Source organism: Luteimonas rhizosphaerae (assembly GCF_002849595.1).
GTDB classification, from domain to species: domain Bacteria; phylum Pseudomonadota; class Gammaproteobacteria; order Xanthomonadales; family Xanthomonadaceae; genus Luteimonas; species Luteimonas cellulosilyticus.
Map to the genome: position 1 here is coordinate 57672 of NZ_NRQR01000002.1, position 195269 is coordinate 252940.

The window sequence follows — 195269 nt, forward strand, 5'->3', positions numbered from 1 at the left end:
TCGTCGCCCTTCATCGCGGTCTCGACTTCGGCGATCGCGCCTTCCGCTCGGCCGATCACGTCGCCGGGCACCTTGTCGCCGTTGTCCTTGATCGCACTGCGCGTGGCGTGCACCAGCGCGTCGGCCTGGTTGCGGGCCGCGACCAGTTCCTGGAACTTGCGGTCGTCGTCGCGGTGCGCTTCGGCATCGGCGACCATCCGGGCGATCTCGTCGTCCGACAGGCCGGAACCGGCCTTGATCTCGACCTTCTGTTCCTTGTTGGTCTTCTTGTCCTTGGCCGACACGTGCAGGATGCCGTTGGCGTCGATGTCGAACGAGACCTCGACCTGCGGCATGCCGCGCGGCGCGGCATCGATGCCGGTCAGGTCGAAACGGGCCAGCGACTTGTTGAAGCGGGCCTGCTCGCGCTCGCCCTGCAGCACGTGCACGGTCACGGCCGACTGGTTGTCGTCGGCGGTGGAGAACGTCTGCGAGGCCTTGGTCGGGATCGTGGTGTTCTTCTCGATGATCTTGGTGAACACACCGCCCAGGGTCTCGATGCCGAGGCTCAGCGGGGTCACGTCGAGCAGCAGCACGTCCTTGACGTCACCGGCCAGCACGCCACCCTGCACCGCCGCGCCGATCGCCACGGCCTCGTCGGGGTTCACGTCCTTGCGCGGCTCCTTGCCGAAGAACTCGGCGACCGCCGCCTGCACCTTGGGCATGCGGGTCTGGCCACCGACGAGGATCACCTCGTTGATGTCGGACGCGCGCAGGCCGGCGTCGTTGAGCGCGGTGCGGCACGGCTCGATCGTCTTGCGCACGAGTTCCTCGACCAGCGACTCGAGCTTGGCCCGCGTCAGCTTGATGTTGAGGTGCTTCGGGCCTGACGCGTCGGCGGTGACGTACGGCAGGTTGACTTCGGTCTGCTGCGAGGACGAGAGCTCGATCTTCGCGCGCTCGGCCGCGTCCTTCAGACGCTGCAGCGCCAGCGGATCCTTGCGCAGGTCGATGCCCTGGTCCTTGTTGAACTCGTCGACGAGGTAATCGATGACGCGCGCGTCGAAGTCTTCACCGCCGAGGAAGGTGTCGCCGTTGGTGGCCAGCACTTCGAACTGCTTCTCGCCGTCGACTTCCGCGATCTCGATGATCGACACGTCGAAGGTGCCGCCGCCGAGGTCATACACCGCGATCTTGCGGTCGCCGCCGGACTTGTCGAGACCGTAGGCCAGCGCAGCCGCAGTCGGTTCGTTGATGATGCGCTTGACGTCGAGACCGGCGATGCGGCCGGCGTCCTTGGTCGCCTGGCGCTGGCTGTCGTTGAAGTAGGCCGGCACCGTGATCACGGCCTCGGTGACCTTCTCGCCCAGGTAATCCTCGGCGGTCTTCTTCATCTTCTCGAGGATGCGCGCGGAGACCTCCTGCGCGGACAGGCGCTTGCCGTCGCTGGTCGACACCCAGGCGTCGCCGTTGTCGTGCTCGAGGATCTTGTACGGCACCAGGCCGATGTCCTTCTGGACTTCGCCGTCCTTGAACTTGCGGCCGATCAGGCGCTTGACCGCGAAGAAGGTGTTGTGCGGATTGGTCACCGCCTGTCGCTTGGCCGAGGCGCCGACCAGCACTTCGCCGTCCTTGGTGTAGGCGACGATCGACGGCGTGGTGCGATCGCCCTCGCTGTTCTCGATGACCTTGGCCTTGCCGCCGTCCATGATCGCCACGCACGAGTTCGTCGTGCCCAGGTCGATGCCGATGATCTTTGCCATTGCGGTGCTTCCTCTAGAAAAGATGTGTCTGGGGGACGGCCGACGCCGTCGATGACCGTGATCTGGGGACACGCAACACAGCGTTCAAGCGGTGTCGCGTATCGGGATTGCGTCCCGGGCGGTGCCCGGCGCGCGTCAGTCGGCCTTGGCGACGACGACCATGGCCGGGCGCAGCAGGCGCTCGTTGAGCAGATAGCCCTTCTGGAACACCTGGGCCACCGCGCCGGGCGGCACGCCGGGCACCTCGACGATGCTCATCGCCTGGTGGTGCTCGGGGTTGAACGGGTCGCCGGCGGACGGCGCGACGGTCGTCAGGCCATGGGCCTCGGTCGCCTTGACCAGCTCGCGCAGGGTCAGCTCGACGCCCGAGCGCAGCGGATCGCTCTCGGTGGCATTCGCCAGACCCGCTTCGAGAGCGTCGAACACCGGCACCAGGCCGGACAGCAGACGCTCGTTGGCGAAACGGCGGGCGGTCTCGATCTCGCGGGTCAGGCGCTTGCGCTGGTTCTCGAGGTCGGCGCGCTCGAGCAGCATCTGCGCCTTGGTGTGCTCGAGCTCGGCCGACAGCACTTCGATGTGCTCGGCGAGCCGGGTCTCGGCCGACAGCGGCGCGTCGGCGTCCTCGGCGTGGATGTCGTGGGAGCCGGGGTGCTGCGGATCGGGGGTCTGCTGGGTCATGTCGGATTCCGGGGCGGTCGTCGAGCCGCCGACCCGCCCAGCTATGGGGCTGCCTGATCCGGATTCAAGGCGGCGCCGAGCACGCTGGCTGCGGCCTGCACCACCGGGATGACCCGCTCGTAGGCCATCCGGGTCGGCCCGATGACACCCAGCACGCCCAGCACACGGCCCCCTGCGGAGTACGGCGCAGTGACCAGCGACACACCTTCCAGCGGCGCGAGCCCGGTTTCCTCGCCGATGAAGATGCGCACGCCCGGCGCGTGGATCGTGCGTTCGAGCAGTTGCAGGATCTCGCGCTTGCGCGCGAAGGCCTCGAAGAGATCACGCAGGCGGTCGAGGTCCGACAGGTCCTGCATCCCGATCAGCCGGTTCTGGCCCGACAGCAGCATGTCGTCGTCGCCGGGCGCCAGCGCCTGCTCGGCCAGCTCGACAGTCTGCGACAGCAGCAGCTCCATCTCGTCGCGGGCGTTGCGCATGTCCTGCACGAGGGTCGCGCGGATGTCGGCCAGCGAGCGGCCGGCGAAATTCTGGTTGAGGTAGTTCGCGACGCGTTCCAGCTCGCCGGGTTCGAAACTGCGCCGGGTCTGGAAGATCCGGTTCTGCACGTCGTGATCGGCGAACACCAGGATCGCCATGATCCGCTGGCCGTCGAGCGGCACGAAGTCGATGTGCCGGAAGGCGAACTGCTCGCGCCGCGGCACCGAGACCACGCCGACGAAATGGGTCATCGCCGAGACCAGCTCCGACGCGCTCCCCAGCAGCGACTGCTGGCCGACGCTGCCGGCGAGCTCGCCGCGCAATCGGGTCAGTTCCAGCTCCGGCAGCGGTTTGACCTGCAGCAGCGAGTCGACGAACACGCGATAGCCCTGCGCCGTCGGAATGCGACCGGCCGAGGTGTGCGGCGACGACAGCAGGCCCGCGTCTTCCAGATCCGAGAGGATGTTGCGGATCGTCGCCGCGCTGACATCCAGGCCCGCGTGCCGCACCAGGGTCTGCGAGCCCACCGGGCCGCCCTCCTGGATATGCCGCGAGATCAGCGTGCGCAGCAGGTGGCGCGCGCGCGGATCGAGCGGATGGCTGGGTTCGGTCTGCATGGGGGCGGTATACGGGCGCCCGGGCCCCGATGCAAGCACGCTGCGCGGCCGGCGACGCGGCGTCTCGCGGCGTGCGACCGCCCTGCGGTATCCAGTCGCGCCCGCGCCCGCTATCCGTCCTCCAGCCACCAAGGCACAATCCGCCGCTTATGCTGACCCATCTCGCCATCCGCAATTTCGCCGTCGCCACGACCTCCGATCTGGAGTTCGGCCCCGGCCTGACCGTCATTTCCGGCGAGACCGGTGCCGGCAAGTCGCTGCTCGTCGACGCCCTCGGCTTCCTGTCCGGCCAGCGCGCCGACAGCGGCATCGTCCGCCATGGCGCCGACCGCGCCGAACTGCATGCCGAGTTCGCGCTGGACGACGCCGCGCCGGCGCTGCGCTGGCTGCGCGACAACGAGCTCGACGACGCCGCGACCTGCCAGTTGCGTCGCACGCTGCGCGCGGACGGCGGTTCGCGCGCCTGGATCAACGGGCGTCCGGCGACCATCGGCCAGCTGTCCGAACTCGCCTCGCACCTGGTCGAGATCCACGGCCAGCACGAACACCAGGCGCTGCTGGCGAAGTCCAGCCAGCTGGCGCTGCTCGACGCCCAGGCCGGCAACGGCGCCCGGCTCGCAGCCGTGCGCGAAGCCGCCCAGACCTGGCGCGCCCTGCAGGACGAACGCGAGACGCTGTCGAAGATCGGCGACGTCGCCGAGCGTCGCGACTGGTTGCGCCACCAGCTCGACGAACTCGACGGCGAAAATCTCGATGTCGAGGCGATCGCCGAGCTGCACGCCACGCACAAGCGCCAGGCCAATGCCGCCGGTCTGATCCAGACCTGCGACAGCGCGCTGGAGCGGATGAGCGGCGACGACGCGCTCGGCCTGCCGCAGGCGCTGCAGGCGCTGCGCCACGACCTCGGGCGCATGCGCGCCCACGAACCACGACTCGGCGATGTCGACGCGATGCTCGACGCCGCCGCGATCCAGCTCGACGAAGCCACGCTCCTGCTCGGCCAGGTTCGCGACGATCTCGACATCGATCCCGAACAACTGGAGCTGCTCGAACAGCGCCTGGCGCGGCTGCACGAACTGGCGCGAAAGCACCGCGTGACGCCCGAGGAACTGATCGAGGTGCAGGCGCGGCTGTCGACCGAACTCGAGCAGCTCGACGGCGCCGGCGACCGGTTGAAGCGCCTCGACGGCGAGATCGCCGAGGCCGTCGCGCGCTGGCGCGCGGCCGCGGACGTGCTGGGCAAGTCGCGTGCGAAGGCCGCCAAGGCGCTGTCGAGCGCGACCACCGGCCTGATCCACGAACTGGGCATGGGCGGCGGCACGTTCGCGATCGCGATCGAACCGGTCGACGGCGACCGCCCGGATCCGCAGGGCGCCGAGCGCGTCGAATTCCTGGTGTCGGCGAACGCCGGGCAGCCGCCGCGGCCGCTGCGCAAGGTCGCGTCGGGCGGCGAACTCTCGCGCATCTCGCTGGCGATCGAAGTCGCCGCCCTCGGCCACGATGCCGTGCCGACGATGGTGTTCGACGAAGTCGATTCGGGCATCGGCGGCGCGGTCGCCGACATCGTCGGCCGCAAGTTGCGCGCGCTCGGCGAGAACCGCCAGGTGCTGTGCGTGACCCACCTGCCGCAGGTCGCGTCCAAGGGCCACACGCATTACCGCGTGCACAAGTCGACAGCCGACGGCGCCACCGAGAGCCGCGTCTCGCGCCTCGACACCGGCGAGCGCACCGAGGAACTGGCGCGGATGCTGGGTGGCGTGGACGTCAGCAAGGAAGCACGCGCGGCGGCGCGCAAGCTGCTGCAGGACGTGGTCTGAGGGCAACGCGTCGTCGGCACGCCGCGCGCCGGTCAGCCGGTCGGCGGTGCGGTGCGGACCAAATGACGCGCCGGCTTCGTCGTCGCTGGCGCGCTTCGCGCCGCGCGTGGTGCGTCAGCGCTTCTTGCGGACGTACAGCACCAGCGAATGTTCCTCGAGGATGTAGCCGTACTGCTCGGCGATCTCGGCCTGCAGCTTCTCGATCTCGACGCTTTCGAATTCGATGATCTTGCCGGTGTCGACGTCGACCATATGGTCGTGGTGGCCGCCGCGGTCGAGTTCGTAGACCGCGTGTCCGCCTTCGAAGTTGTGCTTGAGCACGAGGCCCGCGGCTTCGAACTGGGTCAGCACCCGGTACACCGTCGCCAGGCCGATCTCGTCGCCCTGCTCCAGCAATTGCCGGTAGATGTCTTCGGCGGTCATGTGCTGGCGCGGCGTGCGGTGTTCGAGCAACTGCAGGATCCGCATGCGCGGATGCGTCACTTTCAGTCCGGCTTTGCGCAGGTCGAGCGATTCCATCGAGGGCTCCAAGACGACAGGCTGGCTGTTCACAGATGGTTTAGCGCCAACGGTGCGAATCGCGGTTGCGGCGTGGTGCAGAGTGTATCATCGGCCCGGTCTCCGCAGCCCCCGGCCCGCCGCATTCCGCCATGCAGAAAGTCATTCTCGTCACCGTGCTCGCCCTCGCCACGACAGGTTGCGGCCTGCTCTACAAGCAGCCGATCTACCAGGGCAATCTGATCGATGCATCGGCGGTCGAACAACTGCAGGCCGGCATGGGCAAGGCGCAGGTCGAAGCGTTGCTGGGCACGCCGTCGATCACCGACCCCTTCCACCAGCAGCGTTGGGACTACACCAGCACGCAGCGCGTGGACCGCCGTGGCCGCACCGAGAACCGTGTTCTTCGAGAACGACGCGGTGGCGCGCTGGGAAGGCGAGTATTTCCCGAAGCGGGACGAAGAGCTGGCCGCGGAAATGCGCAAGTTCGGCAACCTGCCCAAGGAACGCGGCGCGCGCCGCTGAGCCTCGCCGGAGTCAGCGTTACCCCGTCGCGCCCTGCTCCGTCAGGGCGCGTCGCGTTTGAGGGCCCGGCGGCGCCGCGCGTCCTTGGGATCGACCTGCAGGCCGCGCAGCAGCTCCAGCCGGTCGCCGTCACCCAGCACGGTCGTCGCGGTCGCCCGGATCCCGAACACGGCGTAGCCGACGACGCCCGCATCGTCCAGCGGCCCGCCACGGGCACGCCACGCGGCGAGCGCCTCCGCCACCGTCGCACCGTCCGCCAGCGTCAGCGGTTCGCAGATGGACCGGTCGGGCCAGGCGAGCACGACGTCGACGCGCATGGCCGCGTCAGGCCGGTTCGCGCTCGGCGACGCGCACGAAATCGTCGACCATGCGATCGGCCAGCCCGTGGAAGCCCAGCGTCAACGCCGGCAACATCAGGCGGGATTTCGGCTCGAACTCGAGCACCAGCGTGACCTTGCAGGCGTCCTCGCCGATCCGCTCGAAGGTCCAGCGCCCGTGCAGCGACTTGAACGGCCCTTCCTGCAGTTGCATGTCGATCGCGTCGGGCGGCGTCAGGGTATTGCGGGTCGTGAACCAGGTCCGCAGCGCACCGAGCCCCACGTCGAGCCGCGCCACCAGGCTGGTCGCATCCCGCGCCTGCACGTCGACGGCGTCGCACCAGGCGAACCGGCGCGGATAGGCGTCGACGTCGTTGACCAGCGCGAACATGCGCTCCGGGACTTGCCCGACCAGGGCGCTACGTTCGATTCTGGGCATGGCTCGCTTGGCAGACCTGCTTCGGGGACAATGGGGGGATGAGCAAGAAGAGCGGCAAGGATAAGGCAAACAGCAGCGGCACCATCGCGCTGAACAAGCGCGCGCGCTACGAATACCACCTCGAGGACCGCTATGAAGCCGGTCTCTCGCTGCAGGGCTGGGAAATCAAGGCGATCCGCGCAGGCCGCGCCAACATCGGCGAGAGCTACGCGGTCATCCGCAATGGCGAGCTGTTCCTGTTCGGCGCGCAGATCACGCCGCTGATCCAGGCGTCGACGCACGTCATCGCCGATGCACTCCGCACGCGCAAGCTGCTGCTGCACCGCGCCGAGATCGACACGCTCGTCGGACGCGTGCAACGCGACGGCTATACCGTGGTGCCGACGGCGCTGTACTGGAAAGGCAACAAGATCAAGGCCGAGATCGCGCTGGCGAAGGGCAAGCAGAACCACGACAAGCGCGACACCGAACGGGATCGCGACTGGGCGCGCGACAAGCAGCGGGTGATGCGGCGTCACAACAAGGACGCCTGAGGCGAAGGCGCGCGTCGCGGACGGTCACGCCGCGCTGGCGATTGCAGGCTCGTCCCTCGTTCGCCTACCGCGTTCTCCGCGACGGCCGTCGTCTCAACGGCGCTCGCCACCGAGGCTGAACCGGAACGTCGCACCGCCATCAGGCGTGCCGTCGGCGCTGATCGTGCCGCCATGACGCTCGACGATGCGCTTGACAGACGCCAGCCCGACGCCATGCCCCTTGTATTCGTCTTCGCGATGCAGGCGCTGGAAGGGCCGGAACAGCTTGCCCGCGTAGTCGACGTTGAAGCCGGCACCGTTGTCGCGCACGACGAACACGGGTCCGCCGTCGGCGCCGAGTTCGCAGCCCAGCTCGATGCGCGCCTGCGGCGTCGAGGACGTGAACTTCCACGCGTTGCCGAGCAGGTTCTGCAGCAGGTTGCGGATCAGCGCGGGATCGCCGTCGGCCGTCAGGCCGTCGGCAACGCGCACGTCGACCTCGCGCCCGGGCTCCTGCTGCCGCAGCTCCTGCACGACCTCCCACGCCAGCCGGCTGAGGTCGAGCGGCACGCGGCGGAATTCGCCGCGGGTGATCCGCGACATGGTCAGCAGCGCCTCGATCAGCGTGTCCATGCGGTTGGCGGCATTGCGCACGCGCGACAGATAGTCGCGGCCCTGCGCGTCGATCCGGTCTTCGTAGCGTTCCGACAGGATCCGGCCGAACCCTTCGATGCTGCGCAGCGGCGCGCGCAGGTCGTGGGACACGATGTAGGCGAAGGACTCGAGTTCGTGGTTGGCCTGGGTGAGTTCGTGCGTGCGCTGTTCGACGCGCGTTTCCAGCGTGCGGTTGAGCGCATGCACCTGCGCTTCGGCGCGCACGCGCTCGGTGACGTCGTCGACCTGCACCAGCCGCACGACATCGCTGCGCGTATCGCCGGGCAGCAGCGTCGATGCGAGATGGACTTCGCGCACGTCGCCGTCCTGCCGTCGCAGCTGGCGCGTCGTGCGGTGGACGCCTTCGCGCAGGGCCTGCTGCTCGCGCGTGCGGGTCAGCGCGTCGTGGCCGTCGACGAGGTACCCGTGGAACAGCGTCCCGATCAGCGCCCCCTGGCTGACACCGGCGATGTCGGCCATGGCCGGGTTGGTCTCGACGATCGCGCCGTTGCGGTCGAGCAGCACCATGCCGATCGCCGAATACTGCATCGCGTTGCGGAAGCGCAGTTCGCTGCGGCGGTAGGACTCGCTGAGCCGGTGCGCCAGGGTCTCCGCGCGCGACTGGGTATGCGCGAGGGTCCACACCACCGCGAACAGCAGCAGTGACGCGATCACGCCCGCGACGAGCGTGGCCTGCAGATCGCGCAGGCCACCCGAGGTCGGCGCCGCGAGCTGCTGGAACTCGTACCGCCAGGTGCGGCCGTACAGCGACTGGGTCACGACATGCACCGGACGCGTGCGCGGATCGTCCGGATGCGCTTCGGCGTCGAGATACCGCGCCGACGCCAGCACCGGCACCTCGACCCCGCCCGACGCGACGTCGACGACGCGGAACGCGAGATCGGCGCGGACCGGGATCGCCGAGTCGTCGATGAACGCCTCGCTGCGGAACGGCGCGTAGACCCAGCCGTAGAGCGCGTCGTGGCGCCCGGCGATCGACTGCGGCAGCCGCGCATCGCGATACACCGGCGCGTACATCACCACGCCCGCATCGCCCGGCTGGCCGAAACTGCGCAGGCGCAGCGGCGCGCTCAGCCGCACCTCGCCACTGTCGCGCGCGCCGTCCATCGCCGCGCGGCGGACCGGATCGCTGTAGGTATCGAAGCCGAGCGCCATCCGGCTCGATTCGCTTTCCGGTTCGAAGTACACGATGGTGCCGTAGCGCGGCCGCACCCCGCGCGGCGCGACGGTGAACAGCGCGCCGCTCTCTTCGCGCATGCGCAACTGCATCGCCATCAACTGCTGCGGATCGACATAGGCGATGAAACCCAGGCCCAGCAGGCCCGGCAGCCGACGCGTGATGTCGAGCCCCTCCACGTAGCCGCGCCATTGCCGTGCGACCTGGGTATCGACGGCGGCCGCATGCAGGGCCACCCCACCGCGCAGGCTCAGCTCGTACTGCAGCAGGCGTTGCCGGACCTCTTCGGCGATCTGGTCGGCATCGGCGATCAGCGTCGCCTCGGCAAGCTGACGCTCGCGCTCGCCGGCGTTGCGCGCGTACAGGCCCACCATCAGCAACGAACCGATCAGCACCAGCCACGCGAGCACGTGGCCACGCCGAAGCCGCCCGACGAACGGGCCCCGACGTTTCGGCGCGAGATCTGCAGCGGCGGCATCCGGCATCGCGACAGGATAAACGACCGCGCCTCCGCCCTCCCCTGGCCCCGGACAGCTGAATCCGCGGATCACCGCGTGCCGGTTCCACCTTGCGGCGTCGCGTCGCGTCCCTATACTGCAAGGGTCAGCGCGATATCGACTGATTCCCGGGGGTGCACTGGCTTCGACGGGGGTTGCGAAATTGCCTGGTGCATGCCGAGGGGGCGACTTTCCTCGTTAATCCAGTAGCAAACTTTTAGTTGCCAACGACGACAACTACGCTCTCGCCGCTTAAGGCGTAAGCCCCGAACCTACTTGTGCCCGTGCTCGTAGATGTAGGGTCATTATCACGGAACCGGCTGTGATGGCTGCCTGTCAGTCACGGCTTAACCAAAGCAGGCTGGTCCTGGGGTGCGCTTTGCACACCGTGCTGCCACAGGACGAGATCCAACGGTGAGCTAAGCATGTAGTACCGGGGATGGAGTTCCTTCGGACGCGGGTTCGATTCCCGCCACCTCCACCATCCAAGGATCCGCAAGGATCGCGACAGGGCCGGACATCCGCGAGGATGGCCGGCCTTTTCGTTTGCGGTGCGGTGCGTGGTTCACGCTCGCGATCCGTGGACTCAGTCGCCGAGGCTGTCCTGGTCTTCCTGCAGCTCCGGCTTCCACGGCACGTCCGGCGGTGGCCGGCCGTCGGTCTCGACGTCCTGCATGTTGGGATCGGTGATCCCGCAGCCGCCGCCGAACATGAGCAGCGCCACGTTGCACTGCACCGACTTGCTGGTGCCCGGGATCGGGATCAAGACCGTCTTGATGCTCTTGCGCACCCACTCTTCGAGCAGCGTCTCGCTCGGCACCCAGAAGCGATCCAGGCTGGTCGGCTCGTAATCGGTCGGCGGCCGCTTGAGCCAGGTGCCCATGCGGTCGATCTTCTCGAAATCCTCGGTGATCGTGCCCGGCGGCAGACCGCCGCCGACCCGTCCACCGCCCGCGAGGCGCGGGCGCCCGTCCGCATCGAACAGGCCCGAGGGGCTGCCGGGCTGGCCACCTGCGCGCGTCTGCGACGCGTCGCCCCAGTCGTCGCCGGCGCGGGGCGACGGCACACCACCCGGCGGCGCTGCCGGACGACTGCCCTGTCCGGCCTCGGGCTGCCGCGGTTGCGTGCCCGTGCTGCTGGCCACCCGCGCAGGCGCGGACGACGACGCCGGTGCCGGTGGTGCCTGCGAGGGCGCGGCGGCGGGCGCAGGCGCAGGCGGCGTGCGAAGGGGAATGTCGCGCGACGTGACCGCCACTTCGGGTGACGGCGTGGGCGTTGGGGGCGCCTGCAGCGTCGGCACTTCGACCGGACGCCGGGCGACTTCGGCCGCACGTTCGATGACGATCGCGCGTTCGCGCACCGCCACCTGCATCTCGGGAGTGGGGAGCGCAGCCTCGGTGGGCCGCACCGACGGGCGCGGCGCGGTGATCTCGACCGCCTGCATCGCCGGTGCGGGGATCTCGCGCTCCCGCACCGACACGGTCGGCGGAGCCGACAGCGGACGCGGCGGCGGCAGCTGGAAGTCGATGTCCGGGCGCGCGGTTTCGGTGACCGCGAGGGGCTGCGCGGCCACCGTGTCCTCGGGCGTGGACGGCATCACGGGGGCCGGCACCGGGTCGGTGGCGGTCGCGACCGGCGGCGCCGGCTGCGATTCGGCGGGTGCGGCGACTGGCCTTGCCGGCGTCGGGACGTCGACCACCGTCTCGGGCGCGCCTCCGCCCGTGTCCTCGGGCATGCCTTGGCCGATGAAGGTCGCCTCGATGACGACTTCGTCGCCGCGCCGCGACGGCTCGGCCACGTCGAGGAAGCGCGCCTGCATGAAGAAGAACAGCAGCAGGATCCAGGCCAGCTGGATCAGCAGCGTCGCCGACAGCGACACGATGCGCAGGCCGCGCTCATCCGGGGGATCGGGCTGCCACAGCGGATACGCCAGGCTGAGCAGGGCCGCGACGCGATTCGGCGGGATCTGCGGCGTCGGCCTGGGCGGCGGCGCGCGCGCCGCGAGGATGGCGACGATCGCGTCCGCCGCGGCGCCGGTCACCGCGCCGGCGCGGGCCTGCAATGATGCGAACCAGCTCGACCAGCCTGCAGGGAACCCGTCGGACGCGGCCTCCGGCCGGATCGAGCGACGGCGCCGGCGGCGCAACACCTCGATCAGATCTGCGGCGGAGAACATCCGACGGGGCGTCCGGATCCGGGTCGGTCAGGCCGCGTCGCGCGGCATGTAGGGCGCATCACCGGTGTCGTGGTCGGTCGCATCGCGGACCGCCGTGACGCCGGGCGCCTTCTCCATCAGGGTCTTCTCGATGCCCTGCTTCAGGGTGACGTCGACCAGGCCGCAGCCATGACAGCCGCCACCGAAGCGCAGCACGACGACGCCTTCGGCGGTCACCTCCTGCACGGTGACGTGGCCGCGGTGCTGGGCCAGTTGCGGATTGACCTCGTACTCGACGACCCAGCGCACGCGCTCGACCAGCGAAGCGGCCTCGGGCGGCGTCTCGCCCTTGATCTTGGGCGCGCGGATCTGCAGCTGGCCACCGGTGGCGCGGGTATCGTAATCGATCTCGGCGCCATCGAGGTACGGCACGCTGACCGCGTCGAGCCACAGCGTGAAACCGTCGCAGTCGATCGCCCATTCGTCGCCCTGCAGCTCGGCAGGTTCGGCGAATTCCAGGCGCACATCGGCGCGGGACGTCCCGGCGTGCACCGCCGAGAGCCGGACACCGAGGCCCGGCAGGCTTTCGCGCTCGATCAACTTGCGGAAATGGGTCTGCGCGTTGTCGGAGATATTGATCATGTTGCGTATTCTAGCGGTCCCGTGTCGCCACGATCGCGGTCCGCCGACTCCCGCATGAACGGGGGCGCCGGATCCCCAAGGACGCTGCCATGACCGATCTGATTCCCCTCGCCCAGGCCCATTGCATTCCGCGCCGCGGCGACGACCATCGCCTGCCGGACGCCCGCATCCGCGAGCTGCTGCCCGAAGTGCCGGACTGGAGCCTGGCCGAGGACGGCCGCGCCTTGACCCGGACCTTCCGCTTCGACGATTACCACCGCACGATGGCCTTCGTGAATGCGCTGGCCTACATCGCGCATCGCGAAGACCACCACCCCGACCTCGGCGTGCATTACGACCGCGCCGTCGTGCGCTACTCGACCCACGATGTCGGCGGACTGAGCGAGAACGACTTCATCTGCGCGGCTCGGGCCGACCAGCTGCTGGCCTGACCGCAGCGCGCCTCGCGCCTCAGCCGAGCCGGTCGAGGGCCTCGCGCAGGTCCTCGGCGAGCGGCGCGTTCAGCACGTAGGGCGCCGCGCCGTTGTCGAGACTGAATTCCAGCGACGCGGCGTGCAGGAACAGGCGTCGCAACCCGATCTGCTCGCGCAGGCGCTTGTTGATGTCGGGCGCCCCGTATTTGTCGTCGCCGGCGACCGGGTGGCCGATGTGCTGGGCGTGCACGCGGATCTGGTGGGTGCGCCCGGTCTCGATCCGCACCTCGCAGTAGGCATGCCCGCCGCGGCGCTCCAGTACGTGGAAGTGGCTCAGCGACGCCTTGCCCGCGCGACTGTCGGCCGATGTCACGACCTGGACATGGCGCTCGCCGCCCTGGCGCAGGCCGACGTGCAGCGCGGCATCGACGCTCATCACGCCGTCGGGCACGCGCCCGGCCAGCAGCGCGAGATACCGCTTGCGGATGCCGGCACCGTGGTCCTCGCGCATCAGCGCCTGCAGCTGGGTCAGCGCCGAGCGCTTCTTGGCGATGACCATCAGACCCGAGGTGTCGCGGTCGAGCCGGTGCACGAGTTCCAGCGACTGGTTCGGCCGCAGCGCCCGCAGGGTCTCGATGACGCCGAAGCTGATGCCGCTGCCGCCATGACTGGCGATCCCCGAGGGCTTGCTGATCGCCAGCAGGCGGGCATCCTCGAACACGATGCTGGCCGCCATCGCGTCCAGCAGGCCGCGCGACGGCGTCCCCACCTCGCCCGGCTCGGCCAGACGCACCGGGGGAATCCGCACTTCGTCGCCGATTTCCAGCTTGCGCTCGGCCTTGGCCCGCCCGCCATTCACCCGCACCTGGCCGCTGCGCACGATCTTGTAGATCAGCGACTTCGGCGCGCCCTTCAGCTGGCCCAGCAGGAAATTGTCCAGCCGCTGGCCCGCCCGGTCGTCCGGCACACGGACCGTCTTCACGCCGCCGGTCGCGGCGGGCGCCACGGGATTGCCGCCACTGTCAGTCGTCGTCATCTTTTCTGCTACACTCACGCCGCGATATAAGGTGCTGATTTCTTTGGAAGATCACGGGCCAAAAGCCCGCCTTGCAAAGCCTCCGGACAGTCCGCGACCACCACCCTCGGGGCGGCCATGTTAGCGGCTCGACGGCAGCCCCGGTTATCGCCCGATGCCTGGCATCGGCGCTGAACACGCCCCGCGCGGCGCCCACGCCTGCCCTGACCGGCAGATCGCGAGCGGCCCGCGGCCCGCAACACCTATGACATCTTGAACAACAAGCGCTCCCGCGGCCCGCCGTGGTGTCGTAGCGCTGGAAGATCCGGTTCGTCGCTGCGCTTGCGCGGCGGCGACAGGCAGCATCCAGGCGAAACGCCCCGGCGTTCCGCGCGCAAGAGCGCGTTAAGGAACGCAAACATGAAGCGTATGCTGATCAACGCGACGCAGGCCGAAGAGCTGCGCGTCGCCATCGTTGATGGCCAGTCCCTGTACGACATCGACATCGAGCAGCCGGCTCGGGAACAGAAGAAGTCGAACATCTACAAGGGTCGTATCACCCGCATCGAGCCGTCGCTCGAGGCCGCGTTCGTCGAGTACGGCGCCGCCCGCCACGGGTTCCTGCCGCTGAAGGAAGTCTCCCGGGACTACTTCCAGTCCGGCGCCGACCACAACAAGGGCTCGATCAAGGAACTCCTGCGCGAAGGCCAGGAAGTGGTCGTGCAGGTCGACAAGGAAGAGCGCGGCAACAAGGGCGCGGCCCTGACCACGTTCATCTCGCTGGCCGGCCGCTACATGGTGCTGATGCCCAACTCGCCGACCGCGGGCGGCGTCTCGCGCCGGATCGAGGGCGACGACCGCGCCGAGCTGAAGAAGGCGATGGATGCGCTCGAGATCCCGGACGACATGGGCGTGATCATCCGCACCGCCGGTGTCGGCCGTGACGCCGAAGAGCTGCAGTGGGACCTCGACTACCTGCTGAGCATCTGGCGCGCGATCGCCGAAGCCGCGCTGAGCAAGCCCTCGCCGTTCCTGATCTACCAGGAATCGCGCCTGATCACCCGCGCCCTGCGCGACTACATGCGCGCCGACATCGCCGAGATCCTCGTCGATACGCCGGAGATGTACGCCGAGGCGAAGGAATTCGTCGAGCAGGTGATGCCGCACAACCTGCGCAAGCTCAAGCACTACACCGACGATGTGCCGCTGTTCAACCGCTACCAGATCGAGTCGCAGATCGAGAGCGCCTACGAGCGCACCGTGCGTCTGCCCTCCGGCGGCGCGCTGGTCATCGACCAGACCGAAGCCCTGACCGCGATCGACGTGAACTCCGCCCGCGCCACCAAGGGCGGCGACATCGAAGAGACCGCGTTCAACACCAACTTGGAAGCGGCCGAGGAAGTGGCGCGCCAGCTGCGCCTGCGCGATCTCGGCGGCCTGGTGGTCATCGACTTCATCGACATGTCGTCGAACAAGCACCAGCGCGACGTCGAGAACAAGTTGCAGAACGCGCTCAAGTACGACCGCGCCCGCGTGCAGCAGAACAAGATCTCGAAGTTCGGTCTGCTGGAGATGAGCCGGCAGCGCCTGCGCGCGTCGCTGGGCGAGTCGAGCCAGATCGTCTGCCCGCGCTGCGAAGGCCACGGCCGCATGCGCAGCATCGAGTCGCTGTCGCTGTCGATCATCCGCGTCGCGGAAGTGCAGGCGCCGGTGGAGATCGCGAACTACCTGCTCAACGAGAAGCGCAGCGCGCTGGCCGAGATCGAGGAGCGCCACGACGCGCCGATCATCATCGTCGCCGACGAACAGCTGCACACGCCGCATTACGACGTCTCGCGGATCCGCGACAACGAGCTCGGCGAAGAGACCAGCCGTCCCAGCTACCAGCGCGGCACGCCGCGCCGGGTCGCCACGATCGCGCTCAGCAAGGCGAACCTCAACGTGCCGCCGCCTGCCGTGACCAATGTACGTCCGACCCAGCCTGCGCCGGTGCGCGAGCCGCGGCCCGAGCCCGTCGCCGTCGCAGCCCCGGTGGCTCCCGCGCCGACGCCGGCACCCGTCGCTGCGCCCGCCGCGGCTGCGGACGGCGGATTCATGGGCTGGATCAAGCGCCTCTTCGGCGCGCCCGAGCCCGCGACGCCGGCGCCCCGTCAGGGCGGACAGCGTCCCGCACGGACCGAGCAGCCGCGCGGCGATCAGCCCCGTGGCGAGCAGGCGCGTGGTGGCGAACGTGGCAATGGCCGCAACGGGGGTGGCCAGCGTCGCGACCGGCGTGGCAACCGCTCCGGCCAGGGCGGCAGTAACGGCAACAGCAACGGCAGTACCGCGCAGTCGCAGGATCGGGCGCCGGAGCGCGACGCCGGCGAGCCGCGTCGCGAGTCGCAGGTCGGTCCGCAGTCGACCGCGGATGCCGGTCCGCGCAAGGAACGCCAGGAGCGTCGCCCCAAGCAGCGCCAGCGCGGTCCGCGCAGGCAGGAAGACGAGGGCATCGACACGGCCGCGATGGCGGTGACCGCCGCTGCGGCCGCGGCGGAGCCGACGACGCGTGATGATGTCGCGTTCCCGGCCCCGCCCGTCGCCGAACAGCCGACGCGAGAGCAGCCCGCGCCGGTGGCACCCGTCGTGCCCGCCTCGACCGGCGATACCGAAGTCGACGCGTCAGAGGCCCTCGCCAATGACGACAACGGCGACAACGGTGACGACGACGCGAACGGCAATGGCCGCCGCCGCCGCGGACGCCGTGGTGGTCGCCGCCGTCGCCGTGGCGGCGCCAAGGATGCCGATGGCATGTCCGACGACACGCAGCAGGCCGACGATCTCGACGACGGCGACGCGGGCGACATGGTGCAGACCGATCGTTCCCAGCCCGAGTTCGACTTCGACGACGTGCCGCACGTGGCGCCGCAGCCGGCGCCCAAGGCCGCCACCGAGCCGCAAGCACCGCGCCCGGCTGTCGCCGCAGCGCCGGTTGCCGTGGCGACGTCGGTTGCACCGCCAGCGGAAGTCGCCCTCGCCACGCCGGTGACGGACCAGGCGTCGGATCCGCTGATCGCCTGGGCGCCTGACGCGCCCTCGCCTGTGGACGAGACGATCGCCGACGCCGCGCCGGTCCCCCGCGACGAGCCGACGCCGGTGGCGCCTGCCATCGCAGCGGCCGAATCGGTCGACACCGCCCAGACCGCAGCGCCGGTCGCGCAGCAGGACGACGAGGCAGCACCTGCCACGCCGCAGTCCCCCCCCGCAGAGGCCGCCGAAGCTGACGTCGCCATTCCTGCAGTCGTGTCGCACATGGATCGTCCGGCACCGGTCTTCGAGCCGCAGCCGGCGTTGCCGGCCGACGCGGCCGCCGATGCGATCGAGGAGCCGGTCGGCACGGATGTCGCCGATGCACACAGCGAGACGGGACACGCGTCGGATCCGTCCGAGCCTGCATCCCGCGGCCTGTTCGATGACGCGTCGCAGCGCGGTGCGCGGGTACCCGGCATGACGCCGGATCCCGTCACGCCTGCTCCGATCGTCACGATGCCAGACGAGGATGCTGCGGCGACGCCGTCGGACGCGTCCGACGACGACAGCGACACCCGCCACAAGGCGTGATGCCGCTGCGATAGGTCAGACCCGAGGCCAGGCGCTCGTCAGAGCGCCTGGTCCGGTGCCGTCAGCCCGTACTGGCTGGCCAGCCTCGCCAGCGCAATGCTGTCCTGGATCTGCAGTTTCTCGAACAGGCGCGACTTGTGCGTGTTCACCGTCTTCGCGCTGAGACTCAGGCGCCGGGCGATCTCTTCCTGTCGCAATCCCTGCAACAGCAGCATCGCGACTTCCAGCTCGCGCGGCGACAGCGCATCGAACGGCGTGTCCCCGCCGCCGATGCCGGACAGCGCCATGTTCTGCGCGATATTGCTGGCCAGATAACGCTTGCCGCGCGCGACATCACGCACCGCCCGCAACAATTCGCTGGCATTGCCGCCCTTGCCGACATAACCCAGCGCGCCGGCTTCGATCATCCGTCGGGGCATGGGGCCGTCTTCCAGGATCGACACCGCGATGACGCGGGTCTCGGGTTGTCCACGCACCACGCGCTCGGTCACTTCGAGACCGCTGACGCCCGGCAGATGCACGTCGCACAGGACGATGTCGGGCTTGAGCCTGCGGATCTGCGGCAACGCTTCCTCGCCGCTCTCGGCCTCGCCGACGATTTCGATGTCGCTCTCGTTCTGCAGGATCATACGCAGGCCGGCGCGCACCAATCCATGATCGTCCACCATGTACACGCGGATCATCCCTGTCTCCAATAGCGTCCCTTCGCGCTCCCGAGGCTAACGCCCCGGCCGCAACGCGGCAAGCACCGACAGGCGGCCATCGTGCGCACCCGATGCCGCCGACCCGGCAGGCGCGGGCGACGTGCGGAAACGGCGGTCCCTCACGACCGCCACACCCCGGCTCGCACATGCTCGGGCTCATTCCGCGCCATGGAGCCACCGATGAAAACGCGTCAGGTCTACAGCACCGATTCGCTCGCCAGCGCCCAGCGCGCCGTCAAAGCCGCACGCGAAGCAGGCATCGACGAGGACGGCATTTCGTTGATCGCACGTTCCGACATCGAACTCGACAGCGTGCCGGAGCACCAGAAGGAAGCGCCCACCGATTTCAAGCATGCGGCCCTGCGCGGTGCGGGTTACGGCGGCGCGACCGGCCTGCTCGCGGGTCTGGTGGCGATGGTGGTGCCGCCGCTCGGCCTGACGATCGCCGGTGTCGCATTGACCACCCTGGGCGGTGCGGCGGTGGGCACCTGGGCCTCGTCGATGGTGGGCGCGTCCCTGCCGGACCCGATCCGGCGCAAGTTCGAAACCGAGATCGAAGCCGGCCGCATCCTGGTCGTCATCGACGCCGAGGATGAGACGCTGGCGGCGGCGGAAACCGCGTTGCAGCAGACCGGTGCGACCCATCTCCCCTATGACGACGCGTCCGCAATGGCGTGATCGCCGCTGCGACGGGGTTCCTTCGCGGGACACCGCGCGGCATTGCTATCCGCGCGCACCCATCGCGCTGACGAAACGCGCGCCATTTTCCGCCCTTGCATCCTGACGGAGATTCGAATGACGACGACCTTGACCGATGACCAGCTGCGCATCCTGCGCGATATCAACGCGACCACGCCCCTGCCCGCTGCCGATCGGGACTGGGCGGTAGAACAGGGTTATGCGGTGCTCGCCGAGGATGGCGACATCGATCTGACCCAGGCCGGGCGCGGACTCGTGGACACGAGCGAGCTGTAAGGTCTGGCGGAGAGAGTGGAATCGGATCAACTCCGACCTAAGCTACTGATCTCATTGTAGAACTCAAATCGGAATGTGTCCTGTTTTGTGTCCACGGATCATAACGGGGTGCCAAGCCTGGGGCCGACGCATTGCACATCGGTTGGCATGCAGTCATGCGAAGGGGGGGGCGACCGCTCAGGGCATTTGACTAATTTTCATAAACGTGAATTGGGACCGTTTTGAGCGCTTGCCAAAGCGGCGTGACGTGTTTCGCTGAGCGGGTCTTCAATTTTATGGATCCCCATGCCCCACGACCCATAGCTTCAAATCGCGAGCCGCTTGCTCAGCGGCCATACCAACGATGCCGCGCGGCTTAGCCCGGCTGAGCGTCTCGAAGTGATCGATCTCGCCCTCGAACTCGCGGCCGATATGATTTCCCGCCGCAACTCGGGTCTGCCCAAGCTTGATCATGCGCCCCCTAGCTCCTCAACGCCCCAAGTTGGGACGAAGAGCCGGCTCGTGGAGCGCGAATTGCGTCCTCTCGGCGAACTGCTTGCGAACCGCAGAAAAGCGGCCAAGGAGCGTGAGCCGAACGCGGCGCCGGCAGGCAAGCCCCCCACGCTGCAGCATCCTGATAGAAGTAGGCCTTGCGACTGCGGACTCAAGCAAATGACCTTCTCACAAACAGTGAAATATCCGCTGTCGGTAGGGTGGCGCCCTTCATCAAGATGGCCTGCGACACTACTGCCCCCTTGCAGCTGTTGAGTCTGCTTCACGCTGGGGGCAAGCAGAGCAACGGCTTAGCCAAGGCACAGCTCCATAATCTCATTTGGTAAGCGAAAGCCAGCTACGCAGCCTCTATCGATTCTGTTCATGGCTCAATAAACACAGCTGGCCTTTCATTACTCTTACGGCCGGATCCAGGAGACACGCTGTCTGGTGCCACACATGTGCTGGAATGCTCGATTGAGTTAGTCGCTGCTCCATCCGCTCCGGTCAAGGTTGTTCTCCACCGAAAAGTGGTAGTGCCATTTTCATTACTTACTGCACATCGAAAGTTAAAAGTTAAGGAATCACGCTGAGCAAAGAGGTGCCTCACCTCATAAGGGCTGCATTCCCATCCTTCTGGACATTCGATGTTGACCGTGCGCTGATTGACAACGAATCTCGGATAGCCGGTAAACGTGATTGACGCTGGAATCCGCACGCCCTGCAAACCGGAAACGTCTGGAATTGAAGTGATTTGAAATTTCTCAGTAATCACCTTTAGCTTGAGGGCCTCGATGTTCTCAATTGGTATGAAAACCATCGTGCCGTATCGCGGATCGCCTTCTTCGTAACCGCCATGCACCATGCCCACGGCCTTCGAGCCCTGAAAGACCGGTCCGCCGCTATCACCACCTTTAGCAACCGGCCCCTGCCCCGAAAGAGGCTCAACCAACACGTAGGTTCCAATTTCGCCATTGAACGCAAACTCAAAGTCCTTCTGAATGACTTTTCCGCATGTATAGCCAGTTGTTCGACCCTGCTTGCATACCTCGGAGCCCAAACCCAACTGCGACAGAGACGTAACTCCGTCGATGTCGATGGTCCCCAGAGGCCCCGTTGTCTGTATTTGGTTCGGGTGCGGCCGCGGAGGAGATAAGGACCAGGATTGCATATGCCATTGAGCATCTACAGAGCCGCGTGTCATTCCCGCGTATCGATACAACCCGATCGGCTCACCTTCAACCGTAACGATGTTTTGAACAGCATGCCCGGCCGAAACAATTCCTTGCGCAAGTGATTCGTGAACGACGTTAAAGCCAAATGTAGCGGACGGCGCGATCCCGTTCGTATCGGGAGTTCCTTGATAGCGTATGCCGCCGAGCAAAGCGAACTGCTGGTGAAAGCCCGGAGTTCTTACGATCTCGACAAAATTATACAGACGTAGAAATCCTACCAAAGCCCTCCTCGCTTCCGGCACATTCAGCACCCCCACTCGCACTTTGAGCGAGCTCATATCCAGCACTGATTCAAACTTGATTCCGGATTTTGAAAGTTCAAGTCCGACCTCCCGCTGCACGGCCTTGATAAGTTCAAGAGGGTGCTCAGCACGCGCGGCCACAAATAAAGGGTCACTTGTGTATTTGGAAAGATTTTCCGCAGGAGCTTCTGTGAAGCGGATCACGACCTGGGGCACGACCGCGTCACTGAAAACCATCCCTGCGTAAATACCTGGAAGCTCCCTGCGAAGTTTATCATCGAGTAACGTTGAGGCTGGGCCAAGACCTCGGATTCCGGACGAACCGACACTTAGCGCAGGCAGGTCAGCTACTGCCTCTCCGCGGCCCTCTGCTTGACACAACTGGGGGTAAAATAAGAGCAGAATAAAAACCGATTACCAAAATACACTAGTCGTTTGCATAGAATTCCTTCTCCGGGCAAAATTTAAAGTTACGGAATGTAAACCAGCATCCGCTCTCCTATGCAACCATCACGCACTACCGCGCTTTCGTAGCCTTCAATCCCACCCCCGTTTAAGTCGGAAGTAACGCCAAATCTCAATTTCTTTTCGCGCCTAGGATCCCAAACCCCGACCACCTTCCCGCCTTCTTTCAGAAGCTCATAACCGCTTGGCCAGACAGCAAGCACCCCTCGATCTTCATCGCTTCCAACAACAAAAATGCAGCCATCTCGCGGCTGAATCTGTCCATTTTCGATAAGAACTAAAGGAAGGGGTTGGTTTGGATCAAGCTTGGCCAAGGAAATTACGAGGTCATCCTGCCCCCTATCAGTGCCCGCCGTCGCCGTCGATGCGCATGATGCGTTGACTGTTGAAAAAACGATAACAATACCCGTAATGAACAACCTCATATTCCCGGCCCTTTCGTAGTCGACATCGGATATCGATGACAGTGCAAAAGTCCCGCTACAGTCTGACAATCATCTGCGCGAGACTTTCAGCCATTTTAACTTTGCACGGCAGCTTGCGCCGTCGAGTGGACGTAAAGATGTCGGACATTGAGCAACCTAAAGATAGGGATACTCCGACACCCGTTACTTTGAGTATTGTGCGCGCTCTCCCTACCAATTATTTGATCGCCATAGAGCCTGCAGCATGGCGACGCTTTTCCGATTGCTAAAAACGTCGGCAAAGGCCTTTCGATGGCACATTATTATTGATTTGGAAGGTAGCTCAGTTCCCGCAGGTCTGAGCGGCACAGCCTAACCGCACCCGTTGTCGTCGCGATATTTGTAACAAGTCTCTTGCTGTGCTTCGAGCTGTAACTCGTATTTCAAGGCCCTCAGGCCCGGAGAATGCGGACTAAGACCGATGAGCTTTTCACGAACGGAGAAATCTCGGCTGTAGGTCGAATGGTGCTCGTCATCGAGCTCGTGCCCAACGATCTGCGCCCGAACCTCTGACACTACGCCCGCACCCTGAAGCTCCTGGATCAACGTCTTCCGCAGCGAATGGAAACCTCGTTTCGCTGGCGCCCAGCTCTTTCCAACGCCAGCCAGATGACGGCTGAAGGCCTTCGAGATCCAATTGCCCTGCCCGTTCTTGGCGTCCGCTTTGGCCGCAGGGAACAGGCGCTGATGGCCCGCCCTGCGTCGCCCTTCGACCCACGCGAGAAACCCTAGTTCAAGCAGCTCGGGATGAATTGGTAACGTACGTAGGCTGACATCGGCTTTCACTTTCTGATGCTCACCTTCATCGGATACGCGGATGCACGGGATACCGTCCTACTCAATGATGTCGTTGGCGAGGAGCTGGCCCACTTCTGACGCCCTGGCGCCGGTGTAGAGCCTGATGAGCGACGCCCACCGGGCGGACTCGGACAGCTTTCCGAAGACGGCTGGCGCGAACAGCGCTTGGATCTGGTCGCGATCGAAGGCTTTGAATCCCAACTTCCGCCGCGCTCGCTTCTCCCGGGCCGAATAGCTGACGTGGCCCGCGGCGGGGTTGTCGCCTTTGGGGTAGTAGCCCGACGCCATCGCCCAATCGAAGAACCCGCCTTTCCCGCCCACATAGCTCTGCTTGTTCGTGAGCGTAGGGGTCGAGGCCCCAGCGTTCCGCATGAACTGATACCAGCGGGCTAGATCTGAGCGGGTGATGCTCGCAACCCTGATCTTCTCGCCCAGGAAGCCAACCAGAGCTTGGATGGGGGCAGCGTGCTGCCCTTGAGCGTGGCGAGCCAAGCATCCCGAGCCTTTCCGAGCTGGATGGGCTCTAAGCCTGGTTGGGGAGCGGTCGGTGCAGGCGTCGGCGCGATCCCATCCGCAAGGTCCTGGAGCGAGTCATCGCCCACTCGCCGCTGTTGGACTGCTCGGAACAGCCGCACGTCCTTTTCGTCGTCGAGCTGCCAGCGTTCGCTGACGGTGCCATCGGCACCCAGGGTCCGATGCAATGTCAGGTCGCGAAGGTTGTCCGCGCCGCTCAAACGCCCGATGAGCGCATCCACCTCGTCCTTGGAGAACTTCGCCACGCGTTGATCCCTCAGCAGGCTGAAGAGCCCGAGCATAGCCCGCGACGAGCATGGCGGCGCGCACGCGAGCTTCTAGCAAGTCGGCCGTGCGAAGCGAGCGTTTAAGGAGGCGGCATCCCAAAATGCCTTGAAGATCGGCCGGCACACGCTGGCGAAACGCCCAGCGGCCCGAGGGGGAGCGCGATAGATGATGAGGAATCCGCATCGGGTCGTGACCCGATTTGTGTCCTGATTCGCCAACCGCGATATTGCAATTTATCCAATAAAATCAGTTGGATATCACGGATTGGCGGAGAGAGTGGGATTCGAACCCACGGAAGGTTTGACCCTTCGGCGGTTTTCAAGACCGCTGCCTTAAACCACTCGGCCATCTCTCCGGAATCTCGCCGGCACGTTGTTTCCCCGACTGCTACCCGTATGTCATCGATCTACGATCGATGTGGCTGCACGCAACGCCAGCCTGAGCCGCCCGTGCAACGCTTCAGCGCCGAGACCGACGCCGATGCCGGTGGACCATCGGCTCAGGGCCGGGCGTGCCGCGGTCGACATTGTCCGATATCGCGGCCCCGTTGTGCGAGGCCGGACGCACATCGCCCCGATCAGGCGATCCGTGCGGCCACGGGCCGTGCGCGGTCGATCGGCGGTGGCAGCGCGTTCTTGCCCGCACCCGGCGCACGCTTGTCGCAATTGCGGCAGTCCAGGCTCGAGGCCTCGATCAGCGGCGGCAGCTTCTCGGCGAGGAAGTCGATGAAGACGCGCACCGCAGGCAGCAGGCCGCGCCGCGACGCGAACACGGCATGCGCGATGCCCTGCGGCAGATGCCATTCCGGCAGGACGACTTCGAGTTCGCCATTGCGGACCGCTTCGGCGCACAGGGTTTCCGGCAACATGGTGATGCCGAGACCCTGCTTCGCCAGCGCCATCAGCATCGGGAAGTCGAACCCGGCGACGCGCGGCTTGAGCTCGACGCGACGCGTGGTGCCATCGTTCGCCTGCAGGTCCCAACGCTGTTTCACCTCGTCCTCGCCCATGCTCATCGTCGTGTGCTGGTCGAGTTCACCGGGATCGCTCGGGCGGCCCATGCGGTCGAGATAGCCGGGGCTGGCGACCAGCAGTTCCTGGATCTGCCCGAAGCTACGCATCACCAGACTGCCGTCGTCGTCGAGCTTCGAGCGGACCCGCACCGCGACATCGAAGCCCTCGTTGATGACATCGACGCGGCGGTTGCTGACGTGCAACTGCACGCGCACCTGCGGATAGCGCGCGAGGAATTCCGGCAACAGCTGCGGGATGGATTGCTGGGCGATGCTGACCGGCACGCTGACCCGGACCAGGCCACGCGGCTCTGCACTGAGGCGGTCGACGACCTCGCGCGCCGCCGTGGCCTCGGCCAGCATCGACTGCGCGTGGCGGAACACGCTCTGGCCGACGTCGGTCACCGCGAAGCGGCGCGTCGAGCGCTGCAGCAGGCGCACGCCGAGCTCGGTCTCCAGCTGGCTGATGCGACGGCTCAGCCGCGACTTCGGAATCCCGAGCGCGCGCTCGGCAGCGGCGAATCCGCCGTGCTCCACGACCATCGCGAAGTAATAGAGATCATTGAGATCCTGCATGGCACGGCCCGATATCAGAACGATGGCGGCAATTTGAACAGCTTTATCCCATCAACGCAACAGCGCATGCCGGACGATGCGCTCTGGCCGAATGGGCCGTCGAGGCAGCGCCGCTCCGCTCAACCAATGCGCGCGAGTCCGCCCATGTAGGACCGGAGTGCTTCCGGCACATCGATCGTGCCGTTCGCGTTCTGGTAGTTCTCCATCACCGCGATCAGCGCACGGCCGACCGCAACGCCCGACCCGTTGAGCGTGTGCACCGGCTCGGGTTTGCCGGTCCCGGGATTGCGCCAGCGCGCCTGCATCCGGCGCGCCTGGAAATCGCCGCAGTTCGAACACGACGAGATCTCGCGATAGGTCTGCTGCGACGGCAGCCAGACTTCCAGATCGAAGGTGCGCTGCGCTGCGAAGCCCATGTCGCCGGTGCACAGCAACACCTTGCGATACGGCAGGCCGAGCCGCTCGAGCACGGTTTCCGCGGCGCGCGTCATGCGCTCGTGTTCGGCGTCGCTGTCCTCGGGCCGGGTGACCGACACCAGCTCCACCTTCTCGAACTGGTGCTGGCGGATCATGCCGCGGGTATCGCGACCGTGGCTGCCGGCTTCGGAACGGAAGCACAGCGAGTGCGCGCTCATGCGCAGCGGCAGGCGCTCGGCGTCGACGATGCTGTCGCGCACGGTGTTGGTCAGCGGCACTTCCGCGGTGGGAATCAGGTAGCGGATGCCATCGCCGAACGGCGTGGCGAACAGGTCGTCCTCGAACTTCGGCAGCTGCCCGGTGCCGCGCATCGAGTCGGCATTGACGATCAGCGGGACGCTGGTCTCTTCGTAGCCGTGCTCGCCAGTGTGCAGATCGAGCATGAACTGGGCGAGCGCGCGATGCAGTCGCGCGAGCGAACCGCGCAGCACGGTGAAACGCGCGCCGCTGAGCTTGGCGGCGGTCTCCGCATCGAGCCAGCCATTGCGCGCGCCTAGCGCGACGTGGTCCTGCACCTCGAAGTCGAAGTGGCGCGGCGTGCCCCAGCGCGCGGTCTCGACATTGTCGGACTCGTCCTTGCCGGTGGGCACATCCGGATCCGGCAGATTGGGCACGCCCAGCACGATGGCCTCGATGTCGGCCTTGATCTCCTCGAGTCGCCCCTCGCTGCGCTTCAGTTCATCGCCGAACGCCGCGACTTCGGCCAGCAGCGGTGCGGTGTCCTCACCCTTGGCCTTGGCCTGGCCGATCGCCTTGCTGCGGGTATTGCGCAGGTTCTGCAGATCCTGCGTGCGCATCTGGATCTGCTTGCGCTCGGCTTCCAGCGATTCGATGCGCGCCACCGGCAGTTCGAAACCGCGGCTCGCACGCAGCCGCGCGGCGGTGTCGGCGAGGTGTTGGCGCAACAGGTTGGGATCGAGCATCGTGGGCACATCGCAGCGGAACGGATCGGCATTATCGCCGAGAGGCGCCGCGGCGTGGGCATCCCGCGCGCCCGGACGCGCGGGATGCATATGCAAGAATGCGCGCTCGCCTGCCGGAAGCCGTCATGTCCGAATCGTCGCCAACGCCGCACTGGCGCCAGACCCTGTCGTCGCTCCTGCCGACGCGTCGCGCGTGGGGGGCGATCGCGGCCGCGTGCGGACTCGGCTTGCTGCTCTTCGTCGCGCTGTGGCTGGGGAACCGTCCGACCGGAACGACGGCCGACGACAGTGCCGCTGCGCCGACCGCGACGGCCGGCCGCACCTTCGAGCCACTGCCCGCGCCGCTGCCCGCCGCATCCGAAGGCACGGGACGCGGCGGATCGACGACCACGTCGCCCTCCCCGGTCCGCATCGACGAACACGTGCCGCGCACCGCGCCCGTTGCGTCGCCGTCCGAGGCCGCGACGATGGTCGACGCGACGGTGACGCCGGTACCGGTACCCGTCGCAGCCGACGTCGCGCGCCAGCCCCGTCCCATTTCGACGCCGGCGCCGGACTACCCGCGCACCGCGATGCGCCGGGGCGAAGCCGGTGAGGTGTTGCTGCGCGTCCATGTCGATGCCGACGGCCGCACCAGCGCCGTGGATCTCGTACGCAGCAGCCAGCACCGTCGGCTCGACCGGGCGGCGACCCAGGCGGTGCGCCGCTGGCGCTTCGAGCCCGCGATGCGCGACGGCCGGCCTGTCCCCGGCGAACTGCTGGTGCCGTTCCAGTTCACACCGGCTACTCAATGAGCCGTCGACCGACGGCCGCGCGCGCCCTCCGGCGCTGACGCAACCTCCACATCCGGTGTGGAAGCCTGCAACCCCGTTCAGTTTGGAGTGCCGGTCATGAGCGATCCGATCCAGCGTCCCCACGATCCGCGGCCGCCACAGGACCTGCCGCCCCCCTCCGAGCCGGTGGCCGAGGAGAAGCGCTCCAGCCCGTTGTTGTGGATCCTGCTGCTGATCGCGCTCGTCGCGGTGGGCTGGTACTTCCTCAGCCAGCGCGACACGACCACCGATGCGCCCCTCCCCGATGCGCCGACGATCGGCGACGGCACGGCGCCATCACCCGAACCCACACCCGACGCAAGCGAACCGCAGCGCACGACGCCGACCGCACCTGCGCGCCCCGCCGACCGCGCCGCGGCACCCGTCTCGCCGGGCGAGCCGAGCTATCCGCCAGCCGCGGCCCGCAACCGCGAAGAGGGCACCGTCGTGCTGCTGGTACAGGTCGATGCCAACGGTCGCCCGAGCGACGTCAGCGTCGAGACCAGCAGCAGGTCGCGCGATCTTGACCGCGCCGCGGTCGAAGCGGTCCGCGGCTGGACCTTCGAGCCCGCGATCGAGGGCGGCAAGCCGGTCGCGTCGTCGGTACGGGTGCCAGTGGAATTCACCCTCGACGAGCCGTAGGCGAACGTCACGCGGACACCGCGTACAGGGGAGGACGGGCCGGTCACGCGAGTGTCCGGCCCGTTTTTCGTCGCGCTCAGCGTGCGCGCAGACCGATGCCCAGTCCGGCCGCGACGCGGTCGAACGCGGGAAACGAGGTCGCGACGTTGGCGACGTCTTCGATCTCGACGTCGGCCTCCGTGCACTGGCCCGCGACCACGAACGACATCGCGATGCGGTGGTCGCCGTGGCTGTCGATGACGCCGCTGCCGAACGGCGTGCCGCCGGCGATGACCGCACCGTCTGGCGTCTCCTCGATGCGCACGCCGATCGCGCGCAGGCCCGCGGCCATCGTCGCGATGCGGTCCGACTCCTTGACCCGCAGTTCTTCCGCGCCGGTCACCCGGGTGCTGCCCTCGGCGCACGCGGCGGCGACGAACAGCACCGGGAACTCGTCGATCATGTCCGGCACGTGCGGCAGCGGCACGTCGATGCCGCGCAGCGGTGCATGGCGCACGCGCAGATCGGCCACCGGCTCGCCACCCTGCTCGCCGGCGTTGTCCTCGGTGATGTCGGCGCCCATCAGGCGCAACACGTGCAGCAACCCGGTACGCCGGGGATTCATGCCGACCTGGCGCAGCACCAGGTCCGATCCCGGCACCAGGGTCGCGGCGACGAGGAAGAACGCCGCCGAGGAGAAATCCGCCGGCACGCGCACGTCGGTCGCGCGCAGGCGGTGGCCGCCGGTCAGACGCGCGATGCCGGCCGAGAACGCGATCGGCCAGCCGAACGCGGCCAGCATGCGCTCGGTGTAGTCGCGGGTCGGCCGCGGCTCGTGGACCGTCGTCTCGCCGTCGGCATACAGCCCGGCGAGCAGCAGGGCCGACTTCACCTGGGCGCTGGCGAGCGTGTTGTCGAACGCGATGCCCGACAGCGTCCGGCCGCCGTGGATCCGCAACGGTGGACGCTCGCCGTCGCCCGTTTCGATGTGCGCCCCCATCGCGGACAGTGGCGCGGTCACGCGCCGCATCGGACGCTTCGACAGCGATGCGTCGCCGACCAGCACGCTGTCGAACGCCTGGCCGGCCAGCAGGCCGGCGAGCAGGCGCATGCCGGTGCCGGCATTGCCGCAGTCGAGCGGCACGGCAGGCGGACGCAGGCCATCGAGGCCCACGCCGTGGACGATGCGTACGCCCGGCTCGGGCACCTCGATCCGCACGCCGAGCGCGCGGAAGATCGACTCGGTCGCACGCGCGTCCTCGCCTTCGAGAAACCCGTCGATGCGCGAGGTCCCGTCGGCGATCGACGCCAGCATGATCGCGCGATGCGAGACCGACTTGTCGCCCGGCACCACCAGCTCGCCACGCAGCGGACGACCGCGCGAGGCGATCCAGGCCAGATCGCTCATGGCACCGCGACCGGATACGACCCGAGCACGCGGACCTCGCCTGCGAACTCGTCGATCTCGTCGAGCGCATCCTTCAGCGGCGATTCGTCGACGTGGCCGTTGACCTCGATGAAGAACGCGTACTGCCATAGCGCGCCGTGCGCCGGACGCGACTCGATGCGGTTCATGCTGATGTCACGACGCGCCAGCGGCTCGAGAATGCGGTACAGCGCGCCCGGCTGGTCGCGGATGAAGACCATCAGCGACGTGCGGTCGTTGCCGGACGGGGGGAACGAGGCGCGGCCGATGACGAGGAAGCGCGTGGTGTTGTCGCTGCGATCCTCGATCGGCCCGGCGATGACCTGCATGCCGTAGACGTGCGCGGCGGTCTCGCCGGCGATCGCGGCGGCATCGTCGGATTTCTTCGCCCGGCGCACCGCTTCGGCATTGCTGACCACCGCGTGCTTCTCGACGCCGGGCAGGTTCTCGCGCAGCCACGATTTGCACTGCGCGAGCGACAGGCCGTGCGAGTACACGCGCTCGATGTCTTCGAGATGCCCGGTGCGCGACAGCAGGTACTGGTGCACGCGCAATTCGACCTCGCCGCAGATCTTCAGTGGCGACGTCAGGAACATGTCGAGGGTCGACTGGATCGTGCCCTGCCCCGAATTCTCGACCGGCACCACGCCGAAATCGGCGTTGCCGGCGGCAACCTCGTCGAACACTTCCTCGATGCTCGCCAGCGGCAGCCCCTTCGCCGAGTGCCCGAAATGCTTGTGCACGGCCTGCTGCGAGAACGTGCCTTCGGGACCGAGATAGCCGATCTTCAAGGGCTCCTGCTGCGCGAGGCAGGCCGACATGATCTCGCGGAACAGCCGCACCAGCACTTCGTCCGACAACGGACCGTCGTTGCGGTCGACGACGCGGCGCAACACCTGTGCCTCGCGTTCCGGCCGGTAATAGTCGACGGCCGCGGCGAGCTTGCCCTTGGCCTTGCCCACCTGGCGCGCGAACAGGGCGCGCTCGGCGATCAGGGTCTGGATCTCGCGGTCGATACCGTCGATCTGCGCCCGCACGGCGCCGAGATCCGGCTTGCCGCCGGCGGCGGTGCGGGTCGCATCGATGGTGTCGTCCGGCGCCGCGCGGCGCGTTGCGCGCGACGGCGTCGCTGCAGCGCTCGCAGCGACCTTCTTGGCGGCGCGCGGTTTCGGCGCAGCCTTTTTCTTCGAATCAGCCATGGCGCGTCTGGAAATCCTGCATGTAGGCGACGAGGGCACGGACGCCGTCGACCGGCATCGCGTTGTAGATCGAAGCGCGCATGCCGCCGAGCACGCGGTGGCCCTTCAGCCCGATCAGTCCCGCGTCGCGGGCGCCGGACAGAAAGGCCTCGTTGCGCGATTCGTCGGCGAGGAAGAACGGCACGTTCATGCGCGAGCGGACCGACGCCTCGACGTCGTTGCGATAGAAGCCGCCCGACCCGTCGATCGCGGCGTAGAGCAGCCCCGATTTCTCGTCGCTGCGGCGGTCGAATTCGGCGGTGCCGCCTTCGTCGAGCATCCAGCGGAACACCAGCCCGGCGAGATACCAGTTCCAGGTCGGCGGGGTGTTGAGCATGGAGTCGTTGGCGAGCTGCGACGCGTAATTGAAGATGTCGGCGCGCGGCTGCCCGGCGCGCGCCAGCAGGTCCCGGCGCAGGATCACCACCGAAATCCCGACCGGCCCCAGGTTCTTCTGCGCGCCGGCGTAGATCAGGCCGTAGCGCGAAATGTCGATCGGCTCCGACGCGATGCTGGAGCTGAAGTCGGCGATCAGCGGCACGTCGCCGGTGTCCGGCGCCGGGTCGCCCCACGCAGGGCGGTACTCCACGCCATGGATGGTCTCGTTGGCGGTGATGTGCACGTACGCCGCGCCAGGCGACAGACGCCAGCTGTCGCGCGCCGGGATACTGCGGTAACCGTTCGCTTCGCCGCTCGCGGCGATGTGGACCTGCATCGCGGGCGTGAGCTGCCGCAACGCGGTCTTGCCCCAGTGGCCGGTGACCACGTAATCGACGGTGTCGCCGGCGGCCGCGAAGTTGAGCGGGATCAACGCCTGCGCGGTCGTCGCACCACCGGGCAGGAACAGCACGGCGTAGTCGTCGGGAACCGCGAGCAAGGTCCGCAGGTCCGCTTCGGCGGTCTGCGCGACCTGCATGAATTCCGGCCCGCGATGGCTCATTTCGACGATCGACGCGCCCGCGTCACCCCACTCCAGCATGTCGGCCTGCGCTTGCCGCAACACGCGTTCAGGCAGCGCTGCAGGTCCAGGGGCGAAGTTGTACGCACGCGCCATTGCCGGCTCCAGATCGTGTCGTTGCGGGCCGGCAAGTATGCCGCAGCGCAGCAGCCTTGACGTGCATCCAATGGTTGCGGTGGCAACGTATGCCGCGAGCTGTCCGCCTGTCTGTCGTCGAGGAGTGTTCCCATGTCATTGCGCGACGCGCTGCGTATCCGCAGTTCGGAAATCACCGAAGAAACCGTGTATCGCGACCGGCGGCGCCTGCTCGCCGCGATGGCCGCCGCGCCCGCACTCGGCCTCGCCGGCTGTGCAGATGCGGAACCGCCACCGCCAAGCGGCGCGCGCGTCACGCCGGCGCAGGCGCGTTCTGGCTTCCGCACCGACGAGGAGCTGACGCGGTTCGAGGACGTCACCAGCTACAACAACTTCTACGAGTTCGGCACCGGCAAGGGCGATCCGTCGAGCGCGGCCAAGACCCTGCGCACGTCGCCGTGGAGCGTGGAGGTCGGCGGCGAATGCGCCAAGCCCGGGCGCATCGGTCTGGAGGACCTGCTACGCGGCATCACGGCCGAAGAGCGCGTCTATCGCCTGCGCTGCGTGGAAGGCTGGTCGATGGTGATCCCGTGGACGGGCGTGCCGCTGGCCTCGGTGCTGCGCCGGTTCGAACCGAATGCGAATGCCAAGTTCGTCGCGTTCACCACCCTGGCCGATCGCGAGCAGATGCCGGGTCTGCGGTTCCGTTCCATCCGCTGGCCGTATCGCGAAGGCCTGCGCATCGACGAAGCGATGCATCCGCTCGCGTTCCTCGCGACCGGTCTCTACGGCAAGCCGTTGCCACAGCAGAACGGTGCGCCGCTGCGGCTGGTGGTGCCGTGGAAGTACGGCTTCAAGAGCATCAAGTCGATCGTCGAGATCCGCTTCGTCGAGCGGATGCCGCCGACCGCGTGGAACCAGCTGCAGCCATCGGAATACGGCTTCTTCAGCAACGTCAATCCCGATGTCGATCATCCGCGCTGGAGCCAGAAGAGCGAGCGCCGGATCTCGGGCAGCGGCAACAAGCTGCTGCCCAACCGCATCGACACGCGTCCGTTCAACGGCTACGCCGACCAGGTCGCATCGCTGTACAGCGGCATGGACCTGCGCAAGTGGTACTGACATAGATGGCGCGGGCCGCACGCGATCCGCGGGTCCGGCCGCGCACGCCGACAACGCCGACCGGCGTCGTCGTCGCCAAGGTGCTCGTGCATCTGCTGGCGCTCGCGCCGCTTGCGTGGCTGGGCTGGCGTGTGTGGCAGGTGGCCAACGGCGGCGACATCGATGCGCTGGGTGCGGAACCGGTGGTCGCGATCGAACACGAGCTCGGCACCTGGGCCCTGCGTTTCCTGCTGCTGACACTCGCGATCACGCCGCTCCGGCAATTGCTGAAGCAGCCGCTGCTGCTGCGGTTCCGTCGGATGCTCGGGCTGTATGCCTTCGCCTACGCGAGCCTGCATTTCGCCACGTGGCTGGCGCTGGATCTCGCTGGCGATCTGTCGCAGGTGCTGGTCGAGATCGCCAAGCGGCCGTTCATCACCGTCGGCTTCCTCGCGTGGCTGTTGCTGGTGCCGCTCGCCGTGACCTCGACCACCGGCTGGATGCGACGCCTGGGCCGCACCTGGGGCCGCCTGCACAAACTGATCTACCCGATCGCCGCGCTGGCCGTGCTGCATTTCTGGTGGATCGTGAAATCCGACTACCGCGAGCCCTTGCTGTATGCGGTCATCCTCGCGGCGCTGCTGGCCTGGCGGGCGTGGCGTGCAATCGACCGGCGTCGCGCGTCGGCCGCGTCGCGCAGCCCGCGCGCCGCCGGATCCGGCTGAGGATCAGACGACCTGGCACGCGCGATCGAAGGAACGTCTGTGCCTCGACCGAGCGCGCTGACGCGGCACCGGGTCGAGACGGCCCAACGGACTGGCGAGACCGCACGTTTCGTGTCCTTCGCTGAAGGATCCAAGTTCGTTCCTGCGACACGCACACGGCAGTCCGGCCCCTGCGCGCGTTGCGCCGGATCGCGAATGGGTCGGCGACTCAGGCAGCGCCGAACAGCAACAGCGCACCGAGCAGTCCGGCGAGCACGAGGGCCGCCAGCAGCAGCCACGGCAGGCGCCACCCGCCGCCCCGTGCCCGCGGTGGCGCGACGCGCGGGCGGGTGTCCTCGAAGCTCGTCTCGAAATCCGGCGCAGTCTCGACCTGGACGCGCGTCGGCGCCTCGACAACGAAGCGATGGTGCGCATCGAACACGACCTGGTCGCCCGCCTGCAGCAAGGCATCGCGCAGGGCTTCGCCATTGACCACGCTGCCGTCAGCCGACCCCAGATCGGTCAGCTGCACGCCGTGCCCGACGCGCTCGAGCCGCGCATGGCGATCGGCGAACGCGGGGTCGTCGATGCGGATCGCCGCCTCGCCATGCCGACCGACGAGCACCGGTCGATCCAGGGTGAAGCTGCGGCCGTGGTACCGGCCACCGACGCCGCGCAGCACGATGCGGGAATCCTCTTCGCTCGGCGCATGTTCTGTGTTCGCGGCCGCAGGCCGCAGGGCGACGGGACGCGCCGCGACCAGGCGCAGCTCGTTGCCGTCGACATACACCGCGTCGCCGGTCCGCAGCATCGCCATGCGCCGGACCTGGCGGCCGTTGACATGCACGCCCTGCACGCCGTCCGACACCGTGAGCCAGACACCGCGCCGATCGACGCAGAACCGGACCAGCTCGGGCCGATCGGTCGTGGTCGGTGCGAGCCCCCCATCGGCACGCCTACCGACGCCATGCACGCCGATGTCGAGCGGCAGTTCAGGTTCGTCCGGCGTCGGGAAACGCAGCTTCAGTGCGGTCATGCGGCGGCAATCTAGCACGACATCACCACACCGGTTGTTCCAGAATGGCGCCCCTTCCCGTTTCCGGAATCCGCCCATGGCCGGTATCGACATCACCCACCCGCACGCGCTGCCCAAGGCCCAGGCGCGCACAGCCGTCGAAGCGGTCGCGCAGAAGCTGTCGGAACGGTTCGACATGCAGTACGACTGGGCCGGCGACACCCTGAACTTCAAGCGTTCCGGCGTCGACGGCAAGATCGCGCTGTTGCCCGACAGCCTGCACGTGACCGCCAAGCTCGGCTTCCTCCTGGCCGCGATGAAGGGTCCGATCGAGGCCGAGATCCGCCGGGTGCTGCAGGAAAAGTTCTGACCGCACGCAGGCGCGCACCCGTGTGCGCCCCGCGGTCAGTTCGCGACGAACGGCGCGGGGTGGCCGGCGAAGAGTCGCAGCGAGCCGGTGCCTTCGTGCTGCTGGATCTCGGACACGAAGGCGTCGGCATCGTCGAGCGCATCGAATGCCGCGTAGCCGCGTTCCAGAAAGCCCTGCAGTTCGGTGAGTCCCATCAGCTTCGCGGGGCCGCGCGAGAACGCGAGCAGCGCCGAGACGCCCCGCATCGTCAACGCGCGACTGAAGCCGCGTCCCACATTGCCGAGCAGGCGCACCTGCCGACGGCGCAGCGGCGCCCGGCCGACCGCGCGATAGGCCTCGGCGTAGAGCGCGGCATCGAGCTTGCGCCGGCGTGGCGCGAGGGTCTCGAGCGCCGTCGTCATGTGCAGGTCCAGCGCATGGCTCAGCGCGCCGAGTTCGATCGTATCGGCGACCGTGTCCAGCAGCTTGTCGGGCAGCAGGCGCCGCATCGTCGGCAGCACGCGGGCGATGTCGGCATCGCGGCGGGTGAAGTCGCGGTCGCCGGAGACATCGCCCAGGAAGAACTCGGTCGCAGGCCGCCGCGCGGGATCGTCGAGGAGATGGAGGTAACTGTCGCGCAGGCGCGACGCCTGCCAGCGTCGGACTTCCGGCAGCCAGCGCGCGGTATTGCGGTCGTCGACATCGGGGTCGTGCAGTGCCTGGTGCCACGCCAACCGGTGGCCCAGGCGCGTGGAAAGATCCGTCATGCGCATGCGGCCATCTTCGGCTGCGGGTGAAGGCCTCTCCCCTTCAGACAGCCACCTGAGCGCGCAGACGAGCGGCAGTCGCGTCGACGCCACAGGCCTCACGCTGCAGTGCAGGGCGTTGTCCGATGCTGCACGCGATCTGCGTCCCATCCGCAGACGGCACGCCGCCTGTCCGTGCCGCGTGCTGGCGATGCCCGAGTGGCCTGTCACGCCACCCGGTTTGACAGGCGCATGCTGGCAAGGCGTGCTTGCCCTACCCGCCCACCGACGTTACGCAACGGAGATCCGCATGACACAGTCCAACAGAAAGCAGCAGTCCGGCAGCACCCGTGCCGACGCCGCCGGCGACAAGCGCGCGCGCAGCGATGCGGAGCAGCTGTCGAAGTCGATCAGCGACTCGGCGCAGCAGATCTGGCTCGCGGGCGTCGGCGCCTTCGGCCGCGCGCAGGTCGAGGGCTCCCGTCTGTTCGAGGGCCTGGTGAAGGAAGGCGTGGGGCTGGAGAAGAGCGCGCGCGAATTCGCCGACGGCCGGGCGAGCGACGTCCGCGACGCCGTGGGCTCGCGCATGGACGAGGCGCGCAACCGGGCGTCCGAGACCTGGGATCGTCTCGAAAAGGTACTCGAGGCCCGGGTCCAGAAAACGCTGGAGACGCTCGGCGTGCCCGGCCGCAAGGAGGTCGACGGTCTGCGTGCCCAGGTCGATGCGCTGAACGCCGAACTCCAGCGTCGCGGTGGCGCCACCGGCGGCGGCGCGCGCAAGACCACGGCGAAGACGGCGACGCGGAAGACGCCAGCGAAGACGACGACCGGCGCACGCCCGGCCAAGGCCGCGACGGCGACCGCCAGGCCTCGCAAGACGGCGGCCGCCAAAAGCGCGAGGCGACGAAGCGCGCCTCTCCGCGCAAGGCGACCCGCAAGACCAGCGCACGCTGACCTGCGCCGCCCGCTGCCGCACCGCGCCGGTCCGGGCGATGCCGGTGGCGCCCGGCGCCGCGCGCGCCGCCGGCGATCCGCTATCCTTGGCGCCGCTTTCGCTAGGGGAATCCCGTGGGCGCGATAACGCAGTGGATCGCCGCGATCCTGGTCATGCTCGCCATCGGCGGCGTGGCGACGTTCTATTTCATGGGCATCCAGCAGCGACGCGACGAAAGCGCGGCCGGCATCGTGGCGCTGTCCGGCGTCTCTTGGCGCAGTTTCATCGGCATGGTGTTGCAGGCCCTGCACCGCCGCGGCTACACCCAGGTCGTCGACCGCGAGGATGTCTCCGGCGATCGTGACTACGTGCTGGAACGCGAGGGCGGCCGCTGGCTGCTGTCCTGCAAGCACGGGGCGACCTTCGTGCTGGGGCGCAACGCCGTGCAGGCGCTCGCGGGCGACGTCAATCTGAAGGGCGCCGCCGGTGGGCTGCTGGTGACCCAGGGCCAGATCGATGCCGAGGCGCGCGAGATCGCCGCGCAGCGCCGGGTCGAACTGCTGGACGGCAAGACCCTGTGGCCCGAGCTGCGCGACCTGATGCCGCCCGAACAGCTCGCCGGCATCCGCGCGCACGCCAGCGACCGCGCGCGCCAGCGCAGCCTGCTCGGCTGGCTGTTCGCGCTGCTGGCCGGCATCGCGACTTTCATGCTGATGCCGGCGCCGGTGGAGACTGCACGCGATGCGGCACCCGGCGCGCCGACCTCGCCGGGCACGGCAGAGCCCGCGCCCGTCATCATCGCGCCACCGCCCCGGCTTCCGATCGAACAGCAGCGCCAGGACCTGGCGAGCGCGGTCTCGACCCTGCCGCAGGTCGACCGTGCGATCTGGGCGACGGCGTCCACGCTGCAGGTCTTCGTCCCGCGCACCGACGACGAGGCGATCTTCGCCGACATCTGTGCACTGGTCCTGCGCCAGCCCGACCTGACCGCTTCGCGTATCCAGCTGACGCCGCCGGCGGACAGCGGCATGCAGACCCGGTTCCGGCAGTGCCGCAGTTTCTGATCCGGGCGTAACCCCGGCCAGGCCCACGTCGCATCGTGTTGACCGGCCTGCCCCCCGGTGGTGTGATGACGGCCCGCGATGCGAGGGCGCCACGATGCCGGACCTGACGCAGCAGTTCGAAGCCGCCGGCCGACGGGTCCGGGACCTGCCGGCGCGTCCGGACAACGACACCCTGCTGCGGCTCTACGCGCTCTACAAGCAGGCCACCGAAGGCGATGCCGGCGGACCGCGCCCGGGCTTCTTCGACTTCGTCGGCACGGCGAAACGCGAAGCGTGGGAGCGACTGGCCGGCACGTCGCGCGAGACCGCAATGCAGCGCTACATCGACCTCGTCGCGACGCTGGTGGCCTGACCGGAATCGCTCTGCGCCGGCGCGCGGACGCGGATGCGACCGCGCTCGCGAGATCCGCCCGCACAGGCTCTTGTGGCCGCTGCGCCCAGCCCGTAAACTGCGCACCCCGCGCCTTCGGGCGTGGCAGCGACAACGTCGCTCCGGGCGGTTAGCTCAGCGGTAGAGCATTGCCTTCACACGGCAAGGGTCGCAGGTTCGAACCCTGCACCGCCCACCATGCATCCAGTGTCGAAGAAAGCCGGCCCCGCGCCGGCTTTTTCCGTTCTGCGCCGTGTAGCCCCGCCTTCCGTATGGCGCTTGCCCCTCCGGCCACGGATCGACTCGGGCCAGCTTCCGTCGCAGATGACGAGACGTGCACGCGGTCTTATGCATCGTCTCGGCAACTGAGGGAAGCCATGATCACTTTCGACGAACTCCAGGCACTCGACCAGATGCCGCTCGACCGCGACATCCGCTGGTCGCACCGCTCGCTCGGCCTCGACGAGGACGCCTTCGACGGCGTCCATCGCCGGCTCGAACGCCTCGAAGGCGCAGGCCGCGTCCCGCATCGTCCAGGCGCACAGCGAAAACAGCGATGGACGCCATCGCGTGGTCCGCGTGGTGTTCCAGCGCGTGGCCTGAGCCGCGTCCCACCGACTCCGGAGCAGCGCGTCTAGAATGATGCGCCGTCGCGCCCGTGGCGCACCTTCCAGGAGTTCGCGTGCGTTTCGAGCAGCATTTGCCGGTCTGGCTTCATGACTGGCTCGACCTCATTCTTCCGATCCTGCTGATCCTGGTGGCGGCGCGGCTGCTGCGCATGCTGGTGCGTCGATTGATCGAGCGTGTCGGCGCCCGCTACACGCTGCCCGTCGAGGCCGTCGTCGGCGGACGCCGCATCGCCTCGTTCCTGATCTACGCCGCGGCGTTGCTGATGATCCTGGAACGGCTCGGGGTCTCGGGCACCGTATTGTGGACGGCGTTCACCGGCTTCGCCGCCGTCGCGGCGGTCGCGTTCTTCGCCGCGTGGAGCGTGCTGTCGAACATCTTCTGCGCGATGCTGATCCTGACCACGCGACCATTCCGCCTCCGCGCCGCGTATCCAGCAGCCGTCGCTCCTCCATCGCGCGCAACAGCACCACGGTACTGGCGACCGACAGCGCGAGGCCGAACACGAAGCCGCTGACCATCGACCAGCCCATCAGCCACGCCAGCACCCAGCCGAGCACGGTGGCCACGCTGATCTGGGCGATCGCGCCGGGAATCGCGATGGACTTCACGTCCATCAGGTCCTTGAGCGAGAAGTGCAGGCCGACACCGAACATCAGCAGCATCACGCCGATCTCGGCGAGCTGGTTGGCCAGGTCCTGGTCGGCGACGAAGCCCGGGGTGAACGGCCCGACCAGGATGCCCGCCGCGAGATAGCCGACGATCGGCGACAGCCGCAGCCGGTTGGCGAGCGCGCCGAACACGAAGGCGGTCACCAGACCGACGGCGACGATGTTGATCAGGTCGGTGTTGTGCGGCATCGGAAGGCGCCTGACAGGCGTTTCAGTGTCGCCGACGGCCTGGGATGCGGCAAGTCGACGCAAGGTGCGTCAGACCCGCCGCGAAAACGACGATGCCCCGGCGGACCGGGGCATCGTCTGGCGTCACGTGGCGCGGCGCGTCACCAGGTGTAGGCGATCTTCGCGTAGCCGAACGCACCGCCGAAGCCGAACGGCGACAGGTTGGAATACGGGAACTGCCCGTTGGTCGAGTTGCCGAAGGTGTTCTCGTCGGGATACTCGTTGAGCACGTTGTCCGCGCCGAGCGTCAGCGCCCAGTTGTCGCCCGGCTTCCAGGTCGCCGAGACGTCGACGAGCCACTTCGCGCCGTATTCCTGGTCGAGCGCGGCATTGGTCGGCGTCGTGCGCACGCTGCCGTAGCGCGTGGTGCCGAGCGAGAACGCCCAGGCCTCGGTCTGCCAGTTGCCCGACAGCAGCAGCTTGTTGCGCGGGAAGCCCTGTTCGATGCGGCCGACTTCGGCGCGATCGATGCGCTCCAGGTCGACGCCGATCGCCTCGAGCGCCGCCGGGTTGTCGGCGATGCGCGTGACCTCGGTCTTCGAATGGTTGTAGCCCGCGGTCAGGTCGAAGCTGCCGGCCGCCAGGTCCCAGCGGTAGCTGCCGACGACGTCGATGCCGCGGGTGCGGGTATCGATGGCGTTGGTGAAGTAGCGGCCGCCGTTGACGCCGGTGATGCCCTGCGATTCGAGCAGCGCGCGCACCGCGTCGCCGGTCAGGTTCGACGACAGCGCGATGCGGTCGTCGACATCGATCTGGTAGGCGTCGACGGTGACGTAGAGATTGTCGACCGGCTGCAGCACCAGGCCCAGGCTGTAGGACAGCGATTCTTCCGGCCGCAGCGGCTCGGCGCCGAAGGCCTGCGCCACCGCGCTGTTGGCGGGGAAGGTGCGGATCTCGAATGGCGTGGTGATGCCGGGCAGGAAGGTCGTGCTGACGGTCTGGAAGTACTGCTGCGGCAGCGACGGCGCGCGGAACCCGCTGGCGACCGTGCCGCGCAGGGCGACCGCATCGGTGAACGCGAAGCGTCCCGACAGCTTGCCCGAGACCTGGCTGCCGAAATCGTCGTAGTCCTCGTAGCGCGCGGCCGCGCCCGCGGAGAAGCGCTCGGTGATGTCGGCTTCCAGGCCGGCGTAGAGCGCGTGGCTGTCACGGTCGTAGGCGCCCGCGACGCCCGGCGCGAAACCTCCGAACCCCTGCGCGCCCGCCGCCGCGCCCGGCGCACCGTCGCCCGCGTCGGCGTACGAGCCGTATTCCCCCGGCGACTGGTTCCACTTCTCGTTGCGCGCTTCGGCGCCCAGCGACAGCGTCACCGGATACGCCAGGCCCCAGTCGAGCTGGCGGCTGACGTCGAAGTTGACGATGTTCTGCGTCGTTTCCAGCGCGCCATCGTAGAACGACGTCGGCGAGCTTTCGCCGAGGCTCGCGTTGAGCGTGTTGCGGGTATAGAACTCGAGCCGGTTGTAGCCGTAGTTGTAGCTCAGGTCCCAGTTCCATTCGCTGGCCGTGTGGCCCTTGAGGCCGGCGACGATCGAGCGGTCCTTGGAGATGTTGTTGATCTCCGGCAGGAACCCGTCGGGATGGATCGACGGCACGTTCTGGGTGGGGTTGCCCGGTGCGCGGAAGAACGCGAACGAGGTGATGTCGCGGTTGCTCGCGGTACCGAACGCATAGCCGCTGAGGCTGTCGTTGAACGCGAAATCGGCGTTGAAGCCGACCGCGCCGAAGTCGACTTCCGGCTCGCCGATGACGAAGGCCTTCTGGCCCAGCGCGGGCTGGGTGACGCCCGGCGTGCCGGCGAACGGGCGCGCGCGATTGGTCGCGTCCTGCTGGCCGACCTGGGCCGACAGGTGCAGGAAACCGCGGTCCTCGCCGAGCGCGAGCCCGGTGTCGCCGGCGATCTGGGTCTGGGTGCCGTCGCCCGCCGAGAACTGGCCCGCGGTCATCGACAGGCTGCCGCCCTGCGACGCGCCCTTGAGCACGATGTTCACGACGCCGGCGATCGCGTCCGAGCCGTACTGGGCCGACGCGCCGTCGCGCAGTACTTCCACGCGCTCGATCGCCGAGACCGGGATCGTATTGAGGTCGACCGGCGCGGAGCCGCGGCCGATGGTGCCGTTGAGGTTGAGCAGCGACGACGCATGGCGCCGCTTGCCGTTGACCAGCACCAGCACCTGGTCGGGCGACAGCCCGCGCAGCTGCGCCGGGCGGATCGCGCTGGTGCCGTCGGTCAGCGCCGGACGCGGGAAATTCAGTGACGGCAGTGCGCGCGCCAGGGCGGTCGCGAGCTCGGTGGTGCCGGTCGCCTGCAGGCTGTCCGAGGTGATGATGTCGATGGGCGACTGCGATTCGGCGACGGTGCGGTCGCTGACGCGGGTGCCGGTGACGATCAGGGTGTCGAGCGTGGACGTGCGCGCAGGCGCGTCCTGGGCCAGGGCCGGCGCGCCGGCGAGGGCAAGGGTCACGGCCAGAGCGAGGCGGTGGGGAAGCATGGGGGTGGCCTTGAAGCGATATGGGGATGCGATTGAACGCAATCGTCCCGTATTCGTCAATGTTCTCAATAATGAGGTTCGATCGTTCCTTATTCAGAACGATCGTTGCCGCGCGTTTGCCGGTGCTGCGCTTGCGCGCAGGTCGAACGGGATGCGGGTGGCCATGCGGCCGGCGCGCATGGCGATCGCGCGTCGAGGGAGGCGGCGCACTCGCTTCCGTCTCATCGCGCGTTTCGCGGTCGCAGTGGGCGCCCCACATGGTGGATCGCACGCGACGGGCCCTCGCGGCGGGCGGTGCCGGGCCGGAGGCAGGCCCGCGTCCGGTAGAATCGCGCCATGATTTCCTTCAAGAATTTCGCCCTGCGGCGCGGCGAACGGCTGCTGTTGTCCGAAATGGACCTGACCCTACATGCCGGCTGGCGCGTGGGCGTCGTCGGCCGCAACGGCACCGGCAAGTCTTCCCTGTTTGCGGCCGTGCGCGGCGAAGTCGAGGCCGACAAGGGCGATCTCGACCTGCCCAACCGCGTGCGCGTGGCCAGCATCGCGCAGGAAATGCCGTCGCTGCCCGACGCGGCGATCGACTTCGTGCTGGGTGGCGATGCAGCCGTCGCCGCGGTGCTGAAGGCCGAAGCCGACGCGCTCGCGGCCGAGGACTGGGAAGCGGTCGCCGACGTGCACCTGCGCATGGCCGAGGTCGGCGCCTACGACGCCGGCGCGCGCGCGGGCAAGCTGCTGCACGGCCTGGGCTTTCCGGCCGACACCCACCAGCGCGCGGTCGCGACGTTCTCCGGCGGCTGGCGCGTGCGCCTGAATCTGGCGCGTGCGCTGATGACGCCGAGCGACATGCTGCTGCTCGACGAGCCGACCAACCATCTGGATCTCGACGCCGTGCTGTGGCTCGAACAGTGGCTGCTGAAATACCCCGGCACACTGCTGCTGATCTCGCACGACCGCGAATTCCTCGACAACGTCTGCACCCACACGCTGCACCTGCACGGCGGCAAGGCCAAGCTCTACACCGGCGACTACACCTCGTTCGAGCGCCAGCGCTCCGAGCAGCTGCGCCTGCAGCAGATCACCCACGAGAAGAGCCAGGCCGAGCGCGCGCACCTGCAGAGCTTCATCGACCGTTTCAAGGCCAGCGCGGCGAAGGCCAAGCAGGCACAGTCGCGGGTCAAGCGCCTGGCGAAGATGGCCGACACCGAAGCCGTGCGCGCCGAACGCGAGGTGCGCATCGACTTCCCCGCGCCGGTGCGCCTGCCGCATGCGCTGCTGCGCATCAACCACGGCACCTGCGGCTATCCGGCCGCCGATGGCGCGGTGGTGATTCTCGACAACGTCGGCTTCGGCCTGGAAGCGGGCGACCGCATCGGCCTGCTGGGCCCGAACGGCGCGGGCAAGTCGACGCTGGTCAAGACCCTCGTCGGCGAGCTGCCGCTGCTGGCCGGCGAACGCTACGCGCATCCGGACCTGCGCATCGGTTACTTCGCCCAGCACACGGTGGAATCGCTGGTCGCCGGCACGTCGCCGATCGACCATCTGCGCGAACTCTCGCCGACCGTGTCGATCCAGGACTTCCGCAACTTCCTCGGCAAGTGGAGCTTCCCGGGCGACCGCGCGTTCGAGAGCATCGACGGGTTCTCGGGCGGCGAACGCGCGCGCCTGGCGCTGGCGCTGATCGCGTGGCTGCAGCCGAACGTGCTGCTGCTCGACGAACCGACCAACCATCTCGACCTCGAGATGCGCGAGGCGCTGGCCGAAGCGCTCAGCGATTTTCCCGGCGCGATCGTGCTGGTCTCGCACGACCGCCACCTGATCGGCCTGGTCAGCGACACCTTCTGGCGCGTGTCCGACGGCGTCGTCATCCCCTTCGACGGCGACCTCGACGAATACGCCGCCTGGCTGCGCGCGCGTGGCAACGCCGGCGAACTGCGCACGCCGCCTCCGTCCGCGTTGCCGGCCGCCGCACCCGCGGCCAAACCGGCGGCGAAGACGACCAAGGCCAATCCGCACAAGTTGCAGAAGGCCGAAGCACGCGTCGCCGAACTCGAGCAGGCGTTGTCGGACATCGACGGCACGCTGGCGGATCCGGCAACCTATGCCGATCCGACCCGGGCCGCCGATCTCGGCCAGCGCCAGGCGGCGCTGCGCGCCGAGCTCGAAACCGCGGAAGGCGATCTGCTGGCGTTGTACGACGCGGCCTGATCGCGACCGTGGACCGCGCGTCGGCACCCGGCATGCAGGCGGCGTTGCGCGCAGGACGCGTGGCGACCCGGTGCCACGCGTGCGGCATGCGCTGCCGCGGCTCGTCGCGTGTTCTATCCGAACCGCGTTCGATGCGCAGCCTCGCGCTGTCCCCAGCTTGCCCGTGAACGGGCGGCCGGGTAGGGTTGGGCCATGAATAAACTGCCGCTTGCCCTGCTTTCCGCCGCCCTTGTCGTCGCCCTCGCTGCGTGTCAGCAGACCGAGGCGCCCGACGAGGCCGCCACCCGCGCTCCGCCTGCCGACCCGACCGCGGACGCCGCCGCGGCGGCCGCGGCCGAAGCCGCCGCCACCCAGCGCGCGCCCGCCGATGCGTTTCTCGCGGCGATCGCCCGGCATTGCGGCGAAGCGTTCGCCGGCCGCATCGTCGCGAACGAGCCGCCGCCGGCGCCGGACGCCGAGCCCGATGCGTTCGAGGGCAAGGCGCTGGTCATGCACGTGCGCGGCTGCAACGACAAGGAGCAGGAGCTGCGCATCCCGTTCCACGTCGGCGACGACCATTCGCGCACCTGGATCCTGACCCGCACCGAGCACGGCCTGCGTCTCAAGCACGACCATCGCCTGCCCGACGGCAGCGACGATCCGGTGACGATGTACGGCGGCGACACCCAGAACGCGGGCACCGAGCAGCGCCAGGAATTCCCGGTCGATGCGGAATCGATCGCGATGTTCGAGCAGGAAGGCCTCACCGCATCGGTGACCAACACCTGGGCGATGGAAATCCGTCCGGGCGAGCGCTTCGTCTACGAGCTGACGCGTCCGGGCGGCCGCCGGTTCCAGGTCGAGTTCGACCTGACCAAGACCGTCGCCGCGCCGCCGACGCCCTGGGGCTACTGAGCCCGGCTGTTCGGCAGGTCGTGCCGGGCGCCGGTCGACGCAGATCGGTCGTCCGCCGCGCGACTTAGTCGCGCAGGAAATACTCCACTGTCGTCACCACCCGCACCGTCTTGACGTGCGGGCTGCCGCGGTCGCGGTCACCGATCGAGATCACGCCCTGGTTCGCGCTGCGGATGCCGCCGATGCGCGCGCCCGAGTCCTTGGCGAACTGCTCGGCCGACACGCGCGCGTTCGCCGTGGCTTCGGCGATCAACTCCGGCTTGATGTCGTTGAGCCGGGTGAAATCGAACTGCGGACCGCCGTCCTCGCCGGTATTGAGCATCACGCCCTGGGCGACGATCTCGCCGCTGCGGCGCAGGGCGGTCATCGCCTCGGCAACGCGGCCGGTGCGCAAGGTCACGGTGTTCGAATAGCGGTAGCGCTCCGGCGGTCGCCCTTCGCCGTAGGAATAGGCCCAGCGGTCCTCCAGGCGTGGCGGCGAGACCACGACCTCGTCCTCGCCGAAACCGGCGCTGGTCAGGAACTGGCGGATCGTCGCGGTATTGGCATCGAGGCCGGCCTGGACGACGGCCAGGTCGTCGCCGCCAACGGTCTGCGACAGCGGCCAGACCACGAGGTCGGCCTCGACCACGCGCTCGGCCGAGCCTTTCACGGTCACGAAGCGGTCCTCGGTGCGCAGCTTGGCCATGCCCTGGGCGGCAAACCAGCCGGCGCCCACCAGGCCCAGCGCGATCAGCGCGGCCGCGGCAACGGTGCGGAAATTGGCGGGCTGGGACATGGCGCGAGCCTCCGGCAAAGAAGGCCAGTCTAGGCCCGTCGACGCCGCGTGGCGCGGCCGCACGCGCGCCCGGCGCGCCACGCCGGACTTGCAAGTCCCGCCGGCGGCCCCAGAATGCCGGCTCCCCTGTCGTCGCCGGTTCCTCGCCATGCCGATCTACGCCTTCCAGTGCACCGACTGCGGCCACGCCTTCGACCGCCTGCAGAAGATGTCCGACCCCGATCCCGCGGTCTGCCCGAACTGCGGCGCGTCCGCGGTCACCCGCCAGCTCACCGCGCCGTCGTTCCGCCTCGCGGGCAGCGGCTGGTACGAGACCGACTTCAAGAAGGACGGCGACAAGAAGCGCAACCTGGTCGAGAGCGGCGACGGCGGCGCCAGATCCGGTGGCGACAAGCCGGCGGCCGATGCGCCTGCGGCCAAGCCCGAATCCAAGCCCACGGCCAGTGAATCCAAGCCGGCCGCCAAGCCGGCCGCGAAGCCCGCCTCGGCGGACTGACGCGCCTGCCGCCGCGCGCGTCGCGGCGACGCCTTAAACTAGCGGGCTTGCATCCAGCGCGGTCGTCGTCGTGACGGTCCGTGCGCCCGCGCTTTCGTGTCCGGAGTTCCCATGCGTACCCATTTCTGCGGCCTGATCGACGAATCACTGATCGGCCAGACCGTCACCCTGTGCGGCTGGGCCGATGTCGCCCGCGACCTCGGCGGCGTCTGCTTCATCGACCTGCGCGACCACGAAGGCATCGTGCAGGTGGTCGCGGAATCGTCGGATGCGGACGGCAATGCCGCCGTCGTCGCGACGGCCGAGCAGGTGGGCTACGAGGATTGCCTGCGCATCACCGGCACGGTGCGCGCGCGGCATTCGGTCAACGCGAAGATCCGCACCGGCCAGGTCGAGATCGTCGCCACCCAGATCGAGGTGCTGAACAAGGCCGAGCCGCTGCCGTTCCACCATCACGAGAACCCGGGCGAGGAAACACGCCTGAAGTACCGCTATCTCGACCTGCGGCATCCGGAGATGCAGCGCCGGATGCGCACGCGCACCAAGCTGGTCAGCGCGCTGCGCCACTGGCTGGACGACAAGGGTTTCCAGGACATCGAAACGCCGATCCTGACCAAGGCGACGCCGGAAGGCGCGCGCGACTTCCTGGTGCCGGCGCGCATGCATCCGGGCGAGTTCTACGCGTTGCCGCAGTCGCCGCAGCTGTTCAAGCAGATCCTGATGATGGCGGGCTTCGACCGCTACTACCAGATCGCGCGGTGCTTCCGCGACGAGGCCCTGCGCGCCGATCGCCAGCTGGAATTCACCCAGCTCGACATGGAGTTCGCGTGGGTGTCGGAGCGCGACGTGCAGGATCTCGTCGAGGCGATGATCCGTGACGTGTTCCGCGATGTCGCGGGCGTCGAGCTCGCGGCCGAATTCCCGCGCATGACCTATGCCGAGGCGATGCGTCGCTACGGCTCGGACAAGCCGGACCTGCGCATCGCGCTGGAACTGGTGGACGTCGCCGATCTCGTCAAGGACAGCCAGTTCGCGGTGTTCACCGGCCCGGCCAATGAAGCCGGCGGCCGCGTCTGCGCGCTGCGCATTCCGGGCGGCGCGAGTCTGAGCCGCAAGCAGATCGACGAGTACGCCGCGCATGCCGCGAAGTACGGCGCGAAGGGTCTGGCCTACATCAAGATTTCGGAGACCGGCGAGGTGTCGTCGCCGATCCAGAAGTTCTTCGACGAGGCCGCGTTCGCCGCCCTCGTGTCGCACGTCGGCGCGGGCAACGGCGACCTCGTGTTCTTCGGCGCCGGCAAGTATTCGACCGTCAGCGATTTCATGGGCGCGGTGCGTCTGAAGGCCGGCAAGGATTTCAGCCTGGTCAATGAGGGCTGGGCGCCGCTGTGGGTCACCGACTTCCCGATGTTCGAATGGGACGACGAGGCGCAGCGCTACGTCGCCCTGCATCACCCCTTCACCGCGCCGTCGGTCGACGACGAGGCCGACCTGCGCGCGAACGCCGCGACGGCCGTGTCGCGCGGCTACGACATGGTGCTCAACGGCAACGAGATCGGCGGCGGTTCGATCCGTATCCACCGTTCGTCGATGCAGTCTGCGGTGTTCGAACTGCTCGGCATCGGCGCCGAGGAAGCGCAGGCGAAGTTCGGCTTCCTGCTCGACGCGCTGAAGTACGGCGCGCCGCCACACGGCGGCATCGCGTTCGGCATCGACCGCATCGCCGCGCTGATGGCCGGCACCGAGTCGATCCGCGACGTCATCGCGTTCCCGAAGACCACCGGCGCGCAGTGCCTGATGACCGATGCACCGTCGCCGATCGCCGATGCGCAGCTGGCCGAGGTGCACATCCAGGTGCGGCCGAAGGCGAGCGCGTCGTGATCGCGCTGGAGTGGGAAACGCTGGGCGGCGATACCGCCTCGGGTCTGGTGACCGAGCGCGCCCGCGTGCTCGGTGGCTGGCTGGTGCGCAGCCGCGGCGAATCCGCATCCATCGAGACGATCGCGGTCGCACTGGCCTTCGTGCCCGATACCCACGCCGCCTGGGACGGCGCCGAGGACTGACGATGGCGACGCTGCGCCGCGCCACCGTCGACGACGCCGCCACACTGTCGGCGCTCGCCGCGCGTACCTTCACCGAAACCTTCGGCCATCTGTATCCGCCGGAGGATCTGGCCGCGTTCCTCGCCGACGCTTACCCGGTGGCGAAACAGCGCACGATTCTGGCGCACCCGGATTACGCGGTCTGGCTGCTCGAACGCGATGGTGAGCCGATCGGCCACTGCGCGGCGGGGCCTTGCGGTTTGCCGCACGCCGATGTCGCCGCAGGCGATGGCGAGATCAAGCGCCTGTATCTGCTGCAGGGCCATCAGGGCCAGGCGCTCGGGGCGCGGCTGCTGGAGACGGCGATGGAATGGCTGCAGCGCGATGGCCCGTGCACGCTGTGGGTTGGCGTGTGGTCGGAGAACGCGGGCGCCCAGCGCTTCTACGGGCGCTACGGCTTCGCGAAGGTCGGCAACTACACGTTCCCGGTCGGCGCGACCCTGGACGACGAATACATCCTGCGACGGCCGGCCTGACGGCAGCGCACGCTCGAAGCGGCTGCACGCGAGCGCAGCCGCTTCGAGGTCTCGCCATGTGGATCACTTGCGCAGGAAGTCCAGCAGATCCTGGTTGACCCGGTCCTTGTGGGTATCGGTCAGGCCGTGCGGCGCGCCGGGATAGACGAGCAGTTCGGCGCCCGGGATCAGCGCCGCCGAAGCGCGTCCGGCGGCGTCGATCGGCACGATCTGGTCGTCGTCGCCGTGGATCACCAGGGTCGGCACGTCGAAGCGCTTGAGGTCGTCGCGGAAATCGGTCGCCGAGAACGCGGCGATCGAGTCGTAGGTGTTCTTGTGGCCGCCCTGCATGCCCTGCGCCCACCAGTTGTCGATCAGGCCCTGCGAGACCTGCGCGCCCGGCCGGTTGAAGCCGTAGAACGGGCCGCTGGGGATGTCGCGGTAGAGCTGCGCGCGGTTCGCGATCTGCGCGGCGCGGATGCCGTCGAACACCGCGATCGGCAGGCCGCCGGGGTTGTCGGCGGTCTGCAGCATCAGCGGCGGTACCGCGCTGATCAGCACCGCCTTCCTGACGCGCGACGTGCCGTGGCGGCCGATGTAGCGGGCCACTTCACCGCCGCCGGTGGAGAACCCGACGAGGGTCACGTCGCGCAGGTCGAGCGCCTCGATGACGGCGGCCAGATCGTCGGCGTAATGGTCCATGTCGTTGCCGTCCCAGGGCTGGCTGGAGCGGCCATGGCCGCGACGGTCGTGGGCGACGACGCGGAAGCCCTGGTCGGCGAGGAACAGCATCTGCGATTCCCAGCTGTCCGAGTTCAACGGCCAGCCGTGGCTGAAGGTCACGACCGGGCCGTCCTTCGGGCCCCAGTCCTTGTAGTAGAGCTGCACGCCGTCGCGGGTGGTGATGGTGCTGGCGGTGTGGGCGACGGCGTGCGTCGCGGGAGGCGCGGCTTCGGCCGGCAGCACCGCGGGCGCGGTGATGGCGAGCAGGGAGGCGGCGAGGGCGCTGGACAGGAATTGCATGGGCGTGGCTCCGGTGGGTGGGGAAGGGGAAGGGCGTGCCGGTCAGTCGGCGAGCACCAGCGTCACGTCGATGTTTCCGCGCGTGGCGTTGGAGTAGGGGCAGACGACGTGGGCCTGGTCGACCAGCGACTGCAGCGTGTCGCGGGCGATGCCGGGGGCGGCGATCGTCAGTTCGGCGGCGAGGGCGAAACCGGTCGGCACCGGGCCGATGCCGATCCGGCCGGTGACGGTGGTGTCCGCGGGCAGCGCGATCTTCTGCTTGCCGGCGACGAACTTCAGGGCGCCGAGAAAGCAGGCCGACCAGCCGGCCGCGAATAGCTGCTCGGGGTTGGTGCCGGGACCGCCGGCGCCGCCGAGGGCACGGGGCGTGGACAGGGCGACGGCGAGGACCTGGTCGTCCGACGTGGCCCGGCCTTCGCGGCCTCCGGTGGCGGTCGCGGTGGCGGTGTAGAGGATCTGTTCGATGGACATGGTGGTCTCCTGCGGGGTGGGGGACGACGGCTGCCGTCCGGTGAGGACTAGATTGCGCCGCAGGTCGACACGTTTGGTGCTATAAAATCCAATAAAGTTAACCAGGAGTCCTGATGTGACCGATCGCCTCGCCGCACTGATGACCCGCTTCCCCGTGCGCGCACAGGTGTTCCAGGCGGGACCGCTGTGCGGGGTGCACGCGCTCGGGGGCGACGACGGCGTCGGCCAGCTGCATCTGGTGCGGCGCGGCGAGGTCGAGGTCTTCCACGGCAACGTACGATTGCGCATCGACCGGCCGAGCCTGCTGCTGTATCCGCGGCCGATGGCCCACCGTTTCGTCACCGATGCCGAGCGCGGCGCCGACATGGTCTGCGCCCACCTGGCGTTCGAGGGCGGTGCGGCGCATCCGATCGCCGCGGCGCTGCCGGACGTGGTCTGCCTGCCGCTCGCGGACATCGCCGGCGCGGCGCCGGTGCTGGCGCTGCTGTTCGACGAGGCCTTCGCCCAGCGCTGCGGTCGCGTGGCGCTGGTCGAGCGCCTGTTCGAGGTGGTGATGATCCAGATCCTGCGCCAGCTGATGGAGCAGGGCGCGGTCACCGATGGCCTGCTGTCGGGGCTGTCGCACGCCCGGCTGCGCAATGCGCTGGTGGCGATGCACGAGGCGCCGGCGCAGGACTGGAGCCTGGATACGCTGGCCGACGCGGCCGGCATGTCGCGCAGCGCGTTCGCGACGGCGTTCCGCGACATCGTCGGCACCACGCCCGGGCAGTACCTGCAGGGCTGGCGCATCGGCCTGGCCCAGCAGGCGCTGCGCCGCGGCCAACCGCTGAAGCGGATCGCCGGCGATGTCGGCTACGGCAGCGAGGCGGCGCTGTCGCGCGCGTTCAAGGCGCACGCCGGGCTGTCGCCGCGCGCGTGGAAACTGCGGGAGGCCTTGGCATGACGGGCAATGGAGGATCCGAAGCGGGCGCCGCCGTGCCGACGCGTGTGCTGCTGCTGCACGGCATCTGGATGGTGGGCCTGACGATGCGCCGGTTCGCGCGCGGGCTGCACGCCGCGGGCTTCGCGCCCGAGATCATCGGCTACGACAGCATCACCGGCGGGCCGCGTCCGGCGGTCGACCGCCTGCATGCCGCGCTGCGCGACGGTGGACCGGCGCACATCGTCGGCCACAGCCTGGGCGGACTCGTGGCCCTGCGCGAACTCGCCGAGCATCCGGAAACGCCGGTCGGGCGCGTGGTCTGCATGGGCACGCCGGTCTCCGGCAGCCGCGCCGCCGCGCGTCTGGCGCGGCTGCCGCTGTCGGGCCTGTACTTCGGACGCAGCGCGGAGATCCTGCTGGGCGGCTGCGCGACCTGGCCGGCCGGCTTCGAGGTCGGGATGATCGCCGGCCGGATCCCGCGTGGCCTTGGCGCCCTGCTGGCGCGCTTCGACGAGCCGCACGACGGCACCGTGGCGGTGTCGGAGACCCGCGCGCCGGGCCTGGCCGACCACGTCGTGGTCGCGGCCAGCCACAGCGGCCTGCTGGTCTCGGCCGCGGCGATCGCGCAGGCGACGGCCTTCCTGCGCGAAGGACGTTTCGCGCAGGCGGAGACGCCGGCCGACGCGGTGTAAAATCGCCGCCCCAACGCAGACACGGGTTTCAAGATGGGCCGAGGACCTTCGATCGAGGCGCGCAAGAACGCGACCGACGCCAAGCGCGGCAAGATCTTCACCAAGATCATCCGCGAGATCAGCGTGGCCGCGCGCGCCGGCGGCGGCGACCCGTCGAACAATCCGCGCCTGCGCACGGCGATCGACAAGGGCATGGCCTCGAACATGACCAAGGATGTCGTCGAGCGCGCGATCAAGAAGGCGACCGGCGAGCTGGAAGGCGTGGAGTACGAGGAGATCCGCTACGAGGGCTACGCGCCCGGCGGCGTCGCGGTCATCGTCGACACGCTGACCGACAACCGCGTGCGCACGGTCGCCGAAGTGCGCCACGCGTTCGGCAAGTGCGGCGGCAACATGGGCACCGAGGGCTCGGTCGCCTTCATGTTCAACCGCGTCGGCGTGCTGAGTTTCGAAGGCGGCGCCGACGAGGACCGCATCACCGAGGTCGCGATCGAGGCCGGCGCCGACGATGTTGTGGTCTACCCGGAGGACGGCGCGATCGATGTGCTGACCACGCCCGATGCCTTCGAGGGCGTCCGCGATGCGATGCAGGCCGCGGGGCTGACGCCCGGCCACGCCGAAGTCACGTTCCGCGCCGACAACGACATCGCCGTGTCCGGCGAGACGGCGGAGCAGGTGCGCAAGATGCTTGACCTGCTCGAGGATCTCGACGACGTGCAGAACGTCTACGCCAACGCCGCGTTCGACGGCTGATTCCAGCCCGTGACCCGCATCCTCGGCATCGACCCCGGTTCGCAGCGCACCGGGGTCGGCATCATCGACGTCGATGGCGCGGGCAAGGTCTCGCACGTGTTCCACGCGCCGCTGAACCTGCTGGCGGCCGAGGATTTCCCGCGCCGGCTGCGGCTCCTGGTCGACGGCCTGACGACGCTGATCGTCGAATACCGGCCCGACGAGGTCGCGATCGAGCGGGTATTCATGGCCCGCAATCCCGATTCCGCCCTGAAGCTCGGCCATGCGCGCGGCGCGGCGATCTGCGCGGCGGTGCTGCGCGACCTCAGCGTGCACGAGTACGCGGCGACCGAGATCAAGCTCGCGGTGGTGGGCAAGGGCAGCGCCGAGAAGATCCAGGTCCAGCACATGGTCGGGCTGATGCTCGGCCTGACCGGCAAGCTGCAGGCCGACGCCGCCGATGCGCTCGCCGTCGCGATCACCCACGCCCACGTGCGCGCCAGCGCCCGGCGCATCGGCGTCGACGTGCGCCAGGCCTGGAGCCGCAAGCGGTGAGCGTGCCGCGCCGTCATCCGGCCTGCCGGCACGTGCGCGACAATGCCGGCCCTACGCTCCGCCTCCACCATCCGCGCCCGGAGGGCGCCGCCCCATGATCGGAAGCCTGCGCGGCACGCTGATCCACAAGGCCCCGCCGTGGCTGGTGCTCGACGTCAACGGCGTCGGCTACGAGCTCGAGGCGCCGATGAGCACGTTCTACGACCTGCCCGCGCTCGGGCGCGAGGTCTCGCTGTTCACCCACTACGCGCAGAAGGAGGACAGCGTCTCGCTGTACGGTTTCCTGCACGAGTCCGAACGGCGGTTGTTCCGCGACGTGCAGAAGGTCAGCGGCATCGGCGCGAAGATCGCGCTCGCGGTGCTGTCGGGCGTCAGCGTCGACGAGTTCGTGCGCCAGGTGCAGACCGGCGACGTGACCGCGCTGACCAAGATCCCGGGCATCGGCAAGAAGACCGCCGAGCGCATGGTCGTCGAGCTGCGCGACCGCGCGGCCGACCTGGCCGGCGCGGGTGGGGCGATCCACGCCGGCCGCACCGCGACCGATCCGCTGTCGGAGGCGACCGTCGCGCTGCAGCAGCTGGGCTACAAGCCGGCCGAGGCCCAGAAGATGGCCAAGGCCGCGGCCAACGACGGCGACCCGGCCGAAACCATCATCCGAAAAGCGCTACAGTCCGCGCTTCGCTGACGGCCCCACCCGTCCGCAGAGACCACGTCGACATGGCAAGTTCCTCCAGTTCTCCCGGCGGCGGCGCGTCGCATGCCGCCAGCGGCCACGGCAACATCGGCCTGGCCGGGTTGATCGTGGGCGCGATCGGCGTGGTGTTCGGCGACATCGGCACCAGCCCGTTGTACACGTTGCGCGAGGCGTTCTCGCCGCATTACGGGCTGATCGCCAACCACGACACCGTGCTCGGCGTGCTGTCGATGATCTTCTGGTCGCTGATGCTGGTGGTGACGCTGAAGTACGTCACGATCATCCTGCGCGCCGACAACGACGGCGAGGGCGGCATCATGGCGCTGATGGCGCTGGCCCAGCGCTGCCTGCCGCGCGGCGCGAAATCCACGTATCTGGTCGGCCTGCTCGGCGTGTTCGGCGCGTCGCTGTTCTTCAGCGACGGCGTCATCACCCCGGCGATCTCGGTGCTGTCGGCGGTCGAGGGGCTGGAGGTCATCTCGCCGGCGCTGCACGCGTGGATCATCCCGATCACCGTGCTGGTGCTGGCGGCGCTGTTCGCGACGCAGCGTTTCGGCACCGCCAAGGTCGGCCGCATCTTCGGGCCGATCACCGTGCTGTGGTTCCTGTCGCTGGCGGTGCTGGGCATCGTCAACATCCTGCACGAGCCGGAAGTGCTGCACGCGATCAATCCCTGGTGGGCGGCGCGGTTCTTCATCGAGCACAGCTGGGGCGGCGTCTTCATCCTCGGCGCGGTGGTGCTGGCGGTGACCGGCGGCGAAGCGATCTACACCGACATGGGGCATTTCGGCGCCAAGCCGATCCGCTACGCCTGGTATTTCTTCGTGCTGCCCTCGCTGATGCTCAACTACCTGGGCCAGGGCGCGCTGGTGCTCGAGGATCCGGCGGCGATCCAGAACCCGTTCTACATCGGCGTGCCGGAATGGGCGCGCTGGCCGATGGTCGTGCTGGCGACCGCGGCGACCGTGATCGCCTCGCAGGCGGTCATCACCGGCGGCTTCTCGGTCGCGCGCCAGGCGATGCAGCTGGGCTACATCCCGCGCATGCGGGTGCGGCACACGTCCAGCGACACGATCGGCCAGATCTACATCCCCGGCATCAACTGGACGATGGCGATCGTCGTCATCGCCCTGGTGCTGACGTTCCAGACGTCGTCGGCGCTGGCCGCGGCCTACGGCATCTCGGTGTCGATGACGATGCTGATCGACACGCTGCTGCTGGCCGTCGTCGCGCGCGCGCTGTGGCCGCGCTGGCGCCGGTGGGTGCTGCCGTTGTGCGCGGTGTTCCTGGTCATCGACATCGCCTTCGTCGTCGCCAACGGCGCCAAGGTCCTGCAGGGCGCGTGGTTCCCCCTGGTGCTGGGCATCACGCTGTTCACCCTGCTGCGGACCTGGCGGCGCGGCCGGCAGCTGCTGCACGAGGAAGTGCAGCAGCACGGTATCCGCATCGACACGTTCATTCCCGGCCTGATGCTGGCGCCGCCGGTGCGCGTGCCCGGCACGGCGGTGTTCCTGACCAGCGATCGCGGCATCGTGCCGCACGCCCTGATGCACAACCTCAAGCACAACAAGGTGCTGCACGAACACAACGTGTTCCTGACGGTCGAGACGCTGACCGTGCCCTATGCGCACCGGCGGCTGAAGATCGAGCGCGTCGGCGACGGTTTCCACCGCATCGTGATCCGGTTCGGTTTCATGGAAACGCCCGACGTGCCGCTGGCGCTGATGCGCTGTGGCGACGCCGACGACGGGCCGTGCATCGACCCGATGGACACGACCTATTTCACCAGTCGCGAAACCGTCGTGGCCGCGGCGCGACCCGGCATGGCGCTGTGGCGCGAACGGCTGTTCGGACTGCTCCACCGCAATGCCGCGCCGGCGTCGGGTTTCTTCCGGATCCCGGGCAACCGGCTGGTGGAGCTGGGCACCCACGTCGAGATCTGACGCGCGGCGCGCGTCCCGTCAGCGGAGCCGGCGAACGTCACGCGGTGATCCGCGCCGTCGCATGGCCCGCTGGCGGAGCAGCGCGTCGAGCGCCAGATAGAGCCCGCCGCTGCCGGCAATGACGACGGCGATGAACACCAGATCCTTGAGCACCGGATGCATCGAACACTCCTTCAGATCGAGGCGTGTACGGTAGCGCTGCGCGGAACGCGCGTTCGCAAACTCTGCATAAAATCTTCGCGCGCGTTCGTCCAGACGCCGTGCGCCGGATGTGCACCGGGTCGGGCGACGGGCGGTGGCGCGTCGCCGTGCTGCACCCCGGTCCGCGAGGTCCGGCAGCGACCGTCACCTCGGCCGCCCGGGTCAGTCCAGCGCGGCGAACGTTTCGACCAGGGGCGTGGCGCCGGACACGATCAGGATGTCGCCCGCTTCGACGATCGTGTCGGCCCGCGCATAGGTGAAATCGGCGCGACCGCGCTTGAGGCCGACGATGGTCACGCCGTAGCGCGTCCGCAGTGCCGATTCGCTCAGCGTCTTGCCATGCGCCTCGCGTGGCGCACGCGTCTTGACGATGGCGAAGCCGTCGTCGAACTCGATGAAGTCGATCATCCGGCCCGTGACCAGATGGGCCACGCGTTCGCCCATCGCGGCTTCGGGATAGACGACGTGATGCGCGCCGGTGCGCTCGAGGATGCGTCCGTGCTTGGCACTGGTGGCCTTGGCCCAGATGTCGGGAACGCCCAGTTCCTCGAGTGCGAGGACGGTCAGCACGCTGGCCTCGAGATCGGTGCCGATCCCGACGACGGCGCGTCCGAACTCCGCGACCCCGAGCGCGCGCAGCGCGTCGGTACTGGTGCTGTCGGCCTGGGCCACGTGGGTGAATGCATCGGCGCAGCGCTGCACGGTATCGGCATCTTCGTCGATGCCGAGCACGTCGTGGCCCATACGGACGAGGGACCCGGCCACGGACATGCCGAAACGACCGAGCCCGAGCACGACGACGCCATTGGCGGAAGGATGTCTAGCCAACGATGGGGCGCTCCTCTGGATACCGGTAAGGACGGGGACGGCTGTGCAGGGCCAGCGCCGTGGCGACCGTGATCGTACCGACGCGACCGACGAACATCAGCACGATCAGCACGCCCTGCGCCGATGCCGGCAGGCCGGCGGTGATGCCGGTGGACAGGCCGACGGTGGCGAAGGCCGAGATCGCCTCGAACACCAGCACCTCGAGCGGCAGCGCGGTCAGGCGCATCAGGGCGAGCGTCGCCACGGCGAGCACCGTGACCGCGAGCAGCACGACCGTCAGCGCCTGGCGCTGGGTCTCGGGGCTGATGCGGCGGTTGAAGGCCGTCGTATCGCGCTCGCCGCGGATCTCGGCCCAGACCACGAAGCCCAGCAGGAAGAACGTCGTGAGCTTGATGCCGCCCGCCGTACCGGCGCTGCCGCCGCCGATGAACATCAGCACGTAATGGACCGCCAGCGTTTCGCTCTGCATGGCGCCGACATCGAGCGTATTGAAGCCGGCGGTCCGGGCTGACACCGAGTGGAACAGCATCGCCAGCGCCTTGCCCGGACCATCGAGCGGTCCGCCGGTGGCCGGGTTGTTCCACTCGAACAGGGCGATCATCAGCGTGCCGCCCACGATCAGCACCGCGGTGCCCAACAGGGTGATGCGGGTGTGGATCGACCAGCGCGCCCACGCCATCGGACGCTGGCGCAGCTCGTAGAGCACCGGGAATCCCACCCCGCCCAGCACGATCGCGACCATGACCGGCACGACGACGAACGGATCGGCGACGAACCGGACGAGGCTGTCGGAATAGGTGGAGAAACCGGCGTTGTTGAAGGCCGACACGGAATGGAAGAGGCCGTTCCACAGCGCGGTGCCGACCGGTTCGCCATAGCCGTCGTGCAATCGCCACGCCAGCAGCCCGGCCGTCAGCGCCTCGACGCAGACCGTGGTCAGCAGCACCAGCTTGAGGACGCCGGTGACATCGCCCAGTCCCAGGCTGTGGGTCTCGGCCTGGGCGATCAGGCGTGTCCGCAGGCCGAGGCGGCCCGCCGCCATCAGGCCGAGCAGCGTGGCGCCGCTCATGATGCCGAAGCCGCCCACCTGGAACAGGCCGAGGATGACCCACTGGCCGAACGTGGACCAGTACACCGGCGTGTCCACGACGATCAGGCCGGTGACGCAGACCGCCGATGTCGCCGTGAACAGGGCGGTCATCAGCGGTGCCGAGCCGTCGCCAACCCGGGCGCCCGGCAACATCAACAGCGCCGTGCCGATGCCGATCGCAGCGAGGAACGCCAGCGGCACGATGCGGGACGGATGCTGGATACCGATACGCGACACGCGCGGCTCCCGGGCGATGGGCGCGCATTCTCGCATGCCGCCTGCGTGCGCCCGCCGACGGAAGTCCACCGCGTGCGCCTGCGGGACCCGGGGCTCAAGTCGGCCCGCAGGCGGCCGTTATTACGAGCCGATACCTTTCGTCAGCACAGGCTCGCATGACCGTGCTCCAGCCGATCGTCCCGAGTCCGGCCCTGCCGCAGCGCGTGCTGCTGGTGGAGAACTCGCGCGCCTACGTGCAGGCGGTCGCCGAGGCGATCGAGCAGCAGCTCGAGCTTCCGGTGGTGGTCGCGTCGACCCTGGCCGAAGCGCGCGAGCTGCTCGACCGCCACGACGACTGGTTCCTCGCGCTGACCGGCCTGGTGCTGGCCGATGGCGACCGCGAGGCGGTCATCGACTGTTTCCTCGAGCGCGGCGTGCCGACGGTGGTCGTCACCGGCGTCTACGACGAGGTGCTGCGCGAGCGCATGCTGCGGCGCCGGGTCATCGACGTGGTGCTCAAGAGCACCCCCGGCAGCCTCGACTACATCGTCTGGCTGGTGAAGCGGCTGGAGCGCAACCGGCGCATCTCGGCGCTGGTGGTCGACGATTCGGCGTCCGCGCGGCTGCACACTGCGGCCCTGCTGGAGACCTTCGGCTATCGCGTGGTCGAGGCCGTCGACGGGAGCACGGCGCTGCGGGCGCTGGAATCGGATCCGACGATCCGCCTGGCGATCATCGACCAGGAGATGCCCGGCATGCAGGGCGTCGAGCTGACGCGGCGCCTGCGCGCCTTGCGCGCGCGCGACCGGGTCGCGGTGATCGGCGTCTCCGGCAACGAGGACGCGACCCTGGTCGCGCGTTTCCTCAAGAGCGGCGCCAACGATTTCCTGCGCAAACCCTATTCCCGCGAGGAATTCTTCTGCCGGGTGTCGCAGAACGTCGACCAGCTGGAACTGATCGGCAGCCTGCAGGATCTCGCGACCCGGGATTTCCTGACCGGGCTGCCCAATCGCCGCCATTTCCTCGACCAGGCCGAGCGGCTGGTCCTGCGCACGCAGGCCGCGCAGCGACCGCTGGCGATGGCGATCCTGGACGTCGACCACTTCAAGCGCATCAACGACGGCTGGGGCCACGAGGCCGGCGATCACGCCTTGCGCGCGGTCGCGACGGCGCTGTCGGTGCACGCGCGCCCGGACGACCTGGTGGCGCGCTTCGGCGGCGAAGAGTTCTGCGTGCTGGCGCCGGGCCTCGACCGCGCCGGTCAGGCGGCGTACTTCGACCAGCTGCGCCAGCGCATCGAGGACCTGAGCATGGACACGCCCAGCGGTGCGCTGCGGATGACGGTCAGCATCGGCGTGCGCACCGCGCGCGCCGGCGACGATCTGCACCGGCTGCTGGCGGAAGCGGACCGGCGGCTGTATCTCGCCAAGGCGCGCGGTCGCAACCGGGTCGTCGCGACCGGCTGAGGCAGGCGGACGCTCCGGCACGCGCGGCCACAGGCCGCGCAAGTCCGGTCGGGAGAGGCGACAACGACGGCCCGCAGATCGCGTTTCATCCCGGCAGCGCACGAGAGTGTCCCATCGGTGCGGTGGAATCCCCGCGCAGCGGCCCCATCTTCCACGCATGCCTACTTCCCCTGCGTCGCTTCCGTATTCCGTCCTCGATCTGGCCCCGGTGACCGAGGGCAGCACGGCGGCCCAGTCGTTCGCCAATTCGCTGGATCTCGCGCGCCGCGCCGAAGCCCTCGGCTACAAGCGCTACTGGCTGGCCGAACACCACAACATGCCCGGCATCGCCAGCGCCGCGACCGCGGTGCTGATCGGCCACATCGCCGGCGGCACGTCGACGATCCGGGTCGGCGCGGGCGGCGTGATGCTGCCCAACCATGCGCCGCTGCAGGTGGCCGAGCAGTTCGGCACGCTGGCCTCGCTGTATCCCGATCGCATCGATCTGGGCCTCGGCCGCGCGCCCGGGACAGATGGCGCGACGGCACGCGCCCTGCGCCGGTACTTCGACGGTGCCGATTCCTTCCCGCGCGACGTGCAGGAACTGCTGCGCTACTTCGATCCCGTGCAGCCGGGTCAGGCCGTGCAGGCGGTGCCCGGTCCCGGTCTCGACGTGCCGGTGTGGCTGCTCGGCTCGAGCCTGTTCAGTGCGCAGCTGGCCGCGGCCCTGGGCCTGCCGTTCGCGTTCGCGTCGCATTTCGCGCCGGCGATGATGGAAGAGGCCCTGGCCCGTTACCGCCACGACTTCCGCCCGTCGAAGTATCTCGACGCGCCCCACACGATGCTGCTTCTGAACGTGGTCGCGGCGGACACGCGCACCGAGGCGCGGCGCCTGTTCACCACCCAGCAGCAGAGTTTCGTGCGGCTGCGGCGCGGCGAACCCGGCCTGATCCCACCGCCGGTCGACGACATCGACGCGTACTGGACACCGCAGGAGCGGGCGATGGTCGAGCAGGCGCTGGCCTGCGCGGTGATCGGCGATCCGGCCGACATCCGCGCGGGCATCGCCGAATTCGCCGCCGCGCACCGGCCGGACGAGCTGATGCTGACCGCGAACATTTTCGACCACGCCGCGCGCCGGCACTCGTTCGCACTCGCCGCCCAGGCCTTCGCGCCCGCCTGAGGACGCGCGCCAGCCGATGTCGTCCTGACCGCTTCTCGAGGCCGGCGCAGGCAGGCCTCCCGGTTGCGCCGGGCCCTTGTCACCGCGGCGCGGGCCGGGCCGGCGTGCGATCATGCGCGGATGACCGAAGACCGCATCATCGCCCCGGCGGCGACCCGCGAAGACGATGCCATCGAGGCCAGCATCCGACCGCAGCGACTGGCCGACTACCTCGGCCAGCAGCCGGTCCGCGAGCAGCTGTCGATCTACATCGAGGCCACGCGCCGACGCGGTGAATCGCTCGACCACGTGCTGATCTTCGGACCACCCGGTCTCGGCAAGACCACGCTGAGCCACGTCATCGCCAACGAACTGGGCGTCAACCTGCGCGTGACCTCGGGGCCGGTGATCGAGAAGGCGGGCGATCTCGCGGCGCTGCTGACCAACCTGCAGCCGCACGACGTGCTCTTCATCGACGAGATCCATCGCCTGTCGCCGGTCGTGGAGGAAGTGCTGTACCCGGCGATGGAGGATTTCCAGCTCGACATCATGATCGGCGAGGGGCCGGCCGCGCGTTCGATCAAGATCGATCTGCCGCCCTTCACCCTGATCGGCGCGACCACGCGCGCGGGCCTGTTGACCGCGCCGCTGCGCGACCGCTTCGGCATCGTCCAGCGGCTGGAGTTCTACAGCGCCGAGGAACTGACGAAGATCGTGCGCCGCTCGGCGACGATCCTCGACATCGCCTGCGCGCCCGAGGGGGCGGCCGAGATCGCGAAGCGCTCACGCGGCACGCCGCGCATCGCCAACCGCCTGCTGCGCCGCGTGCGCGACTATGCCCAGGTGCGCGCCGACGGCCACATCACCCCGGAGGTGGCGAACGACGCGATGCGGATGCTCAAGGTCGATCCGGAGGGCTTCGACGAGCTCGATCGCCGCCTGCTCGCGCTGATCATCGAGAATTTCGACGGGGGTCCGGTCGGCGTGGAATCGCTGGCGGCCGCGCTCAGCGAAGAGCGCGGCACGCTCGAGGACGTCATCGAGCCCTACCTGATCCAGCAGGGCTTCCTCGCCCGCAGTGCCCGTGGCCGCATGGCGACCCACAAGGCCTACCGCCATCTGGGCCTGACGCCGAAGACGGTGCCGGCCGACCTGTTCGTGGAGGGCGGCCATGGTGGATGAGGCGGTTCGCCCCCGGTTCAGTTGGCCGACACGCGTCTATTGGGAAGATACCGACGCGGGTGGGGTGGTCTACCACGCGCAGTACGTCGCATTTCTCGAGCGCGCCCGCAGCGAATGGTTGCGCGCGCACGGGCATGGCCAGGCGACGCTGCGCGACGACCACGACACGGTGTTCGCGGTACGGGCGATGCGGATCGATTTCCGCCGGCCTGCGCGGCTCGACGACGCACTCGACGTGTCGGTGGTCCTGCGGGAATGCCGGCGCGCGAGCGCGTTGTTCGTGCAGGAGATCCGCCGCGACGGCGAGCTGCTGCTGGACGCGGAGGTGCGCGTCGCGGCGCTGTCGGCCGGCGACTTCCGGCCGCGTGGCATCCCCGACACGTTGTTCCTTCAACTCAAATCACTTGAAACATCAGCGGAGTAAGTCTGGATGAGTGTGATGCCGATACTGATGCAGTCCGCCGCGCAGGTGCAGGCGCTGCCCGACGAGTCCGCGGCTGCCGCGACCGAACTGGGCAACACCGCCGCGGCCGGCGTCGCCGCCGCGCCGGGCACCGCCGAGCTGAGCATCCTCGAGCTGATCCTGCACGCGTCGATTCCGGTGCAGCTGGTCATGCTGCTGCTGCTGTTCGCGTCGATCTCGTCGTGGGTCATCATCTTCCGCAAGAAGCGCGTGCTCGATCGCGCCGAGAAGGAAGCGGACCGGTTCGAAGAGCGGTTCTGGTCGGGCGCCGACATCGGCAAGCTCTACAGCTCGGCGACCGAGCGCAGCCGCGAGATCGAAGGCCTCGAAGCGATCTTCGAAGCCGGCTATCGCGAGTACTCGCGCCAGCGCCAGCGTCGTGGTGTCGACGCCCGTACCCATCTCGAAGGCGCGCAGCGCGGTATGCGTGTCGCCGGCGCGCGCGAGCTCGACGGGCTCGAACAGAACCTGGAATACCTCGCCAACGTCGGGTCGATCGCGCCCTACGTCGGCCTGCTCGGCACCGTGTGGGGCATCATGATCTCGTTCCACGGCCTGGCCAGCATGAAGGAGGCGACGATCGCCACCGTCGCGCCCGGCATCTCCGAAGCGCTGATCGCGACCGCGATGGGTCTGTTCGCGGCGATTCCCGCGGTATGGGCCTACAACCGCTTCGCCACCAAGGTCGAACGCGTGGCCACGCGGTTCGAAGCGTTCTCCGACGAGTTTTCCTCGATCCTCGAGCGGCAGACCAACGCCGAATGACCCCGCGCGCCCCGCGCGGGCGCCGGGCCGTCCCTCTCACCGGATCCTGTCATGTCCTCGATTTCCCTCCGCCGCAGCAAGCGGCGCAAGCTGAAGAACGAGATCAACGTCGTGCCGTACATCGACGTGATGCTGGTGCTGCTGATCATCTTCATGGTCACCACGCCGCTGATGAATCTCGGTACCGACATCACCCTGCCGGACTCGCGCGCGCTGTCGCTCGGCTCGCCGAAGGATCCGATCGTCGTCAGCGTCTACGCCGACGGCGGACTGGCGCTGATGATCGAGCGCGACAACCAGTCGATGGTCGCCGACGACCTGGTCGCGCGACTGCGCGCGATCCACAACCAGAATCCCGATGCGGCGGTGCTGGTGCGCGGTGATGCCGATGCCAGCTACCAGCGGATCATGAACGCGATCAGCCTGATCAACGACGCCGGCGTGACCAAGGTCAGCCTCATCAGCCGTCCCGAGGAAGGCGCGAACTGAATGCGTGAGTCCCGCGCCGATACCGCCCGCGCGGTGGGACTGGCCGTCCTGCTGCACGTGGTGCTGTTCGGGTTGATCTTCGTCGGCATGTGGTGGAGCGAGTCCACGACGCCGCAGTCGGCCCAGGGGTCGCCGGTCAGCGCCGACGTCATCGATCCCAACGCGCTCAGCGCGGCCGATCGCCGTGCGCTCGAGACGCGTCCCGAACCCGTCGCGGAGCCGGAGCCCGAGCCGGTGCCCGAACCCTTGCCCGAGCCCCTGGAAGAACCCGCGGCCGCGCCGCCGCAGCCGCTGCCCGAACTACGTCCCGAAGATGCGCAAGTGCCGCCACAGGCTGCGCCGCAGGAGGTGATTCCGGATCCCGAGCCGGTTGCGCAGGAGGAAGTGCGGCGCGATTCCCAGAACGAGGAAGCGCGCGAGCGCGAGCAGGAGCGCCAGCGCCGGCAGGAGCAGATCGAACTCGCCGAGCAGCAGAAGCAGGAAGAGGCCGAGCAGAAGCGGCGACTCGCGCGGCAGGAGCTCGAGAAGATCCGCGCCGAGCGCGAGCGCAACGATCGCCAAGCCAGTCTGGCCGAGCAGCGTCTGAAGCAGATCGCCGATCGCGAGGCGCGGCAGGCTTCCGAGCGCGCTGCCGCGTCGTCGGCCAGCCCGCCGCCGGGTACGCCCGATGGCGACAGCGGCCTGGCGGCGAAGTACGCCGCGGCCTTGCAGGAAGCGATCCGTCGCAGCTGGACCCGGCCGGACAACGTGCCGCTCGGCCAGAAGTGCCGGCTCTACATCACCCAGCTGCCCGGCGGCGAGGTGATGAGCGTGGAATTCGATCCTTCGTGTCCCTTCGACGCGCAGGGCCGCCGTTCGGTCGAAGCCGCGGTGCGGCGCGCGGAGCCCTTGCCGTACGCGGGTTTCGAGTCGGTCTTCAACCGGCGCCTCAATCTGAATTTCACGGCCCAGGACTGATGATTGCGGCGGTATTCATCCTGGCGGCCGGTCCAGCGTCCAAGCTGCCCCGTCCAGGACCGTGTTCCCCCTCGTCCTCTTTCAACCGGTAACCCGATGAAGTCCAACCTGATCCGCTGCCTGCTGGCCCTGTTCGCGCTGACCCTGCCGCTGCTGGCGAGCGCGCAGCAACAGGGGCTGGAAATCGATATCACCGGTGGCAGCGCTCAGGCGATGCCGATCGCCGTCGTGCCGATGCCTTACGAGGGCAGCGGTGCCGCGCCCGACACCGATGTCGCGGCGGTGATCCGCACCGACCTCGACCGGTCCGGCCAGTTCCGTGCCTTGCCCGAGAGCGACATCGTCGAGCGTCCGACCCGCGGCAGCGAGGTCCAGTACCCGACCTGGCGCGCGCTGCGCCAGGATTACCTCGTCGTCGGTCGCGTGGTCGATGCCGGCGGCGGCAGCTACCGGGTCGAGTACGAGCTTTTCGACGTCGCCAACCAGCAGCGGGTGCTGGGCCTGGCGATGACCGCGCGCGCGAACGCGATGCGCGACGTCGCCCACCAGATGGCCGACGCGATCTACGAGAAGATCACCGGCGTGCGCGGTGCGTTCTGGACCCGGATCGCCTACGTCACCCAAACCGGCGTCGGCCAGAGCGCGCGCTACGCGCTGATCGTCGCCGATTCCGACGGCTTCAATCCGCAGACCGTGGTGCGCTCCAACGAGCCGCTGCTGTCGCCGGCGTGGAGCCCGGACGGGCGTCGGCTGGCCTACGTCAGCTTCGAGCGCGGCAATTCGTCGATCTACATCCAGGACATCACCAGCGGCGGGCGTGAGCTGGTCTCCAGCTTCCGTGGCATCAACAGCGCGCCGGCGTTCTCGCCAGACGGCAACCGCCTGGCGGTGTCGCTGTCGCGCAGCGGCAATCCCGAGATCTACGTCATGGACCTGGGCAGCAAGGCGCTGACCCAGCTGACCAACCATTTCTCGATCGATACGTCGCCCTCCTGGGCGCCCGACGGCAGCAGCGTCTATTTCATCTCCGATCGAGGCGGACGGCCGCAGGTCTACCAGGTGCCGGCCGGCGGCGGCGGTGCCACCCGCGTGACCTTCGAAGGCAGCTACAACGCCGACCCGACCGTCTCGTTCGATGGCAAGAAAATCGCCGTAGCGCAAGGGTCCGGCAACGTGTACCGTATTGCACTGCTGGATCGCAGTCTGGGGTCACCGCGTTGGTCCACGCTGTCACCGGGGTCGCTCGACGAATCGCCGAGCTTCGCCCCGAATGGCGGCATGGTGCTGTACGCGGCGCGCGAGGGGCGCCGAGGTGTGTTGTATGCCGTGTCGTCCGATGGGCGCGTGCGGCAGCGCCTCGTCCTCGCAGATGGAGATGTGCGCGAGCCAGCATGGGGTCCGTTCCGGGAACAGCGCTGACGCTGCCTGCACGTCCCGTTTCACAATACTGCCTGCCCTGTTGACTCAAAAAAACCCAAGGATCGACGAGATGAATACGACCACCCGCGTGATGCTGGCTGCGCTGCTGTGCACCGCTGCCGTTGCTTGCTCCAAGAAGGTGAAAGAAGAAGCCCCGGTGGACACCGGTCCGTCGACCGGCACCGTGGCTCCGGCCCCGGCAGTCGCGGGTGCCTACACCCCGGCCGATCTGGACAGCGACGCCTGCCTGCGCCAGCGCGTGGTCTACTTCGACCTGGACCAGGATTCCCTGCGTCCGGAGTTCCAGGCGATCATGGCTTGCCACGCGAAGTACCTGCGTGACCGCAGCGCCTCGCGCATCTCGCTGGAAGGTCATGCCGACGAGCGCGGCAGCCGCGAGTACAACATGGGTCTGGGCGAGCGTCGCGGTAACGGCGTGTCCTCGGCGCTGCAGGCCAACGGTGGTTCGGCTGCACAGCTGGCCGTCGTGAGCTACGGCGAAGAGCGTACGACCTGCACCGAGACGAACGAAGATTGCTGGGCCAAGAATCGTCGCGTCGAGATCATCTACACCGCCCGCTGATGCTCGCAGCAATGCGCCATTGGCTGGTCATTCCAGTTGCGTTCGCGGCGGCCCTCGTGGCCGCCGCGCCCGCGTCTGCGCAGCGTGCGAGCCTCGCCGATCGGGTGGCCGCGCTGGAAGCGCGTTCCTCCGACAACAGCGCGAATCTCGACCTGCTGAACCAGGTCAACGAACTGCGTCGTCGCAGACCGAAGAGCTGCAGCAGCAGAACGAACAACTGAAGGCGACCGGTCGTAGCCAGTACCTGGATATCGACGGGCGTCTCAACCGGCTCGAAGGCAGCGGGGCACCCGCGGCCGAATTGCCCGACCTGAGCGGCGCACCAGCGTCCGATGCGTCCGTTGCGGATGCGACGACGCAGGAGCGACCGCCGACGATCCATGGCGATCGCAGCGCGATCGCCAACATGGCCGACGAACGTGGCGCGTACGAGCAGGCGTTCGATGCCCTGAAGAACGGCCGCTACGACGAATCGGCGCAGCTTTTCCAGGCCTTCCTGCAGCAGTATCCGCAGGGCAGCTATGCGCCCAACGCGCTGTACTGGCTGGGCGAAAGCTATTACGTCACCGAGAATTATCCGCTTGCGCGGGAGCAGTTCCAGGCGCTGATCGAGCGCTATCCCACGCACGACAAGACCCCGGGTGCCCTGCTCAAGGTCGGTCTGTCGCAGTACGGCATGCAGGACCTCGACGGTGCGGAGGCGACGCTGGCCGAGGTCGGCACGCAGTATCCGGGCACCGATGCCGCCCGGACCGCAGCAGACCGGTTGCGCGCGATCCAGCTCTCGCGCCTGCGTTGATCCGATGACCGTCGTCGTGCCAGATGCGGTCGCCGCATCGCAGGCCGACCGACTCAAACTCACCGAAGTCTTCCTGTCCCTGCAGGGCGAAGCCCGTGATGCGGGCTGGCCGACGGTTTTCGTCCGTCTGACCGGCTGTCCACTGCGCTGTGCGTACTGCGATACCGCGTACGCGTTCCATGGTGGCGACTGGTGGCAAATGGACGCGATCCTTGCCGAGGTCGCACGGCACGGCGTCCGCCATGTCTGCGTCACCGGTGGCGAACCGCTGGCCCAGAAGCGTTGTGCAGGCCTGCTGTCGCGGCTGTGCGACGCCGGCTACGCGGTGTCGCTGGAAACCTCCGGCGCCCTCGACATCTCCACGGTCGACCCGCGCGTCAGCCGCGTGCTGGACATCAAGACGCCGGACTCGCGCGAGTCGCATCGCAACCTCTGGGAGAACCTCGCGCTGCTGACCGCGCACGACCAGGTCAAGTTCGTGATCTGCTCCCGCAGCGATTACGAGTGGGCGCGCGATGTGGTCGCGACCCGTGGGCTGCCGCATCGTTGCGACGTGCTCTTCTCGCCGAGCAAAGGCGAGCTGTCGGCGCGCGAACTCGCCGACTGGATCGTCGAGGATCGCCTGCCGGTGCGCTTCCAGATGCAACTGCACAAGCTGCTGTGGAACGACGAACCGGGCAGGTAACCGCCGTGTCACGCCGCGATGCCCGGTCGCCCGACAGCGGCGACGGTATCGCGGGTGACGCGAAACGTACGCTCGCGATCACGGAGCGCCCAAACCAGGTAGTGCCATGAAGAACGCAGTGGTCCTTCTTTCCGGCGGCATGGATTCCGCCGCCGTCGTCGCCATCGCCCGCGAGCAGGGCTTCGCGGTGCACGCACTCAGCGTGCGTTACGGGCAGCGGCACACGTCGGAGCTCGATGCCGCGCAGCGCGTCGCGGCCGCGCTCGGCGTCGCGGGGCACAAGACCGTCGACGTCGATCTGCGCGCGTTCGGCGGCTCGGCCTTGACCGACGACATCGAGGTCCCCGATGCGGGCGGCGCCGGCATTCCGTCGACCTACGTCCCGGCGCGCAACACCATCATGCTGTCGCTCGCGCTCGGCTGGGCCGAGGTGCTGGGCGCGGCCGACATCTTCTGCGGCGTCAATGCCGTCGACTATTCGGGCTATCCCGACTGCCGCCCGGAGTTCATCGACGCCTTCGAGCGCCTGGCCAACCTGGCGACCAGGGCCGGCGTCGAGGGCGCCGGACTGCGGATCCACGCGCCGCTGCAACGCATGGGCAAGGCCGACATCGTGCGTGAAGGCATCCGCCTGGGCGTCGATTTCGGACTGACCGTTTCCTGCTATCGCGCCGACACGGAAGGCCGTGCCTGCGGTCGCTGCGATGCCTGCCGCCTGCGCGCGCAGGGCTTCGCCGAAGCGGGCGTCGCAGACCCCACGCGTTACGTCGACGCGGGTTGATGCGTTAGACTTCGCATTCCGCCGGTGGCGCTGCCTGCAGCCGACCACCCGCGCCGGATCTTCCGGGTCGTTAGCTCAGTCGGTAGAGCATCGGACTTTTAATCCGCTGGTCGATGGTTCGAATCCATCACGACCCACCACTCCAGACCGCTCGACACCCGCACGCCTGCCTGGGTCATCCGCGCGTTACGCCGATCGCCGCTGCGCGGCAGGGGCCGTCCTATACTGCCGGGCCATCTTCGACCCGGGCGCGCCATGACTTCGTCGGCGATCTCCACGACAAGGGGTGCCGCGGGCCTGCGCCGCTCGGTCTCCAACACGCTGAAGGGCTCGGCCGGCAATCTGGTCGAGTGGTACGACGTCTACGTCTATTCGGTGTTCGCGGTCTATTTCGAGTCGCAGTTCTTCTCGCCCGACGACAAGAACGCCACGCTGTACGTGTGGGGCATCTTCGCGATGACCTTCATGATGCGGCCGATCGGAGCCTGGTACTTCGGGCGTTTCGCCGACCGTTTCGGGCGCCGGCTCGCGCTGACGGTGTCGGTCACGATGATGGCGGCCTGCTCGTTCGTCATCGCGATCACGCCGACGGTCGCGACGATCGGCATCGCCGCGCCGATCATCCTGCTGCTCGCGCGACTGGTGCAGGGCTTCGCCACCGGCGGGGAGTACGGCACGAGCGCGACCTACATGTCGGAGGCCGCGCTGCCCGGCCGACGCGGCTTCCTGTCGTCGTTCCACTACGTCACCCTGGTCGGCGGCCATGTGCTGGCGCAGCTGACGCTGCTGCTGATGCTGCAGTTCCTGGAGATTCCGCAGATTTCCGAATGGGGCTGGCGCGTGGCATTCGGCATCGGCGGCATCGCCGCGATCGTGGTCTTCTGGCTGCGGCGTTCGATGGACGAGTCGCTCGAGTCGAGTTCGATCGACGCGGCCAGGCGCGGCGATGCGCAGGCGTCGGGGTCGCTGCACGAGCTGTTCGTGCACCAGTGGCGGCCGCTGCTGCTGTGCTTCCTGATCACCGCCGGCGGCACCGTCGCGTTCTACACGTATTCGGTCAACGGCCCGAAGATGATCCAGACCGCGTTCGCCGGCGGCGACGTCATGACCGGCACGCTGATCAACCTGGCATTGCTGACCTTCCTGATGGTGCTGCAGCCGATCGGCGGCTGGCTTTCGGACAGCGTCGGGCGCAAGAGCCTGCTGGTGTTCTTCGGCATCGGCGGCCTGCTCTACACCTGGTATCTGGTGACCGCGTTGCCGCGGCAGACCGATGCGTGGTCGGCGTTCCTGATCCTCGGGATCGGCTTCGTGATCCTGACCGGCTACACCTCGATCAACGCGGTGGTGAAGGCCGAACTGTTTCCCACCCATGTGCGCGCACTGGGCGTCGGCCTGGGCTACGCGCTGGCGAACTCCGCTTTCGGCGGCACCGCGCCGGTGCTCTACCAGGCGGCGCTCGCTGCCGACCGGGTGCCGGCATTCGCCGCCTATGCGACGTCGATCATCGCGGTCTCGCTGGTGGTCTACGTGTTCTTCCTGAAGAACAAGAGCGCGAACTGGCTGGACGATGCGCAGGCGATGCGTGCGCGGGAACTGCCCCGGCGCTAGTCGATTCGCGCGCGGTCCGCGCCGGCGCCGGTGGCTCAGTCCGCGTCGAGCACCGTTTCGATGACCTGGGCGCCGTAACGCTCCAGTTTGCCGGCGCCGACGCCGCCGACGCCGGCGAGCTGGGTGAGCGTCGTCGGGCGCAGGCGGGTGATCTCGCGCAGCGTCGCGTCGTGGAAGATCACGTAGGCCGGCACGTTCTGCTCGCGCGCCAGGCGGCCGCGCAGCGCGCGCAGCGCGTCGAACAGAGGGCGGTCTTCCATCGGCAGTTCGGCCTCCGGCGACGCGGACCGCGTCGTGCGGCTGCGCTCGCGCGACGGTGCGATCCGGCGCAGCAGCACCTGCTGCGTGCCCTTGAGCACGGCGCGGCTCGATTCGGTCAGCCGCAGGCCGCCATAACCCTCGGCGTCGACATCCAGCAGGCCGTGCGCGACCAGCTGGCGGACGATGCCTTTCCACGTGCGCGCATCGAGATCGGTGCCCACGCCGTAGGTGCTCAACTGGTCGTGACCGAACTGGCGGATGCGCTCGCTGTCGCTGCCGCGCAGGATGTCGATGATGTGCGCCGCGCCGAAGCGCTGGCCGCTGCGATAGACGCAGCTCAGCGCTTTCTGCGCGGCGACGGTCGCGTCCCAGGCCTCGGGCGGCTGCAGGCAGTTGTCGCAGTTGCCGCAGGGCTGGCCCTCGCCCTTGCCGGCGTAGTCCTCGCCGAAGTTGGCCAGCAGCACCTGGCGGCGGCAGCGCATCGTCTCGCAATAGCCGACCAGCGCGTCGAGCTTGCGGTGTTCGAGGCGCTTGCGCTCCTCGCCCGAATCCGACTGTTCGATCATCTGCCGCAGCAGCACCAGGTCGCCGAGGCCGTAACACATCCACGCGTCGGCGGGATCGCCATCGCGGCCGCCGCGCCCGGTTTCCTGGTAGTAACCCTCGATCGATTTCGGCAGGTCGGTGTGCGCGACGAAGCGCACGTCGGGCTTGTCGATGCCCATGCCGAACGCGACCGTCGCAACCACGACGACGCCGTCGGCGCGCAGGAAACGCCGCTGGTTGGCGGCGCGCTGCTCGGCGTCCATGCCGGCGTGATAGGGAATCGCGTCGATGCCGTGGCCGGCGAGATACTCGGCGGTCTCGTCGACCTTGCGCCGCGACAGGCAGTAGACGATGCCGGCCTCGCCGCGATGGGCCTGCAGGAAATCCAGCAGCTGGCGGCGGACGTTGTCCTTCTGCACCACCGTGTAGCGGATGTTGGGGCGGTCGAAGGAACTGACGAAACGACGCGCATCGTCGAGCTGCAGGCGCTCGGCGATCTCGCGCTGGGTCGGCGGGTCCGCGGTCGCGGTCAGCGCGATACGCGGCACCTCGGGCCAGCGCTCGTGCAGGATCGTCAGCTCGCGGTACTCGCGGCGGAAATCGTGGCCCCACTGCGACACGCAATGCGCCTCGTCGATCGCGAACAGCGCGAGCGGCGCGCGATCGAGCAGCGACAGGAAGCGCGGAGTCAATAGGCGCTCGGGCGCCACGTAGAGCAGGTCGAGTTCGCCGCCGAGCAGCTCGCGTTCGACCCGCTGCGCGGTTTCGCCATCGAGCGTGGAATTGAGATACGCCGCGCGCACGCCGAGCTGCAGCAGCGCGTCGACCTGGTCCTGCATCAGCGCGATGAGCGGCGAGACCACGATCGCGACGCCGTCGCGCAGCAGCGCCGGCACCTGGTAGCACAGCGACTTGCCGCCGCCGGTGGGCATCAGCACCAGGGCGTCGTGGCCGCTGCTGACGTGTTCGACGATCGCGGCCTGCTCGCCGCGGAACGCGGCATGGCCGAAAACGCGCTGCAGGACATCGTGCGCGTGGGAAACGGGGGAACCATCCATCCGGACAAGGATACCGGGTGCGGTGGACGCGGACCGTCGGTCTGCACGGAACGGACTGTCAGGGCACGCCTGGACCGGGCATGCGCGCGGCCGGGCATTGCGCCTCCGACCGGAGCCGGGTGACCTCGATCTCACGGGCGATCGAAAGGCGCAACGCGATGCCCGCAGGTGCCCCGGGCGTGCCGTACGGAATCCGCACCTCACGCCGCCAATCGGGGGCGCCGGTTCCCTGAACGCGAACGCCCGGCACGGAGCCGGGCGTCGCGGGGCGCGCTGCGGGGGCGTTTACTGCAGCAGCGAGCGCAGCATCCAGGCGTTTTTCTCATGGGTCTGCAGACGCTGGATCAGCATGTCCTCGGTCGGGTCGTCGTCGGCATCGTCGGCTACTTCCAGCGCCTTGCGGGCGCTGCGGCAGACCGCTTCGTTGCCCAGCACCAGCTGGCGGACCATCTCGCGCCAGTCCGGCGACTTCTCCAGGCCCGGCTCTTCCTTGATCGACGACAGTTCGATGAATTCCGCATAGGAACCCGGCGCGTTGTAGCCCAGCGCGCGGATGCGCTCGGCGATCTCGTCCAGCGCGTTCCACTGCTCGGTGTACTGGCCTTCGAACATCACGTGCAGGGCGTTGAACATCGGCCCGGTGACGTTCCAGTGGAAGTTGTGCGTCTTCAGGTACAGCGTGTAGGCATCGGACAGGAACACCGACAGATGCTGGGCGACCGCCTTGCGATCCTTGTCGCTGATCCCGATATCGATCGCCGGCGCCTTCGACTGCGCGTCGGGCGATGCGACGGCCGGCGTCGCGGATTTCTGCTTGCCGTCGACGCGTGGGGTTTTGCTGGGCTTGGTCTTTGCCATGGTCCGGACTCCGGTGAGGAAGGAATTGCGGCCACAATAGGGCCGCACTCGTAGCGATGATGTGACTTGACGAAGGGTTTTCAAGCGTGACGGTGCATTCCAGCCACAACCGGGCGAACGCGGACCTGCAGCAGGCGCGGACCGCCGTCGATGCGGCGCGCACGCGCGACCGCGGACCGCTGCTGGGATTGTGGACCCGCTGGACGCGCGCGCCCGGCGATGCCGCGGCCCGGACCGCGTTCGAATCCCGCCTGCAGGCCTCCGTCGCGGCGCGCGAGGCACGCGCGGCGGCGCTGCCGCAGGCGGCCGTCGATCCGGTGCTGCCGATCGCGGGCAAGGCCGACGACATCGTCGCGCTGATCCGCGCGCACCAGGTCATCGTCGTCGCCGGCGAGACCGGCTCCGGCAAGACCACCCAGTTGCCGAAGCTGTGCCTGCAGGCCGGTCGTGGGGCCGCGGGCCTGATCGGCTGTACCCAGCCGCGCCGGATCGCCGCGCGTACGGTCGCCAGGCGCGTGGCCGAGGAACTGCAGGTGCCGATGGGCGGCGCGGTCGGTTACCAGGTGCGGTTCAACGACAACGTCAGCGACGCGACCGCGATCAAGTTCATGACCGACGGCATCCTGCTGGCGGAGATCGCCTCGGATCGCTGGCTGTCGGCCTACGACACGATCATCATCGACGAGGCGCACGAGCGCAGCCTCAACATCGATTTCCTGCTCGGCTATCTGAAACAACTGCTGCAGCGCCGGCCCGACCTCAAGGTCATCGTGACCTCCGCGACGATCGACACCGCCCGCTTCGCCGCGCACTTCGACGGCGCGCCGGTGGTCGATGTCGAGGGACGCGGCTATCCGGTCGAGGTGCGCTACCGGCCGCTGGAAGGCGAGGGCGAGAAGGCCGGCGAGCGCAGCGTCCTCGACGGCATCGTCGCGGTCTGCGACGAGATCGCGCGGGAGCGGCCGATGGGCGACACCCTGATCTTCCTCGCCGGCGAGCGTGAGATCCGCGACGCGCACCAGGCGCTGGAACGTCGCAAGTACCGCCACACCGAAGTGCTGCCGCTGTACGCGCGGCTGTCGGCGAAGGACCAGGACCGGGTGTTCAGTCCGGGCCCGCAGCGACGCATCGTGCTGGCGACGAACGTCGCCGAGACCTCGCTGACGGTGCCGCGGATCCACTACGTCGTCGATCCGGGCCTGGCGCGGGTCAAGCGCTACAGCCCGCGGCAGAAACTCGACCGCCTGCACATCGAGCCGATCAGCCAGGCCAGCGCCGACCAGCGCAAGGGCCGCTGCGGGCGCATCGCACCGGGCACGTGCTACCGCGTGTTCTCCGAAGCCGATTTCGTCGCGCGCCCGGCCTACACCGATCCGGAAATCCGTCGCGCCGCGCTGGCCGGCGTGATCCTGCGCATGCTGTCGCTGGGGCTGGGCGACATCGACGCGTTCCCGTTCGTCGAGCCGCCCGATCCGCGCGCGGTCGCGGATGGCTGGCAGCAGCTGACCGAACTCGGGGCGATCGATGCCGAGCGCAGGCTCACCGCGATCGGCCGCACCATGGCGCGGCTGCCGGTCGATGCCAAGCTGGCGCGGATGCTGGTCGCCGCCGAGCGCCAGGGCTGCCTGCGCGAGATGCTGGTGATCGCGTCGTTCCTCGGTCTCCAGGATCCGCGCGAGCGACCGTCCGACCAGCGCGCCGCGGCCGACACCGCGCATGCGCAGTTCGCCGATCCGAAATCGGAGTTCGTCGGCATCGTGAACCTGTGGGACGCCTACCGCGACGCCCACGAGGACATGACCCAGTCGCAGCTGCGCAAGTGGTGCGAGCGGCATTTCCTCGGCTTCCTGCGCATGCGCGAATGGCGCGAGCTCCACCGGCAGCTGAAGCTGCAGTGCGAGGCGCTCGGCTGGCAGCAGAACGCCCGCGAGGCCGACGTCGTCGAGCCGGGCGCGGTGCAGGCCGCGTACGTGCGCCTGCATCGCGCGCTGCTGGCCGGCCTGCCGACCCAGATCGGCCATCGCGGCGAGAGCAGTGGCGGCGGGCGCACGTCGACCCAGTTCGAGGGCCCGCGCGGGCGTCGTTTCCAGCTGTTCCCGGGCTCGCCGCTGGCGAAGAAGCCGCCGCCGTGGGTGCTGTCGGCGACGCTGCTCGATACCGAGAAGGTCTGGTCGATGACCAACGCGGCGATCGAACCCGACTGGGCGATCGCCGAACTCGGCCATCTGCTGGCGCGTCGGCATCACGATCCGCGCTGGTCGCGGTCGCAGGGCCGGGTGATCGGCAGCGAGCAGATCAGCCTGTTCGGCCTGGTGCTGGCGCCGAAGAAGCCGGTCGACTACGGCCGGCTGTATCCGGAGGAGGCGCGGGCGCTGTTCCTGCGCGACGGCCTCGTCTCCGGCGAGATCAACACCCGCGCCGGGTTCCTCGCGCGCAACCTGCGCACGCTGGCCCAGGCGCGCGAAGAGGAAGCCAAGCTGCGCCGCGCGGGCCTCGTCGTCGACGAGGACTGGATGGCGCAGTGGTACCAGCAGCGCCTGCCCGCCGATGTGTTGTCGGCGCAGGCGCTTGACGCGTGGTGGCGCAAGGCCCCGGAGGCGGCGAAGCGGGCGCTGGCGTGGAGCCGCGACGATCTGCTGGTCGTCGACGGCGCGGATGCGGATCGCTTTCCGGCGTTCATCGCGCTCGGCGACGCGCGTCTGGCAGTCAGCTACCGGTTCGAGCCCGGCGCGCCCGACGACGGCATGACGGTCTCGGTGCCGCTGCATCTGCTCAACGCGCTGGATGCCGAGCGGTTGTCGTGGCTGGCGCCGGGCTTCGTCGAGGACAAGGCGGCGGCCCTCATCCGCGGCCTGCCGAAAGCACTGCGGCGCAATTTCGTGCCGGCGCCGGACTTCGCCCGCGCGTTCGCCCAGGCCTATGCCCAGGGCGATGCCGATGCGTTCGCCGGCGTACTGGCGCGCTTCCTCAAGAAACTCACGGGCGTCGACATCGGCGGAACCGATTTCGACGAGACCGCGCTCGACGCGCACCTTCGCGCGAACCTGCGGCTGGTCGACACCGGCCGCGACCGCAAGGGCGGCACGGTGCTCGCGGAATCGCGCGACCTCGACGCGTTGCGCGCGCGCTTCGGCGAACGCGCGGCGCGCGCCTTCGCCGCGCACGCCGCCGACGGCATGATGCGGCGCGGCTTGACCGCGTTCCCCGATACGCCGATTCCGGTGTCGGTGCCCGGCGCCGGCGGCCTGCCGGCCTGGCCGGCCCTGCAGGACGATGGCGAGGACGCCTCGCTGGCGGTCCACGCCGACGCCGCGGAAGCGCGGCGCCTGCATCCGCAAGGCGTGCGGCGACTCCTGCGCATCGCGCTCGCCGAGCGCGTGCGCACTGCGCGCAGGCAACTGCCGGTGCAGTCCAAGACCGCGCTGCTGTATGCCGCGATCGAATCGGCGGCGCCGCGGCCGGGCAAGGATGGCGACCGCCTGCGCGAGGATCTGGTCGAAGGCGCGCTGACCGCGCTGCTGCAGGACGGGCTGGACACGATCCGCGATGCCGGGACCTTCGCCGCGCATGCCGAGCAGGTCGGCAAGGCGCTGTTCGGCGAGGCGATGGCGCGCCTGCAGCGCGCCGAGGCGATCCTGGGTCTGGTGGCGGACGTGCGCGCCAGCCTCGACTCGACGCTGATCGGCTGGGCGCGCGCCAATCTCGACGACATGAAGGGCCAGCTCGCGGGCCTGGTTCCGCCCGGCTTCCTGCGCGACGTGCCGGCCGACGCGCTGGCCGGCTATCCGCGTTATCTCAAGGCGCTGACCCTGCGCGCCGAGCGCGCGCTGCGCGATCCCCAGCGTGACCAGCAGCGCATGCTCGATGTCAAACCCTTCGCCGACGCGCTCGACGAAGCGGCTGCCCGTGGCCGCAGCGCCGAGCCCGACTGGCAGGCGCTGCGCTGGGACCTCGAAGAGCTACGGGTCTCGCTGTTCGCCCAGGAGCTGGGCGCCAAGACGGGCGTGTCGCCGAAGAAACTCGCCGCGCGGGTCGCGGCGCTTACTTGATGCGTTCGACGCGCGTGCGCAGGTTTTTGCCGTCCACGCGGAGCCACCATCCGCCCAACAGGCTCGGGCGGATCTCGACCGAGGGGTTATGGGTCACGCGCTGCGCCCCGGTGAGCCGTGCATCGTCAAGCTGTCTCCAGACCTGGCCGTTCGCGAGCGTGTACTGACGGCCCCTGGCGAAGCCCTGAAATGCACCGTCGATGGTGCTGTCGACGGCCCCGGCTTCCGGCTTCGCGGGCGCATCCGTTTGCAGACCCTCGCGATGCGCGCCGACGTGACGGACTTCGCTGGCGAGTTCCGCCGCAAACCAGGCATCGAGTTCGGCAAGTTCGGTCGCGTCCAGCTTGTCGAGCCCCGCTGCACGGAACTGGTCCGCCGTCATGCGCTCCTGTAACGCCTGGGCCTGTGCGAGCGCAGGACACCCGATGGCAAGCGCGCCGAAGAGGAATACGTAGAAGGGTGCGCGCATGGTCGTCGTTCCTGGCTCAGTAAGTAGGTGAGCAGTGTGTCCTGCAACCGACAGCATCTGGATGTTGGCAGGAAGTATGGCGCTCGAACTACTTGACGCGCTCGACCCGCGCTTCCGTGTTGTATCCCGCCGCCTTCATCCACCAGGCGTCCATCAGGCCGGGACGGATGCGCACCGCCACGTCGGTGCCGCGCGCGCCGCCGATGCTGGCGCCGTTGGTCTGACGCCAGACCTGGCCGTTCGCGAGGGTGTACTGACGTCCCTGACGGAAGCCTTCGAATGCGCCGGGAAGCATGCTCTCGATCGGTTCGCGGGACTGCTCGACAGCGATGCCGCGACGGGCTTCGGTCGCCTCGCGACGGCCTTCTTCGCGGGCCTCGGCCAGGCGCGTTTCCAGATCGGCTCCGTCTGCCGCGATCGCCGGACCCTGTCGGCCCGACGCACGTCGCGCCAGCCAGTCGTTGAGTCGCGCGAGCTCGGTCTCGCTCAGTTTGTCGAGGCCGGTCGCCTGGCGATCGGCCGGCGACATCTGGTCCTCGATCTGCACCTGCTGCGCGAAGGCGGGCGTCGCCAGCGTCAGCGCAGCGGCGATCAGGATGGTGTGGACTGCACGCATGCTCTGTTCCTCGGGTCGGGTCGGGGCTAGTGTAGACCGTCCATCCCTGTATCCATGCCGATGCCGACGGGTCCGGACAATCTGTGCGATCGCCTGCTGGCGCTGCCGACGACGGCCGCGCTCGGTGCGCCGTTGCGGGAGGCCTTGCGGGCGGCGGATGGCGCGACGGGCGGCGCCGCGCGCTGCGACGAGTCCGTCCTGTGGGACACCCTCGGCGCACTGGCCCTGCTGGGCGCGGATGGCGACGTGGTCGGCGCGGCGATCGTCGATGCGGTCCCGGCCTGGCGCGACCCCGTGCTGGCGCGGGCTCCGGCGCTGGCGCCGCTGCTCGATGGCCTGCGCGCGGCGGGCCAGGTGTGGACCCTGCACGCCGAACACACCGCGCATACGAATCCGGAAGGCCTGCGTCGGCTGTTGCTGGCGCTGATCCGCGACCTGCGCGTCGTGCTCATCCTGCTGGCGCGGCAGCTGGCCCTGATGCGCGCGGCTGCGCGCGACGCGGACGACGCCGCGCGTCGCGCCCTGGCCTCGCTGACCCGCGACATCCACGCGCCACTCGCGAACCGGCTGGGCATCTGGCAGCTGAAGTGGGAGCTCGAGGATCTGGCCTTCCGCTATCTGCAGCCCGCGACCTATCGCCAGATCGCCGGGCTGCTCGACGACAAGCGCGCCGGACGCGAGCGATACATCGCCCAGGTGCGGCGCACGCTCGGCGACGCGATGGCCGCGCAGGGCGTCGACGCCGAGGTGGCCGGCCGGCCGAAGCACATCTACAGCATCTGGAAGAAGATGCAGAAGAAGCAGGTGCCGATCGGCGAGCTCTACGACCTGCGCGCGGTGCGCGTGCTCGTCGACGACGTGCCGGCCTGCTACGCGGCGCTCGGCGTCGTGCATGCGTTGTGGACGCCGGTGCCGAGCGAGTTCGACGACTACATCGCGCGGCCCAAGCACAACGACTACCGCTCGCTGCACACGGCCGTCATCGGGCCGGAGGGCAAGACGCTGGAGGTCCAGATCCGCACGCGCGAGATGCACGAGGCGTCCGAGCTCGGCGTCGCGGCGCACTGGCGGTACAAGGAAACCGGCGGGTCGCAGCGCGCGTCGTCGTCCGGCGATGCGGCGCTGGAGCGGAAGATCGAGTGGATGCGGCGCCTGCTCGACGCCCACACCGACGGCGCACGCGACGGCGACGCCGGGCTGGCCGGCGCGCTGGGCACGGAGCTGGTCGAGGATCGGGTGTTCGTGCTGACGCCCAAGGGCGAGGTGATGGATCTGCCGCAGGGTGCGACGCCGCTGGACTTCGCGTACCACGTGCACACGATGGTCGGGCACCGCTGCCGCGGCGCGAAGGTCGACGGACGCATCGTGCCGCTCGACCACGTGCTGCACAGCGGCGACCGGGTCGAGATCCTCACCGCCAAGACGCCGGCGCCACGCCGCGACTGGCTGCTGGCGTCGAACGGCTTCCTGGCCAGTCCGCGCTCGCGCGAGAAGGTCCGCGTCTGGTTCCATCGTCTCGACCGCGAGCGCAACGTGCAGGCCGGGCGCGAGATGCTGGAGCGCGACCTGCGCCGGCTGGGCCTGCTGCAGGCCGACCTGGCACCGGTGCTCGCCCGCTTCAACGCGGTGACCGTCGACGAGCTGTACGTGCTGGTCGCGCTGGGCGATGTCGGCCCGAACCAGGTCGGTCGCGCGCTGCTCGAACTCGAACGCGCCGCCGATGCACCGGCTGCGGCACCGACGCTGCCGCTGCGCCGGCCGCGGCGCGCGCCCAAGGTCACCGATTCGGCGTTCCGGGTCGTCGGTGTCGACAATTTGCTGGTGCAGATCGCGCGGTGCTGCAAACCGGTGCCGGGCGAGCCCATTGCCGGGTATCTGACGCGGGCGCGCGGCGTCAGCGTGCATCGTCGCGACTGCGCGTCGTTCCTGCGCCTGTCGGCGACCCAGCCCCAGCGCGTGCTGCCGGTCGACTGGGGCCAGTCGGGCGGCGGCCAGGAATCGGACATCGTCATCGAGGCGGTCGACCGCAAGCACCTGCTCAAGGACCTCAGCAACCTGATCGCGCAGGAAGACGTGCACGTGCTGTCGATCCAGAGCGACCAGCCGCAGCTGTCGCGCGTGCAGCTGCGGCTGCGCCTGCGGATCGCCGATTACGGCCAGCTCGCGCGCCTGCTCGGCAAGCTCGACAGCCTGCCGGGCGTGGAGCGCGCGCAACGCGCCTGAGGACCGCGTGCTCCGCGGTGACGCGCACGTTCAGCGCGTTCTTCCATACTCGCCCCCGTGAACCGGGACGACCCTCCGACCAGCGCAGGCGAGCACACGCACGGCCCCGGCGGCCGCGCTGCGGCGCCCGTGCATGCGCCGATGGCGCGCCGTCGCGACCCGCGTGCGCCTCCCGGAACCGATCGTCCATCGCTGCACTGGCGCTGGTTCGCGCTGGCGGCGGCGGTGATCGTTGTCGCCCTGGTGCTCGTCGTACGCCTGTTCGTCGTCGACCGGATCTGGCCCGAAACCCGGACCCAGGAACTGCTGGGGCGGGGCGCCGTGGCCTTGTCGGCCGGACATCTCAGCGACGACGACGGCACCGGCGCGCGACAGTTCTACGAAGCGGCGCTGGCGCTCGATCCCGATGATGTCCGGCCGCAGGTCGGCCTCGCGCAGGTCGCCGATGCGGCCGTGGCGCAGGCGCGCGGGGCGGTCGATGCCGGCCGATTCGACGACGCGCACGCTGCGCTGCGGCTCGCCCGCGAGCTGCAGGCGCCGCGCCGGGACACCGACGCGGTCGCGGATGCCTTGCGCGCGCGCGAAGCCGGCGACGCGGAACTGCCGGTCATGCTGGCGCGCGCGCAACAGGCGCAAGCCGCAGGCAGGCTCGATGGTGACGAGGACGCGGCGCTGCCGCTGTACCGGCGGATCCTCGCGTTGCAGCCCGGCAACGGCGACGCGCTGCGGGGGCGCGAGGACGCGCTCGGCATGCTGCTCGACCAGGCGCGCGCCGGCCTGCGCGGCGGCGGCCTGCGCGAGGCGGCCGACCGGATCGCCATCGTCCGCGGCTACGATCCGGGCCATGTCGATCTGCCGGACACCGAGGCGCGGTTGACGGAGGAACTCGACGTCCTGCGCCGACGCGCCGACGCGCAGCTCGCGCGCGGCGAGGTGGCCGGTGCCGTCGCCGACTGGCGGGCGCTGCTCGCCTTCGACGCGGACGACGCCGGCGCGGCGCGCGGGCTCGACGATGCCGCTGCCTTCCAGGCGCGTCGCGCCGAGCGGCTGGCGCGCGATTTCGATTTCGCCGGCGCCGACGCCGCACTGGCCGAAGGCGAGGCGTTCGCCCCGGACAGCGATGCGGTGCGCCGCGCGCGCGACGCCGTCGCCCAATCGCGCGGCCGCTATGCGCAGCTGACGCCGCGGCTGCCTGCCGCCGAGCGACGCCGCCGCGTCACGGCGCTGCTGCAGCAGGCCGCTGACGCCGAGACCCGCGGCGATCTGCTGACGCCGCCCGGCGACAGCGCCTTCGACAAGCTCCGCGCCGCGCGACTGATCGCGCCCGACGATGCCGCGGTCACACGCGCGTCGGCGCGCCTGCTGCCGGCGGCGCGGCAATGCTTCGATACCGGGCTGCGCGCGAACAACCTGGCCCGCGCAGGCGCCTGCCTCGATGCACGCGCATTGCTCGGCGATGGCGATGCCGCCCTGCGTGAGGCGCGCCGCCGGCTGGCGCAGCGCTGGCTGGCGATCGGCGACGAGCGCCTCGGCGCCGACAATTTCGCCGGCGCCCGGGCCGCGCTGGAATCGGCGCGCGCACTCGACGGCAGCGTCAGCGGCCACGACGAGCTGGAGCGGCGCCTGCGCGCGGCGGGCGGCCCCTGACCGCAGCCATCGGCGCTCAGACGGGCGTGACGATGTTCCAGAGCGCCGAGTCCAGGCGTGCTGCGAGTTCGCGCCAGGACACGTGCTGGATCGGTTCGAGGGACAGATCGAGACCGTCGCCCAGCCGCGCGGCCTGCTTCGCATCGGCCAGGCGCGCCAGCAGGGTCGCGATCGCGTCGCTGTCGTTCGCGCAGTTGTAGCCGCGCCGCAGCGATTCGATCATCGTCGACGCGGGATCGCGGCCTGCGCCGAGATTGAGGATCGGGCGACGCGCGCCGAGATATTCGTTGACCTTGCCCGGGATCTGCGTGGCATCGTCGTTGGCGATGTTGACGAGCACGTCCGCCGAGCGCTGCAGGGCGAGGACGCTGGTGTGCGGCAGGAATCCCAGCAGGCGGATACGATCCGGATGGCGCGCCGCGGCTTCCAGCACTGCTTCAGGCACGGTGACCGAGGCGATGTTCAGGCGCAGCGCAGGGTGCGCGTGCAGCGCGGCGAGCAGCGCGTCCGGACGCCGGAACTGATAGAAGCTGCCGCTGTAGAACAGCTCCAGACGATGGGGCTCGAACAGCGCCGGCGCGTCGGGTTGCCGGTCGCGCCGGTCATCGAATCCCTGGGGCAGGACCAGCATCGGGCCATTGCGTGCATGGCGTCGCCGCAGCAGATCGAGCGTCGCATCCGTCGTGACGCTGATCAGATCCGCTTCCCGGCACATGGCGCGCTCGACGCGCTCGGAACGAGCCTGCCATTGCGACGGCGTGTAGCTCGCCAGCACCGGGTCGCCAAGATCGGCAATCCATCGATAGCCGGCTCGCTTGGCCATCAATGCGAGCTCGATGGTAATCGCAGGTTCGTGGGAACTGATCACCACGTCGGGACCCACAGCGGCAAGCGTTTTTCTCAGGCCAGGTACGGCCCAGGCGCGCCATTCTCCTCGTATGTCCGGAAAGTAGATGCGCTGGGCGGCGGCCTGGACGACTTCCGACAAACGTTGTTTGAGATTGCGCGGCGGACGAATAGGCGCAAAGAGACGTGGATCCACTTCGCTGCCGGCGTTCGGCGGGTTGCCAGCGCGCGTGCGCTGGCGTCGCTTGCGCAATGCCGACAGCATGCCGCGCACCGGACCCGGGAACGTCCTGTGCACGTGGATGGTGTCGGGTACCGCCGGCAGCCCGGGCGTTTCGCCGCCGAGGTCTGCGGTGAACACGTGGACTTCGTGGCCGAGCAGGGCGAGTTCCCGGCTCAGGTAGGTCCAGCGCAGAGACTGCGGCGAGGGGCTGGGTGGGAATTCGTAGGCGATCAGGAGGATGCGCATCAGGCACCAGGGAAGCCGAGCGAGGCCGCGAGGGCCGGACGGGCCGCATCGAGCGAGAAGTGGCGTCTGACATTGTCCTGGCCTGCGTGCGCCAGAGACCACCAGAGGGTGTCATCGTGGGACAGCCGGACGATGTGATCGACGAACGCGGCGTCCGTGTCGGCCAGCAGCGCGTCCTCGCCATCGACGAGGTGCATGCCTTCGGCCGCGCAGGATGTCAGGACGACCGGTAGCCCTGCCGCCATGCAGAGATTCACCTTGCCCTTGACGCCCGCGCCGAAGCGCAACGGCGCCAGTCCGATGCGGCATGTGTCGAGCAGCGGAGCGAGATCGGGGACATGCCCATGCGTGATCACGCCCGCATCGGGCAGCCCCGCCACCACGCGCTCGAGCCCGTCGCCGACGAGGTGCAGCCGGCAATCGGGCCTCTGCCGGCGCACCGCGGGGAACAATGTGGTCACGAGCCAGACGACGGCATCGACATTCGGCGGATGCGCAGCGCCTCCAACGAACAGCAAGCCCGAACGGGGCGGGAGCGGTGCGATCGTGCCGGCGACCTCGTGCAGGTTCGGAACGACGTGGACCGGAACCCCGACCCCTGCTTCCTGCAACAGGGCGACCTCGGCGGGACTGACCACCCAGGTCGCATCCGACCGGGAAATCGCCCGCAACTCGCGTCGGCGCGTGCCGCGTGCGAGGCGTGCGAGGCGGCGGTCTCGCCGGTGCGACGCCTCCCGTTCTTCCCGCACATGATGCAGGTCGACCGTGTCGAGGATCTTGATGGCCTGCGGCGCGAGTCGGCGCAGCAACGGAAACAGGGCTTCCGCGAGGTGATAGCGGCTGACGATGACGGCGTCGTAGCGCGCGCCGTTCCGGGCCAGCCAGGCCGGATACGATCCGACCGCGGCACCGAAATGCACGGTCACGCCGAGATTCACGAGGTCCCGGGTGTAGCGCGACGGGCCGCGGCGGTCATCCGGGAGGAAGTCGACCGCGTATCCGGTGTCGAGCAGCAGCGCCATCAGCTTCACCGCGCGCATCGAGCCCGAATCGTGATCGGGACGTGGCGTGCTGGCATCGATGAGCAGGACGTGCCCGCGGCTGGGATCGATCGGCCGCTCGGCCGGCGATGAGGCCATCGTCGTCGACTGCAGCACACCGACCTCGGGCGGCGCAGGCAGCGGCTTCTGTCGTAATCGCAGCCACATGCCGCGCCACCCACGCGTCGCGAGCGAGACACGCAGGCGGTGCAACCGGGCGGACAGCCGGCGGATCGCGAACACGGGAGAAAGCAGCAAGAGGAATCCACGAGGCTGAATGAAAATCGACCCGCGCCGGAAGCGCGCACGTCGCGCTGCGCTAGACTCGCGCCGCTGCCTATTATCGCACCCCGCGACGGGCGACTGGCGACAGGTGTGATGGCCCGCATCGACTACGAAGACGACGACATCGACGATCGCGGCGACGCCGCTGCGCGGGGCTGGCGCCGGCGGGTCGTGACCTGGGGACTGGCACTGGTCGGCCTCGGTCTCGGCTTCCTGATTCCGTACACGCTGTATCTGAACAGTCAGGTCAGCGAACGCTTCGGTGCGCTGCAGTGGCAGGTGCCGACGCGGGTCTACGCGCGGCCTTTGCAGCTCGCGCCGGGCGTGGCGATGGATGCGCGCACGCTCAAGACCGAGCTCGACGCCGCGGGCTATCGCGAGGGTGATGGCGCGCGCCCGGGCACCTATACGAACGACGGCGGGCGCTGGACGATCGCGAGCCGCGGCTTCCGCGATGTCGACGGCGAGGTCGCGCCCGGTCGCGTGACGCTGTCGCTGTCCAACGGTCGCGTGTCGCGCCTGCGCGATGCGGCTGCGGACGCAGCGCTGCCCAGCGCGCGCATGGATCCCGCTCGCATCGCGACCCTTTACGGGCAGCAGCAGGAAGAACGTCGCCTGGTGCGCGTGCAGGACGTGCCCCAGCTGCTGACCGATACGCTGCAGGCGGTCGAGGATCGCGACTTCGCCCATCACCACGGCATCGATCTGAGCGGCATGCTGCGCGCGGCGTTCGTCAACATGCGCGCCGGCGAGGCGAAGCAGGGCGCGAGCACGCTGACCCAGCAGCTCGCGCGCAGCGGCCTGCTCGGCATCGGCCGCGAGCAGACCTACACCCGCAAGTTCAACGAGATCCTCTATGCGCTGCTGATCGAGGCGCGCTACGAGAAGGCGCCGATCCTCGAGGCCTATCTCAACCAGGTGTATCTGGGCCAGCGCGGCGCGCAGGCGATCCACGGTGTCGCGGCCGGCGCGGAATTCTGGTTCGGGCGTCGCCTCGACGACCTGGAGACCGAGCAGGTCGCGCTGCTGGTCGGCATCATCCGCGGCCCCTCGTACTACGATCCGCGCCGCCAGCCCGAGCGTGCGAAAGCGCGCCGCGACTTCGTGCTCGCGAACATGCTGCAGACCGGTCTGATCGACCAGGCCGCGCACGACCGCGCCGTCGCGGCGCCGCTGGGCGTGACCGATACGCCCGGCAGCATCGCCGCGAACCGGTTTCCCGCCTATGTCGACCTGGTCCGCCGGCAGCTGGCGCGCGACTATCCGGCCGATGCCCTGCAGGGCGCCGGGCTGACCGTGATGAGCGCGATGTCGCCGTCGGCGCAGGCCTATGCCGAGGGCGCCGTCACCCGCACGATGGAGGCGCTGACCACGGGCAAGCGGCCCCCGCTGCAGACCGGCATGGTCGTGACCGACGTGCACGGCGGCGACGTGATCGCCGCGATCGGCAGCCGCAATCCGGTCGAACACGGCTTCAACCGCGCGATCGAAGCGCACCGCCCGGTGGGCTCGCTGCTCAAGCCCTTCGTCTACCTGATCGCGCTCGGCAATCCGGCGCGGTATTCGCTGGCGAGCTGGGTCGACGATTCGCCGGTCGACATGACGCTCGAGAACGGCCAGCGCTGGAATCCCGGCAATTCCGACGGACGCAGCCACGGTACGGTGCGGATGATCGATGCGCTGGCGCGGTCCTACAACCAGGCCACGGTGCGCATCGGCATGGACGTGGGGCCGCGCGCGCTGGTCGATCTGGTGCACATCCTCGCCGGCATCCGCGCCGAGCCGAATCCGGCGCTGATCCTCGGCGCGATGGACCAGACCCCGTACGCGATGGCGCAGCTGTACCAGTTCCTCGCGTCGGGCGGCGAGATCCAGCCGCTGCACGCGGTGCGCGGCGTGCTCGATGCGCAGGGCCGGGTGGTCAACCGCTACGACAACGAGCCCAAGCCGGCCAACGCCAGCGATGCGCTGGCCGCGCGCGTGGTGACGATCGCGCTGCAGCACGCGGTGACGTCCGGCACCGGACGCCAGCTGGTCAACGACGGGCTCGGCCGCTTGCAGGCCGCGGGCAAGACCGGCACCAGCAACGACGGCCGCGACAGCTGGTTCGCCGGCTGGACCGGCGACCATCTCGCCGTCGTCTGGGTCGGCAACGACCAGAACGAACAGACCGGCCTCTACGGCGCGACCGGCGCGATGCGCGTCTGGTCCGGCCTGTTCTCGCGTCTGCCGAGCGCACCGCTGGATGTCGGCAGCGATGGCCTCGAATGGCAGTGGGTCGCGCAGTCGAACACCGTCGATGCCGACTGTCCGGGCGCGCAACGGTTCGCCTTCGCCGCCGGCTTCGCACCGCCCTACCAGACCTGTCACGGGCCGACGCCGGACACCTTCGTCGACGCCGACGGCAATCTGGTCGATGCGACCGGCGCACCGGTCGAAGCCGAGCGCCGCGGCTGGCGCGAGTGGTTCGGCTTCGGTCGCGATGACGCCGAGGCGCCGCCGCCCGACGCCGAACCACCCCCCGCGCCTCCGCCGACCCCGCCGCCGCCCGCACAGGAATTCCCATGACATCGACCACGACCGCCTTCCGCGCCGCCTGCTGCCTGTCCGTGCTGGTGCTGGCGGCCTGCGCGAGCCCGGCGCCGGTGACCGAAACGGCCGCGCCCGCGACGACCGCGACACCGCAGGAGATGGTGGCGACGATCCGCGCCGCGGCCGGCGACGGCGACGGCGAGCTCGCCGTGCAGCCGCTGCGCGACACGATGATCGACGACCTGCGCGAACAGGCGGTCACGTTCGAGGCGCAGGGCGACGTGCCGGCCGCGGTGGCCGCGCTCGACCAGGCGATCGGCATCGTCGCCGACGACCCGGCCCTGCTGCAGGAGCGCGCCGAACTCGCGATCCTGCAGCGCGATTTCGCCGCGGCGGGCACCCTCGCCGAGCGCGCCTACGCGATCGGTGCGCAGGTCGGCCCGCTGTGCCGCCGCCACTGGGCGACGCTGGAGCAGGTACGGCTGGCGCAGGGCGATGTCGCCGGTGCCGGCCAGGCGCGCGTCCAGATCGACGGCTGCCGGGTCGCCGGCCCCGAGCGCTACTGATCGCGCCGGCGCACCCGACCGGCATGGAGGCGCGCGACGACAGGCTGGCCGCGCGCAGCGCCACGGCACTGGCCGACGGCGGCCTGCTGGCCGAGTGCATTCCCGCGTTCCGGCCCCGCGCGGCGCAGCAGACGCTGGCGATGGCGGTCGCCGATGCCTTCGACCAGCGCGGCACCCTGCTGGCCGAGGCCGGCACGGGCACCGGCAAGACCTTCGCCTATCTGGTGCCGGCGCTGCTGTCGGGACTGAAGACCATCGTGTCGACCGGCACGCGCGCGCTGCAGGACCAGCTCTACCACCGCGACCTGCCCCGGGTGCGCGATGCGCTGGGCACCGGCCTGCGCACGGCACTGCTGAAGGGCCGCTCGAACTATCTGTGCCTGTACCGGCTGGAGCAGGCCAAAGGCGAGCCGCGCATGGCCACGCGCGAACAGCTGGCGCTCTTCCAGCGCATCGTCGCCTGGGGCGGCCGCACCCGCATGGGCGACATGGCCGAGGTCGAGGGGCTGACCGACGACTCGCCGCTGCTGCCGCTGGTCACGTCGACGGTCGACAACTGCCTCGGCAACGAGTGCCCGTTCTGGAGCGACTGCTTCCTGGTGCAGGCGCGCCAGCGCGCGCAGTCGGCGGACATCGTCGTCGTCAACCATCACCTGCTGCTGGCCGACCTGGCGCTGAAGCAGGAAGGCTTCGGCGAGATCCTGCCCGGCGCGCAGGCCTTCGTCGTCGACGAGGCGCACCAGCTGCCGGAACTCGCCGCGCAGTTCTTCGGCGAAGGCCTCAGTGCGCGTCCGCTGGTGGAACTCGCGCGCGACGCGGTCGCCGAATGCCGCGAGGTGCCTGCCGCGCTGCCGGTGCTGCAGGCGCCCGCGCACGAACTCGATCTGGCCACCCGCGCGTTGCGCGCGGCGATGGACGGTTTGCCGCCGCGCGGCACGCGCTACCGCGCGCTGTACGACCCCGCGGTCGACGATGCGCTGCGCACGCTCGACGACGTGCTGGTGCAGTTGCGCGACGCACTGGCGCCGCTGCGCGAAGCGCATCCCGGCCTCGACAGCTGCCATGCCCGCGCCAACGAATTCCTCGCCCGCCTGCGACGCTGGAACGACGGCGCCTGGAGTTCGGAAGCGCTGTTCGAATCGGACGCCGGGAGCGGCGCGGACCCGACCCCGCACGTCGATCCCGATCCCGACGCGCTGGTGGCGACCGATGCGCCCGTGCCGAAGGTGCCGGTGCGCGGCGACGACAGCGTGCTGTGGTACGAGCTGACGCCGCGCGGCTTCCGCCTGCAGCGCACGCCGCTGGATGTTTCGGGCCCGCTGCGGGCGCATCGCGAGCAGTCGCGCGCCGCGTGGATCTTCACCTCGGCGACGCTGGCGGTCGACGGGCATTTCGACCATATCGCCGGACGGCTCGGCCTCGATGCACCGCAGACGCTGCTGTCGCCGAGTCCGTTCGACTGGCCGCGACAGGCGCTGTGCTACCTGCCACCGGGCCTACCGCAGCCGGCAGCGCAGGATTACACCGCGGCCATCGTCACCGCCATCCGGCCGGTGCTCGAGGCGTCCGGCGGACGCGCCTTCGTGCTGTTCGCCTCGCACCGCGCACTGCGCGAAGCGGCGGTGCTGCTGCGCGCCGCCGGCGACGCGTGTCCGTGGCCGCTGTTCGTGCAGGGCGAGGCGCCGCGCCACGTGCTGCTGCAGCGGTTCCGCGATTCCGGCAACGGCGTGCTGCTGGGCGCGGCGAGTTTCCGCGAGGGCGTCGACGTCGCCGGCGATGCGCTCAGCGTGGTCGTCATCGACAAGCTGCCGTTCGCCGCGCCCGACGATCCGGTCTTCGAGGCGCGCCTGGATGCGATCCGCCGCGCCGGCGGGCAGCCGTTCCGCGACGAACAGCTGCCGCAGGCCGTGATCGCGCTGAAGCAGGGCGTGGGCCGCCTGATCCGCACCGAGGGCGATCGCGGCGTGCTGGTGCTGTGTGATCCGCGCCTGGTCGGGCGCAGCTACGGGCGCCGGTTCCTGGATTCGCTGCCGCCGCTGCCGCTGACCCGCGATGTCGCCGATGTGCGCGCGTTCTTCGCCGGCGCTGCGACCGACACCGGCGCCGCGGCCGCCGACGCGGGATGACAGCGCGGCGCGCGCGTGGTCTGCTGCGTCCCGCTGCCTCCTCCTCACTGCCGATCGCATTCCATGAAACTGCTCGCCTTCGAAACCGCCACCGAAGCCTGTTCCGTCGCCGTCTGGGACGACGGCCGGCTGCTCGAGCGGTTCGAGATCGCGCCGCGGCGCCACGCCGAACTCGCACTGCCCTGGGCGGAACAGCTGCTGGCCGAGGCGGGCATCGCGCGCGCGCAGCTCGATGCGATCGCGGTCGGGCGCGGGCCCGGCGCCTTCACCGGCGTGCGGCTGGCGATCGCGCTGGTGCAGGGCATCGCGCTGGCGCTGGACCGGCCCGTGGTCGCGCTGTCGACGCTGGCCGTGCTGGCGGCGCGTGCGGGCGACGCGGCCGGACCCGGCGGCCACGTGCTCGCCGCGATCGACGCGCGCATGGGCGAGGTCTACAGCGCCGCCTACACCCTGGACGCGGACGGCCCGCGGCGGCTCGATGCGGAGCGCGTCGGCCCGCAGGATGCGGTCGTGCTGCCCGGTGCGCCTGCAGGCGCGTGGCACGGCGTCGGGACCGGCTTCGCGGCCGGCGAACACGCCCTGGCCACACGGCTCGCGCCGCGGCTGGCGAGCGTGGATGGGGACGCGCTGCCGCGCGCGGGCGATCTCGCGCGGCTGGCCGCCGCCGCGTTCGCGCGCGGCGAGGCGGTCGCGGCCGACCGGATCGAGCCGGCCTACCTGCGCAACAACGTCGCCCTGACCATCGTCGAGCAGCAGGCGCTGCGCGCGTCGCGCTGACCGGGAACCCGCGGCGCTGCCGCGGTGTCGTACCGAGTCTTCCGTTTCAAGGCCACCCCGATGCCCGCCACGTCATTCCCCGTTCCCGAGGCCGAGCCGGCGCGGTCCCGCCGCCTTCGACGCTGGTTCCGCAGCGAGGGCGTGCCGCTGCTGGTGATGCTGGCCCTGCTGCTGGTGGCGCGCTCGTCGCTGGCCAACCACTACTACGTGCCCAGCGGCTCGATGGAACCGACGCTGGCGCCCGGCGACCGGGTGGTCGTCGACATGCGCGCCTACGGATTGCGGCTGCCGTTCACGGATCTGGCCGTGGTGCCGGGCGACACGCCGGCGCGCGGCGATGTCGTCGTGCTCCGGTCGCCCGCCGACGGCACGCGGCTGATCAAGCGCGTGGTCGCGATCGCCGGCGACCGGGTGGATCTGGTCGACGGCCGCCTGTCGATCGACGGCCGGCCGCTGGCTTCCGACGCGCAGGCGGACGTGGAAACCTTCGGCGCGCGCCGGGCGACGCTCGACCTCGGCGCGGGCGGCGGGCCGGACATCGCCGGCGTGCGGGTGCCGCCCGGCCAGGTGCTGGTGCTCGGCGACCATCGCGGTGCGAGTTTCGACGGCCGCTTCTTCGGTTTCGTGCCGGCCGCATCGATCTACGGCCAGGCCCGCGGCGTGTTCTGGCGCCGCGGCGACGGCCTGGGCTGGCATCGCCTGTAGCGGGCCGGGCGCCCGCATCGCCGACGGAAGCGGGTCTAGCCGCCGCCCAGCGCGTGCACGATCTCGACCCGGTCGCCGTCGTGCAGGCGGTGCTCCGCATGCCGGCCGCGCGGCACGATCTCGCCGTTGATCTCGACCGCCACGCGGCGGTCGGCGAGGCCCTGCTGCTGCAGCAGGGCGAGGAGGGTGGGGGCGGTGTCGTCGAGCGACAGCGCATCGCCATTGAGCAGGATGTCCATGCGTGCATTGTCGCCGTCCGCCGCGCCGATCGCACGGCCCGCTTTGTCGCAGTGCGGCGTGAGTCGTGCGGAGCGCTGTGGAAGGATGCGCGGCCATGCGCCGCCGTACGTGGCCTCCATGCCCGCCGGCGGATTGCCGCGCACCCCACTTCCGGAGAATCCCCACGATGTCGTCCTGGCCCGTCCGTGCCGCCCTCGCGACCGCGCTTGCGCTCGCCGCGTCCCCCGTCCTTGCCGACCAACCGTTCTCGAAGACCGTGTTCTTCGGCGACAGCCTGACCGACTCGGGCTACTTCCGCCCCGTCATCGTGCAGACCATCGGCCCGCAGGGCGCGATCCTCGGCCGCTTCACCACCAATCCCGGCCTGGTCTGGGCCGAACACGTCGCCGACCGCTATGGCACCGAGGCCAGGCCGAACGGCAACGGCCAGTCCGGCGACAACTACGCCGTCGGCGGTGCGCGCGTGGGCGTGGACGTCGTGGGCCCGCTGGGTGCCACGCCGTCGCTGGCGACCCAGGCCGGCCGCTATCTCGCGGCCAACGGCGGTCGCGCCGACGCCGATGCGCTGTACACGGTCTGGGGCGGGGCGAACGATCTGTTCGCCGTCGCGGCCAATCCGGCGCAGGCGCAGCAGATCATCGGCGCGGCGGTGACGACCCAGGTCGGCATCGTGGGGGCGCTGCAGGGCGCGGGCGCACGCTACGTCATGGTGCCGTCGATCCCCGACATCGGCCTGACCCCATCGTCGCGTGCCGGCGGCCCGGTCGCGATGGCGCAGTCGACCGCGCTCGCCGCGGCCTACAACAACGCGCTCTACACCGGCCTCGCCGGGCAGGGCCTGCGGGTGATCCCGGTCGACACCTTCCACTTCCTGCAGGAAGCCGCCGCCGATCCGGGGCTCTACGGGTTCACCAATGTCACCTCCGCCGCCTGCGGCCTGCAGCCGGCGCCGGCGGGCGATTCGTCGCTGTTCTGCAACCCGGCTTCGCTGGTCGACCCGACCGCGGCCGACACCTACCTGTTCGCCGATGGCGTGCACCCGGCCAGCCGCGCGCACGCGCTGATCGCCGACCTGGCGATCTCGATGATCGACGGTCCGCAGCAGATCGCGGCGCTGCCGCAGTCGGCGGCGATGACCGGCCGCGCGCGCGCCGACCGCGTCGCCAACCGGCTGCTGTTCCAGCCCGACCACGCCGATGGCACGCGCTGGTGGGCGGACGTGCGCGGCGACTTCCAGCGCTACGACCATGGCGATGCCTACGACGGCGTCGGCCCAGCGGTGACGGGCGGCGTCGACTGGGTCCGGGGCAACACCACGTTCGGTGGCTTCGTCGGCTATGGCCGCCAGGGCAACGACTGGGGCCTGCGTCGCGGCAGCTGGGACCAGGGCGAGGCGACGGTCGGCGGTTTCGTCGGCTGGCGCGCCGATGGCGGCGCATGGGTCAACGCGCAGCTCAGCTACAGCCGCCTCGATTTCGACATCGACCGCACGGTGCGGATCGGCCCGGCCACGCGCGTGCATCGCGGCTCCGCCGACGGCAGCAACGTCACCGGCGCCGTCAATGCGGGCTGGACCTTCGGCGACGGACCGCTGCAGCAGGGACCGGTGCTCGCGGTCGTGGCGCAGCGCATCGAGGTCGACGGCTTCGCCGAGAGCGATCCGACGCTGTCGAGCTCGCTCGCGTATCCGGCGCAGGACGTCGACTCGCTCGTCGGCAGCGCCGGCTGGCAGCTGGCCTATGCGATCAACGACAGCGTGCGGCCCTACGTGCGCGCCACCGTCGATCGCGAATTCGAGGACGCACCGGCCGAGGCCTTCGCGCAGTCCCAGTCGCTGCCGTCGACGCTGCCCTACGCCGTGCCGGCGCGCGGCTACGATCGCAGCTACGGCACCCTGACGCTCGGCGCGCAGACGACGACGTTCGGCTTCGATGCGAACATCGGCACCAGTCTGACGGTCGGCCAGAAGGGCGGCAGCCACGCGACGGTCTTCGCCACCATCGGCGGCGGTTTCTGAGGCCAGCGCGCGCGTTCGCGGCGCCGTGCGCGGCGTTGCCAACGCGCGCATCCGCGGCATAGACTGCGGCCCTGCGCGGGTGTAGTTCAATGGTAGAACTGCAGCTTCCCAAGCTGCTAGCGTGGGTTCGATTCCCATCACCCGCTCCAATCGAAGACGGCGGCATCATCCACGCGGTGATGCCGCCGTTTCCGTATCCGGCTTGGCGACGCAGCCGGTGTCGCCGTCTCCCTCCCCGAGCGCCTGCATGAAGATCGCCATCCTCTCCCGCAACACCAAGCTCTATTCCACGCGCCGCCTGCTGGAAGCGGCGCGCGCGCGCGGCCACACCGCGCGCGTGCTCGATCCGCTGCGCTGCTACATGCGCATCGGCAATGACGGGTTCTCGATGCGCTACAAGGGCAAGGCGATCGACGGCTTCGACGCGGTGATCCCGCGCTTCGCCGCCTCGGTCACGCGCTACGGCAACGCGGTGCTGCACCAGTTCGAGCTGATGGGCTGCCATGCGCCGAATCCGTCGGTCGCGTTCGCTCGGGCCCGCGACAAGCTGCGCTGCCAGCAGCTGCTCGCCGCCGACGGCATCGGCCTGCCGGCGACGGTGTTCGGCGACAACCCGGACGACACCGACGACCTGCTGGCGATGCTCGGTCCGACGCCACATGTGATCAAGCTCAACGAAGGCATGCAGGGCGCCGGGGTGATGCTGACCGAGAAGCCGTCGGCCTCGCGTGGCGTGGTCGAGGCGCTGCGCGGGCTGTATGCGAATTTCCTCGTGCAGGAATTCATCGCCGAGGCGCAGGGCGCCGACCTGCGCTGCTTCGTCGTCGGCGACCGCGTCATCGGCTCGATGCAGCGCCAGGCGCCCGCAGGCGATTTCCGCTCGAACCTGCACCGGGGCGGCACCGCGTCGGCGATCGAGGCGACGCCCGACGAACAGGCAGCGGCGGTGCGCGCGGCGCAGGTCGTCGGCCTGGGCATCGCCGGGGTCGACCTCATCCGCGCCGAACGCGGCCCGCTGGTGCTGGAAGTCAACGCGTCGCCGGGCCTCGAAGGCATCGAGGCAGTAACCGGCCTGGATATCGCCGGCGGCATCATCGAGCACATCGCCGCGCAGGTTGGCCCTGGCAAACCCGCGAAACGTGCGCGCAAGCCGGCTTCCAACGGAAGTTGAACGTTTTCTTTCCGGTTTTGCGACGCGTGCCTGCCTAGACTCGCGTCACCGGAATGCGCTCGCACTCTCTCTCTCCACCCCGGTTCGCCCGGGGTCGCAGCGGATGACGGCAATCGGGGCAGTACTCCTTCGACCCAGCCGGTCAGCCGTCTGGGTCTTTTTGTATGCACCGCCGCCACGCCCCGCATGGAAGCATGCCGCCTTGTGCCATCATCTTGGGCACGGCGCCGCACCAGGCAGGTGTCGGCGGTGTGCTCGTTTCCCAGGACACTCCATGCATATTCTCGTCATCGAAGACAACCAGGACATCGCCGCCAATCTCGGGGACTACCTCGAAGACCGCGGCCATACCGTCGATTTCGCCGCGGACGGCGTGACCGGGTTGCACCTGGCCGTGGTCCATGATTTCGATGCCATCGTGCTCGACCTCAACCTGCCCGGCATGGACGGCCTCGAGGTCTGCCGCAAGCTGCGCAACGACGCGCGCAAGCAGACGCCCGTGCTGATGCTGACCGCGCGCGACAGCCTCGACAACAAGCTGGCCGGCTTCGATTCCGGCGCCGACGACTACCTCGTCAAGCCGTTCGCGCTGCAGGAAGTCGAAGTGCGGCTCAACGCGCTGTCGCGCCGCGGCAAGGGCACCCACACCCGCGTGCTCGACGTGGGTGACGTGGAATACAACCTCGACACGCTGGAAGTCCGCCGCGGCGGCAAGCTGCTGCAGCTCAACCCGACCGCGCTGAAGATCCTGCAGTCGTTGATGGAGGCCTCGCCGGCCGTCGTCACCCGCCAGGAACTCGAGACCCGCGTGTGGGGCGAGGAACTGCCGGACTCCGATTCGCTGCGCGTGCACATCCACGGCCTGCGCGCCGTCGTCGACAAGCCGTTCGACACGCCGTACATCCAGACGCGCCACGGTATCGGCTACCGCATCGCGGTTCCCGATGTCGCAACCTGACGCCGGCCACGCCGGCGGGCGCACCCGCAGCCGGCGCCGCTATCGGCGGCGGCTGCGCAGTCGCATCATCCTGTCGTTCGCGCTGCTCGGGTTCGGCCTGACGGCGCTGTTCGCGGTGCTCACCCAGGAGGCGCGCAACCGCGTCGAGAACGCGCTCGTCGAGGATGCGATGAACCGCAACATCGACGAGTTCGCCGGCCGCTGGTTCAGCAATCCGGACAGCCCGCCGGCGGTGCCGTTCGAACAGATCCGCGCGTTCTTCTACACCCCCGACCGCTTCGATTCCGTGCGGCGCAACCGGCCCGAATGGGCATCGCTGCCCGACGGCATCCACGGCATCACCGGCACCGACGAATTCGGCCATCCGATGGCCTACAAGCTGGCCGTGCGCAAGACGCCGGAAGCCTGGTTCTTCCTCGCCTACGACATGAGCCAGACCGAGCGCGGCGAGGCGCAGTTCCAGCGCGCGATCTTCGGCTCGCTGCTGGTGGTCTCGCTGTTCTCGGTGCTGGTCGGCTGGTGGGCCGCATCGCGGGTCATGAGTCCGGTGTCGGAACTGGCCAACCGGCTCAGCCGTTCGGGCGACAGTTCCACGCCGCAGGCCCTGGCCCCGCACTTCGCCGACGACGAGGTCGGGCAGCTCGCCAGTGCGCTCGACGACTACGCGTTCCGCCTGACCGAGGTCGTGCAGCGCGACCGCGAATTCAACGCCGACGTCAGCCACGAACTGCGCACGCCGCTCGCGGTCATCCGCGGCGCGGTCGAACTGCTGCTGACGCGCCCCGAGCTCGACGACAAGACCCGCACCCGGCTGCTGCGCATCCAGCGCGCCGAGCAGCAGTGCACCGACCTGATCAGCGCGCTGTTGCTGCTGTCGCGCAACGAGCGCGGTCACGGCGCGACCGATGTCGGCAAGGTCGTCGAACAGCTGTTCGATGCCCATCGGTCGCAGCTCGGCGGCAAACCGCTGACGCTGCGACTCGAAGGCGAGCAGCGCCTGGTCGTCGACGCGCCGGAGTCGGCGGTGACCGTGGCGCTGGGCAACCTGGTCGGCAATGCGATCAAGTACACCCAGGAAGGCGAGGTCGTCGTGCGTCTGCGCGGGGACGCGGTCGAAGTCGCCGATTCCGGACCCGGGCTCAGCGCCGAGGATGCGGCGCGGCTGTTCGAACGCGGCTATCGCGGCACCCACGCCGAGCACTCGCAGGGCGGCGGCATCGGCCTGTCGATCGTGCGGCGGCTGTGCGCGCTGTACCAGTGGCAGGTGCGCGTGGTCCCGGGTGCGCAGCGCGGCGTCGTCGCGACGCTGTCGTTCCGGCCGGGCTGAGTCCACGGCGCGCACGTCGCTGCCGCAGAACACGATCCTTCCGATCCAAGTGCGCTGACGTTCGCCACGTGGATCGATGAGCGCGTTCAATGCCCGTCTTCGTGCACGTCACGGCGCCAGCCAGCCGCGGTGTCGTTGTCTTGCGTTTTCACGGGACGAAGCAGAGCCCGCGATACGAAGGCTTCGCCGTCGACGCCCGCTCAATTCCCGCGCGCGGTCGTCACAGGCTGATCCACCAGCAGCCCAGGTGCCGCCGCAGCGAGAACACCGTCTGCATCGCGCCGGCGCCGTTGGCGCCGGTCTGGTCGAGCCGCAGCGCGCTCGGCGGCAGTTCGCGTGGTGCGGTCGGGATGTCGCGGGCGCTGACCCAGCTGCTGAAGCCCGGGCGCGAGGTCGCGACGACGGGCTGGGCCGGCCGCAGTGCGGTGATGTTGACCAGCGGCTGCTGGGTGATCGTGTCGAGGCGCTGCAGCACCCGGTAGCCGGCGGCGTTGCCCATGCCGGTCCAGTGGTACAGCGCGGCCACGCGGTTGGTGTCGCGCGCATCCATCGCGTACTGCAGGTCCTGCATCAGGGCGCGCACGCTGCGCGCGCAGCCGCCGCGATAGGCATTCACCGCCGCCTGCCCGGTCGCGCGCGCGGGCTGCGGATCGCCGCCGACTTCGCTGCATTTGCGATCGGTGTAGATCGTCGTGCCATCGGCGGCCACGCAACGCCGGACCTGCGCCTGCGCATCGCGCGCCGGCCACGCGGACAGTGCCGCCGCAAGGGCAGCCAGCAACAGGACGGCGGTGGGTGCGCGGCGCATCGCGCCAAGCCTACTGGCTGGCGGGGCCGCGCAGAAGTGCGGCCACGCCGCCGGTTCAGCCGAGCCGGGCCAGGACGGTCTGGGTCGGCCTGGAGAGATTCAGCGTGTAGAAGTGCAGGCCCGGTGCGCCCCCCGCGACCAGGCGCTCGCACAGGCGCGTCACGATGTCGGCACCCAGCTCGCGGATGCTGTCGGCGTCGTCGCCATGCGCCTGCATGCGCCGCTGCATCCAGCGCGGAATCTCGGCGCCGCACTGCTCGGAGAACCGCCGCAGCTGGCTGAAATTGGAGATCGGCATGATGCCCGGTACGATCGGCACGTCGACGCCGGCCTTGCGCACCGCGTCGACGAAGTGGAAGTAGGCGTCCGCGTTGTAGAAGTACTGGGTGATCGCCGCGTCCGCGCCCGCGTCGATCTTGGCCTTGAAATGCCGCAGGTCCGCCAGCGCATCGTCGGCCTGCGGATGCACTTCCGGATAACAGCCGACCTCGATGTGGAAGCGGTCGCCGAACTCGCTGCGGATGAAGGCGACGAGTTCGGATGCGTAGCGCAGGTCGCCCGGATGGCCCATGCCCGAGGGCAGGTCGCCGCGCAGGGCGACGATCCGTCGACAGCCGATCGACGCGTACAGCGCCAGCAGGTCCCGGATCTCCTGACGGCTGCCGCCGACGCACGACAGATGTGGCGCCGCGTCGAAGCCATGCTGCTGCTTGAGCTGGCGCACGGTCTCGGGCGTGTGGCTGAGCGTCGAGCCGCCCGCGCCGAACGTGCACGACACGTACTCGGGCGCGTGCGCCGCGAGCCGTTTCGCGGTGCGCTCGAGCTGCGCGCGCTGTTCGTCGTTCTTGGGCGGGTAGAACTCGAAGCTGATCGGAATCATCGGAGCGGGCCGGGCGGGGACCGGGGCATGGTATCGCTTTATCGCGATGGATGACGAGAGCGCTGCGATGCATCCGACCTCGCTCTGGATTTGTCAGCAGTCCGGGGCCGTCGCCAGCGGGCGGGGCAGCGGGCGGTACGCGCAGGGAGCACGAAGGGCTGCGGCGACCACCGTCTTCCGCGTCGCGAGGAGCATCGTGACCCTGCCCATTGCCGGAAGCCCGTCGACTGCTGCCGGATCGCCCCGTCCGTCGGCGCGTGCAGCGTCGCAACTACCGCCTGTTCACTCCCCCCCGGTTCGCCATATTCTGCAGTCATGCCCAACGCCTCCGAGCAAGACCGCAGTCTGCAGCGTGCCCGCAACCTGCTGGCGCAGGAGGTTGTCGAAACGCGGCAGCGGGTCCGCCTCGGCGGCGGGTTCTACGCCGTGGCCGCGGCGCTGGCGTTCACGGCCACCGACTACGCGCCCGGCTATCGCGCACAGGCGCTGCTGGTCATCGGAACGCTGCTCGCGCTCGCGGTACTGCGGGTCGTCATTCCGATGCCGGCGCGTCCAGACGAGGTCGCCGCGCACCGCTACCTGCGCCGGCTGTGGGCGGTGGTCCTTGCGACGACGGTCGCCTGGGGCGCGTTCAGTGCGTGGAGCCAGTCCGCGCTGCCCGACCCCGCGCCGCTGATCACGCTGCTGTTCTCGGGCGCCTTCGGCATGGCGCTCGCGCACACGCTGTGCATGCGCCGGGTGCCGTCCGCGCTGGCGATTCTCGCGGTCATGCTGCCCACGCTGGTGGTGCTGTGGCAGCAGCTGTCGCTGGGCGTCGGCGCCACCTGGCTCGTCTACACGGTCTACATGCTGCTGGTCATGGTGCGCAGCCATCGCGAGTACCACGCGCGTCTGCAACTCGAGGAAGACCTGCGCCACCAGCGCGACCTGTTCGCGACGCGCAGCCGGATCGACGGCCTGACCGCACTCGCGAACCGGCGCGAATTTTCCGAGGCGCTCGAGCGTGCCGTCACCGGCGCGGGCGATGGCCGCGCGCTGTCGCTGCTGATTCTCGACATCGACCACTTCAAGCGCATCAACGACAGCTTCGGCCACCTCGCCGGGGATGCCTGCCTGATCGAGTTCGCGCATCGCCTGCGCGCCGCGTTCGACGGCCCGGGCGAGCTGTGCGCGCGACTCGGCGGCGAGGAGTTCGGCGTGCTGCTGCCGGTGGACGGCGACGCGGCGCATGCGCGGGCGGATGCCTTCCGTGACGCACTGGCGCGCCATCCGCTCGCGTTCGACGGGATCGAGGAGCAGGTCACCGCGAGCGTCGGCTGGAGCAGCGTGCAGACCATCCCGCACGCGGATCCCGACGCGCTGTACCGGGAGGCGGACGCCGCGCTGTATCGCGCCAAGCTCGGCGGCCGCAACCGCGTCGAGCGCGCCGTGCCGGCGCCGGGCTGAGCGGCTGCGTGCGGATGTCCCGGCGCGGCGACCATGGCGCTGTCCGACGACGCGGGTGACGCGTTACGGTAGCCGGCCACCGCCCGAGCCCGCCGATGTCTATCGTCCTCACGCCGTTCGCCCGTCCACGCCTGTTCCCGCGCACGCCGCGCGGCAACACGATCCAGGACATCACGCCCGCGCAGTTCGAGGCCCACCTCAATCGGGAAGCGCCGCACGCGGTGCTCGACGGCTACGCGCCGTTCTGCAAGCTGCACGTGCATCGCAACTGGACCTCGACGCGCTGCCTGACGGTGCCGATCACCGACGCCAACCGGCATCTGCTGCGCTCGGGCTACGAGTCCCGCAACAGTGCGGAGCTGCCCGTGCTGGTGCGCTGGTTCGAAGGCGTGGAATCGCCACGCGCCGAATACCTCGTGGTGATTCTCTACAGCGCCGAACAACTCGCGAAGGAAGGTGCGCCGATCGACGCGGACTGGGGCATCGTCGGCTGCATCTACACCGCCGAGCCGGAAGAAATTCCGATGGCGCCGATCACGATGCTGCGCAACGCGCTCGGCGTGGAAGAGGGCGGTTCCGGCGTTCCGCTCGACCGCGAGGCCTACCGGCGCAGCGTCGAGTTCTGGGAGCGGAACGCGAACTGGCGGCCGTAAGGCCGACAGCGCCGTCGGGCCAGGCGATCGTCCGACCACATGCGGTTGCCGCGCTGACCGCAGCACCGGCTGCGGCCTGCGCGCACCGGAAGACGTGGAATCAGGCCGCCTTGAGCAACTGCGACGCTTCCTTGACGATCTCGTCGCGATAGCCCTTGAGGTCCTCACCCTCGAGGCCACGCAGGACCTGGTCCTCGATGAAGCCGTTCGCGTTCTGGCGGAATTCCTCCAGATACGTATCCTGGTAATCGGACTTCGTGAGCGACTCGGCCAGCTTGTCGCGCCACTGGCCGCTGGTGACCGAATCGATGTTCTCGCCGTAGCCTTCGGCGACCTTGTCGAGAATGCGCGAGGCCTGGCTGTCTTCGCCGAAGACGCGGGTGAACGCCTTGTCCAGCACCGGCTTGAGATTCCCGGTCAGCGAGGTGCCGCCGGGCGCGAAGCCGAGGAACAGGTTGATCATGTTGGCGAAGTCTTCCTGGCGCGCGGCGTCGTCTTCGGCCTTGTCGGAGAACCCGTCCAGCACCGCCTGCTCCGCCGACGCCACCATGTGGGTCAGCTTGTGCTCGGCCTGCAGGCGCGAGTTGGTGTCGTCGCCCTCGACGGCGGCGACCAGATCCTTGGACCAGCTGTCGGACTGCCTGGCCAGCGAGGCCAGGACGTCCGGCGCGGCATCGTTGGTCGGCGACAGGCCGGTCAGGCGCATCAGATTGGCCATGGTCTTCATGTTGCGCGTGGTGCCGTCGATCTGGCTGGCGTCGATGCCGGCCTCGCCGAGTCCGTTGACGTTGAAGATCTCCGCCCCCTTCTTGGTGACCAGATCGTTCAGGGCCTCCTGGCGGCCCTCCTTAGGAATGTTCTCGTCGTTGAAGAATCCGTTGTCGCCCCAGGGATTGTTCTTGGACTGGTCGAGGATGTACTCGGCCAGGTCAGCGGCGTGGCTGGACTTGCCGTCGGCGTACAGGCTGTTGCCGTCATTGGCGACGGCGCGGATCAGCAGCTCCATGGGATCCTTGTTGTAGGTATCGGGCAGTTCCTTGCCCTCCCAGTCAAGCCAGGCGTTGTCCGTCGTGATCTTGCTGAAATTCTGGCTGATGTCGTCGATTACCTGGTCGCGCTTTTCGCTGCTCACACCATGCAGGATCTGGTTGATCACCGACCCGTCCTTGCCGGCATGGTCCGCCGCGTTGAGCATCAGGCCGAGATGGGCGGCCCGGTCGGTGGAGTTCTTGTCCTTGTCGCCAAGTGCCCCGTTCTCGATCTGGTCGATCGCGAATTTTCCAATGAATTCGGCGAACTCCCCGCTTGCATCGTTCTCCAGCCCGGTCATGAACCGCGGAAAGACGTCGTGGGACGTGTTCTTGTTGACGTTGCGTTCGGTGCGCCACGTGCCTTCCGTGACAATGCCGGCATCGGTGTCCTCCATTTCCATGAAGCGCCAGGCGTTGGTGGTATCCACCTGGCCTTCGTTGTAGCCCTTGGCGAAGCCTTCCAGCACCTCACCGCGCGCGTTCGACGAGATCTTGTCGTCATTGACCAGCTTGTCGAGGCGACTGGCCTGCAGCCAGGAGTCCGACTTGGCAGCCCCTGGATCGTTGTCGAAGATCGCTTCGAAGAAACGGCCGCGATCCTCGAGGTTCAGATCCGGTAGGAAATCGTTGGCCAGCGCGGTCAGGCGCTTGTCGTAATCGTCCTTGCCGCCGCGCTCGCCGACTTTGTGCAGGTCCTTCGCGAGATCCTCGAGTTCCGCGCGGCTCGGTGAGTCGTAGTCCGCATCGGCGGCGCGCTTGGCCTCGCCGATCGTGCGCAGGAGGGCTTCGATGTTGCCGGGCATCACGTTGAGCATGGGAGATTCCTTCTGCCAGGAGAGATGATGTCGGCATCGATTGTCGCGGTCGTCGAAATGCGATGACATACGGGTTGACCCGAGGCGTCGTCGAGACGACGCGGAGGCCGCGTGCGATGAAGCGCACATAGCGCTGACGGTTGCGGAGACGTTCATTCAGAACGTCCACGCGATGCGACGCGTGCCATGCGCTGCCGGATGGCACGCATCGCGAAACGCGCACCGGCCGTGTCGCATGTTCCTGTCGGCGTGCGCACGATGCGTCGCGTTGCGATCCGGATCACGCGGTGATGCGCGTCGCCCGGGCTTGACCGCATTGCGCGACGCGAGCGGTTCGCGATCTCTGCCCACGATGACGACCGCATCAACGCCCGGACGTGCAATACGGCGTGACACCGCGCCGCGCGCGCGATGGTGCATGCGCTCAGAAGTCGCGGCCGGCGAGGCGTCGCATCGCGCGGTACTCCCGCAGGTCGCGACGGCGCCGACGGTGGCAGAACCAGACGATGACGACGCTCCACGCGATGGCGAAGCACAGCAGCTCGACGGCGGCGGTGCGCCAGGCCGCATCGCCGAGCGCGACTGCGACGATCGCCGCGGCCACGGTGTAGGCGAGCAGCGACAGACTGGCGATGCGGGCCAGGCGCAGTTCCCGCAGGTCGGCGCGAAGCTGCGACAGACGCACGCGGGCATAGCGCGCGCCGTCGAGCGCGGCGTCCATGGGCTGGACGCGCGGTGCACGCAGCAGCCACCACCACGCGACGGGCATGTAGACCACGAAGAACGGCATCAGCAGCCAGTACGAGGGCCCGATCGCCGCGCCGGCCAGCGGCCGGAGCAGCAACGCGACCGCGGCCAGTGTCAGCATGATCTCCAGCCCGCGTTGCAGCCGGTGCCGCAGGCGATGGCGGCGCATGCGCTGGAGCAGCACCGCGCCGTCATCGGCGGGGCGCGTCGTCTGCCACGCGTGTCGCAGCAGGTCGTCGAAGTCGTTCACGGCCGTGTCTCCTCGCGGGACTGCAGGGTCTTGAGGCGGTTGCGGGCACGATGCAGGCGCACGCCGACGTTCTCCATCGAGATGCCGAGGAGGTCGGCGATCTCGCCGTAATCGAAGCCTTCGAGTTGCAGCATCAGCGGCTGGCGCAGCGTCAGCGGCAGGGTGGCCAGGGCCTCGAACAGCCATTCGCTGCGCGCGCGGTCGGCATCGGCCACGGTCGCTGGGTCCGGCACGTCGTGGCGGTCCGGATCCAGCGGCAGCGCGGCGGGCGTGCGGATGGCCGAGCGCACGTGGCTCGCGCCGAGATTGTGCGCGACGCGCAGCGCGAACGGCAGCAGACGGTCGTGCTCGCGCAGTGTCGGCAATGCCTGCCAGACCGCCAGCAGCACGTCCTGCATGAGGTCGTCGCGCAACGCGGGATCGAGTTCGTAGCCGCAGACCGCGCGCCAGAGTTGCGGGTGCAGGGCTTGGACCTGGGACCAAGGAGGCGGCATGGCATCGCGTTTGTCGGGGATCTCAGAAGGGAGTCGTCATGTGGCGAGGATTTCTTACAGCAATGTCGCGATCGCGTGCCGACGTAAGAAATGCGGCAGCGCCAGCGACTCATCCGGGTACACCCACCCCGGAGTTGCACATGCATCCTCTCATCCCATGGTCCGTCGCCGGCTTGTTGAGCTGCCTTCCCTTGCTGCCTGCGCACGCCTCGCCCGGGACGCTCGCGCTCGATGGCGTGCGCATCGTCGACGTCGAACAGGAACGCAGCGGCGAACCCCGCTGCGTCCGTATCGAACATGGCCGCATCATTGGCATCACCCGTCCCGGCAGTCGCGCCTGCCGACGCGACGCCGAGGTCGTGCCGCTGACGGGTCGCTACCTGATGCCGGGCCTGATCGACATGCATGCGCATCTGACGCTGGGGCCATTGGCCGTGCGCCAGGAGGGCGACGCGATCGTCATGGAGGCGCTGCCCGACGATGCCATCGCCGAGCACAACGCGGCGCGTCTGGTCGGGTTCGGCGTGACCACGATCCGCAACCCGGCCGGTGATCTCGCCGCCGCGGCGCGCTACGAGGCGCGGCGTGCCGACGGCACGCTGCCCGGCCCCGAGAGTTTCGATGCCGGCCCGGTCCTCAACGATGCCGGGGTGTCCGGGCTCGCGACGGCCGTGTCCACCACCGACGACGTGCGCCGCGTCGTCGCCAGGCAGGTCGACGCCGGCGCCGACTGGATCAAGCTCTACACCGGGCTGTCGCCCGCGCTGTTGCAGGCCGGCATCGAGGCCGCGCATGCGCACGGCCGTCCGGCGGTCGGGCATCTGGAGGACGTCGCGTGGACCGACGCCCTGTCGATGGGGCTGGATGGACTCGTCCATCTGATGCCGGTCAGCCCGGATCTGCTGGCGCCCGCCGACGCCGAGGCCTATCGCGCGTCCCGGCGTCCGGGGGCGTTCGCGTTCTTCGAGTGGTGGGAGCATTTCGATCCCGACAGTCCGCAGGCCGATCGCCTCGTCGCCGCGTTCGATCGGCATCGTCCGGTGTTCGACGCCACCCTCGTCGCCTTCCATGCGGCGTTCGTCCAGGACCGAGACGACAGCCCCTACCGGCGCGATGCCGAGCGCTACGCGCATCCGCGGCTGCTGGCGAACTGGACCGACTTCTTCACCTTCGCCATCGGCTGGGAACCCGCGGATTTCGAACGCGCCCGCGCGGTGTGGCCCAAGGTGCAGCGCATGGCCGCGCGCCTGTACGCCGGCGACGCGCGGATGACGCTGGGCACCGACATGAGCAATCCCTGGATCGCGCCGGGCATCAGCCTGCATCGCGAGATGGCGCTGCTCGCCGAGGCCGGTGTGTCGAACGCGCGCATCCTGCGCGCGGGCACGGCGAACGCAGCCGATGCACTCGGTGCGGGCCAGCGGCTCGGCCGCGTCGCGGTCGGTTACGAGGCCGACCTGCTGCTGCTCGATGGGGATCCGCTCGTCGATCTGGCGCACGCACGCGATGCCCATGCGGTGGTGCTCGATGGACGCTATCTCGATCGCACTGCGCTGGCCGCGCTGCGGGGTGACGAATGAGCGCGCGTCGCGGCGGCGGCGTGCGGCGCCCCTGGCGCTGGATCGCACTCGGTGGCGTGGTCTGCCTGCTGGCGTGGATCGCGCTCGCTGCGGGGCTGATGCTCGGCGTCGACCGGACGACGCGGCTCGTGCTGGTCACCGTGGCCGCGGTCGCGACCGAAGGGCTGGTGTGGTTGAGTGCGTTCCTGCTGGGGCTGCGCGTGTTCGAGGCACGGCAGCGCTTGTGGCAGGCGCTGCGGTCGCGTTTCGTCCGCTAGCGCACACAAAAAAACGGGCGCCTTTCGGCGCCCGTTTCCTGTTCCGCGGTGACCGGCGAGCCGATCAGTAGCGGTAGTGGTCCGGCTTGAACGGGCCTTCGACCGCGACGCCGAGATAGTCGGCCTGGTCCTTGGTGAGCGTGGTCAGCTTCACGCCGATCTTCTCGAGGTGCAGGCGTGCGACTTCCTCGTCGAGATGCTTGGGCAGGATGTAGACCTTCTTCTCGTACATGTCCTTCTTCTCCCACAGATCGATCTGCGCGAGGGTCTGGTTGGCGAACGAGTTCGACATCACGAAGCTCGGATGGCCCGTGGCGCAGCCCAGGTTCACCAGACGGCCGTCGGCCAGCAGGAAGATCGCGTTGCCGTTGCCGAAGACGTACTTGTCGACCTGCGGCTTGATGTTGATCTTCTCCACGCCCTTCAGCGCGTTCAGCGCATCGACCTGGATCTCGTTGTCGAAGTGGCCGATGTTGCAGACGATGGCCTGGTCCTTCATCGCCTGCATGTGCGCGACGGTGATGATGTCCTTGTTGCCGGTCGTGGTGACGTAGATGTCGCCGCGGCCGAGCGTCTCTTCGATCGTGGTGACCTCGAAGCCTTCCATCGCCGCCTGCAGCGCGCAGATCGGATCGATCTCGATGCTGCCGAGCCCTTGCCCACGTCGCCGTAGCCGCAGACCACGGCGACCTTGCCGGCCAGCATCACGTCCATCGCGCGCTTCAGGCCGTCGGCCAGCGACTCGCGGCAGCCGTAGAGGTTGTCGAACTTCGACTTGGTGACCGAGTCGTTGACGTTGATCGCAGGCACCAGCAGCGTGCCTGCCTGGGCCAGCTGGTACAGGCGGTGCACGCCGGTGGTGGTCTCTTCCGAAACGCCCTTCCATTCGGCGACGGTACGGGTCCAGAAGTCCGGACGCTCGCTGCGCACGCGCTTGAGCAGCGCCTTGATGACCTGCTCTTCGTGGCTGCCGCCGGTGCTGTTGACCCAGCTCTCGTCGCCCTTTTCCAGCTCGTAGCCCTTGTGGATCAGCAGGGTCACGTCGCCGCCGTCGTCGACGACCAGCTCGGGACCGATCAGGCCGCCCTTGCCGTCGGGGAAGCTCAGCGCGTCGAGCGTGCAGTCCCAGTATTCCTCGAGCGTCTCGCCCTTCCACGCGAACACCGGCGTGCCGGTCTTGGCGATCGCCGCAGCAGCGTGGTCCTGGGTCGAGAAGATGTTGCACGACGCCCAGCGCACGTCGGCGCCGATGTCCTTGAGGGTTTCGATCAGTACCGCGGTCTGGATCGTCATGTGCAGCGAGCCGGTCACGCGCACGCCCTTGAGCGGCAGGGTAGCGGCATGCTTCTTGCGGATCGACATCAGGCCCGGCATCTCGTGCTCGGCGATGTCGATTTCCTTGCGGCCCCAGTCGGCGAGGCCGATGTCGGCGATCTTGTAGTCGCCGTCGGTGGAGAAGGTCTTCAGTTGTGCGTTCATGCTGTGCTCCGTAGTGGAATACCGCGCGGGTATTCGCGTTACGGGCGCCGTTGTCGCAGGAACACCACGCCGAGCCTGGCCGTCCTGTCCGCGGGATGGATCACGCGGGCGAACCGGTCGCAGCGCCCCTCGGCGGGGCAGGCGGCCATTCTATCGCGCGCGCCGCCGGGGCGCTGCAGCGAGGCGGCGCCCGCGCCGCGATGTCGGCCCGCGGACTGAACGCGGATTCAGCCCCGCAGTCGCGCCTCGGGTTTTCCCCAGGTGCCCGGTCCCCGAACGGTGCCACACCATGACCGCCTTGCCCGCGCAGCATGCCGGGTGCAGACAGACGACAGGAGACGCGGGTGAACATGTACGTGCACGATGGCGGTGGTGGAATCGGTCCGGTCACCTTGCCCGACCCCGATCTGCAGGCGGGCCAGCATCGCGTGGCCGCCGGCGAAACGGTGTCCTCGCTGGCCGAGCGCTACCAGGTCAGTCCCGAGGCGATCCACGCCGCGAATCCGCAGCTCACCTCGCCGACGATGTCGGGGGGCAACGCGATCCAGCCCGGCGACGTCATCGCGATTCCCGCCGCGCCGATGAGCGCGACCGGCGACATCGACGGCGGCAGCGCCAACCACTCGACCACCGACGTCAAGCTCACCGCGAAGAACGACGACGGCAGCATCTCCTGGCAGCCCGACAGCCTGTCGGTGAGGTTGACCGGCAAGCAGGAGGCCGAACTCGGCAACAACCGCGCGCCGGATGCGCCGGCCGGCAGTCGCGGCGCGTCGATCAGCGTCGGCAGCGAATCCTCGGTGACCGTGCAGGAAAGCCAGGGCGACGGCACGACCTCGTTCTCGGTGACCACCAACACCCAGGTCAGCGTATCGGGCGAAGCGGATGCGGGCGGCCGAGGCGGCGCCGAGGCCGAAGCCAGCCTTGCGACCGGTTTCGAGTCCAGCTACAAGGTCACGCTGCCGGGCGAAGACCAGACGGTCGAGGCCGCAGCGGCGGTCAATCCCTTCGATCCGACGACGATCCCGGTCGGCGGCAGCGTGACGCTCGACAGCAGCGCCTTCGACGAGACCGCGCTGGCCGGGTCCTTCCGCATGATCGGCACGGAGACCCACATCACCGAGTCCGAGGGCGTGAGTTACACCGTGTCGCGCGTGGATGCGGACACCGTCCGCGTGACGACCGGGCCGACCGAAACGATCAACGCGTTCAACGGCGTCGGCCTGCGCGCCGGTGATCTGTCGATCATGGCCGGTCGCGAGGACCAGCTGCACGGCGCGACGCTGCAGACCGCCACCTTCGACATCGCCAGCGTCGAGGGGCAGTCCGCGTACGCGCATTTCAACGCGACCGGACAGATCGCGCACGAGACGCCGGGCGTCGCCGACGTCGCGACGATCTCGCGTGTCGACTACTCGTCGCAGACCCAGCTGCGCGCCGGCGTGGACAGCCTCAGCGTCGCGCTCGGCGGCCAGTCGAATCTCGGCAGCTCGGTGCTCGTCACCTACGCCGACGGGTCGCAGTCGCTGACCACCGACCTGACCTATGGCGCGAACGTGCCGTTGACCGTCGAACAGCGTTTCGATGCTGCAGGCAACGAACTGCCCGGCGAGCGCAGCTACCAGTTCGAGCTCACTACCGACCGCCCGGGCTACAACTGGTTCGAGCGCAACATCCTCGGACAGGACGAGGCCGGGGAAGAGCAGGCCAATGCCGACCTGCTGAACTGGGCGCTGACCGGTGGCACCAGCGGCGCAGGTCCGGTCGACGCCGCCGACACCGTCACGCTGACCTTCAGCGAGTCGCAGCTCGAGACACTGATGGCGCAGACGCGCGCGACCGTCGACGGCAACGCGCTCGGCGGCGCGCATACCGATCTGCGCATCCTCGTCGAGGACTACAGCGGCAACCCGGTGCACGACACCATGGACTTCGCGGTGGGTCTGGCCCGCAACCTGGGCAGCGATCCCTACGGCTTCGCCCAGAAGCTGCAGACCATTTCCGCAGGCGCCGATGGCGACGTCGCCAACGACAGCTACGCACGGATCGATGCGGGCGTGCAGTCGCGCTGACGCGCGACATGGTTTGGCATCGACTGGATGTCAGGTTTGGGGCCGCCTTCGGGCGGCCCTTTTTTTTCGCGATCTGGCGCTGCAATGTCACTGCACGCGCTCGCGCGCGGATGCGTCGACGTCGAAGCCGGTGCTGCGCGGCGTTCCGCTGGCCTGCGTTCCCGTGCGAGCGCGCGCGTGACGGAGCACGTCGCCATCATGGTAGGGCGACACTAGCCACACCGCGCACGAGGCGATGTCGTTCGTCGGACCGGAATCGACGCGCCAATCGACAGCGTCGCGACAGACGTTCACCGCGCCCTGCAGGCGCGGCAGCGGACGCCTACTTGGCCCAGTCGGGCTGCGGCAAGGCGGTGACCGCGCGGCGCATGCTGTCGTTCCAGCTGTCGCGGATCGACTGCAGGTACGGATCCTCGTCCTCGTAGCGACGCTGCACATCGACGCGCAGGCTGTTGCGGCGGTACACGAGCAGGTCGATCGGCGTGCCGACCGAGAGGTTCGAGCGGATCGTCGAATCGAACGACACCAGCGTGCACTGGCTGGCCTCGACGAGGCTGGTCTGCGGGGTGATCACGCGGTCGAGGATCGGCTTGCCGAACTTGATCTCGCCGGTCTGGAAGAACGGCGTTTCCGTCGAGCTCTCGATGAAGTTGCCTTCCGAATACACGAGGAAAAGGCGCGGTGCCTCGCCCTGGATCTGGCCGCCGACGATGAACGAGCCCGACGGGTCGATGCCGCTGTCGCGCAGATAGGTTTCGTCGCGCGCGCGGATCTCGCGCATTGCGTCGCCGACGATCTGGGCGACCTGGAACATCGAGCGCGCGTTGCGCACGCCGAGGCTGCCCGATTCGTGCGTCGCCCGGTGTTCCAGCAGGTTAAGCACGTTCTGCGTCAGCGACAGGTTGCCCGACGACAGGGTCACGATGACGCGCTCCCCCTCGTTCGCGAAGACCCGCATCTTGCCGGCGCGACGGATGTGGTCGACACCGGCATTGGTGCGCGAGTCGGAAGCCAGGACGAGGCCTTCGTCGAGGTTGAGTCCGATGCAGTAGGTCATGGCGCGGGACAGCCTGGTGAAGAAGAAGCGAGCGGCAATTGTGCACGCTGGGGCCTGAAGCGGACAGCCGTCATCCGGTGGTCTGCCATTGCACCTGGCGCTGGCCGGTAGCGATGGGGCGCGACGGCGCGGTGGTCATGAACTGGCGGTGGATCTCGCTGCCGAGCTTGGTGAGCTTGCCCATCGTGTCCTGCAGCCAGGGCTCGAGGCCGCCGGCGATGATCTCGTCGATGCGCGCGTACCGCGACTGCGCCGCCAGTGCACCGGCCTGGCGCTCGACCTCCAGCGACTCGTTGCCCGACAGCGACTGCAGGATCTGGTGGATCGCGCCGACGCAGGTCTGCAGCGAGCGTGGGTTGTCGCCGTTGAGCAGCATCAGCGCGGCGACGCCGGCCGGGCTCACCGATTCGCGGTATAGGCGGCGATAGGTCTCGAACGCCGACAGCGACTGCAGCAACGCACTCCACTGGAAATACTGGACCGCGTCGCGCGCTTCGCCGGTCTCGGGCAGCTCGGCATCGCTGCCGATCATGTCGAGCAGGCGGATCGACCAGTCGGCGCGCTCGATGAAGGCGCCCATCTGCAGGAAGTGGTAACCCTCGCCGCGGCCCAGCGTGCCGATGGTGATGCCACGAAAGGAGGCCGAACGGGTCTTGACCCATTCGAGCGTGTTGCTGAGGCCGTCATGGCGCAGGCGCAGGGTGTCGAGCTTGCGGATCTCCAGCCACGAGGCATTGAGGTCCTCGTACATCTCGGCGGTGATCGCCACGCGCTGGGCGCGGGCGTTCTCGCGCGCGGTGCGCACGCAGTTGAAGATCGAATTGGGATTGTCCGGCGACAGCAGCAGGTGGTGGACCACGCTCTCGGCATCGATCGCGCGGCCGTCGGCGGTGAAGCTGTCGACCAGTCCTAGCGAATCCAGCGCCCGCCGCCACGGCGCGGCCGCGGCCTTGCCGCGATCGAGGCGTTCGGGCAGCAGCGCGATGCGCTGGGCGATGTCGAGCAGCCGGGCGGTGTTCTCGGCGCGCTCCATGTGGCGCGCGACCCAGTAGAGATCGTAAGCGGTTCTGCACAGCACGCGTCAGTTCTCCATGATCCAGGTGTCCTTCGTCCCGCCGCCCTGCGACGAGTTGACGACCAGCGAACCCTCGCGCAGTGCCACACGCGTGAGGCCACCGGGGATGACGTGGATGCGCCGTCCGCTGAGGATGTAGGGGCGCAGGTCGATGTGCCGCGGCGCCAGCCCGCTCTCGACGTAGGTCGGGCAGGTCGACAGCGACAGGGTCGGCTGGGCGATGTAGTTGCTCGGGTCGGCGAGGATGCGCGCGCGAAATTCCTCGATCTCCGCCTTCGTCGACGCGGGGCCGACCAGCATGCCGTAGCCGCCGGCGCCGTGGACTTCCTTGACCACGAGTTCGGGCAGGTGCTCGAGCGCGTACTTCAGGTCGTCCGGATTGCGCAGCTGCCACGTCGGCACGTTGTGCAGGATCGGCTCCTCGCTGAGGTAGTAGCGAATCATGTCGGGCACGTAGGGATACACGGACTTGTCGTCGCCGACGCCAGTGCCCGGCGCATTCGCCAGCGTGACGTTGCCGGCGCGATAGGCGCCGAACAGTCCCGGCACGCCGAGCCGCGACTCGGGGCGGAACACGGTCGGGTCGAGGAAGTCGTCGTTGATGCGGCGGTAGATCACGTGGACCCGTTGCGCGCCGCGCGTGGTCTGCGCGTAGACCATGTCGTTCTGCACGAACAGGTCCGCGCCCTCCACCAGTTCCACGCCCATCTGCTGGGCCAGGAACGCGTGCTCGAAGTAGGCCGAGTTCGCCGCGCCCGGGGTCAGCACCGCGACCACGGGATTGTCGACATTCGCCGGCGCGCATTCGCGCAGGATGTCGAACAGGGCATCGGGATAGCGCTCGACCGGCGCGATCTGCTGGCGTGCGAACACTTCCGGCAGCAGCCGCGACATCATCCGCCGGTTCTCGAGCATGTACGACACGCCCGAGGCCACGCGGAGGTTGTCCTCGAGCACGTAGTACTCGCCGTCGCCGGCGCGTACCAGGTCGATGCCCGACACGTGCGAGTACACGTTGCCGGCGAGCTTGAGGCCCTGCATTTCCTTGCGGTATTCGCTGTTGTCGAGCACCAGCTCGGCGGGAATGCGGCGGTCGCGCAGGATCCGCTGCTCGCCGTAGATGTCGCCGAGGAACAGGTTCAGCGCGTGCACGCGCTGCCGCAGGCCGGCTTCGAGCATCTTCCACTCGGCCGCCGGGACGATCCGCGGCACGAGATCGAACGGGATCAGGCGTTCGTTGCCCGATTCCTCGCCGTAGACCGAGAACGTGATGCCGACGCGGTGGAAGGAGATCTCCGCCTGACGCCGTTTGTGGGCGATCTCGTCGGCGGGGGTGCGTTGTCGCCAGTCGTCGAAGGCGCGGTAGTGCGGCCGGACGTTGCCGTCCGCATCGTGCATCTCGTCATAGCTGGGCGGCATCGTGGACAGGCTCCGGTGGGGTCGGCGCAATGTGTCGCACCGCACAGATAGCATGTGAGTTGGACGATGCACAACGAGTGAGGACACGCTGCTGCAGGCGGCGCGCCAACGGAAACGGGCCGCTTGCGCGGCCCGTCCGGGGGAACATCCTGCGTGGTCGCGTCGCTTATTTCAGCTTCGCGGCGGCGCGCAGCGCCTCGGCGCGATCGGTCTTCTCCCACGAGAACGACGTCGCGTCGTGCGACACGCCGGCGCCGTCGGTGTAGCTGAAGTTCTTCGGCTTGCGGCCGAAGTGGCCGTAGGCCGCCGTCTGCTGGTACATCGGATGGATGAGGTCGAGCATCTGGATGATGCCGTACGGGCGCAGGTCGAAATGCTTGCGGATCAGCTTCTCGATGGTCTCGTCGGGCACCTTGCCGGTGCCGAACGTCGTCACCGAGAGCGAGGTCGGCTCGGCGACGCCGATCGCGTACGACACCTGCACTTCGCAACGGTCGGCGAGGCGGGCCGCGACGACGTTCTTGGCGACGTAACGCGCGGCGTACGCAGCCGAGCGGTCGACCTTCGACGGATCCTTGCCCGAGAACGCACCGCCACCGTGGCGCGCCCAGCCGCCGTAGGTGTCGACGATGATCTTGCGGCCGGTCAGGCCGCAGTCGCCGACGGGGCCGCCGATGATGAACTTGCCGGTCGGATTGATGTGGTACTTGGTGCCCTTGTGCAGCCACTTCGACGGCAGCACGGGCTTGATGATCTCTTCGCGGACGGCCTCGATCAGGTCCTTCGCGTCGGGACGCAGCCACGAGAGGCTGGAATTCTTCTTCTTGCGCACCTGCGCCTGGCGCTCGACCAGACGGTGCGACAGGTGGATCGCGGCCGGCATGAAGCTGTCGGTCTCGTTGGTCGCGTAGCCGAACATCAGGCCCTGGTCGCCGGCACCCTGTTCTTCGGGCTTCTTGCGGTCCACGCCCTGGTTGATGTCGGGCGACTGCTTGCCGATCAGGTTCAGCACGCCGCAGGTCTCGCCGTCGAAACCGACGTCGGAGCTGTTGTAGCCGATGTCGAGGATGACCTTGCGGGTCAGCGCCTCGAGGTCGATCCACGCACTGGTCGTGACTTCGCCGGCAACGATCGCCACGCCGGTCTTGACCAGCGTCTCGCAGGCGACGCGGGCGCGCTTGTCCTGCGCGAGGATCGCGTCGAGCACCGCGTCGGAAATCTGGTCGGCGATCTTGTCCGGATGGCCCTCGGAGACCGACTCGGAAGTGAAGAGGTAGCTGGACATCACGGCTCCTGAAAGGGATACATCCCTGTATGCGGATGAAAAGATGGCCGCGAATGATACACGCGCGGCCGGCGGGGTGCATCTTGCACGGGGCCGCGTTGGGCCGAGGTTAACGCGCTGCGCGGGCCTGCGTATGACATCGCGGCGGCGTGTGGCGCGCCATCGACGGCTGCTAGCATCGCCGCCATGGACTCCCTGACCCAGATCGTGCTCGGCGCATCGGTCGCCGCTGCCGTCGTGCCTGCCGCCCATCGCCGCGCCGCGCTCGCCGCGGGTGCCGTGCTCGGCACCTTGCCGGACCTCGACGGCGTTCCCATCGCCTGGATGACCGGCGATCCGGTGCTGCGCATGACCCTGCACCGCGGCCTGACCCATTCGCTGCTCGTGTTGCCGCTGGCCGCCGCGGCGATCTGGTGGCTGTTCCGGCGCTTCGGGCACGGCCGTGTCGCGGCGTCGCCGGTGCGCTGGTACTGGGCGATCACGCTCGCGCTGGTGACGCATCCGCTGCTCGATGCGTTCACCGTCTACGGCACGCAACTGCTTTGGCCGTTCCGGCCGTCGCCGGCGATGTGGTCGAGCGTCTTCATCATCGATCCGCTCTATACGGTGTGGCTGCTGGTCGGCGTGCTGGTCGCCGTGTTCGCCGGGCCGCGCCGGATCGCGGGCCGCGGCATCGCGATCGGCCTCGTGCTGAGCACGGCATATCTGGGCTGGTCGCTGGTGGCGAAGGGGCTGGTGGAACGCGAAGCGGACCGCGCGCTGGTCGCGATGGGGCTGGGCGACGCGCCGCGCTTCTCGGTGCCGATGCCGGCGAACACCGTGCTGTGGCGCGTCGTCGCGATGACCGACGACGGCTACGTCGAGGGCTTCCATTCGCTGGCGGTCGATCGCGGTCCGATGCGCTTCACCGCGTTTCCCTCGGACGTCGCGGCGCTGCGCGCGAACGCCGACCTGCCGTCGGTACAGCGGCTCGTCTGGTTCAACCACGGCTTCATGGGTGCGACCGTGGTCGACGACGAACTGCTGCTCAGCGATCTGCGCATGGGCAACGAGCCCGACTATTTCTTCCGCTTCGCCGTGTCGCGCCGCGCCGGTGAGGGCTGGACCGCGATCCCGCCACGGCAGCCGGCGATGGCGCGCGACCTCGGCGCGACCTGGAACGCCACCTGGGCACGCATCTGGCACGAGCCCACGGCGCCGGGGCTGGCGACGGGCGAGGCGGTGGGCGGTCCCTGAGGCTGGACGGGCGACGCGCATGCGAGCGGGCGCATCGCCGTCGGTCAATCCGTGGGTCGCACGTGGCCGGCGTCGCGACGTGCCGCCGGCACGGCGACAGCGCCTGGAGGAGCGCGCTTGCGCGCGATGCGGCGTTCCACTCGGGACTTGTTCGCGCGCCTGCAGGTCGCGATCGCGGACGGTCAGCAGGGCGCGTCGCCAGCGCCGGGCACTTCAGGCCGCCAGCGCCGCCAGCGGATCGTCACCGGCGATCAGCGCATCGAAGTAGTCGCGGGTCAACGCGAGCTGCGCGTCGGCGGTCTCCGCGCGGTTGACCACGTGACGGAAGGCGGCGTTCTCGGGACGGTCCTTGGCGTACCAGCCCAGGTGCTTTCGGGCGATGCGCACGCCGGAGACTTCGCCGTAGAAGGCGTGCAATGCGACGAGGTGGCCGAGCAGGAGATCGCGGATCTCGACCAGAGACGGCGGCGGCAGCGTCTCGCCGGTGGCGAGGAAGTGGGCGATCTCGCGGAAGATCCACGGCCGGCCCTGCGCCGCGCGCCCGACCATCACCGCATCGACACCCGTGTGCCGCAGCACCGCCAGTGCCTTCTGCGGCGAATCGATGTCGCCGTTGGCGATGATTGGGATCGACAGCGCCGCCTTGATCGCGGCGATGGTGTCGTACTCGGCGCTGCCGGTGTAGTGCTGGTCGCGCGTGCGGCCGTGCACGGCGAGCGCGGCGATGCCGGCATCCTCGGCGATGCGCGCGATCACCGGCGCGTTGCGGTGGCAGGCATCCCATCCGGTGCGGATCTTCAGCGTGACCGGCACGTCGACCGCGCCCACCACGGCAGCGAGGATCGCCGCCACCAGCGCCTCGTCCTGCATCAGCGCCGAGCCCGCCCACGCGTTGCAGACCTTCTTGGCGGGGCAGCCCATGTTGATGTCGATGATCTGCGCGCCGTGGTCGACGTTGTAGCGCGCGGCATCGGCCAGCATCGCCGGCACGGTGCCGGCGATCTGCACGCCGACCGGCGCCGGCTCGCCGTCGTGGTCCATGCGCCGCAGCGATTTTTCGGTCTGCCAGAAACGCGGATCGCTGATCGTCATTTCCGACATGGCCAGGCCCGCGCCCAGGCGCTTGCACAGCTGCCGGAACGGCTTGTCGGTGACCCCGGCCATCGGAGCCAGGAGCACGTTCGGAGCGATGCGGTAGGGGCCGATCTGCATGGCGCGTATTGTCGCCGATCGCCGCGAGCGGGGTGATCGCGCCGCGGCGTCAGGCGTCCGGGCTCGCCAGATGCGGCATGCCGGCCGCCGCGCCGGTCTGCTCGGTCGACAGGCCGGCATAGCGGGTCGCGAAGCGCACGTGCGCGGCGAACGGCGTGGCGCGGCCCGCCGCCAGCGACGCCGCCAGCGCGCCGTTGAAGGCATCGCCGGCGCCGGTGGTGTCGATGGGCTCGACCCGGTCGGCGGCGACGCGGTAGTAGGGCGTCGCATCGCCGCGCAGCAGGTCTTCGCGATGCGACACGAAGGCGCCGGCCGCGCCGAGGGTGACAACGACGGTGCCGCGGGGCAGCAGCGTGCGGCACATGCGATGCAGCTGGGCGTCGGCGCTGCCGGCAATCGCGTCGCTGTCGATGCGGGTGCTGCTGTGGCGTTCGAGCAGCGCGGCGAACTCGGTCTCGTTCGGGGTCAGGATGTCGGCCGCGGCGAGCAGTTCGCGCAGGCAGTCGGCATTCGCCGGCGCCGGATTCAACAGCGTGGTGGTGCCCGCCGCGCGCGCGAGGCGCATCGCTTCGAGCACGCTGCCCAGCGGCGACTCGAGCTGGGCCAGCAGCACGCGCGCGCCGATGAGCGTGTCCGACTGGCGGGTGATGAAGGCGGGCGACAGGTCGGCATTCGCGCCCGCGCCGATGACGATGGTGTTGTGGCCGGAATCGTCGACGTAGATGCCGGCCGTGCCGGTGGGATGCGGGCTGCGCTGCACGCGCAGTTCGATGGCGTCGGTCGCGGCCAGCTCGCGCGCCTGCTGGCCGCCGACATCGTCGCCCAGTGCGCAGACGAAGCTGGTGCGCGCGCCCGCGCGCGCGCTGGCCACGGCCTGGTTGAAGCCCTTGCCGCCGGGGCCGGTGCGGTACAGGCCGCCCAGCGTCTCGCCGCGACGCGGCAGGCGGGTGCAGGTCCACACGTGATCGACATTGAACGACCCGACGACGACGACCTGGCTCACTGCGACGACCCCGGCACCGATGCGACGTGCCAGCGCACGTCGGCCTGCCCACGCGAAACGCTCATCCCGACACGCTGCTCAGCACGCCGGCGATCGTCGCGGTCATCATCGTCGCGATGGAGCCGCCCAGCACCGCGCGCAGGCCGAAGCGCGCGAGATCGGCGCGTCGCTCCGGCGCGATGCCGCCGATGCCGCCGATCTGGATCGCGATCGAACTGAAGTTGGCGAAGCCGCACAGGGCGTAGGTCGCGATCAGTGCGCCCTGCGGGCCCAGCGTCACGCCGGGCACGTTGCCCTGCACGATCTCGCCGAGCTGCACGTAGGCGACGAACTCGTTGAGCACGACCTTGGTGCCGATCAGTCCGCCAACTGTCGCCGCGTCTTCCCACGGCACGCCGATCAGCCACGCCAGCGGCGCGAGCGTCCAGCCGAGCAGGGCGGACAGGTCGGTCGGACGGCCGAGCGCGTTCTGCAGGCCGGTCACCTCACCCATCCACACCAGCGGCGCGTTGAGCAGCGCGATCAGGGCGATGAAGGCGAGCAGCATCGCGCCGACGTTCAACGCGAGCTTGAGACCGTCCGCGGCGCCCGCCGCGGCGGCGTCGATGACGTTGGCCGTGGTCTTCTCGACGTTGACGCGCACTTCGCCGAGGGTCTGCGGCACCTGGGTCTCGGGCACCAGGATCTTGGCGATGACGAGGGTCGCGGGCGCGGCCATGATGCTCGCGGTGATCAGATGCTTGGCGTAGACCGCCTGCTGCACGGGATCGTTGCCGCCCAGCAGCAGCACGTACGCACCGAGCACGCCGCCGGCGATGGTCGCCATGCCGCCGACCATCAGCGTCAGTAGTTCCGACGGCGTCATGCCGGCGATGTAGGGGCGCACGACCAGCGGCGCCTCGGTCTGGCCGATGAAGGCGTTGGCGCAGACCGACAGGGTTTCCGCGCCCGAGACGCGCATCGCCTTGGTGATGCCCCAGGCCATGGTCTGCACGATCTTCTGCATCACGCCGAGGTGGTAGAGCACGCTCATGAAGCTGGCGAAGAAGATGATCGTCGGCAGCACCTGGAACGCGAACACGAAGCCGAACTTCCCGGCATCGCTGAAGTCGCCGAAGATGAAGCGCGCGCCTTCCGTGGTGAAACCCAGCAGGCGTACGAATCCGCTCGACAGCACGTCGAACACGCCCGCGCCCCACGGCGTCAGCAGCACCAGGCAGGCGATGACGATCTGCAGCACGATGCCGACGCCGACCAGGCGCCAGTCGACGGCGCGGCGGTTGTTCGAGCACAGCCAGGTGATGCCCAGCAGGACCGCGAGACCCAACAGGCCGAACCCGGCCCGTAGCAAGAAATCCATCGCAGGCCCCTGAGCCCCTCATGAAGTCGCGCAGCCTAGTGCAGCGGGCGCCAGCCGGCAACCACAGGCCGCGTGAAAACGCCGTCGTTCAGGCGTCGCGCGCCACCACCCGGTTGCGGCCCGCGCGCTTGGCCTGCTGCAGCCGGCGGTCGCCGACCCCGAGCAGCGCCGAAGGCGTGGCGCCGTCCTGCGGGCTGGCCGCGAGCCCGGCACTGAAGCTGATCGGCAGTGGCGCGCCGCTGCGGTCGGTGAGGAAACCGCTGGCGGCGAGATCGCGCCGCGCCCGGTCGAGCCGCTCCCAGGCGCTGCCGACGGGCCCGCGCAGCAGCAGCACGAACTCCTGGCCGCCGATCCGCGCCAGCGATTCCTCGTCGTCGGTCAGCGCCTGCAACCATGCGGCGAACCGTCGGATCGCCTGGTCGCCACCGCGCGGGCCGAGGTCTTCGTTGATCTTGCGGAAGTTGTCGAGATCGATCAGCGCCAGCGTGAGCGAGCGACCTTCCCGCCGCGCGCCGTCGAGTGCGCGCGGCATGTGCTGCAGCAACCAGGCGCGGTTCGGCAGGCCGGTCAGTCCGTCGCGCCCCGACAGGTCGACCAGCCGCTGCATGCGGTAGACGATCGCGCAGGCGATCAGCGTCATCATCACCAGCACCAGCAGCCGCTCGATCTGGCCGGCCGGCGACACCACGCCGTGGCCGATCGACACCAGGCCTTCGCGCGGCACGGCCAGCCACACCACCAGCACCAGCGCGCCGTACTGCAGGATGGCCAGCACGCCGGTGCCCAGGGCGAGGCGGCCGTCGTTGCGCAGGGCGGTCACCGCGATCGCCAGCAGATACAGGCTCCAGACGACGACGCTGTTGAGTGCGGCCGCGGGTTCGCGGGTCGCCAGCAGGCCGAGCACCAGCGTGATCATGCTGATGTCGTAGGCGCTGGTCGCGTAGGGCAGCCAGGCGTGGCGCCGCGGCCGCCGGGCGAGCGCGAGCCAGACCTGCGCCATCGCATTGGCGAAGACGGCCAGTGCCAGCCCGGCGACGACGTCGCGCTGCGGCATGCCGCCGAGCGCGGTCGCCAGTGGCAGCAGCAGGATGAGCAGCGACAGCAGGGCGCGCAGTCGCGCGACCATCAACTCGCCGCCGGCGCCGAGTTCGAGCATGACTTCATCGGCACGCCCGAGCAGCGTGCCGATGACACCAGTGGGTTCCCGGCCGGTCGCGCGCATCGGACATCCGTGTGTCGGCAGGCCGCAGGATAGCGCGTCGCATCCGCGTCGGCGGGCGACGTGACCCGTGGCGGGCAGGCGACGACGGACCGGGGAAATCGAACTGCCTACACTGTCGGCCCGTCTTCGACAGGAAGCATCCCATGCAGTACCGCCGTCTCGGTTCGTCCGGCCTCCAGCTCTCCGCCCTGTCCTTCGGTGCCTGGGTCACGTTCGGCCGGCAGATCGGCCGCAGCGACGCGCGCAACCTCATCGCCGCGGCCTGGGACGCGGGCATCAACTTCTTCGACAACGCCGAGACCTATGCGAACGGTGATGCGGAACGGGTCATGGGCGACGTCATCGCCGACCTGCGCCTGCCGCGCGACGGCTATTGCGTGTCGAGCAAGGTCTTCTTCGGCTCGGCCGCCGATCCGGCGCCCACCCAGCGGGGCCTGTCGCGCAAGCACATCCGCGATGCCTGCGACGCGGCGCTGCAGCGGCTGCGGGTCGACCATCTCGATCTCTTCCTGTGCCACCGGCCCGATCCGGAGACCCCGGTCGCCGAGACCGTCTGGGCAATGGACGCATTGATCCGGCAGGGCAAGGTCCTGTACTGGGGCACGTCGGAATGGCCGGCCGCGCTGATCCGCGAGGCCGACCGGATCGCGCGGGCGCACCACCTGCACGGCCCGACGCTGGAGCAGCCGGAATACAACCTGTTGCACCGCGACCGCGTCGAGCTGGAATACGCGCCGCTGTACTCGGACCTGGGCCTGGGCACGACGGTCTGGTCGCCGCTGGCCTCGGGCCTGTTGACCGGCAAGTATGCAGCCGGCGTGCCCGCGGACAGCCGCCTGGCGCAGCCGGACATGGCCTGGCTGCAGGCCGGTGTGCTCGGCGATGCCACGGCGCGGCGCGGTGAGCGCGCGGCGCGTTTCGTCGCGCTCGCCGCCGAACTCGGCGTCGCGCCCGCACCGCTGGCGATCGCCTGGTGTCTGACCAATCCGCACGTGTCGACGGTGCTGCTGGGGGCGAGCCGGGTCGCCCAGCTGACCGAGAACCTCACCGCGCTGGACCTGCTGACGCGTTTCGACGAGACGGTCTGGCGCCGGGTCGAAGCGAGCTGCGGCTGAAGGGAGGGCCCGGCAGCGGGCGCCTGTTTCGGGACGTGCGCGTTCGAAAATCAGGTCCATCGATCGGGCGCGAGGCGTTCGCACGAATGACGGGTGGCCAGGGTCCGCGCGTGTTCCCAGACACGCGTCGATCGGTGACGCAGAAAGCGCGCTTGCGCGCGACGGGCATTACCGGATGCGACCCCAGCGCGTTGACGCGCCTGTCGCGCGCCAGTGCACTCCCGCAAAGCGCATCCGGGGCCCGCATGACGGGGTGCGTGAATGGCGTGCGTCGTCGACGTCGCCAAGCAAACGCCGGCAGCGCTTGACTTACAAATGAGAATCATTAGCATCGGTGGCCCGACTGGAGGATAAGCCGATGCCCGCTTCCCATGTGCAGGACATGTCCACGCCCGTCCGCGATCTGCGGACAGGCGGCAACGTCCACCAGCTGTCGACGCGCGTCGGCGAGCCCGTCGAACTGCGCGATCTCGACAGCGCCCTGCTGCTGCAGGGCCAGCGCGAAGTGCGCATCCGCCACGGCAACGAGATCTACCGCCTGCGGCATACCCGCAACGACAAGCTGATCCTCACCAAGTAATCCCGCGTCCGCGCGTGGCGCCGTCACGCGCGACGCGCAGCCCGGCGTCGCGGCCACCGCCGCGTCGCCCCCACCGTTAGGCTGCCCGCCGTCGCGTCCGCGTCTGCCAGCTCGCCTGTCTCGTCCCACGAGCCATTCGAGTCTGCCCATGCGCCTGTCCGCGTTGTCCTTTGCCGTCTGCCTGGCCTTGCCCGGCGTCGTTGCCGCCGAAGCGGCCCCCGATCCGACCGACTTCGATCGTGTCGTCGTCACCGCGACCCGCACCCAGCGGGCCATCTCCGACGTGCCGCAAACCGTCGACGTCATCGACCGCGAGCAGATGGACGCGCGGCTGGTCCGCGATCTCGGCGATCTGTTCCGCGACGAGCCCGGCATCACCGTCGGCAACAGCGTCGGCCGCTTCGGCCTGTCCGACATTCGCATCCGCGGGCTCGGCGGCAACCGCGTGCGCATCCAGACCGACGGCATCCCGGTGCCGGATGCGTTCTCGATCGGCAGCTTCTCGAGCGCCAACCGCAACTTCGTGGATCCCGACACGCTCAAGCGCGTGGAAGTCGTGCGCGGGCCGTCGAGCTCGTTGTACGGCTCGGACGCACTGGGCGGCGTCGTCTCGTTCATCACCAGGGATCCGTCGGACTATCTCGGCGACGCGCGCGATGCCTACTTCGGTGTCCGCCTCGGCGCGGACAGCGCCAACGCCGGCCTGTTCGCCGGCGCCACCGCGGCGTTCGGCGACGCGCGCTGGTCCGGCCTCGTCACCGTCGGGCACCGCCAGGGCCGGGAAACGGAGACGATGGGGCGCGTCGGCGGCGACGGCGCTGCGCGCACCGAGGCGAATCCGCAATCGACCAGCGGGCGCAGCGTGCTCGGCAAACTGGTGTTCGCGCCGGACCCGACCCAGCGCGTCCGGCTCACCGTCGAGGGCAACGAGGACGACACCGCCACCGAGGTGCTGACCTCGCGCGGCCTGCAGGCGCTGACGGGTGCGACCAACCTCGACGTCACCGGCGACGATCACCAGTCGCGCGCGCGGATCGCCTTCGCGCACGAGCGCGACGCGCTGGTGTCGTCGCTGGCGGATGCATTCGACTGGCAGGTCTATCGCCAGGACAGCCGCACGCGCCAGGACAGCGTCGAGGTCCGGCAGGTGCCGACGGCCGCGGGCGCGATCCGCGACCGGCGCGAACGCGAGTTCTTCTTCGACCAGCGCGTGTATGGGCTGCAGGCGAACGTGCGCAAGGCCTTCGCCACCGGCGCGGTCCGGCATGACCTGGCCTATGGCCTCGACGTGAGCCGGACCGAGACGCGACAGAAGCGCGATGGCCGGCGCATCTTCCCCGACACCGGCGTGGTCACGCCGGTGATGCTGCCCGATGTCTTTCCGGTGCGCGATTTCCCGCTGAGCGACACCACGCAGGCGGCGCTGTATCTGCAGGACGAGATCGCAGTCGCGGACGGCGCGTGGCGGCTGGTGCCGGCGGTGCGCGTCGACCACTACCGCCTGTCGCCCGAGGTCGACGCGATCTTCCGCGAGGACAACCCGACGACCCGGGTCGCGGCGCTCAGCGAAACCAGCGTGTCGCCGAAGCTGGGCGTCGTCTGGCACGCCAGCGATGCGGTATCGCTGTTCGGCGGCTATGCCCGCGGTTTCCGCGCGCCGCCGTACAACGACGTCAACATCGGGTTCACCAATCTGCAGTTCGGCTACACGGCGATTCCCAATCCCGACCTGCGCTCGGAAACCAGCGACGGTCTCGAACTCGGATTGCGCGTCGGCACCGACGCCGTGCACGCCAGCCTGACCGCCTACCGCACCGAGTACGACGATTTCATCGAATCGACCCGGTTCGTCGGCATCGATCCGGCGACCGGGCTGATGGTCTACCAGTCGCAGAACGTCGAGGACGCGCGCATCCACGGCGCCGAGCTCAAGGCCGGCGTGGCGCTGGGGCAGATCGCGGCGTCACTCGACGGCTGGTCCCTGCGCGCCGCTGCGGCATGGTCACGGGGCGAGGACCGCACGACGGGTGAGCCGCTGGCGAGCGTCGATCCGCTGACCTCGTCGCTGGGACTCGCCTATGCACGCGCGACCTGGGGCGCGGAACTCGCGGCGCGCGTGGTCGGGCGCCGCGACCGCCTGCCGGCGTCGGGTACGGCGGTCGACTACGCCGAGACGCCGGGTTACGGCGTGCTGGATGTCTACGCGCACTGGCAGTTCGCGCCGGGCACGCGCCTCAACGCCGGCGTCTTCAACCTCGCGGACCGCCGCTACTGGCCGGCCGGCAACATGCCGCTGGTCAATGCCGGCAGCGACACCCTGGCGCGCTACACCGCGCCGGGGCGCCAGGTCGCCGTCAATCTGTCGGTCGCGTTCTGACGATGGCCCGGCTCGCACCGCGCGATGCGGGACCGCCGGACGCGATGCGGCGCCTGCCGACGACCGCGCAACTCGCGGCCCTCGGCGCGGTGCTGTGCCTGCATCGCGCGCGCGCCGCCGATCCGGTCGCGGGCTGGTCACGCGCCTGGCGCATGCAGGTGCATCACGCGGTCGATGGCGACGGGTTGCAGGAAAGCCTGCAGGCCTTCGATGCGGACGGCGCCTGCGACTGGCAGCTGCATCTGTTGCCCGACAGCGACTTCCTGGCGTGGGAGCGACTGACCGCCGGCCTGCCCGGCGTGAGCCACGACCTCGACGACGCGCACGCCGGCGTCGGCGAACGTCTGTGGCAGGCCCTGGCGCGCCGGTTGCGTGGGGATGCATGGCGCGCCAGCGTCGTGCGGTTCGAGCCGTCGCCGGGCGCGCACATGGATGACCGCCACGCATACCCGGCCGCTCGACCGGCGTCGATCTCGGCGACCGGCGCCGACGCGGTCCGCCGGATCACCCGCGCCCACGGCATCGATGCGGCGCGCGTGATCGACGACTGCTGCTGCCAGCGCGCCGCCGCGCTCGCGCGTTCCGGCGCGACGTCGACGTCCGTCTACCGTCCCTTCGTGCTCGGCGCGCCGGCGCGTCGGCCGTCCCGTCCCTGACCCGAGAGCCTGCCATGTCCCTGCCTTCCGTCTGCCTCGCCTGCGCTTCGCTGTTGCTGCCCGCCACCGCGCTGGCCGGCGAAGTCGCCGCCTCCGATCCAGCCGCCGACCGCGCCGCCATCCTCGCAATGCAGGGCGACTACACGATCGGCTTCGCGTTCGACGAAACCGCGTTGCTGGCGCCGGGTTACCGCCGCGCCGAACCGCAGCGCAGCGGCGGCGACGAGATCGTCGTCGTCGTGGAGGACACGCCGGAGAAGATCGTGCTGCAGCACCTGCTGCTCGATGTCGACAGCGGCCATGTCGTCAAGCACTGGCGGCAGGACTGGACCTTCGAGGCGACCCGGCGCTGGGAGTTCGCCGCCGACCAGACCTGGCGCCAGCGCGACATTCCCGCGGACCGGATCGAGGGCGCCTGGACCCAGTGCGTGTTCGAGGTCAGCGATGCGCCACGTTACTGCGGCACCGGCCGCTGGGTGCACGCGCACGGCACGTCGACCTGGACCTCGGATGCGAGCTGGCGCCCGTTGCCGCGTCGGGAATACACCAAGCGCAGCGACTACAACGCGGTCGCCGCGATCAACCGCCACACCATCGTGCCGGGCGGCTGGACCCACGAGCAGGACAACACCAAGACGATCCGCGACGCCGCCGGGCACGTGACCGGCGAACTGGCCCGTGAGACCGGCTTCAACGATTACCGGCGCACGACCGCGATCGATTTCGCGCCGGCCTACGCGTACTGGGAGGCGACCCGGGCGTACTGGGCGCGGGTGCGCGCGCGCTGGGCGACGCGTCTCGACAGCGACGACGGCGTGCGGCTGAAGACCGAGGTCGACGGCATGGCCCTGATCATGCCGCTGTTCGCACAGGCGCAGACCGTGCGGGACGGCGGCCGCGTGGACGACGCCGAGATCGATGCGGTGTTCGCGGAATGGGTCGCGCCCGCCGGTCGCTGAGCGTCGCCGCGTTCATGCGCCCCGCGCTGCCCCTGTCGTATCCGGCAAGCCGCCTATACTGGGCCGGACCGGCGTATTCGCCGCACGCGACAGGAGAGCGGCATGGGCACAGGGTTGTTTCTGGCAGTGGTGCTGGCGTTCGCCGGCGTCATCGTTCTGTTCAAGACGGTGCGCATGGTGCCGCAGGGCTTCGAGTGGACCGTCGAGCGCTTCGGCAAGTACACGCACTCGATGACACCGGGCCTGCATTTCCTGGTGCCGATCGTCTACGGCGTGGGCCGCAAGATCAACATGATGGAGCAGGTGCTCGACGTGCCCAGCCAGGACGTCATCACCCGCGACAACGCGGTGGTGCGCGTCGACGGCGTGGTGTTCTTCCAGGTGCTCGACGCGGCCAAGGCGGCGTATGAAGTGTCGAACCTCGAGATCGCGACGATCGCGCTGGTGCAGACCAACATCCGCACCGTGATCGGCTCGATGGACCTCGACGAATCCCTGAGCAACCGCGAGACCATCAACGCCCAGCTGCTCAACGTCGTCGACCAGGCCACCAATCCCTGGGGCATCAAGGTCACCCGCATCGAGATCCGCGACATCCAGCCGCCGCGCGATCTCATCGACTCCATGGCCCGGCAGATGAAGGCCGAGCGCGAGCGCCGCGCGGTGATCCTCGAGGCCGAAGGGCATCGCCAGTCGGCGATCCTGCGCGCCGAGGGCGAGAAGCAGGCGGCGATCCTGGAAGCCGAAGGCGAGAAGGAAGCCGCGTTCCGCGAGGCCGAAGCGCGCGAGCGCCTGGCCGAGGCCGAAGCGCGGGCGACCGAGATGGTCTCCAACGCGATCGCCCAGGGCGACGTGCAGGCGATCAACTACTTCGTCGCGCAGAAGTACGTCGAGGCGTTCAAGGAACTGGCGACCGCGCCGAACCAGAAGTTCGTGCTGATGCCGATGGAGACCAGCGGCCTGATCGGCTCGATCGCCGGCATCGGCGAGCTGGCCAAGGAAGCGCTCGGCAACCAGAAGGCGCCGCCGACACGCGTGACCCCGCCGCCGACGCCGTCGCGCGCAGGCCTCTGACATGGACTGGCTGCGCTGGGATGTCGTGGGCTGGGGCGCGATCGCACTGCTGCTGATGGCGGCCGAAACCCTGGCGCCGGGCGCGTTCCTGCTCTGGATGGGATTCGCCGCGGCCGCGGTGTTCCTGGTCACGCTGGTCGTGCCCGGACTGTCGGTGCTGGCCCAGGTCGCGCTGTTCGTCGGCCTGAGCTTCGTGTCGGTGCTGATCTACCGGACCTGGTTCCGCGGTCGCGAGCGCCAGAGCGACCACCCCACGCTCAACCGCCGCGCGTCGCAGCACATCGGGCGCGTGCTGCCGCTGGAGCAGGCGATCATCGCCGGGCGCGGCCGGGTGCGGATCGGCGATGCGTTCTGGGTCGTCGAAGGCCAGGATCTGCCGGCGGGTGCATCGGTGCGCATCGTCGGCACCGACGGCGTCAACCTGCACGTCGAACCGGCCTGAGTCCGGTCGAAGCCGCGCCGGTCGCGGAACCAAGGGCGCCGGCCGGCGCTCTGCGATAATGCCGGCTTTCCGACAACGAGCCGGCGCAATGACCCAGAAGACGATCCTCAACGCAGCGCACCGTGCGCTTGGTGCCCGCATGGTCGATTTCGGCGGCTGGGACATGCCGCTGAGCTACGGCTCGCAGATCGAGGAGCACCACCAGATCCGCCGCGAGGCCGGCATGTTCGACGTCAGCCACATGACCGTCGTCGACCTGCGCGGTGCGCGCGTGCGCGATTTCCTGCGGCAGTTGGTCGCCAATTCGGTCGACAAGCTCAAGGCCCCGGGCAAGGCGCTCTACACCTGCATGCTGACCCCCGAGGGCGGCATCATCGACGACCTGATCGTCTACTTCATGGGCGAGGAATTCTTCCGCCTGATCGTCAACGCCGCGACCCGCGACAAGGATCTCGCGTGGATCCAGTCGCAGGCGCAGGCGTTCGATGTCGACGTCAGCGAGCGGCCGGAACTGGCGATGATCGCGGTGCAGGGGCCGGTGGCGCGCGAGCGCGTCGCCGGTCTGCTCGACGGCGAGGCGGGAGCGCGCATCACCAAGCTGGGCCGCTTCGCTGCGGCCGAACTCGCCGGCACCGCGTACGGTGACCTGTTCGTCGCGCGCACCGGCTACACCGGCGAGGACGGCTTCGAGATCGTCGTGCATCCGGATCACGCGGTCGCGCTGTGGGACGCACTGCTGGCCGCCGGCGTACAACCCGCGGGTCTCGGCGCGCGCGACACGCTGCGCCTGGAAGCCGGCCTCAATCTCTACGGCCAGGACATGGACGACACCACGTCACCCTACGAAGCCGCGCTCGGCTGGACCGTCGCCCTCGACGAAGGCCGCGCGTTCAACGGCCGTGCGCTGCTCGAGTCGCAGGCCGCGGGCGCACCGCGACAGATGATCGGACTGGTGATGGACGACAAGGGCGTGCTGCGCCACGGCCAGACCGTCGTCAGCGCGAACGGCGACGGCGAGATCCTGTCGGGCACGTTCTCGCCGACGCTCGGCAAGGCCATCGCATTCGCGCGCGTGCCGGCGGGCGATCCGGGCGATGTCGCCGTCGACATCCGCGGCCGCCAGGTGCCGGTGCGGGTGGTCAAGTTCCCGTTCGTCCGCAACGGCCGGGCGGCCGACGGCATCTGATGCAAGCCGCATGGCTTGGTTACACTAGCGCCACTTCCCCGACCGCACGTTTTTCCCGGAGCCGACAATGAGCGAAATCCCTGGCGACCTGAAGTTCATGAAGTCCCACGAGTGGGCCCGCGTCGAAGGTGACGGCAAGGTCACCGTCGGCATTTCCGACCATGCCCAGGGGCTGCTCGGCGACCTGGTCTACGTCGAGCTGCCGGCCGTCGGCGACAGCATCCAGGCGGGCAATGCCTGCGCCGTGGTCGAATCGGTCAAGGCCGCGTCGGACGTCTACGCGCCGGTGACCGGCACGATCACCGCGGTCAACGAAGCGCTGGCCGACAAGCCCGAAACGATCAACGAGGACGCGTACGGCGAGGGCTGGCTGTTCGTCGTCGAGATCGACGAACCCGACCAGCTCAACGACATGCTGGCGCCCGACGATTACGCCGAGCTGCTGGACGGCGAAGAGGACTGACCGGCGGCGTCCGGACCCACGGGTCCGGCGCGGTCGCCGACGGCGCGCATCGCAGGATGCGCGCCGTTTTCGTTTGCGGCATCCGGACGGTCGGATGTCGCACGAACGATGGCGGGCACGGCGACACGCATCGCCACGGTCGGAGGACGGCGGGCGACACCCGCACCGGATGCGCACGTGCATGCACGCGATGCACCTGCGATTCCACGACGCGCGAGGTGCCGGCGCGTGCCGGGCGCGTCGTCGTCGACCGGTGCGTCGCCGACGATGTCGATCGGAAAAGTGCCGCGCACTTTCGCGCAAAACCCTGCTGGCGGGCAGCAAATGTCGCCGACGTTCGCGGGCGACGTTTACGTGGCGGACGGCGCGGTGATGTTTTTTTCACCAGCGTCCGGTTCGTGCATGCGGCGCCGTGGAACTCCGCCCGCACGCGAAGCCTTGCACATGAAGTGCCTTGATTTATGCGTTTTCGTTTCCTGGCCTCGCGCGCATCGGAGTGCGTGCGTGCGATCGCTTTCGACACGGTGCGCGGCAGTGGCGATGGACGACGCGCCACACTGGTGTTTGGTGCCCGCAGATTTTTTTGCGGAAGTGTTGACAGTGGAAAAAACCGTGATTAGGTTTCGCGGCAACAGACGGTTGCCGCAGAAGCGAGTGAGTCGAACCCAATACAACAGGCGCAGCACAACTCGGACCTCCGCCAGCGGCATCACAAGGTGGGACCGGGCATCGTCTCCGCCAGGAAAGTTCCAGGTCGTTCGATCCGACATCCGCGCCGACCGCCCGGTGCGGATGTTTTTGTATCCACGGGAGGGTGCCGGACGACCGGCGACCCGTCCGACGAATCCGATCCGATGCGCGGTGCGCGTCGGCGGTTGCAGGTGGGTCCGATACCCGCTTGCCGCTTGAGTACTGGGCAGCTGTACATGCAAGTCCACTGACGAGGAGAGCCATCTCATGGCCACGAAGAAAGCTGCAAAGAAAGCCCCCGCCAAAAAGGCGGCGAAGAAAACCGCACGCAAGTCCGCTGCCAAGAAGGCCGTGTCCAAGGTCAAGAAGGCAGTGAAGAAGGCAGCGAAGAAGGTCGCCAAGGTCGCGAAGAAGAGCCCGGCCAAGAAGACCAGCAAGAAGGTCGCGAAAAAGAAGGTTGCCAAGAAGTCCGCAACCAAGAAGACCGCGAAGAAGGCCACCAAGAAGGTCGCGAAGAAGAAGGTCGCCAAGAAGTCGGCAGCCAAGAAGACCGCGAAGAAGGCCACCAAGAAGGTCGCGAAGAAGAAGGTCGCCAAGAAGTCGGCAACCAAGAAGACCGCGAAGAAGGCCACCAAGAAGGGACGGCGAAAAAGGCCACCAAGAAGGTCGGCGCCAAGAAGACCACCAAGCGCACCAGCAAGAAGGCCGCCCCGGTCGTGATCCCCACGACCCCGACGCCGCTGATCTGATCGACCGCCAGGTCGCTCACTGAAAGCTCTTCCTCCGCGTGCCCAGGCGGAGGAGGAGTTTTTTTTTGGGTGCGTCACGGCTGCGCCGGGTACGGGCAGGGCATCAAGGAACGCGTGGTGCGGTACCCGACGTCAGCGCGAGCCCGACGCGCACGCGGCGACGGACCCGCATGGGTACTCCCGTTCAACGGAATGGTGGCGACGGTCCGCCGGTGCGTCAGTGCGCCCCGACGGTGTGCCGGAAACTCAGTGCGGCGTGGCGTTGGCGCGCGTCGACGCGGTCCCGCCGGTGCCCGGCTGCGACTGCGACTGCGTGCGTTGCGCGTGCAGCACTTCGAGATTCGGATCGACGTCGAGCCAGCGCTGCGGCGGCAGGCCGATCGCGCGGTCGAGTATCGTCGGCATCAGGCCCGAGGGCAGATTGCTCTCGCTGTTCCACAGCACCACGATGCCGAGATCGCGCTCGGGCATCATCGCCATCAGGCCGCGGTAGCCCTGCACGGCGCCGCCGTGGAAGACGACGCGGTGGCCCGAGTAATCAAAGACGCGCCAGCCCAGGCCGTAGCCGGCCGCATCGAGCCGGTCGCGACGCCACGAGGTGTTGCGCATTTCCGGCGGCGTGCCGACGATCGGCGCCTGCAGCGTCGCGAGCAGCGGCGCCGGCAGCACGTCGGGACGATGGCCGCCCTGCGCGATCAGCCACTGCGCCATGTCGCTGATGCTGGCGTTGACGCCGGCGGCGGGTGCCAGACGGTAATAGGTCGGCTTGGGCATCAGCGAATGCCAGCCACCGCCGGCGCGCACGTGCGGCTTGGCCCAGCGGGCGCTGGCCTGGATGCCGTCGAGGCCGTAGCTCGCATCGTTCATGCCGAGCGGCTTGAAGATCCGGCGCGACACCGCCTCGCTGTAGAACTGGCCCGAGGTCGCGAACACGACGTCGCTGATCAGGCTGAAGGCGACGTTCTGATAGGCGTAGCAGTGGCCGGGCTGACAGGTCATCGGCGCGGCCGAGAGGCGCTGCACCAGGCTGTGGTAATCGGCGTTGCCTTCGATGTCGCGATCGTAGGTGTTGCGGCCGAGACCGACCCGGTGGCTCAGCACGTCGGCGACGGTGAGCTGTTGCGCGGCCAGCGGATCGGAGAAGCGCAGCGACGGCATGTAGTCGACGACGCGGCTGTCCCAGCGCAGGGCGCCTTCGGACACCAGGATGCCGGTGATCGTGCCGGCGAACGCCTTCGACAGCGAGGCCAGGCGGAACACCGTGTGCGCGTCGACCGGCTCGGCCGACTTGACGTCGGTGATGCCGTAGCCGCGCGCGCTGAGCACCTGGCCGTCGTGGACGATCGCCATTGCGAGGCCGGGCACACGCTGGTTGGCGACGAGATCCTGGGCCATCGCTTCGAACAGGGCCACGTCGAAGGTGCTGGCCAGCGGAACGGGCCGGGTGACCGGCTGCATCGGCGCCGGCTTGACGGCGTCCTCGCGGGTGACGATCGCGGGACGTTCGACCAGCGGCACGACGGATTCGATCGCGTCGTCGTCGCTTTCACCGGGCGTCGTGGCGACGGAAGGGAGGCTCTGCGCCGCCGAGCCGAGCGCGGCGGGCAACAGCAGGCCGATGAGTCCGAGTCGGGCGACATGCCGGCGGACTGGATGTCGGCTTTTCATCGGGCCTGCCCCTGTATGCTCTGACTGGGGCCGATGATAGCGCCTGAATTCCGGTTTGCATGAACAAGAGGAGCTTTGATGGGTAGCTTGCTGATCCTGCTGGTAATTGTGGGAATCGTCGTGGCGTTCGGGCTGTGGGCGGTGGGCATCTACAACGGCCTGGTCACGGCACGCAACGCATTCAAAAACGCCTTCGCCCAGATCGACGTGCAGCTGCAGCGCCGGTTCGACCTGATCCCGAACCTGGTCGAGGCGGTCAAGGGCTACATGTCGCACGAGCGCGAGACGCTCGAAGCGGTGACCCAGGCGCGCAACCTGGCGCAGGCGGGACTGTCGGCGGCGAAGGCCGATCCCGGCGACCCCGCGGCGATGGCCCAGCTGTCCGAATCGCAGGGCATGCTCAACAGCGCGCTCGGGCGTCTGCTGGCGGTGTCGGAGGCCTACCCGGACCTCAAGGCCAACCAGAACATGATGCAGCTCACCGAAGAGCTGACCAGCACCGAGAACAAGGTCGCGTTCGCGCGCCAGGCCTACAACGATTCGGTCATGGCCTACAACAACCGCCGCGAGGTCTTTCCCTCGAGCGTCGTCGCCGGCATGTTCAACTTCAAGGAAGCGGCGCTGCTCGACATTCCGGCCGACCGGGCCGAGGTCCGCGAAGCGCCGAAGGTCTCGTTCTGATCCGCGCCGGACGCTGAGGGCGTGCGCATGCGCGATCGTCCCGCGCGCCGGTATCGGGCCGTCATCGACGGTTCGTGTGCCGCTGCCGATGCCGTGACGGCGCCTTGCGACGACACCGGCGTGCACGACGCGGCGCCATCGACCCGGCCCGTCACGCGCGCATGAACTTCTTCGAACGCCAGGCCCAGGCGCGGCGCAACACGACCCGGCTGGTCGTGCTGTTCGCCCTCGCCGTCGCCGGCATCGTGCTGGCGGTCAACGTCGCGATCCTGCTGTTCGTCGGCTTCCGGCCCGGCCTGCTGGTGGCGGCGTCGGTGATCACGATCGGCGTCGTCGGCATCGGCTCGCTGTTCCGCATCTCGACGCTGCGCAGCGGGGGCGAGCCGGTCGCCCAGCAACTCGGCGGCGTCGCGGTACCCGAGGACACGACCGACCTGCCGCTGCGGCGGCTGCGCAACGTGGTCGAGGAAATGGCGATCGCCTCCGGCGTGCCGGTGCCGAAGATCTACGTGCTCGAGCACGAGGCCGGCATCAACGCGTTCGCCGCCGGGTATTCGGCGTCCGATGCCGTCGTCACGGTCACGCGCGGCGCGCTCGACCGGCTCAACCGCGACGAACTGCAGGGCGTGGTCGCACACGAGTTCAGCCACATCCTCAACGGCGACATGCGCCTCAACATCCGCCTGATGGGCGTGCTGTTCGGCATCCTGATGATCGGGCTGATTGGTCGCAAGATCCTGTTCTTCAGCCGCGGCTCGCGCAACAGCGCGGCGCTGGCGATCCTCGGCGCGGCGCTGGCGGCGATCGTCGTCGGCGGGCTCGGCCTGTTCTTCGGCCGCATGATCAAGGCCGGCGTCAGCCGGTCGCGCGAAGTGCTGGCCGATGCGTCGGCGGTGCAGTTCACGCGCCAGACCGCCGGGCTCGCCGGCGCGCTGAAGAAGATCGGCGGCGTGGATGGCGGGTCGCGGCTCAGCCAGCGCGACGATGCCGAGGAAGTCAGCCACATGCTGTTCGGCGACGGTCTCGGGCTCAGCGGGATGTTCGCCACGCATCCGCCGCTGCTCAAACGCATCCAGGCGCTGGAGCCCGGTTTCCGTCCCGAGCAGCTCGAACGCCTGCAGGCCCGGTGGCTGGCGTCGCCGCCCGATGGTCTGCAGGAGGACGTGCAGCTCGGCCTGGTCGCAACCGATGCGCTGCCGCAAACCGACCGCCGGCTCGCGGTGACGCCGCCGATGGTGGCGTCGCAGGTCGCGCGTCCGCTCGACGACGATTACACGCGCGCACACGCGCTGGTCTCGGCGATCGGCGAGGACCTGCACGCGGTCGCCACGCACCGGGAGGCAGCGATGCCGCTGCTGCTCGGCCTGCTGCTCGATACCGCGCCCGCGGTGCTGGAGAAGCAGCGTTTCGAGATCGCCGCGCGGCTCGGCAATGCCGCGGCGACCGAGGCCCTGCATCTGCGCGACATCCATCTCGCGTCGCTGCATCCGATGCTGCGGCTACCGTTGGCCGCGATGGCCTTTCCGGTGCTGCGCCGGCGCCCGCGTCCGGATCTCGCCGCCTTCCTCGACACGGTGCACGCGGTGTCGCATGCCGACGACCGGCTGTCGCTGTTCGAATACTGTCTGGGCCGCCTGCTCGACGTGCAGCTGCGCGAGTCGCTGGATCCCGGCCGGCATGCGCAGTTCGGCCGGCGCAAGCCCGGCAACGTCAAGCAGGAGTTCGCGACGCTGCTGGCCGTCGTCGCCCAGGCCGGCAACCCGGACGATCCGGCGGCGGCGCAGCGCGCCTATCTCGCCGGCATGCAGCGCGTGCTGCCGCGCGACCACGTGCCGTTTGCGCCGCCGCGCGCGGGTGTGCAGGCGCTCGATGCGGTGTGGGAGCCGCTCGACGCGCTCGACCCGCTGGCCAAGCAGGTCATGGTCGAGGCGATCACCGCGGCGGTCAGCCACGACGGCGAAGTCAGCGTGGCCGAATCGGAACTGCTGCGCACGATCTGCGGCGTGCTGCACTGCCCGCTGCCGCCGACGCTGGAGCAGTTGCCTCGCGCCTGATGCCGCTGCGCCGAATGTCGCAGTGACACCGCGGCCGCCCGCGGCGACGATGCGGTGAACCCACTGCGGTCTTCCGTCATGCGCGAGCCATCGCCATCTGCCAACTCGAACGGGGCGATGCTCGGCATCGTGTTCGTCGTCGTCTGGTGCACGGGCTACATCGCCGGCAAGCTGATGGTCGCTCATGCGGCGCCGCTGACCGCGCTGGTCTGGCGCTTCGGACTGGCGGCGCTGGTGTTCGCGGCGCTCGCGCTGGCGGCGCGGGTCGACTGGGGCGATCGCCGCGCGCGCCTGCACAGCGCGGCGACGGGCGTGCTGATGCTCGCGCTGCAGTTCGGCGGCGTGTATCTCGCGTTCGACTGGGGCGCGAGCGCGGGCGTCGCGGCGCTGGTCATCGGCACGATGCCGCTGCTGGTCGCGGCGCTGTCGGTCGCGACCGCGCAGGAGCGGCTGCGATGGTCGCAATGGGGCGGGCTGCTGCTCGGACTGGCTGGCGTAGCGCTGGTGGTCGCCGACCGCATCGACGGGACGACGACGTGGCCGGCGTGGATCGCATTGATCGCGGGCCTGCTCGGGATCTCGTTCGGCACGCTGTACCAGAAGCGGTTCGCGTCGCGCGGGGATCTGCGCGCCGGCCTGGCGATGCAGAACGCCGCGGCGACGCTGGTGCTGCTGCCCGGCGCGTGGTGGCTGGAAGGTGTCCGCTTCGAACATGCGGCCGGCTTCTACCAGCCGATGCTGTGGACCGTGCTGGTCAATTCGATCGGCGGCTTCGCCCTGCTGTACGTGCTGATCCGTCGCGGTGCGGCGACGCGCGTCGCGGCCCTGTTCTTCCTGATGCCGCCGGTGACCGCGGTCTTCGGCGTCTGGGTACTCGACGAACACCTGACCGCGTGGAAGCTCGCCGGCTTCGCACTGGCGACGCTCGGCGTGTGGCTGGTCACGCGTCGCGGCGTGCTGTCGCCCGCCTGACTGCGGAGTCTCCGGGACGGCGGATCAGCGCCGCCCGCGAATCAGGTCCGCCGCACGCTCGGCGATCATCGTCACCGGTGCATTCGTATTGCCGCCGGGCAGCGCGGGCATGACCGACGCATCGACGACGCGCAGGCCCTCGACGCCATGCACGCGCAGCTGCGGATCCACGACCGACAGCGCATCGGTGCCCATGCGGCAACTGCCGGCCGGGTGGTAGACCGATTCGGCGCGCGCGCGGACGAAGCGTGCGATCTCCTGGGGCGACAGATTGTCCGCCTCCGGTTGGATGGCCGCGCCGCGGACGTCGTCGAAGGCGGGCTGCGCGAGGACGTCGCGCGAGAGCCGGGCGCACTCGACCATGCGGGCGAAGTCGATCCCCGCGTCGTCGCCGAGATAGTTGGCTTCGATCCGCGGCGCATCGCTGACGCGGTTGCTGACCAGGGTGATCCGGCCGCGGCTGTGCGGGCGCAGGAAGCAGGCGTGCAGGGTGTAGCCATCGCCCGGCAGGCGGCGCCGGCCGTGATCGTCGAGCAGCGCGGGCACGAAATGGAACTGGATGTCGGCGCGCGCGTCGGTCGCCAGCGGCGAGCGCACGAAGCCGCCAGCCTCGGCCAGGTTGCTGGTGCCGGGGCCCCTGCGTCCCTGCAGGTAGTACCGCCAGGCGACGGCGGCATCGCTGACGCGGTCGTAGCTGATGCGCTGGGTCGACTGGCGCAGCGTGCAGATGTCGAGATGGTCCTGCAGGTTGCGGCCGACGCCGGGCAGGTCGTGGACCACGCCGATGCGCTGGCGGCGGAGATCGTCGGCCGCGCCGATGCCCGACAGCAGCAACAGCTGCGGGGAATTGATCGCGCCTCCGCACAGCAGCACCTCGCGCGTCGCCGGCTGGTGGAACGCGCCGCGCGCCGTCGCATAGACGACGCCGGTCGCACGGCCGTGTTCGAAGGTGACCCGGCTCGCCAGCGCGCCGGTCTGCACGGTGAGGTTGGGACGCGGCCGCGCCGGATCGAGGTAAGCCACCGCGGCCGAGCATCGCGCGCCGTCGCGCTGGGTGACCTGGTACAGGCCGACGCCGAGCTGGTCCGGACCATTGAAGTCGTCGTTGACCGCGAAGCCCGCCTGCCGGCCGGCCTCGACGAAGCGCTGGGACAGCGGGTTGACGTGGCGCAGGTCCGACACCGTCAGTGGCCCGTCGGCGCCGTGCAGGGCATCGCCGCCGCGCGTATTGCCCTCGCTGCGTTTGAAGTAGGGCAGCACGTCCTGCCAGCCCCAGCCCGTGGCGCCGGCGGTGGCCCAGTCGTCGTAATCCCGGGGAACGCCGCGCGTGTAGCACATCGCGTTGATCGAGCTCGAGCCGCCCAGCACCTTGCCGCGTGGCCACCACAGCGTGCGGTTGTCGAGCTGCGGTTCGGGCGCGGTGTCGTAGTTCCAGTTGATGTCGCGGCGCCGGACCAGCTTCGCCAGACCCGCCGGCATGTGGATGAAGGGATGGCGGTCGCGCGGGCCGGCTTCGAGCAGCAGCACGCGCACGTCCGGATCCTCGCTCAGGCGATGCGCGAGGACGCAGCCGGCGGAACCGGCGCCGACGATGACGTAGTCGTAGACGGGAGCGGGAGAGGCGGGCATCGCGGGACCGGGTCGGACGGGACATAGAGCATAGGCGCGTCGCCGGCCGCGCGGTGGCGGGAATGACGGGCATCGGCTACCGTGCGCGTCGATCCCGCCCGCCTTCGTGTGGCCCATGACGCAACAGGCTTCCGGCGCGAGACCGCGCCGCGCGCTCGGCCAGTTCCGGGACGCGCTCGGTGCGTCGCCGCCGCTGTGGTGGGCGCTGCTGTATTTCTTCAGCCTGCTGTGCGGCTACTACGTGCTGCGCCCGGTGCGCGATGCGATGGGTGCGTCGTCGGATGCGTCGGCGGTGTTTCCGACCTTCCTGCTCGACTGGGCTTCGGCGCGGGGCATCGCGCTCGGCGACTTCACCCTGCAGGCGCTCTTCAGCGCCACGTTCGTGGTGATGCTGCTGCTGCAGCCGCTGTACGGCGCGCTGGTCTCGCGCTTTCCGCGCCGGGTCTTCCTGCCGGTGGTGTATCTGGTCTTCATCGTCTGCCTGCTGGGCTTCCGCTGGGCGTTCGACACCGACCTGTCGGGCCGCGGCGCCCTGTTCTTCGTCTGGATCGCGGTCTTCAACCTGTTCGCGGTGACCGTGTTCTGGAGCTTCATGGCCGACGTGTTCGACAACGAACACGCCAAGCGCTACTACGGCTACATCGGCGCGGGCGGCACGATCGGCGCCTTCGTCGGGCCGTTCATCACGACGATGCTGGTCGGCCGGATCGGCGTGGCGAACCTGACGCTGGTGTCGGTCGGGTTCCTGTGCGTGTGCCTGCTGTGCATCCTCAAGCTGCGCAGCTGGGCGCGGCGCAAAGAGGCGGCGCGCGCCGAGCAGGGCGAGCAGGCGATCGGCGGCTCGATCTGGGCCGGCCTGAAACTTATCGCTGCCGATCCGCTGCTGCGCGGTCTGGCGATGTTGATGTTCTTCGGCGTCGGCGTCGGCACGCTGCTCTACAACGAGCAGGCCGCGATCGTCCGGCAGTACTACCCGACCGCCGAGGCCGCGACGCGCTACTACTCGATCATCGACTGGGCGGTCGCGAGCCTGACGATCCTGGTGCAGCTGCTGCTGACGCGCTGGCTGCTGCGCCGCTACGGCGTGGCACCGTTGCTGCTGCTGCCGGCAGTGGCGATCCTGATCGGTTTCTCGCTGCTGTCCGCCTCGCCGCTGCCGCTGCTGATCGCGACGGTGCAGGTGATGACCCGCGCCAGCGAGTTCTCCCTGGCCAAGCCGGCGCGCGAGACGCTCTACACCCGGGTCAACCGCGAATCGCGCTACAAGGCCAAGGCGGTCATCGACACCGCGGTGTACCGCGGCGGTGACGTGACCTTCGTCTGGGTGCACAAGGCGCTGGCGGTGCTGGGGTCGCAGCTGGTGTTCGTGGCCGGCATCGGCATCGCGCTGGGCATGACCTTCGGCGCATGGCGGGTGATCCGTGCCGAGCGCAGGCTGCCGGAACAGCCGGCACCTGCCCGGCCTCCGGAGCACAGTCATGGCAAGCCGTCGTGAGTTCCTCGCCCACAGCCTGACCGCGGCGACGTTCGCCGCGCTGCCGGCCGCCGTCTTCGCATCGATCGGGCGCGCTACGCGTCCGCTGAAACTCCTGGTCCTCGGCGGCACCGGTTTCCTCGGTCCGCACTTCGTCGAATGCGCGCATGCACGCGGGCACACGCTGACCCTGTTCAACCGCGGCCGCAGCAATCCGGCGCGCTTCGACGGCACCCCGCTGGCCGGTATCGAGCAACTGCGCGGCGACCGCAAGGACGACCTCGCCGCGCTCGAAGGCGACCGCCGCTGGGACGCCGTGCTTGACACCTCGGCGTACTTTCCCGACGACGTCGCGCGCAGCGCGTCGCTGCTGGCGGACCGCGTGGGGCACTACCAGCTCATCTCGTCGATCTCGGTCTATGCCCGCAACGACATCGTCAATGACGAGGACAGTCCGCTGGCGACGCTGGACGACCCCACCACGCGCACGATCACCGGAGCGACCTACGGCGGGCTCAAGGCCGCCTGCGAGCGCGCCGCGCAACGCGCCTTGCCGGACCGCACGTCGGTCGTGCGACCGGGGCTGATCGTCGGCCCCGGCGACAGCACGGACCGTTTTACCTGGTGGCCCGCTCGCGCGGACCGCGGCGGCGAGATCGCGGCGCCCGGCGCACCGGACGATCCGACCCAGTGCATCGACGTCCGCGATCTCGCCGCGTTCCTGCTGCAGCTGATCGAACAGGACGCGACCGGCGTGTTCAACGCGGACTCGGCGCCCGGCACGCTCGACATGGGACGGTTGCTCGAGAGCTGCGTGCGTCAAGCGAAGGCCACGGGCGGCGCGCCGGATGCGCGCCTGACCTGGCTGCCTGCGGAGTTCCTCGACGCGCAGGGCGTCGAGGCGTGGTCGGACATGCCGGTGTGGATCGCGCCGGAGGGCGAGTACGCCGGCTTCGGCCGGACCCGCGTCGATCGCGCGCAGGCCGCCGGGCTCACCCATCGCCCGATCGACGACACGGTGCGCGACACGCTGGCCTGGTGGCGCGCCCAGCCGGCCGACCGCCGCGCTGCGCCGAAGGCGGGGCTGACGCCGCAACGCGAGGCCGAGGTGCTGGCTGCCTGGCACGCACGCAGCGCCTGACGCTGCGTCTGTAGACGCGCGCTTGCGCGCGATGGGCCTTCAAGCGGCGCGCCATCGCGCGGGGTGCGCTCACCGCCGGAGCTCAGCCCACCACGGCCGCGGTGAACAGCATCGCGCCGACCAGGAACGCCGCGCTCAACATGTGCACCCGCGGATGGTGGACGCGCAGCCAGACGAACTGGAGCACAAGCCGCAGCCACCAGAAGCCCGCCATGCCTGCGAGCACGACCTGCCCCAGCCGCGTAGCGGCGAGCTCGGCCGGCATCACGAAGCAGAGCAGGGCAACCGCGCCGAACACCCACACCAGCTGCGCATTCGCGATCTGCACGATCGCGCGATTGGGCCGCGTGGTCGCGGCCAGGCTGCGCGGCCAGTCGAAGAGCCGCCAGAACGCGAGATGGAACAGCGCGAACGCCGCGCTGTGCACGCCGCAGGCGACGATCAGCCAGTCGACGCCGGGCGCGTCCACGGTCATCCGGGACGCGCGCCCCGCGGCGACACCCACATCGCGATCTCCGCGCGGAACACCGCTTCGCCCGCGTCGTTGCGGATCACCACGCACACCGGCAGCGCATAGCCCGTCTCCGCAACGGTCGGTGCGAACGCAGGGGTCGCGGTGGCGTGCAGGGTGCCGGTGGCCTTGGCCAGGTACTCGACCGTCATGCCCTTCGGAATCCAGCGCATCGACGCGGGAATGTTGACGTCGGTGGTCAGGCCGCCGATCAGTTCGGCGAGGTTGCACAGGGCGATCGCATGCACCGTGCCGATGTGGTTGGTCACCGCGCGGCGGTGGCGCATCGTCGCCTCGCCATGGCCCGCGCGCAGCGCGGTGATGCGCGGCGCGATGCTGGCGAAGTACGGCGCCTTGCGACAGACGAGGACGCCGAACAGCCAGGCGCCGCCCGGCCAGCGGATCATCCGGTTGCGAAACGACAGCAGCGGCGCGGTCATGGTGTACTCCACTGCGGACACGACAACGGCGGGACTGGCCCGCCGTTGCCGGTGTCACGTCGCCACTGGCGTCAGGCCGCTTCGCGCGACTCGCCGCTCTGCTGCGCCGGCGCACGGTAGCCTGCCGAGCGCAGCGCTTCGGTGTCGAAATCGTCGACCGTGATCGCGTCGAGCGTGATCGCGCGCAGCTCCACCAGCTGGGCGTGCTCTTCGGCCGTGATGTGGCCTTCGCGCATCGCTTCCTCGAGCTGGGCGTCGTAATCCAGCGCCTCGATGCCCTTGCTCTTCATCGCCTTGAGGAACTTGCGCTCCACCGGTTCGGCGGCGATCGCCTTCGCCAGGTAGCTGTCGATGCGGCCACCCGGATTGTTCTCGCACGGCGTCAGGAACACGCCGTCGCCCAGGCGCGCACGGGCTTCGTTCGGCGCCATCAGCAGCGCCGCGACGCGATGGCCCAGACGGTCGCCGGGCGCTTCGGCGCGACGGCCCCACGGGAAGATCAACGCCCACATCAGCCAGCCGACCGGGCGGATGGGGAAGTTGCGCAGCGCCGCCGACAGCGCGAGTTCGATCTTGTGCACGCTGTCGTGGAAGGCCCACGCGAGCAGCGGCTGGTCGGCCTGCGGCGCGCCTTCGTCGTGGTAGCGCTTGAGCATCGCACTGGTCATGTAGATGTGGCTCAGCACGTCGCCCAGGCGACCCGACAGCGATTCCTTGAACTTCAGCTTGCCGCCGAGCATCAGCATCGACACGTCCGCCATGAGCGCGAGATTGGCGGAGTAACGGTCCAGCTTGCGGAAGTAACGACGGGTGTAGGCGTCGCCGGGTGCCGCACCGATCTTGGCGCCGGTGATGCCGAACCAGATCGACCGCACCGCATTGGAGATGGCGAAGCCGATGTGGCCGAACAGGCTGCGGTCGAAGTCCTCGAGCCCGCGCTGCGTGTCCGGATCCTGCGCCGCCTTCATTTCCTTCATGACCCACGGATGGCACAGGATCGCGCCCTGTCCGAAGATCAGCAGGCTGCGCGTCATGATGTTCGCGCCCTCGACCGTGATCGCGATCGGCGCCGCCTGCCAGCTGCGGCCGGCGAAGTTCTTCGGGCCGAGGATGATGCCCTTGCCGCCGATGACGTCCATGACGTCGCTGATGACTTCGCGGCTCATCGAGGTGCAGTGGTACTTGGCGATCGCCGACGGCACCGAGGGCACGTCGCCACGATCGACCGCCGCCGCGGTGGCCTGCGACAGCGCGCTGATCGCGTAGGCCTTGCCGCCGATGCGTGCCAGCGCTTCCTCGACGCCTTCGAAGCGACCGACCGACAGGCCGAACTGCTTGCGGATGCGCGCATACGCACCGGTGACGACCGCGCCGTACTTGGCGCCGCCGCTGGCGGTGGAGGGCAGGGTGATCGAACGGCCGATCGCCAGGCACTCGTTGAGCATGTTCCAGCCCTTGCCGGCCATCTCGGGCCCGCCGACCAGCTGGCTCAGCGGAATGAAGACGTCGCGGCCGTGGATCGGGCCGTTCTGGAACGGCGAATTCAGCGGGAAATGACGGCGGCCGACGTCGACGCCGGGCGTCTCGCGCGGCAGCAGCGCCAGGGTGATGCCGATGTCTTCCTTGTCGCCGAGCAGCTGGTCGGGGTCGTACATGCGGAAGGCCAGGCCGATCAGCGTCGCGACCGGCGCCAGCGTGATGTAGCGCTTGTCGAACGTGAGGCGGATGCCGAGCACGTTGGCGCCGTTCCACTCGCCCTTGCAGACGATGCCGTAGTCGGGAATCGACGTGGCGTCGGAGCCGGCGAACGGGCCGGTCAGGCCGAAGCACGGGACTTCCTCGCCGACGGCCAGGCGCGGCAGGTAGTAGTCCTTCTGCTCCTGTGTGCCGTAGTGGTTCAGCAGCTCGCCCGGGCCGAGCGAGTTGGGCACGCCGACGGTCGAGCTGACCACGCTCGAGACCGACGACAGCTTCTGGATGACCTTGTGGTGCGCCAGCGCGGAGAAGCCCAGGCCGCCGTACGACTTCGGCACGATCATCCCGAAGAACTTGTTGCGCTTGATGTAATCCCACAGCTCGGGCGGCAGATCCGCGTGGACGTGGGTGATCTCCCAGTCGTTGGTCATGCGGCACAGCGCTTCGACCGGTCCGTCGAGGAAGGCCTGCTCTTCGGCCGTCAGGGTCGGCTTCGGCTGGTCGAGCAGCTTGTTCCAGTCCGGATCGCCGGTGAACAGCTCGCCTTCAAAGCCGACCGAGCCGGTTTCCAGCGCGATGCGCTCGGTCTGCGACAGCGGCGGCAGCACCTTGCGGAAAAACGTCAGCAGCGGCGCGGTGACCAGCGACTTGCGGACCGGTGCGATCAGCAGCGGCACCGCGATCGCGGCGACGAGCAGCGCTGCGATCAGGGTCGCGGTGCCGTTGGCGCCCAGCAGCCAGCAGGCGACCAGCAGGGTGACGGTCAGCGCCGCCCAGTAGGCGAGACGCAGGCGATGGTAGGCGGCGAATGCGCCCGCCAGCAGAAACGCGAGAAACGGAATCGCGACGCTCATGATCAGCTCCGACAGTCGGCATGGCAGTAGAACGGTGACCGGCGCGCCGACAGGCAGGCCGGTCGGCATGCAGGAGGTCCCGCAGCCTGACCGTACGGTCGAGTATGGTGGCCGTCCCGGTCGATGTCAATGCTGCCCGAGGCCACGTGTCGGACACGTCGAACCTGTCGCCCCGGCGGGCGTATGGCTAGACTGTCGCGATGACCAATGCCGTTCCCAAGCGCGCCGCGGCGGCGCCCAAGACCGCCGTTCCCGCCGTGCGCCAGGCCCGCCTCAGTGCCGAGGACTGGGCCCAGGCCGCCCTCGACCTGATCGCCGAGTCCGGCGTGCAGGCCGTCGCCGTCGAACCGCTGGCGCGTCGCCTGGGCGTGACCAAGGGCAGTTTCTACTGGCATTTCCCGTCGCGCGACGCCCTCCTGCAGGCTGCGCTGGAGCGCTGGGAGAGCGTGGAGCAGGAGGCCCTGTTCGGCGCCCTGGAGAAGATGCCCGATCCCCGCGAACGCCTGCGGGCGCTGTTCCAGGTCGTGGCCCACGAGTACAAATCGCACGTGATCTACAGCGCGCTGCTGAAGGCGCAGGACCACGCGACCGTGCAGCCGGTCATCGAGCGCGTGTCGAAGCGACGTCTCGACTATCTCACCGCCTCGTTCCGCCAGGCCGGACTCGGCCGCGAGGCCGCCCAGCACCGCGCGCGGCTGACCTATACCGCTTACGTCGGCTTCCTGCAGCTCAATCTGCAGCTGCAACAGGCACGGATGCAGCAGGAAGAATTCGACGCCTACGTCGAGCATCTGGCGCAGACGCTGGTGCCGGTCTGATTCTTACGTACGCGCGCATGACGAACGCGGCCTAAGGAAGTCTGTCCGTCGGATTCGTGGGTGCGGAAGGGCGGATGGCCATCTATGGCACTGTCGATCGGCGAAATTCCCGAGCTTTGCGTGCTCTCACCACTACTCGTGCCATGCGGTCGAGGAGTCTCGAAGAGTCTGCACATCGCGACAACCATGTGCCGCGTTCGGCCATCGCATCTGTGAGTGGGAAAGAGCTTGTCGCCTCGAAGATCAATATGAGAACGCGCGCTGATCCACGCATCCGACGTTTGCGGTACGCGTCGGATTCAACGCAGGGCGGCGGCTCATCACCTACAAAAAACTACGGCCCCTTGCGGGGCCGTAGTGGCATTTCACACTAGCAACATCAGAAGCGCTGCACGTACTCCATGTACATGAAGCGACCCGGGACGTCGTACTGCGGATCGAACGAGTTAGCGAACGTCGTGTAAGAGGTTGGTCACACCCGCCTTGACCGTGCCGTTCCAAGGCAGGTTATAGCGCACCTGTGCGTCGTGATAGGTCGTTGCGCCGAGCTTGTTGCGAGGCGCGGGACCGGTCGCGATCCGGCGATCGGGATCCGAGCACACGGAAGGCCCGAACGCACAGGGCTCAGTCAGGCTGGAGAAATAGCGGCTGCTGAACGTGGCGCCGAAGTCACCCAACTGCCAGTCGAGCGACACGTTGCCACGCAGGCGCCAGTACGGATCGCGGTCCAGGTAACGGCCCGTGAACTGCTCGACTTCCGAGGCGGCAGTGGTCTGCTGCTCATACTTGGACACATACGAGGTGTCGACGCTGATCCCGAAGCTGCCGTAATCCGTTTCCGGCATGCGATAGCTGACGTTGAAATCGTAACCTTCTACGTTGACCACGCTGAGATTCTGCGGGGTCAAAGCGATATTGCCGATCTGGAAATCTTCAGTGCGACGCGTGATCAGGTCGCAGAGGGCCTGATCACCCGCGGCATAGCACTGCTCGACAATAAACGCCGTGGGAAGCGTGGTGATCGCGTTCTCGATCTCGATGCTCCACCAGTCCAAAGACAGATTCAGTCCGTCGATGAAGGAGGGGCTGAATACCAAACCCAAAGTCTTGCTGACCGATTCCTCGGGGCCCACATCGGGGTTGCCGCCGACCTGGAACGGATAGAGCGTCTGGCCGTCGTATCCGAAGCCCGCATTGGTCTGCTGGATGAAGCCGTCAGGCGCTCCCGCCGCCGCGCAATTAGCCGCAATGACTGCGGTCCGGCCGGAGAAGTCTTCCGAGCAGATGTCACCGAAGCTGATGAAAGAATCGCTTTGGCCGCCGAAGAGTGTCGAAATCGGCGGAGCGCGGAAGCCCTCCGCCCAGTTGCCGCGCACCAGCAGCGATTCAACAGGCTTCCACTTGAAGCCGGCCTTGCTGTTGGTGGTATCGCCGAAGTTGCTGTAGTCGGAGTAACGCGACGCCAGACTGAACTCGAGGAGATCGGCGCCAGTCACATCAGCAAGCACCGGGATCAACAGTTCGGCGTAAATTTCGTCGAGGTCGTAGGCTCCCGAGGTCGGCTGACGGGAGTTGCCCGACGTGAAGCCGGCAGCGACGAATGCGTCCGGACGATCGAAGCCACTTTCCTTACGGGATTCGACACCCGCTGCAAAACCCATCATGCCACCCGGCAGTTCAACGATCTCGCCGCTGAGGTTGGCGGTGAACGACTCGCTGCGGCCCTGGAACGCGTCTTGCGCCGTGAACAGCAGGTAGTCAAGCATTTCCTGAGTCACGCCGCCAGCCGGCGACAGCGGATTGAACGGAACGCAACCGTCGATAATGTTCCCACCGGGCGCGTCGACGCAGACGACCTGTCCGTCGCGGAGTTCGGACGGGCCGACGCCGGCACGCACGTTCAGGACGTTCACGTCACCGATCTGCGCGTCTTCCTGATCGGACTTGTTGAAGTTGTAACCCATGTCCCAGTTGAAGAACCGATCTGCGAATTCGAAGTTGCCTTCGATGCCCGCATAGACGTGGAACGTCTTGACATTCTGCTGATAGACGCGGTCCTGCTCGGTCAGGCGATGGCTCCACGCGACGTCACGGCCGTCCCCGCCATACAAGGTGTTGTAGGGGTTGTAGTAGCTGTCGCCACTCATGAAGTCGTTGTTGCTGACACCACCGTTGAGCGGGAAACCGGCCAGCTGCTGCTCAGAGCGGCGCTCGTTGTACAGCGCGTCCGCGACAAAGCTCAGATTGTCGGTGATCTCGTGCCGGCCCTTCATGTACAGCGACGTGCGCGTCTGCGGAGTCAACAAATAGTTGTCGGCCGCGAAGTTATACGCATCCTGGCCCGCGTCGAACGGCTGGAACGCACCCAGAGCGTAGCGCGGATCGTCGCTCGGACCCGTTCCGGGGGCACCCGGACGAACCACGATGGAATTGCTTCCGGCGCCGCCGACGTTGTCTGGATCCACGCCGTTGTTCCAGATGCGACCGTTGCTGCTGAAACCGCTGAAGCCTACCGGGTCGCGCCGGAAAGACGGGACGCGGGAAATCTCACGGTCACCGGCACTCACCGCCTTTTCTTCAACCCGAGACAGGCTGATGACGACATTGCTGCGCTCGCTGCCGGTGCCCAACGTCGCTTCGACCGCAGCGCGCTCGCCGTCGCCTTCACTGAACTGACCGTAGTAAACGCGCGCTTCTGCGCCCTCGTAGTCGCTACGGGTGATGATGTTGACAACGCCCGCGATGGCATCAGAGCCATAGATCGAGGAAGCGCCGTCTTTCAGTACTTCGATGCGCTCGATCATCGCCGATGGGATGGTGTTGAGGTCGACCGAGCCGCCCAATCCCTGGACCCATCGACGTCCATCGACGAGTACCAGGGTACGCGAGGCCCCCAGGTTACGCAGCGAGACGGTGGACGAACCATCGCCGCCGTTGTTGAACGTGCGATTGATGTTGGAGCCGTTGGCCGAGATGCGCTGCAGCACTTCTGCAACCGAGGTCAGACCCTGCTTTTCGATTGCAGCACGATCCAACACGAGCACGGGCTGCGAAGATTCAGCATCCACAGAACGGATGCGCGAGCCTGTCACCTCGATACGGTCAAGCGTGGTCGCTTCCTGTTCGCTCTGGGCAAATGCGGCACCCGTGCCTGCCGCACTGGTGGCACCTACAACGAGCGCGAACGTGATCGCGTCGCGCAGTTTGGTGGTCTTGAACGTCATCGTCTCTCTCTCCAAGTGAGTCTCGGGATTACCCCATAAGAACCGGCCGACTGGATCAAATTGATCGCCAAATTCGGCAAGGTCGGGTCGATACTAGACCGATCGAGAAAGAAATTAAAGTGTCGTTAAGGCGGAATCGTGTTCACAAGAGTGAACGATCCGTAGGGGCCAGGAAGGAGGTTGTTATCGCTACGATGCGCTTGCGTCTTAGTCCCACGCCGCGACACCAGCGAGACCATCTCGCAGAAGGCAACGACTGGTGACCTGACCGCTTACGCCCGCGTCGTTTACAGCGAACGCGCTTCGGAGATGGTCAGCACTGCACACACGGGGGGCAAGCGTTGCAAGACACGCGATTGCCGGGTGAGCAGCCAGTGACGCGACAAAATCGCTAACCGCGATGTTTCACGCATCGGCGAGCTGTGGCGATTTCCCGCCTACGCGAACGCGAACTCGAGGGCTTCACAGCCTCAAGTCGACCTCAAAGATCCTGCTGGTACCGGATATAAGGCACGGCACCGTCATCATCGGGCGTGTCGGTCATCTTCGAGAACGGGTTTTTCCCGCGGGTGATCACGTTGTCGGCGCCGACCGTGAGCTGGCCGCTCCATGGAGTGCGCCAGCTGACGCCGAGGCCGAGGCCTTCCCATTTCGGCAGACCCGGGGTGTCGACCACCTGGCCGACGATGTCGACGCTCAGGCGACGATAGCCGCCACCGAGGGTGACGCTGCGGCTGGTCCACTGGTCGCTGAGATCCGCAGGCGCGCTGGCCGACGGGATCAGTGTGGCCTTGGCTACGGTACCGGCGAGCGACACGTAGGCGTCGTCCCCGATTTCCTTGCGGGCGAAGACGGTCAGGTCGTGCACGTCGACATCGCCGGCAGAGGCGGCGCGAGACGGACTCAACCACGCCGGCAGCGACTCGCGGCTTTCGCCGAGTGTCATGCCGACGCCACCGCCCGGACGGCTGAAGGCGGCGGACGCGGCCGCGCGACGGTTGCCCGGCGCGTTGTCACCGAGCGCCGCGAGCTGGCAGTTGCGGGCCAGATTGCTGACCGCGCCGTTGAAGCTGCTGCCCGGGCTGCACCACAGCGCCAGCGAGCTTCCGGACTCGAGGCCGAATGCGGCATCGAGGCGGTTGTCGCCGAAGCGCCAGCGGGCGCCCGACTGGTTGGCAGCGGCCGGTTCCAGCAGGAGAAATGCCTCGACCTTGCCGCTGTTGGAATCGAGCACCGGCAGAAACGTCTGCCCACCGCGCTTTTCCTGCGCGTGCGCGCCCGTTGCCGCTGCGAGAGCGAGAGTGCAGGCCGCCAACAGTCGAGTGAGACGAAATGACATGGTCTTAACGTTGACCTGATGGTCCGAAGGGAAGTTCCCCACTTTCCCGGAAATCGACTCTAGGGCATTTATGTTTATTTAACAATCCTGGCGCAACGTCCGGATGGCCCTATTGCAGGCGCTCCGGCGCATCGAGCGGGGTGGACGGAAGCGAGAGAAGCGTCTCGATCTCCGCCGGTGTGAACCGGTAGGACTGTCCACAGAACTCGCAAATGATCCTGGCCTCCCCGTCGATGACCGCAGCGCGCGCCTCCTCGGCGCCCAGCGAGAGCAGCATGCCTTCCACGCGTTCACGCGAGCACGAACAGGCGAAAGACAGCGGCTTCTCCCCCAGCACCTGCGGTGCATCGTCCGGAAACAGACGCGCCAGCAGGGTCTCGGCGGGCCATTCGAGCAACTCGCTCGTCGACAACGTGTCAAACAGGATGCCGGCGCGGTTCCAACCGTCGTCGTCGCCTTCATCGCCGGGCAACTTCTGCAGCATCAGGCCCGCGGCATGCGTGCCGTCCGCCACCAGCAGCACGCGCGTGGGCAGCTGTTCCGACTGGCGGAAGTAATCCTCGAACGCACCCGACAGCGACTCCGAGGCCAGCGACACCAAACCCTGGTAGCGCATCGGGTCGCGCCCCTTCGAGGGATTCTCGATGGTCAGCGCCAGCACCGCGTCGTCACCGAGTGCGCGCAGGTCGCGCGACATCGTCGGGGCGTCGTCCTCGTCGTAGCGCGCGATGCCGCGGATCGTGCCGGCGGCCGTGCATTCGGCGAACAGGGTCCGCAGCGGGCCGGACGCGCGCAGCTGGACCGACAGCCGCCCATCGACCTTCGCGTGGCCGGTGAACAGCGCCGCCGCGGCACTCGCTTCGCCGAGCAGTTCCTGGATCTGGGCCGGATACGGGCCGCGTCCATTGATGTGCTGCCAGGTCTCACGCAGATGGACGCGCACGCCACGCACGCCGGCGTTCTGGAGCAGGAAGCGGGTCAGGCGGTCGCTGTCGGGCGGAGTGGGATCGGTCATGGGGGCTCGAAGAGGGGCGAGGAGTGTGGCGGCGATTGGCGGCGCAGAAGTCCGCCGATACAGTGACGCCATGAAAGCATTGCGTGGCACCACCATGGGGGCGCGTCCGACCTCCCGCAAGACGTCGGGCCGGGCCGATGGATGAGTCGTCGCGCCCGCGACGGCGCCGCTGGCTGCGGCGTCTGCTGTGGTTGCCGCTCGTCCTCGTGCTGATCACGGTGCTGCAGGTGCTGGCCCTGCGCGTCATCGATCCGCCGTTCTCGACCGTGATGGCGCTTCGCCAGATCGAAGCGTGGGCGGGGTCCGAAGCCGGGTTCGAGCTGTACTACCAGTGGCGCGATCTGAACCAGATCGCGCCGAGCCTGCCGGTCGCGGTGATCGCCGCCGAGGACCAGAACTTCGCCCGCCACCGCGGCTTCGACCTCGATGCGATCGAACGCGCGCGCGCGCACAACGCGCAGGGCGGGTCGGTACGCGGCGCGAGCACGATCAGCCAGCAGACCGCGAAGAACCTGTTCCTGTGGAGCGGCCGCAGCTGGGTACGCAAGGGGCTCGAAGCCTGGTACACGCTGCTGATCGAACTGTTGTGGCCCAAGACCCGGATCCTCGAGGTCTACGTCAATATCGCCGAGTTCGGAGACGGCATCTACGGCGCCCAGGCGGCGGCGAAGCGCCACTTCGGCCGGGACGCGTCGCAACTGACCAATGCCCAGAGCGCGCGGTTGGGAGCCGTGCTGCCGAACCCGCGTCGCTACGACGCGGCGAAGCCTGGCCCCTACGTGCAGCGCCGCGCGCGCTGGATCGAACGCAATGCGCGCCAGATCGGCGGCCCCGGTTACGTGGAGGCGCTGGAGTGAGCATCGAGTGCCCGGCTGCGCCGGATGACCGGGCGCGGCTGACCATCCTCGTCGCGGCCTTCGACGAAGCCCAGTCCCTGCCGCATCTGCATCCGCGGATCGCGACGGTGATGACCGCGCTGGCGGCGGACGGGGTCGAAACGCGCGTGCTCTATGTCGACGACGGCAGCGGCGACGGAACCTGGCCGCTGCTGCAGGCACTGGCCGCGGCCGATCCGCGGGTCGCGCTGCTGCGCCTGTCACGCAATTTCGGCAAGGAAGCGGCGTTGACCGCGGGCCTGGATGCCATCGAGCACGGGGCGGCGATGATTCTCGATGCCGACGGGCAGGATCCGCCGGAGCTGATCCCCGAGTTCGTCGCGAAATGGCGCGCGGGCTACGACGATGTCCACGGCACGCGCGTCAGCCGGGACGGCGAAGGCTGGACCAAGAAGGCCACGGCGCATGTCTTCTATCGCGTCATCCAGCGACTGGCGAAGACTCCGGTGCCGGCCGATACCGGCGATTACCGCTTGCTGTCGCCGCGCGCGCTGGCGGCGCTGCGCCAGCTGCGCGAGCGGCATCGATTCATGAAGGGCCTGTTCGGCTGGGTCGGGTTCAATCGCGTCGCGGTGCCCTACCAGCGCGAGGCCCGGCTCGCGGGGACGACGAAGTTCGGGTTCTGGCGACTGTGGAATTTCGCGATCGACGGCGTCACCAGCTTTTCGACGGCGCCGCTGCGGCTGGCGACCTATGTCGGCGTCGTCACCGCCTGCGCGGCGTTCGGGTTCGCGCTGTGGATCGTCGGCAAGGCATTGGCCTTCGGGGATCCGGTCGCCGGCTGGCCCACGATGATGTCGGTGATCCTGTTCCTCGGCGGGGTGCAACTGGTCGCGCTCGGCGTCATCGGCGAATACCTCGGTCGACTGTACGAGGAATCGAAGCAGCGGCCGCTGTATCTGGTCCGCGACTGGGTGCCGGCCACGGATGGGGCCGCGCCGATCGCCACGGCTGATGAAGTCGGGCGTTCCGGTTTCCAGCGTGTCGCGAACGAGTCCGATGCCGTGGGCGCTGGACGCGGCTGAAACGAGACCCAGCGGGCCCGCCAAACGATCCACGAAACGCCGGCGTTGAACGCGTACAGGCGCCGCTCCTCTGGCGCGAGCTTCGCACATGCGATGCGCTCGGGCCCCGTCATGCACGCTCTCGCGCACCGAATGAGGGGCCGCGCGACGGCATTCCGGCATCAGGCCTGCGATGCGACCCGCGCCCCGTTTCCAGGTGTCTCCCACGCAAATGCCGTCGGCAGCCTGCGCTGTCGAGTCGACTATTTCGCGTAGTCGCCCCCGCAGCGGCTGTCTTCTCCGCCGCCCAGTTCCAGCGTGGCCAGCAGCGCCGCCGGCGGCGCGATCGAACCCAGCGCCACGGCGAGCGCGCCGCGCAGGCCGAGGCGCTTGAAGTCCGGACGGAAGCTCGGCGCCGTGAAGGTGCCACCGATGACCAGCGGCGAGCGCAGGGCGAAGATGCTGCGGTCCTTCGGGCGCGGCCGCAGTTCGAGGTCCAGCGTTTCGTCGCGCAGGCTCACCTGGCCGGTGCCGACGATGATCGTGTCGCTGGTGTCGAACGCCAGCGCGCGCGCATCCATGACGCCACGCTCGACGCCGAAATCGGCGAAGGCGCAATGCACGGGAATCTGCTTGTCCTCGCCTATCAGGTATTTCAGGCTCTCGTAGACATCCAGCCCCGCAAGCTCGACCAGCAGGTTGCTGACGCGCCCCGCGCCCATGCCGACCGCGATGTCGCCATCGGCGGTGCCCAGCATCGCCGCGATCGAATTGCCGGTGCCGACGATGTTGAAACTGCCGCTGATGCGGCCGACGGCCTGGTTGGTGAGTTCGCTGTCGGGGAACAGGCCGCCCAGTTCGACGCGGCGGACCGTGGCCTGCAGCCGTGTCTGGATCGTGTCTTCGCGCGCATCCATGCGGATCGTCGAGCGGATGTCGCCGTCCGCGACGCCGAAGTTCAGGGGGTCGAGGCGCAGCATGCCGGCGTCGAGCACCAGATGCGCATCCATGTCGTCGATCGGCAGCGAGGGGGCATTGATGCGCTGCGCGCGCAGGCGCACGTCGGCGTCCATCGCGCGCAGCTTGCCGAGTTCGTAGGGCGTGTCGGGGATCACCTTGCCCTTGGCATCCAGTTCCGCGGCGCGCGCGACCAGCTCCGGATCCAGCGCCTCGCCCGCCTCGGGTTCCGGGGTACCGCCGAGAAAGCCGGCGAGATCATCGAAATCCAGCCGCTCGGACACCAGGTCCGCCTTGAGGAACGGTCGCTCGCCGCCCGTGGTGATCGCCGCGTCCCCGCCCAGATCGCTCTGGCCGACCTTGCCGGTGAAGCCGTCGTAATGCCAGGTCTGCCTGTCGCGCGTCAGGCGACCGTCGAGCGCGTAGGGCGGCGTGTCGGGCAGGGCGACGCCGACCAGCGGGAACAGGTGGTCGAGGTTCTGCCCCGACAGCGCGAACTGCAGGTCGAAATCGCGCAGCTGCAGCGGATCGACCAGCGTGCCGCGAGCATGGGCACGGGTCGCGCCGGCGCGTGCGCGCAGGTCGATGCGATAGGGCGCGTCGGTGTCCTGCAGCTCGAGCGGCGAGGCGGCCGTGCCTTCGAGCGTGAAACGGTTGCGCGACCAGGTACCGCCCCCGGACACCCCGATCGGCGGCGCCGCGTCGGCGTCGCGCGCGGCCTGGCTGGCGAGTACGACCTGGATGTCGGTGCCGCCCGGCGTGTCGAGAAAGCGGAACCGGCCGTCGTCGATCCACAGCCGGCGCAACTGCATCGGCTCGCCACCGTCGGAGCCGCCGAGATCGATCGCCCAGTTGCCGGGACCGCCGTCCGGATCGGTCTCCAGCTGCAAGACCGGACGCGTCAGGCGGATCTCGGGGATCCGCGTCCGGCCCCGCAACAGCGGCCACACTTCGATCTGCAGTTCGAGCCGGTCGGCCGAGGCCATCGTCGGATCCTTCGACCACGGCGCGTTGGCGAACTTCAGCGCATCCGCGCGGACTGTGGTGACGCGGCCGAGGTCGACATCGAGATCGCCGCCGATCTGGAACACGCGGCCGGTCTTGGCCTGCACCACGCGCTCGACCGGACCCTTGAACCAGTTCCAGTCCCACAACAGGAGCAGCACCACGAGTGCGAGCGCCAGGACAGCCAGTACGACGCGGACGGGATGGGCGCGATAGGTCGTGCGCAGGCGTTGGCGGGGCGTGGGCGTCGTCGGGGGCACGGGCTCTGGTCGGCTGGAAGCGTGCCGCCACCATCCGCGCTTGCCGATCAAATACGGGTGAACGTGAGGTGGAATGGTCCGTCGGTGGCCGCGTGGGCAGGCCCACGGCGACGCACCTGGCGGACTCGATCAGCCGGCCGTGGCATCCGGGGCGGCAACTTCGTCGTCGAGTGTGCAGGGCACGACGCGGCCGCTCTCCTGCGACAGTTCGATGAAGTCGCCATCGGCGACGAACCGCAGCCCGACCTCGGACCAGATCGGCGGCCGGCTGCCCTGGATGGCGCCGATGAAGACGACGCGGCCGTCGGTCATCGTCAGGCGCGCGTAGCGACCGTCGCGGACGATGTCGATGCGCCCCGCACCGGGGCAGGTGTAGCGATCGGTGACGGTTTCCGTCTCGACGGTGGGCTCGGGGTCGGCCGGCGGCGGCGCGGCCTGCGTCACCGGTTCGGGAGCGGCGCCACCGCAGGCGGCAAGCAGCAACAGGCTCGCCGGCAGCGAGCGGCGGATCAGCGTGGAGACGAACATCGCGGGCACCCCAGAAGGCCAGTCACGATGATAACGGCCCGGATCACGGCCCGCTGTCGAGATGCGATCAGCGAGCCGGGACCACCTGGGCGAGCACGGCGACGTAGTGGCAGACGCTGCCGCCGATGCAGAACAGGTGCCAGATCGCGTGCGCGTAGGGAATCGAATCACGCATGTAGAAGAAGGTGCCGGCCGTGTAGAACACGCCACCGGCGATGATCCAGCCCAGCGTCCAGGTATCGAGCGCAGCGGCGACCGGGCCGATCGCCAGGATCACCAGCCAGCCCATGGCGATGTAGATCGCCGTCGACAGGCCGCGGAAGCGGCCCGTGTAGAACAGCTTGAACACCACGCCGGCCAGCGCCAGCGTCCAGATCGCGGCGAACAGCGACCAGCCCAGCGTGCCGCGCAGGCCGATCAGCGTGAACGGCGTGTAGGTGCCGGCGATCAGCAGGTAGATCGCGCAATGGTCGAATACCTTGAGCCGGCCCTTGGCGACGGGATGGCTGATCGAGTGGTAGAGCGTCGAGGCGACGTAGAGCATCAGCAGCGACACGCCGAACACGATCGACGCGACCAGCTGCCAGCCGTTGCCGTACAGCGCGGCGAGGGTGATCAGCACCGCGCCCGCGGCCAGTGCCGCGGCGGCGCCGAGGCCATGGGTCAGGGCACTCGCGAGTTCCTCGCGCCGGGCGCGCAGCGAGATCGTGGACGTCATGCAGGCAGGATCCGCGCAGGGGAATCGCGATTATGACGATGCGCCGCGGGTCTGTCAGAACGCGGCGTGCAATGCATCGTCCCGGTCAGCCGGCGCTGGCGTTGGCGTGCTCGCGCGTCGCCATGAAGGTCACGCCGGGTGCGCGCTCCTCGGCCAGCTGCAGGTTGACCCGGGTCGGCGCCAGGTAGACCAGCTGGTCTGCGGCGTCGTAGGCGAGGTGCATCGCGTGCTTGTCGCGGAACTCCTCCAGCTTCTTCGCGTCGTCGCAGCGGATCCAGCGGGCCGTCGTCACCTGCACCGGCTCGAAGCTCGCATCGACGCCGTACTCGTCCTTCAGCCGGTAGGCCACCACTTCGAACTGCAGCACGCCGACCGCGCCGAGGATCAGGTCGTTGCTCATCATCGGCTTGAAGAACTGGGTCGCGCCTTCCTCCGACAGCTGGGCCAGGCCCTTCTGCAGCTGCTTGAGCTTCAGCGGATCGCGCAGCCGCGCGCGGCGGAACAGCTCCGGCGCGAAGTTGGGAATACCGGTAAACGCGATCGCCTCGCCTTCGGTGAAGGTGTCGCCGATCGAGATCGTGCCGTGGTTGTGGATGCCGATGACGTCGCCCGGCCAGGCCTCGGCGGCGATCTCGCGGTCGCTGGCCATGAAGGTCAGCGCGTTGGCGAGCTTGTGCTCCTTGCCGGTGCGCACGTGGAAGGCCTTCATGCCGGCGACGAAGCGGCCGGAACAGACGCGCATGAAGGCCACGCGGTCGCGGTGCATCGGGTCCATGTTGGCCTGGATCTTGAACACGAAGCCGCTGAGCTTCGGTTCCTCGGGGGCGACGTCGCGGGTCGTCGTGCCGCGCGCGCGGGGGGCCGGGGCGTGCTCGACGAAGAAGTCGAGCAGCGGCTGCACGCCGAAATTGTTGACGCCCGAGCCGAAGAACACCGGCGTCTGCCGCCCGGCGCGATAGGCCTCGAGATCGAAGGGGTGGCTCGCGCCCTGGACCAGTTCCAGTTCGTCGCGCAGGTCGGCCAGCATCGCCGCGCCGATCTTCTCGGCCAGGCCCGGTGCGTCGAGCGACGGAAAGATGGTCGAGTCCTGGCGGGTGAAGTTGCGGCCGGGTTCGTACAGGTGCACCTCGCCGGTCACCAGGTGAACCACGCCCTTGAGGCGCTGGCCCATGCCGATCGGCCAGGTCACCGGCGCGCACTGGATGCCGAGCACGCTTTCGACCTCGTCGAGCAAATCGATCGGCTCCTTGCCCTCGCGGTCGAGCTTGTTGATGAAGGTCATGATCGGCGTGTCGCGCATGCGGCACACCTCCATCAGCTTGATCGTGCGTTCCTCGACGCCCTTGGCGACGTCGATGACCATCAGCGCCGAGTCGACCGCGGTCAGCACGCGATAGGTGTCCTCGCCGAAGTCGGCGTGGCCGGGTGTGTCGAGCAGGTTGACGATGCGGCCCTCGTAGGGGAACTGCATCACCGAACTCGTCACCGAGATGCCGCGCTCCTTCTCCAGCGCCATCCAGTCGGACGTCGCATGGCGTGCGGCCTTGCGGCCCTTGACCGAGCCGGCCATCTGGATCGCACCGCCGAACAGCAGCAGCTTTTCGGTCAGCGTGGTCTTGCCGGCGTCGGGATGCGAAATGATCGCGAACGTGCGGCGGCGGGCGGATTCGGTGGCGACGTCGGACATGCGGGCACGCACGCGTCCGCGTGCACTCCGTTGATTCGGGAAGCCCGGGATTATACGCGCCGGCTTCCGCGCGGCGTCCGGCCGGTCAGGGCGACGACGCGTCCGCCGCGGGCGGCAGGTCGAAGCGCAGGATGCCGCCGGGTCCGAACATCCGGAACGGCACCGAGACCAGGCGCAGCCCGTGGTTGGCCTGGAGGACGAAATGCAGGTGCGGGCCGCTGCTGGCGCCGGTGTTGCCGGAGAACCCGATGACCGCGCCGCGCCGCACGCGGTCGCCGGGCGCGACCACGACGCCGCCGCGCTGCAGATGCGCGTACAGCGCCATCGTCCCGTCGTCGTGCAGGATGCGGATGAAGTTGGCGCGTTCCGCAGCGTCCGCGTGCTGCCCGCTGCCGAGGCGCGTGGTGCCCGCGACCCGCGCCTCGGCCTGCATCACCGTGCCGTCGCGTGCGGCAAGCACGGGCGTGCCCTCGTCTACGGCGAAGTCGACCGCATGGCGGTTCTCGTCATCGGCGTGGCTGACGCCGCCGCCGAAACCCTGGGTGACCCGCACCGGCGCATCGCGCAACGGGAACCGGTACTCGACGTCGCGCGGACGCGCGCCCGGCACGCCGGGGACGGCCTGCAGCCGCAACGTGGCACGTGACGTGTCGATGCCGGCTCCGGCGAGCAGTCGCGCCACGACCACGCTGCCGCGCGCCGGCACCGTGGCACGGGCGGGCAGGGCCGGCACGCTGCGGGGCGCGGTGGATCCCGATGCGAGCAACAGCACTTCGACGGGGCCCGCCAGCGGGTTGTCGGCGATCGCCAGCACGCCATCGTCGGTCGTCGCGAGGCGCAGGCGCACGCCTTGCGCGTGCATGTCCGCAGTGGCCGCGGCGCCTTGCCAGCCACCGGTCGACGGACTCTGCGCGGCCAGCGTGGCGGACAGCAGCAGCGTCGGCAGCAACGCGAACCGTGCGAGGGCGGCCGGCGGTGTCAGCCGGCGCAAGCCGGATCCAGTTGCAGCGTCCGTGCGATTTCGGCCAGATCGAATGCGCCGATCGCACGGTCGTCGTGCACGGCATACAGCGCGCCGTGCGCGAAGCGGCGCGTGCCCGCCGCGTGCAGGACGATGCCGTCGGTGTAGGCGACCGCCGCGCCGGTGAACGCGCCGGCCGGCGCCAGCGTCTGCCGGTCGAAGAGGCGGAAGACCGTCAGCGGCCGCAGCTGGTCGGCGACGATCCAGTAGCCGCCATCGACGCTGCAGGCCCACAGCGCGATGCCTTCGGGCTCGGCGAGGAAACTGCCGCCGGGTAGATCGTCGCCGGTGGGGCGTCCGGCCAGGTCGTAGCCACGCACGGTCGCGCCGTCGCGCAGGTCCTCATCCGCGATCAGCAGACGGTCGGCGCCCGCATCGCCGGCGATCGATTCGACGATGCGCAGCGCGGTCGCCGCGCGGGTGTCGCCGAAGGTGCCGAGCGCCTGTGCCTGCAGGGCGCCGTCGTCGTCCGGCGCGACGCGATAGCGATGCACGCGGCGGTCGAGCTGGTCCAGCGGCGGCACCTGGCCGAAGTCCGGGCCGTCCATGAAGCTGTCCGTGACGTAGACCTCGACCGTGTCCGGTGCGGTCTCGTGCACCCAGAGCCCGTAGGGACTGCGCAGGGCGGGCCTGCCGAAGTCCAGGAGCGGCGCGAACGTCGGCAGCGCGAACACCTGCACACGGCGGTTGTCGCGCTCCGACACGAACAGCTGGTCGCCGTGCACCGCCACGCCGTTCGGCCGGTCGAAGTCGCCGGGGGCTTCACCCGCGTTGCCGACGGTGCGCAGCGGCGCGCCGGTGTCCGCATCGAACACCACGAGCTGATGGTCGAGCTTGGCGGTCGCGATCAGCCAGGTGGCGCCGTCGGGCGTCGGCCAGGTCGCGAGGGAATCGAGTTCCGCGCCGGGCAGGGCTGCGGTCACGAAGCGCTCGACGACGACCGGCAGGCCATCCGGCGTCGACGCCGTGGCAGGCGGCGACGGAGGAACGACGGGAGGCGTGGACGCGCAGCCGGCGGCGAGCGCCGCGACGACGAGAGCGGGAAACAGACGGTTCGACATCGCGAAATTATGCCCATCCGCTCGGAACCTCGGGCCGCGATCTTCGCAGTTACGGCTGAAATTATTTCATCGCTTCATCCGCATACAGCGATTGACATCCCCGGAATGCGCTGGCAGTCTGCACGGCATCCATCGAGACCGGCTGAGGGACAGGCCCGACGAAGCCGGGGCAACCTGATGGAGCCGCATCCACCGATGCCGGTTCCGTCGCGGTGCCAAGTCCTGCGGGGACCTGTGTGTCCACCGGAAGATGGTTGCAGCCCGACGCCTCCGCGCGTCGGGCTGCATCCGCCGATCAGGCGTCTTCCGGCATTCCCCGCGGGCAGCGATGACTTCGCCCTATCGGACATCGCCATGAGCCTCGTCGACACTGCTCCCCGCCTTTTCGAACCCGTTTGTGACGCCGCCTGGCACGCGGACGCTGCCGGCGATGCCGCGGCAGCGCCGACCGCAATGGACGCCATCCGCGGTCGCATCACGGTGACCCTGCCCCTGCGGCATGCCGGGCCCCGCCCCCTGACGCTCGCCTACGAACTGCGCGGCGCAGCCGGCGCGCCGGTGGTCTTCGTCGCCGGCGGCATTTCCGCGCACCGGCACCTGGCGTCCAGCGGGGCGTTTCCGGAGGCGGGCTGGGCCGAACACCTGGTCGGCCCGGCGCGGGCCCTCGATCCGACGCGACTGCGCCTGCTGGCGTTCGACTATGTCGGCGCCGACGGTGCGCTCGATGCGCCGATCGACACCGCGGACCAGGCCGACGCGATCGCCGCGTTGCTCGAGGCGCTGGGCATCGAACAGTTGGCGGCCTTCGTCGGCTATTCCTACGGTGCGCTGGTCGGCCTGCAGGTCGCCGCGCGGCATCCCGCGCGCCTGGCTGCGCTGGTCGCGGTCAGCGGCGCGCATCGCGCGCATCCCTATGCCGCCGCGTGGCGCGCGCTGCAACGCAAGGCGGTCGCGCTCGGCGAGCTGCAATGCGCGGACGGGCAGGGCCTGTCGCTGGCGCGCCAGTTCGCGATGCTGAGCTACCGCACGCCGGAGGAATTCGCCGAGCGCTTCGACGCCGCGCCGGTCGTCGTCAACGGCCAGATCCGGGTCGCCGCCGAGGATTACCTCGACGCTGCCGGGGCGCGTTATGTCGCGCGGACCTCGGTCACTGCATGGAAGCGCCTGTCGGAATCGATCGACCTGCACCGCGTCGAGCCGGCCGCCATCCGCACGCCGACCACCGTGGTCGCCCTGGCCGACGCGGTGACGCTGCTCGAAGGCCTGGGTCCGGCCGGCCGGCTGCGCGTGCTGCGCTCGCCCTACGGGCACGACGCCTTCCTCAAGGAAACCGACCGCATCGATGCCGTCCTGGCGACGGCGCTGCAGCACACAGGAGATCGCACATGAGCCACCACGACGAGAACACCACGGCCAGGCTGTGTCGCCCCGCGACGCGCGCGGTCCGCGCCGGCATCGATCGCGATCCCGCCTTCGGCGCGGTGACGCCGCCGCTGGTGCTGTCGAGCAACTTCAGCTTCGCCGGCTTCGGCGAGAAGCGGCAGTACGACTACACCCGCAGCGGCAATCCGACGCGCGACCTGCTGGGCGATGCGCTGGCGCAGCTCGAGGGCGGCGCCGGCGGCGTGATCACGCCGACCGGCATGGCCGCGATCACCCTGGTGCTCAACGCGCTGCTGTCGCCCGGGGACCGGCTGGTCGTGCCGCACGATGCCTACGGTGGCAGCTGGCGCCTGTTCGACGCGCTCGCACGCAAGGGGCATTTCGAACTGGTTACCGCGGACCTGACCGACCCGCGCGCGCTGGCCGATGCGCTGGCGCAATCGCCGCGCGTAGTGCTGATCGAGACCCCGTCCAACCCGCTGTTGCGCGTGACCGACCTGCGTTTCGTCATCGAAGCCGCGCATCGGGCCGGCGCCCTGGCGATCGTCGACAACACCTTCCTGTCGCCGGCGCTGCAGACGCCGATCGCGTTCGGCGCCGATGTCGTGGTGCATTCGACGACCAAGTACATCAACGGCCACAGCGACGTGGTCGGCGGCGCGGTGATCGCCAAGGATCCCGAGCTGCACACGCAACTGGCGTGGTGGGCGAATGCGCTCGGGATCACGGGCGCGCCGTTCGACAGCTTCCTGACGCTGCGTGGCCTGCGCACGCTGGACGCGCGGCTGCGCGTGCACCAGGAAAACACCGCCGGCATCGTCGCGCTGCTGGATGCGCACCCCGCGGTCGCGACCGTGCATTACCCGGGCCTGCCGTCGCACCCCGGTCACGCGGTCGCCGCGCGCCAGCAGTCGGGCTTCGGCGCGATGCTGTCGTTCGAGCTGCAGGTGCCCGATGGCGTGGCGCAGGTGGACGTGGTCCGCGCGTTCGTCGATGGCCTGCAGCAGTTCACGCTGGCCGAGTCGCTGGGCGGCGTCGAAAGCCTGATCGCGCACCCGGCGACGATGACCCATGCGGCGATGAGCCCCGCCGCCCGCGCGGCCGCGGGCATTTCGGACGGCCTGCTGCGGTTGTCGGTCGGGATCGAAGCGCTGGACGACCTGCAGGAGGACATCGCGGCTGCGCTCGACCGGGCCACGGCTGTCATCGACGCGCAGGCCGATGCCGCGCAGCGCCGCCGGGTGGACGCATGAGCACCGTCGTGTCCCTGCACCAGCGCACGCGCGCGCAGCCGCAGCCGGCACGCCTGGCCCTGCTCGGCACCGGCACCGTCGGCAGCGCCTTCGTCGCGCGCTATGCCAGCCTGGCCGCGCAGGGCATCGCGCTGCCGGCGGTGTCGTGGATCTGCAATTCGCGCACCCAGATCGCCGGTGGCGACGATCTGGCGCACGTGCTGCGGCAGGCGCGCGACGCGGCCCGACGGCGCAGCGGCTTTCCGCCGTGGGCGGAGGGCGAAAGTCCGCGGCCCGGCGACATCGTCGTCGACGCGACTGCGAGTGAAACGGTCGCCGACTGGCATCCCGAATGGCTGTCGCGCGGCATCCACGTGGTCACCGCCAACAAGCTCGGCGTCGGCGGCGATCTCGGCCGGGCCCAGGCGATCGGCGATGCGGTGCGCGAGGTCGGCAGCCGCTACGGCGACAGCGCGACGGTCGGTGCCGGCCTGCCGCTGCTGCGCAGCCTGCGTGCGCTGGTCGACGGCGGCGACCGGATCCACGCAATCGAAGGCGTGCTGTCGGGGTCGCTGGCGTGGCTGTTCGGACGCTTCGATGGAACGCGCCCGTTCTCCGATCTGATCGTCGAGGCGCGCGACGCCGGCTATACCGAGCCGGATCCGCGGCTCGACCTGTCCGGCGAAGACGTGCGCCGCAAGCTGCTGATCCTGGCGCGCGCCGCCGGGTTCGCGGTGCCGGGCCACGAGGTCCGCGTGGCCTCCCTGGTGCCGGCCGCGCTCGCGGACCTCCCGGCCGAGGCGCTCGACGGACGCTGGGGCGCGCTCGATGCCGACCTCGCGCAGCGACGTGCGGACGCCGCGGCCCGTGGCGAGGTGCTGCGCTTCGTCGCCCGCTTCGAGGCCGGCGGCGAGGCACAGGTCGGTCTGCGTGCGTTGCCGGCCGACCATCCGATGGCCGCGGGCGCGGGAACCGACAACCGGGTCGCGATCCACAGCGACCGCTACCACGCGCAGCCGCTGGTCATCCAGGGCCCCGGCGCGGGCGCCGACGTCACGGCAGCGGCACTGCTCGACGACGTGCTGGCGATCGCCCCGCGCTGAGCGCAGCCGCCGCGTCCGGGCCGGAGACGGCCCGCGTCGGCTCAGCCGTCGTTGCCCTGCGACGCTGCGCGCGTGCGTGCGGTCCAGGGCAGGCGGCCCTCGATCTCCAGGTGCAGCGCGAACACCAGGAAGCTGCGGATCAGCACCATGATCGCCAGCTTCAGCAGGCTGTCGAGGCTGTACTCGACGACGATCGTGCGGATGATGTCGGCGGCGACGAGGAACTCCAGCCCCAGGATCAGCCCGCGGACGCTGTGCCGGCGGTAGGCGACATAGGCGCGATGGCCGCCGGCGCGGCGCAGTTCGACGGGCCAGCGCAGGGTCGCGAACACGAAGCCGCCGAGGATCACCGCGACCCCCAGCAACTCCAGCGCCTGGATGCTCCAGCCGACCATCGTCACCAGCGGTTCGCCGAGCGTCACCATTGCCTCAGCACTCGATGACGTTGACTGCCAGACCGCCGCGCGAGGTTTCCTTGTACTTGTCGCGCATGTCGCGGCCGGTGTCGCGCATCGTGCGGATCACCTTGTCGAGGCTGACTTTGTGCTTGCCGTCGCCGCGGAACGCCATGCGCGAGGCGTTGATCGCCTTGACCGCGCCCATCGCGTTGCGCTCGATGCACGGGATCTGCACCAGGCCGCCGATCGGATCGCAGGTCAGGCCGAGGTTGTGTTCCATGCCGATCTCGGCCGCGTTCTCGATCTGGCTCGGCGTGCCGCCGAGCGCGGCGGTCAGGCCGGCGGCGGCCATCGAACAGGCCACGCCCACCTCGCCCTGGCAGCCGACTTCCGCGCCCGAGATGCTGGCGTTCTCCTTGTAGAGGATGCCGACGGCGGACGCGGTGAGCAGGAAATCGAAGATGCCCTGCTCGGTGGAATTCGGGCAGAAGCGGTCGTAGTAGTGCAGCACCGCGGGCAGGATGCCGGCCGCGCCATTGGTCGGCGCGGTGACGACGCGGCCACCGGCGGCATTCTCTTCGTTGACCGCGAGCGCGTAGAGGTTCACCCAGTCGAGCACCGTCAGCGGATCGCGCATGCCGGCTTCGGGCTTGGACGAGAGCTCGGCATGCAGCGCGGGCGCGCGGCGGGTGACATGCAGGCCGCCGGGCAGGGTGCCGGTCTGGCGGATGCCGCGCGCGACGCAGGACTGCATCGCCGCCCACAGTTCGCGCAGGCCGTCGCGGATCTCGTCCTCGCTGCGCCACACCTTCTCGTTCTCCAGCATCAGCCTGGCGATGCTCAGGCCGTGCGTGTTCGCCTGCGCGATCAGCTCGTCGCCGCTGGAGAACGGATAGGGCACGTCGGTGGTGTCGGCGACGATGCGGTCTTCGGCCGCCTCGTCCTCGTTGACCACGAAGCCGCCGCCGACCGAGTAATAGTCGCGCGTCGCGATGACCGCGCCGTCGGCGTCGTAGGCGGTGAAGCGCATGCCGTTGGTGTGGAAGGGCAGCTTCTGGCGCTTGTTCATCACCAGATCGGATTTTTCGTCGAAGGCGATCTCGTGCGTGCCGCCGAGCCGGATGCGCTTGTCACCGCGGATGCGGATCAACGCATCGGGAATGATGTCCGGGTCGATCTGGTTCGGCATGTGGCCTTCGAGGCCCATCATCACGGCCTTGTCGGTGCCGTGGCCGCGACCGGTCAGAGCCAGCGAGCCGAACACCTCGGCGCGCACGCGGCACACATCGTCCATCCGCCCGGGCACTTCGAGCCAGCGGCGCACGAAACGCGCGCCCGCGCGCATCGGCCCGACGGTGTGCGAGGAACTCGGCCCGATGCCGATCTTGTAGAGGTCGAACGTGCTGACTGCCATGTGGCTATTCTACGGGCCAGCCCTGCACTCCCGCCTGACGCGTTGCGGCATGCCCCCACCTTCTCTGATCCTCTACCAGCGCGACGACTGCCATCTCTGCGATCTCGCCCTCGAGGCGATGGCGCAGGCACGGTCGCCAGCGTTCGAAAGCGTGTTCATCGACGGCGATGACGACCTGGAAACCGCTTATGGCACGCGTGTGCCGGTGCTCCGCGACGCGGCCGGAGCGCGCGAACTGGACTGGCCGTTCGATGCGGGCGTGCTGCGCGCCTGGCTGGCATCGCTGGCTTTGCTGACGGTGCCGCTCGGGACGCTGGCCGCACTGCCGGCGGGTGGGGACGTGGATCTGGTCAAATCCGCGTCCCGGCCGGACGCGGCCCGTTGGACGGGGCTGGCGATCACGGACGTGGTCCCCGCTGGTTCCATCCAGCGCATCGTCATGACCAGGGCGATCACCAGTGCGCCCGGCGACGTGGACCTGGGCAGCATCCGCAGCCTGTTGTCGGGCACCTACGGCCCGGCGCGGCCGCAGGAACGTCCGGGCCCGCGAGGTCTGCCGCAACTGGGCGGTGCGGCATCGATCTGGGAGGGCGTGGTGGTGCTGGAGTCGGGCGCCATCATCGGATTCGTCATCGAGTCCGGGACCATCTGCCTGCGAGGCGCCGAGGGCGAAATGGCGTGCTGGCGCCGCTGACGCTCCGGCACCGCGACTGGGACGCGCGCGACGCGTGACGGCGCAGGCCGATCGCGCACCGCCGTGAGGTTGCGCTGCAGACTTTTTCGCGATCGCCACGAAGCGCAGCGCGCGGTCCGGCGTCGAGACCGGCCGGGAGACGCGGTAGCGCCAGCGCCTACCGGCCCGCCGGCTGCAGATAGACCCGGGTGCTGACGGCGATCTCGTTCGGGATCACCGCGGTATCGGCCCACTCGCCGGCGCCCACGCCGAAATCGAGCCGCGGCACGACCGCGCGTCCCGACAGCAGCGGACGGGCGCCGGGCGTCCAGGTGAAGGTCAGCGTGACCGGCTTGCGGACGCCGCGCAGTTCCAGCGTGCCGTCGGCCGCGTACTGGCGGTTGCCGAGATCGCGGAACGCGGTGGACGTGAAGGTCGCCTGGGCGAAGCGCGTCGCGTCGAAGAAGGCCGCGCCGCGCATCTCACCGTCGTAGTCGGCGTTTGCGGTCGTCGCCGTGCCCAGCGGGATCGCCACCGATAGCGATGCGGTCGCGAGATCCGCCGGATCGAAGCGGAGCGTCGTGCGGAAATCCGGGAACGTGCCGCTGAAGGACTCGCCCTGATACGTGCCGGCGAAGGCCAGCGACGAGCCGGGCGCCTGGGTGTAATCGGCGGCCAGCGCGGAGAGCGGCAGGGCCGCGACGAGCGCGGCGGACAGCAGGCGGAAGCATCGCGACATGGGATCAGTCCTGTGCGGAAGAGGTCGGGGCGTCTGCTCGGCGGCGTCCCCAGGGCAGCATGCGCGACAGGGTGGCGTCGCGCTGGAACACGTGGTGGTACAGCGCCGCGCCGGCGTGCACGAGGGCCAGCACGACGAGGGTCCAGAACAGCAGCTCGTGGACATCCCCCGCCGTGGCCCGCAGGTCCTGATCGCGCGCGACCAGCCCCGGCAGGTTGAACAGGCCGAACCATTGCAGCGGATAGCCGGCGGCGGAGTTGAACGTCCAGCCGCTGAGCGGCAGCGCGAACAGCAGCGCATACAGCGCGACGTGGGTCAGCGATGCCAGTCGCGCCTGCCAGGCCGGCGTGCCCGGCACCGGACGCGGCGCGCCGGCATAGAGACGCCACAGCACCCGCAGCGCGGCCAGGGCCAGGATCGTCAGTCCCAGCGACTTGTGCAGGGCGTAGACCTCGATCTTGGTCGGGCTGTTGCGCATGTCGCCCATCAACAGACCGATCAGGCCGGTCGACAGGATCAACAGCACGACCAGCCAGTGCAGCAGCTGGCTGACACCACCCCAGCGATCAGCGGTATTGCGCAGGGTCATGACGTGGGCGTTCCGGGTGGCGGTGTGGTGGACGGCGTCGCTTCCTGCTCGGGTGCGGGATCCGATGGCGGCTCCGCATCGATCCTCGTCTCCGGATCCACGTCGGACGGCGTGTCGTCGAGCGGGTCCGTCGTGGCTGGCGCAGTCGGGATATCGTCAGTCTCCTCGGCGCGGCCCCGCGTCGCCTCGACTTCCAGCCGCAGCTCGACGGTCTCGCCGATCATCGACCGCCACGCATCGACGCCGAAATCCGCGCGCGTCAGCGTCGTCGTCGCGGAAAACCCCACCGTGCGCCGGAACGGCGGCAGCGGATGGCGACGCGCGCCGTTGCGCACCGCATCGAGCGCGACCTCGCGGGTCACGCCGCGCAGCGTCAGCGTGCCGTGCACGATCGCGCGCCCGGCATCGATCGCCTCGATCCGCGTGGACACGAAGCGCGCCACCGGGTGGCGCGCCGTATCGAGCAGTCCGCGTGCCGCGACGGCGCGATTCCAGTCGGCATCGCCGAAATCGAGCCGATCCAGCGGCACCGACACGTCCACGCGTGCATCCGTCCAGTCCTCGCCGGTGGTCCACAGCGTCCCGGTCGCACCGGAGACGGTGCCGATGGCCTTGGAAAATCCCGCATGGTCGATGGCGAGCACGACGCGGGTATGGACGGGATCCAGGCGATAGGACTCGGCGTCCGCCGCCGCGACGGACGTCGTCGCCCACAGCGCGCAGGCGAGGATCGGAACCAGGACACGCAGTCGGCGGATGCTCGGCATGCGGCGATTCTAGGCACGGACCTCGAACGCCTTGCAACTTGCGGTCACAACGCTGCGTTGCGAGGATGCCCGCCAGGGAAGCGCGGTCCGCGCACCGTCGGCGGTTCGGGGAACGGAATGCGTCATGCAGGGATTGCGTTGCTGGCCGTGTGGTGCCTGGTGTGGGCGTCTTCCGCATGGGCGTCGACCCATACGACGGTCACGGCCAGCGTGCCGCAACCGCGCCAGATCGGTGTGCTCGACGGGCTGCCTTCGCACCGCGTCAATGCGCTGGCCGAAGACCAGCAAGGCTATCTATGGGTCGCGACGCGTGACGGCCTCGCCCGCTACGACGGGGTCGGCTTCCGTGTCTGGCGGGTCGAGGACGGGCTGCACGACAACGAGGTGTGGACCGTGCATGTCGATGCGCGCGACCGGGTCTGGGTGGGGACGCGTCGGGGCGGGCTGTCGATGCTGGACGCGGATCGCGCCCGCTTCACCCACTACACCCGGCAGACCCATCCGGCCATCGGCATCGACGCCGTCTGGGTGGTGACCTCGACCCGGGATGGCGCGGTCTGGTTCGGGATGGCGGAGTCGGGACTCTACCGGCTTGCGCCGGATGGCGGCCTGCAACGCTTTGAGGCGGATCCATCCGCCCCGGACAGCCTGCCGTCCAACGCCGTCGCCTATCTCGTTCCGCGTTCCGACGGCGGCTTGTGGGTCGGTACGAAGGACGGCCTGTCCTTCTGGAACGGGCAGGGCTTCACGCGCGTCGCCATGCCCCCGGACGTCGCGCCGCTCGTCGAGGGCCTGGAGGCGGACGAGCAGGGGAATCTGTGGATCGGCATGCATGGCGGTGGCGTCGTCCACCGACCCGACGGGCGCGTGGAGCACATTCCATGGCGAGATCCCGTGCTGGACAGGCCGGTGCTGCACATGCTGGTCGAGGACCAGCAGGGCGGACGCTGGTACGACACGAGCAGCGGCCTGGCACGCGAGATCGATGGCCGCATCCAGGACGTGCCGTTGTTCAGTGTGACCAGCCGGGGCGCGGTGCGTCCCTCCTGGTCCTCGGCGATCCAGGACCGCGAAGGCGGCCTGTGGTTCGCCAGCAGCGATTCGGGCCTGTGGTACCTGCCGGCGAGCTGGCGCAACTTCACGGTCCTCCAGCGGCGCATGGGCGATCCGGCGAGCCTGTCCAATGCGCTCGTCTATGGCGTCGCGCCCACGGCCGACGGGCGCTTGTGGATGGTGGGCAGCGGCGGTGGCCTCGACATCGTCGAGCCTCGCACGGGTGTGGTCGAGCACCGGATGTCGCGGGTCTGCGGCAGCCGGATCAGCCGGAGCGTGCACGAGAGCGCGAGCGGCGTCGTCTGGGTCGCCTGTGTTTTCCAGCTGCTGCGTCTCGATCCGGCAACCGGCGATGCGCGCGTGTGGACCCACGACCAGGCGCAGGATCCATTCATCGGCAGTCTTCCGAACAGCATCGCGGAGCGTCCCGACGGCACCCTCTGGTTCGCGAGCCACGAGGGCGTGCAAGGACGCGACGCCGACGGGCGTGTCATCGGCACCATCCTGCCGGGCGACGGTCGCGGCCTGCCCGCGGCGGTGCGACCCGTGCGCATCGTCCGCACGCCCCAGGGCGCGATCTGGCTGTCGACGACGGGGGGCGTGTTCCAGCTCGATGCGGCGCGCAACACGTTCGCGCCGGTCGCCGGCAGCCCGGGCTCGCATGTCAGCGCCATGACCTACCAGGGCGACGATTCGGTCTGGCTGGCCGGTATGGGCCGCCTCGATGAGTACCGGTGGGATGGGGCGCGGCTGACCTACCGACGCGGATTCGATACATCGGACGGGTTGCCCCAGGTGATTCCCGGCGACGTGGCGATCGACGCCCGCGGCGTGCTGTGGATCACGACGGTACGAGGCCTGTTGCGCCTCGATCCGTCGACGTCGCGCATCCGGACGTACGGCGTGCGCGACGGCCTGCTCAGCCAGGAATTCAGTGAGCATGCGATCGGCATTTCGCGGGACGGCTACTTCGCGGTGGGCACCGCCGAGGGGCTGCTGCTGTTCCATCCGGAGCAGGTCAAGCGGCGAGGCACGACGCCGCCGCTGGTGCTCGAGACGCTGGAACTGCGCCGCGGCGACGAAGTCGTCGAGGGCCCGCCGCAAGGACCGCTGGCCTTGCGTCATGGCGATACCGATCTGCGCGTCGTCGCGCGGCTGCTGTCGTTCACCGACGCGCATGCGCACCATTACCGGTTCCGCCTCGCGGGCCACGAGACCGAATGGGTCTACGCGGGAATCTCGGCGGAGCGCGTGTTTCCCCGCCTGTCGCCCGGCGATTATTCCCTGTTCGTCGAAGCGCGCACGGAAGACGGCGACTGGATCGCGCTGGCGCCGATCTCCATCCGCCAGACGCCGCCGTGGTGGAAGACGATCACCGCCCTGCTCACCGCCGCGCTGGCGGTGGCGGTCGTGCTGTGGGGCGCCGCCCACGTCTACCGCGTTCGCCTCAAGCGTCGTCACGCCTGGCATCTCGCCGTCGAGAAACGCGAGCTCGCAGAACGTGCCTCGCTCGCCAAGACACGCTTCCTCGCCACGCTGGGACACGAGGTCCGTACGCCGATGACCGGCGTGCTCGGCATGAGCGAGTTGCTGCTCGACACGCCGCTCGATCCCCGCCAGCGCGGTTACGCCGAATCGATCCGGCGCGCCGGCAACCATCTGATGGGACTGGTCAACGACGCGCTCGATCTCGCGCGCATCGAAGCGGGCCGTCTGGAACTCGATCCGCAACCGTTCGAGCTCGCCCGCGTGGTGCAGGACGTCGCGGCGCTGTGCGAGCCGATGGCACGGCGAAAGGCGCTCGCGTTCGAAACGGGTATCGACGAGGACGTGCCGGCCTGGGTGCGCGGCGATCCGGGTCGCGTGCGCCAGATCCTGCTCAACCTGGTCGGCAATGCGGTGAAGTTCACCGAGCGTGGGCGCGTCGGGCTGCAGGTCCGGCTCGAGGCCGACGGCGCCATCTGTTTCGTCGTCAGCGATACGGGACCGGGCCTGAGCGAGGAGCAGCGGGATCGCCTGTTCCGCCGCTTCGAGCAGGCGGAGTCCGTGCGCACCGCGTCGCGTTACGGCGGCAGCGGGCTCGGACTGGCGATCAGCCAGGAACTGTCGACGGCGATGGACGGCCGCATCGATGTCGAGAGCACGCTGGGCGTGGGCACGCGGTTCCAGGTCTGCCTGCCGTTGCCACTGGTGTCGGATCCACCGCGGCAGCAGGCGGGGACGGGCCACGACCGGCTGATCGCCGCCGTGGGCCTGGAGATCCTGCTGGTCGAGGACGACCAGACGGTGGCCGAAGTGATCGGCGGCCTGCTGCAGTCGCAGGGCCACCAGGTCGTGCATGTCATGCATGGCCTGACGGCGCTGTCCGAGATCGCCGCGCGCAGCTTCGATCTGGCGCTGCTCGATCTCGATCTGCCCGGCATCGACGGGCTGACGCTCGCGGGCATGATGCGTGCGCACGGGTTCGTGCAGCCGATGATCGCGGTGACCGCGCGTGCCGATGCCGGCGCCGAAGCCGCGGCGCGCGCGTCCGGCTTCACCGGCTTCCTGCGCAAGCCGCTGACCGGCGAGATGCTGTCGGACGCCCTGGCCTGGAACTGGCGTCCGGTCCGCGGCGAGGCCCCATCGGATGCGGAATTGCGCCGGCGCCGCCGCGATCGGCCCGTCGCACATCCTGAGACGGCGCCTCGCCAGGCTTGGCACCTCCTGCACAAGGCGGTGCCCAGACTGCGTCCATGACCAAGCCGTCCCAGGATCTGATCCAGTTGCGCCCCGAGGGGTTGTACTGCCCCGCCGGCGACTTCCATATCGATCCGTGGCGGCCCGTGCCGCGGGCCGTGATCACGCACGGCCACGGCGACCATGCGCGGACCGGGATGGGCGCCTACCACACGACGCGCATCGGCCTGCCGATCCTGGAATGGCGTCTGGGCGAGCAGATCTACGCGGCGCACGAGTATGGCGTGCCGTTCCAGATGGGGACGGCGACGGTGTCGCTGCATCCGGCCGGGCACGTGCTGGGTTCGGCCCAGGTGCGGGTCGAGGTGGACGACGAGGTCTGGGTCGCGTCGGGCGACTACAAACGCCAGCACGATCCGACCTGCGATCCGTTCGAGGTCGTGCGCTGCGACACCTTCATCACCGAAGCGACCTTCGGCCTGCCGGTGTACCGCTGGCCCGACACGTCCGAGGTCGCACGCGACATCGTCGCCTGGCGCGACCACTGCGCCGAACGCGGCGAGGCGGCGATCCTCTATTGCTACGCGCTCGGCAAGGCGCAGCGCGTACTGGCCGAGCTGGCCGTGCATACCGATGAACCGGTCCTGCTGCATGGCGCGGTCGCCAACGGCGTGGATGTTTACCGCCGCGCCGGCGTGCCGATGATCGACACGTTGCCCGTCTCGGACACCGACAAGGCGGCCGACTTCGCCGGCAAGCTGGTCCTCGCGCCGCCGTCTGCGGCCGGCAGTTCGTGGATCCGGCGGTTCCGCCGTGCACAACAGGGGTTCGCGTCGGGCTGGATGCAGATCCGCGGGAACCGCCGCCGTCGCAACTACGATCGCGGCTTCGTGGTCTCCGACCACGCCGACTGGCCGGACCTGATGCGCACCGTCCGCGAGACGGGCGCGTCGCGCGTGATCGCGACGCATGGCAATACCGACGCGATCATCCGCGCGCTCAACGAGGACGGGATTGCGGCCGAGGCGTTCCGGACGGATTTCGGGGGTGAGGAGTGAGACTGCTTCGCAGTGCGCCCGCCGCGTCGGCGCGATCGGCATGAAGCGCTTCGCCCAGCTCTACCGCGAGCTCGACCAGAGCACCGCCACCCTCGACAAGCGCGCCGCACTGGTCCGCTATTTCCGCGAGGCACCGCCGCGCGACGCGGCGTGGGCGCTGTACCTGCTGTCGGGTGGCAAGGTCGCCAGCGCCCGCAAGAAGATCGCCAACACGCGCGAGCTGCGCGAATGGATCGCGATCGAGTCCGGCACGCCGGACTGGCTGGTCGACGACAGTTACGACCAGGTCGGCGATCTGGGCGAGACGCTGGCCCTGCTGCTCGACGATCCCGCCGAGGCGGCGCCGGATTTCGCGCTGGCGGACTGGATCGAGACGCGCCTGCTGCCGGTTGCGAACCAGGACGTCGAGCGCCGCCGCGCGGTGATCGTCGATGCCTGGCGCACCTTGCGCTTCGACGAGCGGCTGTTGTTCAACAAGTTGCTGACCGGTGCGCTGCGTGTCGGCGTGTCGCAGCGGCTGGTGCAGCAGGCGCTGGCCGAATTGACCGGCATCGATATCGCGCGGCTCGCGCAGCGCATGCTCGGCAGCTGGGCACCGACGCCGGAGTTCCTGCGCGATCTGCTCACCGTCGAGGAGCTGCCTGGCGATCGGCAGCAGCCGTATCCGTTCTTTCTCGCCTCGCCGCTGGAATCCGCCTTGCGCGCCGAAGCAGGGCTGCCCGAGGCGACGCCACCCGACGACGGCGAACCGCAGATCGCGCCGGACATCATTGCGCTCGCCAACGATCCCGACGCCGTCGCCCGCGCGCTCGGCCCGATCGAGGACTGGCTGCTGGAATGGAAGTGGGACGGCATCCGCCTGCAGCTGTTGCGCCGCGACGGCGAAGTGGCGCTGTGGTCGCGCGGCGAGGAGCGGCTGGACGGGCGCTTTCCCGAGATCGAGGCCGCCGCGATGGCGCTGCCCGATGGCGTGGTGCTCGATGGCGAACTGCTCGCGTGGCGCGCGGACGAGGAGGCTCCGCTCCCGTTCACCGCACTGCAGACCCGCATCCAGCGCCTCAAGCCGGGCCCGAAGACGCTCGCCGATACTCCCGTCCGGCTGCAGGTCTACGATCTGCTCGAACGCGATGGCGAGGACTGGCGCGCGCGACCGCAGCACGTACGCCGCGCGGCGCTCGAAGCGCTGGTCGAAGCGCATGGCGATCCGCGCATCGTCGTGTCGCCGCGCGTCGAGGTGACCGGCTGGGCCGAGGCCGCCGTGCTGCGCGAGGAAGCGCGCGATCGCGGCGTCGAAGGCCTGATGCTCAAGCGCGCCGATGCGCCGTATCAAACGGGTCGCCGCCGTGGCGACTGGTGGAAGTGGAAGATCGATCCGCTGACCATCGATGCGGTGCTGCTCTACGCGCAGGCCGGGCACGGACGGCGCAGCACGCTCTACACCGACTACACCTTCGGCCTGTGGGATGGCGACGCCCTGGTGCCGGTCGCCAAGGCCTATTCCGGCCTCGACGACAGCGAGATCCTCGCGCTCGACAAGTGGATCCGCGGCAACACGTTGGAGCGGTTCGGGCCGGTGCGCTCGGTCAAGGCGCATCACGTGTTCGAACTGGGTTTCGAGGCGGTCAACGTGTCGAAGCGGCACAAGTCCGGGATCGCGGTGCGGTTTCCGCGCATCCTGCGCTGGCGACGCGACAAGCCGATGGCCGAGGCCGACCGGCTCGACACGCTGAAGGCGCTGGCGCGATGACGCCACGCGCGCCGCGCGCGGCCGCCAAGCGCAGCGACCCGACGCCTTCTCGACCGCAAGAGACCACCGACGATGCCGTTCCCGTCGTAGCGACCAGGCGGCTGCGCGGCCCCGACGCGCCGCTGCGCGCCTGGTTCGATGCCCAGGGCTGGACGCCCGCGCCGTTCCAGCGCGAGGTCTGGCGGCGTTATCTGGCCGGCGAATCCGGTCTGTTGCAGACGCCGACCGGCAGCGGCAAGACCCTGGCCGCGCTCGGCGGGCCGTTGCTGGAGGCGCTGGCGATCGAAGCCGCAGCGGCGCGCAAGCGACAGCCGAGGCCAGCTTCGACACTGGTGACGACGGATGACGAGGCCAGTCCGGTCGTGACGTCGGGCGCCAACACAAGAGGCAAGAGCGCTGCCAATCGCCTCTCGGCTTCCGCCGCGTCCGTTGCGGTGCCTGCAGAAGAAGGGGCGGTGCAGGGAGACGCCACCGCGTCGACACCTCGGCCCCGGGCGCCACGCACCCGCAACGCCCCGCGCGATCTCTCCGTGCTGTGGATCACCCCGCTGCGCGCGCTCGCCGCCGACACCCTGCGTGCGATGCGCACGCCGGTCGAGGCGCTGGGTCTCGACTGGCAGATCGGCCTGCGCACCGGCGACGCCAGCGCACGCGACAAGCGGCTGGCGCGCGAGGGCAAGCTCGATGCGCTGATCACCACGCCGGAATCGCTGTCGCTGTTGCTTTCCTATCCCGATACCGGCCCGCGGCTGTCGACGTTGCGCTGCGTGATCGTCGACGAATGGCATGAACTGCTGGGCAACAAGCGCGGCGTGCTGCTGCAGCTGGCGCTCGCGCGGCTGCGCATGCTCAATCCGCAGCTGCGGATCTGGGGCGTGTCGGCGACGCTCGGCAATCTCGACGAGGCGCGCGATGCGCTGCTGCCGCATCTGCCGGATGCACCGACGGTGGCCGGCGTGGCGCCGAAGGTCCTGACCATCGACACGCTGCTGCCCGACGAGGACGAGCGCTTCCCCTGGGCCGGGCATCTCGGACTCGCCCAGCTGCCGCGCGTGCTCGAGCGGCTGATGGCCGAGCGCACCAGCCTGCTGTTCTGCAACACCCGCTCGCAGGCCGAGTTGTGGCATCGCGCCTTGTCGGCGGTCTGGCCCGAGACACCCGACACGCTCGCCCTGCACCACGGTTCGCTGGATCCGAAGCTGCGCGCCGCGGCCGAGGACGGCCTGCGCGACGGCAGCGTGCGCTGCGTGGTCGCCACGTCCAGCCTGGACCTGGGCGTCGATTTTCCCGCGGTCGACCAGGTGCTGCAGATCGGCAGCCCCAAGGGCGTCGCGCGCCTGCTGCAACGCGCCGGCCGGGCCAAGCATCGCCCGGGCGAGGCGGGGCACGTGGTCTGCGTGCCGACGCATGCGCTTGAACTGGTCGAATATGCCGCCGCGCGCGAGGCCGTGGCCCAGGGCACGATCGAATCGCGACCCGCGCCACGGCTCAGCCTCGACGTGCTGGCCCAGCATTGCGTCACGCTGGCACTCGGCGGCGGCTTCGACAGCGACGCGCTGTGCGACGAAGTGCGCGGCACCCAGGCTTTCCGCGCGCTCGACGACGCCAGCTGGCGTGCCGTGCTCGACTTCATCGTGCAGGGCGGCCAGGCGCTGGCGCACTACCCGGATTTCCGCCGGGTCGAACGCGATGACGACGGCCTCTATCGCGTCACCGACCGGCGCGTCGCGCTGCGCCATCGCCTGTCGATCGGCACCATCACCAGCGACGGCGCGGTGCGCGTGAAGCTCATGCGCGGCGGCGGCCTCGGCGCGGTCGAGGAAAGCTTCATCGGTCGCATGCGCGCCGGCGACAAATTCCAGTTCGCCGGCCGCACCCTGGAGCTGGTGCGGCTGGAAGACATGACCGCCTACGTGCGCATCGCCAAAGCCGGCACCGGTACCGTGCCGAAATGGAACGGCGGCCGCATGCCGCTGTCGAGCGCGTTGGCGCACGAGGTCGAGCGCGTGTTCGACGGCCCGCGACAGGCGCCGGAACTTCGTGCGATCGCGCGGCTGCTCGACCTGCAGCAGCATCTGTCCGCCCTGCCGGCGCCGGACCGATTGCTGGTCGAATGGGTACACGCGCGCGGGGGGCGGCATCTGTTCCTGTTTCCCTTCGCGGGCCGGCACGTGCACGAAGGCCTGGCTGCGCTGCTGTCGCTGCGCTGGGGCCGGCGCACGCCGAACAGCTTCACCTTCGCCGTCAACGACTATGGCCTGGTGCTGTCGCCGGCGCAGGACGTCGACGTCGGCGCTGCCGATGTCGCCGCCCTGCTGGCGCCCGAGCGCCTCCTCGAAGACCTGCGCGAGAGCCTCAATCTCGCCGAACTCGCCCGGCGCCAGTTCCGCGACATCGCCCGCGTCGCCGGGCTGCTGCCGCCCTCGCTGCCCGGCCGCGCGCCGCGTTCGATGCGCCAGTTGCAGGCCTCGAGCGGCCTGCTTTTCGACGTGCTGCGCCAGCACGATCCCGATCACATGCTGCTGTCGCTGGCCGAGCGCGAGGTGTTCGCCGCGCAGCTCGAGGTCGTGCGGCTGCGCGAGACGCTGGAAGACTGCAGCCGGCGCACGCTGGACCTGCACCCGATGAAGACGTTCACTCCGCTGTCGTTTCCACTGTGGGCCGAGTCGCTGCGCGGCCAGCTCAGCACCGAGGACTGGCGCACCCGCGTGCAACGCGCCGCGGCGCAGCTGGAGAAGCGCAACCGTGGTTGAGCCGGCAGTGCCCGGCGCGCTCGAGATCGCGCTCGCCGGGGAAACGGTGGTGCTGCTGCCGGAGCGCGCGCTGTGGTGGCCGCGGATGTCGCTGCTCGCGATCGCCGACCTGCACCTCGGCAAGGGCGACCACTTCCGCCGCGCCGGCATCGCATTGCCCCGCGGCGGCACCGCACTCGATCTGCAGCGGCTCGATGCGCTGCTCGACATCACACGCGCGGCGCGCCTGCTGGTGCTCGGCGATCTGCTGCATGCCGCCGTGCACGACGCGCCGTGGCGCGAAGCGTGGACCCGCTGGCGCGCAGGCCGGGCCGCGTTGTCGGTCGAACTGGTCAACGGCAACCACGACCGGGCCCTGCACGCGCGCCCAGCGCTGGCCCGGGATCTCGGCCTCCACGAGCACGGTCCGATGCTCGAGTTCGCGCCGTTCGTGTTCGTCCACGATCCGGCCGATGCCGCCGACGGCGCGGGTTACCGCCTCGGCGGCCACCTGCACCCCGTCGTGCGCCTGCCCGGTGTTCCGCGCCTGCCGGCATTCCGCTTCGACGCGAACGCGGGCGTGCTGCCGGCCTTCACCGCGTTCGCCGGCGGCTGGCGCGTGGACCGCGAGCCCGGCACGCGCCTGTTCGCCTGCGCGCCGGAGGTCGTGGTCGACGTGTCGGGGTGAAAGGGACGAAGTGAAGGGCCCTTGCCGAACCGTCATTCAGATGACGTGCACGGCGTGGATGCCGGCACGCCTGGACGCCGGTGACGCCAACCGCAGCGCCGGGCGCCATTGCTCTCGGAGCGCGTGTGCGCGCGAAGACGCAGTCCCGGTAGAGCGCGTTCGCGCGCGAGCGCGCTTCTACGGACGAGCTGCAGTCAGCGCGCGCTGTACGCGTGCACTTCGTCGACCAGCACGCCGACGTGGTCGGGATTCATGTCCGGCGACATGCCGTGGCCGAGGTTGAAGATGTGGCCGTCGCGCGAACCGCCGTTGCCGTCGCGGTAGCTGTCGAGCGCGTGGCGGACCTGCGCGCGGATCGCGTCGGGCGCGCCGTACAGCGTGGTCGGGTCGAGGTTGCCCTGCAGGGCGACACGGCCCTCCGTACGACGCGCGGCGTCGCCGAGTTCGATCAGCCAGTCGACGCCGACGCCTTCGGCGCCGGAGCGCGAGAGTTCATCGAGATACGCGGCGTTGCCCTTGCCGAACAGGATCAGGGGCGTGCGGTCCGCGCTGTCGCCGCGCTGCAACTCCTGCGCGATGCGGGTCAGATACGGCAGCGAGAATTCGCGGTACATCGCCGGGCTCAATACGCCGCCCCAGGTGTCGAATACCTGCAATGCCTGCGCGCCGGCGGCGCGTTGCGCAGCGAGATAGGCGATCACCGCATCGGTGTTGACCGACAGCAGCGCGTGCAGCGCCTTCGGGTCGTTGAGCGCCATCGCCTTGATGCGGGCGAAATCCTTGCTGCCGCCGCCTTCGACCATGTAGCAGGCCAGCGTCCACGGGCTGCCGGAGAAGCCGATCAGCGGCACCTTGCCGTCGAGCTCGCGGCGGATCACGCGCACCGCATCCATGACGTAGCGCAATTCCGTTTCCATGTCCGGCACGCCGAGCCTGGCGATGCTGGCGGCGTCGCGCACCGGATGGCGGAACTTGGGGCCTTCGCCTTCGACGAAATACAGATCCAGGCCCATCGCATCCGGAATGGTCAGGATGTCGGAAAACAGGATCGCGGCGTCGAGGTCGAAACGCGCGAGCGGCTGCAGCGTGACCTCGCAGGCGAGTTCGGGATTCTTCGCCATCGCCAGAAAGCTGCCGGCGGCCTTGCGCGATGCGCGGTACTCCGGGAGGTAACGACCGGCCTGGCGCATCAGCCAGACGGGCGTGCGGTCGACGGGTTCGCGGCGCAGGGCGCGGAGGAAACGATCGTTCTGGAGGACGGCGGCAGACATCGGAAGCGGGAATCCTTGGAAGGTGGGAGCAACGCGGCGGCGTCAGGCCGGCGCGTCGCTGCCGCGGGCGAACATCAGCTGGAACCCGCGCTTGAGCTGGGCATCGCGCGCGGCTTCGAGGGCGGTCAGCGCGCTCGGCTGGTTGAGGTACTGGTCGCGGCGCAGGGTGCTGCGGCCGCCGACCTGGCCGCTTTCGCGCAGCAGCGTCCAGCCGCCGAGCAGGTCGGGCTGCAGGGTCAGCTGGACGAAGCGGGGCGCTTCGTTGCCGGCGGGGTGCTGTTGCAGGTACAGGCGCATGGCGTCGCATTGTACGGGGGGCGGTGTGCGGCGGTCGTGGTCCGGTGTGCGCCGCACCGACGCGGCGCGCCGGGCGTGGCCGAGCCTCTATGATCCGGGTCACGCGCCCGTCCGGGTCGCGAGGGAGTCGTCGACGATGCGCGGTATCGATTTCAGTTCCTGGAACGCCACCGCGTCGACCCTGCTGGGCCTGGTGCTGGTCTCGCTGGTGGTGGTCGGCGTGCGCCTGCTGATCATGCAGACCGTGCAGCGGCGCCGCGAGCGCGAGAACCGCCAGATCAACGAGCGCCTCAAGACCCTAATCGCCGCCTACAAGACTCTGGGCGGGTCGTTCACCGGCGAACTCGACGTCGATCCCAGCCATCTGCGCGACCTGCGCCGGCGCGCGGCCGTCGCGCAGACGGGCGGCGAAGGTGCCGATGCGATCCTCGTCGCGCCCGACAACAGCTCGGAGCGTCGGCGCCGCATCCGCGACGCGGTCGAGGCGGCGCTGTCGGACGTGATCCTGCTGGGCACCGAGGAGCAGGTGGCGCTGGCGGCGCGTGCCGCGGGGGACATGGTCGCCGGCCGCGCGGTGCGGACCGCGGCGCTGGTCGTGTCCCTGCGCGGGTTCATCCGCCAGGCGCTGGATCTCGCGCCGGTGCCCGAGTCACTGGTCATCCCCGATCAGGGGCCGCTGCGGACCGAGGGCGGCAAGCGCGGTGGCGATCGTGGTGGCGCCGGAGGCGGAGGTGGCGGCGGCGGTGGCGCAGGCGGCGGAGGTGGCGGTGGCGGAATGGGCGTGGGCATGGGGGCCGGCCGCAGCGGCGCCGACGACGCCCGCTGAGGGCACGTCCTGCCGCGGCGCTGCCTCCAGACGACGCCCTCAGCGCGCCGTCAGCACCGCCAGCACGGCCGATTCCGGCACGTCCGCCAGCACGCGCGCGCGGCCGATCCCGTCCCAGACGATGAAACGCAGGCCGCCGGCGACGGCTTTCTTGTCGAGCCGCATGTGCGCCAGCAGCCGCTCCGGATCGAGACCGGCTGGCAGGTCGACCGGCAGCCCGAAGCGCTGCAGCACCTCGCGCAGCCGCCGCGTATCCGCTGCCGGCGCGATACCGAGCGCGTCCGACAACCGCGCCGCCAGCACCATGCCGACCGCGACCGCTTCGCCATGGTTGAGGCCGTCGTAGCCCTGTTCGGTCTCGATCGCGTGGCCGAAGGTGTGGCCGAGATTCAGCAGCGCGCGCTCGCCGTGCTCGAACGGATCGCGCGCGACGATCGCGGCCTTGTGCGCGCAGCTGCGGGCGATCGCCTCGGACAGCGCGGCATCGTCCATCGCCAGCAGCGCGTCGACGTGGGCGTCGAGCCAGTCGAGGAACGGCGCGTCGCAGAGCGCGCCGTACTTGACGACTTCGGCGAATCCCGCGCGCAGCTCACGCGCCGGCAGCGTGCGCAGCGCCGCGGTATCGGCCAGCACCGCACGCGGCGGGTGGAAGGCACCGACGAGATTCTTGCCCTGCGGAAGGTCGACCGCGGTCTTGCCGCCGACCGAGGAGTCGACCATCGCCAGCAACGTGGTCGGCAGCTGCACGCAGTCGATGCCGCGCATCCAGCAGGCGGCGGCGAACCCGGCCAGGTCGCCGATGACGCCACCGCCCATGGCGTACAGGCAGGCGTCGCGGCGCGCGCCCGCACGCGCCAGCGCGTCGATGACCTCGGTGAAGTGGGCGAGCGTCTTCGCCTGTTCGCCGGCAGGCAGCACGTGGACGTGGACGCGAAGCCCCGGGCGGGCCGTGCGCAGCGCATCGGCGACGCGGTCCGCATACAGCGGCGCGACGTTGCGGTCGCTGACGAGGATCGCGTCGTTGCCGCGCAGCGGCGCGACGAGGCGGGCGCCGTCGGCCAGCAGGCCGGCGCCGATGTCGATGGCATAAGGCTGCGCGCCGTCGACATCGACGCGGCGGGGAGGTGCGGTCATGCGGAATCCGGAGAAGTGGGGGAGGGCGCGTCGGGCGCCAGACGGGTCCAGTGGCGTTCGACCAGATGCCCGAGCTCGGCCGCCGATTCCAGCGGCTGGTGGGCGCCGGTGTCGAACACGAGATGGGCGACCTCGGCATACAGCGGGGCGCGTTCGATCGCGAGGCGCTGCAGCACGGCCTGGCGATCGTTGCCGGCCAGCAGCGGCCGCGAGCGGTCCCGCGCGAGCCGCGCCAGCTGGTGGCCGACATCGGCATGCATGTGGATCACGAAGCCGCGCGCCCGCATGCGGGCGCGATTGCCTGCATCCAGCACCGCGCCGCCGCCGGTGGCGATCACGCAGTCGCTGGCCTCGAGCAGGCTGGCCAGCACGCGTGATTCGCGCGCCCGGAATCCGGCCTCGCCCTCGCAGTCGAAGATCGCGGTGATACGGGCACCGGTCGCCTGTTCGATCGCGTGGTCGGCGTCGACGAAGCGCAGGCCGAAGCGCGACGCGAGCCGGCGCCCGATCGACGATTTGCCGGCGCCCATCGGGCCGACCAGCACCAGATTGGGAGCGGCATGCATGGACGGATGCTAGCAGCGTGGACCCGTACGCATGGCACGGCGGGCCGCGCGCCGCGGCTCAGTCCCCGAGCGGGCGACGGTGGGCGTCGAGCCGCACCACGCGGTCGGCCATGTCCGGCAGCGTGCGCAGCGCCTGCCGGCTGACCCGCTCGTAGTGCTGCACGAATCGCGCGACCTGCGCGCGATCCATGCCCGCGCGGCCGGGCTCGGCCCGCTGCAGCGCGAGTTCCTGTTCCCAGCGCCAGCCGGCGACGACGGCGAACTCCGGCGGCTGCAGGAACAGCAACCGGTCGATGCGTTGCCACAGCGCAGGATAGGCGGCCGCCAGCGCGGCGTTGCACCAACGCCGCCAGCGGCCGTCGGCGTCCTCGTCGCGTTCCAGCGCATTGACCGGGGCGGCGAGTGCCGTGTCCGGCTCGGCGCGCACGCCGACGCACCAGCCTTCGAACAGGACCAGATCGGTCGACTCGACGACCGGCCACCGTGCGGCCGGCAGGCGCCGGTCGCCGAGCTTGTCGAAGCGCGGCAGCGCGACCCGCTGGCCGGCCCGCAGCGCATCGAGAACGTCGATGCCCGATGCGACCTCGTGCGTGCCCGGCGGCCCGCGCGTCGCGAGCAGCGGATGGACGTCGCGCGCGAGGATCCGGCGGGCATCGCGGTCGAGATACAGGTCGTCGAGCGACAGGATCGCGACCCGGCGCCCGCGCCGCGTCGCGGCATCGCAGAGCTGCGCAGCCAGCGTCGACTTGCCCGTGCCCTGCAGCCCGCTGATGCCGAAGCAGCGCGCGCCGCTCGCGTCGATGTCGTCGAGCAGCGACGCGACCAGGGCGTCGGACCATCGCGGGGCTGGAGCGGGCGGCATCGGCGCACGATAACGCAGCCGCGATGCGCTCCCGGTGCTGCGGCGCGGTTCGACAAGCCGGCGCCCCGCGGCGATCATCGCCACATGACGAATGCCACCACCGCCCTGCAATCCGAAGCCCTGGCCACCTTCGCCCAGCTGTTCGACGAAGCCCGCGATGCGGGCGAGCCCGACCGCACCGCGATGACCGTCGCGACCGCCTCGCTCGACGGCCGGCCGTCGGCGCGCACCGTGCTGCTGAAGGCCTGGGACGACCGCGGCTTCGTCTTCTACACCCATCTCGACGGACGCAAGGGCCGCGAACTGCAGGAGAACCCGCACGCGGCGCTGCTGTTCCACTGGCCGCGCGTGCGCAAGGGCGTCCAGGTGCGCATCGAAGGGCCGGTGGTCATCGTCGCCGACGACGAAGCCGATGCCTATTTCGCGTCGCGGCCGCGCGGCAGCCAGCTCGGCGCCTGGGCGTCGAAGCAGTCCGAGATATTGGCGTCGCGCGAAGCGTTCGACGAGCGCGTGTCGCAGGCCGAGCGCGAGTTCGAAGGACGCGACGTGCCCCGTCCGCTGCGCTGGACCGGCCTGCGTGTGCGACCCGAGCGCATCGAGTTCTGGTACGGCGCCGATTTCCGGCTGCACGAGCGCTGGCTGTACGAGGGCGACGTCGCCGGCGACTGGGCGAAGCGGATGCTGTACCCGTAAGCGCCGGGTGACCTCGGCGGTGGTCTCTGTCGCAGTGTTCCTCGCATGTCCGTCCACATCCCTGTAGAAGGGTCTGCACACGCCCGGCGCTCGGACGGCTGACAACAGTCATTGCGCCCGATCACGGCAGGATCCGATGGACAAGACGTGGTTGTGGCACTGGCTGTTGCCGCCCGAGCGATTCCCGCTGGAAGCCACGGAAGCCTACATGCGCGCGGTCGGGGTGGTGCTGATCGCGCTGGCCGCGATCGCACTGATCGGCGCGATGGGCGCGATGGAACTCGTGCTGGGCGGCACGTTCGGCCGCTACCTGATGGTCATCGTCCTCCTGCTGCTGCTCAGCCTGGCCGGGTTCCGCCACTACGGCGGCGTGACCCGCTTCGGGCATCTCACGGTCGGGGTGGTGATCCTGGGCATCGCGGTGTTGATGGCGATGACCGGTGGCCGCGCCATCGGCGGCGCGATGATGCTGCCGCTGTTCGTGCTGTTGGCGATGCTGGTGCTGCCGCGCTGGCAAGGCCTGCTGTGGGCCACGGTGGCGGTGGCCGCGATCGGCCTGTCGTATGCGCTTGCAAGCGCGGGCGCGCCCGCCTGGCTGCGCCCGCATCCGCAGTGGGCGGCCAGCGCCGGGTATCGGGTGCCGATCGCGCTGTGCGTGCTGGGCGCGATGTTCGGGCTGTATTTCATGCGCAGCTACCGCAAACTGCTCGCAGGCCTCGAACAGTCGCGTCGCAGTGAAACCGAGCTGCTGCGGATCGCCACGCTGCAGAAGGAACGCTTCGTCGATTTCGCCCTGGTGGCGGCGGACTGGTTCTGGGAAACCGACGCCGAGGACCGGCTGGTTCATGTCTCGGCCGGCTTCGGCGACGCCCTCGGCCTGAGCAACGAGGAGGTGATCGGCTGCACGCCGACGCAGGTCGCCTCGCGCCTGCTGCCGCCGGAGCGCGCCGCCGCCGTGGCCGATCTGCTGGCCGCGCGTACAGACTTCACCGGTCAGCTCCTGCGTGCGTCGAGCGCCGACGGCGAGCACCGCATTCTCAGTAACAGCGGCCGCGCGCTGTGGTCGCGCGAGGGCGAATTCCTCGGCTACCGTGGCGCCGCCGTTGATGTCACCGCGTTGCAGGGTCTCAATGAGCAGCTGCGATACATGGCCGAGACCGACTCGCTGACAGGCCTGGCCAACCGCCGGTGCCTATCCCAGAGCATCGAGTCCGCGTTGGGCGGGCGTGGCTGGCTGCTGTTCATGGATCTGGACGGTTTCAAGACGATCAACGACACCCATGGCCACGATGCCGGCGACGCCGCGTTGCGCGATGTCGCGCAGGCGATGCTGCGCTGTGCCCGCGACACCGACGTGGTCGCGCATCTGGGCGGGGACGAGTTCGCGATCCTGCTGCGCAACGAGAAGCTTAAGGCCGCCGAACTGGTCGCCACCCGGGTGCTGGACGAGGTCGCCCGGGTCGCCGCCACCGACGCGCGCTTCGAAGGCCTGGGCATCAGCATCGGCATGGCACGGCTGGACGGCGCCGGCAGTGTCGATCAGGCCCTGATCCGCGCCGACGCGGCCTGTTATGCCGCCAAGCATGCAGGTCGGCACCGGTTCGAGATCGGCTGAACGCGCGCACGGTCACGGGCGCCATCCGCACATGCGCGACAATGCCTGCAGCTTCCGATCGAGTCGCCGCATGGGTCCGCAACGCATCGTCTGCCTCACCGAAGAACCGACCGAAACCCTGTACGCGCTCGGCGAGCAGGACCGCATCGTGGGCATCAGCGGCTTCACCGTGCGGCCGCCGCAGGCGCGCAAGGAAAAGCCCAAGGTCAGCGCGTTCACCAGCGCGAAGATCGACGAGATCCTGGCATTGCGCCCGGACTTCGTCATCGGTTTCTCCGACATCCAGTCCGAGATCGCCGCGACCCTGATCCGGCACGGGGTCGAAGTCTGGATCAGCAACCACCGCAGCGTCGCGGGCATCGTCGAGTACGTGCGCCGCCTCGGCGCGCTGGTCGGTGCGTCCGCCCGCGCCGCCGCCTACGCGGACGAACTGCAGCGCGGCCTCGACGCCGTCGAAGTGCAGGCCGCATCACTGCCGCGCCGGCCGGGCGTGTATTTCGAAGAGTGGGACGAACCCATCATTACCGGCATCCAGTGGGTCGCCGAGCTGGTGCGCATCGCCGGCGGCGACGACGTGTTTCCCGAGCTGTCGACCGAACCGCTGGCCAAGGCGCGGATCCTCGCCAGCGGCGATCCGGTGATCGCACGCGCGCCGGACATCATCCTCGGCTCCTGGTGCGGCAAAAAGTTCCGGCCCGAACGGGTGGCCGCGCGGCCCGGCTGGGACGCGATTCCGGCCGTGCGCGACGGCGAACTGCACGAGATCAAATCGCCGCTGATCCTGCAGCCGGGCCCCGCCGCGCTGACCGACGGCGTGCGCCAGATCGCCGCGATCATCCAGGCCTGGGGGCGCCGGCACGCCGGCTGAGCACGCGGCATCCGTTCGCGGCGGCGGCGTCGCCGGCCATGCGCGCTGGCGACGCGATCCGCTCGACGCTGCAGCGCCACGCATCGGCGCGTGCCTCAGGGACGCGGGACGTCCCGGCTGAAGCGCAGCGTCGTGCGTTCCCCATCGGCGATGTCGACGGCGATGTCGAAGCGCAGCGTGTCGGGCGGCGTGACCGTCGCGATGCCGACGTAGTCGACGAGATCACCGACCTCGACCTCCCGGAACGCGAGCGTCTGCCGCACGCCGCGCAGGTCGCTCGCCGTCGCGGTGACGACGCCGCGCATCGATGCATCCCCGCGCCTGAGGCTGACCAGCACGAGCACCGCATCGCGGGCGCGGGTGATGCCGTATTGCGCGGCGATCGCGTCGTTGAGCGTGGCGGTGGGGACGACCGTAGCGATGACCTCGTCGCCGCCGATCTGCACGGTCGCGGGCAGGCGCGACTCGTCGCTGCCGGCGCTGGCCTGCGACGGTGTCGACGGCGTGCGGCCGCAGGCGACCAGCAGCGCCAGCAGCAGGGCGGCGACTCCCCGCCGGGCGCGGACCTCAGTCATTGGCGGCGGACAGTTCGCTGCCGCGCACGGCCGCCCGATCGATCGCGCGTGCGACCAGCGCCCGCAATCCACCGGCCTCGAAGGTCTCGATCGCCGCCTGCGTGGTGCCGCCGGGCGACGTGACCCGGCGGCGTAGCTCCGCCGGGGCTTCCCCGGATTCGGTCAGCATCCGTGCGGCGCCGAGGACGGTCTGCAGCACCAGCGTGCGTGCATCCGCGGGCGGCAGGCCCTGCGCGATCGCGGCCTCCTCCATCGCTTCCGCCAGCAGGAACACATAGGCCGGGCCGCTGCCCGACACCGCGGTGACCGCATCCATGCGCGCCTCGTCGTCGATCCACACGGTCTCGCCGGCGCTCGCCAGCAACGCCTGCGCCTGCGTGCGGCCGGCGGCGTCGACGCGCGCATTCGCGAACAGACCGGTCACGCCGGCGCCGAGCAGCGACGGCGTATTGGGCATGGTGCGGACGACGGCGACGTCGCTGCCGAGCCAGCGGTCGAGCTGGGTCGCCGTGATGCCGGCGGCGATCGACAGCACCAGCGGCCGCTGCGCCTGCGCGGCGCCGGCGAGGCGCGTGCAGACCTCGCGCAGCACCTGCGGTTTGGTGGCCAGCACCCACAGTGCCGCGTCGGCGATCGCCGCGTCGGCGGTGTCGAAGACCTGCACGCCGAAGTCGCGGGCCAGCGCGTCGCGGATGTCGGCATTGGGATCGGCGACCCGCACGCGTGCCGCGTCGCCGCCGCGTGCCAGCATGCCGCCGATCAGACTGCGGGCCATGTTGCCGCCGCCGATGAAGGCGACCGTCGGGGAGGGTGGGGCCATCTCGCGGAACTCCATGCGGACCGCGCCTGCGCGCGGGGCAGCACAGGGTAACGGCTCGCCCGCGCGCCGGACATCCGGCCACGCTTGCGCGGCCAGGTGGATCGCGTCAGCCGCGTGCGCCGAACAGCGCGGTGCCCACCCGCACCAGCGTCGCGCCTTCGGCGATGGCGAGCTCCAGGTCGTCGCTCATGCCCATCGACAGGGTGTCCACGGCCGGGTCGGCGCCGGCCAGCGTGTCGAACAGGCGCCGCATGCGCGCGAATGCGTCGCGGCGGCGGGCCGGTTCCGCGTGCGGCGCCGGGATCGCCATCAGGCCGCGCAGGCGCAGCGACGGTGCGGCGCGGATCGCCGCCGCCAGCGCCGGCACGTCCTCGGGCAGGCAGCCGTGCTTGCTGGTCTCGTCGTCGATGTTGACCTGGATCAGCACGTTCAGGGCGCCGCGTGCGGCAGGACGATGGGTGGCCAGCGCGTCGACCAGCTTCGCGCGGTCGACGGTCTGGACCCAGTCGAACAGCGTCGCGGCCTGCCTGGCCTTGTTCGACTGCAGGTGGCCGATGAGGTGCCATTCGAGGTCGAGACCCGACAGCGCGTCGATCTTGCCGGCCGCTTCCTGCACGTAGTTCTCGCCGAACGCGCGCTGACCCTGGCCGGCGAGCGCCGCCAGCGCGGCCGCGTCGCGCGTCTTGCCGACGGCGAGCAGGCGCGCCGGGTGTGGCCGACCGGCGGCGCGGTTCGCGTTCGCGATGCGCTGGCGGACGGCTTCGAACGCGGATGTGGCGGGGATGTCGGGCACGGCGGGCGCGGTCTCGAAGGGTGGTTTGACGCGGGGTTTACCGGTCTATACTGCCGCCGGGGACAGGGCGGCGCCAGCCAAGCGGGCGGCGTTGCGGCCTGTGTGGTTCATCATCAAGGGGTGTTGCATGGATATCGCCGAACTGTTGGCGTTCTCGGTCAAGAACAAGGCATCGGACCTGCATCTGTCGGCAGGCCTGCCGCCGATGATCCGCGTCGACGGCGACGTCCGCCGCATCAACATCCCCGCGCTCGAGCACAAGCAGGTGCACGCGCTGATCTACGACATCATGTCGGACAAGCAGCGCCGCGACTTCGAAGAATTCCTCGAGGTCGACTTCTCGTTCGAGATTCCGGGCCTCGCGCGCTTCCGCGTCAACGCGTTCAACCAGAACCGCGGCGCCGGCGCGGTGTTCCGTACGATTCCGTCGGAAGTGCTGACCCTCGAGGACCTGAACTGTCCGCCGATCTTCCGCCAGCTGATCGACCAGCCGCAGGGTCTGATCCTGGTGACCGGCCCGACGGGTTCGGGCAAGTCGACCACGCTCGCGGCGATGATCGACCACATCAACAAGAACGAATACGCGCACATCCTCTCGGTCGAGGATCCGATCGAGTTCGTACACACCTCGCAGAAGTGCCTGATCAACCAGCGCGAAGTGCACCGCGACACGCACGGCTTCAACGAAGCGCTGCGCTCGGCGCTGCGCGAAGACCCTGACTACATCCTGGTCGGCGAGTTGCGCGACCTCGAAACCATCCGCCTGGCGCTGACCGCCGCGGAAACCGGTCACCTCGTGTTCGGCACGCTGCACACCTCCAGCGCCGCCAAGACCATCGACCGCATCATCGACGTGTTTCCTTCCGGCGAGAAGCCGATGGTGCGCTCGATGCTGTCGGAATCGCTGCGCGCGGTGATCTCGCAGTCGCTGCTGAAGAAGGTCGGCGGCGGCCGCACCGCGGCGTGGGAGATCATGGTCGGCATTCCCGCGATCCGGAACCTGATCCGCGAGGACAAGGTCGCGCAGATGTATTCGGCCATCCAGACCGGCCAGCAGTACGGCATGATGACGCTCGACCAGCACCTGCAGGATCTCGTCAAGCGCGGCCTGATCACGCGGCCGGCGGCGAAGGAATACGCGAAGGACAAGCGCCTGTTCGAGTGACGCGCGGTCCATTCGGTCGTCGCGAGGGATCCGCGCGACCGGAAGCGGCACACCCGGTCCCGCACCTCGTCGTCCTGTCGTCGCCGTGATTCCGGAGCACCACCATGAGCAGCATCGATTTCACCTCGTTCCTCAAGCTGATGGCGCACCAGAAGGCGTCGGACCTGTTCATCACCGCCGGCATGCCGCCGTCGATGAAGGTCCACGGCAAGATCTCGCCGATCACCCAGAACGCGCTGACGCCGCAGCAGGCGCGCGACCTGGTGCTGAACGTGATGACGCCGCCGCAGCGCGAGGAATTCGAGAAGACCCACGAGTGCAACTTCGCGATCGGCGTGTCGGGCGTCGGTCGCTTCCGCATCGCGTGCTTCTACCAGCGCAACCAGGTCGGCATGGTGCTGCGTCGCATCGAGACGCACATCCCCAGCGTCGAAGAGCTGAACCTGCCGCCGATCATCAAGACGCTGGCGATGACCAAGCGCGGCATCATCATCTTCGTCGGTGCCACCGGCACCGGTAAGTCGACGTCGCTGGCGGCGATGATCGGCTACCGCAACCAGAACTCGACCGGTCACATCATCACGATCGAGGACCCGATCGAGTTCGTGCACAAGCACGCGGGCTGCATCATCACCCAGCGCGAGGTCGGCATCGACACCGACAGCTGGGAGAACGCGCTGAAGAACACCCTGCGCCAGGCCCCCGACGTGATCATGATCGGCGAGGTGCGCACGCGCGAAGGCATGGACCACGCGATCGCCTTCGCCGAAACCGGCCACCTAGTGTTGTGCACGCTGCACGCGAACAACGCCAACCAGGCGATGGACCGCATCATCAACTTCTTCCCCGAAGACCGCCGCAACCAGCTGCTGATGGACCTGTCGCTCAATCTGAAGGGCGTCGTCGCGCAGCAGCTGATCCCGACGCCGGACGGCAAGTCGCGGCGCGCGGCGATGGAGATCCTGCTCGGCACGCCGCTGGTCCAGGATTACATCCGCGACGGCGAGATCCACAAGCTCAAGGAAGTCATGAAGGAATCGACGAACCTGGGCATGAAGACCTTCGACCAGGCGCTGTTCGAGCTCTACCAGGCCGGCGAGATCTCCTACGAGGACGCGCTGCGCTACGCCGACTCCGCCAACGAGGTGCGCCTGCGCATCAAGCTCGCCCAGGGCGGCGACGCGCGCACCCTGTCGCAGGGGCTGGACGGCGTCGAAGTGGCCGAGGTCCGCTGACGCCGGAACGCTGCGTTTCCGCGCGTCATTCCACACAGGGCGCTTCGGCGCCCTTTCTTGTCGCCATGTTTACCCGTGACGGGGGACAATGGCGCGATCAATCCCTCACTGGAGATGGACATGGCCTATACCCTTCCCGAACTCGGCTACGCGTACGACGCGCTCGAACCGCACATCGATGCGAAGACGATGGAGATCCATCACACCAAGCACCACCAGACCTACATCAACAACGCCAACGCGGCACTCGAAGGCACCGAATGGGCTGACAAGTCGGCGGAAGCACTCATCGCCGACCTCGACGCGTTGCCGGAAGACAAGCGCGGCCCGCTGCGCAACAACGCCGGCGGCCACGCGAACCACTCGCTGTTCTGGACGGTGATGTCGCCCAAGGGCGGCGGCAATCCGGTCGGTGACGTCGCCAAGCACATCGACAGCGATCTCGGCGGCTTCGACGCGTTCAAGGAAGCCTTCACCAAGGCGGCGCTGACGCGCTTCGGCAGCGGTTGGGCCTGGCTGTCGGTCGACAAGGCAGGCACGCTGAAGGTCGAGAGCAGCGCCAACCAGGACAACCCGCTGATGAAGGGCGTGGGCTCGGGGAATACACCGATCCTCGGCCTGGACGTCTGGGAACACGCCTACTACCTGAACTACCAGAATCGCCGTCCCGATTACATCGCCGCGTTCTACAACGTCGTCGACTGGAACGAAGTCGAGCGTCGCTATCAGGAAGCGGTCAAGGGCTGAGTCTCGCCCGGCATGAGGTCCCATTCCGGCCGCAAAAGCGGCCGGAATGCTGTGGAGCGCAGCCGTGTTCCCGCTCCGAACGCGGGTTCTGCCCAGCCCGAAGTCCGCGACGCCCAACGCAATATCGCTGGCAGCTGCAGGGCCAGCTCCGGCAGGCGTCGGTCGGAAGCGCCATTGCCCTCGGTCCGAACCGTCGTAACCTCGTCGTCAGCGCTTGGGGCCACGGCGGCTTCGAGGGGACGTACACGAGACGTCGGGCACCGCGATGGCAGCCCGTCCCGCATGGGCTGATGAGCGCCAGTGCGCGCTGCATGATGTCGACGTTCTCGAGCGCCGCTTCGCGCGCCCGCGGTGCAGCTAGCCGCGCTTCGCCCGCGCAATCTTCCGCACGACCGGACAGTCCGCGCGGTGCGCCCCAGGCAGGTAGCCGAGACTCATCAGGAATTCGCCGGTGATCTCGCCGCCGGTGAAGCGGAACGTCTTCTTGAACAGCTTGATCCAGCCCGCCTTGTCGCGCGGCGCGCCACCGTCGTCGACATGCGCGTCCAACCAGTTCGCGAAGCCGCCATGCGAGGCGCGCATGGCCTGCACGACTGCCGCGTTGTGGATCGCGGCCTCGATCTTCAGCCGGTTGCGGATGATCCCGGGATCGGCGAGCAGGCGCGCACGCGCCGCGTCGCCATAGGCGGCGATGGCGTCGACATCGAATCCGTCGTAGGCGGCGCGGAACCCGGCGCGCTTCTTCAGCATCAGTTCCCAGCTCAGCCCCGCCTGGTTGATTTCCAGCAATAGGCGCTCGAACAGCACGCGCTCGTCGCGCTGCGGAAATCCGTACTCGGTGTCGTGGTAAGGCCCGTGCAGCGGATGGCCGGGGGCGATGTCGCAATAGCCGCTCATGGGCGCAGCTTACCCAGTCGCGAGGATGCGTCCTACTGCGGCCAGCCCCGGGTTGCGCCGGTCACCGCCGTGGCGCCACCATCGGGCCTCCACGTCGAACGGGATTACTTGATGGACATCGCCCTCCGCCGCGTCGCCACGGTCCACTTCACCCTGTCCGACCCGCAGGGGCAGCGCATCACCACCACGCGTGGCCACGATCCGCTGGTCTACATGCACGGCACCGGCACCATCATCCAGGGGCTGGAACAGGCGCTGGAGGGCAAGCGGGCAGGGGAGCAGTTTTCCGTGGACATTCCGCCCGAGCAAGGCTTCGGGCCGCGGCACGATGGTCTCGTGCAGGTTCTGCCCAAAGCGACGTTCACCGGCAGCGGGATTCCCGCCGTCGGAGAGAAGCTGCGCGCCCAGACCGAGAAGGGGCCGCTCGAGGTCGTCGTGACCGCGATCGATGGCGACTCGATCACCGTCGACGGAAACAACCCGCTTGCCGGACGCACCTTGCGCGCCGATGTCGAAGTGCTCGATGTGCGCGTCGCCACGCCGCAGGAGATCCAGTTCGGTCTCTGACCGATGGACGCCTTCGACGCACTCGGGGTGGCGTGGGCAGACCTGTCCGCGCCGGCCGCGGCAGGCTGGGGCACCGCATTCTTCGGCGCGCTGTACGTGCTGCTGTGCGGCGGCACCTGGTGGCTGACCCGATCCGTGCTGCCGACGCTCCGGGTGGGCCGCCGGATCGATGCGACTCCCTTGCGCGCGGGACAGATCCGTCGGGAACTGGCGGGGTCCGCAGTGTCGGTCTCGATCTTCGGAATCGGCAGCGTGATTCCCTGGTGGTTCGTACACGCTGGCTGGGCGCGGCTCGCCGTCGATGGGGGGGCGCTCCGGGTCGGCGTCGAAATCCTGGCGCTGCTGGTCTGGAACGACGTGCATTTCTACGCCAGCCATCGCCTGCTGCACACCAGGCCGCTGCGCCGGTTCCACCAGCAGCATCACCGTTCGCTCGTCACGACGCCGTTCGCGACGTACAGCTTCCACCCGCTGGAGGCGGCGCTGCTGGGCAACGTGATCCTGCTGCCGATGCTGGTGCACGACTTCAGTTTCGCCGCGCTGCTGGCCTTGCCGGTGTTGAGCCTGCTGCTGAACAACCTGGGTCACAGCAACTACGATGTCCGGCCCGGCGCGCCCGCCGACAGCTGGATCGCGGCCAGCCGACGGCACCAGTTGCACCACGCGCGCTACCACGGGAACTACGGGTTCCTCTTCAACTTCATGGATCGCTGGTGCGGGACGCGGCTGCCCGATGCGGACGGACGCGGCTGCGGGGGTCCGCGCGACAGCGCCGCGTGATGCCGGTTGCCGGAGCGGTGGCTAGAATGCGGGCATGTCTCCTGCCGCCACACCCCTCGCCAACCAGTTGCTGATCGCGCTGCCGTCGCTTGCCGATCCCGATTTTTCCAGGGCGGTCGCCCTGATCTGCCAGCACGATGGCGATGGCGCGATGGGCGTCGTCGTCAACCGGCCGTCCGAGTATCTGCTCGGCGATGTGTTGGAACAGATGGGCATCGTGCTGGTCGACCAGCGTCTGCGCGAACAGCGTGTCCTGGCAGGGGGGCCGGTTCATCCCGAGCGCGGATTCGTGCTCCACGATGGCGACGGGCGGTGGGATTCCAGCCTCGAGATCGCGCCAGGGTTGTTCGTGACGACGTCGCGCGACGTGCTCGAGGCCATGGCGGCCGGTGATGGACCTGCCCATGCGACGGTCGCCCTCGGTTGTGCGGGCTGGGGCGCCGGCCAGCTGGAGAAGGAGCTGACCGAGAACACCTGGATCACCGCGCCGTCCGACGCCCAGCTGTTGTTCGACACGCCGCTGGAATCCCGCTGGCAGGCCGCGGCGGGCCGCCTGGGCATCGACATGATGCATATCGCCGATTACGCCGGCCACGCATGAGCGAGGACGGCATCCGGCGCGATGGCACCGTCCTGGGCTTCGACGTCGGGTCCCGGCGGATCGGCGTCGCGGTGGGCAGCGCGTTCGGCCACGGCGCGCGAGCGCTGGCGGTCATCGATGTCCATGGCGAACAGGTCGACTGGCCGGCGATCGACAAGGTGCAGAAGGAATGGCGTCCCGACGGCATGATCGTCGGGGATCCGATGACCCTGGAAGGGGGCGATCAGCCCGCCCGCACGCGCGCCCACACGTTCGCCGCAGAGCTGAAGCGTCGATACCGGGTGCCGGTGGTGTTGATGGACGAGCGCGCCAGTTCGATCGAGGCCGCCCAGCGCTTCGCGATCGATCGGGCCGAAGGCCGCCGCAAGCGGCGTGACGCGGCCGCCCTGGACGCAGTGGCCGCGGCGGTGATCGTCGAACGATGGCTCGCATCACCCGGCGATGCCGTTCCGGTCTGAGCACGGTACGGCGCTTCGATCGCTAAAGTTCATTTCATCTGCAATCAAGGGTTGCGGATCGTTTCCAGCCTATGCACAATGCGCGCCCCGCTGAGGCGAACCGGTTGACTGGTGGCGCGGCGGGGTTCGAAA

Annotated in this window: 169 protein-coding genes, 4 tRNA genes, 1 other RNA gene, 9 pseudogenes and 2 riboswitches (1 of these 185 only partly in view); of the genes and pseudogenes, 102 read left to right on the plus strand and 81 right to left on the minus strand. The window is 69.2% G+C overall.

From position 1 onward, the window contains the following. The 3 genes from dnaK to hrcA all read right to left on the minus strand — a co-directional run. Window positions 1-1742 carry the 5' portion of a molecular chaperone DnaK gene (gene dnaK, locus CJ022_RS00670; protein ID WP_101924795.1) on the minus strand. 172 nt of this gene lie to the left of the window's left edge, so 1742 of the gene's 1914 nt are visible here — the first part of the coding sequence; its start codon is at window positions 1740-1742; its stop codon lies beyond the left edge, outside the window. 135 nt (window positions 1743-1877) lie between these two features. Beyond that, window positions 1878-2420 (minus strand): nucleotide exchange factor GrpE, encoded by a 543-nt coding sequence (gene grpE, locus CJ022_RS00675; RefSeq protein WP_101924796.1) that lies wholly within the window; start codon window positions 2418-2420, stop codon window positions 1878-1880. Between the two features lie 41 nt (window positions 2421-2461). Then, window positions 2462-3514, minus strand: coding sequence for a heat-inducible transcriptional repressor HrcA (hrcA, locus tag CJ022_RS00680; RefSeq protein WP_101924797.1), 1053 nt, complete (start codon window positions 3512-3514; stop codon window positions 2462-2464). Between the two features lie 149 nt (window positions 3515-3663). Here hrcA and recN point away from each other — a divergent pair, with 149 nt between their 5' ends. Next, window positions 3664-5331 carry a DNA repair protein RecN gene (recN, locus tag CJ022_RS00685; protein WP_101924798.1) on the plus strand — a complete coding sequence of 556 codons (1668 nt, stop codon included), beginning with the start codon at window positions 3664-3666 and terminating at the stop codon, window positions 5329-5331. A 114-nt stretch (window positions 5332-5445) separates the two neighbouring features. On the opposite strand, the gene fur is transcribed toward recN, so the two are convergent. Continuing rightward, window positions 5446-5850 carry a ferric iron uptake transcriptional regulator gene (gene fur / locus CJ022_RS00690; protein WP_101924799.1) on the minus strand — a complete coding sequence of 135 codons (405 nt, stop codon included), beginning with the start codon at window positions 5848-5850 and terminating at the stop codon, window positions 5446-5448. A gap of 131 nt (window positions 5851-5981) precedes the next feature. Here fur and CJ022_RS00695 point away from each other — a divergent pair. Further along, window positions 5982-6354, plus strand: a pseudogene (locus tag CJ022_RS00695) (outer membrane protein assembly factor BamE). A 41-nt stretch (window positions 6355-6395) separates the two neighbouring features. On the opposite strand, the gene CJ022_RS00700 reads toward CJ022_RS00695, so the two are convergent. Continuing rightward, window positions 6396-6671, minus strand: a complete 276-nt coding sequence (locus tag CJ022_RS00700; protein WP_101924800.1) for an RnfH family protein — start codon at window positions 6669-6671, stop codon at window positions 6396-6398. 7 nt (window positions 6672-6678) lie between these two features. Beyond that, entirely contained in the window at window positions 6679-7110 is a 432-nt protein-coding gene (locus CJ022_RS00705) for a type II toxin-antitoxin system RatA family toxin (protein ID WP_101924801.1), read from the minus strand. A 38-nt stretch (window positions 7111-7148) separates the two neighbouring features. Between CJ022_RS00705 and smpB the strand changes: the two genes are divergently transcribed. Next, window positions 7149-7643, plus strand: coding sequence for an SsrA-binding protein SmpB (smpB, locus tag CJ022_RS00710; protein ID WP_101924802.1), 495 nt, complete (start codon window positions 7149-7151; stop codon window positions 7641-7643). A 93-nt stretch (window positions 7644-7736) separates the two neighbouring features. Here smpB and CJ022_RS00715 read toward each other — a convergent pair whose 3' ends face one another. Beyond that, on the minus strand, window positions 7737-9884 hold the full coding sequence (locus CJ022_RS00715) for a CHASE domain-containing protein (protein WP_158238321.1): 2148 nt from the start codon (window positions 9882-9884) through the stop codon (window positions 7737-7739). Window positions 9885-10101: 217 nt separating this feature from the next. On the opposite strand from CJ022_RS00715, the gene ssrA reads away from it, so the two are divergent. After that, window positions 10102-10455: a transfer-messenger RNA gene (gene ssrA / locus CJ022_RS00720) on the plus strand. A 102-nt stretch (window positions 10456-10557) separates the two neighbouring features. Here ssrA and CJ022_RS00725 read toward each other — a convergent pair. Both CJ022_RS00725 and CJ022_RS00730 read right to left on the minus strand, forming a co-directional pair. Continuing rightward, window positions 10558-12147, minus strand: coding sequence for a hypothetical protein (locus tag CJ022_RS00725; protein ID WP_101924804.1), 1590 nt, complete (start codon window positions 12145-12147; stop codon window positions 10558-10560). Window positions 12148-12174: 27 nt separating this feature from the next. Continuing rightward, the gene (locus tag CJ022_RS00730) at window positions 12175-12768 is read right to left on the minus strand and encodes an NfuA family Fe-S biogenesis protein (RefSeq protein ID WP_101924805.1); all 594 of its coding nucleotides are present in this window, start codon (window positions 12766-12768) and stop codon (window positions 12175-12177) included. An 89-nt stretch (window positions 12769-12857) separates the two neighbouring features. On the opposite strand from CJ022_RS00730, the gene CJ022_RS00735 reads away from it, so the two are divergent. Continuing rightward, the gene (locus CJ022_RS00735; RefSeq protein WP_101924806.1) at window positions 12858-13199 is read left to right on the plus strand and encodes a 4a-hydroxytetrahydrobiopterin dehydratase; all 342 of its coding nucleotides are present in this window, start codon (window positions 12858-12860) and stop codon (window positions 13197-13199) included. A 19-nt stretch (window positions 13200-13218) separates the two neighbouring features. Here the strand turns inward: CJ022_RS00735 and CJ022_RS00740 are convergent, their stop codons facing one another. Further along, window positions 13219-14217: an RluA family pseudouridine synthase gene (locus CJ022_RS00740; protein ID WP_199171395.1), complete on the minus strand. Its 999-nt coding sequence runs from the start codon at window positions 14215-14217 to the stop codon at window positions 13219-13221. A 408-nt stretch (window positions 14218-14625) separates the two neighbouring features. Between CJ022_RS00740 and CJ022_RS00745 the strand changes: the two genes are divergently transcribed. Then, window positions 14626-17793 (plus strand): ribonuclease E/G, encoded by a 3168-nt coding sequence (locus tag CJ022_RS00745; RefSeq protein WP_101924946.1) that lies wholly within the window; start codon window positions 14626-14628, stop codon window positions 17791-17793. Window positions 17794-17831: 38 nt separating this feature from the next. Here the strand turns inward: CJ022_RS00745 and CJ022_RS00750 are convergent, their stop codons facing one another. Further along, the gene (locus tag CJ022_RS00750) at window positions 17832-18476 is read right to left on the minus strand and encodes a response regulator (RefSeq protein ID WP_101924807.1); all 645 of its coding nucleotides are present in this window, start codon (window positions 18474-18476) and stop codon (window positions 17832-17834) included. A 201-nt stretch (window positions 18477-18677) separates the two neighbouring features. Here CJ022_RS00750 and CJ022_RS00755 point away from each other — a divergent pair, with 201 nt between their 5' ends. After that, window positions 18678-19175, plus strand: a complete 498-nt coding sequence (locus CJ022_RS00755; protein ID WP_101924808.1) for an ABC-2 transporter permease — start codon at window positions 18678-18680, stop codon at window positions 19173-19175. 117 nt (window positions 19176-19292) lie between these two features. Then, window positions 19293-19472, plus strand: a complete 180-nt coding sequence (locus CJ022_RS00760; protein ID WP_101924809.1) for a hypothetical protein — start codon at window positions 19293-19295, stop codon at window positions 19470-19472. 273 nt (window positions 19473-19745) lie between these two features. On the opposite strand, the gene CJ022_RS16630 is transcribed toward CJ022_RS00760, so the two are convergent. From CJ022_RS16630 to serS, 7 genes and pseudogenes are all read right to left on the minus strand, one after another. Next, window positions 19746-19925, minus strand: a complete 180-nt coding sequence (locus CJ022_RS16630) for a hypothetical protein (RefSeq protein ID WP_143703844.1) — start codon at window positions 19923-19925, stop codon at window positions 19746-19748. 400 nt (window positions 19926-20325) lie between these two features. Beyond that, a complete protein-coding gene (locus CJ022_RS16635) occupies window positions 20326-21636 on the minus strand; it encodes a S1 family peptidase (protein WP_158238322.1) in 1311 nt (436 codons plus the stop codon). 254 nt (window positions 21637-21890) lie between these two features. Further along, on the minus strand, window positions 21891-22310 hold the full coding sequence (locus CJ022_RS16640) for a hypothetical protein (RefSeq protein WP_143703846.1): 420 nt from the start codon (window positions 22308-22310) through the stop codon (window positions 21891-21893). A 351-nt stretch (window positions 22311-22661) separates the two neighbouring features. Then, window positions 22662-24131, minus strand: a pseudogene (locus CJ022_RS17340) (DUF6538 domain-containing protein). 82 nt (window positions 24132-24213) lie between these two features. Further along, window positions 24214-24303: transfer RNA gene (locus CJ022_RS00775), tRNA-Ser, on the minus strand. Between the two features lie 222 nt (window positions 24304-24525). Continuing rightward, the gene (locus CJ022_RS00780) at window positions 24526-25536 is read right to left on the minus strand and encodes a LysR substrate-binding domain-containing protein (RefSeq protein WP_425490811.1); all 1011 of its coding nucleotides are present in this window, start codon (window positions 25534-25536) and stop codon (window positions 24526-24528) included. Between the two features lie 119 nt (window positions 25537-25655). Beyond that, window positions 25656-26936, minus strand: coding sequence for a serine--tRNA ligase (gene serS / locus CJ022_RS00785; RefSeq protein WP_101924947.1), 1281 nt, complete (start codon window positions 26934-26936; stop codon window positions 25656-25658). Window positions 26937-27061: 125 nt separating this feature from the next. On the opposite strand from serS, the gene CJ022_RS00790 reads away from it, so the two are divergent. Further along, entirely contained in the window at window positions 27062-27730 is a 669-nt protein-coding gene (locus tag CJ022_RS00790) for an energy transducer TonB (RefSeq protein WP_143703847.1), read from the plus strand. Between the two features lie 96 nt (window positions 27731-27826). Continuing rightward, complete coding sequence (locus tag CJ022_RS00795; RefSeq protein ID WP_101924812.1) at window positions 27827-28390, plus strand: energy transducer TonB; 564 nt, start codon at window positions 27827-27829, stop codon at window positions 28388-28390. Between the two features lie 76 nt (window positions 28391-28466). Here CJ022_RS00795 and aroA read toward each other — a convergent pair whose 3' ends face one another. From aroA to serC, 3 genes are read right to left on the minus strand one after another with little or no spacing between them, the layout of a single operon-like run. Further along, complete coding sequence (gene aroA, locus CJ022_RS00800; RefSeq protein ID WP_101924813.1) at window positions 28467-29777, minus strand: 3-phosphoshikimate 1-carboxyvinyltransferase; 1311 nt, start codon at window positions 29775-29777, stop codon at window positions 28467-28469. After that, window positions 29774-30994, minus strand: coding sequence for a prephenate dehydratase (pheA, locus tag CJ022_RS00805; protein ID WP_101924814.1), 1221 nt, complete (start codon window positions 30992-30994; stop codon window positions 29774-29776). The genes aroA and pheA overlap by 4 nt, the downstream gene beginning before the upstream one ends. Beyond that, a complete protein-coding gene (serC, locus tag CJ022_RS00810) occupies window positions 30987-32087 on the minus strand; it encodes a 3-phosphoserine/phosphohydroxythreonine transaminase (RefSeq protein ID WP_101924815.1) in 1101 nt (366 codons plus the stop codon). Before serC ends, pheA begins: the two co-directional genes overlap by 8 nt. A 132-nt stretch (window positions 32088-32219) precedes the next feature. Between serC and msrP the strand changes: the two genes are divergently transcribed. Further along, on the plus strand, window positions 32220-33188 hold the full coding sequence (gene msrP, locus CJ022_RS00815) for a protein-methionine-sulfoxide reductase catalytic subunit MsrP (protein WP_101924816.1): 969 nt from the start codon (window positions 32220-32222) through the stop codon (window positions 33186-33188). Between the two features lie 5 nt (window positions 33189-33193). Beyond that, a complete protein-coding gene (locus CJ022_RS00820) occupies window positions 33194-33892 on the plus strand; it encodes a protein-methionine-sulfoxide reductase heme-binding subunit MsrQ (protein WP_101924817.1) in 699 nt (232 codons plus the stop codon). A gap of 208 nt (window positions 33893-34100) precedes the next feature. On the opposite strand, the gene CJ022_RS00825 is transcribed toward CJ022_RS00820, so the two are convergent. Further along, window positions 34101-34907, minus strand: a complete 807-nt coding sequence (locus CJ022_RS00825; protein ID WP_101924818.1) for an FHA domain-containing protein — start codon at window positions 34905-34907, stop codon at window positions 34101-34103. A 76-nt stretch (window positions 34908-34983) separates the two neighbouring features. On the opposite strand from CJ022_RS00825, the gene CJ022_RS00830 reads away from it, so the two are divergent. Beyond that, window positions 34984-35256 (plus strand): polyhydroxyalkanoic acid system family protein, encoded by a 273-nt coding sequence (locus CJ022_RS00830; protein ID WP_101924819.1) that lies wholly within the window; start codon window positions 34984-34986, stop codon window positions 35254-35256. Between the two features lie 35 nt (window positions 35257-35291). Here the strand turns inward: CJ022_RS00830 and CJ022_RS00835 are convergent, their stop codons facing one another. Then, entirely contained in the window at window positions 35292-36002 is a 711-nt protein-coding gene (locus CJ022_RS00835; protein WP_233198538.1) for an FFLEELY motif protein, read from the minus strand. A 190-nt stretch (window positions 36003-36192) separates the two neighbouring features. On the opposite strand from CJ022_RS00835, the gene CJ022_RS00840 reads away from it, so the two are divergent. From CJ022_RS00840 to CJ022_RS00865, 6 genes and pseudogenes are all read left to right on the plus strand, one after another. Further along, window positions 36193-37062, plus strand: a complete 870-nt coding sequence (locus CJ022_RS00840; protein WP_233198549.1) for a phasin family protein — start codon at window positions 36193-36195, stop codon at window positions 37060-37062. Then, window positions 37050-37979: a restriction endonuclease gene (locus CJ022_RS00845; RefSeq protein WP_101924822.1), complete on the plus strand. Its 930-nt coding sequence runs from the start codon at window positions 37050-37052 to the stop codon at window positions 37977-37979. The genes CJ022_RS00840 and CJ022_RS00845 overlap by 13 nt, the downstream gene beginning before the upstream one ends. 94 nt (window positions 37980-38073) lie before the next feature. Next, the gene (locus CJ022_RS00850; RefSeq protein WP_101924823.1) at window positions 38074-38331 is read left to right on the plus strand and encodes an acyl-CoA-binding protein; all 258 of its coding nucleotides are present in this window, start codon (window positions 38074-38076) and stop codon (window positions 38329-38331) included. Between the two features lie 142 nt (window positions 38332-38473). Further along, a tRNA-Val gene (locus tag CJ022_RS00855) sits at window positions 38474-38548 on the plus strand. 178 nt (window positions 38549-38726) lie between these two features. Continuing rightward, window positions 38727-38987 (plus strand): hypothetical protein, encoded by a 261-nt coding sequence (locus tag CJ022_RS00860; protein WP_101924824.1) that lies wholly within the window; start codon window positions 38727-38729, stop codon window positions 38985-38987. 44 nt (window positions 38988-39031) lie between these two features. Then, a pseudogene (locus CJ022_RS00865) lies at window positions 39032-39397 on the plus strand (mechanosensitive ion channel family protein); the annotation flags it as partial. Here CJ022_RS00865 and CJ022_RS00870 read toward each other — a convergent pair. Next, window positions 39378-39836 (minus strand): annotated as a pseudogene (locus CJ022_RS00870) (cation:proton antiporter domain-containing protein); the annotation flags it as partial. The pseudogenes CJ022_RS00865 and CJ022_RS00870 sit on opposite strands and share 20 nt — an antisense overlap. 140 nt (window positions 39837-39976) lie before the next feature. Beyond that, a complete protein-coding gene (locus CJ022_RS00875; RefSeq protein WP_101924825.1) occupies window positions 39977-42364 on the minus strand; it encodes a TonB-dependent receptor plug domain-containing protein in 2388 nt (795 codons plus the stop codon). 336 nt (window positions 42365-42700) lie between these two features. On the opposite strand from CJ022_RS00875, the gene CJ022_RS00880 reads away from it, so the two are divergent. Further along, window positions 42701-44569, plus strand: coding sequence for an ABC-F family ATP-binding cassette domain-containing protein (locus CJ022_RS00880; protein ID WP_101924826.1), 1869 nt, complete (start codon window positions 42701-42703; stop codon window positions 44567-44569). Window positions 44570-44761: 192 nt separating this feature from the next. Then, a complete protein-coding gene (locus tag CJ022_RS00885; RefSeq protein WP_101924827.1) occupies window positions 44762-45463 on the plus strand; it encodes a hypothetical protein in 702 nt (233 codons plus the stop codon). A 64-nt stretch (window positions 45464-45527) separates the two neighbouring features. Here the strand turns inward: CJ022_RS00885 and CJ022_RS00890 are convergent, their stop codons facing one another. Further along, window positions 45528-46241 carry an SIMPL domain-containing protein gene (locus CJ022_RS00890; RefSeq protein WP_158238323.1) on the minus strand — a complete coding sequence of 238 codons (714 nt, stop codon included), beginning with the start codon at window positions 46239-46241 and terminating at the stop codon, window positions 45528-45530. 148 nt (window positions 46242-46389) lie between these two features. Here CJ022_RS00890 and CJ022_RS00895 point away from each other — a divergent pair, with 148 nt between their 5' ends. From CJ022_RS00895 to CJ022_RS00910, 4 genes are all read left to right on the plus strand, one after another. Further along, the gene (locus CJ022_RS00895; protein ID WP_101924829.1) at window positions 46390-46737 is read left to right on the plus strand and encodes an FmdB family zinc ribbon protein; all 348 of its coding nucleotides are present in this window, start codon (window positions 46390-46392) and stop codon (window positions 46735-46737) included. A 111-nt stretch (window positions 46738-46848) separates the two neighbouring features. Further along, window positions 46849-48618 (plus strand): aspartate--tRNA ligase, encoded by a 1770-nt coding sequence (gene aspS / locus CJ022_RS00900; RefSeq protein ID WP_101924830.1) that lies wholly within the window; start codon window positions 46849-46851, stop codon window positions 48616-48618. Further along, window positions 48615-48800 carry a hypothetical protein gene (locus CJ022_RS17730; protein WP_199171397.1) on the plus strand — a complete coding sequence of 62 codons (186 nt, stop codon included), beginning with the start codon at window positions 48615-48617 and terminating at the stop codon, window positions 48798-48800. The genes aspS and CJ022_RS17730 overlap by 4 nt, the downstream gene beginning before the upstream one ends. A gap of 2 nt (window positions 48801-48802) precedes the next feature. Beyond that, window positions 48803-49315, plus strand: a complete 513-nt coding sequence (locus tag CJ022_RS00910) for a GNAT family N-acetyltransferase (RefSeq protein ID WP_101924831.1) — start codon at window positions 48803-48805, stop codon at window positions 49313-49315. 63 nt (window positions 49316-49378) lie between these two features. Here CJ022_RS00910 and CJ022_RS00915 read toward each other — a convergent pair whose 3' ends face one another. Together CJ022_RS00915 and CJ022_RS00920 are read right to left on the minus strand one after the other, a co-directional pair. Next, on the minus strand, window positions 49379-50317 hold the full coding sequence (locus CJ022_RS00915; protein WP_101924832.1) for an alpha/beta fold hydrolase: 939 nt from the start codon (window positions 50315-50317) through the stop codon (window positions 49379-49381). A 42-nt stretch (window positions 50318-50359) separates the two neighbouring features. Then, entirely contained in the window at window positions 50360-50788 is a 429-nt protein-coding gene (locus CJ022_RS00920; protein WP_101924833.1) for an organic hydroperoxide resistance protein, read from the minus strand. Between the two features lie 115 nt (window positions 50789-50903). Between CJ022_RS00920 and CJ022_RS00925 the strand changes: the two genes are divergently transcribed. The 6 genes from CJ022_RS00925 to CJ022_RS00950 all read left to right on the plus strand — a co-directional run bounded on the left by CJ022_RS00925 (window position 50904) and on the right by CJ022_RS00950 (window position 56326). Next, the gene (locus CJ022_RS00925) at window positions 50904-51731 is read left to right on the plus strand and encodes an AraC family transcriptional regulator (protein WP_101924834.1); all 828 of its coding nucleotides are present in this window, start codon (window positions 50904-50906) and stop codon (window positions 51729-51731) included. Continuing rightward, window positions 51728-52402, plus strand: coding sequence for an esterase/lipase family protein (locus CJ022_RS00930; protein WP_101924835.1), 675 nt, complete (start codon window positions 51728-51730; stop codon window positions 52400-52402). Before CJ022_RS00925 ends, CJ022_RS00930 begins: the two co-directional genes overlap by 4 nt. A 33-nt stretch (window positions 52403-52435) precedes the next feature. Then, window positions 52436-53155, plus strand: a complete 720-nt coding sequence (locus tag CJ022_RS00935; RefSeq protein ID WP_101924836.1) for a YebC/PmpR family DNA-binding transcriptional regulator — start codon at window positions 52436-52438, stop codon at window positions 53153-53155. A gap of 9 nt (window positions 53156-53164) precedes the next feature. After that, on the plus strand, window positions 53165-53689 hold the full coding sequence (gene ruvC, locus CJ022_RS00940) for a crossover junction endodeoxyribonuclease RuvC (protein ID WP_101924837.1): 525 nt from the start codon (window positions 53165-53167) through the stop codon (window positions 53687-53689). A 94-nt stretch (window positions 53690-53783) separates the two neighbouring features. Then, window positions 53784-54374, plus strand: coding sequence for a Holliday junction branch migration protein RuvA (gene ruvA / locus CJ022_RS00945; RefSeq protein ID WP_101924838.1), 591 nt, complete (start codon window positions 53784-53786; stop codon window positions 54372-54374). Window positions 54375-54406: 32 nt separating this feature from the next. Further along, a complete protein-coding gene (locus CJ022_RS00950; protein ID WP_101924839.1) occupies window positions 54407-56326 on the plus strand; it encodes a potassium transporter Kup in 1920 nt (639 codons plus the stop codon). An 18-nt stretch (window positions 56327-56344) separates the two neighbouring features. Here CJ022_RS00950 and CJ022_RS17000 read toward each other — a convergent pair whose 3' ends face one another. The 3 genes from CJ022_RS17000 to CJ022_RS00960 all read right to left on the minus strand — a co-directional run bounded on the left by CJ022_RS17000 (window position 56345) and on the right by CJ022_RS00960 (window position 58682). Next, entirely contained in the window at window positions 56345-56488 is a 144-nt protein-coding gene (locus CJ022_RS17000) for a hypothetical protein (protein WP_158238324.1), read from the minus strand. Window positions 56489-56689: 201 nt separating this feature from the next. Beyond that, the gene (locus tag CJ022_RS00955; protein WP_101924840.1) at window positions 56690-57355 is read right to left on the minus strand and encodes a potassium channel family protein; all 666 of its coding nucleotides are present in this window, start codon (window positions 57353-57355) and stop codon (window positions 56690-56692) included. Continuing rightward, window positions 57348-58682, minus strand: a complete 1335-nt coding sequence (locus CJ022_RS00960; protein WP_199171398.1) for a TrkH family potassium uptake protein — start codon at window positions 58680-58682, stop codon at window positions 57348-57350. Before CJ022_RS00960 ends, CJ022_RS00955 begins: the two co-directional genes overlap by 8 nt. Before the next feature lie 155 nt (window positions 58683-58837). Between CJ022_RS00960 and CJ022_RS00965 the strand changes: the two genes are divergently transcribed. The 14 genes and pseudogenes from CJ022_RS00965 (at window position 58838) to CJ022_RS01030 (ending at window position 71002) form a co-directional block, all read left to right on the plus strand. Then, complete coding sequence (locus CJ022_RS00965; RefSeq protein WP_101924842.1) at window positions 58838-60127, plus strand: diguanylate cyclase; 1290 nt, start codon at window positions 58838-58840, stop codon at window positions 60125-60127. 157 nt (window positions 60128-60284) lie between these two features. Next, complete coding sequence (locus CJ022_RS00970) at window positions 60285-61289, plus strand: LLM class flavin-dependent oxidoreductase (protein WP_101924843.1); 1005 nt, start codon at window positions 60285-60287, stop codon at window positions 61287-61289. 120 nt (window positions 61290-61409) lie between these two features. Continuing rightward, window positions 61410-62450: a Holliday junction branch migration DNA helicase RuvB gene (ruvB, locus tag CJ022_RS00975; RefSeq protein ID WP_101924844.1), complete on the plus strand. Its 1041-nt coding sequence runs from the start codon at window positions 61410-61412 to the stop codon at window positions 62448-62450. Continuing rightward, a complete protein-coding gene (ybgC, locus tag CJ022_RS00980) occupies window positions 62440-62874 on the plus strand; it encodes a tol-pal system-associated acyl-CoA thioesterase (protein ID WP_101924845.1) in 435 nt (144 codons plus the stop codon). The genes ruvB and ybgC overlap by 11 nt, the downstream gene beginning before the upstream one ends. 6 nt (window positions 62875-62880) lie before the next feature. Next, window positions 62881-63678: a protein TolQ gene (gene tolQ, locus CJ022_RS00985; protein ID WP_233198539.1), complete on the plus strand. Its 798-nt coding sequence runs from the start codon at window positions 62881-62883 to the stop codon at window positions 63676-63678. A gap of 51 nt (window positions 63679-63729) precedes the next feature. After that, window positions 63730-64167: an ExbD/TolR family protein gene (locus CJ022_RS00990; RefSeq protein ID WP_101924846.1), complete on the plus strand. Its 438-nt coding sequence runs from the start codon at window positions 63730-63732 to the stop codon at window positions 64165-64167. Further along, window positions 64168-65124, plus strand: a complete 957-nt coding sequence (tolA, locus tag CJ022_RS00995) for a cell envelope integrity protein TolA (protein WP_101924847.1) — start codon at window positions 64168-64170, stop codon at window positions 65122-65124. Between the two features lie 96 nt (window positions 65125-65220). Further along, complete coding sequence (gene tolB / locus CJ022_RS01000; protein ID WP_101924848.1) at window positions 65221-66543, plus strand: Tol-Pal system beta propeller repeat protein TolB; 1323 nt, start codon at window positions 65221-65223, stop codon at window positions 66541-66543. Window positions 66544-66613: 70 nt separating this feature from the next. Then, complete coding sequence (pal, locus tag CJ022_RS01005) at window positions 66614-67126, plus strand: peptidoglycan-associated lipoprotein Pal (protein WP_101924849.1); 513 nt, start codon at window positions 66614-66616, stop codon at window positions 67124-67126. 11 nt (window positions 67127-67137) lie between these two features. Next, window positions 67138-67925, plus strand: a pseudogene (gene ybgF, locus CJ022_RS01010) (tol-pal system protein YbgF). Between the two features lie 4 nt (window positions 67926-67929). Continuing rightward, window positions 67930-68610: a 7-carboxy-7-deazaguanine synthase QueE gene (gene queE / locus CJ022_RS01015; RefSeq protein ID WP_101924850.1), complete on the plus strand. Its 681-nt coding sequence runs from the start codon at window positions 67930-67932 to the stop codon at window positions 68608-68610. A gap of 106 nt (window positions 68611-68716) precedes the next feature. Then, window positions 68717-69391 (plus strand): 7-cyano-7-deazaguanine synthase QueC, encoded by a 675-nt coding sequence (gene queC, locus CJ022_RS01020; protein WP_101924851.1) that lies wholly within the window; start codon window positions 68717-68719, stop codon window positions 69389-69391. Window positions 69392-69455: 64 nt separating this feature from the next. Then, window positions 69456-69531 (plus strand) — tRNA-Lys (locus tag CJ022_RS01025). A 115-nt stretch (window positions 69532-69646) separates the two neighbouring features. Then, window positions 69647-71002, plus strand: a complete 1356-nt coding sequence (locus tag CJ022_RS01030) for an MFS transporter (RefSeq protein ID WP_101924852.1) — start codon at window positions 69647-69649, stop codon at window positions 71000-71002. A 35-nt stretch (window positions 71003-71037) separates the two neighbouring features. Here CJ022_RS01030 and recQ read toward each other — a convergent pair whose 3' ends face one another. Both recQ and CJ022_RS01040 read right to left on the minus strand, forming a co-directional pair. Beyond that, a complete protein-coding gene (gene recQ, locus CJ022_RS01035; RefSeq protein ID WP_101924853.1) occupies window positions 71038-72867 on the minus strand; it encodes a DNA helicase RecQ in 1830 nt (609 codons plus the stop codon). 285 nt (window positions 72868-73152) lie between these two features. Further along, on the minus strand, window positions 73153-73725 hold the full coding sequence (locus CJ022_RS01040; RefSeq protein WP_101924854.1) for a Dps family protein: 573 nt from the start codon (window positions 73723-73725) through the stop codon (window positions 73153-73155). Window positions 73726-73817: 92 nt separating this feature from the next. Here CJ022_RS01040 and hrpA point away from each other — a divergent pair, with 92 nt between their 5' ends. Further along, on the plus strand, window positions 73818-77774 hold the full coding sequence (gene hrpA / locus CJ022_RS01045) for an ATP-dependent RNA helicase HrpA (RefSeq protein WP_199171403.1): 3957 nt from the start codon (window positions 73818-73820) through the stop codon (window positions 77772-77774). Here the strand turns inward: hrpA and CJ022_RS01050 are convergent. Both CJ022_RS01050 and CJ022_RS01055 read right to left on the minus strand, forming a co-directional pair. After that, window positions 77767-78243: a hypothetical protein gene (locus CJ022_RS01050; protein ID WP_101924856.1), complete on the minus strand. Its 477-nt coding sequence runs from the start codon at window positions 78241-78243 to the stop codon at window positions 77767-77769. The two genes, hrpA and CJ022_RS01050, sit on opposite strands and share 8 nt — an antisense overlap. An 88-nt stretch (window positions 78244-78331) precedes the next feature. Further along, complete coding sequence (locus CJ022_RS01055; RefSeq protein WP_101924857.1) at window positions 78332-78859, minus strand: hypothetical protein; 528 nt, start codon at window positions 78857-78859, stop codon at window positions 78332-78334. Between the two features lie 60 nt (window positions 78860-78919). Here CJ022_RS01055 and CJ022_RS01060 point away from each other — a divergent pair, with 60 nt between their 5' ends. Both CJ022_RS01060 and CJ022_RS01065 read left to right on the plus strand, forming a co-directional pair. Then, entirely contained in the window at window positions 78920-81082 is a 2163-nt protein-coding gene (locus CJ022_RS01060) for a RelA/SpoT family protein (protein WP_101924949.1), read from the plus strand. Window positions 81083-81307: 225 nt separating this feature from the next. Beyond that, window positions 81308-82729: a hypothetical protein gene (locus CJ022_RS01065; RefSeq protein ID WP_158238325.1), complete on the plus strand. Its 1422-nt coding sequence runs from the start codon at window positions 81308-81310 to the stop codon at window positions 82727-82729. Window positions 82730-82745: 16 nt separating this feature from the next. Here the strand turns inward: CJ022_RS01065 and CJ022_RS01070 are convergent, their stop codons facing one another. Then, window positions 82746-84044: a glycosyltransferase gene (locus CJ022_RS01070; RefSeq protein ID WP_101924859.1), complete on the minus strand. Its 1299-nt coding sequence runs from the start codon at window positions 84042-84044 to the stop codon at window positions 82746-82748. Further along, on the minus strand, window positions 84044-85342 hold the full coding sequence (locus CJ022_RS01075; protein ID WP_143703849.1) for a glycosyltransferase: 1299 nt from the start codon (window positions 85340-85342) through the stop codon (window positions 84044-84046). The genes CJ022_RS01070 and CJ022_RS01075 overlap by 1 nt, the downstream gene beginning before the upstream one ends. Window positions 85343-85462: 120 nt before the next feature. On the opposite strand from CJ022_RS01075, the gene mrcB reads away from it, so the two are divergent. From mrcB to lepB, 5 genes are all read left to right on the plus strand, one after another. Continuing rightward, entirely contained in the window at window positions 85463-87937 is a 2475-nt protein-coding gene (gene mrcB / locus CJ022_RS01080) for a penicillin-binding protein 1B (RefSeq protein WP_101924861.1), read from the plus strand. Next, window positions 87934-88467 (plus strand): tetratricopeptide repeat protein, encoded by a 534-nt coding sequence (locus tag CJ022_RS01085; RefSeq protein ID WP_101924862.1) that lies wholly within the window; start codon window positions 87934-87936, stop codon window positions 88465-88467. The genes mrcB and CJ022_RS01085 overlap by 4 nt, the downstream gene beginning before the upstream one ends. 23 nt (window positions 88468-88490) lie before the next feature. Further along, window positions 88491-90593, plus strand: coding sequence for an ATP-dependent DNA helicase (locus CJ022_RS01090; RefSeq protein WP_101924863.1), 2103 nt, complete (start codon window positions 88491-88493; stop codon window positions 90591-90593). Window positions 90594-90656: 63 nt separating this feature from the next. Continuing rightward, entirely contained in the window at window positions 90657-91370 is a 714-nt protein-coding gene (tsaB, locus tag CJ022_RS01095) for a tRNA (adenosine(37)-N6)-threonylcarbamoyltransferase complex dimerization subunit type 1 TsaB (protein WP_101924864.1), read from the plus strand. Window positions 91371-91430: 60 nt separating this feature from the next. Beyond that, the gene (lepB, locus tag CJ022_RS01100) at window positions 91431-92075 is read left to right on the plus strand and encodes a signal peptidase I (RefSeq protein ID WP_101924865.1); all 645 of its coding nucleotides are present in this window, start codon (window positions 91431-91433) and stop codon (window positions 92073-92075) included. Between the two features lie 35 nt (window positions 92076-92110). Here the strand turns inward: lepB and thiS are convergent, their stop codons facing one another. Continuing rightward, window positions 92111-92314 (minus strand): sulfur carrier protein ThiS, encoded by a 204-nt coding sequence (gene thiS, locus CJ022_RS01105; protein WP_101924950.1) that lies wholly within the window; start codon window positions 92312-92314, stop codon window positions 92111-92113. Window positions 92315-92481: 167 nt separating this feature from the next. On the opposite strand from thiS, the gene CJ022_RS01110 reads away from it, so the two are divergent. The 5 genes from CJ022_RS01110 to CJ022_RS01130 all read left to right on the plus strand — a co-directional run bounded on the left by CJ022_RS01110 (window position 92482) and on the right by CJ022_RS01130 (window position 97788). Next, the gene (locus CJ022_RS01110) at window positions 92482-94332 is read left to right on the plus strand and encodes an autotransporter domain-containing protein (protein ID WP_101924866.1); all 1851 of its coding nucleotides are present in this window, start codon (window positions 92482-92484) and stop codon (window positions 94330-94332) included. 75 nt (window positions 94333-94407) lie between these two features. Then, a tRNA-Gly gene (locus CJ022_RS01115) sits at window positions 94408-94481 on the plus strand. 98 nt (window positions 94482-94579) lie between these two features. Further along, a complete protein-coding gene (rimK, locus tag CJ022_RS01120) occupies window positions 94580-95503 on the plus strand; it encodes a 30S ribosomal protein S6--L-glutamate ligase (RefSeq protein WP_101924867.1) in 924 nt (307 codons plus the stop codon). Between the two features lie 274 nt (window positions 95504-95777). Further along, on the plus strand, window positions 95778-96461 hold the full coding sequence (locus CJ022_RS01125) for a response regulator transcription factor (RefSeq protein ID WP_101924868.1): 684 nt from the start codon (window positions 95778-95780) through the stop codon (window positions 96459-96461). Further along, window positions 96448-97788, plus strand: a complete 1341-nt coding sequence (locus tag CJ022_RS01130; RefSeq protein WP_101924869.1) for a sensor histidine kinase — start codon at window positions 96448-96450, stop codon at window positions 97786-97788. Before CJ022_RS01125 ends, CJ022_RS01130 begins: the two co-directional genes overlap by 14 nt. A 220-nt stretch (window positions 97789-98008) precedes the next feature. Here the strand turns inward: CJ022_RS01130 and CJ022_RS01135 are convergent, their stop codons facing one another. Together CJ022_RS01135 and metF are read right to left on the minus strand one after the other, a co-directional pair. Continuing rightward, a complete protein-coding gene (locus CJ022_RS01135) occupies window positions 98009-98596 on the minus strand; it encodes a hypothetical protein (protein WP_101924870.1) in 588 nt (195 codons plus the stop codon). A 55-nt stretch (window positions 98597-98651) separates the two neighbouring features. Continuing rightward, window positions 98652-99476 (minus strand): methylenetetrahydrofolate reductase [NAD(P)H], encoded by an 825-nt coding sequence (gene metF, locus CJ022_RS01140; RefSeq protein WP_101924871.1) that lies wholly within the window; start codon window positions 99474-99476, stop codon window positions 98652-98654. A gap of 315 nt (window positions 99477-99791) precedes the next feature. Here metF and CJ022_RS01145 point away from each other — a divergent pair, with 315 nt between their 5' ends. Both CJ022_RS01145 and CJ022_RS01150 read left to right on the plus strand, forming a co-directional pair. Further along, a complete protein-coding gene (locus CJ022_RS01145; protein ID WP_101924872.1) occupies window positions 99792-100922 on the plus strand; it encodes a GGDEF domain-containing protein in 1131 nt (376 codons plus the stop codon). 95 nt (window positions 100923-101017) lie between these two features. After that, the gene (locus tag CJ022_RS01150; protein ID WP_101924873.1) at window positions 101018-101575 is read left to right on the plus strand and encodes a DUF3228 family protein; all 558 of its coding nucleotides are present in this window, start codon (window positions 101018-101020) and stop codon (window positions 101573-101575) included. Window positions 101576-101675: 100 nt separating this feature from the next. Here CJ022_RS01150 and CJ022_RS01155 read toward each other — a convergent pair whose 3' ends face one another. The 3 genes from CJ022_RS01155 to CJ022_RS01165 all read right to left on the minus strand — a co-directional run bounded on the left by CJ022_RS01155 (window position 101676) and on the right by CJ022_RS01165 (window position 104912). Then, window positions 101676-103421, minus strand: a complete 1746-nt coding sequence (locus CJ022_RS01155) for a hypothetical protein (RefSeq protein ID WP_101924874.1) — start codon at window positions 103419-103421, stop codon at window positions 101676-101678. Window positions 103422-103845: 424 nt separating this feature from the next. Beyond that, window positions 103846-104418: a hypothetical protein gene (locus tag CJ022_RS01160; RefSeq protein ID WP_101924875.1), complete on the minus strand. Its 573-nt coding sequence runs from the start codon at window positions 104416-104418 to the stop codon at window positions 103846-103848. Then, on the minus strand, window positions 104415-104912 hold the full coding sequence (locus CJ022_RS01165; protein WP_101924876.1) for an RNA polymerase sigma factor: 498 nt from the start codon (window positions 104910-104912) through the stop codon (window positions 104415-104417). Before CJ022_RS01165 ends, CJ022_RS01160 begins: the two co-directional genes overlap by 4 nt. A gap of 140 nt (window positions 104913-105052) precedes the next feature. Between CJ022_RS01165 and CJ022_RS01170 the strand changes: the two genes are divergently transcribed. Next, window positions 105053-106492: an amidohydrolase family protein gene (locus CJ022_RS01170; RefSeq protein WP_158238326.1), complete on the plus strand. Its 1440-nt coding sequence runs from the start codon at window positions 105053-105055 to the stop codon at window positions 106490-106492. Then, a complete protein-coding gene (locus CJ022_RS01175) occupies window positions 106489-106749 on the plus strand; it encodes a hypothetical protein (RefSeq protein ID WP_101924878.1) in 261 nt (86 codons plus the stop codon). The genes CJ022_RS01170 and CJ022_RS01175 overlap by 4 nt, the downstream gene beginning before the upstream one ends. Window positions 106750-106813: 64 nt before the next feature. On the opposite strand, the gene CJ022_RS17735 is transcribed toward CJ022_RS01175, so the two are convergent. Together CJ022_RS17735 and CJ022_RS01180 are read right to left on the minus strand one after the other, a co-directional pair. Then, complete coding sequence (locus tag CJ022_RS17735; protein ID WP_425490814.1) at window positions 106814-107080, minus strand: adenosylhomocysteinase; 267 nt, start codon at window positions 107078-107080, stop codon at window positions 106814-106816. A gap of 36 nt (window positions 107081-107116) precedes the next feature. Further along, window positions 107117-108228 (minus strand): annotated as a pseudogene (locus tag CJ022_RS01180) (adenosylhomocysteinase); the annotation flags it as partial. A 35-nt stretch (window positions 108229-108263) separates the two neighbouring features. Beyond that, window positions 108264-108365: riboswitch (S-adenosyl-L-homocysteine riboswitch) on the minus strand. Window positions 108366-108572: 207 nt separating this feature from the next. Between CJ022_RS01180 and CJ022_RS01185 the strand changes: the two are divergent. Beyond that, entirely contained in the window at window positions 108573-110300 is a 1728-nt protein-coding gene (locus CJ022_RS01185) for a LysM peptidoglycan-binding domain-containing protein (protein ID WP_158238327.1), read from the plus strand. 322 nt (window positions 110301-110622) lie between these two features. On the opposite strand, the gene CJ022_RS01195 is transcribed toward CJ022_RS01185, so the two are convergent. From CJ022_RS01195 to CJ022_RS01210, 4 genes are all read right to left on the minus strand, one after another. Then, window positions 110623-111357 (minus strand): peptidase, encoded by a 735-nt coding sequence (locus tag CJ022_RS01195; protein WP_101924881.1) that lies wholly within the window; start codon window positions 111355-111357, stop codon window positions 110623-110625. A 70-nt stretch (window positions 111358-111427) separates the two neighbouring features. After that, complete coding sequence (locus CJ022_RS01200) at window positions 111428-112435, minus strand: alpha-E domain-containing protein (protein ID WP_143703850.1); 1008 nt, start codon at window positions 112433-112435, stop codon at window positions 111428-111430. A gap of 3 nt (window positions 112436-112438) precedes the next feature. Beyond that, a complete protein-coding gene (locus CJ022_RS01205) occupies window positions 112439-113851 on the minus strand; it encodes a circularly permuted type 2 ATP-grasp protein (protein ID WP_199171399.1) in 1413 nt (470 codons plus the stop codon). A 166-nt stretch (window positions 113852-114017) separates the two neighbouring features. Next, window positions 114018-115136, minus strand: coding sequence for a methionine adenosyltransferase (locus CJ022_RS01210; RefSeq protein ID WP_101924883.1), 1119 nt, complete (start codon window positions 115134-115136; stop codon window positions 114018-114020). A 186-nt stretch (window positions 115137-115322) separates the two neighbouring features. Here CJ022_RS01210 and CJ022_RS01215 point away from each other — a divergent pair, with 186 nt between their 5' ends. Then, window positions 115323-116372 (plus strand): metal-dependent hydrolase, encoded by a 1050-nt coding sequence (locus CJ022_RS01215; RefSeq protein ID WP_101924884.1) that lies wholly within the window; start codon window positions 115323-115325, stop codon window positions 116370-116372. 213 nt (window positions 116373-116585) lie between these two features. Here CJ022_RS01215 and dusB read toward each other — a convergent pair whose 3' ends face one another. From dusB to CJ022_RS01235, 4 genes are all read right to left on the minus strand, one after another. Next, window positions 116586-117584 carry a tRNA dihydrouridine synthase DusB gene (gene dusB, locus CJ022_RS01220; protein WP_101924885.1) on the minus strand — a complete coding sequence of 333 codons (999 nt, stop codon included), beginning with the start codon at window positions 117582-117584 and terminating at the stop codon, window positions 116586-116588. Window positions 117585-117633: 49 nt separating this feature from the next. Continuing rightward, entirely contained in the window at window positions 117634-118587 is a 954-nt protein-coding gene (locus CJ022_RS01225; protein ID WP_101924886.1) for a ribokinase, read from the minus strand. A 61-nt stretch (window positions 118588-118648) separates the two neighbouring features. Further along, window positions 118649-119947, minus strand: coding sequence for a NupC/NupG family nucleoside CNT transporter (locus tag CJ022_RS01230; protein ID WP_101924887.1), 1299 nt, complete (start codon window positions 119945-119947; stop codon window positions 118649-118651). 88 nt (window positions 119948-120035) lie between these two features. After that, window positions 120036-121169 carry a GGDEF domain-containing protein gene (locus tag CJ022_RS01235; RefSeq protein WP_101924888.1) on the minus strand — a complete coding sequence of 378 codons (1134 nt, stop codon included), beginning with the start codon at window positions 121167-121169 and terminating at the stop codon, window positions 120036-120038. 143 nt (window positions 121170-121312) lie between these two features. Here CJ022_RS01235 and CJ022_RS01240 point away from each other — a divergent pair, with 143 nt between their 5' ends. From CJ022_RS01240 to CJ022_RS01285, 10 genes and pseudogenes are all read left to right on the plus strand, one after another. Continuing rightward, window positions 121313-122284, plus strand: coding sequence for an aldo/keto reductase (locus CJ022_RS01240; RefSeq protein WP_101924889.1), 972 nt, complete (start codon window positions 121313-121315; stop codon window positions 122282-122284). A 382-nt stretch (window positions 122285-122666) separates the two neighbouring features. Next, on the plus strand, window positions 122667-122864 hold the full coding sequence (hemP, locus tag CJ022_RS01245; RefSeq protein ID WP_233198551.1) for a hemin uptake protein HemP: 198 nt from the start codon (window positions 122667-122669) through the stop codon (window positions 122862-122864). Between the two features lie 148 nt (window positions 122865-123012). Next, window positions 123013-125241 (plus strand): TonB-dependent hemoglobin/transferrin/lactoferrin family receptor, encoded by a 2229-nt coding sequence (locus tag CJ022_RS01250; RefSeq protein ID WP_101924891.1) that lies wholly within the window; start codon window positions 123013-123015, stop codon window positions 125239-125241. Window positions 125242-125243: 2 nt separating this feature from the next. Next, window positions 125244-125897: a Hemin transport protein gene (locus tag CJ022_RS01255; protein WP_101924892.1), complete on the plus strand. Its 654-nt coding sequence runs from the start codon at window positions 125244-125246 to the stop codon at window positions 125895-125897. A gap of 14 nt (window positions 125898-125911) precedes the next feature. Then, entirely contained in the window at window positions 125912-126856 is a 945-nt protein-coding gene (locus CJ022_RS01260) for a DUF6607 family protein (RefSeq protein ID WP_233198540.1), read from the plus strand. A 102-nt stretch (window positions 126857-126958) separates the two neighbouring features. After that, window positions 126959-127930 carry an SPFH domain-containing protein gene (locus CJ022_RS01265; RefSeq protein ID WP_101924894.1) on the plus strand — a complete coding sequence of 324 codons (972 nt, stop codon included), beginning with the start codon at window positions 126959-126961 and terminating at the stop codon, window positions 127928-127930. A 10-nt stretch (window positions 127931-127940) separates the two neighbouring features. Continuing rightward, on the plus strand, window positions 127941-128372 hold the full coding sequence (locus CJ022_RS01270; protein WP_101924952.1) for an NfeD family protein: 432 nt from the start codon (window positions 127941-127943) through the stop codon (window positions 128370-128372). Window positions 128373-128460: 88 nt separating this feature from the next. Next, on the plus strand, window positions 128461-129558 hold the full coding sequence (gene gcvT / locus CJ022_RS01275) for a glycine cleavage system aminomethyltransferase GcvT (RefSeq protein ID WP_101924895.1): 1098 nt from the start codon (window positions 128461-128463) through the stop codon (window positions 129556-129558). Window positions 129559-129625: 67 nt separating this feature from the next. Beyond that, complete coding sequence (gene gcvH / locus CJ022_RS01280; RefSeq protein ID WP_101924896.1) at window positions 129626-130021, plus strand: glycine cleavage system protein GcvH; 396 nt, start codon at window positions 129626-129628, stop codon at window positions 130019-130021. A 957-nt stretch (window positions 130022-130978) separates the two neighbouring features. Then, a pseudogene (locus CJ022_RS01285) lies at window positions 130979-131460 on the plus strand (histone). A gap of 246 nt (window positions 131461-131706) precedes the next feature. Here the strand turns inward: CJ022_RS01285 and CJ022_RS01290 are convergent. Next, a complete protein-coding gene (locus CJ022_RS01290) occupies window positions 131707-133128 on the minus strand; it encodes a serine hydrolase domain-containing protein (RefSeq protein ID WP_101924897.1) in 1422 nt (473 codons plus the stop codon). 78 nt (window positions 133129-133206) lie between these two features. Between CJ022_RS01290 and CJ022_RS01295 the strand changes: the two genes are divergently transcribed. From CJ022_RS01295 to CJ022_RS01305, 3 genes are all read left to right on the plus strand, one after another. After that, window positions 133207-133809, plus strand: coding sequence for a LemA family protein (locus CJ022_RS01295; protein WP_101924898.1), 603 nt, complete (start codon window positions 133207-133209; stop codon window positions 133807-133809). 161 nt (window positions 133810-133970) lie between these two features. Next, window positions 133971-135863 (plus strand): M48 family metallopeptidase, encoded by a 1893-nt coding sequence (locus CJ022_RS01300; protein WP_101924899.1) that lies wholly within the window; start codon window positions 133971-133973, stop codon window positions 135861-135863. 78 nt (window positions 135864-135941) lie between these two features. Beyond that, the gene (locus CJ022_RS01305) at window positions 135942-136835 is read left to right on the plus strand and encodes a DMT family transporter (protein WP_101924900.1); all 894 of its coding nucleotides are present in this window, start codon (window positions 135942-135944) and stop codon (window positions 136833-136835) included. Between the two features lie 24 nt (window positions 136836-136859). On the opposite strand, the gene CJ022_RS01310 is transcribed toward CJ022_RS01305, so the two are convergent. Beyond that, window positions 136860-138464 carry a GMC family oxidoreductase gene (locus tag CJ022_RS01310; protein ID WP_101924901.1) on the minus strand — a complete coding sequence of 535 codons (1605 nt, stop codon included), beginning with the start codon at window positions 138462-138464 and terminating at the stop codon, window positions 136860-136862. A 115-nt stretch (window positions 138465-138579) separates the two neighbouring features. On the opposite strand from CJ022_RS01310, the gene CJ022_RS01315 reads away from it, so the two are divergent. Beyond that, window positions 138580-139959, plus strand: coding sequence for an NTP/NDP exchange transporter (locus CJ022_RS01315; RefSeq protein WP_101924902.1), 1380 nt, complete (start codon window positions 138580-138582; stop codon window positions 139957-139959). After that, window positions 139943-141079 (plus strand): NAD-dependent epimerase/dehydratase family protein, encoded by a 1137-nt coding sequence (locus tag CJ022_RS01320; protein WP_143703851.1) that lies wholly within the window; start codon window positions 139943-139945, stop codon window positions 141077-141079. Before CJ022_RS01315 ends, CJ022_RS01320 begins: the two co-directional genes overlap by 17 nt. Window positions 141080-141161: 82 nt before the next feature. Here the strand turns inward: CJ022_RS01320 and CJ022_RS01325 are convergent, their stop codons facing one another. The 3 genes from CJ022_RS01325 to CJ022_RS01335 all read right to left on the minus strand — a co-directional run bounded on the left by CJ022_RS01325 (window position 141162) and on the right by CJ022_RS01335 (window position 144579). Beyond that, the gene (locus tag CJ022_RS01325; protein ID WP_101924903.1) at window positions 141162-141554 is read right to left on the minus strand and encodes a hypothetical protein; all 393 of its coding nucleotides are present in this window, start codon (window positions 141552-141554) and stop codon (window positions 141162-141164) included. Continuing rightward, window positions 141551-142030 carry a hotdog fold domain-containing protein gene (locus CJ022_RS01330; RefSeq protein WP_101924904.1) on the minus strand — a complete coding sequence of 160 codons (480 nt, stop codon included), beginning with the start codon at window positions 142028-142030 and terminating at the stop codon, window positions 141551-141553. Before CJ022_RS01330 ends, CJ022_RS01325 begins: the two co-directional genes overlap by 4 nt. A 71-nt stretch (window positions 142031-142101) precedes the next feature. Further along, on the minus strand, window positions 142102-144579 hold the full coding sequence (locus CJ022_RS01335; RefSeq protein WP_101924905.1) for an acyl-CoA dehydrogenase: 2478 nt from the start codon (window positions 144577-144579) through the stop codon (window positions 142102-142104). A 200-nt stretch (window positions 144580-144779) separates the two neighbouring features. Here CJ022_RS01335 and CJ022_RS01340 point away from each other — a divergent pair, with 200 nt between their 5' ends. After that, window positions 144780-145397 (plus strand): TetR/AcrR family transcriptional regulator, encoded by a 618-nt coding sequence (locus CJ022_RS01340; RefSeq protein ID WP_101924906.1) that lies wholly within the window; start codon window positions 144780-144782, stop codon window positions 145395-145397. A gap of 379 nt (window positions 145398-145776) precedes the next feature. Here the strand turns inward: CJ022_RS01340 and CJ022_RS01345 are convergent. The 3 genes and pseudogenes from CJ022_RS01345 to hslO form a co-directional block, all read right to left on the minus strand. Beyond that, window positions 145777-148621: pseudogene (locus tag CJ022_RS01345) on the minus strand (TonB-dependent receptor domain-containing protein). Window positions 148622-149102: 481 nt separating this feature from the next. Next, window positions 149103-149960 carry an XOO1806 family protein gene (locus CJ022_RS01350; protein ID WP_101924907.1) on the minus strand — a complete coding sequence of 286 codons (858 nt, stop codon included), beginning with the start codon at window positions 149958-149960 and terminating at the stop codon, window positions 149103-149105. Window positions 149961-150069: 109 nt separating this feature from the next. Further along, entirely contained in the window at window positions 150070-150975 is a 906-nt protein-coding gene (hslO, locus tag CJ022_RS01355) for an Hsp33 family molecular chaperone HslO (RefSeq protein ID WP_101924908.1), read from the minus strand. Window positions 150976-151112: 137 nt separating this feature from the next. On the opposite strand from hslO, the gene mtgA reads away from it, so the two are divergent. After that, window positions 151113-151832 (plus strand): monofunctional biosynthetic peptidoglycan transglycosylase, encoded by a 720-nt coding sequence (gene mtgA, locus CJ022_RS01360; RefSeq protein WP_101924909.1) that lies wholly within the window; start codon window positions 151113-151115, stop codon window positions 151830-151832. After that, on the plus strand, window positions 151829-152896 hold the full coding sequence (locus CJ022_RS01365; RefSeq protein WP_233198542.1) for a glycosyltransferase family 2 protein: 1068 nt from the start codon (window positions 151829-151831) through the stop codon (window positions 152894-152896). Before mtgA ends, CJ022_RS01365 begins: the two co-directional genes overlap by 4 nt. Before the next feature lie 242 nt (window positions 152897-153138). Here the strand turns inward: CJ022_RS01365 and CJ022_RS01370 are convergent, their stop codons facing one another. From CJ022_RS01370 to CJ022_RS01395, 6 genes are all read right to left on the minus strand, one after another. Then, window positions 153139-155097, minus strand: a complete 1959-nt coding sequence (locus CJ022_RS01370) for an AsmA family protein (RefSeq protein WP_101924910.1) — start codon at window positions 155095-155097, stop codon at window positions 153139-153141. A gap of 129 nt (window positions 155098-155226) precedes the next feature. After that, window positions 155227-155625, minus strand: a complete 399-nt coding sequence (locus CJ022_RS01375) for a hypothetical protein (protein WP_101924911.1) — start codon at window positions 155623-155625, stop codon at window positions 155227-155229. A gap of 67 nt (window positions 155626-155692) precedes the next feature. Beyond that, on the minus strand, window positions 155693-156343 hold the full coding sequence (gene trhA, locus CJ022_RS01380; RefSeq protein WP_101924912.1) for a PAQR family membrane homeostasis protein TrhA: 651 nt from the start codon (window positions 156341-156343) through the stop codon (window positions 155693-155695). Between the two features lie 85 nt (window positions 156344-156428). Then, a complete protein-coding gene (locus CJ022_RS01385; RefSeq protein WP_101924913.1) occupies window positions 156429-158030 on the minus strand; it encodes a peptide chain release factor 3 in 1602 nt (533 codons plus the stop codon). A gap of 85 nt (window positions 158031-158115) precedes the next feature. Then, window positions 158116-159021: a M23 family metallopeptidase gene (locus CJ022_RS01390; RefSeq protein ID WP_233198543.1), complete on the minus strand. Its 906-nt coding sequence runs from the start codon at window positions 159019-159021 to the stop codon at window positions 158116-158118. Next, on the minus strand, window positions 159009-160112 hold the full coding sequence (locus CJ022_RS01395; RefSeq protein ID WP_101924914.1) for an NHL repeat-containing protein: 1104 nt from the start codon (window positions 160110-160112) through the stop codon (window positions 159009-159011). Before CJ022_RS01395 ends, CJ022_RS01390 begins: the two co-directional genes overlap by 13 nt. Before the next feature lie 126 nt (window positions 160113-160238). Beyond that, a riboswitch (SAM riboswitch) is annotated at window positions 160239-160369 on the plus strand. Between the two features lie 196 nt (window positions 160370-160565). Between CJ022_RS01395 and metX the strand changes: the two genes are divergently transcribed. Genes metX through CJ022_RS01410 form a run of 3 tightly spaced genes read left to right on the plus strand, consistent with a single transcriptional unit; the run spans window position 160566 to window position 163830 of the window. Further along, window positions 160566-161501, plus strand: coding sequence for a homoserine O-succinyltransferase MetX (metX, locus tag CJ022_RS01400; RefSeq protein ID WP_425490813.1), 936 nt, complete (start codon window positions 160566-160568; stop codon window positions 161499-161501). After that, complete coding sequence (locus CJ022_RS01405) at window positions 161498-162748, plus strand: O-succinylhomoserine (thiol)-lyase (protein ID WP_101924916.1); 1251 nt, start codon at window positions 161498-161500, stop codon at window positions 162746-162748. The genes metX and CJ022_RS01405 overlap by 4 nt, the downstream gene beginning before the upstream one ends. Next, window positions 162745-163830 carry a homoserine dehydrogenase family protein gene (locus tag CJ022_RS01410; protein ID WP_101924917.1) on the plus strand — a complete coding sequence of 362 codons (1086 nt, stop codon included), beginning with the start codon at window positions 162745-162747 and terminating at the stop codon, window positions 163828-163830. Before CJ022_RS01405 ends, CJ022_RS01410 begins: the two co-directional genes overlap by 4 nt. A 41-nt stretch (window positions 163831-163871) precedes the next feature. Here CJ022_RS01410 and CJ022_RS01415 read toward each other — a convergent pair whose 3' ends face one another. After that, window positions 163872-164255, minus strand: coding sequence for a DUF1622 domain-containing protein (locus tag CJ022_RS01415; protein ID WP_199171400.1), 384 nt, complete (start codon window positions 164253-164255; stop codon window positions 163872-163874). A gap of 4 nt (window positions 164256-164259) precedes the next feature. Beyond that, window positions 164260-165642: an L-serine ammonia-lyase gene (locus CJ022_RS01420; protein ID WP_101924918.1), complete on the minus strand. Its 1383-nt coding sequence runs from the start codon at window positions 165640-165642 to the stop codon at window positions 164260-164262. A 49-nt stretch (window positions 165643-165691) separates the two neighbouring features. Here CJ022_RS01420 and CJ022_RS17350 point away from each other — a divergent pair. After that, window positions 165692-165922, plus strand: a pseudogene (locus tag CJ022_RS17350) (glutaredoxin family protein); the annotation flags it as partial. Window positions 165923-166493: 571 nt separating this feature from the next. On the opposite strand, the gene CJ022_RS01430 reads toward CJ022_RS17350, so the two are convergent. Genes CJ022_RS01430 through CJ022_RS01440 form a run of 3 tightly spaced genes read right to left on the minus strand, consistent with a single transcriptional unit; the run spans window position 166494 to window position 168392 of the window. Next, the gene (locus CJ022_RS01430; protein WP_101924920.1) at window positions 166494-167054 is read right to left on the minus strand and encodes a YceI family protein; all 561 of its coding nucleotides are present in this window, start codon (window positions 167052-167054) and stop codon (window positions 166494-166496) included. A 4-nt stretch (window positions 167055-167058) separates the two neighbouring features. Then, on the minus strand, window positions 167059-167643 hold the full coding sequence (locus CJ022_RS01435) for a cytochrome b (protein ID WP_101924921.1): 585 nt from the start codon (window positions 167641-167643) through the stop codon (window positions 167059-167061). Further along, complete coding sequence (locus tag CJ022_RS01440; protein WP_425490815.1) at window positions 167640-168392, minus strand: YceI family protein; 753 nt, start codon at window positions 168390-168392, stop codon at window positions 167640-167642. Before CJ022_RS01440 ends, CJ022_RS01435 begins: the two co-directional genes overlap by 4 nt. Window positions 168393-168527: 135 nt before the next feature. Here CJ022_RS01440 and CJ022_RS01445 point away from each other — a divergent pair, with 135 nt between their 5' ends. Genes CJ022_RS01445 through pdeM form a run of 5 tightly spaced genes read left to right on the plus strand, consistent with a single transcriptional unit; the run spans window position 168528 to window position 178367 of the window. Beyond that, window positions 168528-172202, plus strand: a complete 3675-nt coding sequence (locus tag CJ022_RS01445) for a two-component regulator propeller domain-containing protein (RefSeq protein WP_101924923.1) — start codon at window positions 168528-168530, stop codon at window positions 172200-172202. Beyond that, window positions 172199-173200, plus strand: coding sequence for a ligase-associated DNA damage response exonuclease (locus tag CJ022_RS01450; protein ID WP_101924924.1), 1002 nt, complete (start codon window positions 172199-172201; stop codon window positions 173198-173200). Before CJ022_RS01445 ends, CJ022_RS01450 begins: the two co-directional genes overlap by 4 nt. 40 nt (window positions 173201-173240) lie before the next feature. Beyond that, the gene (locus CJ022_RS01455) at window positions 173241-174947 is read left to right on the plus strand and encodes an ATP-dependent DNA ligase (protein ID WP_101924925.1); all 1707 of its coding nucleotides are present in this window, start codon (window positions 173241-173243) and stop codon (window positions 174945-174947) included. Beyond that, window positions 174944-177700, plus strand: a complete 2757-nt coding sequence (locus CJ022_RS01460) for a ligase-associated DNA damage response DEXH box helicase (RefSeq protein ID WP_101924926.1) — start codon at window positions 174944-174946, stop codon at window positions 177698-177700. The genes CJ022_RS01455 and CJ022_RS01460 overlap by 4 nt, the downstream gene beginning before the upstream one ends. After that, on the plus strand, window positions 177693-178367 hold the full coding sequence (gene pdeM / locus CJ022_RS01465; RefSeq protein ID WP_233198544.1) for a ligase-associated DNA damage response endonuclease PdeM: 675 nt from the start codon (window positions 177693-177695) through the stop codon (window positions 178365-178367). The genes CJ022_RS01460 and pdeM overlap by 8 nt, the downstream gene beginning before the upstream one ends. 194 nt (window positions 178368-178561) lie before the next feature. Here the strand turns inward: pdeM and hemE are convergent, their stop codons facing one another. Both hemE and CJ022_RS01475 read right to left on the minus strand, forming a co-directional pair. Further along, on the minus strand, window positions 178562-179638 hold the full coding sequence (gene hemE / locus CJ022_RS01470) for a uroporphyrinogen decarboxylase (protein ID WP_101924928.1): 1077 nt from the start codon (window positions 179636-179638) through the stop codon (window positions 178562-178564). A gap of 42 nt (window positions 179639-179680) precedes the next feature. Then, window positions 179681-179935, minus strand: coding sequence for a WGR domain-containing protein (locus CJ022_RS01475; RefSeq protein ID WP_101924929.1), 255 nt, complete (start codon window positions 179933-179935; stop codon window positions 179681-179683). 136 nt (window positions 179936-180071) lie between these two features. On the opposite strand from CJ022_RS01475, the gene CJ022_RS17190 reads away from it, so the two are divergent. Next, a complete protein-coding gene (locus CJ022_RS17190; RefSeq protein ID WP_199171401.1) occupies window positions 180072-180761 on the plus strand; it encodes a hypothetical protein in 690 nt (229 codons plus the stop codon). A 39-nt stretch (window positions 180762-180800) separates the two neighbouring features. On the opposite strand, the gene aroB is transcribed toward CJ022_RS17190, so the two are convergent. The 3 genes from aroB to CJ022_RS01495 are packed head-to-tail and all read right to left on the minus strand — an operon-like array spanning window position 180801 to window position 183323. Then, a complete protein-coding gene (gene aroB / locus CJ022_RS01485; RefSeq protein WP_101924930.1) occupies window positions 180801-181895 on the minus strand; it encodes a 3-dehydroquinate synthase in 1095 nt (364 codons plus the stop codon). Next, window positions 181892-182461 carry a shikimate kinase gene (locus tag CJ022_RS01490; protein ID WP_101924931.1) on the minus strand — a complete coding sequence of 190 codons (570 nt, stop codon included), beginning with the start codon at window positions 182459-182461 and terminating at the stop codon, window positions 181892-181894. The genes aroB and CJ022_RS01490 overlap by 4 nt, the downstream gene beginning before the upstream one ends. 58 nt (window positions 182462-182519) lie before the next feature. Beyond that, the gene (locus tag CJ022_RS01495; RefSeq protein WP_143703853.1) at window positions 182520-183323 is read right to left on the minus strand and encodes a kinase; all 804 of its coding nucleotides are present in this window, start codon (window positions 183321-183323) and stop codon (window positions 182520-182522) included. 84 nt (window positions 183324-183407) lie between these two features. Here CJ022_RS01495 and pdxH point away from each other — a divergent pair, with 84 nt between their 5' ends. The 3 genes from pdxH (at window position 183408) to CJ022_RS01510 (ending at window position 186499) form a co-directional block, all read left to right on the plus strand. Next, a complete protein-coding gene (gene pdxH, locus CJ022_RS01500; RefSeq protein ID WP_101924932.1) occupies window positions 183408-184016 on the plus strand; it encodes a pyridoxamine 5'-phosphate oxidase in 609 nt (202 codons plus the stop codon). Between the two features lie 136 nt (window positions 184017-184152). Then, the gene (locus CJ022_RS01505; RefSeq protein WP_101924933.1) at window positions 184153-185631 is read left to right on the plus strand and encodes a sensor domain-containing diguanylate cyclase; all 1479 of its coding nucleotides are present in this window, start codon (window positions 184153-184155) and stop codon (window positions 185629-185631) included. A 70-nt stretch (window positions 185632-185701) separates the two neighbouring features. After that, complete coding sequence (locus CJ022_RS01510) at window positions 185702-186499, plus strand: ABC transporter substrate-binding protein (RefSeq protein WP_101924958.1); 798 nt, start codon at window positions 185702-185704, stop codon at window positions 186497-186499. A 95-nt stretch (window positions 186500-186594) separates the two neighbouring features. Here CJ022_RS01510 and CJ022_RS01515 read toward each other — a convergent pair whose 3' ends face one another. From CJ022_RS01515 to CJ022_RS01525, 3 genes are all read right to left on the minus strand, one after another. Continuing rightward, window positions 186595-187074 (minus strand): DUF4426 domain-containing protein, encoded by a 480-nt coding sequence (locus tag CJ022_RS01515; protein ID WP_101924934.1) that lies wholly within the window; start codon window positions 187072-187074, stop codon window positions 186595-186597. After that, window positions 187067-187894: a pyrroline-5-carboxylate reductase gene (gene proC / locus CJ022_RS01520; protein WP_233198545.1), complete on the minus strand. Its 828-nt coding sequence runs from the start codon at window positions 187892-187894 to the stop codon at window positions 187067-187069. Before proC ends, CJ022_RS01515 begins: the two co-directional genes overlap by 8 nt. Window positions 187895-188000: 106 nt before the next feature. Further along, window positions 188001-188678, minus strand: coding sequence for a YggS family pyridoxal phosphate-dependent enzyme (locus CJ022_RS01525; RefSeq protein ID WP_101924959.1), 678 nt, complete (start codon window positions 188676-188678; stop codon window positions 188001-188003). Between the two features lie 136 nt (window positions 188679-188814). Here CJ022_RS01525 and CJ022_RS01530 point away from each other — a divergent pair, with 136 nt between their 5' ends. From CJ022_RS01530 to CJ022_RS01540, 3 genes are all read left to right on the plus strand, one after another. Continuing rightward, entirely contained in the window at window positions 188815-189852 is a 1038-nt protein-coding gene (locus CJ022_RS01530; RefSeq protein ID WP_101924936.1) for a type IV pilus twitching motility protein PilT, read from the plus strand. A 104-nt stretch (window positions 189853-189956) separates the two neighbouring features. Then, window positions 189957-191087 carry a PilT/PilU family type 4a pilus ATPase gene (locus CJ022_RS01535; RefSeq protein WP_101924937.1) on the plus strand — a complete coding sequence of 377 codons (1131 nt, stop codon included), beginning with the start codon at window positions 189957-189959 and terminating at the stop codon, window positions 191085-191087. 120 nt (window positions 191088-191207) lie between these two features. Further along, on the plus strand, window positions 191208-191834 hold the full coding sequence (locus tag CJ022_RS01540; RefSeq protein WP_101924960.1) for a superoxide dismutase: 627 nt from the start codon (window positions 191208-191210) through the stop codon (window positions 191832-191834). A 357-nt stretch (window positions 191835-192191) separates the two neighbouring features. On the opposite strand, the gene CJ022_RS01545 is transcribed toward CJ022_RS01540, so the two are convergent. Further along, window positions 192192-192731, minus strand: a complete 540-nt coding sequence (locus CJ022_RS01545) for a DNA-3-methyladenine glycosylase I (protein WP_101924938.1) — start codon at window positions 192729-192731, stop codon at window positions 192192-192194. Between the two features lie 111 nt (window positions 192732-192842). Here CJ022_RS01545 and CJ022_RS01550 point away from each other — a divergent pair, with 111 nt between their 5' ends. The 4 genes from CJ022_RS01550 to ruvX are packed head-to-tail and all read left to right on the plus strand — an operon-like array spanning window position 192843 to window position 195137. Next, the gene (locus CJ022_RS01550; protein ID WP_101924939.1) at window positions 192843-193298 is read left to right on the plus strand and encodes an FKBP-type peptidyl-prolyl cis-trans isomerase; all 456 of its coding nucleotides are present in this window, start codon (window positions 192843-192845) and stop codon (window positions 193296-193298) included. A gap of 3 nt (window positions 193299-193301) precedes the next feature. After that, a complete protein-coding gene (locus tag CJ022_RS01555) occupies window positions 193302-194078 on the plus strand; it encodes a sterol desaturase family protein (RefSeq protein WP_101924940.1) in 777 nt (258 codons plus the stop codon). Between the two features lie 34 nt (window positions 194079-194112). Beyond that, a complete protein-coding gene (locus CJ022_RS01560) occupies window positions 194113-194679 on the plus strand; it encodes a YqgE/AlgH family protein (protein WP_101924941.1) in 567 nt (188 codons plus the stop codon). Next, window positions 194676-195137 carry a Holliday junction resolvase RuvX gene (gene ruvX, locus CJ022_RS01565; RefSeq protein WP_101924942.1) on the plus strand — a complete coding sequence of 154 codons (462 nt, stop codon included), beginning with the start codon at window positions 194676-194678 and terminating at the stop codon, window positions 195135-195137. Before CJ022_RS01560 ends, ruvX begins: the two co-directional genes overlap by 4 nt. Window positions 195138-195269: the final 132 nt, after the last annotated feature.

Bases quoted from the DNA above. Each gene is read 5' to 3' on its own strand.
- grpE (WP_101924796.1), bottom strand. From the start codon at position 2,420: ATGACCCAGCAGACCCCCGATCCGCAGCACCCCGGCTCCCACGACATC.
- hrcA (WP_101924797.1), bottom strand. From the start codon at position 3,514: ATGCAGACCGAACCCAGCCATCCGCTCGATCCGCGCGCGCGCCACCTG.
- recN (WP_101924798.1), top strand. From the start codon at position 3,664: ATGCTGACCCATCTCGCCATCCGCAATTTCGCCGTCGCCACGACCTCC.
- fur (WP_101924799.1), bottom strand. From the start codon at position 5,850: ATGGAATCGCTCGACCTGCGCAAAGCCGGACTGAAAGTGACGCATCCG.
- CJ022_RS00700 (WP_101924800.1), bottom strand. From the start codon at position 6,671: ATGCGCGTCGACGTCGTGCTCGCCTGGCCCGACCGGTCCATCTGCGAA.
- CJ022_RS00705 (WP_101924801.1), bottom strand. From the start codon at position 7,110: ATGCCCAGAATCGAACGTAGCGCCCTGGTCGGGCAAGTCCCGGAGCGC.
- smpB (WP_101924802.1), top strand. From the start codon at position 7,149: ATGAGCAAGAAGAGCGGCAAGGATAAGGCAAACAGCAGCGGCACCATC.
- CJ022_RS00725 (WP_101924804.1), bottom strand. From the start codon at position 12,147: ATGTTCTCCGCCGCAGATCTGATCGAGGTGTTGCGCCGCCGGCGCCGT.
- CJ022_RS00730 (WP_101924805.1), bottom strand. From the start codon at position 12,768: ATGATCAATATCTCCGACAACGCGCAGACCCATTTCCGCAAGTTGATC.
- CJ022_RS00735 (WP_101924806.1), top strand. From the start codon at position 12,858: ATGACCGATCTGATTCCCCTCGCCCAGGCCCATTGCATTCCGCGCCGC.
- CJ022_RS00740 (WP_199171395.1), bottom strand. From the start codon at position 14,217: ATGACGACGACTGACAGTGGCGGCAATCCCGTGGCGCCCGCCGCGACC.
- CJ022_RS00745 (WP_101924946.1), top strand. From the start codon at position 14,626: ATGCTGATCAACGCGACGCAGGCCGAAGAGCTGCGCGTCGCCATCGTT.
- CJ022_RS00750 (WP_101924807.1), bottom strand. From the start codon at position 18,476: ATGATCCGCGTGTACATGGTGGACGATCATGGATTGGTGCGCGCCGGC.
- CJ022_RS00755 (WP_101924808.1), top strand. From the start codon at position 18,678: ATGAAAACGCGTCAGGTCTACAGCACCGATTCGCTCGCCAGCGCCCAG.
- CJ022_RS00760 (WP_101924809.1), top strand. From the start codon at position 19,293: ATGACGACGACCTTGACCGATGACCAGCTGCGCATCCTGCGCGATATC.
- CJ022_RS16630 (WP_143703844.1), bottom strand. From the start codon at position 19,925: ATGATCAAGCTTGGGCAGACCCGAGTTGCGGCGGGAAATCATATCGGC.
- CJ022_RS16640 (WP_143703846.1), bottom strand. From the start codon at position 22,310: ATGAGGTTGTTCATTACGGGTATTGTTATCGTTTTTTCAACAGTCAAC.
- CJ022_RS00780 (WP_425490811.1), bottom strand. From the start codon at position 25,536: ATGCAGGATCTCAATGATCTCTATTACTTCGCGATGGTCGTGGAGCAC.
- serS (WP_101924947.1), bottom strand. From the start codon at position 26,936: ATGCTCGATCCCAACCTGTTGCGCCAACACCTCGCCGACACCGCCGCG.
- CJ022_RS00790 (WP_143703847.1), top strand. From the start codon at position 27,062: ATGTCCGAATCGTCGCCAACGCCGCACTGGCGCCAGACCCTGTCGTCG.
- CJ022_RS00795 (WP_101924812.1), top strand. From the start codon at position 27,827: ATGAGCGATCCGATCCAGCGTCCCCACGATCCGCGGCCGCCACAGGAC.
- aroA (WP_101924813.1), bottom strand. From the start codon at position 29,777: ATGAGCGATCTGGCCTGGATCGCCTCGCGCGGTCGTCCGCTGCGTGGC.
- pheA (WP_101924814.1), bottom strand. From the start codon at position 30,994: ATGGCTGATTCGAAGAAAAAGGCTGCGCCGAAACCGCGCGCCGCCAAG.
- serC (WP_101924815.1), bottom strand. From the start codon at position 32,087: ATGGCGCGTGCGTACAACTTCGCCCCTGGACCTGCAGCGCTGCCTGAA.
- msrP (WP_101924816.1), top strand. From the start codon at position 32,220: ATGTCATTGCGCGACGCGCTGCGTATCCGCAGTTCGGAAATCACCGAA.
- CJ022_RS00820 (WP_101924817.1), top strand. From the start codon at position 33,194: ATGGCGCGGGCCGCACGCGATCCGCGGGTCCGGCCGCGCACGCCGACA.
- CJ022_RS00825 (WP_101924818.1), bottom strand. From the start codon at position 34,907: ATGACCGCACTGAAGCTGCGTTTCCCGACGCCGGACGAACCTGAACTG.
- CJ022_RS00830 (WP_101924819.1), top strand. From the start codon at position 34,984: ATGGCCGGTATCGACATCACCCACCCGCACGCGCTGCCCAAGGCCCAG.
- CJ022_RS00835 (WP_233198538.1), bottom strand. From the start codon at position 36,002: ATGACGGATCTTTCCACGCGCCTGGGCCACCGGTTGGCGTGGCACCAG.
- CJ022_RS00840 (WP_233198549.1), top strand. From the start codon at position 36,193: ATGCCCGAGTGGCCTGTCACGCCACCCGGTTTGACAGGCGCATGCTGG.
- CJ022_RS00850 (WP_101924823.1), top strand. From the start codon at position 38,074: ATGCCGGACCTGACGCAGCAGTTCGAAGCCGCCGGCCGACGGGTCCGG.
- CJ022_RS00860 (WP_101924824.1), top strand. From the start codon at position 38,727: ATGATCACTTTCGACGAACTCCAGGCACTCGACCAGATGCCGCTCGAC.
- CJ022_RS00875 (WP_101924825.1), bottom strand. From the start codon at position 42,364: ATGCTTCCCCACCGCCTCGCTCTGGCCGTGACCCTTGCCCTCGCCGGC.
- CJ022_RS00880 (WP_101924826.1), top strand. From the start codon at position 42,701: ATGATTTCCTTCAAGAATTTCGCCCTGCGGCGCGGCGAACGGCTGCTG.
- CJ022_RS00885 (WP_101924827.1), top strand. From the start codon at position 44,762: ATGAATAAACTGCCGCTTGCCCTGCTTTCCGCCGCCCTTGTCGTCGCC.
- CJ022_RS00890 (WP_158238323.1), bottom strand. From the start codon at position 46,241: ATGTCCCAGCCCGCCAATTTCCGCACCGTTGCCGCGGCCGCGCTGATC.
- CJ022_RS00895 (WP_101924829.1), top strand. From the start codon at position 46,390: ATGCCGATCTACGCCTTCCAGTGCACCGACTGCGGCCACGCCTTCGAC.
- aspS (WP_101924830.1), top strand. From the start codon at position 46,849: ATGCGTACCCATTTCTGCGGCCTGATCGACGAATCACTGATCGGCCAG.
- CJ022_RS00910 (WP_101924831.1), top strand. From the start codon at position 48,803: ATGGCGACGCTGCGCCGCGCCACCGTCGACGACGCCGCCACACTGTCG.
- CJ022_RS00915 (WP_101924832.1), bottom strand. From the start codon at position 50,317: ATGCAATTCCTGTCCAGCGCCCTCGCCGCCTCCCTGCTCGCCATCACC.
- CJ022_RS00920 (WP_101924833.1), bottom strand. From the start codon at position 50,788: ATGTCCATCGAACAGATCCTCTACACCGCCACCGCGACCGCCACCGGA.
- CJ022_RS00930 (WP_101924835.1), top strand. From the start codon at position 51,728: ATGACGGGCAATGGAGGATCCGAAGCGGGCGCCGCCGTGCCGACGCGT.
- CJ022_RS00935 (WP_101924836.1), top strand. From the start codon at position 52,436: ATGGGCCGAGGACCTTCGATCGAGGCGCGCAAGAACGCGACCGACGCC.
- ruvA (WP_101924838.1), top strand. From the start codon at position 53,784: ATGATCGGAAGCCTGCGCGGCACGCTGATCCACAAGGCCCCGCCGTGG.
- CJ022_RS00950 (WP_101924839.1), top strand. From the start codon at position 54,407: ATGGCAAGTTCCTCCAGTTCTCCCGGCGGCGGCGCGTCGCATGCCGCC.
- CJ022_RS17000 (WP_158238324.1), bottom strand. From the start codon at position 56,488: ATGCATCCGGTGCTCAAGGATCTGGTGTTCATCGCCGTCGTCATTGCC.
- CJ022_RS00965 (WP_101924842.1), top strand. From the start codon at position 58,838: ATGACCGTGCTCCAGCCGATCGTCCCGAGTCCGGCCCTGCCGCAGCGC.
- CJ022_RS00970 (WP_101924843.1), top strand. From the start codon at position 60,285: ATGCCTACTTCCCCTGCGTCGCTTCCGTATTCCGTCCTCGATCTGGCC.
- ruvB (WP_101924844.1), top strand. From the start codon at position 61,410: ATGACCGAAGACCGCATCATCGCCCCGGCGGCGACCCGCGAAGACGAT.
- ybgC (WP_101924845.1), top strand. From the start codon at position 62,440: ATGGTGGATGAGGCGGTTCGCCCCCGGTTCAGTTGGCCGACACGCGTC.
- tolQ (WP_233198539.1), top strand. From the start codon at position 62,881: ATGAGTGTGATGCCGATACTGATGCAGTCCGCCGCGCAGGTGCAGGCG.
- CJ022_RS00990 (WP_101924846.1), top strand. From the start codon at position 63,730: ATGTCCTCGATTTCCCTCCGCCGCAGCAAGCGGCGCAAGCTGAAGAAC.
- tolA (WP_101924847.1), top strand. From the start codon at position 64,168: ATGCGTGAGTCCCGCGCCGATACCGCCCGCGCGGTGGGACTGGCCGTC.
- tolB (WP_101924848.1), top strand. From the start codon at position 65,221: ATGAAGTCCAACCTGATCCGCTGCCTGCTGGCCCTGTTCGCGCTGACC.
- pal (WP_101924849.1), top strand. From the start codon at position 66,614: ATGAATACGACCACCCGCGTGATGCTGGCTGCGCTGCTGTGCACCGCT.
- queE (WP_101924850.1), top strand. From the start codon at position 67,930: ATGACCGTCGTCGTGCCAGATGCGGTCGCCGCATCGCAGGCCGACCGA.
- queC (WP_101924851.1), top strand. From the start codon at position 68,717: ATGAAGAACGCAGTGGTCCTTCTTTCCGGCGGCATGGATTCCGCCGCC.
- CJ022_RS01030 (WP_101924852.1), top strand. From the start codon at position 69,647: ATGACTTCGTCGGCGATCTCCACGACAAGGGGTGCCGCGGGCCTGCGC.
- recQ (WP_101924853.1), bottom strand. From the start codon at position 72,867: ATGGATGGTTCCCCCGTTTCCCACGCGCACGATGTCCTGCAGCGCGTT.
- CJ022_RS01040 (WP_101924854.1), bottom strand. From the start codon at position 73,725: ATGGCAAAGACCAAGCCCAGCAAAACCCCACGCGTCGACGGCAAGCAG.
- CJ022_RS01050 (WP_101924856.1), bottom strand. From the start codon at position 78,243: ATGCGCGCACCCTTCTACGTATTCCTCTTCGGCGCGCTTGCCATCGGG.
- CJ022_RS01055 (WP_101924857.1), bottom strand. From the start codon at position 78,859: ATGCGTGCAGTCCACACCATCCTGATCGCCGCTGCGCTGACGCTGGCG.
- CJ022_RS01060 (WP_101924949.1), top strand. From the start codon at position 78,920: ATGCCGACGGGTCCGGACAATCTGTGCGATCGCCTGCTGGCGCTGCCG.
- CJ022_RS01070 (WP_101924859.1), bottom strand. From the start codon at position 84,044: ATGCGCATCCTCCTGATCGCCTACGAATTCCCACCCAGCCCCTCGCCG.
- mrcB (WP_101924861.1), top strand. From the start codon at position 85,463: ATGGCCCGCATCGACTACGAAGACGACGACATCGACGATCGCGGCGAC.
- CJ022_RS01085 (WP_101924862.1), top strand. From the start codon at position 87,934: ATGACATCGACCACGACCGCCTTCCGCGCCGCCTGCTGCCTGTCCGTG.
- CJ022_RS01090 (WP_101924863.1), top strand. From the start codon at position 88,491: ATGGAGGCGCGCGACGACAGGCTGGCCGCGCGCAGCGCCACGGCACTG.
- tsaB (WP_101924864.1), top strand. From the start codon at position 90,657: ATGAAACTGCTCGCCTTCGAAACCGCCACCGAAGCCTGTTCCGTCGCC.
- lepB (WP_101924865.1), top strand. From the start codon at position 91,431: ATGCCCGCCACGTCATTCCCCGTTCCCGAGGCCGAGCCGGCGCGGTCC.
- thiS (WP_101924950.1), bottom strand. From the start codon at position 92,314: ATGGACATCCTGCTCAATGGCGATGCGCTGTCGCTCGACGACACCGCC.
- CJ022_RS01110 (WP_101924866.1), top strand. From the start codon at position 92,482: ATGTCGTCCTGGCCCGTCCGTGCCGCCCTCGCGACCGCGCTTGCGCTC.
- rimK (WP_101924867.1), top strand. From the start codon at position 94,580: ATGAAGATCGCCATCCTCTCCCGCAACACCAAGCTCTATTCCACGCGC.
- CJ022_RS01125 (WP_101924868.1), top strand. From the start codon at position 95,778: ATGCATATTCTCGTCATCGAAGACAACCAGGACATCGCCGCCAATCTC.
- CJ022_RS01130 (WP_101924869.1), top strand. From the start codon at position 96,448: ATGTCGCAACCTGACGCCGGCCACGCCGGCGGGCGCACCCGCAGCCGG.
- CJ022_RS01135 (WP_101924870.1), bottom strand. From the start codon at position 98,596: ATGCGCCGCGCACCCACCGCCGTCCTGTTGCTGGCTGCCCTTGCGGCG.
- metF (WP_101924871.1), bottom strand. From the start codon at position 99,476: ATGATTCCGATCAGCTTCGAGTTCTACCCGCCCAAGAACGACGAACAG.
- CJ022_RS01145 (WP_101924872.1), top strand. From the start codon at position 99,792: ATGCCCAACGCCTCCGAGCAAGACCGCAGTCTGCAGCGTGCCCGCAAC.
- CJ022_RS01150 (WP_101924873.1), top strand. From the start codon at position 101,018: ATGTCTATCGTCCTCACGCCGTTCGCCCGTCCACGCCTGTTCCCGCGC.
- CJ022_RS01155 (WP_101924874.1), bottom strand. From the start codon at position 103,421: ATGCTCAACGTGATGCCCGGCAACATCGAAGCCCTCCTGCGCACGATC.
- CJ022_RS01165 (WP_101924876.1), bottom strand. From the start codon at position 104,912: ATGCCGCCTCCTTGGTCCCAGGTCCAAGCCCTGCACCCGCAACTCTGG.
- CJ022_RS01170 (WP_158238326.1), top strand. From the start codon at position 105,053: ATGCATCCTCTCATCCCATGGTCCGTCGCCGGCTTGTTGAGCTGCCTT.
- CJ022_RS01175 (WP_101924878.1), top strand. From the start codon at position 106,489: ATGAGCGCGCGTCGCGGCGGCGGCGTGCGGCGCCCCTGGCGCTGGATC.
- CJ022_RS01195 (WP_101924881.1), bottom strand. From the start codon at position 111,357: ATGACCTACTGCATCGGACTCAACCTCGACGAAGGCCTCGTCCTGGCT.
- CJ022_RS01205 (WP_199171399.1), bottom strand. From the start codon at position 113,851: ATGCCGCCCAGCTATGACGAGATGCACGATGCGGACGGCAACGTCCGG.
- CJ022_RS01210 (WP_101924883.1), bottom strand. From the start codon at position 115,136: ATGTCCAGCTACCTCTTCACTTCCGAGTCGGTCTCCGAGGGCCATCCG.
- CJ022_RS01215 (WP_101924884.1), top strand. From the start codon at position 115,323: ATGGACTCCCTGACCCAGATCGTGCTCGGCGCATCGGTCGCCGCTGCC.
- dusB (WP_101924885.1), bottom strand. From the start codon at position 117,584: ATGCAGATCGGCCCCTACCGCATCGCTCCGAACGTGCTCCTGGCTCCG.
- CJ022_RS01230 (WP_101924887.1), bottom strand. From the start codon at position 119,947: ATGGATTTCTTGCTACGGGCCGGGTTCGGCCTGTTGGGTCTCGCGGTC.
- CJ022_RS01235 (WP_101924888.1), bottom strand. From the start codon at position 121,169: ATGCGCGCGACCGGCCGGGAACCCACTGGTGTCATCGGCACGCTGCTC.
- CJ022_RS01240 (WP_101924889.1), top strand. From the start codon at position 121,313: ATGCAGTACCGCCGTCTCGGTTCGTCCGGCCTCCAGCTCTCCGCCCTG.
- hemP (WP_233198551.1), top strand. From the start codon at position 122,667: ATGTCCACGCCCGTCCGCGATCTGCGGACAGGCGGCAACGTCCACCAG.
- CJ022_RS01250 (WP_101924891.1), top strand. From the start codon at position 123,013: ATGCGCCTGTCCGCGTTGTCCTTTGCCGTCTGCCTGGCCTTGCCCGGC.
- CJ022_RS01255 (WP_101924892.1), top strand. From the start codon at position 125,244: ATGGCCCGGCTCGCACCGCGCGATGCGGGACCGCCGGACGCGATGCGG.
- CJ022_RS01260 (WP_233198540.1), top strand. From the start codon at position 125,912: ATGTCCCTGCCTTCCGTCTGCCTCGCCTGCGCTTCGCTGTTGCTGCCC.
- CJ022_RS01265 (WP_101924894.1), top strand. From the start codon at position 126,959: ATGGGCACAGGGTTGTTTCTGGCAGTGGTGCTGGCGTTCGCCGGCGTC.
- gcvT (WP_101924895.1), top strand. From the start codon at position 128,461: ATGACCCAGAAGACGATCCTCAACGCAGCGCACCGTGCGCTTGGTGCC.
- gcvH (WP_101924896.1), top strand. From the start codon at position 129,626: ATGAGCGAAATCCCTGGCGACCTGAAGTTCATGAAGTCCCACGAGTGG.
- CJ022_RS01290 (WP_101924897.1), bottom strand. From the start codon at position 133,128: ATGAAAAGCCGACATCCAGTCCGCCGGCATGTCGCCCGACTCGGACTC.
- CJ022_RS01295 (WP_101924898.1), top strand. From the start codon at position 133,207: ATGGGTAGCTTGCTGATCCTGCTGGTAATTGTGGGAATCGTCGTGGCG.
- CJ022_RS01300 (WP_101924899.1), top strand. From the start codon at position 133,971: ATGAACTTCTTCGAACGCCAGGCCCAGGCGCGGCGCAACACGACCCGG.
- CJ022_RS01305 (WP_101924900.1), top strand. From the start codon at position 135,942: ATGCGCGAGCCATCGCCATCTGCCAACTCGAACGGGGCGATGCTCGGC.
- CJ022_RS01310 (WP_101924901.1), bottom strand. From the start codon at position 138,464: ATGCCCGCCTCTCCCGCTCCCGTCTACGACTACGTCATCGTCGGCGCC.
- CJ022_RS01315 (WP_101924902.1), top strand. From the start codon at position 138,580: ATGACGCAACAGGCTTCCGGCGCGAGACCGCGCCGCGCGCTCGGCCAG.
- CJ022_RS01320 (WP_143703851.1), top strand. From the start codon at position 139,943: ATGGCAAGCCGTCGTGAGTTCCTCGCCCACAGCCTGACCGCGGCGACG.
- CJ022_RS01325 (WP_101924903.1), bottom strand. From the start codon at position 141,554: ATGACCGTGGACGCGCCCGGCGTCGACTGGCTGATCGTCGCCTGCGGC.
- CJ022_RS01330 (WP_101924904.1), bottom strand. From the start codon at position 142,030: ATGACCGCGCCGCTGCTGTCGTTTCGCAACCGGATGATCCGCTGGCCG.
- CJ022_RS01335 (WP_101924905.1), bottom strand. From the start codon at position 144,579: ATGAGCGTCGCGATTCCGTTTCTCGCGTTTCTGCTGGCGGGCGCATTC.
- CJ022_RS01340 (WP_101924906.1), top strand. From the start codon at position 144,780: ATGACCAATGCCGTTCCCAAGCGCGCCGCGGCGGCGCCCAAGACCGCC.
- CJ022_RS01350 (WP_101924907.1), bottom strand. From the start codon at position 149,960: ATGTCATTTCGTCTCACTCGACTGTTGGCGGCCTGCACTCTCGCTCTC.
- hslO (WP_101924908.1), bottom strand. From the start codon at position 150,975: ATGACCGATCCCACTCCGCCCGACAGCGACCGCCTGACCCGCTTCCTG.
- mtgA (WP_101924909.1), top strand. From the start codon at position 151,113: ATGGATGAGTCGTCGCGCCCGCGACGGCGCCGCTGGCTGCGGCGTCTG.
- CJ022_RS01375 (WP_101924911.1), bottom strand. From the start codon at position 155,625: ATGTTCGTCTCCACGCTGATCCGCCGCTCGCTGCCGGCGAGCCTGTTG.
- trhA (WP_101924912.1), bottom strand. From the start codon at position 156,343: ATGACGTCCACGATCTCGCTGCGCGCCCGGCGCGAGGAACTCGCGAGT.
- CJ022_RS01385 (WP_101924913.1), bottom strand. From the start codon at position 158,030: ATGTCCGACGTCGCCACCGAATCCGCCCGCCGCCGCACGTTCGCGATC.
- CJ022_RS01395 (WP_101924914.1), bottom strand. From the start codon at position 160,112: ATGTCGAACCGTCTGTTTCCCGCTCTCGTCGTCGCGGCGCTCGCCGCC.
- metX (WP_425490813.1), top strand. From the start codon at position 160,566: ATGGACGCCATCCGCGGTCGCATCACGGTGACCCTGCCCCTGCGGCAT.
- CJ022_RS01405 (WP_101924916.1), top strand. From the start codon at position 161,498: ATGAGCCACCACGACGAGAACACCACGGCCAGGCTGTGTCGCCCCGCG.
- CJ022_RS01410 (WP_101924917.1), top strand. From the start codon at position 162,745: ATGAGCACCGTCGTGTCCCTGCACCAGCGCACGCGCGCGCAGCCGCAG.
- CJ022_RS01415 (WP_199171400.1), bottom strand. From the start codon at position 164,255: ATGGTGACGCTCGGCGAACCGCTGGTGACGATGGTCGGCTGGAGCATC.
- CJ022_RS01420 (WP_101924918.1), bottom strand. From the start codon at position 165,642: ATGGCAGTCAGCACGTTCGACCTCTACAAGATCGGCATCGGGCCGAGT.
- CJ022_RS01430 (WP_101924920.1), bottom strand. From the start codon at position 167,054: ATGTCGCGATGCTTCCGCCTGCTGTCCGCCGCGCTCGTCGCGGCCCTG.
- CJ022_RS01435 (WP_101924921.1), bottom strand. From the start codon at position 167,643: ATGACCCTGCGCAATACCGCTGATCGCTGGGGTGGTGTCAGCCAGCTG.
- CJ022_RS01445 (WP_101924923.1), top strand. From the start codon at position 168,528: ATGCGTCATGCAGGGATTGCGTTGCTGGCCGTGTGGTGCCTGGTGTGG.
- CJ022_RS01450 (WP_101924924.1), top strand. From the start codon at position 172,199: ATGACCAAGCCGTCCCAGGATCTGATCCAGTTGCGCCCCGAGGGGTTG.
- CJ022_RS01455 (WP_101924925.1), top strand. From the start codon at position 173,241: ATGAAGCGCTTCGCCCAGCTCTACCGCGAGCTCGACCAGAGCACCGCC.
- CJ022_RS01460 (WP_101924926.1), top strand. From the start codon at position 174,944: ATGACGCCACGCGCGCCGCGCGCGGCCGCCAAGCGCAGCGACCCGACG.
- hemE (WP_101924928.1), bottom strand. From the start codon at position 179,638: ATGTCTGCCGCCGTCCTCCAGAACGATCGTTTCCTCCGCGCCCTGCGC.
- CJ022_RS01475 (WP_101924929.1), bottom strand. From the start codon at position 179,935: ATGCGCCTGTACCTGCAACAGCACCCCGCCGGCAACGAAGCGCCCCGC.
- CJ022_RS17190 (WP_199171401.1), top strand. From the start codon at position 180,072: ATGCGCGGTATCGATTTCAGTTCCTGGAACGCCACCGCGTCGACCCTG.
- aroB (WP_101924930.1), bottom strand. From the start codon at position 181,895: ATGACCGCACCTCCCCGCCGCGTCGATGTCGACGGCGCGCAGCCTTAT.
- CJ022_RS01490 (WP_101924931.1), bottom strand. From the start codon at position 182,461: ATGCATGCCGCTCCCAATCTGGTGCTGGTCGGCCCGATGGGCGCCGGC.
- CJ022_RS01495 (WP_143703853.1), bottom strand. From the start codon at position 183,323: ATGCCGCCCGCTCCAGCCCCGCGATGGTCCGACGCCCTGGTCGCGTCG.
- pdxH (WP_101924932.1), top strand. From the start codon at position 183,408: ATGACGAATGCCACCACCGCCCTGCAATCCGAAGCCCTGGCCACCTTC.
- CJ022_RS01505 (WP_101924933.1), top strand. From the start codon at position 184,153: ATGGACAAGACGTGGTTGTGGCACTGGCTGTTGCCGCCCGAGCGATTC.
- CJ022_RS01510 (WP_101924958.1), top strand. From the start codon at position 185,702: ATGGGTCCGCAACGCATCGTCTGCCTCACCGAAGAACCGACCGAAACC.
- CJ022_RS01515 (WP_101924934.1), bottom strand. From the start codon at position 187,074: ATGACTGAGGTCCGCGCCCGGCGGGGAGTCGCCGCCCTGCTGCTGGCG.
- proC (WP_233198545.1), bottom strand. From the start codon at position 187,894: ATGGCCCCACCCTCCCCGACGGTCGCCTTCATCGGCGGCGGCAACATG.
- CJ022_RS01530 (WP_101924936.1), top strand. From the start codon at position 188,815: ATGGATATCGCCGAACTGTTGGCGTTCTCGGTCAAGAACAAGGCATCG.
- CJ022_RS01535 (WP_101924937.1), top strand. From the start codon at position 189,957: ATGAGCAGCATCGATTTCACCTCGTTCCTCAAGCTGATGGCGCACCAG.
- CJ022_RS01540 (WP_101924960.1), top strand. From the start codon at position 191,208: ATGGCCTATACCCTTCCCGAACTCGGCTACGCGTACGACGCGCTCGAA.
- CJ022_RS01545 (WP_101924938.1), bottom strand. From the start codon at position 192,731: ATGAGCGGCTATTGCGACATCGCCCCCGGCCATCCGCTGCACGGGCCT.
- CJ022_RS01550 (WP_101924939.1), top strand. From the start codon at position 192,843: ATGGACATCGCCCTCCGCCGCGTCGCCACGGTCCACTTCACCCTGTCC.
- CJ022_RS01555 (WP_101924940.1), top strand. From the start codon at position 193,302: ATGGACGCCTTCGACGCACTCGGGGTGGCGTGGGCAGACCTGTCCGCG.
- CJ022_RS01560 (WP_101924941.1), top strand. From the start codon at position 194,113: ATGTCTCCTGCCGCCACACCCCTCGCCAACCAGTTGCTGATCGCGCTG.
- ruvX (WP_101924942.1), top strand. From the start codon at position 194,676: ATGAGCGAGGACGGCATCCGGCGCGATGGCACCGTCCTGGGCTTCGAC.